This is a genomic window from Flavobacterium gelidicaeli, assembly GCF_013294005.1.
Taxonomy (GTDB): domain Bacteria; phylum Bacteroidota; class Bacteroidia; order Flavobacteriales; family Flavobacteriaceae; genus Flavobacterium.
On record NZ_JABSNK010000003.1, the window covers coordinates 173,015 to 403,700 of the forward strand.

The following is a 230,686-nucleotide window of genomic DNA, read 5'->3' on the forward strand; positions in this document are numbered from 1 at the left end:
ACTTTACTTTTTACCTCAAAATAATGGGTATAGGAATCTTTTAACGATCCATCAGTTTGCACTTCGTAATCTCCTGATCTACCAGCTAATATTGTTGCTAAATACAATGAAGTTTTTTTAGTTACTTGATATCCAAAGTTTAAATCTACAAAATTATATCCTTGTTTTTTATCGTAACTCCAGTAATGCAATTTATCACCTCTTTCCTCAACACCAGTATAATTGTTGTGAGAGACTGCTTCAACAAAGAATTTGTCTGTAATATGATAGGATGTATAGATTGATAATTCTTTATAACTCGCATTTACTTGTTCACCATTATAATTTGTTGTTGTAGTTGCCGAAAAACCAGCGCCACCCCAAAGTCCAAAAGTGAATTTCTTATTTCTAGAATTGTATTCTAAATTAGTGGCTAGCATAGGTGCGGGCGTAACTACAAATCCATGCCATGTATGCATGTTCTTTAAATGCAAACCTATATTGAATGCTTTGTAATCATCCTCAACAATAGTTGCTTGTTGTGTGTCCTCTTTTTTTTCTTGTGCTTGTATTGCACTATGCGACAGTAGAAAACCAACAGTTAATAGTTTGAAAATTAATTTGCCATTAGGTTTAAAATGGCTCGCTACATATGTAGCGCTTTTTGATTTCAGGATTAATAATTTCATGATCAATATTTTTTGGTTCGGTTTATTTTATAAAACGTATTATTTACGTTTTATAAAAACAAATGTATATTATTTTTTAATATAATAAATACCAAAAGGGAATAAAAAAAATGATTATTTTATTTTAAAGCCTTATTTGTTAAATTATTAATACTAAATCATGTATATTTTTACATATTTATATTACGTTTATTTAACGCTTTATTGAATTATATTAAAAATAATTACTAGAATGTTGCTTTAAATTACAAATAGTTCAAAACGACACTATTTACTCAGATAAGACAAAAAACAACAACTACATCGTTTTTTTAGTAAGTTAAAATTGATAAAATTTACTTTTGAATTGCAATTTTCGTTTAGAAACCTTTTAAAAATTGCAAATTTTCGCTTGAGGTTCTTTGTTAGGTTAATTAGTAACAGTTTTAGTTTTTTTAATATTAGCGCATTGTTCATCATAAAATAATGATTTTCAATATCTAATGAATTTTCACTGCCTATTATGGCTAATCAAGTAACAATAATAAGAAGATTATGGTTTGATTTAAAGCGGTAAATGCTTTTGTAATTTAGCAACGTTGGATTTTAATCAGAATATTCAGTTATAAATTATATATTTGAAATGTGCTTGAGTATACAGGGATTATTGTTTAAGCAATAGATCACTTTATAACTCTTAGTCTTATACGTTTGATACTTATATAATGATTAGAAAATATTCCAAAAAAGACAAATTAGAAGTAATTAAATTGTTACAGCAAAATACTCCTGATTACTTTGATCCAGCAGAGGTAAGTGACTTAGAAAATTATTTAGAAAAGGAAGTAGAAGATTATTTTGTTTATGAAGAAAACGAAAAAATAATAGGAGCGGGCGGAATCAACTATTTTCCACAAGATAGAATTGCCCGAATTTCGTGGGACTTAATAGCTCCAGAAGCACAAGGAATGGGAATAGGAAAAAAACTAACGCATTTCCGATTCAGCCATTTGAATAATAACCCAAATGTGGAATTGATTGTAGTAAGAACCACACAGCTTGTTTATGGATTTTATGAAAAAATGGGATTTAATTTAATAAAAGTCGAAAAAGATTTTTGGGCAAAAGGTTTTGATCTTTACCTAATGCAAATGAAGAATAGAATGCACTCATAAACAAACTACAAACAAATAAAATCAACCAAAAACCGAATATAACAAATGCAAAACAAACATACTGGATGGCAAAGAATGTTACTAATAATTATTCCCTACTTTATGATAGTAGGAATTTTTCAATATATTGGGGCCATAATTGCTGGATTTAATATTGATGAATTCAATTATGATAAAACATCTTTTCAAAAAGTAATTGTGTCGCTCTTTAGTTGTATGGGAACTCTATTAGTTATTGCGCTTTTTATGCAATATCTTGATAAAGATAAGTTCATAAAGTTAGGTTTTCAAATAAAAAACAAGCTTAAGGACATCAAATTAGGGCTTTTAGTTGGCTTTGCCATAATGTCTTTTGGGTTTTTAATATTAAAGTTTAGCGGCCAAATTACTTTTATTAGAGTCAATTTCGATCTAAAAGAAATCCTATTTTCTATTTTACTATTCACATTTGTAGCAATAACCGAAGAAACATTATTAAGAGGTTACATCTTAAAGAACCTAATGACCTCCTTCAATAAATACCTCGCATTATTAGTTTCGTCAGTTGTATTCTCTTTAATGCATGCCTTTAATCCTAACATTGATTTATTTGCATTAGTAAATATTTTCTTGGCAGGAATACTCCTTGGATTGTCTTATATTCATACTAAAAATTTATGGTTTCCTATTTCGTTACACCTGAGTTGGAATCTATTTCAAAGCTGGTATGGTTTTAAAGTAAGCGGTTTAACCATGTATTCATTAGTCGAATTTTCCCTAAATGATAAAAACAGAATCAACGGCGGCGATTTTGGGTTTGAAGGTTCTATTTTAGCAGTTGTTTTCCAATTTATAGCAATAATAGGAATTGAAATATATTTTAGAAAAAGAAATGTACCAAAAACAGTAGCTATAGTTTAAAGAACAATTCATGAAAATAGTAATCTTCAGTTTTATTTTACTTTTTAGCGCATCCCATTCTTATTTTTCCCAAGAAAAAGTGGCAGCTGGAACAGAACAGCATAGTATTTCAAAAGTAAAATACAAAAAACATATCCTAGAGATCGATACACTGTGGGTTTCACAAAATGATACTACAGTTTTTAAACAAGAAGTAATCTTCATTCACCGTCCTTGTTCTAAACCTCAACTAGTAAAACAATATCAGTTGCTTAATCCCATTGAAGGCGCATATTATTTTATTTACAATGATGAAAAACAGCTAATAAAAGCTGGAAAATATACTATAGAACAGCGTTACGAAGGGCAACAAAATAAACAAGGTAATTTTTACGATTCAAAAAATTACAACTATAAAAACAACGGAAAGTTAGCATTCATACATTATCAAGAAGAGGGGAGGAATTTAAAAACAGAATACTTTGACAGTAAAAAACGATTAAAAAGTATAAGATACCTTAATAAAAAATCTGGAGAAATTTCAAAAATCGAAAACTACAAAAAAGGATTACTCCAAGAAACACGAACCTACACTGGCTTTAATCAATACACTACAGTCAAAGAAAAGGATTGATTGATGTGTGGTATAATCAGTGTTATAATTTAGATACCTTAAAATCGCCTTTATAAAATATACTATGACAATTTTTTTGAGAAATTATTCTATTTTTTTAATCTTCCTAAGCTTCTTTGGATGTTCAACTTCAAAGCAACTGACTAATTATTATACTGAAGATAAAGCCGTTAATTTATTTGCCTTTGTCGGAAAAAAAATCGCTGTCAAAGCATTTGATCCAAATGCAGCACAAATAGTAGAAAAAAATTACGATTCAATAACTGGAGAAACATTAATCAAAAAGTCTTACATTATGGATCATGCATACCGATGTAAATATGTAATAATTAAAAATGTCTTCAATAACCCTAAATTAGATACTATTGATTTTGTAGCGTATGATCATTATGGAAGCCCTAGTTTTGCAGAATTTGAAACGGTCTTACTTTATGTTTCCAAAAGTGCAAAAGGAAACGATTATTTTCAGCAAAAGTATCAGTTTGATTACTTAGAAAAAAATAGTGACGGTATATTTTATGGATATTCCAATACTAGAAAAGTTAGTAAAAAGCGAATCTTATTTAAAAAAAATAGGATGGCAAGTATCGAAGAGCTTTTTAAGAATAAAAAAGAAGAAGTTTTTCAATCACTGTTTGTGAACTAATTCAATCGTTGAGAATATTTAAACTTGGAATCGTAAATTAACAGAATCCCTAAAATGAAATAATGAGTAAACTGTATTTAGATAAAAAAAAGGATTAGTAGGATTAATTAAAGCTATACCATAAAAAAAGCCTGACAAAAATAGTATCTGTCAGGCTTTTTTTTAATAATGCTGTAAATTACGCAGTAATTTCAACAACTTCAAGATCAAAAATAAGATCCTTACCAGCTAATGGGTGATTTCCATCAAGAACCACAGATTCAGGCTTAACCTCAACCACTAATAAGTTCATTTCTTGTCCTTCTGGAGTTTTAGAAACTAATCCCATTCCAACTTCTGGAGTCATTTCTTGAGGCAATTCGCTTCTTGGTACTTCGATAATCAAATCTTCACGAGGATCTCCGTAAGCATCATCTTTTGCAATGTTTATCGTTTTTTTCTCATTTAATTTCATATCAATTAGGCCCTTTTCAAAACCAGGAATCAAACGTCCTTCTCCTAATGTAAAAGCTAATGGCTCTTTACCTTCAGATGTATCAAATACTTGTCCGTCTGCCAATTTTCCTGTGTAATGTACTTTAACCGTGTTGTTCTCTTTAACTTGAGTCATAACTTTTTTTAATTTTAAAATCTTTAATTTTTGTAAAAAGATTATTATTTAAACTTAATTATCTTGTTTAGCACTAAAACTAAGCCAAAAACCCCTTTTTTAAAAGAAATATTCAAAAAACAGTCAAAACTTAATGATTCTTTTACATTTTGGGGTTTTTTAGCTTTCTAAGCTAAAATTATTACAAATAGAAGAGTTGACTTTACATAATCGGAAATTATGTCAGTAAGAGTAATTTTAGATACTGTTTTAATTAAAAATATATTTTGGAAGAAATCAAATAAACTACTTAAGTACTTGTGAAACCTATCTTTTCTAAAATCAATCAAAACTTATTTTCATAGCAATAGTAAATTTCGAATAATAGTAAACCTTTTAAAAATACATATATTTACTTTCATCTTACACGTTTAGGGGTTTATTGTCATGATATTTTTGTGTCTAAATAAGTAAAACAACTTTTAAAAGTAAAAATAAACACACCAAACATAGTAAAAACGGCTATAATGACTTATTTAATTTTAGACATACAAAGAAAGATTTTTATTAACTAAAATTCTTTCAAATGATGAAATGATATTCATCTTAGAAATTGCAAATTGATCAACGTTTAACTAGTTCTTTTGGTTTTATATAGAGATTCACAACCTTTTAATTTAAGTTAAATAAATCCTAATTGATCTAGGTCAATGATATTGCTTATAGACTACAGTAAATTTGTAATAATTAACAATGAATCAAACTAGACATGAATAAGCAACAGCTATTAACATCATATAATAAGAACCTTACCTTAAGCAATAGAGTAGTCATGGCGCCTATGACACGTAGTAGAGCAAACAATGAAGGTCATGTACCTACAGATGAATTGCAAGGACTATATTATGAGCAACGTGCATCTGCAGGTTTAATAATTAGCGAAGGTTCTCAAGTATCGACTGCGGCTGTAGGGTATATCAATACGCCTGGTATTTATACTGATGAGCAAGTGGAAGGTTGGAAAAAAGTGACCAAAAGAGTGCATGATAAAGACGGAAAAATTTATATTCAGTTATGGCATGTAGGACGTATGTCTCATCCTGATTTTCATAATGGAGCTTTGCCATTATCATCTTCGGCAATAAACCCACATTCTAAGGCATTTACTCCAGAGGGTTTCAAAGATACCGTTACACCCAAAGCAATGACGATTGAAGATATTAAAACTACCGTAAATGATTTTAGAAATGCTGCTGCAAATGCAGTAAAAGCTGGTTTTGATGGAGTAGAAATTCATTCTTCTAATGGGTATTTATTTCACCAATTTTTTAATGGTACCTCAAACATAAGAACAGATGAATATGGAGGAAGTATTGAAAACAGATGTCGTTTCTTTTTTGAAGTTCTAGATGCTATTAAAGAAGTGATGCCACAAGAAAATATTGGAGCGCGTTTTAATCCATCATTAGACGGTATGTTTGGGATGACTATGGATGAAGAAACAATTCCAACATTTGAGTACATCATCAAAAAATTAAATGATTACAACTTAGCTTACGTACATTTATCAGAGCCTTTTACTGATGTTTCTAAAATACCATTTGCAGTAAAAGAAATTGCTAAACATTTCCGTCCTTTATACAACGGAACACTAATGATTAATTCAAATTTTGATCAAGAAAAAGGAAATAAAGTAATCGAAGAAGGAAATGCTGATTTAGTAGCTTACGGTAAATTATACATTTCAAACCCTGATTTAGTAGAACGTTTTGAAAACAACTTAGAATTAGCTGCTTGGGATCAAGATACATTTTATACCGCTGGAGCTAAAGGCTTCACGGATTATCCAACCGCTTCAAATTAAAAGACTTTAAATAAGTTCTTACAACAAAGTATTAAATATAAATTTAAATAAATAAAATGGCTACAACTACAGTAAAAGCTTATGGTGCAACGACACCAACAGAGGAATTAAAACCTTTAAATATAGAAAGAAGAGCAGTGGGTAAAGATGATGTCAAAATAGATATTACTTACTGTGGAGTTTGCCATAGTGATATCCATACTGTTAGAAACGAATGGCACGGATCAACATATCCAGTAGTTCCAGGACACGAAATTGTAGGTCGTGTTGTAGAAGTTGGTGATGGAGTTAGTAGCTATAAAGTAGGAGATTTAGTTGGAGTAGGTTGTTTAGTTGACTCTTGTCAAACATGTTCTTCTTGTCAGAAAGACTTAGAGCAATTTTGTGAGGAAGGAGCAACATTTACTTATAACAGTCCTGACAAACATATTGAAGGTAAAGAAACTTACGGAGGATACTCGACTTCAGTAGTTGTTGATGAAAAATTTGTTTTGCGCATACCTGAAAATCTAGACGAAGCTGCAGCTGCACCACTTTTATGTGCTGGAGTAACAACTTGGTCTCCATTAAGTCACTGGAAAGTAAAAGCAGGAGATAAAGTAGGTATTGTAGGTCTAGGAGGTTTAGGTCATATGGGAGTTAAATTTGCTCATGCTTTAGGTGCGCATGTAGTAATGATTACTACATCTCCAGAAAAAGGAAAAGATGCGAAACGTTTAGGAGCTCACGAAGTTTTAGTATCTAAAGATGCTGAAGAAATGAAAAAACACCAAAACAGCTTCGACTTCATCTTGAATACCATTCCTGTAGGTCATGAGATGGATCCTTATATAGGTTTACTTAAAATTGACGCAACAATGGTTTTAGTTGGAGCAGTAGAGCCATTAAAACCATTCAATGGAGGAAATCTTATTATGGGACGTAAGCGTATCGCTGGTTCATTAATTGGTGGTATAAAAGAAACACAAGAAATGTTAGATTTCTGTGGAAAACATAATATTACGAGTGATATTGAATTAATCAACATTCAAGACATTAATAAAGCTTATGATCGTGTTACAAGTAATGATGTAAAATACCGATTTGTAATTGATATGAAATCACTTAAATAATATATAATTTTATTTAACGATAGTAAAACAGCATCTAAAGTAAATTTAGATGCTGTTTTTTTTATTTAGACCAATTTGCTAAGCTATTATATTTTTTATGTGTTACTACTAAAAATTAGGAATTAATTATCATTGCCGATGCTTTTATTCGCTGGTGATTTTTTAAATTTATCAGATATAAAAATAAACCAAAATGGAACACTCAATCATAATAAATCCGGCAACGGGAGAAGAAATAGCAAAATACAAAAGACTAACAACAGCAGAAGCAAAAGATAAAATAGCAGTTTCTAACACCGCTTACACAAATTGGAAACTGAAAACCTATGAGGAGCGTGCAGTTTTAATGCACAAGTTAGCAGCTATTCTTGACGAGAATAAAGAAGAATACGCGCAACTCGCCACGCGAGAAATGGGAAAAGTAATTGGTCAGTCGCGTAAAGAAATTGAAAAATGTGCTTTGATATGCAGGTATTATGCTGATAAAACTAAAGAATTATTAGCTGATAAAATGGTAAAAACAGAAGCGACTAAAAGTTACGTTACTTTTCAACCTATTGGAGTAATCTTAGCAGTAATGCCGTGGAATTTTCCTTTTTATCAAGTCATTCGGTTTGCTGTTCCTGCATTGATGGCAGGAAATACAGGCGTTTTAAAACATGCTTCTAATGTGCAAGGTTGTGCCTTAGCGCTAGAGGAAGCCTTTATTAAAGCAGGTTTTCCAGTTGGGGCTTTTAGCAATTTAAATGTAGACTCAAAACACGTTAAGGATATTATTGAAGATAAAAATATTATTGCTGTAACTTTAACAGGAAGTGATCCTGCAGGTCGTTCTGTGGCTTCAATTGCGGGGCAGAATTTAAAGAAAACTGTAATGGAATTGGGTGGAAGCGATGCGTATATTGTTCTTGATGACGCTAACTTAGATCGAGCTACTGATCTAGCCACTTTAGGGCGTTTGCAAAACAACGGACAAACTTGTATTGCAGCCAAGCGTTTTGTGGTTCTAGATGCAATTTATGACGAATTCTTAGCTTTGTATTCTCAAAAAATGAAAGCGGCAATAATGGGCGAGCCCACTGATGAAGCATCTTATTATGGTCCAATGGCACGTGCAGATTTGCGTGATGAATTGCACGAGCAAGTTTTAAAAACGGTAGCGCAAGGCGGTAAATTAGTACTAGGAGGTGAGATTCCAAATAGAAAAGGTGCTTATTATCCAGCCACTATCTTAGCCGATTTAAAACCAGGAATGGAAGGTTTTGATAATGAATTGTTTGGTCCTGTGGCTTCTGTGATTCGTGCTAAAGATGATGCTGATGCTGTTGCATTGGCCAATAATTCCCAATATGGTTTGGGCTCTGGAGTTTTAACAACAAATAATGAACGTGGTGAAAAAATTGCTTTGCAACTCGAAGCTGGAAGTAGTTTTGTAAATAAACTAGTAGTTTCTGATCCTCGTTTGCCGTTTGGTGGAGTAAAAAATAGCGGTTACGGTAGAGAGTTAGCTGCCTACGGAATCCAGGAATTTGTGAATACTAAAACCATTTGGATAGATTAATTTGTTTTTAAAAGTGTTGCTCAAAGCTGTATTCATAAATTTAAAAAAAGCAAGTGGGAATACTGAAAATAAAATAATTTATTGGGCGTGACATAAACCGCCACTATCGTTCTGGTTAATGTCGGGCTATACGTTGCAATCTTTTTATTTTTAAAGAAAAAATAAAAAGGATTTACACTACTATCCCTCACGCAACTACTTGGATTTAAAAGAGCTGTATTGCTTTAGTTAAAGTTGATTTTTAATATTTTAAAGTATGTAGTTTTAGTAAATAAAACAAGAAAGCCTTAGTGTTTAACTAAGGCTTTCTTGTTTTTGTAACTATTATTATTTATTCGTCTTCGTCGTCGTTTTCAAACAATTCAGGGTCTAATTCTTCATTTTTAGAAGGCAATTCAAAGAAACTGAATATGGAACCGCCATAACTTTTCTTGAACGAAAAATGAATCATGTGGTCTAGCTTGGTGTATTTAGAATGCTCGATTACCATCATTCCGTCTTCATTTAAAGTGTTTTTTTCGAAAATCAACAAAACAATTCTCTCAAAAGTAGCTTGATCTAAAGCGTAAGGAGGATCGGCAAAAACAATATCAAACGAAGCTTTATTTTTTTCTAAAAACTTAAAAACGTCACTCTTAGTGGCTGCAATATTAAAGTCATATTCACTCGCTGTTTGCTTGATGAATTTCACACAACCAAAATCACCATCTACAGCAGTTATAGGTGAACTTCCTCTAGAAGCAAACTCATAACTAATGTTTCCTGTTCCAGCAAATAAGTCGAGAATTTTTAATCCTTCAAAATTAAAGTGATTATTTATAACATTAAATAATGCCTCTTTAGACATGTCTGTCGTAGGACGTACCGGCAATCCCTTTGGTGGAGAAATGCGCCTTCCTTTGTATTTTCCTGAAATGATTCTCATGAGTTGAAAAGTATATAATTTTTCCTGTTTTCGGCCTCCGAAAAATAATTATTCCATCGCAATGCTTCTACATCAACTAGATTGACATTACGAATGTATTTGTATGCTATTTTATAAAATTCACTCTCTTCATTAATGTCTCCCATTAATTCAAGCGGAAAATTTTCGGGATTTAGATTCAGTTGTTCTGCGGTGAATAAAATATAGTAAATAAAGTCTTCAACGGTTTGGTATTCAAAAGAGTTGAAGAGTAGTAATTTTTGATTTTGGATGACAGTAATTTCAAAATGGTTTTTATTGAAATGCACATACATGGTCTTACTGTCATTGTTTTTAGAACGGTCTAAAAGTTTAGATACTAAAATGCTATTAGCATGTTTATAATCGAAAGCACCAAATTTATCAATGAAAAAATTATTCATATTCACGTACGGAATGTAAACGGCATTGATTTGATAATTGCTGATTTCGTCAAAAGAGAAAAAATCACTTTCAAAAACTTTAGTATTGTACTGCATGTAACTCGCAATGTATTGCTCATCAAACAAGGCAGCCGGAACAAATGTTGACAGGTTGTTGCTGTGAATAATTAATACATCATCATACTGGTCATTTAATTGAGGATACTCGCGAAAAGCACTTGCAAACAAGTCCTCAATTTTTATGCCTTTATCGATGGTGTCAAATTGTACTTCGTGAAAAGAACTAACGGTACCATTGAGTGTATCAAAACAACAAAAAGAAAGTCCAGACAGAGAAACCTGAATGGATAGTTTTTTATATTTCTTTTCGGTGATATTAATAGAAGTTGTTGACATAAATTAGTTTGTAATCCGTTTTTATGGGTAATGCTACTGGGATTAAATGAGATGACAAACTTACAATTTTTTTTTATTTTTACAGCGTTATCATTCGTTCAATTGGACAGAAAAGGAAGTGTTTTTTATAGCATACTTCGTTTTATTTAAAGCTTGTTTTTAATTGATAAATGTATCTTTGTACTGTAAATTAATCACTATGCAAATCAATTTGAATCCAGAATGGCAGTCTTTTTTATCAGATGAAATTAGCAAACCTTATTTTAGCAACTTACTACAAGAAGTTGATAAAGAATATGCTAGCGGGACTTGTTTTCCTCCAAAGGAGTTGATTTTTGCTGCATTTAATCAATGCAAACCTGATAATGTAAAAGTGGTAATTATAGGGCAGGACCCGTATCATGGAGAGGGAGAGGCAAACGGACTCAGCTTTTCTGTGAATGATGGTGTACGCATTCCGCCATCGTTACGCAATATTAATAGAGAGTTGTGTGAGGATTTAGAAAGTATTTTTATGCCCACATCAGGAAATTTAGAAGCTTGGGCGCAGCAAGGCGTTTTGTTACTTAATGCAGGTTTAACAGTAAGGAAAGACAGTGCAAACAGTCACAAACACTTGAAATGGAGCTTGTTTACAGATGCTGTTATCCAGAAACTATCAGATGAAAAAGAGGGAATTGTATTTTTACTCTGGGGTGCTTTTGCACATAAAAAAGGAAGTAAAATTGACCGTAGCAAGCATATAGTTTTAGAATCAGGTCATCCATCACCCATGAGTGCAAATCAAGGTAAGTGGTTTGGGAACAAACATTTTAGCCAAACCAATACCTATTTAAAAAGTACAGGAAAGCAAGCAATAAAGTGGATGTAAAAAACTCATAATAAGTGCAGTGTTTTGCGTGAGGGTTAGGAGTAAGCTACCGAAGTAGCGCGTATGACCCGACAGCGCAAAAAAAAGGAGCTAATTAACGCAATAGTAATTAGCTCCTTTTATTTGTGGTGGCACGCCCAAAAGAGAGACGTACTAGTTTTTTATGATTTCTTCTAGAGTAGCTTTGTTTTCTCCGTTGCTGATTTTTAAGGTGATAGGAATATTTTTCATTGTTTTTCCCTCAATAACATACACTTTAGCTTTTCTGAACTCAGTGTTGCTTTTGTCAAAATCTACATCGCCGTATTGTAATGTATTTTTAATGTCAATGGTATCTATCCAAGGTTCTGCAAGCACCTGAGATGCTTTTTCAGAATAATTAAAAGGTTTGTTTCTAATGTCATTTAAGACGCGCGCGTTAGGAAAATAGTTGCAACGGGTATCCTTACCAGTGAATACAAGAGCAACAAAAAAAAGACCTATAACTAATCCCACTAAATAGTAGGCAAAACGATGTGCAAACTTCATGAATTATTTTTTTGGCAAAGGTAAACGAAAGATTCTTTAAAATACAATTAAATTGATGTCGTTATTGGGTAAATCAAACCAATCGCCAATCGCCTTATTGGTCAGGATTCCGTGGTATAAATAGACGCCGTGTTTCAAGCCTTTGTCACAACGTATGGCGCTCTCTATACCGCCATCTTCGGCAATTTTCATAATAAACGGACTGATGATATTGCTGATCGAAAGGGAGGCCGTTTTAGAATATCGTGACGGGATATTAGGTACGCAGTAATGCACTACGTTACTTTTTATAAATGTAGGTTTCTCGTGTGTTGTCACTTCTGAAGTTTCAAAACAACCTCCTGTATCAATACTTACATCAACAATTACTGCTCCGCGTTTCATGTGTTCTACCATGGTCTCAGTAACAATAACAGGACAACGATCTACACCGCGCATACCGCCAATAGCTACATCACAACGACGCAAGGCTTTTAATAAGGCCTTAGATTGTATGGTTGACGTAAAAATCCTTTGGTTTAAACTGTTTTGTAAACGGCGTAGTTTGGTAATTGAATTATCAAATACTTTTACTGTTGCTCCCAGCCCAAGGGCTGTTTTTGCAGCAAACTCACCTACTGTTCCAGCGCCTAGAATAACTACATCAGTAGGAGGGACGCCGGTAATATTACCAAATAGCAATCCTTTTCCAAATTCGTTTGTAATCATTAATTCGGCTGCAATAAGTACCGATGCCGTTCCTGCAATTTCACTTGAGGAGCGCACTACTGGGTAAGAACCATCTTGATCCTTAATATATTCAAAGGCTAGCGCAGTGATTTTTTTCTTGCTTAGTGCTTCAAAATAGCTTTTGTTTTTTGTTTTTAGTTGGATTGAAGAGATTAAAATCGTTTGATTGTTCATCATTTCAATCTCGGCTAGTGTAGGAGTTCCTACTTTTAAAATCATAGGACAGCCAAATACTTTTTTAGTATCATTAGTTACTTCTGCGCCAGCGTCACTATATTCTTTATCAGTATAACTAGAATTGAGTCCAGCGCCTGCTTCAATCATTACCCTATGACCATGATAAGTCAAGGAATTTACAGCATCAGGAGTTAGGCAAATGCGGCGCTCTTGGTAACTAGTTTCATTAGGAATTCCAATAAAAAGTTCGCTTTTGTGACGTGCTACTTCAAGCTTTTCTTCCTGAGGTAATAACTGTTCTTTTGTAAAGGGGGATAATGATATTGACATTTTGGCTACTAATTTTAGAGTAAAAATACGTAAAAAGTTTAAAAAACCGACTTTAGCTAGTACAAATCAATAAAGAAACTACTTTAAGAGTAATTCCATTTTGATATCTGCGCGTTCATAATCAGTGGTTTCTAGTGTTACCTCTATAAAACCGTGCTTTTTATACAAATGCAGGGCGGGAGTGAGTTTCCTATTCGAGTATAAAATTAGCTTTTTTAAATGCTGTTCCTGAGCAACTTGAATGCTGTGTTGTACTAATTTATTACCTATACCTAAACCTTGAACGCCATCAGTAACGGCCATTTTGCTCAATTCATATTCGGTTTCATTGATTTTTAATAAAGAGACCGTACCTACAATTTGGTTGTTGTACTGCGCGTAAAATATGTGTCCGCCTTGATCAATAATCTCTTCTTGTGGGTTAGAAAGCATTAACACATCCTTAGGCTCTACTTCAAAATAACGTTCAAGCCACTCTAAATTTAAGGTTTTGATGTGCTCTCTTAAGTTGGTAGTAAACGGAATTATAACTACAGTATGATCTGGATTCATAGTGATGAATTAGCTTAAATGTAACAATCGTTTTCCGTCAGGCAAAACCTCAATTTTAATGACGCTGTGTTCCTCTGGTATTAAACTAGCCACATTCTCAGCCCATTCTATAAAACACCAATTACCCGAATAAAAATAATCATCGGCACCCATGTCTAATGCTTCATGCTCATTTTTTAATCTATAAAAATCAAAATGGTAAACCGTTTGATTAGTAGTGGTTTGGTATTCGTTAACTAAAGAAAAGGTTGGGCTGCTAGTAGCCTCCGTTACTCCAAGTGTTTTAGACAATTGTTTGATAAAAGTAGTTTTTCCAGCACCCATTTCTCCATGAAATAAAATCACTTTATGTGGGTTCTCTGCAACTACAATTTCGGCCACTGAGGCAATGTCTTCTAATGAAAATATAAATTCCATTTGCTAAATATTAATTTTAAATTGTCAACCGTACCGCATTTAACTATCTTAAATTTGCAAATCGATAGCAATGTTTTTACAACGCAAATTTATGGATAACTTTTGCTAATTAAACACAAAGATTAAGATAGAAACTGTTTTTAATGTATGCCTAAAACCAGTACACTATAATTCAATCTATTTCATTTAAATCGAGCGCAGTAGAAATTCAATATTTTTCACGACTGCACTCGAACTATAAATAGACTGTTTTATGAAACGTATTGGTATTACTTTGGGTTAAACACCAAGCAAGGTATAATCATCTCCTCTAGGGAAATTCCGCCATGTTGGTACGTGTTTTTATAATAACTCACATAATGATTGTAGTTGTTGACATACGCCAAGAACAAATCATTTTTAGCAAAAATATAAGAACTACTCATATTAATAGAAGGCAAACCTATTTTTTTAGGATCTTTTACCGCATATACATCTTTGTACTCGTAGGTCAAGCTACGTCCTGTTTTATAACGCAGGTTCAAACTTGTGTTTTTGTCCCCTACAACCTTGGATGGATTTTTAACATTGATGGTTCCGTGGTCTGTGGTTAGGACCATTTTAAAACCTAGTTTTTGCGCTTGCTGAATAATCTCTAACAAAGGCGAATTTTTAAACCAACTCAAAGTAAGAGAGCGGTACGCTTTATCATCAGAGGCCAATTCTTTCACTACATCCATTTCGGTTTTAGCATGGGACAACATATCAACAAAATTGTATACAATAGTCACAAGATCATTGTCTTTAAGGCCTTTAAAATTCTCTACTAGTTTTTTCCCTGAGGAAAGATTAGTGATTTTAAAATAATCCTCTTTAATGTTCAAGCCCAAGCGTTTTAATTGCGCTGTAAGAAACTCAGCTTCATACAAGTTTTTCCCACCTTCCTCAGGATCATTTTTCCAGTACTGCGGAAACTGTTTTTCCATTTCTACCGGTAACAATCCAGAGAAAATAGCATTACGCGCATATTGTGTTGCTGTAGGTAAAATAGCGTAATAAGGCACCTCTTTTTCTAATTTGTAATAATCAGCTACAACACTCTCAAAAGTTTTCCATTGATCATAGCGTAAATTATCAATTACTATAAAAAGTACCGGTTTGTCTTTCTTTACAATTTCAGGAACCACTAATTCTCTAAACAATTCATGAGATTGGATGGGTTTATCAGCCTTTGGTAAAAACCAATCCTCATAATTGCGCTCAATAAATTTTCCAAACATTGAGTTGGCTTCCGCCTTTTGAGATTCTAGAATCTCAATCATGCCTTGATCGTTAATGTCCTCCAGTTGCAGCTCCCAGAAAATTAGTTTTTTATACAATTCTACCCAATCTTCATAGGTATTGACCATCGCCATTTCCATGGTGATTTTTCTGAATTCTTTTTGGTAATCTAAGGTCGTTTTTTGCGAAATTAAGCGTGAGTGATCCAAGTTTTTCTTCAAACTCAATAAAATCTGGTTGGGATTCACCGGTTTAATCAAGTAATCAGCAATTTTAGAACCTATTGCTTCTTCCATGATGTACTCTTCCTCACTTTTAGTGATCATAATCATGGGAATAGCACTCTTTTTTTCCTTCATTTCTGATAGGGTTTCTAGTCCACTCATTCCCGGCATGTTCTCGTCTAGAAAAACAACATCAAAATTCTCTTTTTCAAAAATATCAATAGCGTCGCGACCGTTATTACAAGTAGTTACAGCGTAGTTTTTTTTCTCCAGAAACAGTATGTGGGGCTTTAGATAATCAATCTCATCATCAACCCATAATATTTTTATTTTGTCCATATATCTAGTCTAAAATTTAGTATCAATGTGCCAAATTACATTTTTTTAAGGCGCTTGGATATTAATATTATTATAAAATTTAATAGTATAACACAGTCTAGGGCATATTATTTCCCTTGGCAGCACATAAGTTGTAATTATTTTTTGGCGTGCCCTTAGAAACCCCGATAATTATTGGATCATGTCGGGCAGTTCACTACAAGTCCGCGCCCCGAAAAAAAGCGGTGCTATGGGCTTTTTGTTGTCGTCCCTCACGCGCGACTCGATTTATAAAGATGAGAATGAAATATTCAAACTTTTTCACAATTAAATTCTCTAATTACGGGAAACCGTAAAACAACCACAATTCTTTATTTTACATTTGGCTATCAAAAAATAAAAACAAATCATTAACATAATAAATCCTAAAATTGAAAACCACGAAAAAGACAATTTTAATCCATAGTAAAAAGAAAGACTACTTTCCTTTTTATTATGGGTTTTTGTTTTTTATTGGAAACAGGGAGGAATTGTTCCTTTTTTAATGGATAGTAATATGAAGATTTATGTTAGTTAGCAAATATTTTATAATTAAATATGATACAAATTGAAATTATGAACAATGACAATTTCCGAGAAAAATCCTGGGAATTAGAAAAGGAAATAGACAATCAAATAATTCTATCTCTAAATGAAGATGTAGAACACTTTCACGCAATGAGATTTCCTAAAAAGAAGCTTATTTGGGTTACTAACCTTAAAGAAAAAGAAATAAATTATTTGATTGAGCTCTGTCCATTAAAACATAATGAACCTGGACGAAATTTGTGTAATAAAACTTCTTTCTTTTTTGGAGGAGATGATAATTCATTATATCAATTTTCCAATATCAATATTAAAGGAATAATCAAGGAAGCATTTCAGTTTGTAAGCGGTACGGAGAAACAAGTTTTTAGAAACGAAAAATCTCATAGAGATCAAGAAATAATTGAAATTTGTGAAATAGAAAAACTTCCTTGTTCCGAATTATTGTTTATGCAAGTTAGTCATCATTCAAAATTGATATTTTTCAATTGTGTTTTCTATAATAGCAGTGAATTAGATTTTATAATTGAAACTTGGAATGATGCTGTTATAGAATTTGTCAATTGTGAATTTAAAGGAAATTTTTCTTTTAATTCAAATCAAGATTCAGTTATTATTAGACATTAAAAATGTTTCCTAACAGCGGCTAGATAAAGTTGGCGGTTATAAGTATTTAAATGAAACTTTGTACTTCTAAATTGCCATCTTCTTTTAGCCGCTAAACTTCAGGCTGTGAAAAAACTAAGTTAAAACAAGAAATTATTTGGGAGCTGTTGGAGAAAAATTTCATACGACGATTCTCAGTTACAACATTTGAGTTTATTCACAGACTGATGTTATGCGTCTTGCTAAAAGCATAAGAAAGAAATATAAAAAAAAACACAAGCCAATACTTTGCAGCACATTTGATTTTAACCAAAAACACCGACACACTTTAACAAACACGATGACGGGAAATTGAAATAACAATTAAAAAAACGAAAACAACTTGCGAAATCGTAAAATTTATTAGATGAAATCAATACTTAATAATCCCTACAGAATTGCAGGAATTCTCTCCAACAGCTCTGAAAAAGATATTTTAAAACAAAAAAGTAAAATCAAGAGATTTAGTGAAGTAGGTAAAGAAATTACTTCAGAATATGATTTTACTTTTCTTAATTCAATACAAAGAACTAATTCAGTCATTGACAAAGCCTTTTCTGATATTGAACAAAATCAGAATAAAGTAGTACATTCTTTATTTTGGTTTACAAATTTGAATACTGTTGACAATACTGCAATTCAACATTTAATAAGTGGAAATAAGAAAAAAGCTATTGAGATTTGGGATAAACTAACGGACGAAAAAGATGTTACATCTAAAAATTTTTCTGCTTTCAACAATATTGGAACGCTTTATTTATTGGAGAATTCCAAAGAAGAAATTAAACAAGGAATTACAGCCAAAATAAAACTTATAGTATCGGAGAACTTTAAAGACTTTGTTCATACGGTTGCTGATGAAACTTTTTCAATTGATAAAAATAAACAAATTGAAATATTGATTGATGAATTGCTAACGCAATTCAAAAGCAAATATTCAACTGCTGAAACAATGGAATTGTTCAGTAATTGCGATGGGATTACACAAAAGTACATTTCTAAAAAGTTTACGGAAGAGCCTATTCATAAAATTGAAACTCAAATTGAACAATGCTCTAAAAAACGTTCAAAGGACAAAAGCAATGCTTATAAATTTGGAACAGATTTATACAGTAAAACCAAAAGCGAATTAACACTTTTAAAATCTATTGTAGGAAACACCAACCTACAATACAAAATGTTAGCAGACAATATTGCTAAAGAATTACAACAATGTTCCATTGATTATTTTAATGAAAGTCAGGAACTTGAAAAAAGTAATGATTACCTAGAAGAAGCAATGAAACTTGCCAAATTAGCTGAAAGTGTAGCGGTAAATGAAGCAACTAAAAGCAAAGCTAAAGAAAACATCAGTACGCTTGAAGGAATGAAAGACAGAGAACTTAATCAAGCAATTGATATTTTAAAGTCTGTAAAAACCGCGTACGAAACGAATAAAGCAAAAATAACTAAAGAGGTTTTGGAAATGCCTATGGGTTATAACCAATCTATAAATTGGACTAAAGTAAATCAAATGATAGAACAATCATTAGATTGGAATAAGGTTGTTGAACTTATTAAAGAAACTATACCATATAGAAGTATCGAAAAAATTAAAAATACGGATAAACTTACCAAAATAACAGAATTTAAAACCTTGGTTGATTTCATACTTGGAAAATTGAATTATTCTCAAAAAAATCAAATCAAATATATCTGCTATTGGAAAACAGTTTCAACAACACAAACAACCACAAGTAGACCAACAACATCAACAACAAGTAATTCAAATAATAATGAAGGTATTCCAACTTGGCTTTATTGGGTCGGTGGTATAATACTATTAATAATTCTTTCAAAAGCGTGTAATTAAATAATCGAATAAATGAAAAAAACTATACTCATTCCCATTCTGCTTTGTGCAATAACAATTTTTGCACAAGAAAAAAATCAAGACTTGCAAAAGCAACAGCAGGAACTTGTTTCGTTAAACCAAAAACTAAACAATCAACAAGTTATAATCAGCCAGCAAAAAAATGAGCTGGCAAAACTTTCTGCGAAAACAGAAAATCAAAATAAACTAATCGACAGTCTGAAAATTGAAACAAATAAAAATGTTCAAAATATTCGAGCAATTGCAAATGATTTAGGTACAAAAATTCAACAAACAGAAACTACTGCAAAAGATAGCATTTCAAAGTTAGACAAAGACGTAAATACAAATCGTTTGTATTGGATTATCGCAACTTTAGTAACGTTACTTTTAGGTGGTGTTATATATTGGCTATTGGGCAAACGTATTGCAACGAGTAAAACTGATGTAGAAACCCAAATCAAAAACACAAAAAAATCTTTAGAAGAAGAAAGTATCAAATTAGATAGTAAACTTATTGAAGTTTTGGACACACAGCTAAAATTGAAACAAGAAGAAAAACAAATTACTTCTGCTAATTCCAATATTGAAATCGACCATTCTTTGGCTTTAAAAGTAGCTGATGAAATTGTGAGAATTCATAAAAATTTGCAACAAATGGATTCAAGCACAAAAGGATTAAAACAACTTTCTGCATCTGTACAAAGAATACAAGATAATTTCGCTTCTAACGGTTATGAATTAGTGGAAATGTTAGGGAAAGAATACAACGAAGGTATGAAAGTAATAGCGAATTTCATTCCAAGTGAAGATATTGAAACAGGAAAACAAATAATAACAAGAATTATCAAACCACAAGTAAATTATAAAGAACAAATGATTCAATCTGCTCAAATAGAAGTAAGTATTGGAGAAAAATAATATTAAAATTATGGCAAGAACAAAAATAGACTACGGTATTGACTTAGGAACAACCAATTCCGCAATTTCAAGAATTGAAAATGGAGAAGCAATCATTAAAAAAACAGACATTTTAAAAGACACTTTGCCTTCTTGTGTTTATTTTAACAAAAGAAAAGCTATACAAGTTGGAGATACTTCATACAATACTTTACGAAGAGATAAACTTGGTGCAATGAAAAATTGGGTTGATGATTCAAATGTATTCATTGAGTTCAAAAGAACAATGGGAACGGATAAAAAATATTCTAGTTCCAATTTAGGAAAAGAATTAAGTTCAGAAGAATTGTCAGCAGAGGTTTTAAAAACATTAAAATCATTTGTTGATGAAAATGTAAATGCAGTTGTGATAACCGTTCCTGCGGCTTTTGGGAATAATCAAAAAGAAGCCACTCGTGAAGCTGCAAAATTAGCTGGTTTCAATCATATAGAATTGTTACAAGAACCCGTTGCCGCTGCAATGGCTTACGGTTTAGACAGTAAAAAGAAAAATGGTTTTTGGTTGGTTTTCGATTTTGGAGGAGGAACATTTGATGCTGCTTTGCTTAAGGTCGAAGATGGTATTATGCTGGTAAAAGATACAGAAGGCGATAATTATTTAGGGGGTAAAAATTTAGATTTGGCTATCGTTGATGAAATTATTATGCCTTATATCGAACAAAATTATGCCATAGATTCTATTTTAGAAGACGATAACAAAAAACAAATTTTGCGTAATGCAATGAAATTTTACGCAGAGGAAACGAAGATTAAATTATCGTTTAACGATACGCATAATATTCTTTCTGATTTAGGTGATATTCCCGGAGAAGACGACAACGGAGATGAATTTGAATTAGACATTACAGTTACACAAACTGATATGGAAAGAGCATTAGCACCTATTTTTCAAAAAGCTATAGATATTTCTAAAAAGTTAATTGAAAGAAATAATTTAAAAGGTTCGTCTTTGGATTCTTTGATTTTAGTAGGTGGACCAACTTTTTCGCCAATAGTTAGAAAAATGTTAGAGAAACAGATTTGCAAGCCTGATACAACTGTTGACCCAATGACTGTTGTTTCTAAAGGTGCAGCCTTGTATGCCTCTACAATTGACATTTCGGAAGAAATAAAAGAGCAGACAAGAGATAAGTCGAAAATTCAAATTGAAATCGGACACGAAGCATCAACCGTAGAATTAGAAGAATTTGTAACGATTAAAATTTTGGCAGATAAAACAGAGGGAACAATTCCAAACAAAGTATTTGCTGAAATTACAAGAATCGACAAAGCTTGGTCAAGTGGAAAAGTTGAAATCAACGAAATTGGTGAAGTCATTGAAACACAATTAATAGAGGGCAAAACAAATAGTTTTGAAGTTATCCTATTTGATGATAAAGGAAATGTTTTAGAAAGCGAACCCAAACAATTTAATGTTATACAAGGTTCTAAAATTGGAAGTGCTACATTGGCATACAATATTGGTATTGAAATTAAAAAAAGAGAAACAGGCAAAATAGTTTTTGAAACGCTTAAAAATTTAGAGAAAAACAAATCTATTCCTGCAGTAGGAACAAGAAATGGGCTAAAAACCCAAAAGCAAATCCGCCCAGGAATGGATACCGACTTTATTAAAATTCCAATTTATGAAGGAGAACACGAGGCAGAAGGAACTAGAGCAATTCACAACAATCACATTAAGGATATTATCATAAGCGGAGCAGATTTACCCGCTTTATTGCCCGAAAATAGCGATGTAGATTTAACTGTAAATATTGACAGATCAGAGCAAATTACTGTAATGGCATATTTTCCTTATTTAGATTTTTCATATGAAGCGAACGTTGAAAGAACGATTCAATCTATAGAAACAAATTGGCTTTCAAATGAAATCCGAAAAGCAAAAGGAAGTGTTGAAGAATTGAAAGACGATGGAATAAACGCTGATAAAGTTCAAAAAATTGAAAATGATATTACTGAATTAGAAAAAAAATTTGACAATAGCAAAAACGATGTGGACGGTAAACAAGAAGTTTTAACAAATCTTCGTAAAACGCTTAAAACTATTGACGAATTAAGCGAAACTACAGAATGGCCAAAATTGGAAGAAGAGCTAAAAGAAGAATTTTACAGATTAGAGAAAGCTAATAAGGACTTAGGAAATGATAAAACAACTCAAATCGTAAATCAATTAAGAAACCAATTAGAGGAAGTGATTCAATCCCAGGATATTAAATTAGGTAAAGCGTTGGCAGAGGAAATACATTCTGTATTTTTTCAAATGACTTTAGTATATCAATTGATTAATTTCATTAGACAACACAATCAAAATTTTGGTTCATACCATTGGAAAGATAGCAATCGAGCAAGACAACTTTTAAATGACGGTTTACAACAAATCGGAGAAAATCCAACTACTGACGATTTACATCCTATTGTTATTGATTTAGTCAATTTATTACCAGATACAGAAAAACCAAGCGGTGATGATACTGTTTTAGTCGGATAAAAATCAAAAACTATGAAAATAAAAATAATTTCACTTTCGCTTTTAACTATAATGCTTTTAACCTCTTGTGAATCAGAACAAGCGAGAAAAGATCGATTGGCTACCGAAGAGCGCCAACAAATCGAATTAGAACATCAATTAGCTGAGAGAAATAAAGCGGAATCGATCCGATTGGAACAAGTTCGTGTAGAGCAAGAAAAAAAATCAGAAGTGGAGCGGCTCGAAAGAGAAATTATATTGGAAAAAGAACGCAAAGAAAAAGAAATCTATAACAAGTATATATCTAATTCTTTGCATACAGGTTCAACACCTTATTCAATATATTATGGCAAAAACTCATCTTGTAGTGATAATGGCTGTTCGCAAATAAAAGTAAGAACAAGTAATGCAGACGTTTTAGTAACTATAAAAAATAATGATAAAGTTGTAAGTCACTCATTTATTCAGGCAGGTGATAGTTATACATTTTCTTTCCCTAATGGCACTTACCAAGCATTTTTCTACTATGGAAAAGGATGGAATCCCGAAAAAGAAATGAAAAATGGAGCAATGAATGGAGGATTTATTTCCAGTGAGGAATTTGGAAAGGACGAACCTCAATACTTATTTAACAATGTTTTACGATATGAACTAATACTGCAACAAAACGGAAACTTTAGTACAAGTCCAAGTAATGCTGAAGAAGCTTTATAGAATGGATAAAATCAGCAAAATTGCTTTAGAATCGCTACTTTTCCTCTGCATTTTAGATATGCCTTATGGTTATTTCTAATTGGTTAGGTTTGCGGCTTTTGTTGGCTTTGGAATTTTAACTTACCATGAAAATCAACAAAGAAAACAAATCGAGTTAATAATTTTCGGAGCTATGGCATTGTTGTATCAACCGTTTTTAAAAATTATTTTAAGGCGGGAGTTGTGGAATAATATAGATGAGATTATTGAAGTAGGATTAATGGTTAGGCTTTTAAAGAAACAAAATGATGAATAAATCTATATTAACAAAAGGTCAAATTATTGACGGCAAATATTCGGTTAGCTTCTTTATGAAAAAAGGAAGCTATGCCGAAACTTATCGTGTACAAAATGAAACAAAAGAAATCAAATTTCTAAAACTTTTTGACTTCGCCAAACTGCATAGAACACAATTTACAGAAAGCGGAGAAATTTTAGAAATTGAAATGCTTAAACAAATCAAACATTCGAATTTAGTTAAGTACAACGATAGTGGAGATGTCGTAATTGACAACCAAAAATTGGCCTATGTGGTTTTAGATTTTGTAAGTGGCGAAACTCTAGCTGAAAAAATGAAACGTGAAAACACCTTGAATTTATATGAAGCAAAAAGTATCATTTTGAGTGTTTTAAATGGTTTGAATTATTTACACAACAAGCAAATCATTCATAATGACATTACGAATCAAAATATAATGTTAGATTTATCTGGGAAAGTTAATATTGCGAAAATCATAGATTTTGGATATGCTCGTTTTTTAAAACAATCCAATAAAGATTTTTTGAAAGAGGGTATAAATTTGTTTTATACAGCGAATGAAACTTTCAATAAAGTCTTTTCATGCCAAAGCGATGTTTATTCTGTGGGAGCATTGTATTATCATTTACTTACAGGCCTACCACCTTATTTTATAGAAATATCAAAATATAAATCTGGCAGAATACAATTAGAAGAAGTTATCTTAGACGAAAGAAAAAAGTCTTTAAAATTTTCTGATAAAATAGATGAGCAAACACAAAGTATAATCCGAAAAGCATTACAACCAAAAGCAGAAAACCGTTTTAAATCTGTAAAAGAATTTATTCAAACATTAAACGGAGAATTAGAGGTTGAACTTTCAATTCCTGAAGAAAAGGTTAATAAAGTTCAATCCAAAGATAATAAGAAAGGGAAAGGATTTACTTCCATTGCAGGAATGCAAGAATTAAAAAATACCATTCAATTAGATGTTATTGATGCTCTAAACCAAAAAGAACGCTATGCAGAATATGGTTTAACAATTCCAAACGGAATGTTGCTTTATGGTCCGCCAGGATGTGGGAAAACATTCTTTGCAGAGAAAATGGCAGAAGAAATTGGATTTAATTTTTATCAGATAAAACCATCTGACATTCAAAGTAAATTTGTAAATGCTTCGCAGGAAAATATCAAAAATTTGTTTGGTGAAGCAAAACAAAACGCACCAAGTATAATTTTCATAGACGAATTAGACGCACTTGTTCCAAATAGAGATACAGCTAACATTAGCCATATGAACACAAGTGTTGTCAATGAATTTTTAGCACAAATGAATAATTGTGGAGATGACGGTATTTTTATAATCGGTGCTACAAATAGACCAAATGCTATTGACCCAGCAATTTTACGTTCAGGAAGAGTAGATAAACATATTTATTTGCCACCGCCTGACTTTGAAGCCCGAAAATTGATTTTTCAATTGTACTTAAAAAAGCGACCAACAGAAATTGGTCTGAATTATGAAGAATTAGCCATGGCAACAGAAAACTATGTTTCAAGCGACATTAAATTTTTATGTGATGAAGCTTCAAGAAAAGCATTAAAAGACAGTTTAAGAATTACAAAATCAATTGTATTGGAAACAATCAGAAGCAACAAACCATCAATTTCTTTGCAGGAGTTAAACAGCTACCTAGTAATCAAAGCTAAAATGGAAGGGGAGAACAACAACACTAACGACAAATCAAGTATTGGATTTAGGACATAAAAACTAACCACAAAATGTAAAATTGCAATAAGAGCTTACTCTTCTAAAGTATCAAAGACCCAAATGAAAAGCTTAATAACTTAACAAGGATAAGAATGAATGTATAACAAGGTTTTGCCATATTTGGAATTTTAGTAGCTTTAATGTTTCAAAGTGTATTTTTGTTTAGCAAAAAACAATCGGTCTCAAAACTCACAAGTATAAAGCGTGAGACGATACAGTAATAATTTAAAAACCAACTAAATATGTATATTTCGGGAATTCCTGACGAAATTTTTAAATATAATAATTCTGAATCAGATAAATTATCTGGCTTAACTCCAAATCAAACTCATGAATTAATTTATAATCCGCTGGGTGAAAATTCTTGTATTAAGTTTAGTAGTACAATTAATTCTGAGATACTTGATGAAATTCCTTTTTTTAGAATTTCAGAAGAGTTACTGAAAATTATAAAACGAGATGGATTTATAAAACTCACGCCACTAGGGGCACTTCCAAAAAAAATACTTATTGAATTATATGATTTTAGATTTATTGTTGACGAACACATCGAATCTGGAATTAACAAACTTTATAGAGAAGACGTATGTGTTCCAATAAAGACCGCTAGAATTGTATGTGAATCGACAAATCTTGTCAAAAAGACTAAGGGGAAATTATTGCTTACAAAAAATGGCGAAAGATGTTTAAAAAACGAAAATCGTGTTGAACTTTTTAAAATAATTTTTTTGATTTTTTCAGAAAAATTTAATTGGGCTTACAACGACGGTTACACAAAAGAACCAGTTGGACAATATGGCTATTTATTTTCAATTTACTTATTGAAAAAATTTGGCGACAAAGAAAACTCAACTAACTATTTTGCTGAAAAGTACCTACAAGTTTTTGAAAAGTTCATCACCTATTTTAATGAAGACTATTCGACTCCCGAGAAACTATTCAATAGCTGTTACACTTTAAGAACTTTTGAAAGATTTACCGAATGGTTTGGATTAACAAAGTTAAGCGGAAAGAATAGCTATTTTGATCTTGAAAATGCTAAAATTACTAAAACAATATTATTTGAAAAGATATTTATTCTTGAATAAAAATTACTAATGCCAACACTTTTTTCTCTAAGTTAATGTGATCACCTAATTGAGATGGTTACTATAAGAAGAATTAAATAGTTAAAAGAATATAAAAATGCAGAAATTACTAACGGTAATGGCAATTGTAAATACGGTTATTATTGCACTTTTTTCATATTTAACGGTTTTCATGTCTAATAATCAAATAGGTGCAACTGAAAAATTTGCAGGAGCAGTTATTTTAAGTTGTCTTTTAGGAAGTGTAGTTACTAAAATCATAAAACAAAAATTTTGGATTATTATACTGTCCTTACTATTCGATTTTATACTAATTACATTTTTATACAACATAACAGACTATAGTTCAATTTATGAATTTATTCAAAGCTTGTTTAATATAGCAACACATGTAGTACTTTTTATATATTTATATTTAATTTTTTACTACGTTTATAAGTTTAAACAAATACTTAAAAAACGAACCAATTACCTAGTTTAAAAAAACGAACTAATTATGAAGATGTCCAAAAATGTTTATTTAGGCTTAGCCATATTATTTTTAATCTCTTTTATCTATTCCTTATTTGATACAAGAACTACCCACGAACTATTGTTTTGGGAAGTAAATATTTGGGTATATCGTTTTTTTCGCTTGGCTGTTGCTGTATTATTTATGAAAACGTATTTGGACAAGAGAAAAGACGAGAATGTAAACTAGTAATTGATTTAAAAACTATCTACCTCATTAAAAAAAATAGAAATTAAAACACAAATATGAAAAAATGGATCTTATTTACTTTCATGCTACTATATAGCATATTCTCTTTTTCTCAATCTTTAGAAAAAAGAGCGGCAATAGAAACCTGCAATTGTTTGGCGGATTATAATAGGCCTTCTGAAAAAAACTTTAGTGAATGTATTGGGAATTCATTTGCAAAAACTTTTATGGAAGAAAAGGATGAGAAAATTAGAGAAAAAGCTAATACAGTGGAAGGGATTACTACAATAATGCGAGAGATTAAGGCTCTTTTACCTGAAACTTGCAACGTTGTAAAAGAAGAAAAAATTAAGGCTAAGAGAGAGGTGCATTACGCTGATTCGGATAATCAAAGTGCGGCGAATTATTATACAATGGCCAAAGACATGATGATTACGGGCAAATACGAGTTGGCCATTGAAGGTTTTCAATTGGCAATTAAAGAAGACAAAAATTATGTTCTTGCCTATGATGATATGGCTGCTTGTTACCGTAAGCTTGACGATTATGACAATGCTATAAAATATTATAAAAAATCACTAGTAATTTATCCTGAGGGAAACTTTTCATTAATGAATATTGCTGTTGTGTATTCTTTAAAATCCGATTTTAAAAACTCGGTTCGTTATTATGAAAAACTCATCGATTATGAACCGAATAATGCAGAGGGGTATTATGGAGCAGGAAAAGCCTATTTTGGTTTAAAAGAATATGAAAAAGCATTGGATAATATTTTTAAGGCACACCGCATTTACACTAATGAAAATTCAGATTACAAAGCGGACTCTGAAAAAATTATGGCAATGATGTATCAAAAGTTAAAAGCGGAAGATAAAGAAGCTTTATTTATAAAAATAGCAGAAAGTAATAATATAAAATTAAACTAAAATAACTACCGTAAATAAATGAAAACAAGCAAGCACATCTCTTGTCATATTACAGTATTACTACTCTTTATCCACTGCAATTTGTTTGCACAAAAAAAGATCTATTATGCTGCCTTTATAGATAGTTTGATCAAAACTACTGATGTTAGAACGTTTAATGGAGTGATTGCGATAGCCGAAAACGGTATCTTGAAATATACTAAAGCGTATGGTTTTTCGAATTTAGAAAAGAAAACGCCCTTAAAAATGCAAGATAATTTCGAAATCATGTCTAATTCGAAACAAATAACAGCAGCATTACTTTTAAGAGAAGTTGATAAAGGTAAGGTTGATTTGCAAGCACCTATAAAAACTTATTTGCCTTATTTAACGCAATCTTGGGCTGATACAGTTACAGTTCATCAATTGCTGAACCACACGCACGGAATTGAGGCTATAGACAAGCCGTTATTATTCAAACCTGGAACTAGTTTTAAATATGGAAATTTCTCTAATGTACTTTTAGGGAAAATTATCGCTTTTTCGAGTAAAAAAACCTATAATCAAATGGCTGATTCATTGTTTAAAGCACTAAAAATGAAACATACTTTTGCTTATGTAAAAGATAAAAACAAACCTATTGTAACGGGTTACAAAAACAAAGACGGTGTTTTCACGAAAGTAGAAACGTCACAAATAAATCCCGATTCTACTCCCGCTGACGGTATCATTACCACCGCAGAAGATTTGGTGATTTGGAATTCCAACTTGCATGAGGGTAAAATTTTAAAACCAGAAACTTATAAATTGATGGTGAGTGAAACCGTTTTAGCACAACACAATTCCTTTGGGAAAGAAAAATGTGGTTACGGCTATGGGATTCGAGTAAATAATAATGGAAAAACAAAATACATAGGACACACTGGCTTGGGTGATGGTTTTGCGTCTTTAAACATTTATTTTCCTAAAAATAAAATTAGTGTTGTAGTTTTGGAAAATCAAATGAACGACAAACTAGAGTTAGCGTATTATTTTGGTAATCAAGTAAAAGAGATTATTTTAAAACTAGAGGATAAAAAATAAGATGATAAGGAAAACTTTTTATACTAATTGCTTGCTGTTTTTATTTCTAAGCATTGTTGCTACTGGACAAACAGTAAAAAACGAATTAAAAATTACGCCAATTACAACTGATTTTTATGTTTACAGCAGCTACAAAATGTTTGGTACTAAAAAACAAGATGCTAATGCCATGTATGTTGTTACTACTGCTGGTGTAGTACTTATTGACTCGCCATGGGATGATTTTCCTTATCAAAATTTATTAGACAGCATTGAATCGCGCCACCATAAAAAAGTAATTATGGCAATAGCCACCCATTCTCACGAAGACAGAACATCAGGATTGGATTTTTATAAACAACACGGAATCAAAACCTACACGACCAATTTGACTGATAAGATTTCGATTAAAAAGAACCAGCCTAAAGCGCAATTTTTGATACAAAAAGATACTGTTTTTACGGTTGGCGATAAAACTTTTGAAACATATTATGCCGGTCCAGGACATACAAAAGATAATATTGTTATTTGGTTCAACGACCAAAAAGTACTTTATGGAGGTTGCCTTGTAAAAAGTATCGATGCAAGAGATTTAGAGTATGTTGGGGAAGCAAATGTCCCGCAATGGCCAAAAACGATAAAAAAAGTGCAAGCTAAATTTCAAGATCCCAAATACATCATAACGGGGCACCACGATTGGACTAGCACAAAAGCTTTAGACCATACTTTATATTTATTAGAGGAAAATAATAAGAAAAGGAAGTAGGAGCAATACCTTTTATTTAAATCTCGATTGTTTCAATTTACATTTAAAGAATAAAGCGGGAATTTAAATTGTGATTTCTATTGTAAAGACAATATCTTTGGATCCAAATAAAAAAAAAGCATACAATGACAACTCATCTCGCCTTATTACGTGGTATCAATGTTTCAGGACACAACATGATTAAAATGGATGCCTTGCAAAAAATGCTAGAAAACATGGGATTTACTAATGTGGCTACCTACATACAATCAGGAAATGTTTTTGTGACTAGTGAAGAACCAGATGCTGCTACGGTGGGTTTTAAAATCAAACAAGAGATTTTTAAGGAATTTGGTTATGATGTACCTGCTATAGTCTTGGGAATGGAGGATTTGCAAAACTGCTTTTCAAATAATCCTTTTTTGAAAGAAAAAGAAGCCGACTTAAAAAAATTATACGTGGCTTTTGTATCAAAAGAGTTACGAAGTGACAACATCAACGACTTAAAAATTAGTCAGTTCAAGCCAGACGAAGCACAAATTGATAAAAACAAAATTTTTATTAAATATGCGGTAGGTGCTGGAAAAACAAGGCTAGATCAAAAATACATAGAGAAAAAATTAAACCTTACAGCTACTATTAGAAACTGGAATACCGTTACTAACTTGTTGAAAATGTATGAAGACAGTAAAGTGAGCTAATAGTAATTATTAATTTATCTGAAAGCGCTTAAGAAATTAACTTAAGTGCTTTTTTATTATTTTTCAAGTAAATCACAATACCAAAACCCATAATCAAACGCATCAGTAGCACTAGTATCACAGGCTGTGTCTGAGCTATCTACTTTTTCGGGTTTTTCATATTTACGGTAAACAATTTCACCTATTTCAAAATTTATTGGATATGAAAATAAAGGACCATCAAAAGTAAATGTATGGAACTCTCCATTTTCACCACAAACATCAACATTTTCAGGCAAATCATTGAGGAATTCTTGATCAATAATTCTGCCAACAAAATTTTTGTCGAGATAACGTTCGTTGACACAAACCACAATGGTTTTAAAACCCAAACTGATAAATTCCTGAATTATATCATGTGTAGGGATTTTCCATAGCGGAAAAATACCTTCAAAATCGAGCGTTGCTAACTTGTCTTCTCGATATTTGCGTAGGTCTTCAAGGAAAATATCTCCAAAAATGGAGTGAGTAATACCTTGTTGTTTAAGTTTACTCAGTGTATTTGACATTACGGTTTCATAAACTTCCATTGTGGGCATTTCAGGAATTTGCATGATTTCGAGAGGCAATCCAATACTTTTTGCCTGTTGCTGTAACAATTCTACGCGAACACCGTGCATAGAAATGCGCTGAAACTGCTCATTAACACTCGTTAGCAGTGTGCAAATTTCAATTTCAGGATTCTGTAGGGTTTTGTATAATGCTAAAGCGGAATCTTTACCGCTACTCCAATTAAATAAGGCTTTCTTTTTCAATTTATTGTTGTTGAATTTGGTTGTAAACGTACAAAAAAAGTACTGTTTTTATAACAAGCCGTGACTTCTAATACTAAATATTTGTAACTTTGACGACAATATATTGACAATAGCGTTATTACAAAACAACTATAAAATAACCTCTAAGCAATTGAAAAATTGGGATTCTTAAAGTGAACAAATTTATTTTAGCACTTTAAAAACTAAGGAATTATAATTAATTTGATAGCAATCATTGTTATTGTACTAATAATCCTAAAAAAAAATGGCGTTACGATACTATAAAACCTCCTATAAATGAAATACCTTTTATTATTATTATCTACTGTGGCATTTGCACAACAAAGTCAGTCAGTCGATTTTAAGTCGGTTACGGGACAAATTAGAGTAAACGCCAAGGAGAAATCAGTTTCTGGGTCGGTCAATTACATTGTAGAAGTCTTACAACCTATAGACACGATTAAAATTGATGCACAAAACATGACCTTTACTAATGTGGAGTTGAATCAAGCGCAGCTACTTTTTGAAAATAATGAAAAACAATTGCTACTGATTTTTCCGTTCCAAAAAGGAAAATACGAGATTAGTTTTAATTATTTGGCTCAGCCAAAACAAGCTTTGTACTTTGTAGGATCAGAAGAAAAAGACAATTTACAAATCTGGACACAAGGACAAGGACGTTATACAAGTAATTGGTTTCCAAGTTTTGATGATGTCAATGAAAAATTAGTTTTTGGTCTTGAAGTAGTTGTCGATGAAAAGTATCAGGTAGTTTCTAACGGAGTTTTAGATTCTAAAATTACCAGCGAAGGATTGAATCATTGGAAATATCAAATGAAAAAACCAATGAGTTCTTACTTATTGATGCTTTCCATAGGTAAATTTGATAAACACATTGAAAAATCAAAGTCGGGAATTCCTTTAGAATACTATATTGAACCAAAAGACACAGCTAATTACGAAACGACTTACCGCTACAGTACAGCAATGTTTAATTTTTTAGAAAAAGCAATAGGAGTGAAGTATCCTTGGGAAGTATACCGACAAATTCCGGTTCGAGATTTTTTGTATGCTGGAATGGAGAATACCACAGCAACACTATTTTCAAGCAGGTATGTGGTAGATGCTATAGGATTTGAAGACCGTAGTTATACCAATGTCAATGCACATGAATTAGCACATCAATGGTTTGGTGATTTGATTACTGCACAAAGTGGTAAGCACCACTGGTTACAAGAAGGATTTGCAACCTACTATGCTTTATTAGCTGAGCGTGAACTATATGGAGACGATTATTTTTATTACAAATTATACGAGTCAGCCCAACAAATAAAATACGCTTCTCGAACAGATAGTATTCCGGTTTTGAATGCCAAAGCAAGTTCGTTAAGCTTTTATCAAAAAGGGGCTTGGGCACTTTTTGTTTTGAATGAATCATTAGGGGATAAAAAATTTAAAAAAGCAATTTGTAATTATTTAAAAAAGTACCGCTATCAAACAGTAGAAACAGATGATTTTTTTAACGAAATTAAAAAAACAGCTGATTTTGATACTACAGATTTTAGTAAAGTATGGCTTGAATCAACTACCTTTAATACATCACAAGCCAATGACTTACTATTGTCTAACAAAATGATAAAAACCCTTTTTGAAGTTGAAAAGCTTAAAAAAAATCCATTGATAGATAAAGAAAAGTTTTTTGTTGAAGTGTTGCAATCTAATGTTTATTTTGAAGTAAAAATAGCCGTCGTTAACCAATTAAGAAACGAGAAATTTGAAGCTAAAAAAGCATTATTACAATTGGCTCTAGCCACAAATAACGTTCAAGTTAGGCAAGCCGTAGCGAGTTCATTGTCTAAAATTCCGGAAGAATTTAGAAAGGCATACGAGACTTTACTAAATGATGAATCGTATCAAACACAAGAATTAGCATTGTATTATTTGTGGAATAACTTTCCTGAAAAACGGGTTGCTTATTTAGAAGAGTCCAAAGACTGGATTGGTTTCAATGATTACAATCTCAAAACATTATGGCTCTCATTAGCCTTATCAACACAAGAATATGATATAGATAAATCTGTTTTAATAACTGAATTAATCAATTATTCTTCAATTAATTATGAGGCAACTACACGGCAAAACGCGCTAGAAAAACTCCTTGCTTTTAAGTTGCTCAATGATCAAGTTTTAGAAAATTTAGTCAATGCAACAACGCACCATATGTGGCAGTTTTCAAAATTTGGTAGAGACAACATCCGTTTGTTGCTTAAAAATCCCGAAATGGTGGTTTCTTTTCAAAGAATATTACCCAATCTAAACGAAAAGGAACAATTTCAGCTAAACCGTTTGCTTCTTGAGTTGAAACCGTAAAAAATAAAATAATAAAAAGGGCCTTCAATTAATTTTAAATTTAGTTAAAGGCACTTTTTATTTACTGATTACCAGAGTTGGTTTACTTCATTTTTTATAAAAGATAAAGCAGCACCACTAGGAGATGTTTTATCAAATAAAGAAGTCAATATCTCTTCACGTAAGGCATCAGCATTAGTAACCGAATCTTTTTTTGTTGCCAAACGAATCATTTGTATGGTTGCATTTTTGGCAGCCAAAATAATCGACCAGCATTCTTCGCTAATGTATATTTGTTGGGATAAATTGTGTTCAAATTCTTGTTCAATTTGTGCTACAACATAATTTTGATATTCGTTTTTATCATCAGATATAGGCGTTACGCGCACCATGAGTTGCGAAGGATTTATACGCTCCATGAACAATGTCATGCGCTCGTAAGCTTGTAAACGCAAAGGTAAAGTCGCAGCTTGATTGTCTTTTTGCAACATCCATCGACGTGTATTTTGTTGGTCTTTAAAATGCGAATCGAATAAAAAATAAGCAACTGCTCCTGTAATTATTGAAGGAATTGTATAAGCAAGTATGTTTGTAATAATAGTAGAATCCATAATTTTTTTTTAGAGAAACAAAAATATACTTTTTGGTTGAAATTCATAACGTTTATAGTGTTATTTAGATTGTTGAGTTGTATTTTTGTCAATTGTCCTCATTTTCTAATTGCATTTTCAATTTTTTACATTTTCATGGAAAACTATATCCTATTATTTCTTTGCATCGCAGCATTTGTAGCTGGTTTTATAGATGCAATTGTTGGTGGGGGCGGACTTATTCAAACACCAGCGGGTTTGATTTTCTTGCCTAATTTGCCTGTTTCAACAGTTATTGGTACCCTGAAAATCCCTGCTTTTAGCGGAACTTCTTTTGCTGCTTATCAGTATTTAAAGAAGGTAAATATGAACTGGAAATTACTTCTTATCATGATGGCATTAGCCATGCCGTCAGCCTTTTTAGGGTCTACTTTATTGACCTATATGAGCAATGATTTCATGAAGCCGCTGCTGCTTTTTATACTCTCCTTACTAGCGATTTATACGTATGCAAAGAAAAACTTTGGTCAACATGTAGCTAAAAATATTTCAGATAGAACGTTAGTGTTAAATGCCGTACTAATTAGTTTTATAGTGGGTTTTTATGATGGCTTTATTGGTCCTGGTACGGGAAGTTTTTTTGTAGTTGCTTTTATTGCGTTAATGGGGTTTGATTTTCTTCATGCTTCTGCAAATGCTAAAATGGTCAACTTGGCAACTAATTTTGGTTCCATTTGTCTGTTTGCTTTAAAAGGTAAAATTATTTGGGCTATTGCTTTACCCATGGCTGCTTGCAATGCATTAGGCGGTTGGTTAGGAGCTAAACTGGCGATTAATAAAGGAAACGGTTTTATCCGAATTTTCTTTTTAGTTGTGGTTGTTGGAACATTAATTCGTTTTGCGTACGATGTTTTTTGGAACAAATAAAAAAATAGTACGAGCTAATAATCTTGAAGTATTTAGCACGGATTACTTTCGATACATAAAATAATAATTATTGTATTAAACGAACACTATTATGCCGTTAAAACTTCACTGCTTCCGATTGTATTAATTCTTAAATTCTTATTTTTGCATAAATAGAAAAAACTTCATGCAACAATATATATCCCAACTTAACGAAGCCCAGCGCGAACCCGTTTTACAAAAAGAAGGTCCAATGATCATTATTGCTGGTGCTGGCTCCGGAAAAACAAGGGTGCTTACCATACGAATTGCGTACTTAATGCAACAAGGAATTGATGCATTTAATATTTTATCGTTGACTTTTACTAATAAAGCAGCGCGTGAAATGAAAAAACGTATCTCAGACATTGTAGGTTCTGGCGAAGCTAAAAACCTTTGGATGGGAACTTTTCACTCGGTTTTTGCTCGAATTCTACGTTCAGAAGCAGATAAGCTTGGGTATCCTTCCAATTTTACTATTTATGATTCTCAGGATTCGCTTCGTGCCATTTCAGGAATTATCAAAGAAATGCAGTTGGATCGAGATGTGTACAAGCCAAAACAGGTTTTAGGACGCATCTCTAATTTTAAAAATAGCTTAATCACCGTAAAAGCTTATTTCAATGACAAAGAGCTGCAGGAGGCTGATGCAATGTCTAAAAAGCCACGTATGGGTGAGCTTTATGAGAAATACGTAGAGAAATGCTTCAAATCTGGTGCGATGGATTTTGATGATTTGTTATTAAAGACCAACGAACTGCTGACACGTTTTCCAGAGGTTTTAGCCAAGTATCAAAACCGTTTTCGTTACATCATGGTAGATGAGTACCAAGATACCAACCACTCCCAATATTTAATTGTACGTGCTTTATCAGATAAATTTCAAAATATTTGTGTTGTAGGTGATGATGCGCAAAGTATTTATGCTTTTAGAGGGGCAAATATTAATAATATTCTGAATTTCCAGAAGGATTATGAAGGCGTAAAAACATTTAAATTAGAGCAAAATTACCGTTCAACGCGTAATATTGTAGAAGCAGCAAATACCATTATTGATAAAAATAAAGTAAAGCTGGATAAGATTGTTTGGACAGCAAATGAATTTGGACCAAAAATAAAAGTGCACCGCAGCATGACTGATGCTGAAGAAGGACGTTTTGTTGCCAGCACCATTTTTGAACAAAAAATGCAACAGCAAATGACGAATGGTCAATTTGCAATTTTGTACCGTACCAATGCACAATCAAGAGCGATGGAGGATGCTTTGCGTAAGCGTGATATTCCGTACCGTATTTATGGAGGTTTGTCTTTTTATCAAAGAAAAGAAATCAAAGATGTCCTGTGTTATTTAAGGCTGGTTATCAATCCAAAAGATGAGGAAGCATTGATGCGTGTTATTAACTATCCCGCAAGAGGAATAGGGGATACCACCGTTGAAAAATTAGTCGTTGCTGCAAATCATTACAAGCGTTCTATATTTGAAGTCATGCAGAATATTGATAAGATTGATTTAAAACTAAACAATGGTACGAAACAGAAATTAAAAGATTTTGTCTTGATGATTTTGAGTTTTCAAGCCATTGATCAAAACCATGATGCCTTTTATGTAACAGATCATGTTTCTAAAAAAACAGGATTAGTTCAAGAGCTTAAAAAAGATGCTACTCCAGAGGGAATGGCTAAAATTCAAAATATAGAGGAGTTATTAAACGGTTTAAAAGATTTCACTGAGGGTCAAAAAGAAATTGATGGCGCTCGTGGTGCTTTGGCTGAATTTATGGAAGATGTGGCTTTGGCTACTGATTTAGATAAAGATACTAGTGATGAAGATCGTGTAGCGTTAATGACTATTCATCTTGCAAAAGGGCTAGAATTCCCTCATGTTTTTGTGGTAGGAATGGAAGAAGATTTGTTTCCGAGTGCGATGAGTATGAGTACCCGAAGTGAGTTAGAGGAAGAGCGTCGTTTGTTTTATGTAGCGCTAACACGTGCAGAACATCAGGCGTATTTAACGTACTCGCAGTCAAGATACCGCTGGGGAAAATTGACGGATAGTGAACCATCGCGTTTTATTGAGGAGATTGACGGACAGTTTTTAGAATACCTAACACCAGCCGAATCCAATTACCGATATAATTCGCCTATTGATAAGGATATCTTTGGGGATGTAGATAAATCTAAAATGCGTTTATCGAAACCGTCTAATGGTACTCCGCCTCAAAAAGCAGTAGGGAATGATCAAAAATTAGAAGCTTCAGTTAGAAAACTAAAACCGATGACCGGTAGCGGACCTGCATCAGGACCTAATTTATTTGATAATAACCTTGCCATGGGAAATATCGTGATGCACGAACGTTTTGGTAGAGGTCAAATTGTAAATATAGAAGGGGTAGGCGCTGATAAAAAAGCGGAAATTAAATTTGAAGTTGGCGGACTTAAAAAGTTGCTATTGCGTTTTGCAAAACTTGATGTTATTGGTTAATTGTAGGCAATAATCACCAAAAAATGAGAAACCATATTTATATATTTACATTATTAAGTTTTTTTGCATGTAAAACAGAAACTGAAAAAATTGAAAGTAGAGCCAAATCTAAAGTTAATGTTTCGGAAAATTTTTCATATGAAGAAGAGTTAAATAAAAGAAAAGAAAATACAACAAAAGACTCTGTTTTATTAAACGACATTCAATTTATTAATGATTCTATTCTGAAAGGAAAATTTAAATTAGATATTTCTAAATACAGTGATGAAAGCTCAAAAAATAAATGTTATCTAATAAGACTTAATAAGAATATTTTTAATGAGTTTTATAATGAAGGATTTGAATATATTGGTGATTTGAATGGTGATGGAAAAGAGGATTATGTTTTTGTTTTACCAGCTTTAAATTATTGTGAAGAAGGTGATTCATATTACTTTACAAATAATAACATCCCAAGAATATTAACAGATTCAAATTGTTGCCATCCGAATAATATAATAAATATTGGAGATATAGATGAAGATGGAAATATGGAAATTGCAGAATACTACTCATCTTGTGCAAGTAGATATAAAGCAATAACGATATATAGTTTAAAGAATTCTAAATGGAATGAGATTAAATCTTTTTCATTTGTTTTAAACGATAAATATTCAATCGAAAAAGATTTTAAAAAACTATTTAGAAAAACTTCTAAAAACCAACTTAAATATTATGAAATAAATGATGTGGATATCAAAAATGAATTAGTCGCTTCTTGGAAAAAAATAAAAATATAATAATTACTGCCTACAACAGCGGTTTGCATAAATGGCGAAATATGTGGTAAATTCACGTTTATCTTTCGCATGAAATTTTATCTTAGCCGGAAAATCTCGGTCACGAAGTTCACTACTTCATGAAGCCGCAAAACGTTAGCAGTAATTCCCCATTTCTATAAGTGGTTATAAAGGTTATAGTTTCCCTTTTTTTAAGAATAATATTGTATCAATTTCAGAAAATTCAACACAATCTACTATTTATAATTATATTTATGACAACGAAAATTATCCTACAGAAGTAAATGGTATTTCTATGGGAGAAACATTTAATTTTAATATAGAATATTACGAATAAAAGCCACTTCTAACAGCCATTTTTGATATAGCTGAAGTTTAGAGGAATTAAAGTAACAGATCAAGTTTTCTTATAACCGAAAATTGAAATGTTGCTAATTTCCAGTCATATCAAAGCAGTAAAATATTATTTCCTATTTAACTGCACAAGATAATTAAAATTTAAAAATATAAATTATGATAAAAGGATTTTTAGGATTTCTAATAGGAGTATTTGTTACGGTACTGACTCTACGATTTAAAGAACTCGTTAACAAAGAGATGTTTACTATCGATAATTTAAAAATTTTACTACCACTTTTGTTAGTAGTAATTACTGGAATAATCGCATTATACCAAATGAAGTCAAATATTTTCGTTTCTTACAGAATTAGATGGATTGAGAATTTTAAACTAAATCTAAGCGGATATATAAGTGAAACACATCTCGCTCTTTTTAGCTTACAAATTTATTCAAAGGATAAAGAAAACCGAAAGGCTTATTATGACAAATATTTTGAAGCAATAAATAAATCTGCAATGTACAGAAACAGAATTTTCCTTGATTTAGACACCAAAGATGATTTACAAGAAAAAATTTTATTGAATATTGTGGATGTAAATTCATTGTTAGATAAATTTGTAAACGAAGATTTAAGTAAAGATTTGGAACTTCAGATTTCTTTAAAACAAACTGAATTGGAAGCTCTAATTTTAAAATTATTAAATTCAGAGTTTGTTAAAAATAAAAATATTTTACATTTTTAAAAAAAAATTAACGGCACATAAAAGCGTTTTGCGAGATTATTAGAATTAACATTTTTTAACATATCTCCATCAAGTAAAAATAATATGTTTTAAAGAAAGTTCCATCCATCCTGTATCGCTAAGATGTAGTATCCATTTTGAAAAAAAAAACGAACAAATGAAGCCAAAATCTAAATCAGAATTAATAATAATAATTTCAATTTTTATATTTATTATCTTCTCATTTTTAATTGATATTAATAAATATCTTCCAGGTTTAAGTAGTCTCTTTCCATTTATTTTGATTTTCATTTTCATTTTTGACATTTACAAATCAAATAAATATCTAAAAAACATACCTATAAACGAAATCCGAATAAGAAGTAATAATGATAGTTATTATATTTTGCCATTTATTGGTGGCGTAATTTTTTGTTCAATATCTATAATTTTAATATTCATAGATGAAACTAAGATCATAGCAATTCTAACTTTCGTATCGGGAATAATTCTAATTTTTAAAGGATTAATATTTATACCAAGCGCCTTAATAAAAATGGAAAATGGCAATATATATTTTGAAAATGGTATAGTTACTAATAGACTTCAAATAGAAAAAATAGATAAAATTGTTTTTAACAAAAATAATATTGAATTTAAACTCAATGAAAATAAAAATTATTTTTTTTTACATCTTGAACTAAATCTAAAGGAAATTGAACTTACGAAAAAATTTTTAAGCGAAAATATAACGGCTAACATCATTTAAAAGAAAACCGATCTACCAACAGGCTTTACACAATAGTTATGAATTTAGTTGAATTAGCATTTTTTAATATATCTTCGTTTGGGTAGAAAGTAATTAACTCCTAATATTACCAGATCAACTGCTAATACTTAACTATAACTTTTAGATGAAATTTAATATATTTACTTTATTAAAATTAATACCAGTACTATTTATAAGTATAGGTTTTATTATTGTTATTATGATGATTAAAAATGATGTAAAAGTTATCTAAGCCTATGTAACATTAGGACTTTTTATTTCAGTACCAAGTTTTATTTTATATGGATTATGTTTTGGTTTTAAAGTGTCTGAAAAAACAATTAAAAAATAAAAAGAAAATCAAGAAAGCATTTATTTTGACAATAACGGAATTTTATATAATCTTCCGTTATTTAATACTACTCATTTCATTGATTGGAAAACAATTGAGACAGTAATTTATATAAACTATCAATCTGATGATAACGCAAAATTTATTTTTTACTTAATAAAACCAACTATTCAAACAATGAATCAAAATCCTATGTGGTTCAATAAAATATATCCTTTTTTTATTAAAAATAAAATTGAAGTTATAATTAAAGACGATTGTGAGAATTTTTACGAAATACCTAAAATGTTAGAAATTTATTTGGATAAAGTTAATCCAATTGATTTAGCAAAAGACTACAGAAAAGGAACTTTATTAACTTCAAAAAGTACGATAAAAAATAACACTGTGAAAATTGAGGAACTTTGGAAAGGAATTAATAATAATTCACGAGAAAAAGTTATTTTTGATAAACTTAATCGCAATTTTGAGCAAATAAATTTTAAAAAAAAAACAAATACACAACAATAATTTAGCATGATTGTCTATTTAGCGTAATTATCTTTTTTATCACTACCTTTTTTAATATTTGTAAATAGTTTACTACTAAGTTCTAGAACTTGCAAAACGACATAACGTAATTTTAGATAACATCGCGAAATGTAATGGAGAAAAATTTTATTAATAAACCTAGAATTGAAATTGATGATTTTGGTAAGTCAACCAAAATTACTTGGTCAGTAGTTGGAGGACATTTATATCCATATTGCCAAAATATGCCTTCACCAATTGGGGGTATCGTTTCTAATTCTGATACAGGTAAAGATTTAGTATTTTCTTTTGAGAATCATGATTGTAAAGATTTTTTAATTTTTTACGTTTCTCCTTCTAAAACATATAATTTATGTGTTTCAGATAAAGTTTTTTTTATGTTTGATAATGAAATAATAATTTCGTTTGAGATTACTAATGAAAAAGAGAGATCAAGATATGAAAGTTTTAATAAGATTAGAATACAAATAACTCAAAATGAACTTGAAATATTTGCTTACAATAAACTATTAAAATGGAAAATAGAATCTTTTAAAAAAAATAACTCAATTATCAGTGTTGCTAAAAATTTCTATTGGTATAAAAATGAAAATTATGCAACTGTTGTTCAGAATCTTGCTAAAGATTATAAAGAATTAGTAAAACAAAATATCAATAACTATCTACCATTGTTAATGCGAAATAACGATAATAATAGAAATGTTATTTATAAAGAAGAATGTTATGTTTATTTGATGATTGACACGACAAATAATTTTCACAAAATAGGCATTTCTAATAATCCAAAATATCGTGAGAAAACTTTACAGAGTGATAAACCAACAATTGAGCTTGTATGTAGTAAGTCATTTCCAAATAGAAAAACTGCTCAATTTTTAGAAAAGACTTTACACAAAGTTTATGACCATAACAGAGTTAGAGGAGAATGGTTTAGATTAGATTACTCTGAAGTACAAGAAGTGATAATTACTCTAAAATAGTGTTCTTAGTAACTAATAAAAAAAAATATTAAAACCAGATTTGTTTAAGAAATATATACCTAAATAAAGGGATGTTATTACTCAGTTTGCACTTATTGAAAAGCAAATTGTTTTTAAAATATATAACGTTATACAAATATTATTAAATCATTAATAACTTAAAAAATGCCTTATAACGAACTTTTATCGCTGCGTATAGAAAAAATTTTGATTGAAATGAATGTTGATTTTAAGCAAAAGAAAATGTTTGGAGGGAACACTTTTATGGTTAATGATAAAATGTGTTTCGGTATTATGCAGGAGGAGATAATGCTGCGGGTTATGGATGAATTTTACGAAACATTACTTGAGGAGAATCATGTTAAACCAATGGATTTTACTAAAAAAATTATAAAAGGGTTTTTATTTATCGAAAAAGAGGCTTTTAAAACGGATAATCAATTGCTGCGATGGATTAATTACGGACTCGATTTTAGCGAACGCGGCATCTTAAAACACAAAAAGAAAAAATAAAGGTTAACTTTGTAGTTAAATTAAAAGAAAATGGCACAATTTTTAAAAATATACGAAGACAAACCTAATGAAGCAGCTATTGCGAAAGTTGTTAAGGTTTTAAAAGATGGGGGATTAGTTATATATCCTACTGATACGGTTTATGGTCTAGGTTGTGATATCACTAATACCAAAGCATTAGAGCGTATTGCAAAAATAAAAGGGATCAAACTAGAGAAAGCTAATTTTTCCTTTGTATGCCACGATTTAAGCAATATATCTGACTATGTGAGGCAAATTGACACCGCTACTTTTAAAATTTTAAAGAGAGCCTTGCCTGGTCCTTATACCTTTATTTTACCTGGTAATAATAATTTACCAAAGGAATTCAAGAAGAAAACAACGGTAGGTATTCGTGTTCCAAATAATGCAATTGCTTTAGAAATAGTACGTCAATTAGGAAATCCTATTGTTTCAACTTCTATTCGCGATGATGATGATGTAATTGAGTATACTACAGATCCAGAGTTAATTTTTGAAAAGTGGCAAAATCAAGTAGACTTGGTTATTGATGGTGGTTATGGAGATAATGTTGGGTCAACTATCATTGATTTGTCTGGAGATGAGCCAGTTGTAGTTAGAGCAGGAAAAGGAGATATTGATATTATATAATTTATTGGCAAAATATTTGATTTTACTCTAATATTTTTTATATTAGCATAAGGATATACAATTTAAAAGTATGTTATTCTTAATTATATTTAATTGGTTATTAGAAAAAGATTAAGGATACATTAAAGCAGGTCGCAAGACCTGCTTTTTCTTTTTGGTGTAAGTCTTATGAAATAGCACTCAATTTTTTTTATCAGTAGTAATGATAAAAACAGTCTAAATTTATTTCAAATGGAATAGGTAACAATTGTTGCTTTTCGAGGTTCGCCCACTGTCAAAAAACGAATTACGACTATATTATATGGTTATTGGTATATTCTATTATTATAATTGATGTTCCTTTAATTGCATAAAAAAAGCGCCTCGAATATCGAGGCGCTTTTAATTATTCTAAAAGAATTAAAAACTATTTAGTTTGTTTTTTCATTTCTTTTTCAATCATTTCGTAGAATTGGTCAATTTTAGGTAAAACAACAATACGTGTTCTTCTATTACGTGCTCTGTTTTCAGCAGTATCATTATCAACTAATGGTACGTAAGAACTTCTACCCGCAGCGATAAGTTGTTCTGGTTTAACACCTAATTGGTTTGTTAAAACACGAATAATAGATGTAGAACGTTTCACACTTAAATCCCAGTTGTCAAGTAAAACACCACTTCCGTTATAAGGAACATTATCAGTATGACCTTCAACCATACATTCAAAATCTGGTTTGTCATTTACTACTTTAGCCACTTTAGCTAAAACACCTTTTGCTTTATCAGTTACTTCGTAGCTTCCTGATTTGAATAATAATTTATCAGCGATTGAGATAAAAACAACTCCTTTTTCAACGTTAATTTCGATGTCTGGGTCAGATATTCCAACAGCACTTTTTAAACTAGTAACAACAGCAAGTGTAACGCTGTCTTTTTTAGTTAATGCATCTTGCATTCTGCTTATTTTTAAATCTTTCTCTTTGATAGATTCTAAAGCTTTTTCGATATTTTCAGCACCTTTAGTAGTTAAAACAGTCATGTCTTTAGACGTACTAATAAGTGTTTGATTGTGCTCTCTTAATCCTGATACAGTAGCTGTAAGCCCTGCTTTCTCTTCTAAACAAGAATTTAACTTGACAGTAGCAGAATTTAATAAATCTTGAGTTTCTTTATTTTTTGCTTCTAGGTCAGCGTATTTCTTTTTAGAAACGCATGAACTTAAAAGTGCCATAACAGATAAGGCGATTACGATTTTTTTCATAAAATTTAATGTTTAGTTGAATTACAAATTTAGTTTTTAATGATTACATATTGGACATAAAGTTCTGTTAAAATTACTTAACAAATACCTTGCCAGCCTTTATGTAATAACTATAAACGATACTTTTAGTGCTATAGTACTTTTGGTGCTGGAAATCCCCTCTTTTTTTATAAGCTTTTGAGAATAAGGCGTGAAAATCAAAATGTGCTTTTAAAATGGCTGTGAAATGTTTCCATTTTCCTTTAAAAATAAATTGTATTCCTGCAACACCGTCAAGAACCATACGGGTAAAAAGTACCAAGTATAACTTTTCTTTGGGTAAATTTTTAGTCAACATTAATAGCGAATTTCTGAAATTGAGGTAGGTTTTCCTTGGATTGCCTTGTTGCAGCGTTGCGCCACCTACATGATATACCACAGATTGGTAATTGTATTTAATAGTATGTCCTTTATTTATAGCTCGCCAACATAAATCTATTTCTTCTTGGTGTGCAAAGAAATCAGCATCAAAACCCGCTAATTCTTTATAAACTTGGCTTCTAATAAAAAAGCAAGCTCCTGATGCCCAAAAAATTGTTCTATTATCGTTGTATTGACTTAAATCTTCTTCAAGTGTGTCAAAAATTCGTCCCCGACAATAGGGGTAGCCATATTTATCAATGAAACCGCCAGCAGCTCCAGCGTATTCAAAGTAATTCTTCTTTTTAAAATCTAAGATTTTTGGCTGAATTATTGCAGTTTTAGGTTCCTTTTCAAAAGTTTCCAGTATGGGCTGTAACCAATTCTTAGTTACCTCAATATCTGAATTTACTAAGGCATAAATTTGAGCATCAATATGTTGTAACGCTTCATTATAGCCTTGTGCAAAACCGTAATTAGCTTTGTTAATTACAATTTGTACTTCAGGATAAGTATTTTTTATAAACTCAATAGAAGTGTCTGTTGAAGCATTATCAGCGATATAAATAGTTGCTTCTGGTGAATAAGCAATTATAGATGGCAAAAACTGTTCTAAGAGTGAAACACCATTCCAATTAAGTATAACGACTGCGATTTTTTTCAAAATAAATATTTTATGTTTTTATAATCGTAAATGAATTTAAAGTACGGCTTTGGATTGACCAAAATCAGGTAAGTCTCGTAAGAATTCGTATTTTTCATTTTCATAATCCATTTGGCAAAAGTAATGATTCAATCCGTTGGTCACCATTAAATAATCGGCTTTCATAGTCATATTATAACGGGCGATTTGGTCAAAGGTAGCTTGAGCAATTTTAATTTCGGGGGCTTTACATTCAATAAGTACAAAAATAGAACCATCAGGATTAAAAACGACAACGTCATACCTTTTTCGCAAGCCGTTGACTTTTAAAACTTTTTCTACGTTTATCATTGATTTTGGATACTTTTTTTCTTCTAATAAAAAGAGTACTACATGTTGACGTACCCATTCTTCGGGTGTTAGAATGATAAATTTTTTCCTAATTTCATCAAAGATAGCCACTTTATTTTCGCTATTTTTGAATCGAAATGTATAAGAAGGAAAATTTAGTTTTTGCATAGCACAAAAATAATGTTTTTTTTGGGATAGGAACTGCATAATTAGCATACTCGCAGCATTTTTTAAATTTTGCAGTTTTGTATTTAAGTGGTTTTTAATCTAAAACGAATTGGTTTACCTAAATTCCCGCGTGAGGGATAGGAATAAGCTACCGAAGTAGCATGGATAGCCCGACAGCAGTGAAGAAAAGGGCTTTATAAGTACAAAGTGAGTGAAGCCCTTTTTTTTACTGGTGGCACGCCCAAATGGAACTTATAAAAAGATATGATTTTTTTTTAAATTGAAAGAATATAAATGGACGAAGTAATAAAAATTGTTAATGATATAAAGGCGGGTAATATAAAACCAATCTATTTTTTGATGGGTGAGGAGTCCTATTATATTGACAAATTATCAGATTATATTGAGAAAAACGTTTTGACTGAAGAGGAAAAAGGTTTTAATCAAACGGTTTTGTACGGTAGAGATGTATCAATTGAAGATATTGTCTCGACTGCAAAACGATATCCTATGATGGCAGATCGTCAAGTGGTTATTGTTAAGGAAGCGCAGGATTTAAGCCGTACTATTGATAAGTTAGAATCCTATGCTGAGAATCCTATGCCTAGCACCGTTCTTGTGTTTTGCTACAAGTACAAAACCTTAGATAAGCGTAAAAAAACAACCAAGCTACTTGCTAAAGCTGGGATTGTTTACGAAAGTAAAAAACTGTATGATAACCAAGTAGGGGACTGGATTAAACGTGTTCTGGCAGGTAAGAAATACAATATTGAACCCAAAGCTTCAGCAATGTTAGTGGAGTTTTTAGGTACTGACTTAAGTAAGATTAACAACGAACTTGAAAAATTACAAATTATTTTACCAAAGGGAAGCACGATTACTCCAAAGGATATTGAGGAGAACATTGGTTTTAGTAAAGATTTTAATGTTTTTGAGTTACGAAAAGCAATTGGTGAACGCAACCAATTAAAAGCATATACTATTGCGGATAATTTTGCTAACAACCCAAAGGATAATCCTATGGTGGTTACTACGAGTTTGGTTTTTAGTTTTTTTATCCAACTACTTAAATACCATGGGTTAAAAGATCGAAATCCTAAGAATGTAGCTGCAGTGTTAGGTGTTAGTCCGTTTTTCTTAAAAGATTACGATGTTGCTCTAAAGAATTACCCCATGAGAAAAGTAAGCCAAATTGTGGCTACATTACGGGATATAGACGTTAAGAGTAAAGGAGTTGGGGCACAATCGATGTCTAATTATGACCTTTTAAGAGAAATGCTCTACAAAATATTTAATTAACGATTAAAAATTAGCGATATTTGCATATTAAAAATAAAGCAAAATATGGGAATGAATAAGAATACCATTTTAGGATGGGCCACTTTAATTATGATATTGATGGGTTTGTTATTAATAGGTCTCGGTTTTTTTAGATATAGAGATGTATCTGGATGGGGTTTTGCCGCTACTGGAGTAGGGTTCTTAGCAAATGCATGGGTTTTTAGTTCGCTAAAAGGGAGATTGTAAATTATTTTAAATTTTAAATTATAAAAAATGTCAGACGATAAGAAAGTGATTTTCTCAATGTCAAAATTGAGTAAAACCTACACAGGAGCAGACAAACCAGTACTTAAGAATATTTATTTAAGCTTTTTCTATGGAGCTAAAATTGGTATTTTAGGTCTTAACGGATCAGGAAAGTCCTCTTTATTAAAAATTATAGCTGGAGTTGATAAAAATTACCAAGGTGATGTTGTTTTCGCACCAGGTTACACTGTAGGTTATTTAGAACAAGAACCTATTCTTGACGATAGCAAAACTGTAATCGAAATTGTACGTGAAGGTGTTGCCGAAACAATGCAAGTTCTAGAAGAATACAACAAAATCAACGACTTATTTGGTCTTGAAGAAAACTATTCTGACGCAGATAAGATGGACAAATTAATGGACCGTCAAGCCGCTTTACAAGATAAAATTGATGCATTAGGTGCTTGGGAAATTGACACCAAACTAGAGATTGCTATGGATGCATTGCGCACGCCAGATGGAGATACGCCTATCAAAAATCTTTCGGGTGGTGAGCGTCGTCGTGTGGCTCTATGTCGTTTGTTGTTGCAACAACCAGATGTATTGTTACTGGATGAGCCTACGAATCACTTGGATGCGGAGTCGGTTTTATGGTTAGAACAACATTTAGCTCAATATTCAGGAACAGTAATCGCGGTAACACACGATAGATATTTCCTTGATAACGTTGCAGGATGGATTTTAGAGTTAGATAGAGGAGAAGGTATTCCATGGAAAGGGAACTATTCTTCTTGGTTGGACCAAAAATCAAGCAGAATGGCTCTTGAAGAAAAAGTAGCTTCAAAACGTAGAAAAAACTTAGAACGTGAGCTGGACTGGGTTCGTCAAGGTGCCAAAGGACGTCAAACAAAACAAAAAGCGCGTTTACAAAACTATGATAAAATGCTTAATGAAGATCAAAAAGCATTAGATGAGAAATTAGAAATTTATATTCCTAATGGACCACGTTTAGGTACCAATGTAATTGAGGCAAAAGGAGTTTCTAAAGCGTATGGAGATAAATTATTATACGATAATTTAAACTTCACTTTACCACAAGCTGGAATCGTTGGAATCATCGGGCCCAACGGTGCGGGTAAATCGACTATTTTCAGAATGATAATGGGTGAAGAGAAACCAGATGCAGGTGAATTTGAAATTGGTGATACTGTAAAGATTGCCTATGTAGATCAAGCGCATTCTAATATTGATCCTAATAAATCAATCTGGGAAAACTTTTGTGATGGTCAAGAATTAATTATGATGGGTGGCCGTCAAGTGAATTCTCGTGCTTACTTAAGCCGTTTCAACTTTGGAGGAAGTGATCAAAACAAAAAAGTATCCACACTTTCTGGTGGAGAGCGTAACCGTTTGCACCTTGCAATGACTTTAAAAGAGGAAGGTAACGTATTATTACTGGATGAGCCTACCAATGACCTGGATATTAATACACTACGTGCATTAGAAGAAGGTTTGGATAACTTTGCTGGTTGTGCGGTAGTAATATCTCACGACAGATGGTTCTTAGATAGAATTTGTACGCACATTCTAGCCTTTGAAGGAAACTCTGATGTGTATTATTTTGAAGGTGGTTTCTCTGAATATGAAGAAAATAAGAAAAAACGTTTAGGTGGTGATTTAACTCCAAAACGTTTGAAATACAGAAAATTAATCAGAGGATAATTCCTTTAATTATGAAGCTAAAAAAAGGATATCCGTACTGGATATCCTTTTTTTATTTCTTCTTTTTATCGTTATTCATCATTAAAACTACTGCAGCTACTAAAGCTATAATTACTAACCCAAAGACAAAAACGATAATTATTGAACCATTATCCCAATTTATAAGTACTCCTTTTTTCATAATGTATAGATTTAAGTGTACAAAAGTAAAAATCAAGAGCTATAAAAAATATGATAAAAGTCAGTTTTTAGTGTGTATACAGATAAAAAGCTAATCTAATTACTGAATATCCAAAAATAAACCAGCGCTATAGGTAGGTGCTGCATAGGTAATTTTTCCAGATAGTATTTCAGTGTAATTCAAACTTACACCAAATTTAGTTGAAATATAGTAAGCTGCTTCTAAGCCTAGATTGGTATATTCGACATTATTTGCAAAAATCCCTTGGCCAGTTCCAACTAAGTTACCATTGTTAAACGAACGAACATTGCTAGATTTTAGCGCAATAAATACTTTATCATAAAATTTACTTCCAATTTCGCCTCCAAAATGATATTCATCAGAGAATCCATTATTTCTATTATTAAAACCAGAATATATTTTTCCATACCAATTATGGCCACTAACTTTAAAAGGAAATCCTAAATCTAATTGAAGTAACTGATTAAATTCTCCATCACCAGTTTGCAGACTACCATCAGTTCCTCCAGATTTTTTTCCTGTTGGTAATCCTAATTTTAAGGTTCCTGACAAGGCTATTATATCATTTTTTAAAATGCCGTAACGAACGCCCAAATCAATATCACCAATTGAATTTACTGCCTCACCGTCTGAAATTGTATTTCCCGTTTTACCAGAAACTTGCTTATTTTGATACACTCTAGCTAAAAGCGGTACATAGGCAATAAGGTCTATTTTATCACTAATTCCGTATTCACCATAAGCACTCACAACAAAATTTCCACGGGTAATATTAGGATCCTTTTCTTTCGCGCTTGTAAAATGCTCATCAGCTACTAGTGAACTTGCAGCTAGTTTATAATAGCCATTTCCTTTTCCTTTGTTCCATTGACCGTATGACATTTGCGTTATCATCACTAGTACAATTGCTATTTTTGTAAATTTATTGGTCATCATTATTTGTTTTTGATTATTGCTTCTCCCACTTTTATTTTAAAAGGCTCACACCAATGTGTCAAATAGCCATAATCATTAATTCCTACACCCATCACATCAAGCGTAAAAGCTCCATTGTAAGTAACTCCATCGGCATCACCTTGCGAATCAATTTTGAGTGCTCCGTTAATCACATTAGGATTGTTAGTTAAATACATTGCAAAACCGGGTAAGGACTGGTCTGCACGATAATTACTTGCAAACTTAATTCGGATACCTCCTGGAATTTCAGTGATTTCAAAGTCACCTGCAGAAGCGTAAGAGCTCGTTTTAGTAATACTTCCAATTTTTACATTGGCTACTGGAGTAGGAGTAACGCTGTTTTCAATAACTGTAACTGCAATAGTCGTTTCAATTGATTTACCCTCATAAAATGTCGAAATTACAATTTCAGCATCACCTTTGCTTATTGCATTAATCTTTTTGGTTGTATTATCTACGGTGATAACAGCCGTATTATTTGATTTTAAGCTAAAATCTACAGTTTGCTTTATACCTTGACTGTCAAAAAATAAGGCATCTAATACTAAAGATTGCCCAACAGCAAAATTTGAAAAATTAGTATTAATCCGGATGCTTTCGTCTATTTCATCATTAACAATATCTTCGCTAATACAGGAGCTCAGGCCTAAAAACAGACTAAGTATCCAAATCATTTTCATAACTTTCATAGTATATAATTTTAATGGTTTACTAATATAGTCGTCGCTTAATTCTAATCCTGACAAATAAAATTGATTTATTTTAGTAATAACAGTAAAATTTATACTTAATTAACAAATTATCTGTAATATGTTCGAACTAGAGCCTAATCCTGCTTTCTGCTATAGCCCTCTTTCATAAAGTTTTTTTACTAAGTCATAGCAGGAGCTTCCGCTGGTCGCTCTGCTATTCCTGTAAAAAATAACTTTTTTCAATCGGGGCTGCCGCTACAATCAGGGGCAGAGGAAGTGCAATTCAAGTAGAGGAGATTAAATTAATTACTTTTCTACTATTTTCAGCATCACAAAGTTTCGGGAGTAGAATTATAATTTTAAAAGAGGGTTAAACCAAAATCGCTTAATCTAAAAATTTTGATTTTAAATCGGCTGGCGGAATCATGCAGCTTTCTTTCTTGCCATACCATTTGTAACGGTTGCGTGCAATAAAATCATAAACTACATTACTAAAACCAGAAGGCAACACTTTAAAGACCGACAAAAGACTAATCGCACCACCCAGATCACTAGTAATATTCAAAGCTGCTTCTGATTTGTAATAATAAGCAATTCCAGGCTCATACAATATAATACTATCCATTTTTGAAACATCAATACCGATATGTTTGCAGATTTCCTGTCCAATTTCTGATTGCAATGAAGCAAATCTAAATATGTCTTTTTTGTCGTTTTTAATAATAAACTGCACCGCCGAATCACACAAATTGCAAACGCCGTCAAAGAGTACTATTTTTTTGTTTTCAGGTAGTTTTTGCATTTTTATTTTTTTTGTCATTGCGAGGAACGAAGCGATCCCGCTCGCTGCATCCGTTATAATATGTTTGACGTTTTTTGTGATTGCTTACTTCGTCACAATGACATTGTTTGCTGATTTTATTTGTCATTTCGAGGCATGAAGCAATCCCGTTCGCTCCACCCATTGTAATGTGTTTTACGTTCTTTATATGACAGCTTCTTTCATCTCAATGGTAAATTATCTATTTCTTTTTCATTGCTTCGACTAGCTCCAGTTCATCCATGCTTACTTTTGACGTAAACATGCCGTAATTAACCGTGGCTTTATTTTTTTCAATCGCATCAATTGTGCCTACAGCTTTACCATCAAGCATGCGCACACGATCGCCTAAACGAATGATTGCTTTTGGCTTTTCGATGACTGGTTTGAGTTTTTTTTCTTTTTTCTCTTTTCGAATTTCCTCTACAATGACTTCAGCTTCTTTGATGATTTCTTTTTTCTTCTCAACGATCGCTTTTACCTCTTTAGGAGTTGCTTTTTTACGTTTAGAATTTTCAATTTCGATAATTTTTAAAAATTCTCCTATTAGGTCTTTTTTGTTTTTGTTGTTGAAGTACTTCTCAGAGATATCTTCAATTTTTTGACCTATATATATTGTTTTTTGATTGCTATCGTACAATTCTTGATAGCTTTCTAATTTTTGTTTTATCTTGGTATTGATGTTTTCCATCTTTTTACCTTCTTCACGCGCTTTGGTTTCTTCTTCTTTTAATGTCTGTGAAGTTTTTTCCATTTTAGAACGTTCTTTTTGAAGCGTAGCAATTGTTTTGTCAAAACGAACTTTTCCCACTTCAATTTTCTTCTTGGCGCGATTGATTAAACTAAAAGGGATTCCGTTTTTTAAAGCGACCTCAAAAGTAAACGAACTTCCGGCTTGGCCTAGTACTAATTTGTACATGGGCTCTAAGGTTTTCTCATCAAAAAGCATGTTGGCATTTGTGGCAAAAGGCAACTCATTTGCTAAAATTTTCAAATTAGAATAATGAGTAGTAATAATTCCAAACGCTTCACGATGATAAAACTCTTCCAAGAAAATCTCGGCAAGAGCACCACCCAATTCGGGATCAGAACCCGTACCAAATTCGTCAATTAAGAACATTGTTTTATCATTACACTTCTTTAAAAAGTAGTTCATGTTCTTCAATCGGTAACTGTAGGTACTTAGATGATTTTCAATAGATTGATTATCTCCAATATCTGTAAGTATTCTATCGAATAAAAAAGTTTCGGAACGTTCGTGTACTGGAATCAACATTCCTGATTGTAACATTAATTGCAGTAAACCAACTGTTTTTAATGAGATGGTTTTACCACCAGCATTGGGTCCTGATATTACAATAATTCGGTTTTCTTGTTGTAATTCAATTGTTTGTGGATGCGTGATTTCCTTTTTTTGCTTGTTGTTCAAGTACAAAATAGGGTGGTAGGCATCTCTAAAATAAAGTCGTCTGTTGTTGGTAATTGCAGGTAAAATTCCGTTAATTTTATTAGCATATTTTGCTTTTGCAGCAAGAACATCAATATCACTTAAAAAGTCTTGGTACTGAATTAATAACGGCAAATAAGGGCGAATTACATTCGATAAATTTTTTAAAATACGGGTAATTTCCTCAGCTTCCTCGTATTCTAAATTACTTAGTTCACGAGAATATCTCAAAGTCGCTTCGGGTTCAATATAGGCAATACTACCTGTTTTAGAACTTCCTAAAATAGACCCCTTTACTTTACGGCGGTACATGGCTAAAACAGCTAAAACACGACGATTTTGAACAAAACTTTCTTTAATATCATCCAAATAGCCTAAGCTGTTGTACTGCGTCAAAGCAGAACCGAAGCTTTGATTCACTTTCCCTCGTACGGTATTCATATTTCTACGAATATCCAGTAATAGAGGCGAAGCGCTGTCTTTAATTTCTCCATATTTATCAACTATAACATCTATTTGAGTGATGATGTCCTTAGTAAATTCGACTTGTTTGGCTCTGTTGTTTAAATGAGGGTAGTAATCTTCGAATTTTTTGAAGTAATTCAATAAAAAATTCACTGTAGCAGATAGCGTAGCAATTTTTCTAAAACTACCTACTTCAAGAAAACTGTCCTCAATGGCTAGAAATTTTATTTCGTGCGTTATGGCATCAAATCCATGATTGGGAATCGCGTTATTATTTTGAAAAGAAGAAACATATTCAGATGTTTGCATCAAAGATTCCATCAAACTTTCTTTGTCTCTAAATGGAATAATTTCTAATGCTTTTTGTTTCCCTAAATCAGTATTACATATTGCCGAAATAGTTTCGAGAACCGTAGGAAATTGTAAATCTTGTAATGTTTTTTCTGTAATGGATATCATTCTTTATTGTAAAAGGTAAAGAAGCAAAGTTACAAAGAATGCGTGTTAAATTCATTATTAGTTTGAGGGTAATTTAGAGGATGATTTATGGTCAATTTATATGGTTGCTCCAAAATTCATCCTTATATTTGAGGTTCACTTTGCCTTAACAACATCACAATGAATTCCTCCCTGTTTTATAGTCTTTTACGTAAAAAATTTCCTTTTAGCCCAACCTATAATCAGGATATCTTCTTTCAAAAGATTGCTATTTTTTTGACTGATACTCATAACGACACTATTTTTGTACTTAAAGGATACGCAGGAACCGGAAAAACTACAGTGATTTCAACTATTGTAAATAATTTGCTGGAACTTAATAAAAAGTATGTTTTGCTAGCGCCCACTGGTCGTGCTGCAAAAGTAATTGCCAATTATTCTGAAAAACCAGCGTTTACAATTCATAAAAAAATATATTTCCCCAAGAAATCTTCTGGCGGTGGGGTATCCTTCACCTTGCAACAAAACAAGCATAAAAACACGATTTTTATTGTGGATGAAGCTTCGATGATTTCTGATTCCAATTCAGACTCTAAATTATATGAGAATGGCTCCCTTTTAGATGACTTGATTTCGTATGTGTATTCTGGAACTAACTGTAAAATGATTCTGCTAGGAGATACCGCACAGTTGCCTCCTGTGAATTTAGACATTAGTCCGGCGCTGGATATTCATACTTTGGGTTTACATTATAATAAAGAAATTGAACATATTGAGTTAGACGAAGTGATGCGTCAAGAAGGGGATTCTGGAATCTTATTCAATGCTACAGAGTTGCGGGAATTATTGAAAGACTCCTTCATAACCGATTTCAAATTTGATGTAAAAAAATTCAAAGATATTGTGCGATTAACTGATGGTTATGATATTCAGGATGCTATAAATTCGGCTTATAGCAATTATAGTATTGAAGATACTGCATTTATTGTGCGATCTAATAAAAGAGCCAATCAATATAATGAGCAAATTAGAACTAAAATTTTGGATAAAGAAAGTGAGCTTTCTACAGGCGATTTTTTAATGGTGGTAAAGAACAATTATTTCTGGTTGAAAGATGCTGATGAAGCTGGTTTTATTGCCAATGGTGATATTATAGAAATACTCGAGATTTTTAAAATTCAAGAATTGTACGGTTTTAAATTTGCCAATGTAAAAATACGCATGGTAGATTATCCCAATCAAAAACCTTTAGAAACAGTTTTATTATTAGATACCATAAAAAGTGAATCACCATCACTTACGTATGAAGAATCAAACAGATTGTATGAAGAAGTGATGAAAGATTATGAGAGCGAAACGACCAAATACAAGAAATTCCAAAAAGTAAAAGCCAACGAGTATTTTAATGGATTGCAAGTAAAATTCTCCTATGCAATCACTTGTCACAAATCTCAAGGAGGACAGTGGAACACCGTTTTTGTTGAGCAACCTTATTTGCCTAACGGTATTGACCGTGACTATATAAGATGGTTGTATACCGCTATGACGAGAGCAAAAAACAAATTATACTTGATTGGTTTTAAAGATGATAGTTTTGTGGAGTGATCTTATAGTTTACTTAATACCAAATTAATAATATTTATTAATAGTCAAAATTAAAATAAACGGTTTATTAATTATTCTCATGAATAGCTATTTATTTTATCAAAATTTCCAATTACTTTAGCGCTATAGCAAACAAAAATAATATGAAAATAATAGCAGTCATTCCAGCACGTTACGCTTCTACACGATTTCCAGCAAAACTGATGCAGGATTTGGGAGGAAAAACAGTCATTTTAAGAACCTATGAAGCGGCTGTAGGAACACATTTATTTGATGATGTTTTTGTGGTTACTGATTCGGATTTAATTTATGACGAAATTGTTTCTCAAGGTGGAAAAGCGATTATGAGTATTAAAGAACATGAATCTGGTAGTGACCGAATTGCAGAAGCAGTGGAACATCTGGATGTGGATATTGTTATTAATGTACAAGGTGACGAACCCTTTATAAATGCAGAGCCTTTAAAAGAAATTATTGAGGTTTTTAAAAACGATGAGGATAAAAAAGTTGACCTAGCCTCTTTAATGCGTAAAATCACTGATGAAGACGAAATCAATAATCCCAATAATGTAAAAGTAGTTACAGATCAAAATGCTTTTGCTTTGTATTTCTCACGTTCTGTTATTCCGTTTCCTAGAGAGAGAAATGTGGGTGTGCGTTACATGCAACACATTGGCATTTATGCTTTCAGAAAACAAGCATTACTTGATTTTTATAGTTTACCAATGAAATCTTTGGAAGCATCCGAAAAATTAGAGCAACTACGCTATTTAGAATTTGGCAAACGCATCAAAATGGTAGAAACTACACATGTAGGAATTGGGATTGACACGATTGAAGATTTAGAAAAGGCCAGAAAAATGCTTTAATTAATCAGTGCCATCTTGTTCAAAATAACCTTTAGACTTAACCTTGGTAGAGAAAAAATTCAAGAACAATACAACATACATTAAAACCAAAAGTGCTTGCATACTTACTAGAAACTTACCAAAAGCTTTGACGGGATAATATTCCCCAAAACCAATGGTGGAGGAGGTTACAGTGCTAAAATAAATAGGATCGTACCAATGATCAAATGGTTTATTTAGATAATTATCACATGAATATAAAACGCCAAAAGCAAATACCATTTCTAGATAATTTAAAAACAACAGTAGCATTGATCTTTTATAAGAACGTGGTTTTGAGAATAAGTCTGATGCAAAAATTAAAGTAGGAATGTATAATACGGTTTCCAGCATTAAGTAAACCATAATTGCTAAGATAAATTTATTATCCTGCCACTGATTTACTATAATCATTAAAGGAAGCGCTACTTTAAATAAAACATAAAAATCTACTGTTAAATCCTCATATTCAGATCCTTTTTTAGAAACTAAATATTTAATGTAAATCCCAGGAAAAAATAATTGAGAAGAAGCGAGAAACAAGCGTACAATTTTTTCGATCCCGTTGTCATCTTGATGATCGTTATTCCAAATCGCTTTTATATTTTGAATCCTTCTTTCAATAGGATTAAATTTAGGTTTCCCCATTTTAGTAACGTTTCCTAAAAGAAGTTTTCGGATTATTTTTTTCATGTTTGACGCTTAATGATTTTGGAAAACGATACAACTCTTTAATCTTGCTTTTCGATCAAAATTAATTCATTGTGAACTTCCACTCTCGGAATAGTTCTAATCTTATAATTTGCTACATTATAATCAGTTACATATTTCTTATTTCTTATGTTGTCTTGCTCAGTCAATAACATTGTGTTGAATAACACTACGCCTGATTTATTCAATAAAAAACAAACTCGGTTTACAAAGTATTCTTCGAACAGAAAATTAGGCATTTTAGTATCTTGAAATACATCGATGATTATTAAATCATATTTATCTTTGGTTTTTAAAACAAACTCAAAAGCATCATCAATAACAATCTCTAATTGGTCAATTTGGTTTAAATTGAAGTAATTATTTGCAACTTCAATAATATCAGGATCAATCTCAACACCTGTAATTTTACCTTTAAATTTAACTTCATCAACTAGTGTTTTAATTACGCTACCACCTGCAACACCTAAGATCAGAATATGATTCATGTTTAATATCTTAGAAAAACCAATTTTTTTTAAACCAAGACGTAAAATTAGTTGTAAACTTCCGTAAGAATAATTTGTATTTTCAGAATCTAATACTAGTTTTCCGTTGTACCAAGTTACTTCAATTGATTTACTTAAGGCTGATTTTAAGGTATATATTTTTATTGGAATGAGATAACTCATTATTTTTTTTAACATCAATATAACTTTTTCGCAAAAATAAGCTTTAAATTATATATTTTGCATAAAAAATCATAAGAATGAAGGAAGTAATTTACAAATGGATATTTTTTCGCTTAATGGGTTGGAAAATAGTGGGAACTATTGCACCCGAAGTAAAAAAATGCGTGATGATGGTGATGCCACATACTAGTGCGCACGATTTTTATTTAGGAATTTTTACAAGAGGAATTACAGGATTAGAAATGAATTGGGTTGGAAAAAAAGAATTGTTTAAATTCCCACTGAATTATTATTTCAAATATATGGGCGGAGAACCTCTGGATAGGTCGGGAGGATTAAATAAAGTTGATTCGATTGCGGCTATTTTTGATCGAAAAGAAGTTTTTAGACTTGCCGTATTACCTGAGGGAACGCGTAAAAAAGTAGATACTATAAAAACAGGTTTTTATTTTATAGCCTTAAAGGCCAATGTGCCTATTATTCCAGTAACATTTGATTTTGGAAGAAAACAAGTTAGTTTAGGTAAACCATTAATGCCAACAGGAAATCTCGAAGAAGATTTGGCCATCCTAAGCAAACATTTTATAGGAGTGAAAGGCAAAATTCCTAAAAACGGCTTTGAGTTTAAATAATTGTTTTTTGAAAATAAATTGTAAAACTATAATTATAGATGATTAAGCTTAACCTCAATTCATAAACTGAATGGAGGTTTTTTTATGGAACATAACTTTTGAAAGTACCGTCTTTATAGAAAATTACAATTTTATCAATTTCGGCTTCATTAGTTTTTTTTATCGTTTTCATTTCCGTTTCTCTTTTATCTTGAATTTGCACCACACTTTCATTTTTTTCTTCATCAAATAAGCCATTCGGGATGGTATGATTAATAGGAGCGTGGGGTATTTTTTTTTCGGTATCTGAAATAGCATTTTTTGGAAAACTACCTTTGCCGTTTAAAATCCAATATAAATCTACATCAGGATAAACATCTAGAATTTTCAATACAAAATCAAGACTTGGTTTATTTCTACCAGATAATAGATGGGATAAACTAGAGCGCTGTACACCAATTTTATCAGCAAAAGCAGAGGCATTTATGCCATAATAATCCAAAATAATTTCTAGACGTTTTATAAAATCTTCGATGTTTACCATTGTAAATTGTATTTTAAAGAATGCTATTTACAAATGTAATAAAAAGAAGTTGATTAAACAATATTACATAAGTAAACAGTGTTTTAAATCCATATAAATCTACATTGATACTTTAGCTTAGATAAATTAATCTACTGAAGAACAGTATTTTGATGTATTTATTTAACATTAGTAACAATTGTTATTTTAATAAGCGCTAATACTACTATAATAGTAAACTAGGCTGTTTACAATTATAAAAAAAAACTTAAATTAATTGTTTACAATTGTAAAAATAAAGATGTTTACTTTTGTAAACCAAATAAGAAGCTATGAATTTAGAACAACTATACACTGAGAATAAAGAACAATCAATTTCAGGAAGATACATTACATTAGAAAATATTGAACCAATATTAAACCGATTAAACACTAATAACCAACTTTCAATTATTGGAAAATCAGTACTAGAAAGGCCTATTTATAAATATCAAATTGGAAAAGGGAAAACTAAAATATTTCTCTGGTCGCAAATGCACGGTAATGAAAGTACTACTACAAAAGCATTGTTTGATTTTATAAATCTATTGCACAGTGGTACTGATTTAGCTAAACAATTCTTAAATACATTTACATTTTGTGCCATTCCCATGTTGAATCCAGATGGCGCTACCTTATATACACGTGCAAATGCAAATAAAGTAGATCTAAATAGGGATTCACAAGACTTAACACAACCAGAAAGTAAGTTACTTAGAGCTGTTTTTGAAGAATTCCAGCCTGATTACTGCTTTAATCTTCATGATCAGCGAACAATATTTGGTGTAGCTGATTCTGGTAAACCAGCTACATTATCGTTCTTAGCACCGGCTTATAATGAGGCGCGTGAGGTTAATGAATCAAGATTAAAGGCAATAAATTTAATTGCGGGTATCAATACCGTTTTGCAACAATATATCCCCAATCAAGTAGGTAGATTTGATGATTCCTTTAATATTGACTGTATTGGGGATACTTTTCAATTCCTTGGTGCTGCCACGATTTTGTTTGAAGCGGGGCATTTTCAAGAAGATTATCAAAGAGAGGAAACACGTAAATATGTATATATGGCATTAATTACAAGTTTTACTACACTTTGCGAAAACGATATAGTTAGCAATGGATATGACAAATATTTGAGTATTCCTCAGAATAAAGTCGTTTTTTATGATTTTATATATAAAAATGTCAAAATAAATTATGATGGTATAGAAAAAATAACGAATTTTGCTGCGCAATACAAAGAAGAGTTAATTGATAATAATGTATCATTTAATGCTTATATATCAGAAATCGGCAATTTAGACGGTTATTTTGCTCACACTGAATATGATGCCCAAGGGGCAAAGTATAGTGACGAGCAAGGGAGTTTTCCGAAATTAAATCAAAAAGCCAATTTTTCATTAGATAATAACATCAAAAGTGTTAATGGATTGATAAAAAAATAATATTTTACATCCTTTTCATGTTTTTATATATATTTTTACACTTTGTTTGAGCAAATAATAATATTAATTAAAAGAATATGAGTAAGTTCCGTTTAGATGAAGTAGATCATCAAATTTTAGATATGTTGATTGACAACACAAGGGTTCCTTTTACAGATATAGCAAAGAAATTATTAATTTCTGCGGGTACTGTGCACGTTAGGGTTAAAAAAATGGAAGATGCTGGAATCATTATGGGATCTTCACTAGTACTTGACTATGATAAATTAGGGTACTCTTTTATCGCTTATGTTGGTGTTTTTCTTAACAATACTTCACAAACTAAATTTGTTTTAGAGAGAATCAACGAAATTCCTTTTGTAACAGTAGCTTCTGTGACAACTGGTAAATTTAATATTTTTTGTAAAATTAGAGCAAAAGATACAAAGCATGCAAAAGATGTTATTTTTATGATTGATGATATTGATGGTGTTTATAGAACAGAAACTATGATCTCACTTGAAGAAAGTATCAATGATAAGAAGCGTTTAATGCATACTATTTTTAAAAATATGTAATACAAACTTGAATGCTATATTTAAAATATAACCTCAAGTTAGTTCTTGGGGTTATTTTTTTATAACTATTTTCCACTACAACCAACCAACTATAACAAAATTATGTATACACTACCTAAAATTGAACGTTTTAATCAAAACGTGCTTTCAAAATACAACATTTACAACAGTGTATTTATCACGCTACCGTTTGACTCCATTGATAATACAGGTGTTTTATTACCTTTATTTACAGAGGTTTGCGAGTCAGGATTTAAAAAGCAAGAAACTCCAAAAGAGATTATTGATTTTTTCTCTGAAAAATACCTACACAGCACTGTTGAAGCAGATCAAATTGACTTGATGTTTCGTTTTATACAATATATAGAACGTCAAATTGTACTTTTTGACGCCGTAGAAGATGCTGCTTTTCCTATTGTAAATAACATGGAAGGTAGAGGTTCGTTAAGAGATATTAAAGAAAAGGCTGATGCCAAAGGTAAAAAAGAGGAGTTAATTAGCTTTTTAGAAACATTCAACGTTAGAACGGTTTTAACTGCTCATCCTACACAGTTTTATCCTGGATCTGTACTTGGAATTATCAATGATTTAACAGATGCAATTCGAGATAATAAGCTATTGAAAATCAAACATTTATTGGCACAATTAGGAAAAACACCATTTATAAAAAATGAAAAACCTAATCCGTTTGATGAAGCAGTAAGTTTGATCTGGTATCTTGAAAATGTATTTTATAATACATCTGGTGATATGGTGCATTATTTACAAAAAAATGTTTTTAAAGACGTAGAAATTCAAAATTCATTAATTAAATTAGGTTTCTGGCCAGGTGGTGATCGTGATGGAAATCCTTTTGTAACTACCGAGATTACCCTGAATGTAGCTGACCGATTAAGAACATCAATTTTAAAGTGTTATTATATTGAAATAAGAAACTTAAAAAGAAAGCTAACCTTCTTTAATGTAGATGTTTTGGTAGCGGAACTTGAATATAAACTTTATCGTTCTGTTTTTTATTCCAAAGGAGAAATATACATCACTCTAGAAGAGTTTAAGTCGCAATTACATAAAATTAAAACGATTGTAATTGAGCAACATCAATCACTATATTTAGACGAGTTAGATGCGTTACTTATTAAAGTAAACTTATTTGGTTTCCATTTTGCTACACTTGATATTCGTCAGAATAGCAGAATTCATGATGGTGTTTTTAGAGATATTTTTGATTTTTATCAAAAGAGCGGTAGCAATATATTTCCTAAAAACTATTATGAATTAGATGAAACAGCAAAATTTGAAATCCTTTCTAAAGTTCAAGGTGATTTAAATCCAGCTGATTTTGAAAATGAAATAACACGCTCTACAATTGAATCAATTCAAGCTATAAAAATTATTCAAGAGCAAAACGGGGAGGAAGGTGCTAATAGATATATTATTAGTAACAATGAAAGTGCATTGAATGTATTGGAAACTTTTGCAATGATTCGCCTGTCAAATTGGGAAAAACCTACTGTAGATGTCATTCCATTGTTTGAGTCTGTAGAGGATTTATTGAAAGCACACACCATAATGGAGCAATTGTATACTAATCCTATGTATGCAAAGCACCTTGAAGATAGAGAAATGAAGCAAACAATCATGCTTGGTTTTTCTGATGGAACAAAAGACGGTGGTTATTTAATGGCAAACTGGAGTATTTTTAAAGCAAAAGAAGCTTTGACCGAGATGTCTAGAAAATATGGAATTAAAGTAATTTTCTTTGATGGTCGTGGTGGTCCTCCTGCTAGAGGTGGTGGAAAAACACATAAGTTTTATGCTTCTTTAGGACCAACAATAGAAAATAACGAAATTCAAATTACTGTTCAAGGACAAACTATTAGTTCTAATTTTGGAACTTTAGATTCATGCCGTTACAATTTGGAGAATCTATTAAGCGCAGGAGTAACCAACCAAGTTTTCAGCAAAAATAAAAACGAGTTGTCCACGGATGAAAAGGTGGTAATGGATCAGTTAGCTGATTTAGGGTATAAAAAATATTTAAGCTTTAAAAACCACCCAAAATTTATTCCGTATTTAGAGCAAATGAGTACGTTGAAATATTATGCAAAAACTAATATAGGTAGTCGACCATCTAAAAGAAGCAAGTCGGATCAATTAGATTTTGCTGATTTAAGAGCAATACCTTTTGTGGGTTCTTGGAGCCAGCTGAAGCAAAATGTACCTGGATTTTTTGGAGTAGGTGCTGCTTTAAAACATTTTGAAGAAACAAATCAATGGGAGAAAGTTCAGGATTTATATGATAACTCCTTATTTTTCAAAACACTTTTGGAGAACAGTATGATGTCATTAGCAAAGTCTTTCTTTCCTTTAACTGCATATATGAAAAAGGATCCTGAATTTGGAGAATTTTGGCAAATTATTTACGATGAGTTTTTGGATACAAAACGATTATTATTAAAAATAGCGGGGCATACTGAGTTAATGGAAAACTATCCTGACGGTAAAGCTTCTATTCAGATAAGAGAGCGTATTGTACTGCCATTGTTAACAATACAACAATATTCTCTGTTACGAATTAACGAATTAAATAAAGCTGCTGTTCCTGATGAAAACCTAATTAAGGTATATGAAAAATTGGTAATGCGTTCGTTATTTGGAAATACAAATGCAAGTAGAAATTCTGCTTAAAAAAATATTATGACATCAAGTGAATTAAAAAAAACAGAATATGCCCCTTATTTTGAGGGGTATGTTCAAGCAGCTAAAGAGGCAGATTTGATTGAAGAATTAGAAATTTGTCTTCATGATTTTATTCGATTTGTTCAAAATATTCCCATGGATAAATTTGACTACTGTTATGCTGAAGGGAAATGGACTATAAAAGAAATCATTCAACATTTAATAGATACTGAACGTATTTTTGCTTATCGAGCATTACGAATTTCTAGAAATGATCAAACACCATTACCAGGTTTTGAAGAAAATGATTATGTAACAAACTCAAATGCTAATGAAAGAAATCTTCAAGGATTATTGACAGAAATGGCTGTGGTTAGACAAGCAACTTTGTCTCTTTTTAAAAGTTTTTCTAAAGAGCAGTTATTGAGAACAGGAATTGCATCTAACAATGCCGTTTCGGTAAGAGCGATTGGTTTTATTACCATAGGTCATCAAAAACACCATCAACAAATTTATCAAGAAAGGTATTTATAGGTCTTTTATTTTAAAAAATCAGACCAATATTCTAATTTTTTATCAAAAGACATGGTATTAGCGGGACTTGTAGAAGGCATCACATAATAAGTGATGCCTTTTATTTGTCCAAATTTTTTAAAAAAGTATTTATGACTTTCTTTACCATTGAATACTATTTTTTTAATGCCTGGATACTTCTCGAGTAATGATTCAAAATCATTTTCTTTTTGATTTTTTATATTTACATCGAGACTGCCTTTTCTTTCGCAATTTTCAAGGACATCCCACAATCCAATATGATGATTTTGCAATAGTTTTATTTTATTTTCAAATTTTTCATCTACGGGAATCTCGCTTAATAAAGTATACATGATTTTCCAGAAATGGTTTCTGGGATGTGCATAATATTCTTGCTTTTCTATAGAAGCAATTCCAGGCATAGTTCCTAAAACTAAGATTTTTGTCTCTGAATTTATGTAAGGAGTAAAAGAGTTAATCATACTAAAGCTAATTATAGATTTTCTTTTTCGATAATTGATAATGCTATTCGTATTTTATCGTAAGCCACTTTTTCTTCAAAGTAATCAAAATAGGGTTTTAAAGTCGTTGGAGTCTCTAATTTTGTTTTTGCTTTAGCGACTAATTTTATTTCCTCTTCTGTTATAAATTCGCGTAAATCAATTTCGGATCCATCCAAATATAATTTAGCAAAATGCGACATTATAGTACCTAGTCCTAATTTTCTTTTTTCAGCAATTTCTTCAGCAGTCAAGCCACTTTGAAATAAGCTTAAAGTTTCTTTATAAGTAGAAGCTTCTTTTTTAGTTTTTACACTTTTATTTTTCTGAAAATTGATAATTGCTTTTATAAACGCATCACCATATTTTTCTAACTTCACTTTTCCAACACCGTCAATAGCGAGTAATTCTTCGTCACTCATTGGTCTTATGGTTTCCATTTGGCGTAAAGCCGCATCACTAAAAATAACATAAGCTGGTACTTCATCCTCTTTTGAAATTTCATAACGTAATTTTCTCAAAACTTCAAATAACGAGTTGGCATCTGCTTTAGTTTTTGGCTCTTTTACTGTTGTTTTTTGAATAACGACTTTTTGTGGTTCAATTAACTGTACTTTTTCTCCAGCAAATAAAACCTCATGTGCTAATGCTGTGAGCTTAATTTTGTTTTGTTGGTCAAAAGCCACTTCACAAAATCCTTGATTCATTAACTGAATAATATATTGATTCCAATCTTGCCATGAAATATCACTCCCAACGGCATAAGTTTTTAAGTCTTGGTAGTTTTTTTCATAGATATACGCATTTTTGGATCCTCTTAAAAAATCAATAATTACTGGTAATGGTTCAAATTCTTTCAAACGAATTATTGCTGATAATGCTTTTTGAGCAATAATAGTTCCGTCAAAAAAAGCGGGTGGTTTTTTGCAAATATCGCAATTGCCACAATTTTCGGTTACAAGCTCTCCAAAATAAGAAAGTAAAATTTTCCTACGACAACTCAATGCATCAGCATATTGTTTCATGCGCTCTAGTTTAGCTAATTGCACTTCTGCATTTAGTCCTTGAGATGCGAATTTTTGTAACTGAATCACATCACCATAACTTTCAAATAAAATAGTTTCAGATGGTAATCCGTCACGACCAGCACGACCAATTTCTTGGTAATAACCTTCAATGTTTTTAGGTAAATTATAATGAATTACCCAACGCACATTTGATTTATCAATCCCCATTCCAAAAGCAATCGTTGCACAAACCACTTGACAATCATCATTAATAAAAGCATCTTGAGTTTTAGAACGAACATTAGCATCAAGACCCGCATGATAAGCTTTAGCATTTATTCCGTCTTTTAATAATTTTTGAGCTAATTCCTCAGTTGTTTTTCTACTTAAACAATAAATTATTCCTGATTCATTAGGCTTTTTATGTATAAAATCGATGATTTGTTTAACTCGATCTAATGCTGGTCGTACTTCTAAACTTAAATTTTTTCTATCGAATGAAGAAATAAAAACCTTAGGATTTGTTAAGTTTAATTGATCGCTAATATCCTTACGTGTAGCCTTATCAGCAGTTGCGGTTAAAGCTAAGATTGGAGTAGAAGGGAAGCGTTTTTTTAAATAACCTAGATTGGTATATGCAGGTCTAAAGTCATGTCCCCAAGAAGAAATACAATGTGCTTCATCAATTGCAATAAGACTTACTGTTAGTATATTAAACAAATTCTCTAAGTAGGATAAACTCTCTGGAGCTAAGTAAACAATTTTAATTTTGTTGCTTTTTAAATCTTCAATATGCTCTTGTTGTTCGGCAGCAGTTTGACTACTGTTGATGTAACAAGCTTGAATTCCGTTTGTTTTTAAACTATCTACTTGATCTTTCATCAAGGCAATTAATGGCGAAATCACGATCGTAATTCCCGGCAAAACCAGGGCTGGTAATTGAAAGCAAATTGATTTTCCGCCTCCAGTAGGCATAATCGCTAAGCTATCTTGCTTAGACAATACTGTATTTATAATCGCTTCTTGATTAACGCGGAATTTTTCAAAACCAAAATTTTCCTTAAGTGTTTGATGTAATAATTGAGATGTAATCATTTATAGTTTTATACTGGAGTAGCTTAAAAATAGTTCTAAAAGACAAAGATAATTTATTAGTATAAAAAAAGGAACTCCATTTTAGAGTTCCTTTTTTTATTTATATGCTTTTTTAATCTTCGTCATCGTCATCATCATCTTCGTCAGAATCTTCACTATCATTATCCGGTCTGTCCAAATTATCGTCATCTTCATCGTCATCTTCGTCATCATCTAAATCAAGCCCTTTAATTGGCATGATTGGTTCGATAACATCATCGATTTCATCATCTTCATCGTGGTTTTCGATACGGTCTGCTAGTTTCATACTTACTTTAACTAAGTAAATAGTGTCTTCAGTTCGTACTTCAACAGCTTCAATTAATTCGTTTTTAGCATTTCTAAAACGAATGATATCTGAGTCATCATAACCATCAGGAAATCTTTCAACCAATAAGTTTAAGATTTCGTTTGTAAGTTTTGCGTAATCAACAATTACTCTTTTCATAATGATATTCTATAGGTCTAATATATAAGCAAAAATAAGCGGTGCTACAATTGTAGCATCAGATTCGATAATAAACTTAGGAGTCTTAATATCTAGTTTACCCCAAGTAATTTTTTCATTTGGTACTGCTCCAGAATACGAACCATAACTCGTTGTAGAGTCTGAAATCTGACAGAAATAACTCCAAAAAGGAGTTTCAGGCATTTCCATATCTTGGTACAACATAGGAACAACGCAAATTGGGAAATCTCCAGCGATACCACCACCAATTTGGAAAAAACCAACTCCATTAGCAGAATTTTTAGGATACCAATCTGCTAAAAATGTCATGTATTCTATTCCAGATTTCATCGTAGAGACTTTTAAATCTCCTTTAATGACATACGAAGCAAAAATATTTCCCATAGTACTATCTTCCCATCCTGGGCAGATAATTGGTAAGTTTTTTTCTGCTGCAGCATACATCCAGCTGTCTTTTAGGTCAATTTCATAATATTCTTCTAAAACACCTGATAAAAGCATTTTATACATAAATTCATGCGGTAAAAAACGTTCTCCTTTGTCGTCAGCATCTTTCCAAATCTTGTAAATGTGTTTTTGTAAACGACGGAATGCTTCATGCTCAGGAATACAAGTATCTGTTACTCGATTTAATCCTCTTTCAAGTAAATCCCATTCTTGTTCTGGAGTCAAATCACGGTAGTTAGGTACTCTTTCGTAATGTGAATGCGCTACCAAGTTCATGATATCTTCTTCTAAATTTGCACCTGTACAAGATATGATTTGTACTTTGTCTTGACGGATCATCTCTGCAAAAATCTTTCCAATTTCGGCAGTACTCATTGCTCCAGCAAGAGTTACCATCATTTTAGCTCCATTTGCTAGCTGTTGTTCATAAGCTTTTGCTGCATCTACTAAAGCCGCAGAATTGAAATGCAAGTAATGCTTTTCGATAAACTGACTGATTGGTCCTTTACTCATTTTATTGGATTTTAATTTTTTAAAAATCGGCTATTGAATATTGTATGCTTTCAAATATAGCGAAATTTTATTTTGACTGATTATGTAATTATTTATTTTTTATTGTAACCTAGAATTTTTAGCACATCATCAGAAGTTTGTTGTTCTGAGAAAACTTCTGTTGCAATAATTCCGTTTTCATCCCTATCTATTAAGATATGTTTAGGTTGCGGAATCAAGCAATGATGTAAACCTCCATAACCTCCTATGGTTTCTTGGTAAGCTCCAGTGTTGAAAAAACCAATGTACAATGGTTTTTCTTTATTGTACTTGGGTAAATAAATGGCATTCATGTTTTGCTCAGAGTTGTAGTAATCATCGCTATCACATGTTAGTCCACCTAGTAAAACGCGTTCATAGGTTTCATTCCATCTATTAATTGCAAGCATAATAAAACGCTTGTTTATTGCCCATGTATCCGGTAATGTGGTAATGAAAGAGGAATCAATCATGTTCCATTTTTCTCTATCATTTTGTTGTTTTTGATACAAAATCTGATAAATAGCTCCACCACTTTCTCCTACAGTAAATGAACCAAATTCTGTAAAAATATTAGGGACATCAACTTCTGCCTCGTCACAAGCAATTTTAATTTGATTGATAATTTCATCAATCATGTATTGATAATCATATTCAAATGCTAATGAATTTTTGATAGGGAAACCACCACCAATATTCAATCCATCAAGCGTAGGACATTCTTTCTTTAAGGCAATGTATACTTTAATACATTTAACTAATTCATTCCAGTAATACGCTGTATCATTGATACCGGTATTAATAAAAAAGTGCAACATTTTAAGTTCTAAATTGTCGTTCTCTTGAATTTGTTTTTTGTAAAAGTTTACAATGTTTTTGTACCCAATACCCAATCTTGAAGTATAAAATTCAAATTTAGGTTCTTCTTCTGCAGCAATACGAATTCCTATTTTGAATTTCCCTTTGATCTCTGCTTGTAGTAAGTCTAACTCTTCGTAGTTATCAATGATTGGAATGGTATTTTTATGTCCGTTATTAATTAAACGAGCAATATTTTCTATGTATTGGTCTCTTTTAAAACCATTGCAAATTACGTAAGTACTTTTATTAATCTTCCCATTTGCCATTAAATTCTCAACAATATTAATGTCAAAAGCCGAAGAGGTTTCTACATGAATATTATTTTTAAAAGCTTCGTTCATTATAAATTCAAAATGAGAACTTTTAGTACAATAACAGTAAAAATATTTACCATCGTACTTATTTTTCTCCATTGATTTCCTGAACCAACTTTTAGCTTTATTTATATTGTTTGAAATTTGTGGTAAATAAGTAAACTTTAATGGCGTACCATATTTTTCTACTAATTTCATCAAATCAATATTATGAAACTGAAGGTTGTCTTTGTTTAATGTAAATTCTTCTTGTGGGAAATAGTATGTTTGATTTATTAAGTCGGAATATTTAGTATTCATTGTATTTTGAGTATAAAAGATTATTGAAATAAAACGGAATTAATCGAGTATTCAAACCCTAATATTCGCATATATAATTTGTAGTTTTTTATTCTCAAGTTTTAAATACTGAAAAATATCAAAAGTAAAACTTCCTTTAATAGAATAGAGGTGTTTCAATACTCTTGAAAAAGAACTATTGTTTTCCATTCGATTCGACCGATAATTACCTTTGTTTTTAGTGTTTTTCATTGCTACAAATGTAAAAAATAAAATATACCCAATGCAATCCTTTTGCCTAAAAATAAATTAAGATTTATAATCCCTAAAAGCATTAAGAATTAATTCATTTTCAACCAATTGATTTATTTTTATTTTACCGATGCTTTCAATTAGTGCAAACTGAATGCTACCGTACTCATTTTTTTTATCGTGAATTAGCAATTCAAGTATCGGATCGATGTCTTTTTCGTCAAAAGAAATATCATCAAATATTGCTTTTATCGCAGTTTTTATCTCATTATATTCTGCATCGGTGATTAAATTCTTCTCTAATGAAATATAACTTTCTAAAATCATCCCCACCGCAATTGCTTCTCCATGCAGTAAGGTTGTTTTATCATCACTTTCTAAAAAGTAACTTTCAATGGCATGACCTAAGGTATGTCCAAAATTCAATGACTTACGAATATTTTTCTCAGTGGGATCTATTGTGACAATTTCGTTTTTAATAGCTACTGAACGATGAATTAAGGGATCAAAATCAGCAAAATCAATTGCATCTAAATCTAAGAATTGTTCCCAGTAGTTTTTATCGAAAATTAAACCGTGTTTCAACATTTCGGCAAGACCAGAACGCATTTCGTTTTTTGGGACTGTTTCTAAATAATCGGTATCAACTAATACCATTACGGGTAAATTAAAAACACCTATTTGGTTTTTTAAATTTCCTAAGTCTACACCGTTTTTACCTCCTACAGAAGCGTCAACCATAGAAAGTAGGGTAGTAGGTATGTTTATAAAATCGATTCCTCTCTTAAAAGTAGAAGCCACAAAACCACCTAAATCAGTAACAACACCACCACCTAGATTGATCACTAAACTTTTTCTATCTGCTCCTAGTTCTGTTAGAACATTCCATATTTGAACGCAAGTTTCAATATTTTTATTGATTTCGCCATTTTCAAATTCAATGATTTCAATCGTTAAATCGGTTTCTAAAACTGGTAATAATTTAGGTAAACAAAACTCATTTGTATTACTATCAACAATGATAAATAAGTTAGAGTATTTATTTTCTTTTAGATGTATGTTTAATGCTTCGTACCCTTTTTCATTAAAATAAATAGGATGATTACTCGCTTGTATTGTTGTTAGATGTGTTGACATAATGAATTAATTACAGTATTGGGCTACTATTTTTGCAGCTCCAGGATAGTTTTTATTTTCGGCCGCAATCATATTTTTACAACCTTTTTCTTTATTATTTGTATTCAAATAGCTGGCTCCAAGTATAAACTCAGTCTTACCATCTATAAGTAGTGGCGAATTTAAGGTTTTTTCTAAATAAACGATAGCTGATTTAAACTGATTCGTCTTAAAATAACAAATTCCTATATTCTGTGTTATTATGATGTTATTTGGATCTTCTTTTGAAGCTTTTTTGTAATATTCTAATGCTTTATTAAAATTTTCCTTAGCTGCATATTGCGCTGCAATGATAATATTACTTGGTGCGGTTACATTAATTTGCTGAGTATTTTTGGCTTTAGCCAATGCTGCATCCTTCTGAAAGGATTTTTTTCTATTCAATAAAGTAGAATCCTTAGGAAAAATAACTAAACCAGAATCGATAAAATCAATAATTCGGTTGTTTGAATATTGTGATTGTGCCAAAGCGCTTGATGTATTTATCCATACGCTTGGACTCTGGATGTACTTGATGTACTGATTATGGGTTTTTAAAATAGCCGTTGTATCTTTTGCATTAGCATCAACAACTAATGCCGATAAATAATAATCTTCATTTCGAGGTCTGATTTCAAAAGCTTTTTGAGCATAGTAACGGGCACTATCGCTCATTTCCTTCTCTTTATAAATTCTATATTTATACCACTCGGCTCTTCCGGTGTAAGGATTTATCTTTTCTGATTGGTTAAAATATTTAATCGCTTGATCGTATTTTTTTTCTTTTACAGCATAAATTCCCGCTAGTTCTATATAAGGTTGTGAATTTGTTGCTACGTTAGGGAATTTTGGAATCTTTGTCAAAATCTCGTCATAACTATAGGTGTAATTAGCTTCACCTTGAGCCAAATCTATTACAATATCATTCTCTAACTGATAGGCTTTAAAAGTGCTGTACGAAAAATACAATGCAACCACACTTAATGTAGTTATAGTCAAAATCAAATTTTTATTAGCTAATCTAGTAGTAGTACTATCTTCAATATTAGTATTGATGACAGTCAAAACTAAAAACAAACAAAAATTAATTTGCATGGTAGTTCTATACAACGGAAAATTAAATAAAGCATCAATACCGTAGCTAATCATTAATAGCAAAGCTAAAAAAGCAATTATACGCGTTTGTTGCTCATTTTTAGTACTACATCTTTTAATATTTACTGCTAAAGCAAAAAAGAATAGAGACAAATAAACGATTAGGTTTAAAAATCCAGTTTCGGCAGCAATTTCTAAAAAGTCATTATGTGGATGATCAGAAACTGTTAGTCTGTTTGAAATTTTCTTTTCGAAAGGAATCGATTCTACCTTCCAGTTTCCTAATCCAATTCCGAGCACTGGATTACTTTTGGCTATTTCAATAGCATTTTCCCAATACTTTAATCGAATATTAACCGAAGCATCATTTTTTTCAGGACTTATAGTAGCAACCCTATCAGATATTGAACTAAACCTTTCTGTACTCTCTGATTTTTTGAATAATAAATTAGTTATTAAAAAAGCAATTATTAATGGCAACAATACTGTTGTAAGTAAATTGATATTTAGCTTTTTATTTGATTTCATAATTGTTAGTGTAGCAATAAAACCAATAACGATTAAAAACAAGGCAATATAGGAAGCTCTAGAGGCGATTAACAAAATTAAAAGTGTGGCTATAAATAAAGTCAGACTTAAAAACCATTTTTTCCACTTAGAGAAATGAACAATTCCTAAAAGTAAAAACGGAATTTTACCCGTTAAACTTGCTGCAAATATGTTGATGTTTCCTGTATTTCCTTTTATTGCACCAAAAGCCGCTACTAAACTGCTAGACTTAGCAAGATTTATAAAATTATTTAATTCAATAAAAGATTGAATAAAAACACTTACGGCTATTAACAGTGTAATATTATAAATAAGATGCAATCTATTATGAAGGAGTATAGCGAGATTGACAAACATACAAAACACAATAGTTAGCTGCATAAAACTCACTATTGCTAAAGAGAAATTGTGAGCGGTAACTGTAGAAACTGCACAGATAATTAAAAAAATTACATACGCTTTAATTACCCAGCTTTTTTTGAAAACCGTGAAAATACTATTAGATAGTAGCGCTGGGTTTTTATAAATAAATAAACTTGTAATACTATTTATAATCGAAAGGTATAAATATTGAGGAGCAATAATCTCGAGACTACCCAATTGTGCAAAGAAATCAATAAGTAAAATGCTAAAAATAAAAAGCATTGTCATTATCTCAAAATAGTTATTATTGTTGTTTAAAGTAACTGAATTGGGATTATTGGTATCGTTTTTACTTTTTTTAGCCATCTATACTGGGTTGTGAAGTTATATTTTGGATCAAATTTATTGATTATTTTCTCCTGGAGTCTTTTTTTTACTAAAAATTATCATAAAAAAGAATTTGGATATTTTTTTTGAGAAATTAGCAATCATAAAATCAAACTATAGCTATATTTGCGTAAAAAACCACCCTATGGACAAAATATTTAATAATACGCAAGTAGCCTTTTCATTAAAGAGCGATACGGAACTGGATCGTGCTTATTTTTTATTCAAAATGATTGCTAATCAGCCTTTGGTTCGCATTGGTACAGCAGTAACAAACTTTGCTTTAAAAGCACATTTACCTGTTGAAGGATTGATTCGTGCTACAGTATTTGATCACTTTTGTGGTGGTATCAATGAGCAAGACTGCCTCTCTGTAGTTGATAAAATGTATACCAAAGGAGTTTCTTCGGTTTTGGATTATTCTGTTGAAGGAAAAGAAGAAGAGGATCAGTTTGATGCAGCTTTAAAAATGACTCTTAAAACAATTGAATTTGCTAAAGAGCGTTTGGCGATTCCGTTTGCGGTTTTTAAACCTACGGGACTTGGACGTTTTGAATTGTATGAAAAAATAGGACGCAATGAATTATTAAATCCTACTGAACAAGCTGAATGGGATCGAGTAGTAACTCGTTTTGATTTAGTGTGTAGTGAAGGTCATAAAAAAGATGTTGCTTTATTGATTGATGGTGAAGAGAGCTGGATGCAAGATGCTGCCGATGATTTAGTCACTAATATGATGCGCAAGTACAATAAGGATAAAGCAATTGTATTTAATACACTGCAATTGTACCGTTGGGATCGATTGGATTATTTAAAAAAGCTGCACGAAACAGCAAAAAATGAAGGTTTTTATATCGGAATGAAATTAGTTCGTGGTGCTTACATGGAAAAAGAAAATGTACGTGCTACCGAAATAGGATATCCAACACCTATTTGTGCTTCAAAAAATGATACCGATATAAATTATGATACTACTGTAAAATACATGTTGGAACACTTAGACCAAATGTCAATTTTTGCAGGTACACATAATGAATCAAGTACTTATACTTTAATGAAATTAATGAAAAGTAAAGGAATTGAGTCGAATGATAACCGTATATGGTTTGGACAATTATATGGTATGAGTGATAATATCAGTTACAACTTAGCCGAAAATGGTTATAATGTAGCTAAATATTTGCCATTTGGACCAGTTAAGGATGTGATGCCTTACTTAATTCGTCGTGCGGAAGAAAATACTTCAGTAGCGGGGCAAACAAGCCGTGAATTAGAAATGATAAAAGCAGAAAGAAAAAGAAGAAAAGAAGATTAATGGCTCACTTCTAAATAAAAAAGGTTTCGCCATTATAGCGAAACCTTTTTTATTACAATTATTTAGAAATTTAGAAAGATACCTGAAATTGCAATACAAACATGTCTTTACGGTCACTTTGAGAATACTTTATATCAGCTGTTTTATCAAATATAGCTCTGCTTTGATATCCTAAACTTAACTTAGGACCTAATGATCCTGTTAAGTAATAATTAGCGCCTAATTCATACATACTCATTGGGCTGTTTAGTGCTTCTAAGTCGGCTATTTGACCTGCTGCATAAGCCTGAATACGGCCTTTTATATTGGCATCTTTTGCTTTAGCAAATAAATAACCTACTTGGCTATAATAAATATTTCCGGTTCCAACACCAATGAATCCGTTACCAGAACCATTAATAAGCGATCCATCAGCAATTGCAGGATTAGGAGTTGAGATACTACGAATGTAGTTTTTCCCGAAATTACAATTATTGTAAGCAGCATAAACGGTCAATGCATCTCCTTTTGCACTCAGAGGTTTATCATAAAAAATATCTAATCCTAGAATATTCATGTCCTCATATAATGTAGCCGTAGCATCATTAGGATCTACTCTCCACATTGATTTTGATTGCGTTAGATAGCCCGCAGCAATATTAAATATTTTTTTAGTTCCTAAATAAGTTCCTTTATTGTACGGTTCGTTATTAGATTCTTTATCTGCAAAAGCATAGGTCAACATACCTGAATATTGCGCTTTTGGAGTGTGTGTACTAATTGTAGAATTAAGATTCAAAGTACTTGTTGCATTGCGATACGGATTTGTGATCGCTACACGATAGCTTAATTTATCAAACATTCCTTTGGCATAAATACTTAAATTTCTGTTTCCAAAAGTAGATGAGATATTAATATTCTGTTGGTATATAGGTGCATCCAGTGTCATTTGTGAAGAAGAACTATTTGCAGAATAGCGTGTAGTTCCAGCTCCCCAAGCCGTTAGACCTCCACCTAAATTAAACTTTTCATTAAAACGGTATTCACCAATAGCGTCTAAAAGAGATAGTGGTGCATTAGATGGTCCAGAATTTTGTGTAAAATTGATATTGTTTTGCCCTAATTGAATATGGAAAAAAACATTATCAGTAAGCATACCGCTTGCTTGTAAACGCAACCTCCTAATTAAAACATCAGTAGATTGTGAAACTACATTATCACCAATTTTACTATTCGGATTGAGCTCAGTGTAACGTCCCCATATTTGTAGGTTGGCACCAAATTTAATGTATTTTTTTCCATCTTCAGAAAGGTTTACTACAAACGGACTTTTATTCTCTTGTGCTTGAATAGCAACAGATTTTAAAAAAAATAAAAATAATAGAACAGCTGCTTTATTTAGCTTTGTTTTCATTGGTTGTTAATTAGAATTCGGTAAATTGTAGGTTACTTAAGTTTTTATATTTTCCATTTTCTAAAGCCATTAGTTCTTGATGTGTTCCTTTTTCAGAAATAACACCGTGGTCTAAAACTAAAATTTGGTCAGCACTACGAATGGTTGAAAGACGGTGGGCAATGATAATACTGGTTCTTCCTTGCATCAAAATTTCTAATGCTTCTTGAACTAATTTTTCACTTTCACTATCTAAAGAAGAAGTCGCTTCATCTAAAATCAAAATACTTGGATTTTTAAGTAACGCTCTAGCAATGGCAATACGTTGTCGTTGCCCTCCAGAAAGTTTAATTCCTCTTTCTCCCACAACGGTTTCAAATTTTTCAGGAAAACTTTCGATAAAGTTCAACGCATTGGCTTGTTTAGCTGCAGTGTAAATCTCCTCATCACTAGCATCAGGTTTACCGTAAGCAATATTTTCTTTAATTGTACCTCCAAAAAGGATTACATCTTGGGGAACAATACTCATGTTTCCACGTAATGTTTCAAGATCGTAATCGTAGATGTTTTTATCATCAATAGTAATAGTACCACTTTCAATATCGTAAAAACGAAGTAATAATGACGCAATAGTAGATTTACCAGCACCACTAGGACCTACAATGGCAATTTTTTGGCCAAAAGCCACATCAAAATTCACATCATTTAAAACTTTAATTTCTTTACGCGAAGGATAGCTAAAAGCAACGTTTTTAAAACATACTGTTCCTTTTAATTTTTCAATATTTGCTGTGTTAGGAGTTGTAGAAATTACCTCTGGCACTTCATCAAGCAGTTCAAAAACACGCTCAGTAGCACCCACCGCTTTTTGAATTTGTGCATACATTTCAGCAATTCCACCAAAAGAGGCTCCAATAAAAGTAGTATACAATATAAAGGAGATCAAATCTCCAACACCTTCTACTTCACCTTTAATTGTCAATGTGATTCCGTACCAAACTACAGCCACAACGCATCCAAAAAGACACAATATGATAAAGGAGGCAAAATACCCTCTATATTGTCCCCCTTTGATAGCGATTTTTACTATTTCGTTAATCTTATTTTTATAGCGTTGCAATTCATACCACTCATTGGCAAAAGCCTTAACATTAGTGATTCCTTGCAGTGTTTCTTCAACAATAACTTGACTTTCGGCTACTTTGTCTTGAGTTTTCTTTCCGTATTTACGAATAAAACGACCAAAAAGGACTGCTCCTACCGCTACAATAGGAACAATACATAGCATCATTAAAGTCAATTTAGGAGAAATGCTTCCCAAAATAATGAATCCACCAACAATTAATATAAATTGACGTAGAAATTCAGCTATAGTAGTAGTAAATGTATCTTGTAATTGCGAAATATCAGCACTAATGCGACTATTTAATTCTCCAACACGTTTTTGAGAGAAAAAAGTCATTGGTAACTTGATTAAATTCTCATAAAGTGCAAAACGAATGTTTGATAACGAATTTTCAGTAAAGTTTACAAAGAGTGATATTCTAAAGAAAGAGAAGATTGCCTGCAAGACTAAAATTCCCATTAAGGCTAGGGCAATTTCGTTAGCTTTATCTAAGTCTTTATTAGTAACACAGTCAACTAACATTCCCATTAATTTAGGAAAGGCTAGGGCAGTAGCACTAGTTAATAATAAGAAAACCAATCCAACGAAGAATTTCCATTTGTGGTTTTTAGCATATTTAAAAATCCTTAATGCTTTGTGAAGTGAATTCGAATTTAATTTCGCTTTCGGTAAATCATTTTCCTTGTACCTTGCCATTATAATTTGTTTATGATGCAAATGTACCACTATAGGGATTCATTACAAAAAAATAATAATCACAATATTTTTTAGTAAGTTATTGTATTTGAGGATAAAAGAAAAAAGAGGTGAAATTTTATTAAAATATTTTTAAAAAACGCTTGTAAATACCAATTCTAGGTGTATCTTTGCACCAGCAATAACGAACAACACGCTTCGTGAAAAGCTAAGAATAGGGCGATTAGCTCAGCTGGTTCAGAGCACCTCGTTTACACCGAGGGGGTCGGGGGTTCGAACCCCTCATCGCCCACAAACTACAAACCTCATAAATCAAACGATTTATGAGGTTTTTTTTATTTATAAGCTATTTTTTATATAAAACTCGCTTCATGAATTTACAGGTACTTCCTTATTCATTACAGAAAACCAAAGTGGTGGTACAAGCGCCATAACCATTGAGCAAGGGTAGCCGTAAGGTAGTTTCGGACTTTGATCTTTATGCTCTAATATCTGGTATTTTTTTGTGGCTTTAAAATGATGATCACTGTGTCTTGTTAATTCATATAAAATGATTCTTCCTGCGCTGTGATTCGAATTCCAGCTGTGTAATTCCGATACTCTTTCATAACGTCCTGATGCGAGCTTTTTACGTTCTAAACCATAATGCTCAATGTAATTTATAGTTTCGAGCAATAAAAGCCCAACAAAACCAGCAAAAACAGCAAATAACAATCCTTGTATACTAAAAAGTATAAAAGTTAGCAGTAAATACAACACATGCATCAGTTGAAACCATAACATATCATTATTTATACTCCAAAAAGAGGTGTTATTTCTTTTATTTAAATTGTTTTGTATTTGCCAAGCTTGTGTATAGGTTCCTGATACTGTTTGGACCCAAAAAGCATATATATTCTGATTTTTTCTTGCCGTTGATGGATCTTCGGGTGTGGCAACATTTAAATGGTGACCATGATTGTGCTCTATAAAAAAATGTGTATAAAAAGACGGAAGAAGTAGTATTTTTGCTAATATTCTTTCGAATTTTTTATTGCGATGTCCTAATTCATGTGCTACATTAATTCCGTTGCTACCTAGAACGATCCCGACGGAGAATACTAATCCGATCCATTGCCAAAGTGGTATGTTTTTAGTTAACAATGTGAGCTGCGCAAAATACAGTAATGAAAAGATAAAAAGCACGTTTACGTACAACATGATGTCGTACAATACTTTTTTACCTCTACTTATTTTTTCTTCTTCATCATAATTTTGACTGTCTTTTGGCAAATATTGCTCTAAAATTGGCAGTAATCCAAAAGTAAATACAGGTGTGAGCCAAGTATAAAAACCAAGTGAATAGATTCCTAATGCTGCTAGTAATGGTAAAATATAGGCGCCAAGATATTTCATGCTTTTTTATTTAGGGATCATAAAATTAGGCTTTTAAATTTATTTTTATAAGTTTTCCGAAAATTAATTTTAATGAGTATTTTACAAACAAATTTAATAGCAGACAAAAGAATATGACATTCTAGCCCATCAAGAAAATTTGAAATAATTTAGTGGTTGATGAAAAGTTAGCGTTTGCAATAAATTGCTCTCGTTTTGTCAGTAAACGAATAGAAAAAATGAATTTATATCTCGCCTTTTACTATAAAATAAACCACTAATAAAGCTGTCGCTAAAGTTAAAATGTAACCTATCCATAAGTTTATATTTTTATATTTTTCAGAAATGATATCATGATATGAGCCTTTAAAAATCCAAAAGAAAAAACTGATCTTAATTTTGATATCGAGCAGGTATTTACCTGCGATCACTACAATTGTCATCTAAAAGAAATCTAATAAAACTACCTCTAATTCAGCACCTAAAGCCGTATAATTATGTATGGAACTAAAATAATTGTCTTCTGGTAAAGTAACAATTTTATCTTTTGCAGGATTTGCATGAATTTTATCTAACTTTTGACGTATAAATTTTTAACCGTTACTTAGTTTTATCAAACTATCGCAATACAAAAAAAAACCGACGCAATATTAATTTGAGTCGGTTTTTTTAATGATACAATTAATGAAACAACATTACTGTATTAATTTTATTTTTGGGGTAATTCACGCGTTAACCAACCACTTTTTCCTGCTGTTGCAATGGCATAAGGTGCAATCCAAAATAAACCAAAAGTGTACAAAACACTGTAAGCATAAGCCCATAATGATTCAGCAGCGCTGTATTTTTTAGCGTAGAAAAGTACTGGAAAACTTGAGAAAATTAATATTCCTAATAACGTTGAGCTTAAAAATAATAATGGATGCATTATTATAAAAAACAATGTAAATAATAAAAAAGGGTACGTCATTGCTATTGTTAGAAACTGGTTGATGAACAATAATCGTGTTCCAACCTTAGACTCTTCTTTAAAATTTGTAAAAACATATTTAGCCATAGCTAAATTTTCACGAACATTACTACGTCCCCAACGGATGAACATTTTGTACAATCCTTTATATTGTTCTGGTACATCAGTCAATACAATTGCATTACGTTGAAAAAGTACTTTTTTTCCTTGTTTCAATATCATATTCGTCATTGCGCGGTCTTCACCAATATCTGATGCAGTTCCCATAAATTTTTGGTTGATCCAATCAGGAAGACATTTAAACACAGCTGAACTTCTATAAGCTGCTAAAGCTCCAGGAGTACACAATACACTTCCTAATTGACTTTCAGCAGATCTAACAAATTCAAAACTCATTACGAAGCTTACGTTTAACATTTTTGGTAAAATAGCATTTTTGTTATTCAAAACACGCACATTTCCTGCTACAGCACCACAACTTTTGTCAACTATAAACGGACTAACCAAGTTTCTTAAAGTATCTGTTTTTATGATTGAATCACTATCAATTGTTACAAAAATCTCTCCTGTTCCCATATTGAAACCACGATAAAGGGCATGTCTTTTACCCATGTTTTTTGGTTGTTGAAAAATAACAATTTGGTCACCCAATTCTTGCTTAGCTTTCTTCATCCAATCCCATGTATTGTCTTTACTACCATCATCAATGGCTAGAATTTGAAGCTTATGTTTTGGAAAATCACTATTAGCAATACTTAATAAAGTTTGATACACTAGATTTCCTTCATTATAAGCAGGAACAATCACGGTACAAGTAGGCAATAATTCATCAGTAACTGACTCGATAGGTTTGTATTTAAAATATAAAAAAACATTATAAAGTAAAAACGAAATTTTGAATAAAAGCAAAGCAAGCGTTACTCCTAGAAAAGCTAATCCAAGTGGTGAATTGATTCTACTTTGATTAAAGTTATAAAATTCAGGCTGTAGGATATACACAACAGATGCACCACCAATTAGTAACAACATTGTTGCCGTTAAAATAATGCGATTGGTTAGCATACTTTTAGACGGTTTCGTTTTATTTATAGTAGCAGTATCTTCACTAGTAAAGAAAATGCTGTTTGCGTTTAGAGTTTGTGTTTTCATATTGTGTACTTATTTGATTGAGTATTTGTTTTAATCAATTAAGCAACTCTTGTTCCAAAACCTCTAAACACTACAATACAGTGGCTTAAGCTACGGTGCCAATTTTAATAGTGTATACATATTACCCAAAAAGTATCCATTACTCAACATTGTTCCCTGGAAATATTCTTATTCCAGATCGTTATACTACAATTACTATTTTTTTATTGCTATTGAATAATGAAATACTACCTTATAATAGAGCGAAACGATCGCATTTTGAAATCAACTATTATTTTTAATTTTTATCGAAATCTATAATGTTAATCAAGAATTAGTATTTTTACGATATGATTACAAAGAAAAAAACCAACTGGTTTAGTATGCTGTTTGAATGGAACGGATCAGTGCTACCACAATTATTACCTCGCTTAACAATACTCTTCATTTACACTACTGTAATTGTTTATTTTAGAGATTTTCTACATGAAAATAATTTCTATATCAATCCAGCAATATTTACACTCTTCGGAATCGCATTAGCTATATTTTTAGGTTTTAGAAATACGGTTAGTTACGATCGATTTTGGGAAGGCAGGAAGCTTTGGGGTTCGCTTTTAAATGATACTCGTTCTCTAGCGCGTCAATCACATACATTAATTGATGGTGATGATTATAAAGAACAGCAAACCCAATTCGTTTTACTCTTATCTGCTTTAGTACATGCTTTAAAACATCAATTAAGAGAGACAAATCCCGACAATGATATGCAGCGTTTACTAGGAAAAGGATACGATTGCAAGTTGCAAGCAGCAGTTTTTAAACCCATAATGATTTTGAAAGAACTTGGAATCTGGGTTAAAAATGCAAAAAGAGACGGTAAACTAGACAGTATTACTCAAATTGCTTTTGATGAAAACCTTAATAAACTATCAGATATAATAGGAGGCTGTGAAAGGATTTCTAGCACACCCATTCCGTATACTTATAGCATTTTACTACATCGTACAGTTTATATCTATTGCTTTTTATTGCCTTTTGGTTTTGGAGAAAATATGTTGTGGATGATGCCTTTTGTACTTGTTTTTATTGCTTATACATTTGTAGCGCTTGAAGCCATTGCTGATGAACTAGAAGATCCTTTTGGCGTAGAGCCTAATGATCTAGCACTTGAAACAATGGCAAATAATATTGAAAATACGTTAGCTGAAATAGATAATAAAAAAATTGAGGCCATAGTGCCTTCTACAGATTACTTCGTTATATAATTTTAATTACTAAAAGCAAATAATTGATATTTAGTTAGTTAATTGAAAAATTATAATAACCATTTTCATCAACATCATTTATTGAAGTTGCTACATATAGTGCCAAAACTGAATTATCTGCATAGGAGGGTGCTATTATATTGGCGATGTTTAATCGATACTCTCCTTTTTCGAGTAATGGAATACCGACTCTAAATTCATATAAATTACTGACTGGATCTAGAATGCACAAACAGTAATTACCATAATAACTATTCAGTTTTCCTTTTTCTAAAATTAAATTCTCTCCTATATCAATTGTACTCCATGTTCCGTAAGCAGATTTTTTTTCTAAATAATAACTAAAATAATATTCATCTGAATTTGTAGTTTTATAAATATCTAAAAGCGTATCAAAGCCTGTTTCTTGTAAATATCTAGAAAAACTAGCATTTACATATAATACATCATTTAATTGATAGCTTTTTTTAGTTTCAATTTTGATTGCATTATCAATCGTAATTGTTTTTGATCCCATTACTATATCTTCTGGCTCTCCACAGCTAGAAAATACTATCAAAGATAAAAAAGCGATAAGGTAATTTATTTTCTTTTTCATAAGAACTATTTATTAAAATCGATATCCTGTACTAAGACCTACTCTTGATAAAACAGCCGGGCTTGAATTGTTAAATAGGTTAAAACCCAATCCTAAATTAAAATTAATGGGAAAACGTTGCGCAATATAAACTTTATACCCCACTGAAGGACCTATGGCAACATCAATATAGTGGTCATTAATCTTGTCATAATACCCATAATTCTCGGTATTTAATCGCACAATTTTTTCATTGGAACCGCCATTAATTGAACTAAAAAATTCAGCATAAAATAAGCTTTTACTATTATTTGAAAAGGAATACCGAACAAATGGATCTATTTGATATTTTCGTTGTCCTTGAAAAATGCTATACGTATTTTCATGACCGTTTATAATCATAGCACTCACGCCAACCGAAAGTCTGTTTTTTATAAAATATTCATAGGTGAGTTGTATTCTAGAATTTAGAATTAATTTTCCAATATCAATTCTAAGCTCGTTTTTTCGGTTTAAAATAAGTTCTTTAGTTCCTTCGGGTTTTTGCGCCTGAAAAGAAAGGGACATCAATACTAAAAATAAGCAAAACCTTGTTTTCATTTCAACTAATTTGTAATAAAAGTAGGTAAAATATATTACTAAACTATAATTATTTTATACCAACAACTTAGCACCCTTACTTTACTATTGAATCCAAGTTGTGATGCAACACAAAACGCTTAGCCCAGATAGTAGCGTCATCCTTTTTATTTTTTCTTTAAAAAATAAAAAGATATAGCGGATAGCTGGAAATAGCTCCTAAATAAATGCTTTGTATAAATTTAGTTTAAGGTCAAGGCTCCCAGAATTTCTTCGGATAAAAAGGGTCCGCCTGGATATCTCGCGGTGTAGTCTAAGTTTAACCAAACTTGGTCACGTTCATCAATATGATAATGCAGTTGTTTGCCGTAACTTTCTTTAACAAATAATACATTTTTTATCAAATAGTTGACTGTTTCAAGATCATTCATGGTACCAATTAATATTTCCGGATAAATATGCCCTTTAGTATGAATCAGTCGCGGTGTACCGCCAATAGCACGTACTGCAGCCGCCATCAAGATGGAATGATCATCACAATCTCCTGAAAAATAATCTAATGATTCACTTGCCGTAGCAATATAATCTCCGTCTTTAGGATCGTTTACATAATTCCAACGGCCATTTATTTCTTTAAAAACAGCAAAGCATTGAATAATGGTCCTGTAATCAGAATACCCTTTGACATCTTTGAAATTTTTTGAAGTGGCCATTATAGCAAAATTTCTAACCTTTGGGTTTTTATACTCAATGGCATTCAATATCTTTGACTTATTAGGAAAAGGCAGTAATTTAGAAATAATAATATCCTGCGGAAACGGATTGTCAGACATCGTGTAAATCATCGAGTCGTAATCCTCATAAACGCTATTAAAACCGTAATTTCCAAATACGGTTCCATAAAATAATACTAAGACATATATTAAAATACAAATTATAATTATTGTTCTCAACATTCTTAAAATCAACTGTATTACTACAATTAATAATAAAAAAAGCAAAATTCGATCTAGATTGAAAGGCCAATTTAGTTCTATTAAATTTTGATGGGCAACTATAAAAACTGGAATGGCAATAAGAATATTCAAAACAAATATAATCACATCATCCCACGGTTTTTTAACCTGCAGTTTTTGCTTTATATCCTGAAAAGAAATATTTTTAAAGTTTATCATTGTTTACCAAAAAGTGTAAGAACTATAATGTTTTTACAATTTCCTCAAAAGTACCTATTTTATCAATGATTTTAAGCTGAAATAACTGATTTTGGACATTGTTTAACAAATTTTTAGATAATGGATTTTGAGACCAAGTCGTCAAAGCCATCCATTCCTGAATATCAACTGTTTTTTGGTGGTATTTTGTAGCCAAAGCTTCTTCAATATTTGGAATATTTTTAAAGCTTTTTGTTTTTTTATTAATGGTATCTAAAATTGTTTTGATGACCTTTGGATGTTGTTCTAAAATTTCCTCACCCACAGCAATTACAAAGCAAGGCCATGGAGTAGGACAGTCGCCAACACGTCTAAAAACGCCTTTATCAACTAGAGGTTTAGTCATGAAACGTTCCCACATAAAATAATCTGCAGTTCCCGCAGTCAAAGCTTCGACAGCGCCATCAATGGTATTGATAATTTCAAATTGTAAATGATCAGTATTCCAATTTTGATTTCCGGCATTAACGTAAGCCATTAATTGCGATCCAGAACCTACTCTTGAAATAGCACATTTAGTATTTTCTAAGTCGGCTATTGTTTTATAAGGCGACTTTGCAGCTACGTGAATTCCCCATATTAAAGGAGAATCAACATACACTTGTACAATTTTAGAAGGATTACCTGCAACAATATCCTTAACAACACCTTCGGTTAAGATTACAGCAATATCTGTTTCTCCTGAACGTAACATTTGACACATTTTACCCGTTCCTTCTGGAACATCGGTCCATTGTAGGTCGATGTTATTTGCCTGAAATTCGTTATTTTCTATGGCTAAATGCCAAGGTAAATTGAAGTGTTCTGGTACTCCAGCTATTTTAATTGTAGTCATGTTAAATCGTTTTATTTTCTAATTCGAACCAAATACACGGAATTTTATTCCACTCAAACTCATTTTTTGTTTGCATCCCTAATTTTTCCAGAATGTGGCGAGAACCTTTATTATCAATATGTGCCGAAGCATAGATAGTTTTAATATTCATGGTATTGAAACCGTAATCGAGCCAGGCTTTCGCCGATTCATAACCATATCCTTTTCCCCAATAGTCTTCGATAAAGCGATAGCCAATTTCATGAAAATTCACATGTCCATTCTCGGGCTCTGTGATGTACTTTATACCGCACCAGCCTATAAAGTGTTTGGTCTCTTTAAGAATAACCGCATAGCGACCAATACCGTGCTCAACATATTGTTTACGGATGTTGTTAATGTAATCCTGACTTTTATCAATCGTCAGTATGGGATTTTTGCCCAAATACGTGTGCACGTTTGGATTATTGTCTAACGCAAACATTCCTTCGAGATCGGTATTTAGTATTTCTCTTAAAAGAAGTCTTTCGGTTTCGATGATGATGTTCATGGTTATTCATTTTTAGCCCTGATAGGAGCGGCATCTCCCGATTTAGAAAAACAAGGCTTTTTTAAGCCGTAGTTTTTATTTATCGGGAATACAGCGGATAGCAGGATTAAGCTCCTAAAATTAATTAGTAGCCAATTTATCTAATGTATAAGCGATTAATTCATCAACCGCTTTGTATGGATCTGCACTAAAAGTTCCATTGGCACGGTTAGCAATGATGGCGTTTAGTGACAAAGCATGATGTCCTAAAAGCGCCGAAAGACCATATATTGCAGCAGTTTCCATTTCGAGGTTGGTGATTCTATTATTTTCAAAAGTAAAATTATCCATTTTAGAATTCAGTTTTTCGTCTTGAATATTTAAGCGCAATACGCGTCCTTGTGGTCCGTAAAAACCTCCAGCTGTAGCCGTGATTCCTTTGTGCATTTTATCGCTTTCGATTACTTTTTCTAATTTCTCTGAACACGCAATTACATACGGTTTCCCTTTGCGCAAATCCCAATTGGTATGGCTCACAAATGCATCTTCGATCGCTACATTTGAGACTTCGTCGATCAAGTAGGAGCGGAGCATGTTGTCGAGTCCTAAACCGAATTTTGACATTACAAAACTATCCACAGGAATATCTTCGTGCAAAGAACCCGACGTCCCAATACGGATGATATTAAGAGAAGTTAAGTTTTCTTTTGGTTTGCGAGTTTCTAAATCGATATTTACTAAGGCATCTAGTTCGTTAATTACAATATCAATGTTGTCAGGGCCTATACCGGTTGACATAACAGTAATTCTTTTGCCTTTAAAAATTCCAGTTTGGGTTTTAAACTCTCTTTTTTGAGTTGAAAATTCTACGCTGTCAAAAAATTGTGTGATTTTTTCCACACGGTTTTGATCGCCCACAAAGATGATGTCGTGTGCAATGTTTTCTGGTTTTAAGTTTAAGTGGTAAACACTTCCGTCTGGATTTAATATTAATTCTGATGATTGTATCATTTGTTTTTTTTTGTTTTTTCCTCACCCCAGCCCTCTCCAAAGGAGAGGGAGTCAGTGCCGGATTTAGATTTCAATTTTTATTTATATTGTTTTAGTTCCTTCCCTTCGGGAGGCAAGGAGGGGATTATCCACCCACACGTTTAACTTTGAAACCTTTTAGTTTCAATATTTCCATTATTTTATCGCGATAATCGCCTTGTATGATAATAGAATCATCTTTGAAGGTACCACCAACGCTTAGTTTGGTTTTGATTTCTTTGGCTAAGATTTTAAAATCTTCGTCAGATCCTTCGTAGCCTTCGATAATCGTGGTTGCTTTGCCTTTTCTTTTTTCGAACTTACAAATCATAGGTTCTTTTTGAACGTATAATTCATGAGGTGCTTCCTCTGCTTTCTCTTCGGGAAGTGGTTCGTGATCTGGAAAAAGGTTTTTTAATTGGTCTGCTAAGTCCATAATATGTTTATTTTTGCTTGCTGATGCTTTTATGTCAATGCCAATTACCCGTTAAATGGAACGCGGATGACGCGGATTAAACGGATTGTCACGGATTTTTTTGTTTCTTCTCTGTTTTTTATCTTCTTAATCATACAATTAGATACTGCAATTTAACTATTTTGTCTTCAATAAATTAAATGGAACGCGGATGACGCGGATTAAACGGATTGTCACGGATTTTTTTGTTTCTTCTCTGTTTTTTATCTTCTTAATCATACAATTAGATACTGCAATTTAACTATTTTGTCTTCAATAAATTAAATGGAACGCGGATGACGCGGATTAAACGGATGGTCATGGCTTTTTTTGTTTTTTATCTGTTTTTTATCTTCTTAATCATATAATTAGATAGGGCAATTCAATTATTTTGTCTTGCTATAACTCAAATGGAACGCGGATGACGCGGATTAAACGGATGGTCACGGATTTTTTTGTTTATTTTCTGTTTTTTATCTTCTTCTTAATCTTATAACTAGATAGTATATTTTAACTATTTTGTCTATCAATGACTTAAATGGAATGCGAATGATACGGACTTTTCTCTATGATATTATGTCCAGTTTTATTTATAATTGTTTTGATATACTTTTCTAATAAATTCAGGTTTTTTGCCAAAATTTAAAAGTAAGCCAACCTCGCAATCTGTGGATTTTAAATAATTTAATAATTGAAATTCATTTTCTTCAACTAAATAATCTTGTGCTTTCAACTCTAAAATCACCAAATCATCTACGATGATATCTGCGTAATATTCTCCTACTTCAACTTTTTTATAATACACCTTTATCTTTTTTTGAGCTTCTACTTTAAACCCGTTATTTTTAAGTTCATAATACAATGCATTTTGATATACTCTTTCCAGAAATCCATATCCTAATTCGTTGTAAACATCATAAAAATGTTTCAAAACTGACTGAGTTAACTCGCGATGTAAAATACTACTCATAAAATATACTAATGAATTAATAAAAAACTTCACTAAATAATTAATCAGCGAAAATCGGTTTAAATCCGTGTCATCCGCGTTCAATTTTTTTATTTCAGTGCTTATTCGCAATAGTAATCAAAAAGAAAAAAGACATCAAGTAAACTCAATGTCTTTTATTACTAGAAGTAAAATTAGGAATTATTTTTTGATTAAACCTAAATCTACTAAACGTTCATATAAATAATCACCAGCAGTAATATCTTCAAATTGCTTCGGATTTTCTGCATCGATGCAGTTTTCTAAACAGTTTAGTGGCATATCACTAACAGGATGCATAAAAAATGGAACTGAATATCTTGAAGTACCCCATAATTCTCTTGGTGGATTAACCACTTGGTGAATTGTAGATTTCAATCTATTATTAGTGTGACGCGATAACATGTCTCCCACATTAATAACTAGTTCGTCCGGTTCAGCAATGGCATCGATCCATTCGCCTTCGTGGTTTTGAACTTGTAATCCTTTTCCTTGCGCTCCCATTAATAGGGTGATCAAGTTGATGTCACCATGAGCAGCTGCACGAATTGCATTTGCAGGTTCAGATGTAATAGGAGGGTAATGAATAGGTCTTAGAATAGAATTTCCATCTTTAGCATAATTGTCAAAGTAAAATTCGTCAAGTCCCAAACGCAAAGCCAACGCTCTTAATACATAAACTCCCGTTTTTTCAAGCATTTGATACGCTTCCTTACCAACTGCATTGAATTTAGGTAGTTCCTTTACTTGTACATTTTCAGGATATTCTGAAGCGTATTTTGAATCTTCGCTCACATACTGACCGAAGTGCCAAAATTCTTTCAAATCACCCTCTTTTCTTCCTTTCGCATGTTCTGTCCCAAAAGATACATAACCGCGTTGTCCTCCAATTCCTGGAATCTCATAACTGCGTTTTGTTTCTAATGGTAAAGAGAAAAAATTTCTAATTTCGCCATACAGTTCCTCCACTAATTGATCATTTAAAAAATGACCTTTAAGTGCTACGAAGCCAATTTCTTCAAAAGCACTTCCGATTTCATTTACAAATTTTTGTTTACGTGCCGGATCATCCGACAGGAAATCACGTAAGTCAACACTAGGAATTTGTTGCATACTTATAAATTTATTTATTAATATAATAGCTATATTAATTTCATTGCCGTAAATGTAATAATTTAATTTGTATTACTTTTTTTATCCAATAACAATTTTTAGTATTCATTAACAGCTATACACTGTATTTATCTGTACCAATAGTTTACTTTTGGCATCTATAATCTTAAAAAAACATCCTTGTTAGATAATTTAAAAATTGCCACAAAAATAAATCACAGTAGTGTTGAGAAGGTATTAGTTCAAAAACTGAAAAACCTCTCTTCACAAGAGGAATATGCTAATTTACTTTTTCAGTTTTACGGATTCTATTTTGAGTTAGAGAAAAAAGTGCACAGCATTATAGATAAAACGCTACTGTCTGATATGAGTAAGCGGGTTCATGTTGCCAATTTACATACTGATTTGGTAAACTTAAATCACAGCGTAGCCATTACAAGTGTAAATAATTATCCTGAAACCATTAGATCTGTTTCTGAGGCTTTAGGTGTTCTATATGTAATAGAAGGTTCTACCTTAGGTGGTCAGTTTATTGCAGGGATGTTAAAAAAGCAATTACCTACATTAGATGATTCTCAAATAAATTATTTTCTTTCCTACGGTGAAAATACCATGGAAATGTGGAAGCAGTTTAAAAATTCGATACAAGAAACCAAAGTCGAGTTTGATGAGAAAAGCACTTTAAATGCGGCGCAAAACACCTTTAAAGCTTTAGAAAATTGGCTGCTACTTAATTAACAGGAAAGTAGAGGTGAATTTTCACTCCTTTCCCTAAAGCCCCATCAGCTGTGATAAAACCATCGTGTTTACTCATTATTTTTTTACATAAAGCGAGACCAATGCCTGATCCATCATAATCTTCCTTGCTATTTAATCTTGAAAATATTTTAAAAATCTTTTCTTTATATTCATTTTCAAAACCTATTCCATTATCTTCAATTTCTATAATATGATAGTGTCTTGGGTGTGAATTTAGAGTAGTAGATTTGTCGCTTATTTTTATAAATAAACTCTCATCTAAACTTTTAAATTTAATTGAGTTATTGATAATATTTGAAAAAAGCTGCTTTAATAAAAAAGGAACTCCGTTAATATTAGGCAATTTTTCTATAACTAAAGTAGCTTTATTAGTTGTAAAACTATCTACTAACTCTTCTTCATTTAACTCTACAAACAAAGCATTTAAGTCTATTATTTCAAAATTAGAATTTTGAGCACCCGTTTTAGTATATTTAAGAATATCAGTGATTAAGTTTTGCATGCGCTCAGCCGAATTCTGCATTTTTAAAATTTTATTTTGGACATCTTCGGGAAGAACTTGTAATTCATTCCCACCTATTAATACGGATGCCATCATTCGTATTTTACGAAGAGGCTCTTGTAGATCGTGTGTACTAATCCAATTGATGTTCTCTAGCTCTGCATTAGTATCTTTAAGAATTTCAGTTAATTTTCGCTGATTTTCTTTATCTTCCTGCATTACAATTGAGCGCAATTGCATTTGTAAAAAATTATAAAAGTTCTCGCAAGCACTCAGTTCTGAGTTCAGCCAAATGCGGCTATGATCTTTAACATTCTCTATGAATTTTGCAAATGATTTTCTAGGAGTCAATTTATCAACAATATTTTCAGTTCCTTTTGTAGGGTTTCCTGCCCAATTAATTTCTTTTATAGTTTGATTTCGGTACCAAATAATACAATCAAAATCGTTATTCAACGAATAATAATTGATACCCGGAAAATGAGAAGAAATAAACGATAAATCGTTACTAATCGAAAACAAAGAATCGGTATAAAAATTATCTTCTTTAACAAATTCAGATAAAAAAAGTGCCAATCTTTTACTGTTTTCATCAGCAGGTGTTTCACCAAATTGATATACTTCATTACCAATAACTGCAGTAAAACCATCACTGTTACAAAGTTCTAAAATAGCTTTATTCTCAATTAACTCTTTAATACCATCTCTACTAATGTCTGATTTTCTTGATGTTAAATTGCGTAATGCTGCATTTGCTTTTTTTGCAACTTCATATTCTTCATTCAATAATCTCACATCAATTTGCGAAGTAATAAAATGACCGTGCAATTTAACTGCTGACTTAATTTCATCACTTAAAAATTTAGGAGAAGAATGATGGCAAGTGATCAAACCCCAAAGCTTATTTTTATGAATCAATGAAATTGTTAGCGTGCTACCCACATGCATGTTTTTCAAGTATTCAATATGAATAGGAGAGACGCTCCTAAGAATTGACATACTTAGATCAAGAGTCTCAAATTTGGCTTCATTTAATTTATATAAAGGAACCGGAATGTAGTTTACATCACCTATAATTCTCAGATGATTTTTAATATACAATTCTCTTGCTTGCGCTGGGATATCAGTATGAGGATAATGCAACCCTAAATATGGTTCTAAAAACGATTCTTTACTTTCAGCAATGACTTCTCCATTGTACTCTTTATCAAAACGATAAACCATTACTCGATCATATTGGGTTATGTTTTTTACTGCAGTTGTAACTACTTGTGCTAAATCAATTAATGTATGTGTATTTTCTATATAACTTAACAATTGTTTAGAGGAATTAAACAAATCATTTCGTTCATCAAACTGTTCATTCAGAGGTTCAAATTCTAAAATTATTTGATCTTTGGCAGCATGCATACTAACCAAAAAAATAGTGTTATTAAGTTTGTAGTTAAAGGTTTTTACTTGATTACTGCAATCTATTTTAAAGTCTTGCAGTGAAGCAATCATTTCATTATTAAATAATAAGGAAACTTTTTGTCCTAAAACTTTTTCGTAATTTAAACCTATAAAATTAGAACTATTTTCACTACAAACAGTGATAATAGTTGTTTGTGAATCGATAGAAAGTAAAAATCCATGTGGCTGAATTGCTCCGGGAATATGTATGGGCTCGTCCTCACAATTATTTAAATCAACAAGGCTATTATTAAGAATATTTTTAAAACTCATTACTCTATTTTAATTTATGTAGGCATTTATTTAAAATTATACGTAAAAAAAATTATTAAAATCTACTTGATGATTTTCCCAATCAGTATTTACAAATGAGGTGATTAACGCAACCAAATCAGTAAAATCAGCTGGTTTTATTACGTAATGATTTGCTCCAAGATTTTGACATTTATTTATAATATATTCTTCTGAACTTGTAGAATACATAACTATTGGGAAATGATTCAATTCAGGATCTTGTCTTATTTCTTCTAATAAATCAAAACCAGATTTAAATGGCATGTTAATATCTAATAAGAGCATTGAATTTTTTACATCATTCTTTTTAATATTTTCAATTAAATTTATTCCGTTTTTAAAAGTATCTAAGTTAATAGGGGTATTTATAGCTTGAGATATTTGTTCAACGGCATCATTGAAAAACATTAAATCATCCTCATCGTCATCTGCATAAAATATTTTAATTTTGTCCATGTACTTTGAAGATTTTTAAAGTGATTAACATAATTTTAAGAATCGTTGACAAAAATAAAAAAATCAAATAAACTATTAGCATAATTTTTTGGTAAAATTAGGAATGTACTAGCTGAAGTAATTATGATTAAATTATTTATAAAAATATAACAATTTTAACGTAAAGTGTTATATTTTTTTATCTTTGAGATGCGAATTAAAGCCATACTAATGAAATTTGAAAGAAAAAATCTCAGTGATGAAATCCTATTGGATTTATATAAAAAAATACTAAAACCAAGGTTAATAGAAGAAAAAATGCTGATCTTGATTCGTCAAGGAAAGGTTTCTAAATGGTTTTCAGGAATTGGGCAAGAAGCCATATCTGTAGGAGTGACCGCTGTCTTGGACAATGATGAATATATTTTGCCTATGCACCGTAACTTAGGGGTATTCACTGGTAGGGATATTCCTTTGTACCGCTTATTCTCGCAATGGCAAGGAAAAGCCAATGGTTTTACCAAAGGTCGTGATCGAAGTTTTCACTTTGGAACACAACAATACAAAATTATAGGAATGATTTCGCATTTAGGACCGCAATTAGGGGTTGCTGACGGAATCGCTTTGGCAAATAAATTAAAGAAAAACGGAAAAATCACTGCTGTATTCACTGGGGAAGGCGCTACATCCGAAGGAGATTTTCATGAAGCGTTGAATATTGCTTCGGTTTGGGAACTGCCTGTATTATTTGTTATAGAAAACAATGGTTACGGACTCTCAACTCCTACAAACGAGCAATACCGTTGCGAAAACCTTGCAGACAAAGGAAAAGGATATGGAATGGAAAGCCATATTGTAGATGGAAATAATCTTCTAGAAGTTTATAATCTTTTGTCTGAATTGAAAGCTTCTATGAAAATTAATCCACGTCCTGTTTTATTAGAATTTAAAACTTTTAGAATGCGTGGTCATGAGGAGGCGAGTGGCACTAAATATGTTCCGCAAGAATTAATGGATCAATGGGCAGTAAAAGATCCTGTTGAAAATTATAGAAAATTTCTAAAGGAAAATAAAATATTAACTGAAGAATTTGACGAAAGTCTGCGCGCCGAAATCAAGAAAGAAATTGATGATAGTTTGGCTATAGCCAATGCAGAACCTGAAATTGAAGCTACATTAACTGAAGAGTTAAATGATATTTACAAACCGTTTGTATTTGAAGAAGTTAAGCCTAAAATAGAAAAAGTAAATATTCGTTTTATAGATGCTATTTCTACTAGTTTAAGACAATCCATGGAACGCCACGACAACTTAGTGATTATGGGCCAAGACATAGCCGAATATGGTGGAGCTTTTAAAATCACGGACGGATTTGTTGCACAATTTGGTAAAGAACGGGTAATCAATACGCCTATTTGCGAGAGTGCTGTAGTATCAGCTGGAATGGGATTATCAATCAATGGATATAAAGCAATTGTAGAAATGCAGTTTGCCGATTTTGTTTCGACTGGATTCAATCCAATAGTGAATTTATTGGCTAAGTCGCATTACCGTTGGCTAGAAAAAGCAGATGTAGTTGTGCGAATGCCTTGTGGTGGTGGAACTCAAGCTGGACCGTTTCATTCCCAAACAAATGAGGCTTGGTTTACTAAAACGCCAGGTTTAAAGGTGGTTTACCCAGCTTTTCCTTATGATGCCAAAGGTTTATTGAACGAGGCTATCAATGACCCTAATCCAGTTTTATTTTTTGAACACAAGCAATTGTACCGTTCTGTTTATCAAGAAGTGCCAAAAGACTATTATACTTTGCCTTTAGGAAAAGCAGCTTTATTAAAAGAAGGTAATGAGGTAACTATCATTGCTTTTGGTGCCGCTGTGCATTGGGCATTAGATACTTTAGATAAAAATCAGGAAATCTCAGCTGATTTATTAGACCTAAGAACATTACAACCTCTTGATACTACTGCTATTTTTGCTTCTGTTAAGAAAACTGGAAGAGTGATTATCTATCAAGAAGATTCCTTATTTGGTGGTATTGCCAGCGATATTTCGGCAATGATCATGGAAGAATGTTTCCAGTATCTAGACGCTCCCGTAAAACGAGTTGCCAGTTTAGATTCGCCTATTCCGTTTACAAAAGCATTAGAAGATCAGTATTTACCTAAAGGCCGATTTGAAAAAGAATTACTAACGCTATTAGCATATTAAAACAATTAAAATAAAAACTAATTTCCCTTATTGATTCCGTATCAAATAAGGGATTTTTTTTTCATTTAAAAAAGGATACTAGAATAGTGCTTGCTACAAAGCATTTTTTTCTATCTTTATTTTTTTTAAAATATACCACTATGAAAAAAATAATATTCTCTTTTATATTCCTTAGTGTACTTGTTTCTTGCAAAAAGAAAGAAGAAGTCATTAAGGCTGAAAATCTAGATTTAAAATTCGAAAAATATAAGGAAAGTTTCATCACAAACCTTTGGGATGTCTATCCTGATTGGGCTGCTAACCAAGGATATCACAAGGGAGATAGTATTTTAGTTGTACCTGATTCTGCTTACGCAAAAAGGCAACTGGATTTTGCTCACATACAATTAGATTCATTGCGTGCTTATCCTTTAGAGAAACTTTCGGATAATAATAAAACCGACTTACATCTAATTCAAAATCAGTTACAGAATACTATTTTTAGAATTGATAAATTAAAATCAGACGAGTGGAATCCTTCTGAATATAATGTCTGTGGCTCTTTTGCCGAAATATTAAATGGAAAATACGACTCTTTAGAAGCACGTTTACATAGTTTTAATATAAAAATGAACAATATTCCTGCTTATTATGAAGCAGCCAAAAAGAAAATTAAAAATCCTACTCTAGAGCACACTTCATTGGCTATAGCCCAAAATTTAGGTGGTGTTTCCGTTTTTGAAAAAGAATTGATTGCTGCTTTAAGCAAAAGTAAATTAAGCGTTACTGAAAAAGACGAAATTAAATCAAAAGCGAAACTTGCAGTAGCAGCAGTAAAAGAATATGCTGACTGGTTGAAAGAATTAGAAAATACCACACCGCGTTCTTTTAGATTAGGAGCGGATTTGTATGCAAAGAAATTTGATTTAGACATTCAGTCGAGTTATGAAGTAGATTCTATATATAAAAAAGCGGTACATCACAAAAAAGAATTGCACCAAAAAATGTTTGTAATTGCTGACCGTTTATGGGAAAAATACAATAAAAAAGAAGTTAAACCTCTAGATAGTTTAACGTTAATAAAACTAGTAATTGATAAAATATCAGTTCAACATACAACACCAGCTAAATTTCAATCGGAAATTGAAAAACAAATTCCAGAGTTAGTTGCTTATGTCAAAGAGAAAGATTTGCTGTATATCGACCCTTCAAAACCTTTAGTTGTTAGAAAAGAACCTAGCTATATGGCTGGTGTTGCTGGTGCGTCAATCTCAGCGCCCGGACCGTATGATAAAAATGCAAATACCTATTATAATGTAGGAAGCATGTCAGGATGGTCACCAGAAAAGTCAGAAAGTTACTTAAGAGAATACAACGATTACATTTTACAAATTCTAAATATTCACGAAGCAATTCCAGGTCATTATACACAATTAGTTTACAGCAATCAATCACCAAGTATCATTAAGGCTATTCTAGGAAATGGCGCTATGATAGAAGGTTGGGCAGTTTATACTGAGTTGATGATGCTTGAAAGCGGATACAAAAACTCTGATGAAATGTGGTTGATGTATTACAAGTGGAATTTAAGAACAACGTGTAATATGATTTTGGATTACAGCGTACATACTAAAAACATGAGTCAGGAAGATGCTATGCATTTGTTAATTAATGAAGCATTCCAACAACTAGCTGAAGCAGAAGGAAAATGGAACCGTGTTACTTTATCACAAGTACAACTTAGTTCTTACTTTACAGGATATACAGAGATTTATGATTTTAGAGAAAAACTAAAAAAAGAGCAAGGTGCACAATTTAATTTGAAACAATTTCACGAGAAATTTTTGAGCTATGGTAGTGCTCCAGTCAAATATATAAAAGGATTGATGCTTCAGGAAGTAAAAAATAAAAATAAGTAAAAAATTAAAGACCCAATTAGTAACGCTAATTGAGTCTTTATCTTTAGTCTAAAAATAGCCTAATATCCAGTAAATAATTATAAACAGGAGGATAGTACCAAAGCATCCACCACCTAATTTTTTGGCTCCCCAGCCTGCGAGTATTGTTTTAAAGAATCCGTTCATGGTTTAAATTATTGGTTAGTATTTCTAATTTTTGTTAAAACTACCCCAATTAAATGTAGAAATCTTCATTACAGTATAATGTTGAAATAAAATCTATTAATTTTGAAAAAAAATTAAACAATTCAATAAAGTGATACCAATTTTAATTTGATTATGAAAATACATTTTACAGCAAGATAATGACCAAAAACATTAAAAATATTTTACAGCTATTGCAAAAGATTTACTTGCTGAGCCTTTTAAAGTATATAAAACAACTCAAATTGCTTAAATTATACTATTTCAGAATTAAGATTTTATAATATAAATTTACCAAAAATTAATTTACCATAATGAAGCCTTTAAATGAAAAGAATATTCTCAAAGATGCCACTATAAATAAAGTGCAATTTGATAAAGAATGGTTTTATAAATTTGACGATATTGCTTTTTATCTAAAAGAAGATTTAACTGAAGTCGATTGCATTTATTTACCAATGATGATTGATGGCGAGCAAGAATTTGTCAAATGCTGCACTTATGAAGATATTATAAGAGGACGCAAAGAGTTTAAATAATACCAATTCAATTTTAAAATTTCATGAAACCAATAATGAGATTCAATTCTTGTTATTGGTTTTTACTATTTAGTGATGTACTGAGAATCGCTTAAATTATTATTTTACACACATTGGTTCAAATATGCGATTTTTGAGTACTATCACAAATGAACTATAATTTATATTATGTAAAATAGAAAATAATAAAACCTCCCTATTGTTAACATTTAAATCAATAATCAAGTTTTTAAACAAAATCCTAAAACACTTTAAAAACATTGAAAAAAAATCACTGAATAACTGCTACAATAAATTATAGCGTAGAATTTATATTAAAAAACGTTTTATCGATAAATTATAATCATACAACAGATTCTACAGTAAAAACCATAAAATATTTACTAATTTTGTTTTATTAAACAACTAACGTCTATGAATACAATTGCGAATAACATTGCTGATTTTTTAAAAGAATATGCGCCATTCAATCATTTAACTTTTGAAGAGTTAGCAACTATTGCTACAAACATTCGTGTTGTTAATTTAGAAGTAAATAAAACACTTTTTCAAATAAACGATCCCTTACACGACAGTTTTTATGTAGTAGCGTCAGGTTTGGTTAATTTATCTGTAATTGCTGATGCTGAAGAAAACATTTTAAATAAATGTCATGAGGGCGCTATTTTTGGACTAAGACCTTTTTTTGCTAAAAATAATTATACAATGACAGCAAAAGCACGCGAAGAAAGTGTTGTTTATGCCATTCCAATAGCCGTATTTAGACCTTTTATAGCTGAAAATACAGATGTTTTGAATTTTCTACTTGAAAATTTTGCTATAAATACCCGCAATTCAAAAGATAAAGAAAGCATGCACAACAATCAGATCTCGGATTCTGTATTTTATACGGGTCAAACTTCTGAAATGCAGTATTTTCAAACACTATCTTATAATAACAGCCCACTTATTGTTGCGCCATTGACATTGGTTCAGGAAGTTGCACAATTAATGGCCGAATCAAAAATTACTAGTGCTATTATTTGTAAAAATGATTTACCTATAGGGATTGTAACTGATAATGACTTGTCGGCTAAAATAGCTACGGGACGTTTCCCTATTTCAGCTTTAATTGACAAAATAATGGTTTCTCCGGTAATTACCGTTTTAGAAAATGTTTCTTTAGCAGAAGCTCAACTTCTAATGCTTAAAAATAACGTTTCTCATTTGTGTGTTACCCAAGATGGATCAGATAAATCTATAGTTAAAGGCGTAATTTCTGAACATGATTTAGTAGTTGCTCAAGCAAATAATCCTGGCGTTTTAGTCAAAGAAATTAAACGTTCACAAACGGCTAAAGAATTAAAACAAATTCGATTAAGATTAGCCGATTTAATTCAACACTCGATTCAAAAAAATATACCGCTCACACATGTTAATAATATTGCTAGCGAAATTACCTTTGCGTTACTAAAACGTGCGATTGAATTGTCTATTTTAGAATTAGGCTCCCCTCCTGCTCGATTCGCGTGGTTAAGTATTGGTAGTCAAGGGCGTAAGGAACAATTATTACCCACAGATCAAGATAGTATATTAATTTTTGAGGATGTAATACCTGAAAAATATAGAGAAGTAAAAGATTATTTCCTGAATTTAGCTATAAAAGCAACTGAAATTCTTGAAAAAGTAGGTTATGAATATTGTCCAAACGGGCACATGGCCAGTAATACTTTATGGTGTAAATCATTAACTGATTGGATTAAACAATACCATAACTGGATCAATACTCCCGGAGAAAACAGTAATGATTTAGCGAGTATTTTCTTTGATTACGAAATTGTTTATGGAGAACAAAAAATTGAAGATGCTATTAATAATGAGGTTTTTAAAAATGTAGAAAATAATACCTTATTTTATGACTTTTTAGGTAATGATGCTTTAAGAAAAAATGCACCACTTAGTTTCTTTAAAAATTTCAACGTAGAAGAAGAAGGTCCTAATAAAGATAAATTTGATATTAAAACACTCGCTCTTATGCCACTAATTGATGGTGCACGTTTGTTTACTTTGAGTTTTAATATTAAAGGAATCAACAACACCTACATACGCTTTAAACAATTAGCGATGACTGATCCTAAGCATGCTGAAACATATTTAGAATGTGCTGAAGCCTTCTTAGTTTTATCAAAAATTAGAGCTCTTGAAGGTCTTAAAAATGATACATCTGGACAGTATATTAATCTTGAAGAATTATCAAAAATTGATAAAGACAAATTAAAAAATGCTTTGGCTCCAATGCGTGATTTAGAGGATTTGATAAAAGATAAATTTCAACTAACACAATTTTCATAATTATGCTAGACTGGCTTAAAAATATTAATAAAGAGTATCCTGAATTTTACAAGAATTACTTGGCTAAATTTGGTAAAAAGTCCAATAGGTATGTAATCCTTTCTATAGAAACTTCTGGATTGAATCCAAAAGAAGATGTTATTCTTACAATTTCTGCTTTTGCTGTGGTAGATGATAGTATACTGATTGGCGATAGTTTTGAAAACATATTGTTGCAGTATAAATATTTTCATGATAATAAACTTTCAAATGAATTTATTATTGAAAGTAAAATGGAAAAATTAAGCGAACCAGTAGCTATTCAAAATTTGATTGAATACTTAGGAAACGCTGTAATCGTAGGGCATCATGTTGATTTTGATGTTGAAATGATTAATGCTGCGTTAGAAAAATTAGAATGTGGAAGATTAAAAAATGAAGCTCTTGACATTGATATTATGTATCGCAAACTTCAGGATATAACTGACAAAGAGTTTTCATTGGATGAATTATCAGAAGCATTCAAAATGCCTATTAGAGATCGTAATTCCTCTGCTGAAGATGCCTACCGAATTTCATTATTGTTTTTAAAGCTAAAATCTAGATTGGGATTAAAATAGTCATAATGCTAATGAAATAATCGCTTTAAATCTGCCATGATGACTTATTGAAACAAGATTTTTTTCTTTAGTTATTGGGTTTATTAAATAAGGTATTCCCTTATTTTTTAAAACTAAGTTTCTATTTGACAAATCAATTATTTGATTAAAATATTCCTTATTTGTTACAGCAATTGTATGAATTTTATCATTTTTAATTGTCGTTTTTGTCCAATAAACAGTACCATTACAGTGAACTTCTCCACTTTTTATATCTTGATAATTACAAATCAATTGTAACGGAATATAAGCTCGTATTCCAGTTTCTCGATTATATATTTTATAAGCTGCTTCCTTCCTACTCCAAAGATTCCAAACCATAATCTCTGGATTTTCAGATTTTAAAATTAAAGACTGTTCATAATCTGTGAATATTTTTTGTAAAAATCGAGGACGATTCCAATTACTTTCTTTTTTGGCCAAAGCCAAATCTATAATATCATTTCCTATCATAAATAATTATTAAAAATCAATATAATAATAACTTAACATACTTTACTTCAATAATTAGTTAATCTTTATTTAGTCGCTAATTTTTCTTCAATAATCGATAATGTTGCTTTAACATCGATCATTTTCTCCATTGATTCATTATCAATTGTAATATTATAAAGATCTTCTATATCTAAAATAACATCAACAAGATTAGCCGAATTGATACTTAAATCATTGATAAAATCTGTACCTTCATTCATTGTGTCAAACGCTTCCATATTATTTACATACGGTTTGACAATGTCTTTCAACTCTTCGATTATAATAGCTCTATTCATGTTTAATAATTTAAGTTGTATATTTTTTAAAAATCACGCAGCCATTAACATCTCCAAAACCAAAACTAGCTTTAGCAATAATCGTCAAGGGTGTTTCAATCATTTGTTGCGGAATTCGGCTTTTGTCTATCATAGCATTAATTTCAGGATGTAAATCAGCACAATTTATATTTGGAAAAATAAACCCCTCATGTAATTGCAAAACTGTAGCTACACTTTCTATACTTCCTGCACCTGATAAACAATGTCCAACCAATGATTTCAAGGAGTTAATATAGGGGAAATCATTTCCTTTTCGATTTAATGCTTCGGTCCAATTCTTAATTTCTAAACTGTCTTTTGATGTAGCTGTCAAATGTCCGTTTATAGCATCAATTTCATTCGCTTTAATACCAGCATTGTGCATTGCATCTACAATACATTTTTTTACAGCAATAGGATTTGGCGCAGTCATAGAACCTAAACCACGCTGCCCTCCTGAATTAATATTTCCTCCTAGAACTTCTGCATAAATCCTTGCTCCTCTTGCAATTGCAACTTCTAGATCCTCTAAAACTAATGCGCCAGCACCACTGCCAGGCACAAAACCAGATGCCGACTCACTCATGGGGCGAGAACCTTGTTCAGGACTATCGTTATGTTTAAATGTGCAGACGCGCATGGCATCAAATCCACCCCAAATATAAGGCCCTGAATCACTTGTGCTTCCGGCTAAAATTCGTTTTGCTTGCCCAGATTTTATTCGATCAAAAGCCATCATGATGCTTTCTGTTCCTGTGGTACACGCAGATGAATTTGTTGTGACTTGGTTTCCTAATCCTAATTTTCCAGCAAGATAGGCACTAATACCACTATTCATTGTTTGTGCGACCGCAGTACTTCCCAAGCGTCTTGTTTGAAAATCATCAATTTTATAAATGCTTTCGCGAAATTTATCAATTCCTGAAGTACCAGTGCCAAAAATAGTTCCGCTCTCCCAATCTGGATCTTCATTGTTTTCAATAGTGAGCCCAGCGTCTTTCCAAGCATCTATTCCTGCAATTACTCCGTATAAAATTCCCGTCGCATTAAAATTGCGCATTTCTAATTCAGTAAAATATTCAAGTGCTTTTTCATCAGAGACTTCAGGCTTTCCAGAAATCTGACAAGAAAACTGCAATCTTTTTAACTCAGCGTCCTTCTTAATTCCCGAAATACCATTCTTTATTGCATGAGTAAAATTTTTCAATCCTACACCATTAGGAGCAACAACTCCAAGTCCTGTTATAACTACTCTTCTATTCATTTTTTTTAGAATTTTGAATGAGCATCCCCGCAATTTCTCCAGTACAAACTGCAACTCCTTCTTGATTTACCATACTAACTTTACATTTTAGTTTACCAAATCTAAAGTAGATTTTCTCAGAAGTTACGATCACTTTTTCATTAGGATAAACTGCTTTTAAAAACTCAATATTTGTTGATGTTAATGCAATTGAACTAGATGAATTAAAACCATCATTTAATAGATAAATCCCCAAACATACTAACCCTATTTGTGCCATAACTTCCGTAAGAATAACTCCTGGCGTTACAGGATGGTCTTTAAAATGTCCTTTATAAAAAAAGGAATCTTCATGCAGTGTATATGAACCAATCACTCCATTCTCATCTATTTTACTAATTTCATCAACAAATAAAAAAGGTTTTGAATAAGGTAATTTATTTAATATTTCTTGTGAATTCATCTTCAATAACTTTTAAAATTGCAATAAAACACGCTGCGCCGAAAATCCTGGACCAAAACTTAACATAAGCCCTATATCTCCTTTATTGGGTTGGTTATCCATAATTCTTTCTAAAACATATAAAATAGTAGCGCTAGACATGTTGCCATACAAACGCAAAACTTCTTTAGTATCATCAATATTCTTACCTAAATCAGAAAATAGTGCTTCTACAGTTTGTACAATTTTTTTGCCGCCAGGGTGGAAAATTAAATGATCTATATCCTCAATTATTTTATTGTTTTTAGCGAGAAAAGGATGCACTATCGCTGGAAAATGCGATGCAATAGTATCAGGAACTTCAATATCTAAAACCATTTGTAATCCTGAATTAGTGAGTTTAAAACCCATCATGTGTTCGTTGTTATAAAAATGATACATGGCTTCATCTAAAATTTCTGGTCCCTCATCATTTTGGTGAGAAGACAATAAAACACACGCAGCACCATCGCCAAAAATGGCTGCACTTACAATATTTGCCATAGAAAAATCATCAAGCTGAAACGTTGCAGTGGGACTTTCTACAGCAATCACTGCGGCGCGTTTATTTGGATTTGCTTTCAAAAAATTCTTGGCATATATAATTCCTGAAACTCCGGCAGCACATCCCATTTCAGTAACGGGAAGTCGGATGATATCTTGTCTTAATTTTAATTTATTTATTAAATAGGCATCAAGTGACGGAATCATGATTCCAGTACAACTTACTGTAATAATATAATCTAAGTCCTCAGGTTTCCAGTTTGATTTTTTTAACGCTTTAGTAAGTACTTTTTCGCCTAGATCGATAACTTCACGAGTATAAATATCGTTGCGCTCTTCAAAAGAGGTTTTTGTAAAAACTTCAATAGGATCCATAATGGAATATCTTTTATCAACAGCGGCTCCTTCAAATATTTTTTTTACTTTCCGTATGAAACGCTCTTCCTGACCCATTAACCAATTGTCCAGAAATGGCATTATTTCATCGGTGGTCCTTGAATATTTAGGCAATTGTTTGCAAACGGAATTTATTTTTACACTCATATTTTTGATATTATCCATTGGTATCTAAAAGCCCATTTCCAGCTAATTTGATACTTTTTAAATTTTAATTTTCTTGAAAAAGCTACTAATTCAACTTTCTTAAACCCTCTCAAAATAGATACTAAACCATCTTCTCTTGACATGTCATTCAACCGAAAAACATAACATACAGCTTGAAATAAGCGGTATGCAACAAGGCTACGTTGCAAATCATTAATAACAATTCCAACCGTTGCATTTTGATTAAATATACTCATTAATTCTATAATTGCCTCCTCTTTAAAATGATGTAAAGTTAAAGTACATAAAACAATATCATATTTTAAATTCTTAAAATCAGTTTCAAAAACATCTTCACATCGATAGGAAATATTGGAGTAACTTTCTGAAAGTTGTTTTGCGTGATTAGCAGTGAAATTATTCGCATCAATACCTATTAAATTAAAGTTTAAGCTGTTTTTCTTACCATAGTCGGCCAATAAGCGCAACATATCTCCATTACCGCAACCTACATCAACAATTGTGATTATATTATTTTCAGCTATTTTTTTTAATAATTTTTTCACTCCTGAAAGCGTTAATTTATTACCGCCTAAAAATTGATTTATTTGGGCGATTTTATCCAAAGTAGCTCTTAAAACTTCACCCTCTAAAGCAAAGTCATCCATAATCTCTTCTTGATCAGTTCTAAATTTTGTATTTATGCCCATTTATTTTTGAATAAGAATAGGTTTTCCATGTGTACTTTTTATAATTTTAGGTAATAAAAAAGGAAAAACAATTAGTATGCGTAATAACACATTAGCTAGTTTTTGCTTTTGCAAAATAGTTGCTAGAAACCGACCCATTTTTAATCTCTTTTTGAAATTTGTATTCCAACTTTTTTCATATTCTTTTTCTAAAATAGACCTACTAGTTGTATTACTCTTATAAAAATAAATAATAAGTTCTGATGCTATTTTAGCACTATGTATGGCCATTGCCATTCCGTTTCCACACAAAGGGTGAATTAAACCTGCTGTATCTCCGATCATTAAAATATGATTATCAACTATTTTTTTTTTCTCAAATGATATTTGGCTAATTGTTAGAGGTTTTTCAAATAATAAGGTACTGTTTAAAAATATCTTTTTTAAGTGTGGATTCAACATGATGTTTTTATCTTGGTAATCCTGTATGTTCTTATATTTTTTGAATGTCTTATAATCTGCTAAATAGCAAATATTAATACTGTTATTTTCAACTTTAGAAACCCCACAGTAACCACCATTAAAATTATGCAAACCCACAAGATCATCATGGAAATCACCAGAATAGTGTGCCTTTACAGCTAGCCAATTCGATTTTTTTTGAATAAAATCCCGATTCAAATTAACATCAATATTAGCGCGTTTTCCAAAAGCTCCCAATACAATTTCGGACTTAAAAACAGTGTTTTTTGATGTTGTAATAGTAAACTCATTTTCTAAAAAAGTACAACTTTCGACAGTGTCTTGAATTATTTTACAACCATTTGCAATTGCTTTTTTATATAAAATAGCATCCAATAAATACCTACTGATTCCGAAACCACCCAAAGGCAATTCACAGTTAATCAAACTTCCATTTGCTGTTGAAAATTGCAATTTATCAATTATCGTTGGCTTGTATTTTAGAATATCAATACCCAACCAATTGAAATATGGTATCACTTCATTCGATATGTACTCGCCACAAACCTTATGCTTAGGATATTCGTTTTTTTCGATCAAAAGAACATCTAATCCAGCTTTAGTTAAATGAATGGCAGCAGTGAGACCTGCTAATCCACCACCTACAATTACGATAGCATTAGTTTGTTTCATAAGGCCTAATTTAAGTTATTTCATTCATACTTATTGACGCAAAACAAAAAAACTGCTTCGGTTAGGAAGCAGTTTAACATTTGGCAGAATTAAAAGCCAAAAATTATTTTCTTTCGTTCTTTATTTCCTCAATAATTTCAGGGTTTAATAAAGTAGATGTGTCTCCAAAATTAGAAAAATCTCCTTCGGCTATTTTACGAAGAATTCTACGCATAATTTTTCCCGAGCGCGTTTTAGGCAAACCTGAAACAAATTGAATTTTATCTAATTTAGCGATAGGTCCTACGTGGTCAGAAATATGCTGGTTAATCTCTTTAAAAAGATTTTCTTTATTTCTTATTTCTCCTGTTTCTTTCAATATTACGTAACCGTATAATGCTTTTCCTTTTACATCATGTGGGAAACCTACAATAGCACTCTCAGCAACTGCTGGGTGTTCATTAATAGCGTCTTCAATAGGAGCGGTTCCTAAATTATGTCCAGAAACTATTACTACGTCATCTACACGACCAGTAATTCTATAATAGCCCACTTCATCGCGTAAAGCACCGTCACCAGTAAAAAATTTCCCAGGGAACTCTGTAAAATAAGTGTCTTTATAGCGTTGATGGTCTCCCCAAATTGTTCTTGCAATTCCTGGCCAAGGAAACTTAATACACAAACTTCCTACTACTTGATTTCCTTCAATTTCAATACGTCTGTCATCCATTAAAACAGGTTGGATCCCTGGTAAAGGTAGCGTTGCATACGTAGGCTTCGTAGGTGTAACAAAAGCAATTGGAGAAATCATGATTCCGCCGGTTTCTGTTTGCCACCATGTATCAACTACAGGACATTTTTTGGCTCCCACATGATCGTTAAACCAGTGCCAAGCTTCTTCATTAATAGGCTCGCCTACTGACCCAATCACTTTTAATGATTTAAGAGCATACTTATTTACGTACTCTAAGTTTTCTTTGGCCAAAGCTCTAATAGCAGTAGGTGCCGTATAAAATTGCGTTATTTTATGTTTTTCGATAATTTGCCAAAAACGACTAAAATCAGGATAAGATGGAACTCCTTCAAATAAAACGGTGGTAGCTCCATTCAATAATGGTCCGTATACAATGTAGGAGTGTCCCGTGATCCAACCAATATCAGCAGTACACCAGAAAATATCATTTTCTTCGTAATTAAATACGTTTTTAAAAGTATAAGCTGTTTGCACCATATAACCAGCCGTAGTGTGCACCATTCCTTTAGGTTTACCGGTAGAACCAGAAGTATAAAGTATAAATAATGGGTCTTCGGCGTCCATAATTTCAGCTACAGAGTTATCAGAAGCTTCCTCTAATAACGGTTGCAACCATTGGTCTCTACCATCAATCATTTTAATAGTAGTATTGGTTCTTTTAACTACCAAAACTTTTTCGACAGAAGGACATTTTTCTAATGCTTCGTCAATTATTTCTTTTAATTCGATTGTTTTATTTCCGCGGAAACCACCATCTGCGGTGATTACCATTTTACATTCGCTATCTACTATTCTATTGGCTACAGCCGAAGCAGAAAAACCTGCAAAGACTACAGAATGTATTGCTCCAATTCTTGCACATGCTAAAATTGCAACGGCTAATTCAGGAATCATAGGCAAGTAAATACAAACTCTATCTCCTTTATTAATGCCTTGCTCACGCAACACATTAGCCATTTTACAAACCCTTTGATGCAATTCATTGTATGTTATATGCAATGCCGCTTCCTCTGGATTATTTGGTTCAAAAATGATTGCCGTTTTTTCGCCTCTCTTATTTAGGTGGCGATCAATAGCATTTTTTGTAATATTCAATTTTGCTTCAGTAAACCATTTTATATCTGCTTCAGCCATATTAAAATCGACAACTTTATCCCACTGTTGGTACCAAGTAAAATTTTCTTCGGCGATCTTACCCCAAAATTTTCTAGGTTCTCTAACAGATTTGTTATAATGTTTGAAATATTGTTCTAAATTATCGACTTTATAGTAACTCATGCTTTTTAATTTTTTATAAATATATTAAAACTCTCCCGATTCTTAAAATTATTTAAATTATAAATTCCTATGAAAAAATACATTTTTAATAGCGAAATCCACCTTAGAATGAAAAATTAATAAAATGAATTATTTTCTTAACGAATGCGTGTAAAAAAGGCGAAATAGAATATCTATTTCGCCTTTTAAATTTAACAATTATTCTAACAATTAATTTAGCCTTTAAAGAAAAACACCCCTTTTATCCGCAATATTGGGGATTATCAATTTCCTTTATAACTATTATTTTAACGACATAGGGAACTCTGCCTTTTTTATAATTTTTAACGGAAACAAATTATAGACAACCTTTAATAAAGGAATTACTTCACTTAGCTTACTAATAAACTAAGTGAATGTAATGAGCAACCCTATGCATTTTTTAAATTTATGTTGTTTTACTAATTCAAAATATTGAAATCAATGCATGGTGTCATTTCAACACACCTCATGTGTGGCAATTCCTATTTCTTCTTAATTTATCCTATTTTTTTCATAGCAGTCATTGACGCTCTTAACCACTCACCTACTTCTTCAATTGGATGTACTCTAATGCTTCTATTTACTGCAATTAAAACGGCATTATCAACGCTGTTTGAGTTTGAAAAAGGTTTACCAATAATATTTGTTTCTACTGTTTTCATAAAATCAGTTAACAAAGGCTTACAAGCATGATCAAATAAGTAACAACCGTATTCAGCCGTATCCGATATGATTCTGTTCATTTCGTATAGTTTCTTTCTCGCTACTGTATTTGCAATCAAAGGTAATTCGTGTAATGATTCGTAGTAAGCAGATTCTGCAATGATTCCAGATTCGGTCATTGTTTCAAAAGCTAATTCAACACCTGCTTTTACCATAGCAATCATCAATACACCATTATCAAAATACTCTTGTTCAGAGATTGGCGCTTCTTGAGCTGGAGTTTTTTCGAAATTAGTTTCGGCTGTTGCGGCTCTCCAAGTCAATAAATTAACATCATCATTATCCCAGTCAATCATCATGTTTTTTGAAAATTCGCCAGAGATAATATCATCCATGTGTTTATGAAACAACGGACGCATAATGTCTTTTAATTCTTCAGAAAGTCTGTACGCTTCAATTTTAGCAGGATTAGATAAACGATCCATCATGTTTGTAATTCCACCATGTTTCAAGGCTTCTGTTACTGTTTCCCATCCGTACTGAATTAATTTTGAAGCATATCCAGGTTCGATTCCTTTTTCTACCATTTTATCAAAACATAAAATAGAACCTGTTTGCAACATTCCGCAAAGAATAGTCTGCTCACCCATCAAATCTGATTTTACCTCGGCAACAAATGAAGAATTCAAAACTCCAGCTTTATGACCACCTGTAGCTACTGCATAGGCTTTTGCTTGTGCAAAACCGTCTCCATTAGGATCATTTTCTGGGTGAACGGCAATTAATGTTGGCACACCAAAACCTCTTTTATATTCTTCACGAACTTCAGATCCTGGGCATTTAGGCGCACACATAATAACGGTGATGTCTTTACGAATTTGCATTCCTTCTTCTACGATATTAAAACCATGAGAATACGCTAATGTAGCTCCTTGTTTCATTAGTGGCATGATTGCGGTTACAACTGCCGTATGTTGTTTGTCTGGCGTAAGGTTACAAACTAGATCAGCTGTAGGAATTAATTCCTGATAAGTTCCTACTTTGAAACCGTTATCTGCAGCATTCATATAAGAAGCTCTTTTTTGATCAATTGCTTCTTTTCGTAATGCATAAGAAATGTCCAACCCAGAGTCTCTCATGTTTAATCCTTGGTTCAAACCTTGAGCTCCACAACCAACAATTACTACTTTTTTACCTTTTAATGCTGCTATTCCATCAACAAATTCTGATTGATCCATGAATTCGCAAACGCCTAATTGTTCTAATTGTAATCTTAGTGGTAATGAATTGAAATAATTTGCCATTTTTTTTATTTTTATCTTTGTTTTAATTCTTCTAATAATGCTGAAATTTCCATTTTTTCTTTGGAAATAGATATTCTTCCGGAACGTACAAACTGCATAATTCCATAGGGTTTTAACCTGCTGTACAACTCCTCAATCTCAGAACGTTTTCCTGATTTTGAAATCACAAAAAAGTCTCTTGCAACAGTGACAATCTCTGAGTTACTGTCCTTAATGATATTCTGGATTTGTCTTTCATCAAATAATAAACTCGACTCTATTTTAAATAAAGCATTTTCTAAGAAAATAGTTTCATCATCTATATGATAAAATGCTTTAATTACTTCAATTTGCTTTTCTATTTGACCTACAATGTTTTGCACCCATTTTTCAGTTGTATTGACAACAATAATAAAACGAGAAACAGTCTCAATCTCTGATTCTGAAACATTTAGACTTAATATATTAATGTGACGCTTTAAGAATATTCCTGATATTCTATTAAGCAATCCAACGTTGTTTTCTGAATAAACAGAAATTGTGAATGTTTGATTTTCCATATTATTAACTTAATCTGATATCCGAAACTGACGCTCCTGTAGGTATCATTGGGAATACATTATTTTCTTTTTCAACCATAACCTCTAGAAAGTAAGACTCTTTTGACGCCATCATTTCGGCGACTGCAGCATCAAGATCTTCTCTCTTTGTTACTTTTTTAGCTTTAATATAATACCCTTCAGCAATAGCTACAAAATTAGGATTGGTCATTTCGGTAGATGCATATCTTCTATCAAAAAATAACTGTTGCCACTGGCGTACCATTCCTAAAAACTCATTGTTAAGTACCACAATTTTCACAGGAACTTTAGTTTGAAAAATAGTTCCTAATTCTTGTATTGTCATCTGGAAACCACCGTCACCTATTATAGCGACTACTTCACGATCAGGTCTTCCCATTTTTGCACCAATAGCTGCTGGTAAAGCAAATCCCATCGTTCCTAATCCTCCAGATGTTACATTGCTCTTAGATTGATTGAACTTCGAGTAGCGACAAGTAAACATTTGGTGTTGCCCAACATCAGATACCATAATAGCATCTCCTTTTGAATGTTTGTTGATCATTTCTATCGTTTCACCCATAGAAATTCCTTTACCATTTGTAGGTGCAAGTTCTTCGTTAATTACCTTCTCACATTCAATTTTATATAATCTCTTGAATTCGTCATGCCAAACTGCATGTGATTTACTCTCGATTAAAGGTAGCAAGGCAGCTAATGATTCTTTTACATCTCCTAAAACTGCAACCTCAGTTTTTACATTTTTATCAATTTCTGATGGATCAATATCAAAGTGAATTACTTTTGCTTGCTTAGCATACGTTTCTAAATTTCCAGTTACGCGGTCATCAAAACGCATTCCTAGCGCAATAAGCACATCGCATTCATTAGTTAACATATTAGGAGCATAATTTCCGTGCATTCCTAACATTCCAACATTTAAAGGATGATCAGTAGGCAAAGCAGAAAGGCCTAAAATTGTCCACGCTGCAGGAATACCTGATTTTTCAACAAATTCCTTGAATAATGCTTCAGCTTGACCCAAAATAATTCCTTGTCCAAAAACGATCAGTGGTTTTTTAGCATTATTAATTAAAGTAGCAGCTTCTTTTACTTTACCCAATTTTAATTTGGGTACCGCAACATAACTCCTAATTCCTGTACATTTTTTATAGCTAAAATCAAGTAAATCAAACTGAGCGTTTTTAGTAATATCAACTAATACTGGGCCTGGACGACCTGATCTAGCAATATAAAAAGCTTTTGCCATAATCTCTGGAATTTCAGAAGCTTCTGTAATTTGGTAATTCCATTTCGTCACTGGAGTCGAAATGCCAATAATATCTGTTTCTTGAAAAGCATCTGATCCTAGCAAATGTTTACCAACTTGACCCGTAATACATACCATTGGTGTAGAATCTATTTGCGCATCAGCAATCCCTGTGACCAAGTTTGTAGCTCCTGGTCCCGAAGTAGCGATAGCAACACCCACTTTTCCTGTTGCTCTAGCGAATCCTTGAGCAGCATGCGTTGCACCTTGCTCATGGCGCACAAGCACATGATGCAATTCATCTTTAAACTTATACAATTCGTCGTAAACAGGCATAATCGCACCACCTGGGTAACCATAAACCAAATCTACTCCTTCTGCTAATAGACATCTAATAACGGCTTCTGCGCCTGATATTTTATTTGTTTCCATCGGATATAATTTATTCGCGCTGAGACTAACGCTCTTTGCTTTATTTGTCAGTGACACATCCAGTAGATGCGCTTGATACTGAGCGAATGTATTTTAGTAAAACTCCTTTTTTGATACTCGATTCGGGTTGTACCCATTTTGCTTTTCTTGCAGCAAACTCATCGTCAGAAATTTTTAGATTGATTGTGTTTTTTACAGCATCAATAGTGATAATATCACCATTTTCAACCAGTGCAATTCCACCTCCATCAAAAGCTTCGGGCGTTACGTGACCTACAACAAAGCCATGTGAACCACCAGAGAATCTACCATCAGTAATCAAAGCGACACTTTTTCCTAAACCGGCACCCATAATTGCTGATGTTGGTTTTAGCATTTCAGGCATTCCTGGCCCACCTTTAGGTCCACAGTACCTAATGACGACCACATTACCTGGTTTTACCTCTCCAGCGCGAACACCTTTGATAACATCATGTTCGTTCTCAAAAACAATAGCATCTCCTTCAAAATATTCTCCTTCGTTACCACTAATTTTTGCTACGCATCCTTCTTCGGCAAGATTACCGTAAAGGATTTGGATATTTCCTGTTGCTTTTAGTGCCTTTTGGATTTCGTGAATTACTTCTTGTCCGTCATTTAAATCTGGAACAGCTGCTAAGTTTTCAGCTAATGTTTTTCCGGTTACAGTCAAGCAATTTCCGTGAAGCAATCCTTCTTTTAATAAGTATTTCATTACAGCTGGAACCCCACCTACTTCGTGTAAATCTTCCATTAGGTATTTTCCGCTGGGTTTTAAATCAGCAAGCAAAGGTGTTTTATCACTAATATCTTGAAAATCTTTTAATGTGATTTCGATATCAACAGAGTGTGCCATTGCGATTAAATGCATTACCGCATTTGTAGAACCACCTAGAACTGCCACCATCGTAATCGCATTTTCAAATGCTTCACGAGTCATAATGTCTCTAGGTTTGATATCTTTTTCTAATAATATTCTGATTGCTTTACCAGCATCAATACATTCTTGCTTTTTTTCTTGGCTTAAAGCCGGATTAGAAGAGCTATAAGGCAAACTCATTCCTAAGGCTTCAATTGCTGATGACATGGTGTTGGCTGTGTACATACCGCCACAAGCTCCAGCACCAGGACAAGCATTTTTAATCACTCCTTTAAAATCTTCGGGTTCAATTGTATTGCTAAATTTTTTACCCAAAGCTTCAAAAGCAGAAACAATATTTAAAGATTCTCCTTTCCATTTACCTGAATGGATTGTTCCTCCATAAACCATAATCGACGGACGATTTACACGACCCATTGCAATTACCGATCCAGGCATGTTTTTATCACAACCGGGAACAGCTATTAAACCGTCGTACCATTGTGCTCCCATTACTGTCTCGATAGAATCAGCAATTACATCTCTTGATACTAGTGAAAAACGCATTCCGTCAGTACCATTTGAGATTCCGTCACTCACACCAATAGTATTAAAAATTAGACCAACAAGGTCTTCTTTCCATACTCCTTTTTTAATATCTTTAGCAAGGTCATTTAAGTGCATGTTACACGTATTTCCCTCGTACCCCATACTTACAATTCCAACCTGTGCTTTCTTTAAATCATCTTCGGTTAAACCAATTCCGTACAACATAGCTTGAGCAGCTGGTTGCGTTTCGTCTTGTGTGATGGTTTTACTGTATTTATTTAATTCCATTATCTATATGTTGTGTATCTGTATTTTTAATTTAATTTTCGTTTTTAAACGATTGTCGATTGCCCGATGTGTACATTGTCATTATTAAAGTACATCAAGTCATCTTTATTCAAAATAAAATTTGAAACAAACTCTCCTACTTCATTAGTTCCAAAACTAGTTCCTGGATTCAAATCAATAGTTACTACATTGTATTCAATTGCTTTTTCTATAGCTTCGTGAACAAGTTTTGCTTCTTCGGTCAAGCCAAAATGTTCTAACAACATTGCCGCTGAAACGATTGATGCAATAGGATTTGCAATATTTTTATCTTTAGCTTGTGGAAACGATTTATGTATAGGTTCAAACAATGCTTTTGTAGTTCCAAAAGAAGCTGAAGCTAACAATCCAATCGATCCTGTAATAGCACTTGCTTCGTCTGAAAGTATATCTCCAAAAAGATTTTCGGTTAGAATAACATCAAATTGTTTAGGATTAAGAACCAATTGCATTGCGGCAGTATCTACAAACAAAAAGTTCAATTCTACATCTGGATAATCATACGCCACTTTTTGTACTACATTTCGCCATAAGCGAGAAGTTTCTAGCACATTCGCTTTATCCACCATAGTGACTTTATTTCTTCTTTTTTGTGCCGATTTGAACGCTAAGTGTGTGATCCTAGTAATTTCTTCTTCGGAATATTCACATACATCTGACGCTTTAGTTTTTGCTTCATTTAAGGTTTTATCACTAAAATAAATTCCACCAGTCAATTCTCTGAAAACGATAAAATCAGTTCCTTCAATAATTTCTCTCTTTAAAGGAGAAGAATGCATCAAAGTCGAATACGTTCTAATTGGTCTTTTATTGGCAAAAAGCCCCAATTCTTTTCTTAATTTTAAAACAGCCTGCGAAGGACGTTTTTGGGCATCTGGATTATTATCATGTTTAGGGTTACCATCTCCTACGGTTCCTAATAATACTGCATCTGTATTTAAACATAAGTTTAAGGTTTGCTCTGGCAATGCTACCCCTGCTTTATCAATAGCGACAGCGCCTATAAGGGCATCCTCAAAAATAAACTCGTGATCAAACATTACACTAATGGCATACAATGCTTTTTTTGCTTGTAAAACTACTTCAGGACCTATTCCGTCTCCTGATAATACTGCTATTTTTAAATTCATATCTCTCGCTATTAATGGTAATTAGAAAAAATAATTAGTTGTGTTATTTGGTCTAATAAAACACTTATACAGTAACGCTTTTACAAGCTTCTATTATTTGATGAATATCTTCATCTATGACTTCTTTTTTAATATCTGCAAATTTTAAGAACTCTACATATACAATGTCTAATTGTACTTTTGTCAATTCGTAACCCACTTTTTTAGCTCTATACGCTAGTGCCGCTCTACCACTTCTAGCTGTAAGTACTATTGAAGATTCATTGACACCTACATCTAAAGGATCCATGATTTCATAAGTAGCTCTGTTTTTAATAACACCATCTTGGTGAATTCCTGAGCTGTGAGCAAAGGCATTAGCACCTACAATTGCTTTGTTAGGCTGTACCACCATTCCCATACTTTCGGATACTAAACGACTCATTTCGTTCAATTGTTTGGTATCAATGTCAGTATATAAATTAAGGTAAGGATGTTGCTTGAAAATCATTACAACCTCTTCAAGTGCTGTATTTCCTGCTCGCTCTCCTATTCCGTTGATTGTGCATTCTATTTGTCTTGCGCCGTTTACTGCTCCAGAAATTGAATTTGCTGTTGCCATTCCAAGATCATTATGACAGTGGCAAGACAAAATTACGTTTTCAATTCCTTTTACATTCTCTCTTAGGTATTTTATTTTTGCTCCGTATTCTTCGGGTAAGCAATATCCTGTAGTATCTGGAATATTTAAAACTGTTGCTCCTGATTTAATCACTTCTTCACAGACTCGAGCAAGGAATTCATTATCAGTTCTTCCAGCATCTTCGGCATAAAACTCTACATCTTCAACGTATGATTTTGCATGAGCTACAGCAGCTTTTGCTCTAGCAAGAACATCTTCGCGAGTGGTATTTAATTTATGAACTATATGAGATTCTGATGTTCCTATTCCGGTATGAATTCTTGGTCGTTTAGCGTATTTTAAAGCCGCTGCTGCAACGTCAATATCATTTTTTACTGCTCTAGTTAACCCACAAACAGTTGCGTTTTTTACAATTTTACTAATTTCAGAAACAGATAAAAAATCACCAGGACTCGATACAGGGAAACCAGCTTCTATAATATCAACACCCATCTCATCCAGTCGGTTTGCAATAACTAGTTTTTGTTTGGTATCTAATTTACATCCTGGAACTTGTTCTCCGTCTCTTAAAGTGGTGTCAAAAATTTGAACTTTCTCTCTATTCATATTCATTTATTTAATGTAATTTCACATTTCAATAACAAAGTTAGATTTGATTCCCTCATAATAAAACCAAATACTAGCAAATATACTGCTCATAAAGCAAACTATAAACATACAAGTTATTGATTTACAACAATTTAAGCTTTATTATTTTACAATGGCTAACCATCAAAAAGATTTTTTATTTGTATTAATTAAATCACTTTCTAAGTCGGAGAAAAGGCAATTTAAGATTTTTGCCAGCCGATTAGAAACAAGTTCACATACTAAGTTCATTGAATTATTTAATATTTTAGATAAATCTGAAGCGTATGACGAGAAAATAATTTTAAAAAGTGGTGCAATTAAAAAAGTGCAACTATCTAATTTGAAATCATATTTGTACAAACAGATATTAGTAAGTATCCGTTTGAATATTCCAAGTCAGAATATTAGATACCAATTAAGAGAGCAAATTGACTTTGCAAGCATACTTTATAATAAAGGTCTGTATAAGCAAAGTCTAAAAATATTGGACAAAACTAAAATTCAAGCGCTAGAGAATGACGAAAAGTATATGGCCTTTGAAATTGTAGAGTTCGAAAAATTAATCGAATCACAATACATCACCCGAAGTATACAAGGTCGCGCAGACGAGTTAGTTATTCAAGCCAAAGAATTAAATTACCAAAATACTATTTCTAGTAAATTATCTAATTTATCACTGCAACTGTATGGCATCATGCTTAAAACAGGCTACGTAAAGACAGACGAAGAGTTTCAATATATAGATGACTATTTTACTAAGCACATCTCAAAATTTGATGAGAGTAAGTTTGGCTTTCGCGAAAAATACTGGTTTTACAATGCTAATTTATGGCACAGTTTTTTAGTACAAGATTTTTTAGGTAGTTATAAATATGCTTATAAATGGGTTACCTTATTTTATGACAACCCCAATATGATTTATCTAAATCCGGTATTTTTCTTAAAAGGAAACCATTATTTATTAGAATCATTGTTCATGTTAAAGTACAAGTCTAATTTTAAAAAATACTTATTAAAATTAGAAGAGACGATTAACAACCCCAAATTTCCAGTTAATGATAATGTAGCGTCATTGTCTTTCTTGTACTTGTATAATAATAAATTAAATTATCATATTCTTGAGGGTACTTTTAGCGAAAGCGAATATTTAATTCCAGAGATATTACATAAAATAAACTTGCATAGCGAACATCTAGATGAGCATCACGAGATGTTATTTTATTATAAAATTGCATGTATCTATTTTGGAACAGAAAAATATGCCGAATCTATTTTTTACTTAGAGAAAATTATAAACAACAAAAATCTAAGCATGCGTGAGGATTTAATGTGTTTTGCTCGATTGCTTTATTTGATTGAACATTATGAAATGGGTAAAGATTTTAATCTAGAGGCACAACTTAAAAGTACCTATAAGTTTTTATTAAAAATGAATGACTTGCATGAAGTTCAAAAAGAGATTATTCGGTTTTTGAAAAACTTAAATTCATTATACCCTGCAGATATTAAAAAGGAGTTCATAAAAATGCGTTTCCGTTTTATTGAGTTAGAGAAAAATACCTATGAAAAAAGAGCTTTTTTATACCTAGATATTATCTCTTGGTTGGAGAGCAAAATTGAAAATAGAAAAATAGCTGATATCATGCGTGAAAAAGCACAACTGATCAATCGTTAAAACAAAAAAGCCCGTCATAGCAGTATTCTAGACGGGCTTTATTATGAATCTAACTTTATAATAGATTACTATAATCTATTAATATTCTGGAATAGGACATTATTCAGAAGGCATTTTCAAAGCCAATGCATCCAGTACTTTTTGATAGGTAGGCATGTCTACTTCATATTTCAACCCCTCATTTACCACAAAAGCGGTTAGCGATTCTAATTCAAATTTATGTCCTGAAATCACATCACGGTGCATTGAGGAAGTAGCCTCATGAGGCATTTTCTCTAATTTTTGAATAGTTTTCATTGTAATGTCATTAGGTAATTCCAACCCTTTGACAGCTGCGAGCATCGTGATTTCTTGTAATAAGTTCACAAAAACAGCTCTACTAGTATTAGAACCTATAATTTCTCCAATATTTTGATTCAAATAAGATGTTGCTGAAGCCAAACTAGAGATAAAAATAAATTTCTCCCAGACCGTTTCTTCAATTTGATCAACTAAAGTGCTTTGAATCCCAGCATTTACAAAAATAGTTTGTAACGTTTTCATTTTAGTCACGGAAGCAGAATGGGAACCAAAGAATAATTTTTCAAAAGGACCAACTTTTTTAATCACGCCAGGACTTTCGATCAAAGCAACAATATACACACAACCCTGTAATACTTCATTATCAGGAAAAATGGCACTGATACGCTCAGGAGCATCAACACCATTATATAAAGGTAGAAAAATGGTGTTTTTAGTAATGCATTTTTTATATGATAACAAACTCTCCTCGATGTCATATGTTTTGGTAGCGCATATTAGGTAATCTAATTTTCCAATTATTTCAGGATCATTAGAAACTAAAGTAGGAAAAACAATAGTTTCATCAGTATCTGTAATTAGTTTAAGTCCTGATTTTGCAACTATTTCTTGCGTTTTTCCGCGTGCAATAAAAACAATTTCAATAGCATCTGATTGGCTATAGGCTTTTGCCAAAAGTCCACCAAAATACCCTCCTACTCCACCTAATCCTAAAATTCCAATTCTTGTTTTCATGCTTACCGTTTTTATATAAAAATAAAACCATTAAAAAATTAAGTCATCAAGACAATAGACTTGAAGGAACATAATTTTTTAATGGTTTACTTTAGAATTAACATTCCTTACTTCATTAAATTTTAATAAAAAGAAAAAAAACAGACCTATAAGCCGGATTCTGTCTCCAATAAATTGGAGCCTTATCATTTATCTAGATCTCAAATTACTCTGAGACTCAAGCTACCTACCCTTCAACAACGAGCGAGAAGCCCTTAAATGCTGATATACTTGATATTTCACCGTATAGAGTTTACCTGGTTTCACTACAGCATTACCTGTACATACTTTCTGTTGCACTTGTCCTAGCCCTAATAAATTAGAACTGACGGGTGTTACCCGCTATACTTCTCTATGGTGTCCGGACTTTCCTCTCTTTTGTCCCAATAGCTATCAGAAGCAAAACAGCGATAAGGCGGTCTGTGTCGCAAATCTACACTATTTATTGCTGTTTTACTACTTTCTATTATTTACTTTAACAACACTTTTACAATCTATTAATTATAAAATAGTTATCTTTAGTACATAACTAACACCAGCCGTATTTATGAAAATTAAAATGTACCATTACGCCACTGTTTCTAAAGCATTAGACGATTTACATGAAAAAGGATTCACTTATGATTTTAATCTAAATGAACAAGATATTGTCAAATGTCCAGAAAAATATGAAATAGAACACATCTATCGCTATGAAGGCAATTCAGATCCCGGTGACGAAGCTATTGTTTATGGTATAAAGTGCAGCACGGGACGAAGAGGTGTTTTTGTTACAGGATTTGCAGCAAACTCGGTTAGTGAAGCTGGACAAATACTGATCAATATCACTACCAAAGACGGCCGTAACCGATAAAAAAACTTCTATTTGCTTTTCAATTAAAATTCAACAACTTATTACAATACAATTTAATTTACATTATGAAAAATATTTATCATTACGCTTCAGTTTCAAAAGCATTAGAAGAGTTAAAACAAAAAGGATTTAGTTATGATTTCAATATACACGAAGATCATATCGTAGCAAATCCTACTGATTATGAAATTATGCATGTCTACCGCTACGAAGGAGACTCTAATCCTGATGATGAAGCTGTGGTGTACGGAATTCAATCAAAAAGTGGCGAAAAAGGTGTTTTTGTAGCAGGATTTGCAGCAAATTCTATCACCGAAGCCACTCAAGCATTAATTAATATAGAATTAGAAGGACGTAAAAACAAGTCATAACTAGTTGCAGTTAGTATAGCAAAGAGTTTAAGAATAGTTTTTTCTTTTTAATTTTATTAAAATAATAAACTATGAAAAATACCTACCGTTATGCTTCTGTTTCTATAGCACTTGAAGAGTTAGCACAAATGGGATTTGTTTACGATTACAATCTTCACGAAGATACCATTGTAAATGAACCAACTGATCTAGAAATAATTCACATTTACCGCTATGAAGGAAATTCTAATCCTGCTGATGAATCAGTAGTATATGGTATCCAATCTAAAGATGGTACTAAAGGCGTCTTTGTAGCTGGTTTTGCAGCAAATTCAATTAGTGCGGCTACAATAGCATTAATTGCTATTGAAATAAAAGGCCGTAATTAAATGCCATTAATATAATTACGTCCTTTTATAAAAAGAGGTTCCTTAGTATATTATAGGTTTAAAAAATGCTATTATTTTGAATTTCAAAGCTTTGATTAACTTGATTAAAAAACATTTTAGATTTACCTATTTTATTCTATTGTTAATTTTAGAATTAACCAAATTATCATTTTCATAATATAAAGGCAATGACTATATTTGCTTTCGAATAAAAATCTATGGAACAATTTATTGTATCGGCTCGTAAATATCGTCCTCAAACATTTAATGATGTTGTAGGACAAAAAGCTATTACCAATACTTTATTGAATGCTATAGAAAGCAATCACTTGGCTTCAGCATTGCTGTTTACTGGACCTCGTGGTGTAGGAAAGACAACTTGCGCGCGTATTTTAGCACGTAAAATTAACCAACCAGGTTATGATGATCCAACTGAAGATTTTGCTTTTAATGTATTCGAATTAGATGCGGCTTCAAACAATTCTGTTGATGATATTAGAAGCCTAATTGACCAAGTTCGTATTCCGCCACAAACCGGAAAATACAAAGTGTACATTATAGATGAAGTGCACATGCTCTCTTCTGCGGCATTTAATGCTTTTTTGAAAACGCTAGAAGAACCGCCTAAGCACGCTATTTTTATTTTGGCTACGACCGAAAAACATAAAATTATTCCAACGATATTATCCCGTTGTCAAATATTTGATTTTAAAAGAATCACTGTAAAAGACGCCAAAGAACATCTTGCCGAAGTAGCAACTAGTCAAGGAATTTCTTTTGAAGACGATGCTTTGCATATTATTGCTCAAAAAGCAGATGGCGCTATGCGTGATGCTTTATCAATTTTTGATAGAGTGGTTTCTTACTGTGGTACTAATTTAACGCGTCTTGCCGTAACCGAAAACTTAAATGTGCTGGATTACGAGACTTACATTAATATAACCGACTTATTACTAGAAAATAAGATACCTGATTTATTAATGGCCTTCAATGATATTCTTTCTAAAGGATTTGATGCGCATCATTTTGTTTCAGGATTAGCATCTCATTTTAGAGATTTATTAGTGAGTAAAACGCCTGCTACCTTGACTTTATTAGAAGTTGGTGAACAAGCGCAGAAAATGTACGGCGTTCAAGCACAAAAATGCAGCACCGAATTTTTACTTAAAGGAATCGAAATAGCGAATGATTGTGATTTAAAATACAAATTAAGTCAAAACCAGCGATTACTAGTAGAGCTTTGTTTAATGCAACTAGCCTCTATCAACTATGATGGAGAAAAAAAAAAGCTGAGTCCTTTATAATTCCACCTACTTATTTTAGAAAACAAGATTACTCCATTGCTGAAGTTGCAAAACCAACTGCAGTAGCAACTAATGAAACTAAAACTCCTACTCCAACAGTTACGGTTACTCCTGTAAATAATACACCGCCTGCAGTAGTTAAAAAGGAAACTCCGTTACATGATGGCCCTAAAGTTTCGGCATTTTCATTAGCGAGTATCCGAGCTAAAAAAGCATTAGAAGAAAGCAATAAAAACTTTGTAAAACCTACCGAGAACTTACCTACCGAGGATTTTACTGAAACAGACATGATGATCCAATGGACGAACTATGCTAAGAAATTAGGTTCGAAAGGGTTTAAAATCATGGAGTCATTATTACTGATTAACGATCCTGTATTAAATGGAACCGTAGTAAGTATTGAATTGCCTAATGAAGGTTCTAAGTTGGACTTTGAAAGTCAAAAAAATGGATTAGTTGGCCATTTACGCGGCCACTTACACAATCATGATATTACGATTGAAGTTATTGTAAATGAAAGTATTGAGAGTAAACGTAGTTTTAATGATCAAGACAGGTACAATCGTTTGCACGAAATAAATCCAAACATTGATCTTTTAAGAACAACATTTGGATTAGATATTACCTAGTAACTACGTAGATTTATAATTGGCAATCCTTTTTTAAATTACCCCCATTTTTTTCATCAAGAAAGTAGCACTTTTATTTTTACAAATTCCATCGCGAAGTTTGTAATCAAAATGCAATTCATTATCAACGATTTCTACTTCAAAACATTTGTTTATAAGCGTCTCTGGGTAGTCATTTGTAGTTAAACACACTTCAATATCATGGGTTGCAATTGCTCCAACGGCATTTTTAGCAATTACTTTTTTAACGACTTCGATAGTTCCGTTTCGTTTATCGTCAGAATTTGTTCCTCTCAATATTTCATCTAGTAAAACAAAAGCAGGTTGATCTTCTAGAGCATCCATGATTTGTTTCAAACGCTTAATTTCAGCAAAGAAATATGATTCACTGTCAGACAAAGAGTCTGATAATCGCATCGAAACTAAAATAGGCAACGGATGCACATTCGCCTCATTAGCACAGACCACAGATCCCATTCCAGACAAAACCATATTAACACCAAGGCTTCGTAAAAAAGTACTTTTACCAGACATATTAGAACCTGTCAAAATCATAAAGCTTTGTGGGTGAAAAGAGACGTCGTTTCCTATTCTCTTTTCTGAATTTAATAACGGATGACTTAAGTTTTTAAAATCAATTTTAGCCTCTGAGTTTAATTTTGGATATACAAAATCAGGGTTGTTATAAGCTAAATTAGCCAAACTATTCAGCATTTCGAATTCTCCAATTACTTCCAGCCAATTTTCTAAAACTGCAGCATGTTCCTCTTTCCAAGCCAATAATTTTTTCAAAACATGAAGATTAAAAAGGAAGGTACCATTAAATAACGATGCCGCCACAAGATTTCCAATCGTGTCCATATTGGCAAACAATTCCGATAGTTTCTTGAGGTGCAAACTAGCCGTTGTGGTTTTAAAAATTAGCTTTTGCTGTAAAGCGATTAATTTAGTCGATTCAAATTTTTCGTCTTCAATCTTTTTTAGCAACAAACTATATTGACTAATGACCTTATCAATATCTTCGGCATTAGCAATTTCTATCTGGATGCGTTTAAAAAATTTCCCTAAAATCCCTAAATTGATTAAAAAGATATAGATCAAGTAGTTTAAAAACGTAGCATTATCTGTAACAAAATAGGTTATCAAAACACCAAAAAACAAAATAGGCATGATGTATGAAACAACATCAGTCCATTTTGGCAAGGACGAACTTGGGAATTTACTCCATGTCAATAAAGCTTCATAACTCGTTTTATTGTCCTTACTTACTTTGGCGAAAGCCAAAAATTCCTGACGCCAATCTATTTTTTTAGTCAACTCGCTAACTGCCTCTTGGTTTTGCACAATCGCATCATTTGGCAAAAGCGTTAATAACTGATTGGCAAGTGTTTTTTTACCCACATAAGTTGCCGTTCTATTTAGATTTTGGAATAAAGAATGGTCACCAAAAACATCTAAATCATAAGCATAAGGATGCTGAAAATCATTAAAAACCGCACCATTTGCAAATGGCAAACTGTTCTTACTACAATAATCATCTTCATTTTTATTGATTGCTACAAGCGCTTCGGTAATTTTTCTTTTCAGTAATAATTTTGAATGGTAACGCATTAAAAATATAAAAACTGCGAATGAAACCACTGCTAAACCTACATAAAGCAGATCACTTTCTTTAAGGTATAAGTAGGAGAATCCTATGAAAAACAAGATACTTAAAAGCCTTAAAACGCTTATACTTGTGTATTTTTTATTAATTAACGCTAACTCTTGAGCGTATTTTTCTTGGTTGGTTTGGTATATATTCATTATTTGATTTATGAAAAACAAATATAGGATTCCATTGTAAAAAGTTCACTAATAAAATCTTAAATTGTTGCTGGAATTAATAAAAAAAGCAGTCAAAACTCAAAAGAGTATCGCTGCTTTCTTTCACAATAAATATTCCTCCTTAATTATAGTAAAATAAGGGACTACAAGAATACTATTAAATTTATTTTTAGAATAAACCGTTAAAAAAATTACGGCTTAATAGTAATCGACAAAATAGGAATTTCGAAATTCTTAGTTAATTTTTTAGTCAAACTAGGATTCATAATACCTTCAAAGAAACCTCTTTTATAGGTTAGCATGGTCAAGATATCGATCTCTTTATACATAATAAAGTCAACAATAGTTTCCTTAACTTCATCACTGTTTACTATATAAAATTCTACGGGTTCATTTTCAAATTTTGTTTCCCATTTTTTTATTGTTTTTTCATCAACGTCAGCATCGCTTGTTTTTACATACAAACATTTCACTCTTGCTCCAGCCAGTTTAGCAATTTTTATTACTTGCTTCAATGCCTTTTTATCTTTAGATCTAAAACGCGTAGTAAAGCCTATATTATGAATTTTTTGGTATTTTGCTTCAGCGGGAACACTCAATAATGGTACGTCAATATCCGTAAGCACATTAGCGGTGTTAGTACCCGTAAAAAATGACGTCCAACTCGTGGCGCCTGCTGTACCCATAACCACGTAATCAATTTTGTCTTCTTTAATCGATTTTTCAATATTAAAAAGCAAACTACCATCCATTAAACGGTGCGTCATTTTGATTTTATCCAAATGATGTTGCTCAGCAATAGCACGTAATTTGGGAATTTCATCCTTAAACATATCAAATTGTGATAACTGCATAGAATCGTAAATCACCATATAATTCTCAGGAAAATACTGATTATCAAACACAGGCATTTCAAAAGTATGTAGTAAAATAAGCTCACCTTGAACTAATTTTGCAAATTCTAGCGCATGAATAAAGGCATTATTTGCCGTTTCAGAAAAATCGGTTGGAAAAAGGATACGTTTCATTTTCTAATGTTTTAATAGATTGATAAATCAAAATTACGTTTAAAATTACGCTAATAATATGATAAACATCAGTTCTTTATAACTATTTTAAGATAAATTAAGGCTTGCCACCAGCTAGAAAAAAGGGTAATATAGTTTGCAGCCATACCCCTTTTTGCTAGCTGCTGTCGGGTCATACGCGTTACTTCGGTAACTTGCTTCTACCCCTCACGCGATCCCTATAAACAATCAACTTAAATCCTTTCCATCACTTCTTTTGTTTTAGTACCTTTGCAACCAATACAATAAAAAATGCTAAACAACGACGCCATAGTAGCACTAGCAACCCCATCAGGAGCTGGAGCTATCGCCATCATAAGAATCTCAGGACAAGAAGCCATTACCATTGGTAATTCGGTTTTTAAATCCATTAAAAATAAAAATTTATTAAATCAAAAAACACATACCCTACACTTAGGGCATATTGTTGATGATGCTAAAACCTTAGACGAAGTTTTAGTTTCAATCTTCAAAGGACCTAATTCCTATACAGGAGAAAATACAATCGAAATTTCCTGTCACGGCTCTACTTACATTCAGCAACAAATCATTCAATTGTTACTTCGCAAAGGTTGTCGAATGGCAGATCCTGGTGAATTTACGTTACGTGCCTTCCTGAACGGAAAACTCGATTTATCACAAGCAGAAGCCGTTGCCGATTTGATTTCGTCAGACAATGAAGCGAGTCACCAAATCGCTATGCAGCAAATGCGTGGTGGATTCTCTAACGAAATTGCCAAACTGCGTGAAGAATTATTGAATTTTGCTTCCCTAATCGAGTTAGAATTAGACTTTGCCGAAGAGGACGTAGAATTTGCCGATAGAACGCAGTTTCACGAATTATTAAACCGAATCGAGTTTGTTTTAAAACGTTTGATCGACTCTTTTGCCGTAGGAAACGTAATTAAAAACGGAATCCCAGTTGCTATTGTAGGCGAACCCAACGTAGGAAAATCGACTTTATTAAACGCTTTATTAAATGAGGAACGTGCTATAGTTTCAGAGATTGCTGGTACTACCCGTGACACAATTGAAGATGAATTAACGATTGGCGGTATCGGTTTTAGATTTATTGACACCGCCGGAATCAGAGAAACCGCAGACGTAGTAGAAAGCATCGGAATCAAGAAAACATTCGAAAAAATAGAGCAAGCACAGGTAGTCATCTTTTTGTTTGATGGTTTAAAGTTTCAAGTTTCAAGTTTGGACTATATTGTCGAAATTGAAAAAGTAAAAAACAAATACCCTCAAAAACCAATTCTGGTTGTGATCAATAAAATGGATTTGTTAGATGAATCCGAATTGAAACGCATCAGCCAAAAACTTGAAACTTTAAACCTGAAACTTTTAAAAATTTCTGCCAAACAAAAGATCGGTATCGACGAACTTAAAAATCAGCTACTCTCTTTTGTAAACACAGGCGCTTTACGAAACAATGAAACAATAATCACTAATACAAGACATTACGACTCGTTACTAAAAGCATTAGACGAAGTAACCAAAGTAAAATACGGATTAGAAACCAACCTTTCTAGCGATCTAATGGCTCTAGATATTCGTGAAGCTTTGTACCATTTTGGGATGATTACCGGTCAAGTTACTAATGATGAGTTGCTAGGGAATATTTTTGCTAACTTTTGTATTGGGAAATAAAAGTACTTTCTTTAAAAAAGAATTTTAGTATCACAATTGCGTTTCATATATATGAAATTATCATACTTAAAATCGGTAAAAATTCATGCAAAACCTTTTTACTACAATCTAGAACTTCTATTTAAATGCAGCATAATCCCTCTCAAGAAAAGTATTTAAACAAAAAAATAAACGATAAGCAAATAAAAAGGCAGTTTATAAAATTTTCCGTTAAAATGCAGAATTAAAATATTTGCAACATCTTTCATTTTTAAAATAAAATGTACTGCTCCCTCTATTTAAACCAGGAATGTAAGTTACTGGTTTATTAGTTTTTAAAACATTACATGATTATACATAATCAAAATCAAACCATCAAAAGAAACTAAAAGAAAGAAAAAACATAGTACTTTGTGGTTTCCCGTATCCGTAACCTTTATTTTTTCAATATCTTAGCGACATGTATTTTTACATATTCGACAAACATGGATAAAAAAAGTTTATCAGAAAGAGACATCTGCACTAAGTTTATTACTCCTGCACTAGTAAGTGCGGGCTGGGATTTACAAAAGCAAATACTTGAAGAAGTGTTTTTTACAGATGGAAAAATCTACGTGAGAGGTAAATTAACCTCTCGTGGAGAACGCAAGCGTGCAGATTATATATTGTATTATCAAGATAATCCTGTCGCGGTAATTGAAGCCAAAGATAACAAACATTCTATACGTTCAGGAATACAACAAGCTTTGAGCTACGCAACTATTCTTGATATTCCTTGTGTTTTTAGCAGTAATGGTGATGGTTTTTTATTCCATGATCGCACAATTACTGACTCTAAAATTGAAACTGAGTTAGCGATAGACGAGTTTCCTTCGCCTGAAGTGCTATGGCAGAAATACAAACAATACAAAGGCATTGTGACGCCAATAGGCGAAACAATAGCTTTACAAAAATACTTTTCAGACGGTTCTGGTAGAAAACCAAGATATTACCAACAAATAGCGATCAATAGAACGGTTGAAGCTATTGCCAATGGTCAAAATAGAATCATTTTGGTTATGGCTACGGGTACGGGAAAAACCTATACCGCATTTCAGATTATTTATCGTTTATGGAAGTCAAGAGCAAAAAAAAGAATTTTATTCCTTGCTGATAGAACTGCTTTAATTGATCAAACTCGAAAAGGTGATTTTAAGCATTTTAAGGATAAAATGACGGTGATCAAGAAGAAATTTATAAGTCACAATAATGGCAAAGAAGAGTTAGTAAGCAATCAAAAACGAGGAATTGATACTTCTGACAAAGCGTATGAAGTATTCTTGGGCTTGTACCAAGGTTTAACCAATAACGAACCAGGGATTGAAGACGCTTACAAAGACTTTTCGCCCGATTTCTTTGATTTAATTGTAATTGATGAGTGCCACAGAGGTAGTTCAAAAGAAGATAGTGCTTGGAGAGAAATTCTAACCTATTTCAACCAAGCCACTCACATTGGTTTGACCGCCACTCCAAAAGAAACAAAAGAAAGCAGTAACACCGAATATTTTGGTGAAGCTGTTTATACCTACACCCTAAAACAAGGGATTGATGATGGCTTTTTAGCGCCGTATAAAGTCATTCGTGTGGCTCTAAACATAGATACCGAAGGCTATCGCCCGGAACAGGGTAAAACAGATAAGGAAGGCAATAATGTTGAAGACCGTATATACAATCGAAAAGATTTTGATCGAACTCTAGTAATTGATGAGCGCACTGATGTAATTGCTCAAAAAGTAACCGAATATCTAAAAGGATTAGACCGTTTTGCCAAAACGATCATTTTTTGTTCCGATATTGACCATGCTGAAAGGATGAGAAATGCTATAGCGAGACACAATGCCGATTTGGTTGCCGAAAATTATAAATACGTGATGCAAATTACGGGCGATAATGAGGAAGGTAAACGGGAATTAGACAACTTTATTAATCCCGAAGAAAAATATCCAGTTATTGCCACTACTTCTGAGTTAATGACTACAGGAGTTGATGCACAAACCTGTAAAGTGATCGTTTTGGATGCTAATATTAATTCGATGACCAAGTTCAAGCAAATTGTGGGGCGTGGAACTCGTATCAATGAAGAGTTCAACAAACTCTATTTTACAATTTTAGATTTTCGAAATGCAACTGATAATTTTGCTGACCCTGCTTTTGATGGTGATCCAATTGTGGTTAAGCCAACAACTGAAGGGACTGATTTAGAAACTATAATTGATGAAGAAGAAATCAATCCTTATCCTATTATTGATGAACTTACAGGTGAAGAAATTATAATCGAAAAACCCGAAATAAGAGAACCTAGTTCAGATGGAGAATATAAAAAACGTGTAAAGCAGTACGTCAATGGTGTAGATGTTTCAGTACTAGTAAGCAGAGAGTTATATTTTGATTCGAATGGTAAACCAATCACTATAAGTTTGAAGGACTATACCAAAAAAATTATTACAGACAAATATGCTTCGCTTGATGATTTTCTATTGACATGGAATGAAGCTGATAAAAAACAGGCTATTATTCAAGAGCTGCAAGAGCAAGGTGTAATGGTGGAAGCTCTATATGCTGCGGTTGATAGAGAAGTAGATTTATTCGATCTAATTTGTCATGTTGCTTATGACCAAAAACCCTTAACCCGTAAGGACAGAGCTAATAACGTCAAAAAACGAAACTACTTCACCAAATACGAAGAACAAGCTCGAAAAGTATTAGAAACCTTATTGGATAAATATGCCGATGAAGGGGTAGAAAATATTGAAAATATTGATGTTTTGCGAGTGAAACCTTTTGATGTTTTTGGGTCTCCAATAGAGATCATTAGTCATTTTGGAAACAAAAAGCACTATCTTGAAGCTATTAGAGATTTAGAAATTGAACTCTATAAAGAAGCCTAAGTATGTGTATTGTGTCAGATAAAATCAAATTTTGTACTTGTGTGACCACTGATGTTGAAAAATTGAAACATTATTGGAAATTATACCGTTTTAATAAGAACAACGGACTTATGTGTATGGGAACACCTATGATTCCCACTGCAATGATCGATTCTAATTTTAAACTTAATAAAACCACTTTACTGAATAGAGTTAATGAAATAGATGCTTTTGATATTCCTTTAGAATTTCAAAATAAAGACCTTCTGGAAATTGTAATTAATAACAATGTAACAGGAATTGATCGATTTACATATAGTTTTACATTCACAAAAGACAAGTGGAAAGCCATTGGCGAAGATCCATTTGAAATAATGAACAATTATGAGGAAGAGCAATCAGGAAAAATAAAATCAGCATTAAAAAGAAATATATAATAAACACCACAATAAACTATAATGAGCAACATTTCAGGAATTTTAAAATCCATCCAAACAATCATGTGGCAAGACACTGGACTAAACGGTGATGCCCAACGCATAGAACAACTAGGCTGGATGCTCTTTCTAAAAATATTTAGTGACAAAGACAAAGAACTCGAGTTGATGGATGATGATTATACCTCACCCATTCCTGATCTTTTTCATTGGGTAAACGAAAAAAACAATTGGGCAGGTGATGACGAAGGCATGACAGGTGACGAATTGCTAGAATTTGTAGACCGCCAACTCTTTCCTGCTTTGCGTAATATAGATGTGAGTACGGGCAACCGTCGTGCGTTGATTGTACGTGAGGTATTTGAGGGGAATAACAATTACATGAAAAGCGGAATCAACATTCGTAAGGTGTTGAATAAACTTAACGAAATCGATTTTAATATTGCCAAAGACCGTCACGCTTTTGGTGAATTGTACGAAGCCATTCTAAAAGGATTGCAAAGTGCGGGTAAAAGTGGGGAATTCTACACTCCAAGAGCCATTACCAGTTTTATTACCGAAATGATTGATCCACAATTGGGCGAAAAAATTCTGGATCCCGCTTGTGGAACGGGTGGGTATTTGACCTGTGCGATTGAACATTTAAAAAAGCAAGCCAACAGCGTTGAAGAACGCAAAAGCATAGCCGATAATGTAATGGGTTGGGAGTACAAACCTTTACCGTATTTATTGGCAACCACCAATTTGATTTTACATGATATGGAAGTGCCCAACATTCGTTTTGGGGATGCACTAGACCAACCGCTGTCTAATTTTACCGAAAAACACCGTGTCAACGCTATATTGGCCAACCCACCTTTTGGAGGAATTGTAGCCAACAATAATGAAACCAACTTTCCACAGAATTTTAGAACTAAAGAAAGTGCCGATTTGTTCCTAATTATGATGATTCATTTATTGAAACAAAATGGTCGTGCAGGAATCGTATTGCCCGATGGTTCGCTTACGGGCGATGGGGTAAAGCAGCGTGTGCGCCAAAAACTATTAGAAGATTGTAACCTACACACCATTATACGTTTGCCAAACTCGGTTTTTCAACCATATGCCACGGTAGCGACCAATTTATTGTTTTTTACCAAAGGAGCGCCTACCAAAGAAGTTTGGTATTACGAACACCGTTTGCCCGAAGGACAAAAAGCCTACAACAAAACCAAACCGATTCAAGCCAAGGAATTCAACCCGATTAAAAAATGGTGGAACAATCGTGAAGAAAGTGATATTGCTTGGAAAGTTGACATACAAACCATTATAGACCGCAACTATGATTTGGACATAAAAAACCCAACCAAAGCTGAGGAAGCACACGAATACAACAGTGCTGAACTAATGGAAATGTTGCATACTTCTTTCGAAAAAAGCAATGCCTTGTTGAATCAATTAAAACAAGCGGTGAAATGATAGAACCACAGTTTTCGGATATTATAACCTTAATAAAAACGGCTCGATACAATGCTTTTAAAGCGGTAAATACCGAGCTTATTAATTTGTACTGGGAAATTGGAAAATACATCACCACCCGAACACAAAACGAAGGTTGGGGAAAAGCCACTGTACAACAACTAGCGCAATTTATCCAAACACAAGAACCCAATTTAAAAGGATTCTCGGATAAAAACTTGTGGCGAATGAAGCAGTTTTACGAAACTTATAATGATTCTCCAAAACTCGCACCACTGGTGAGAGAATTAAGCTGGACTAATAATGTTCTTATTTTCGGCAAAGCCAAATCATCAGAGGAAAGAGAATTTTATTTAAATTTAAGTAAAAGCGAAAATTATACATCAAGAGAACTCGAAAGACAAATTAATAGCTCCTATTTTGAGCGCACCGTATTAAGTAATCAAAAACTCTCAGCACTGCCGAGAGTTTTGCCCAATGAAATAGAAAACATATTCAAGGAAAACTATGTTTTAGAGTTTTTGAACTTACCCGAATTGCATTCTGAGAAAGATTTACAAAAGCAACTTATCTTGCAAATGAAACAGTTTTTGCTCGAATTGGGCAAAGACTTTTTATTTGTAGGCGAAGAGTTTCGTTTGCAAGTAGGCAATAAAGATTATAGAACTGATTTGTTGTTTTACCACCGAAACCTACAATGTTTGGTCGCTTTTGAGTTAAAAACCACCGATTTTGAACCCGAACATTTAGGCAAACTCAATTTTTACCTCGAAGCATTAGACCGTGATGTCAAGAAAGAACACGAAAACCCAAGCATTGGTATTTTACTATGCAAAGGCAAAGACAACGAAGTGGTAGAATATGCCCTAAGCCGAAACCTTTCGCCAACAATGATTAGCGAATACACCATAAAACTACCCAACAAAAAACTATTACAAGACAAACTACACGAATTTTATGAACGCATTGAACAAAGTAAGGATGAAGAATAATTGGAAAAAAAACTTTGTTAAAAAGACAAACCTATTAATTAATTAGTTGTGACAAAAATATATATAGAAGACGTCAAGTTAACTGCAGTTAGAAATAAAATATTTTCTGATTTTGATAATAAAAATAGACTTAATATTTTTGATGTCATAACTCTGTCAAGTGGAGACTTTTTATCAGCTCAAAAAATGATTGCTGGTGATTTTATTGTATATGGAGGTGGCGGATTTACGACGAAAACACATAATAAATTTAATGTTAGTTATGAAACTTTAGGTATTGGTAGAGTTGGTGCAAGATGTGGTTGTGTATTTAAAATAGATTTAAATTCATGGGTTACTGATAATGCTTTGTATGCAACAAAAATAAATGAAGAATTTGATTTAAACTTCCTGATTCATTATTTGAATTACAAGAATATATTACAATATGCAAATACATCTGCTCAGCCAGTTATTAGTTTAAAAAGAATATCTCATATAACAATACCATCGATAAACATCGATTTACAGAGGGAAATTGTTAGAACTCTTAATGAAGTTGAGAATGGAATTATTGAAATTAAAGATGATAAATTTAAAATTAAAGAAACCTTTGAATTAATTAATTCTAAAGAGATGTTAGGCATCGAACTCAGCCACCAACTCGACCTCGTAAAACAACTACGTCAATCTTTTTTGCGTGAAGTCATGCAAGGAAAGTTGGTAAAAAGCACCAATACCAAAGAAACAGGACAACAACTACTTGAAAAAATAAAAGCAGAGAAAGCCCAGCTCATTGCCGAGAAAAAAATCAAGAAAGAAAAACCATTAGCACCAATTACCGAGGATGAAATTCCTTTTGAAATTCCTGAACATTGGGCTTGGTGTAGATTGGGGGAAATAGCATATATAACAAGTGGAAGTACTCCTTCTAAAGATTCTTTTGTTGAAAGGGGGATTCCATATTTGAAAATGTATAATTTAAGAAATCAAAAAATTGATTTCTACTATAAACCACAGTATATAAAAGAGGAAGTTCACAATGGTCAATTAAAAAGATGTCGTGCTTATTCAGGTGATGTTATAATGAATATTGTTGGCCCACCCTTGGGGAAAATTGCAATAATTCCAGATAGCATTCCTGAATGTAATTTTAATCAAGCAGCAGTTTTGATTAGGCCTTTATTCAAAAGTATGAATTTTTTTGTTTTTTGGTATTTGAACGAGATGTCTGAAATAAAAGCAATTGATACTAAAGGTGTAGCGGGTCAGGCAAATATATCAGTAACACAATCTCATAATATGAAAATTCCATTACCACCTCTTCACGAGCAAGAACAAATCGTTGCCAAATTGGAGGAATTAATGGGGTTTTGTGATGGATTGGCGCAAAGTATAAAAGCAAGTCAAGGGTGTAATGAAATGTTATTGCAGCAGGTATTGAGAGAGGCGTTGCAAGGGGACACTAAATAAATAAAAATACAATGGTACGATTTACAACTATTCAAAAAAAGGTGAATTTACCTTATAGATTAAAATATTATTTTGCTTCAAGCAGTGATGAGTTTGGTAAAATTGATTTCGAAAAGAAGCTAGAGACTTTCCGTTCTGTAGTTTCAAATGGATATAGTATCTACGATCTTTCAGAACATTTTCGCAAAAATCATGCTGACCAATACAGTCATGAAGATATGAAAAATGTACTTTGTAGTTACATCTCGTGGATAATCTATAATGATCCAATTCAACCTGTAGTAACTCGATACTACAGAGATGACAATTATGAAACAGTAGCTCAAGAACTAGATAAATTGGTAATTAATCCTATTGATGGAGATGAGTTTATGATTAGGGTAAAAGAAAGATTTGGTATAGCGTGATAATTTAATTTGTAACAATTGTGCAGGTCAAATATTAAATAAATACTTTGGAATGTTTTGAGAGAAGCGTTGTAGGGAAAGGAAACTAATTCAATAGAAATATGATAGCTAAACATTACGACAAACATATATTTTGTCTTGAAGGGGACTGGAATGAAAATTTAAAAGTAAAAAGCTCAATTTTACCTGCTTTAGAACTTTTACAATTAAATTTAGGGGTAGATAGTATTTACAAAACGTGTGCTACAAAAGATGAGTTTTTCTCTAGAATAGAACAGCTACTAAATAATAAAACCAAATATGGAAAATACCAAATTATTTATTTGGCTTTTCATGGATTTAAAGGAGGTATATCCTTGGGTGATAACATTGAAATTACTTTAGATGAATTAGCTGAGCAATTCGAAGGAAGGTTAGATAATAAGATGATTCATTTTGGGAGTTGCAGTACATTAAGTGCCCATGAAGATGATATTTATAATTTTTTAGAAAAAACAGCTGCTTTGTCAATTTCAGGGTATCAAAAAGATATTGCGTTTATCTCAAGTACAGTTGTTGATTTATTATTCTTCGAATTATGTCAAAAGTACAAACCAATGAGAGTTATTGATAATAATATGACTAAAAATTATGAAAGCTTGTGTCAACAACTAGAATTTAAAATGTATTACTAAAATTAGAGAAGTTTTAAATGAATGTACTGATAACGAACTAAAAAGAGAAAATATGAAATACGAAGATCAATTAAAACAAGTCCTAATCAAATTGGGAGATGATTATGGAAATAGCAATTTTGGTGTTAATTATGCTCACCCTGCTGAACTTAAAAGGAGCTCATTGATTTTTAATTATGTTGTATCTAGTTTTCAAAAACAAAGTTGGGATGTAATTAGTAAGAATAAAAACTATTTACTCAGAACTAAAAAGACTCATCAGAATACTCAAACAAATAATTCAACTGTATCAGAAATGCAGTCAACCAATAGTTCAGATGCTCTTGCAATGAATATATTCTGTTATCCCGAATTTACCAAGTGGAAAGGGACAAAGAAACTTTTTAGAGTTGATGAATTCTCAGATATAGAATTTGGATTTTTAGCAAAAGTACAAAAAACAATTAATGGCAAACCTTGCGATGATGCAACGGAAGTAGATGTCTTTTTCAATAAATGTATTGTTGAGTGCAAACTGACAGAATCAGACTTTACCTCAAAAAATAAAGAAATAGTTAATCAATATTCAGATTTCGAAAAAACTTTTCATACTGACAAACTAGTTCAAAGCGATACAGAGTTTTTTAATTATCAATTAATTAGAAATATTCTAGCAGCGAAACAATATGACGGTAGGTTCATATTAATTTGCGATATGCGTAGACCTGATTTAGCTAAAAGTTTCTTTCAAACGGTAAACTGTATTAAAGATATTGATCTAAGAACTAAATGTGAAATTATCTATTGGCAAGATATTGCCAAAGTTGTTGGTAGTGAATTACAAAGCTTTTTAAATGAGAAGTATGGGATTAGCTAATTGTCATTAAAAGTGACTCATTTCTTTGTAATGATTTAAATTATCCTATTTAAAAAAGTCAGGGATATAATAAAATGTTATTGCAGCAGGTTTTGAGAGGCGTTGCAGAAAAGGAAATTAACTAAACATACATTACCATATATTGGTTCTGTTCCGCATCCATCCGCAAGTTCATGGTTGAATAAGCCATCTAAAAAGTATGGAACAAAAGAAATTCCAACAGCAACAAGGAGGGAGAAGTTTGAAAGGATTGTTAAAATTAAAGAATCGGTTAACGAATAAAAATATTAGTTTGATGTTGCTTGAAAAATTGAACAACTTAAACTAATTTGTAAAATAAAATATAAATTATAATTGAAATAAAATGAAAAATGCTTACCTACTAAGTTCCATGTTATTAATTTTAATTTCCTGCGGAAAAGAAGAAAAAGAAGAAAAACCAGCTGTAAAAGGAAATGTTGAAGTTAAGTCTGTGAAAAATAAAAAAGAAAAGAAGTCTTATATATCGCAAAAATGGAAAAAAACTAAAGAAGTTTTTAGTGAAAGTGATTCTGTAATACAAGTTAGGAAGGAGAAGTATTTTACTGACTTAAACACAAAGTATTCAGACTATAAATTAGCCGAAAAGTGGTTTTCATCAAATCCACATGAGTTAATGAAAAAAAAAGGAGATTTTTATAAAATGATCAAGAGTGAAATAGACAATAATAATACAATTGAACATGTAGATTTATCACATAAAAGTTCTTTAAATTCCTATAAATATCTTTTTGTGACAGAAGATGAATATTTAATTTATGATTTAAAAATTGAAAATAATAGATGCAATTACGTAGGTGTTCGACGAATTAAAAAAGGATTTAGAAAAGAACCCGTGCATGATTTAATTTTTGATAAAAATGGAAATTTAGGTAAAGAAATTTATCAAGGAGAAGTGAAGCAGGATATGTTTACTAAAGATGGTCATCTGTTTTTTGAATTTGAAAAAGACAGTAAAGGACAAAATGTAAAAAACACGATAGATTTAGGAATAGAAAGAAATTTTTAATATGAAATATATAGCCTTAATTTTAACTACTATTTTAATGGTGGGATGTAATAGTAAAAAAGAAGATACTTTGGATACGATAGGTAGCTCTTTTGTTGTCAATGTTGTAGATAAAGACGCTCCTCTTTCTAATAACACTTATTCTAATGAAGCTATTGAGATTTTAGAAAAACACAAGACTAAATTGAAATCTATTTTGCCTCAAATACTTGCAAGTGAAGTGGATATTTATAAAAACACCTTAATTGAAATCGAAAAGATTCCAGCATTGACATATACATTGGCAGAAGCTAATTTATTAAATGATAAAGTTCGTAGAGAAGCTGGTGTTACTTTGGTTGAGAAGGAAATAGAGCTTAATCAAACTTATTTTGAATTATTTAATGAACTTTCAATTTTGAATTTGAAATATAATTCTTTAGCAAAGGATGAGTTTGATGATTTCTATGATGCAGGTCCAATAGTATTATCAGATGAAATAATGATTAAAATTGATGAATTAGTAAAAGATGAGGATACAAGGATTGAATTAGAAAAGGCAAATAATAGAAATGAAATGGCTTTTTCAGCGCTTCTGATTATACCAGGTACAAGTACTTGCAAAGGAATTTTGGGAGGTCTAACTCAAGCAGCTCAACATTACAAATCAGGAAAAATACTTGCTGAAAAAACTTCGTATATAGCTAAAGGCAGTTATATGTTAATGAATAAACAAGTCGCAAGCTTTATAGCTAAGACGTTTAAAAATGATAAAATAAGGACAAAGGTTGCACAGGTAGGATATGTAGGAGGTGTGGCGAGTGTAGGTAAAAAAGGTTTGACTTACATATCTCCAGAAGAGTCTAACATATTATTTAAAGTCATAGAAAATAAAATAGGAGGTAGAATAGGTGATTTTTCGGATGGAATTCTTGCTGTTCATATGCAACGTGTTAGGGATTTAATTAAAAAAAATGCAGTTAAAGTTAAAGGGTAATTAAGTTTTTAAAATTAGCTAGAGTATCTTAAATAAAAACAAAGCCACTACCAAAAATCTGAAAGCCAACGAACTACAGGTAAATAACTTTTTACAAGCTCCTAACGTACAATTTGTGATTCCTGTATACCAGCGTAATTACGACTGTAAAAATTCAGAATGTAATAAATTATTACACGATATTATAGGGGTCAAAACAAATAAATGTTTGGTCAAGAAGTAGAATGGGAAGAGCTACCTGAAAATAAAATGAGTAGAGTAAAAATTGAAAAGCAAGGCGTAAATTTATTTAGGCAGACTGATTGGCTAGAAATGAATGAATTTATAATTAGTATGCTACCTAAATTTGAAAACGCGTTAAGTCCATTTCTAAAGAATATAAAATAACATTCCAAAATATATTATTAATTGTTATTTTTAATTAGCTCTAGCAATTTTAAAATAATATTTTAATCAAAAACAGCTATTCTACTTTCCAACAACTCCAAATAATTCTCTTTCATTTCCATTAGAGAGAAAAGAAATTTCAAGCAGCTCCTTCCATTTAGGTGTTGCTTTTTTCATTTGATCTAAATTGTAGCTACTATTTTTTCGTTGGGTTGTAATCTTTCTTTGGCATAATATTCTATGAAATCAGTTGCTTTGAAATTGCTCTTTTTCCTTTTAATGTTAATACAATTTCTTAATCAGGATTTTTAATCGTTATAGTAGAATTTATATAATCATAAATAGGTGCTAGGGTTGTTTTTCCATTATTGGTGATTAACAAGAAGTTTTTCAAATGCATGTCTATATATAAGATGACTAGAGATAATTACCACCGCATTATTTTAATGTAAACAAAATTGTTTATATTTGTACTATGAATACATTAATAGAAAAATACAAAGGCATACACCCTGGAATAATATTGGAACGCTTACTGAACAAAAAAGCGATTTCACAACGTCCTTTTGCCCTTTCTATTGGAGAACATCCACAAACCTTAAATACTATAACAAAAGGCAAAAGAAGGCTTAATACTGCTTTAGCATTGAAAATTGAGGAGAAATTAAACTTAGAAGAAGGCTCGCTTGCTTTACTACAAACGTATTATGACATTAAAGAAGAGAAGAGGAAATCAAAACAAAGCACGCCTGATTTATCTCTTTTAAGAAAATCATTATTTTGGGATACTGATATTTCTAAAATAGATTGGCAAAAACAAAGAGAAGCGGTAATTAGACGAATATTTGAACGTGGTAATGATATCGAAAAAGAAGAAATTAAACACTTCTATAAAAGTGCCATCGTTAAAAGTACACTTGCAAATAGTAGTCGTAAACCTTACACCATTTACAGCAATAAAGAAAACGCATAATGTTATACTACGCTACTGTAAATGATTTACTGAAAAATAGTTTATTACAATTAATGCAATCTGAAATTTTTAATGATTTTAGACTTGTAGGAGGTACTGCATTGAGTTTACAAATAGGTCACAGAGAATCTATCGATATTGATTTGTTTAGTGATGCCGACTATGGAACATTAGATTTTGGAAGCATCGAGAACTATCTAAAATAAAATTTTAAATTTGTTGATTATATAGATACAATTCCAGCAATGGGAAAGTCTTATTTTATTGGAGAAGACAAAGAAAACACGATAAAATTAGACCTATATTACACAGATAGTTATATACAACCTTATATCGAAGTAGACGGAGTCAGAATGGCAACTATTGAAGAAATTATTGCAATGAAAATAGATGTTGTGCAACGAGGGGGGAGAAAAAAAGACTTTTGGGATCTACATGATTTGCTTCAATTATACAATATCAGCCAAATGTTAGATTTACATAAGCAAAGATATTCTTATACTCATGACAGAGATTTAATAATTCAAAACTTCACTTCCTTCGATCAAGCTGATGAAGATTTTAATCCAATTTGTTCTAAAGGAAAATATTGGGAATTTATAAAGGAAGATTTTGAAGAGGTAATTCTAAAATTTAAAAAATTATAGCATTAAAAAAAAATGAACTGGAAAGTAATTAAAACCGAAGCTGAACATAAAATAGCTGTAAAGCGTGCAATGGAAATATTTCACGCAGAACCCGACACTCCCGAAGATGACGAGCTGGGTGTTTTACTTATTTTGATAAAAGATTTTGAAGATAAAAATTATCCTATGCCTGAACTGGATGCTTTAGAAGTCAGCAAAATAAAAATGGAAGAAATGGGTATAAAAAACAAAGATTTAGAACCTATCATTGGGAGTAAAGGACACGTCTCAGCAATATTGTCTGGCAAGCGTGAAATCACTTTAAAAATGGCTCAAAAGCTTAAAAATTTTTTTGGTATTCCAGCGAACGTCTTCTTGCATGGTGCATAAATTCGTTTTATGCTTGCACTAATCGCATTTATAAACTAAACAACTATAGACTATAAGTCCATAGATTTGGTTTGGCACCCTGATAGTCTGCATGATTGGATTTCAGAAAAAATTAAAATTAGCCATAGATTAAATTGATTTTTAAGGTTAAATACTTTTAATCGTATTGATCTGTAGCTAAAATTTTGAGAAGAAAAAACAAGATGCATTTTATACTAATAGTTTTAAACTCTATTTGAGACCTCTAATTCTCATACACTCCATATATAATATTATAACTATTGTAAAAAGTAGCATAACCCATTCCCTTATTAAGAACCTTAATTTTACTGTACTAAAATAATTTTAATACAAGCAAAATGAAGAAGCAAACAATATTTATCACAGGAGCAGGATCAGGATTAGGGAAAGGAACAGCAATAGGACTAGCACAACAAGGGCACAAAGTAATTGCTGCCGTGCATACATGGGAACAAATGTCTCGATTTAAAGAAGAATTAGCAGACACCGATTATAAAGAACAAATTGAATTGATAAAAATAGACATCTTAGATCCTATTGACCGTAAAAGAGCGTGGCAATACGATATTGATATTCTAGTAAACAATGCTGGTAGAGCCGAAACCGGACCTATGGCAGAGATTCCAGTAAATTATCTTAGAGAAGTAATGGAGGTCAACACCTTTGGAACACTTGAATTCTCACAGCCTTTTATTAAAAAAATGGTTGAAAAGAAAAAAGGGAAAGTTATTTTTCTTTCATCGATTGCTGGATTAGTGACTAATCCGTTTTTAGGAGCTTATAACGCATCAAAGCACGCGCTTGAGGCCGTTGTTCAATGTTTACGTGATGAGTTACAACCTTTTGGAGTGACGGTAGCGACTATCAATCCAGGGCCATTCGAAACTGGTTTTAACGATCGCGCTTATGATTCTTACAAACAATGGTTTGATGAAGACGTACACTTTACTCCTAAAAAAGATATTGAGAAAGCAGCGGAACAAATGGGTAAAAAGCAACTTGATCCCCAAATAATGATTGATAAAATGGTTGAAATCATTCCGCAAGAAAATCACAATTTTAGAACCATACACACTGAAGAATTTGTAGCAATGTGTAAGGAATATCAAGACCGTCAATACGATATTCAAACAAACCAAATTGACCCATCTAAGCAATAAAATCACTTAAAAAATTAAGTAATACGCGTCGCTTTTCTACTTTTGTTGGTGGAATAATTCCTTTTTTATCAAAAGAAATACAATAAAAACGGCTTTTTTTTTCAAACCGAAATTCAATTAAACAGTCCAAACCTCGTTTTTGCCCAGTAAATGAGGAAAAAAAGTCCGTTTTGAAATATTTTTAACATAATATTGCTAGGCTATCCACCGCAAAATTCTATTTTTGCGACCTTAACTATAATATAACAATCATGAAAGAATTAGTAGCAAAGATTAACGCTGAATTTGAAACATTTACTGCAGAAACAGAATCTCTAATTGATAAAGGAGTTAAAGCTGCTGGTGCAAGAGCACGTAAGTCAACTTTAGAAATGGAAAAAATGTTAAAAGAATTTAGAAAGCTTTCTATCGAAGAGTCTAAAAAATAATAGCTTATTATTACAAAAGTCCTTAGTTCACCCTAAGGACTTTTTTTATGCCTATAAATTACCGCTTCCCTCCTATTTATCATGAAAACGATAATCCCATAATCTCAAATACTTTAAGGATTATGCCTCGTTTTATTTAAATATGTTTATTTTTGGTAAACCAATTTGGAAAACCAAAAATATACTATATGATTTCTAAAGATACCTTTCAAGCCATAAACCCAGTAGACAACACAATTTTAGCGGACACATTTGCTAATGCTACACCAAAAGAAATTGATGAAGTTGTTGAAAAAGCTACCAATGCTTTTACTGCTTATCGCAAAAAAACTAATGCTGAAAAAGCCCATTTTTTAGAACAAATAGGAATTGAAATTGCTAATTTAGGTGACGCGCTTATCAACCGTTGTCATTTAGAAACAGCTTTGCCCATAGCGCGTCTACTGGGAGAACGAGGCCGAACGATCAATCAACTGAATTTGTTTGCAAGTTACTTACGCGAGGGTTCCTGGGTTGATGCCCGCATAGATACCGCTATTCCTGACCGAGCGCCACTACCTAGACCTGATATTAGACATATTTTAATTCCGCTAGGGCCTGTGGCAGTTTTTGGAGCTAGTAATTTTCCGTTAGCTTTTTCTACTGCTGGTGGTGACACTGCATCAGCCCTTGCGGCAGGCTGTCCTGTTATTGTAAAAGCGCATGAAGCGCATCCTGGAACATCACAAATGGTGGCTAATGCAATTTACAAAGCCATAAAAACTTGTAATATGCCCGAAGGGACTTTTGCATTAATTCAAGGAAATTCAAAGAAAATAGGTGCTGCTTTAGTACAGCATTCCGGAATAAAAGCGGTAGGTTTTACGGGATCATTTGCTGGTGGTAAAGCCTTGTTTGATTATGCAAATGCCCGCCCAGAGCCCATTCCTGTCTTTGCCGAAATGGGAAGCACCAATCCCGTTTTTATATTGCCAGAAATGCTTAAAAACGACGCCGCTGTAATTGCCGCTGGTTTAGCACAATCGATCACCATGGGTGTAGGCCAATTTTGTACTAATCCTGGTCTTGTTTTCCTTCATGAGAATATAGATAATATCCCTTTTTATGAGGAATTACAAGCTAAATTCAGTGTGATAGCAGCTGGAACAATGTTAACTCCAAGTATCAAGAAAATGTATGATAAGGGCGCATTAGAGACGCAAGAAACGAACCAAATTGAAATGCTTGCTAAAGGAGAAACGAGTACGCTTATAAATAATGCCACTGCCCAATTATTCAAAACAACAAGTCAGCATTTTAATGCAAATCCATCTCTAGCTGAGGAAAACTTTGGTCCGTCGAGTATTATTGTTGAAGCCAGTTCTAAAGAAGCAATTTTAAAACATGCCAGCGACTTACAAGGTCATTTAACGGCGACCGTTTTTGGAACATCAAATGATCTTTTGGCTTACAAAGAACTTTTTGATATATTAGAGTTAAAAGTAGGCCGAATCCTTATCAACAACTACCCTACTGGTGTTGAGGTTTGCCACGCAATGGTACACGGAGGCCCATTTCCTGCTACAACAGCACCTAATTCTACCTCAGTAGGAACAGGCGCTATAGAGCGATTTGTACGTCCGGTTTGCTATCAAAACTATCCGGAAGCTTTATTGCCTGATGCTTTAAAAAATGCCAATCCATTACATATTTTCAGGTTGGTAAATGGCGAAATCACAACTGCAAAATGCTAAAATAATAAGGCTGTCCGGGCTGGCTATTCACTACAAGTCCGCAGGAACCAGTCTATAAAACTAAAACCCCAAAATGAGCTTCCTACGGTCGCTATTTTGGGGTTTGTTTTATAAAAAGACTGTTACCTTTGCGGGCTTTCCGTTGCTATCCTTGACAGTAATACGTTTTTTTAAGAACTTTATTTCTTGTAAGGACGGTACCATTTATTTCACCATTTAAAAAAAAGTAGCAAGAATTAGGTTAAAGTAGTACTTTAATTAAAATTTGTTTTAATCATTAAATCATTGGTAGTTGCATCAGTAAAATCTATAATTACAATCCCAAAATGACCTTTAATATTAGTCGTAAAATAATTCTTAACTTTTGGGTTTATAGTGTTTGAAACTGTTGGAATACTCGGAATTCCAAAAAGACCTGATTTGTAACCGCTGCTATAGTTTAAATACAATTTAGCATCATTACCTAGTTTTGCTTCATTTGCTAAATCAGTAATAGCAGTCCATTTTGCATTATTATCAGCTACTTTGTACACATCTTGTACTTTAATAGCCTGTGTAGCATTAATTTCAAAAACGGTATTATCTGTCCAGTTTGTAGCATCAATACCTTTAGTATTAACAGCAGCAAAACGTCTTAACAATACAATTTTTCCTTTTACTGATTTTAGAGTTGGAATTGTATTTCCTAATGAAAACAGTTCTGGAAACTGTTGCACATAAGAATCAAAAGTAGCCTCATACGTACGGTTATTTCCTGATGCTGTATGCTCCTCTTTTAAAGACATGATAATAGTCTCTGATGGATTTTGCGCTAAGAAACTTTTACAACTGTTCAATACATTAGTGAAATTTATTTTTTGGTATACTACTCCGTGATGAATTTCAAAAGTATTATTGTAATGACGCCCACGAATATCCAGGTAACGAACACCCGCCTTTAATTGATCGTCAATAGATAAGTTTTGACATTTTGCTGTGCCAGAAAAAGTTTCATAACGAGCCCCTGAATCGTGTGTTCCTGGAATGGTGAAAGCAGTTAATTTTTGGTTTTCTTCTAAGGCTCCCATCCAGTTTGATAAAGTGTAGGAAGCTGCTTTAGCCGTTAGCAATTTACTTTGTGGGACACTAACCTTAGTTTCCTGAATACTTGCATTTACAGTGCCTTCAATAGAAGGTGCAGAACAAGAAACTAAAAATGTAGCTGCAATAAACATTTTTAGACCGAATTTTAAAACATGATTTTTCATAAAATATGATTTGAGTTTATACTACTACTATGTCTCAAAAATCAGTTTTAAGTTGGGTAATAAGCATTTAACAAATAGTTAAGTAATTGTAAATCAATATAAAAAAAAGCTGTTCTACTTTTTAAAAGTAAAACAGCTGTTACTAATAAACAAAAAAAAACTTTTATTTTTGGAGCAAAATAGATTGTATTTTATCAAAAATAGCGGTGTTTTGATAGGCGCCTTTAAAAATTTCAGCACCTGGGCCATAAGCAAAAACAGGAACTGCGACAGCAGTATGATCATTGGTACTAAAATCACCATGAACATATCCTTTTTCAATACTACCGTCAATTAATGATAAACCGCCTGTTTCGTGATCAGCAGTAACGATTAGCAAAGTTTCTTTATTATTGTCAACATATTCCATGGCTAAACCTACTAATTGATCAAAATCTAAAAGCTCGCGCACCACATAATCCAATTCATTTTTATGTCCTCCATAATCAATTTGAGCTCCTTCTTCCACTATAAAAAATGGTTTTTTAGATCTGGAAAAAGTCTTAATTGTTTTTGTAAAAGCTTTAGATAAAAAATCCCCTCTTCCTTCTTTTTTAGAAACAACAGCTTCATTATCGACTAGTACAAACTTGCTGTTCTCAATGGTATCTAGCATGCTAAATTTATCCGAGAAGGTATATCCTTTTTCTTGTAGTTGTATGCCTAAGTTTTTGCCATCTTTTCTATGTATAAATTCGCCAGTGCCTCCTCCTATTAAAATATCTGCAGGATAACTTAAAAAATCCAAAGCAATGGCTTCATTAAAACTTCGATCGCTTTGTTTTGCAAAAAATGCTGCTGGAGTGGCGTCGGTGACATTTCCTGAAGAAATTAGGGCCGTTTGAAAATTGTTTTTAGTTAATTTTTGTATGATGGATACTAGAGGTTTTCCAGTTTCATCAACACCTATAAAGCGGTTGTTAGTTTTATGTCCAGTTGCCATAGCTGTAGCTGCCGCAGCCGAATCTGTGATATAACTATCGGAGGCATTGGTAATCGAAAATCCTTGCACTGGCATGTTGAACATATTCAATTGTCCTTTATTTGCAGTGTAACCAGCATAAATTTGGGTTAATCCCATTCCGTCACCTATCAACAATATAATATTTTTAGGCTTTTTAACTTTGGCGAAAGCCAAAGAATTTTCAGGAATATAAGCGGTATGAAATTCAGTGTTTTGAAAGTAATTTCTTTTTAAATCATCTATGAATTGTGCTAACTTAGTCGTATTGTCTGTGGCGATATAATCTACGTCTAAATTCATTAAAGCAATCCAAGTATTCACATTATCTTGCGTTGACCAAAATCTAATTTTTTTATGTTGCTCGTGCACTTTGGCAATAATGGTTCTTATTTTATTAGCATCCACTTCAGTTAAAACACCTTTGCCGTTCCATTGCGTGTGGTTTTTTAAGTCTTCACTAATCATTTCAATTCGTGCCAATTGCTCTGTAGTATAAGCTTCATTTATTCGTCCGTCAAACGAAATATAAGAAGGATAATTTTTCCATAAAGATGGATCTGGTCTGTTCCCTGAAATTATGATTTTTAGTGCTTTGTTTTCAACAATTTCAGGGTAATTAATTAATTGTTGAACGATCAGTTGTAAAGTAGCAACTGCATCCGACTTTACATCAATCATCAAAATTAAGTCTTTATTGTTTGGGTACACTTTACCCTGCAAAGCTTTTATTTTATTGGTAAGCGGTTCTAAATATTGTTTCTTTAAGGTGTTATTTGGATTACTATCTGCTACTGTATGTGCTACAAATAAATCGTTATTTACTAGAAATACATCGGCTTCTATGACTCCTACTTCATTACTATAGGCAGCTGTAAAAGGAAGTGCGTTAGCGTAATCATTGTGTGAATGGATGTTTGAAGAGGTGTACTCTTGAACTTGCGCAAACAAGAAAACAGGGAAACATATTAGGATAATTATTTTTTTCATTAGAATATTGTTTGTGTATTAATTATGTTGCTATAAGTGTAAATAGTACTACTGTTTAATAACAAAACCAGCCTTTTAGAGCTAAAAGACTGGTTTTTTAAGTTAGAAAGTATGTTAATTTTTTGCTTTACACCTGCGAGATCACAACAAACCCACAGGGTAAAGACTAAAAAAAACAAAACTGAAATTATTGATTACCAACCTTGATTTTGCGTAAGCGTTCCTTTACTTACTGCGATTTCATCTGGTGGTATTGGCCATACGTTATGTATTGCTGGATTAAAATTACGAGCTGGGTAAATTACTACTCCATTATAGTCATGTAGCGGTTGTGCGTAGGTTGCTTGTGCATCACCCCAACGCACTAGATCAAAATGACGGTCTGTCCACTCCCCTGCTAGCTCACAACGTCTTTCTCTTTTTAAGTCGGTCATTGTTGCTCCTGAAAGACTAGGCAAACCAGCACGATTGCGAATCATATTAATTTCGGTATCGGCATTTTGACCTTTCATTAATTTGGCTTCAGCCATCATCAAAATCACATCTGCATAACGCAATAACGGCACATTTAAAGCCGTTGAAGGTTTGTCTCCGTTTGCATTTACGTAACGCGTATCAACACTACCCGAAGTTGTTTTAGGAAAACTAAAAGGATCCATATATTTCTTAAATTGCATACCTGTACGGTTACTAGAACTTACTTGGTAAGCTCCTTCGTTAAAAGTCACTTCATTACCAAAATAGGTGAACTTATCACCTTTTTTCAATATCGTAGCCGCAAGTCTTTTATCATTTGCAACATAAGTATCTAATAATTCTTTTGTAGGATAAAAATTTCCCCATCCATTGTATGCACCCCAACCTTTATCTTCAAGACAAACACCTGGAAAAATAGATCCTAATGTAGTTGTTCCCGCACTTGAAGTTGCAGACCAGATATATTCTGAAGACCAATTGTTACTCACTTTGAACACATCTTCAAAATTTGGCAACAAAGCTTGTTTACCGCTTTTCATGATTAAATCGGCATATTTTATTGCATTATCATAATCCTTTGCATACAAATAAGTACGTACTAAATACCCCCAGGCAGCAGTTTTATGCGCTCGCCCGTAATTATCAGTACTTAACTCACTAAAATAAGGAAGTAAATCTGCTGCTTTTACTAAGTCAGCTGCGATGTAAGCGTAATTCTCTGCTACATTTTTTGTACGCGGAATATAAATATTTGTAGGATCTTCTCTATCTTGAATTGGAATTCCGGCGCGGTCATCGCCATAACGATAAGCCAATTCTAAGTGCATTACTGCATGATTAAAATACGCTTCGCCTAACATTCTGTTTTTTGTAGGTTCGTCAATAGTAATGTTTGGAATATTTCGAATCACATCATTACAACGTTTCATAATTTCATAATGTACTTTCCAGATGTCTTTAGTATCAGACTCAGAGCCATCAACAATAAAGTTCTTTATGCGTTCCGCATTTTGTCTTGGTTTAGTTCCAATATCATCACTAGCATTATTAAGCCAAAAGAACCCTCTACCATACATATTATCATCATTATAAAGTGCATATATGGAGTTTACTCCTGCTTTTGCATCAGCAGCAGTTTTCCAGAAATTACCAGTTGAAGGCGCTCCTTGCGGTATTTGATCCAACTCATTCTCACAACTTAATGTTGCAAAAAGAAGTGTTAAACCGATGAATAAAAAACTTATTTTTTTCATTTTGCTTTAATTTTATTGTTTCTTTAAAAAGATAAATTGATTCCTGACATGTAAATTCTAGATAATGGATAACGCCCTAAGTCCATTCCGAAATTGTTTAATCCCACCTCTGGATCCATTCCAGAATATTTAGTAATGGTAAACAAATTTTGAGCAGATACATACACTCTTAATTTTACTTTATCTTTAAATAATTGGTTGTTAAAAGTATATCCTAGTGATACATTTCTTAATCGTAAGAATGAACCATCTTCAATATAAAAATCTGAAATTCGACCAAAATTATTATTGTTATCCTTAGCCGATAGAATAGGAATTGAAGTATCAGTATTAGTAGGCGACCAAGCGTTTTTAGAATCAGATAACAAGTTATAACCTGGGAAAGAAGCATTAAGTCCGGTATGTTTTACGGCATTAAAAACACTATTTCCAGCAACACCTTGCAAGAAGATATTCATATCAAACCCTTTGTAATTAAAATTTGCATTGAAGCTATACGTTGTTTTAGGAAAAGGATTTCCTAAAACAATACGGTCACTATTATTAATTACGCCATCACCATTGACATCCTGAAACTTGATGTCTCCCGCTACGGCATTGGGTTGGTATTTAACCCCCGAAGTATTTACATAAGTGTTCACTTCGTCTACAGATTGAAACAATCCATCTGTTGAAAAACCATAAAAAGAATTTAGAGCGCTCCCTACCTCATATACATTGGCAATAGGTAAACTACGCACACGCGCTCTACCTTGAGGTTCAAAATAAGTCAGATCATCTTTGATTGAAACCACCTTGTTTTTTAACATTGAGGCATTTACTGTAAAGTCCATTTTAAAATCACCAATAGACTCTTTGTAATTCAAACTTAACTCGATCCCTTTGTTTTCAACCTTTCCAGCGTTTACCGTTTGCCCTTCATTTGCACCAGCAAGACCCGGTAATTGATTGTTAACCAACATATCCTTATTTGTTTTCACAAAAACGTCAACAGTACCACTTAATTTATTGTTTAACAAACCAAAATCCAAACCTAAGTTCGTTTGCTCAGAACTTTCCCAAATCAAGTTAGCGTTAGATAGTTTTCTTTCGGCATACCCATAATTGATAATTGGAGTATCTCCCAATAAAGACAATGTTTGTGTTAACGGAACACTAAACTCATAAGGTTGCAGACTTCCTAGGTTACCTATTTGTCCCCAACTAGCACGTAATTTTAGATTAGAAATAATGGATTTAGTGTTTGCCATGAATCCCTCTTTAGAAATTAACCATCCCGCTGATAGCGATGGATAAACTTCCCAACGGTTAGCAGAAGTAAGTTTAGAAGTTCCGTCACGGCGTACAATTCCAGAGAATAAGTACTTATCAGCATACGAGTAATTTAACCTCCCTACATAAGAGATTAGTAACTGACGGTTTCCGTTTGCACCTAACTGTCTAAAATCTTTTCCGTTTACAAAATAGCGTTGTGAAGGATCTTCATTATCAAAGCCCGTAGCCGAAATTTGAAAATATTCTTGTTTCGTATCTTGGTAGGTATATCCTCCTAAAACCGTAAAGCTATGGTCTCCTATTTTTTTATCTAATGTTAAAGTTTGTTCCCCTAATATATCCGTTAACGTAGTCGAAGATTGAATTAGTTGGTTAAAATCAAATATTTTTCCAGGCTCCGTAACTTTAGATACAAATTGTTTGCTATTATTTTCAATACGAGTAATACCCCAGTTAGATTTAAAAGTTAATCCCTTAACTATTTCCCATTGCGCATAAGGATTAATCAAAATAGTGGAGATAGGATTGCTATTATCTAATCTTTTTAAATAGGCGACAGGATTAATAACGTCACCGTAAGAACCAATGTATTTACTAGGGACACCACCAAATTGTCCTGAGCCATCTTGTTTATAAATAGTGGCATTAGGAGGATAAAAAATAGCCGACAGAATAGCTCCGACATACCCATCATTAGTATTGGCTGTTTGTCCGTTTTTTAACGAATAAGTAATGTTTTCACCAATAGTAAATTTAGGTGTGATTTTAAAAGAAGAGTTGGCTCTAGCCGTATATCTTTCAGAAAAGGTATTCAACAAAATCCCTTCATTTTTTCGGTAACCTCCAGAAATAAAGAAGTTTGATTTTTCGCTACCGCCATCAATAGAAAGGGCTAGGTCTTGAATATTTCCTTTTCGAAATATTTCATCCATCCATACGGTATTAGTGGTTCTTGCACTTGGTTCTTGATTTACATCAAAAGCCGCAACTCTAGGCAAACCAGCATTATCTGTTGCTGTGTTCATAGCATCAGCATATTCAGCTGCATTTAAAGCTTCTAATTTTTTGGCTACATTTTGATACCCGCCTTGATAATTTACGTTTACACGAACACGATCAGCAGATCCTTTTTTAGAAGTTACTAAAATCACCCCACCCGAAGCACGAGCACCATAAATGGCTGCAGAAGCCGCATCTTTTAGCACACTGATCGAAGCAATATCATTAGGATTTATATCATTAAAAGAACCGCTGTAAACAATCCCGTCCAAAACGATTAATGGTGATTCTGCATTAATAGAACCCACTCCCCTAATATTTATTGTAGGTGGCGCCATTGGGTCTCCCCCATTATTGATGACCGTAACTCCAGCAACCGTTCCTTGTAATAATTCAGCTGTTGAATTATAAGTCCTGCTTGATGACTCTTTCATTGACACACTAGAGACTGCGCCTACAACTTGAGATTTTTTTACACTTCCGTATCCCATAACCACAACTTCGTTGAGTTGCTTCATATCGGCCAATAGCCTAACATTTAAAACTTTATTAGCATCATTTACGGCTACTTCTTGCGTAACATATCCAATGTAAGAAAACAGTAGTGTAGCTTCTGCTGTATTAACAACGAGGCTGAATGTTCCGTCAAAATCAGTAACGGTGGCAATAGTGGAACCTTTTACTTTTATCCCTACTCCAGGTAATGGCATTCCGTCATCATCTCCATAAACAATTCCAGAAATAGTAATTTTATCTAGATCTATGGTACTTACTTTTATACTTTTTTTGATTACGATGTTATTGTTATTGACAATTTCGTAACGAAGAAAAAGGTTTGTACAAATTTTATTAAGCGCTTGTTCTAAAGGAACATCGTTAAATTTTAAAGTAATTTTTTGATTGGCATTGATTTGATTGGTTTCGTACATAAAATGTACATCAACTTGATTTTCTATCTTCTGAAAAATATTTTTTATAGTTTCATTTTCTACTTTTAATGTCACTCTTTTATTGCCATCAATCCCAGCTGCTTTTGCTGTTATTCCGATGAAAAATAAACTAACAAAGAGGAGTAGTTTTGCCAACGCAGATTTTTTAATGCCCTGATAATTTTTGACATACCGCATTTGTTTTTCATTCATAATCGTCATTTTTAAATTTAAGTTAGGTTGTTCTTGATTTTATATAATTATTCTACGTAGCATTCTTTAGTATTCTATTTACCCATTTGTAAATTATCCAGTATGGATTTCAATTTTTCAAGTAAAAAATTACTTTATAATGTAAACTCCTCCTTCTAATTTATAAGTAGCATTGACAATATTGCACGCCAAATCAATAACTTGATCAACGGGAAGCGCTTTGAAATAGGCACTTATTTTTAGATTATTCAAATTTTTATTTTCAACTTTTATAACCACATTATAATTGCGATTTAGTGTAGCGATCACTTCTGGAAAAGGAGTTTCTTCGAAAACCAGAATGTTTTTTCGCCATGGCGATACTGTATTTTTTGCCACACCGTTATATGCATGAAGTTTGTTGTTTTGAGTTTTAAAAACTACTTTTTGACCTGGAGTTACATACACATTCTTATCAGTAACAGTCGATTTTACATTTACTTTTCCGGTTAATACCGAAACTTCTTGTTGTAGCTGATCAGGATAAGCTTGCACATTAAAACTAGTTCCTACCACTTTTGTATCCATTTTAGCCGTATGAATTATAAATGGATGCACTTTATCTTTGGCAACATCAAAAAAAGCCTCGCCTATTAAAGTAACCTCTCGAGTACCACCTTTAAACTCGGCTGGGTATTTTAACGTACTCGCTGCATTGAGCCATATTTGGGTACCATCACTCAAAACAATCTTAGAGCGCTCCCCCTTATTTGTGGCATATTCTCTATTATTGAAAAGTGAGGTAGAAAAATAAAAAAAAGAAGAAAGTCCTATTAGTACTAAAAAAGAAGCGGCTATAGCCCAATTTTTTCTCGATATAAAAAACATATTATTTGTCTTTTTGATTGCTGCGATTTCCCTTTTCATTTTAGCATCACTAGAAGTAATCATCTTTAAGTTCTCTACTGTAACTTCAGGGTTAGTATACCAATTGTTCCACAGTTCTTGTCCTTTTAAAGATGTCTTTCCTTCTAAGAAAAGTTTTATATGTTGCTGTAATTGTTCTGGCATTATAATTTGATTATTGCTTTAATATTATGTCTTTGAAATTGTTTTTTTAGGTAGGTTTGTAAGGTTACGCTTGTGTTAAGAAAAAAAATACCATTAAATAATAGCGGTATTTTAATTGAACTCACCTAAATAGGAACGCATAAATTTAAGCGCATACGAAATGTGGTATTTGACTGTTTCCAGCGAAATATTAAGTTCTTCAGCAATTTCTTTATTGGTGTATTGTTTGAATCTGCTTAATACAAAAACTTCTTTGGCTTTTTTAGGAAGTAACGAAGTGGCTTTGTCTACTGCTTCTTGCAATTCGTCATGATAGATAGACTCTATCGTATTGTTACTATTTGTAATAATAGTGGCATTACTATCAATAATATATTTAATATATTTATCTGTTGTGGTATGCGCTTTCATATAATCTAAAGTTACGTAGCGCACAGAGGTGTAGATATAAGCCGAAAATTTCTTTTGAATGACTAAGACTTTGCGTCGTTCCCAAATTGTGGTAAAAACTTCTTGAACAATCTCCTCAGCAATAGGAATAGATTTCATCCTTACGTAGACAAATCGAACCAATAAATCTCGATACCGAAAATACAATTCGTCAAACGCTTTGTCTTTGCCTTGCTGTAACAAATCGACAAGTTCTTCATCCGTATGTTTTTTATACATGACTGCTCACTTTTTTATTATTTATTAAAAAGTAAACTTGTCCAGTAAGACTTAATGGGATTAATTTGTTGTAATGTATTCGTGATTTTAAAAATGACATATAATACAGTATTTGGTTTTATTATATGTCTTCAAAAATAACCTCAAGGGTAGGTTTTCAAGGTTACGCTTACATTAATAAAAAGAGTTATTAATGAAACATTGTGTTAACATTCATTGTAATAGTATTAATATATCAGGTCTTTAAATACTAAGGGATAGACATTAATCTAAAATTAATTTGATTGTTTAGAAACAAAAAAGAGAGACAGTCTACATTATAGACTATCTCTCTTTATTATGAAAAAATTGTAAAACTCTGTTACGAAATAAATTCTATTTGATTAGTAACAAGTATAGAAAACAATTATTAATTGTGTGAAACACTAAGGTTTTTAATCGCTACTAAACCGTATGAACCATCATAGCTTGTACCTTTAACTGATTGTAAATAATTACCCGTTTTAAAATAATTAGCTTCAGTACTTGTATTCATTTTTTGAGAGAATACTAGTGATGAACCATTATATAGGTAAACTGTACTTCCAGTATATTTAATTGTAAAAGTATAAGTCGTTCCTAAAGAATATCCTGTAAATGATTTACTGCCCCCAAGTACTTTTTCAGTAATATAACCACTTACTTTTAACTTTACGGCTCCTGTAGATTGATTAGCAGCGCCATCAAATTGAACACGAATAATATCATCAACTGCTACACCACTTTTATTTTTCTCAGGACCATGAATTTGTCCAAAACATAAAGTCCCAGAAGTTCCATTCTCTCCTTTAGGTAATTTGTCTACTTTAACTGTCCAAGTCATAGTATGTGTTCCAGTAGAGCCATCCCAACTTGCTTCGTTTCCACTAATTAATTCTCTTAATTCAACTCTAGGATTAGAAGAATTTGAAGATGTTCCTAAACCTCTGTAACATTTAAAATAAGTCCAAGAACCGTCAGTATAAAAATAGTTAGGGTCATTGTAGGTATTATATGACACTCCGCTTGCGGTAGTAATATCATCATAATAAACTGCTGATGATCCAGGAGTACCTTTGAAGCTATTAATTTTCCAAGTGTTTGCTGTAATACCTAAAATAGATGTAGGATAAGTAGTTCCAATAGGAGGAGTTACTGTTCCACTATCGCTATCACTTTGACTATAAATTTCAGTATCAATAATACTATTCCAGTTATTAACTGAATTTCCAAAACAAGAAATTCTTACATATCTTGCGCTCGTAGGTGCAGTCAATGAATACGTCTCTAAAGAGGAAGTACTACCACTACTTCCTGATGTTTTAGCATCATAAACAGTTGTTAAGTCACTCAATGAGTTTCCTACTCTAATTTGGAAATACGTTTTTCTTTCATTTCCATTATACCAAGCAATTTTTAAACTTGAAATGGTTTTACTACTTCCTAAATCATAAGTAATGTACTTTCCTGAAGCTCCATTAGAAGACCATCTAGTAGAAGATTTACCATCAATTGTGTTTGCAGCTACATTTCCGTCATCTCCGTTAGCAGAAACAGTTAAAGAAGTGATTTTACTTATAGTCGTTTTTGCAGTCAAACCACTAGTAACATTTTCAGTGATCACACTATTAGCATCTAATTGAGTGGCATCATCAGATGAGCAACTACAAAATAAAGCGAAACTCAAAGGAGTTAACAACAAAGCATTTTTGAACTTTAAAAAGTTCGCAGGTTTCTTTAAAATCAAATTTTTTTTCATAAAATAATATTTAATATTAATAATTAATTGGGGTACCTAATTTGGTTTACCAAATTGGATTACCAAATTAACGTGTTTATTTCTAAAATATTATAATTATAATTGAAAATATAATCTGATTAAATAAAATAGCCCGTGGTTATTGATTAGATAGTAGAAAAAAAAATTTAAATAAAAAAAAACACCAATTATATAATTGATGCCTTTATAATTTAAACATTTAATTTACCTTGATCCATTAGATCAGGTTCGTCGCCAGTTAATGCTCCCATTCCCATTTTTAATAAAGTAACAAGAGTATTATTTTTTGGATCCCAATAAAATACTTCTGCAGGAATTACAGCAATTGCAGTAATATTTGGATCATTTACACCTTCAAACCATGCATCGTCTGAACTTTTATATAATTCCTTAATAATATCAATATCTGTTGAAACTTTGGCTTGACCAAAAACATTTAAAAATTTCATTTTACTAGGATCAGAATATATTAAATGCATCGCACTATTTTGAATAATGTTTTTATTATGTTGACTATTTTTATTACTTAGAAACCATATTTGTCCTGAATCGTCAACTTTTTTTGTACTCATTGGTACCATATGTAAGGGATTATCCTTTAATCCAGTAGCAAACATAGCAAAATCAATATCAGTTGCTAGGTCTTTAATTTTCTGTTTAGCCTCTTCGCTAAATAAGTTTTTAATACTCATAATGCTTTATTTATAGGTTTTTAAATTTATTTGATATTAAAGATATAACTAAACTTTTATAAGAATAAGATCTCATTATAATCTTGAAAATGTTTCATAAAATAGTACAAATAGTTAGTTGGATTAATTTTAGTTTAACGTTGAGTTGTAAACGCAAAGCACGTAAATTAAAGTGGCCTTTTAGTATCTATCAAAATAATAAACTGAATGCGTAATTCTTAAAGTATTGTTAATACAAATCAACCGAAAATACCTACCTTTGAACGTTAAAAGTTGAAAAAACGACATATTTGTTGTATTTTAACGAAAAATTATGATTTATAATTTATAATCAATATAAGTAATACCCTCTATATGATAAACAAATACTCCTTACTAACCCTATTATTATTTCTCTTTGCGCACACTTCTTACTCACAGTTAAGTGATTTGCATTATTTGCCCCCCTTAAAACAAAGCTCTGATAGGCAAGCTGTTGTACAACAAGCATTTTATTTATCAACACCAGAGACAGCTCCTTTTACGGTGCAAGTTTTTCAAGGTACAGGAACAACTGCTGTGGCCACTTTAACAGTTTCTAATGGAAGCCCTGTAAAATATGATGTTGCAGACGGTGATAATGATATTACACTGGTTTCAAATATGAATACTGGAGTAAAATTAAGTAATAGTGGATTACGATTTGTAGCAGCTGGTGGTCAAAAATTCTATGTGAATTATCGTGGTAGATCAGGTGCTCAAGCCACTTCCTTAACTTCAAAAGGAAGGCAAGCACTTGGTAAAAAATTTAAGTGGGGTGGTATTCCAAACAGGGCTAATAATGCTTCCTTGACCAATACCTTAGGGATAATGGCTACCACTGATGGTACAATAGTAACTATTAGTGGATACGATCCTAATTGTCAATTTAGACAAGGAAATTTTTTAGGTGGTATCTCAGGTACTACTACTTTAACAATTGAGCTTAGTGCTGGACAATCGTACGTTTTAGAAGCATCTCCAAATCAAACAGAAGCCAATAGAGATGGTTGGTTAGGCGCTACGATTAGCGCTACAGAAAATATTGCAATTAGTAACGGAGGATTAAATGTAGGAATCAGAGCAGGCTCAGGCTCGCGAGATGCCGCTATTGACCAACCTGTACCTCAAAATATTGTAGGTCGTGATTATGTGTTCGTACGTGGAAACGGAACTAACGAAACAGAATTCCCTATAATCATAGGAACTCAAAACGGAACCGATATTTTTGTTAACGGATCAGCTACTCCTATTGCAACGATCAATGATGGTGAGTATTTTGAAATTCCAGGTAGTAATTATTCCTCAGGAAGTATTGGTGCTAATATGACCGTAATTACTTCAAAGGAAGCATATGCCTATCAATGTTTAGCTGGTTCAAGTGGTATACAAACCATTGGACTTAATTTTATTGCTCCTGTTAACTGCTTACTTCCTGATAATTTAAGTAACATTCCAGATATTAGAGATGTAGCAAATTTAAATTTTACGGGTGGAATTACTATTCTTGCCTCTACTTCTACTCCAAATGCTAATATAACTGTTACTGATGGCTCAGGAGTTGTTCCTTTACCAACACCTACAAATGCAGCGGGACTGCCTTGGAAGTCCTTTTTTGTCTCCAACTTAACAGGGAATGTGTCCGTTCAATCAACAGGTCCTATTGCCGTTGGATTTATTGGAGTTAATAATAATGCAGGTATCGCAGGTTATTTTTCAGGTTTTGATACTGTACCTGTTGTTGATTTAGAAATCACAGGGGGAGGCTGTTTACCCGGATCAGATCTAAAAGAGCTATCGGGAAGTTTTGATGCCTACCAATGGTTTAAAGACAATACTATAATTCCAGGTGCAACCTCTAGTTCCTATACTCCCTCATCTCCTGGTGATTTTTTTGTAAGAGTAACCAAAGGAGGATGTACTTATGATTCCTCTATATTATCCGCTTATAATTGTGACCCTGAAATTATTTTGACTAAAACAGTCGATAAAAGTAATGTACTTGAAGGTGACACTGTAATTTTTAAAGTGAGTGTAAAAAGTTTAGGTGTAAATCCTGTAACAAATCTTGTCATAAACGATTTGCTACCAGCAGAACTTTCATTTGTTTCTGCGACAGCTGTGCACGGAACTTGGACTGCTCCAAATTGGAATATAGGAACAATGACTAGTGGTCAAGTTTTTAACATTTTTATTACTGCAAAAGTTAATGAGGTCAGTGCTAGTTCGACGGTTATAAATTCTGTTTCTAATTCCGAAGATATACCTGAGGCAGATGTGCAGTTAGATGATGATACTGAACCAATAAAGATCACCAATAGTCAAATAGAAGTTACAAAGACTTCATTAGCAGCCTCAGATGGAAGTTATGATACTGTTGGTGAACTCATCAATTATACTATTACTGTAAAAAACACTGGTGACACTAACTTGACCAATATCATATTAACGGACCCAAAGGCTGATACAGGAAGTATTTCGCCTTCATCAGTAGCTACTTTGGCAATAGGTGCTTCAACAACATTTACTGCAACTCATAAAATTACACAAGCAGATATTGAAGCTGGGCAAGTAATTAATTCTGCTACAGCCAAAGCTACGCTATCAAATGGTTATGTGATTTCAGATGTATCGGATGATCCTACCAATGCAACTAGTACAACTAATGATCCTACGGTAACTCCAATTATTCAGAAAGGAAAATTAGTTTTAGAAAAAATAGCACAACCTGCAGATGATGGGCTTTATGATAACTTAGGTGAAAAAATCAATTACGAAATAAGAGTCATCAATACGGGTAATGTTAGTCTAAACAATATTACCATAACAGATCCAAAAGCAGACACAGGAACTATTCTCCCTGCTGTTTTAGCTAACTTACCGGCTGGAGAATCTGCAGTTTTCTCAGCAAAACACACCATTATACAAGCAGATTTTAATGTTGGTAAAGTTTCGAACATAGCCACTGTTACTGGTACCGAACCAATAGGCGGAGCTACAATTACAGACCAATCTGACGATCCAACAACAGCTGCTCCAAATGATGCTACTGTAGTTTCTGTACCTGAAATTGGTAGACTTGAAGTTACTAAAAGAGATGCTGCTCCTGCAGATGGTAGTTTTGATACTGTGGGCGAAATTATTACCTACACTATCTTTGTAAAAAACACAGGAACGGTCACGTTAAAGAATCTAAATATTATTGATTCGAATGCAACAGGGATTATAGTGAGTTCTACTACAGGAGTTAACGGCGATCCTACTGATAAATTTGTCGATAAGATCGAACCAGGACAAACTGCAACCTTTATTGCAACTCACGTCATCAAGCAAGTTGATTTAGACAAAGGAAAAGTGCAAAATACTGCTACGGCTGGAGCCCAAGATCCTGCTTTAGGTAGTGTTACTGATTTATCTGATGATCCTGATAATCCAAACAATGCGATTGACGACCCAACTATTACTTTGATGACTGCTAAACCTGCTTTATCAATAACTAAATCGGTAAGTGACGAATTTAATGTTGCTTCAGAACAAACTCTTACTTATACTTATGTAGTAACAAATAATGGTAATATTACCATTGATAATGTCTCTATAAGTGATGTACATGTTGGTAATGGGACTTTATCACTACCTGCTATTCAAAGTACAACAGGAACCGATATTGATACTTCAGACAACAAAATCGAAACCTTGGCACCTGGTCAAACAGCTACATGGACAGCTACTTATTTGGTAAATCAAACTGACATCACCAACCAACAAAATATTACGAATACTGTAACTGCTACTGGAACTCCTAGAATTGGAACGTTAACAAATCCAACAGCTAACAAAATAGTGACGGTACATCCTATAGAAACCATCTGTAGTAATGCTGTGCTAAACCATAATTTAGCTACTGACGGTCCATTTTCAGGAGCTACATTTACTTGGGTTGCTGTTGCAAATGACGAAATTACGGGAATATCAACTACTGCAAAAAATACTTCAGTAATTAATGACGCACCTAGTAACCAATCTACATTTGATCAAATCGTTCAATATAATATTACTGTTAAAAATGCATCTGGAACAACGATAGATACTTATAAATATTTAGTAACAATTCATTCTGAATTAGAAGTTCCAGATGATGAAAGTGTCACTGTTCAATGTCTAGCGCAAGCAACTCAACCTACCGCTCCTGTGGTGAAAGATTATAAAGGAGATACTATAACTCCTGTAATAACTCAAAATGCAAACCCAACTTGCGAAGGAAGTAAAATATACACTTATAAGTACACAGATTGTGGTAATAATGTTTCAACCTATACCTATACCTATATAATTGACCGCACAACAGCTCCTGCAACTATTCCAGCAGATGGAAAAAGAACAGTTCAATGTATTGCAAACGCTACTACTCCAACGCCTCCAACTGGTATTAAAGATATTTGTGGAACTACCATAACTGCTTTTTTAGCTTCTACGGTAGATTTGCCTACAACTTTAACTTGTGAAGGTTCTAGAACTTACAATTATACCTATACCGATTGTTCTGGTTTAGTTTCAAAATGGAAATACACTTATACTATAGATCGCACAACAGCTCCTGCTACTATTCCAGCAGATGGTGCAAGTACTGTAGAATGTATTGCAAACGCTACTACTCCAACGCCTCCAACTGGTATTAAAGATATTTGTGGAACTACCATAACTGCTTTTTTAGCATCTACGGTAGATTCGCCTACAACTTTAACTTGTGAAGGTTCTAGAACTTTTAATTATACCTATACTGATTGTTCTGGTTTGGTTTCAAAATGGAAATACACCTATACAATTGACTTAACAACTAAACCAGATGTTCCTACAGATGCAGGTTCGACAGTAGAATGTCTTGCAAACGCAACGCAACCACCTGCGCCAAAAGTTACTGATAAATGTGGAAAAACACTTACTCCGGTAATTACTGCTTCAACTAACCCTACTTGTGAGGGAACGAAAGTTTACACTTATACTTATACAGATTGTGCTTCGAATGTGTCAGTTTATAAATACACTTACACAATTGACTTAACTACTAAACCAGCTGTTCCTATTAATGCAGGTTCAACAGTAGAGTGCCTTGCAAAAGCAACGCAACCACCTACGCCAGCAGTAACCGATAAATGTGGAAATACTTTGACGCCAGTGATCACCGCTTCAGCAGATCCTACTTGTGAAGGAACGAAAGTTTACACGTATACGTATACTGATTGTGCTTCGAATGTGTCGGTTTACAAGTACACTTACACAATTGACTTAACAACTAAACCCGTTGTTCCTGCTAATGCAGGTTCAACAGTAGAGTGTCTTGCAAAAGCAACGCAACCACTTGCGCCAGAAGTAACAGATAAATGTGGAAATACTTTGACACCCGTGATCACCGCTTCAGCAGATCCTACGTGTGAAGGAACGAAAGTTTACACGTATACGTATACAGATTGTGCTTTGAATGTGTCGGTTTACAAATATACATACACAATTGACTTAACAACTAAACCAGTTGTTCCTGCTAATGCAAGTTCGACAGTAGAGTGTCTTGCAAAAGCAACGCAACCACTTGCACCTGAAGTAACCGATAAATGTGGAAATACTTTGACACCCGTGATCACCGCTTCAGCAGATCCTACTTGTGAAGGAACGAAAGTTTACACGTATACGTATACAGATTGTGCTTTGAATGTGTCGGTTTACAAATATACATACACAATTGACTTAACAACTAAACCAGCTGTCCCTACAGATACTGGTTCGACAGTAGAGTGTCTTGCAAACGCAACGCAACCACCTGCGCCAAAAGTTACTGATAAATGTGGAAAAACACTTACTCCGGTAATTACTGCTTCTACTAATCCTACTTGTGAGGGAACGAAAGTTTACACTTATACTTATACAGATTGTGCTTCGAATGTGTCGGTTTACAAGTACACTTACACAATTGACTTAACTACTAAACCAGTTGTTCCAGCAGATGCAGGTTCGACAGTAGAGTGTCTAGCAAATACAACGCAACCACTTGCGCCGGCAGTTACGGATAAATGTGGAAAAACACTTACTCCGGTAATTACTGTTTCTAATAATCCTACTTGTGAAGGAACTAAAGTTTATACTTACACGTATACAGATTGTGCTTCTAATGTGTCGGTTTACAAATACACCTATACCATTGACATGACGATTAAACCAATCGTTCCTGCAAACGGAAGCGCTAATGTAAATGACATTTCGAAAGCAGTACAACCTACTGCTCCAACTGTTATGGATAACTGCGGAAAAAATATCATTCCTGTTATTACAGAAAATACAAGTCCTGTATGTAATGGCGATAAAATCTATTACTTCACCTACACTGACTGTAGCGGAAATAGTACCGTTTATACCTATACCTATACAATTGATGTAACCTCTACATTAATTATTTCGAATAAAACAAAAATAAGCTGTAGTGATGTTGCTTTAAATTATGATTTAACAAAAACAACAACTTTGGTTAACCCAACATTTAGCTGGGTAACAACAGACAATCCAAATGTAACTGGTGAAAAAAATGGTACTGGAACTACTATTTCCGATGCTATTTTAAATATCAGTGGTACATCACAAACTGTTAAATACACAGTTACCCCTTTTAATAATAAGGGATGTCAAGGACCAACATTTGAACTGGTAGTTACAGTAAGACCAGAACCATCTGTAAGCACAAACCCAACTGCAACTAGTTGTAGCGGAATTGCATTAAACCATAACTTAAGTACCGATACTAATTTAGCCGGAACTACTTTTACTTGGGCTGCTGCAAACAACCCTAATGTTTCGGGTGAAACGACTACCAATTCGATTAGTACAAGTATTAAAGACAAATTAATTAATACCTCAGGGTCTGTTCAAACAGTAGTGTACACGATAACTCCTGAATCGGCAGCAGGATGTATAGGGAAACCATACACCTACTCCGTAACAGTAAACCCAGAAGCAACATTAGTAGTAACGAAAATTACGGTTCCTGCCACTGATGGCCAATACGATACCGTAGGAGAAGTGATTAAATATCAAATTACTGTTGAGAACGCAAATCAAGTTTCGGTAAGTAACTTAACATTAGCAGATCTAAATGCGGATGCCAACAGCATTAGCCCAACTTCATTTGCCAATGTTGCAGCATTTCAAAAAGTAATTTTTACTGCTTCGCATACTATTACACAAAATGATTTGAATACTGGTCTAGTTACCAATAGTGCAACTGGAACTGCTTTTGACCCTTGCGGAACAATAGTAACAGATCTTTCCGACGATCCAAATACTGCAACTCCAAATGACAATACCGTAACCAATTTGGTTCAAAAACCGGTTTTAGCACTAGAGAAAACATTTAAATTTAATGATGAAAATGGAGATGGTTTGGTTCAAAATAAAGAAACAATCACCTATAACTTTAAAGTGACCAATACTGGAAATGTTACAATAAGTAACATCAGTATTACAGATCCATTAATGACTGTTAACGGAGGCCCAATCAATCTGACTCCTAATGCAGTTGATGCCACTAGTTTTTCTGGTACCTACGTTATTACGCAAGGGACAATCGATTCTGAAAGTTTAACAAATTCGGCTACCGTAAAAGGTACAGATCCAAAAGGAAAATCTGTAACAGACATTTCTGATGACCCATCAAATTTAACAAATACAGATACCAATGGAAATGGAAATCCAGATGACAATACGGTTTTTGCCATCACGGCGAAACCTGAATTAACCGTAGAGAAAACAGGTGTTTTCATAGATAGTAACGGCGATGGTCTTGCGCAGGTGGGCGAAACGATTCAATATAGTTTTGAGGTATCGAATACTGGAAACGTAACAATAACAGGAATCACAATTAATGATCCCTTGTCTCCTGTTCTTGGAGGTCCTATTACTTTAATTCCAGGAAAAACGGATAGCACTACTTTTGCTACTATTTATACGTTAACACAAAGTGATATTAACAAAGGCAATGTGACCAATGCAGCTACAGCGTCTGGTAAATCCCCAAGTGGAAAAACAATTACCGATGACTCTGATGATCCTACAACAGCAACGAACAATGATGCAACTGTAACCAAATTAACGCAAAATGCCTTAATAACATTATTGAAAAGAGCTGTATTTAACGATGAAAACGGGAACGGTTTCCCAGACACTGGAGAGACAATCTCCTATAATTTCACTGTTAAAAACAACGGAAATGTAACGGTATCTGGAATTACAATTACAGATCCTTTGACAACAGTTTCGGGTGGACCAATAACATTGGCTCCAAACAAATCTGACACCACGACTTTTAAAGCGACGTATACAATTAAATTAACAGATATTAATGCAGGAAACGTAACTAATACTGCAACAGCTACTGGAAAAGATCCTGATGGTAAAGTAGTCGCTACATTGTCTGACGACCCGACCAATCCTACCAACGTAGATAGCGATAATGACGGACATCCTGATGACGCTACCTTAACTAAACTAGGAGCTAATGCTAAATTAAGCGTGACCAAAACAGGGGTTTTCAAAGATGAAAACAACGATGGAATAGCACAAGTGGGTGAAACTATTACTTATACTTTTGAAGTAAGTAACATTGGGAACGTAAGTGTAACTGGAATCAAAATTACAGATCCAATAGTCGCTGTAACCGGCGGCCCAATAGCTTTAGACCCAAATCAAAAAAATACTACTACGTTCAATGCTACTTATGCATTAACACAAGCAGATATTGATGCTGCCAAAGTAACAAATACAGCTATCGCTTCTGGATTAACTCCAAAAGGGATTACGGTTTCGGATACTTCTGATGACCCTAACAATCCAACTAATGTAGATAGTAACGGAAATGGAGAACCAGACGATGCAACCGTTACAACTATTCCCGGAAAAGGAAAAATTAGTTTAATCAAAACAACCCTAGCTCCTACTGATGGCAGTTATGATACCGTTGGTGAGAAAATCAATTATCTTTTAACTATTACCAATACGGGTAACCTAACACTTACCAATATTGTAGTAGCAGATGCTAATGCAGACACAGGAAGTATTTTACCAGCTGTAATTACAACTCTTGCTCCTGGAAATAGTGCAACGGTAAACGCTTCACATTCGATTACCCAAAGCGAAATCGACTTGGGTTCTGTAACTAACAGCGCAACCGTATCAGCTACTGATTCTGCTGGTCAAAACAATAGCGATACTTCTGATGATCCAAACAACCCAACCAACGCAGATGCAAATGGAGACGGTGAACCAGATGATGCTACAATTACTGCGATTTCACAAAAACCAGCTATTTCATTAGAAAAAACATTTACTTTCAATGATGAAAATAAAGATGGTTTCCCACAAGTAAACGAAACAATTACGTATAATTTTACTGTTAAAAATAGCGGAAAAGTAACCTTGAGTAACATTTTAGTAACAGATGCTTTGGTAGCTGTAAATGGTGGACCAATAACATTAGCTCCTGCAGAGGTAGATGCGCATACTTTTTATGCAACCTACAAAATTACACAAGCAAATATTGATTCGGGCGCTATTACCAATTCAGCTTCCGTAAAAAGTACAGACACCAATGGTAATCCTGTAACAGATGTATCGGATGACCCGAACAACCCAACCAATACCGACACGAATGGTGATGGAAATCCTGATGATGCAACGGTAACCACATTGGCTCGCAAGCCAGAATTATCCGTGACTAAAACGGGTACATTTATTGATGCTAACAAAGATGGCTTAGCACAAGTTGGCGAAACAATTAGATACCATTTTGAAATCACTAATACAGGTAACGTAACAGTATCTAATATTACAATTTCAGATGCTTTAGTTGCAGTAACGGGTAACCCTATTACATTAGCGCCAAAAGCGAAAAACACTACCAATTTTGTGGCAATCTATACCTTAACACAAGATGATGTTAATACTGGATTTGTAATTAATACCGCTACCGCATCAGGTCAAGATCCTTTTGGAGGAACTGTTAGTGATACTTCTGATGATCCAACAACTGCTGCAAAAAATGATGATACCAACACATCACTTACAAGAGAGCCACAATTATCATTGTTCAAAACGGCTACTTTTAATGATGAAAATGGTGATGGTCTACCACAATCCAATGAAACAATTAGCTACAATTTTGATATAAGAAATAACGGAAATGTTACCATCTTTGGTATTAAAATTACAGATCCATTAGTAACCATTACTGGTGGGCCCATTGACTTAGACCCTGCTGACATTGACGTAACTAGTTTTACGGCTTTATATACTATTAAACAGTCAGATATTGATTCGGGTTCCATTACCAATACTGCATTGGCAGTGGGTCAAGATAAAGATGGAGCTAATGTTACAGATGTAAGCGATTTCTCTGATGATCCTGATAATCCAACAGATGAAGATTTGAATGGTGATGGAGACCCAGATGATCCAACAGTAAGTTCATTGACCGGTAAGGCAGCGTTGAGTATTACCAAAACTGCTACATTCAACGATACAAACAGTAATGGCTTTGCAAACGTAGGCGAAACAATATCCTATGTTTTTGAAGTTAACAATATTGGAAACTTAACTTTGACAAACGTTATTGTTACCGATCCAATTGTAACTGTAAATGGAGCAGCCATAAGCTTGGCTCCTGGTCAAAAAAACAAAACTACTTTTACCGCTGTTTATAGCCTTACCCAAGAAGATTTAGACACTGGAAAAGTAACTAACACTGCTGTTGCTTCGGGTGAAGACCCTAATGGAATTGTAGTCAAAGATTTCTCTGATGACCCTAATAACCTTACGAACGCAGACATTAATAATGATGGAAATCCTGATGATGTTACGATAACTAATTTCCCTGTTGAAGGAAAAATTAGTATTATCAAGACAGCATTGGCTGCTGCAGACGGTGCATATGATACGATTGGCGAAAAAATAACCTATACTATCATAGTTACAAATACCGGAAGTACAACCCTTTCGAATATAAAAATAACAGATCTCAATGCTGATCTTGGATCAGTTGTACCAAGTGCAATAACAGTGTTAAATCCCGGAAAATCGGTAACAATTACTGCTTTGCACACCGTTACACAAGCAGACCTAAATTCTGGTTCGGTAAGTAACTCGGCTACGGTAACGAGTAAAGACGCACTAGGAAACACGGTTTCTGACATCTCTGATGATCCAAACAACCCTGCAAATGTGGATGCAAATGCCGATGGTGACCCAGACGACGCAACAGTTTCTGCCATGGTGCAAAAACCTCAAATGCAACTGACCAAAGCATCTACACTAGCTCCTGACGGACTTTGGGATACGGTTGGCGAAGTGATTTTGTATAATTTAGAATTGACAAATACAGGAAACGTAACCTTAACTAATATTACAGTAACCGACACCAATGCAGACGCAGGAAGTATTATTCCAGCCAATTTTGTAACACTCCTCCCAGGTCAAAAAGTGACGTTAAAAGCGCAACACACCATTACTCAAATTGATTTAGACAAAGGTGCGGTTACCAATACGGCAGTCGCTACGGCTAAGGATCCAAAAGGCGGAAATGTAACCGATGATTCTGATGATCCAAACAATGATACCAATACAGATACCAATGGCGATGGAGAACCAGATGACGCTACTGTAACCGTAACTCCTCAATTGGCTATTTTAAACGTAACCAAGGTTACTAGTAACGACACTTTCACTCATGTTGGAGATCCTATAAACTACACGATTGTGGTGACTAATATTGGAAATATTAATTTACTGAATGTTAATGTGAGAGACAACAACGGAACTTTTACTAGTCAATCATCAATTAATGTATTGGCTCCTGGGAAATCGTTTACTATTACAGCGCAACATCTTGTAACCGCAGATGATATTCTCTTTGGTTATATTGACAACACCGCAGTAGTTCATGCTTTGATTCCAAACTCAACTGTTACTATTGAAGAAGATTCTGATGATCCAACCAATGCAACCAATGTTGATATTGATAATGATGGTGATTTTGAAGACCCAACCACTAGTTTCTTAGATACTGACAGCGACGGAATTGCAGATATTACTGATATTGACGATGATAATGATGGTATCCTTGACACCGTTGAAGGAACAGTTGATAGTGATAGCGACGGAATACCAAATTACCTAGACATTGATGCTGATAATGACGGAATCCCTGATAATCTTGAAGCGCAAACTACCGCTGGTTACAAAGCACCAAGCAAAATCGACGCCAACAAAAATGGATTGGATGATATTTATGAAACAGCAGCCTCTATTGGTCTTGTTCCTGTAAATACTGATGGAACCGACACTCCTGATTATTTGGATACCGACTCTGATAACGATGGCGTTGCAGACATCATCGAAGCTTTCGATAAAAATAAAGATGGAATTCCAGATATTTTTATCTCGGGTAATGATGCCGATAAAGATGGACTTGACGATAGTTTTGAAGGCGCCAATACCATGGATGGATTTGTAGTTAACAATGAATTCAAAAACGGAAGCAGCGATACAAATAATACCGATGGAGCAGATGAGCCTGATTATCGAGATACAGATGATGATAATGACGGCGTGTTTACCAAATACGAAATAGATCCAAACGGTGATAAAAATGGTCCAGACGACACTGATAAAGATGGAATTCCAGATTACCTAGATACAGATGATGATGGCGACGGATTATCAACGAGAAAAGAAGGTGCTGACCCTAATGGCGATGGAAATCCAGATGACGCTATTGATGCCAACGCTAATGGATTTCCAGATTATCTTGAAGTTGGGAATTTTAACCCTAATATTCCAGATGATGAAATCGAGGTTTACAACTTTATATCTGCAAATACAGATGGTAAAAACGATGCTCTTGTATTGGGTAGGATTTTTGAATATCCAGAGAACACGGTGCAAATTTACAACCGTTGGGGAGTTTTAGTTTATGAAACCACTGGTTATGGAACACGTAACAACTATTTTAGAGGATACTCTGAAGGTCGTGTAACTATCAGTAAAGACAATAAATTACCTACAGGTACCTACTTCTATGTGATTAAATATAGATCTGGCCAAAATAATAAGCAAAAAGCAGGTTTCTTATATCTGCAACAATAACACAATACTAAAGAGACTATCTAATAAAACGGATAGTCTTTTTTTTTGACTTTTATTTAGTAGCTATTTCCTAGCTTCCATTGCATTCTTATAAAATAGCTTGTTTTTTTCAAAGGCATAAAAGGAGCTTCCTCTGGTCGCTCTTTTATACTAAGAAAAACATACAAGCTATTTTTATAAGGAATTACACTGCAGTTAGGGCTAAAAAATAGTACAACGTTAAAAAGTTTATACATTAATTAGCAATTTTAAAACCTAATAAAATACTTTTTTTTGTAATATTACGGTACACTATTGCACTTAAAACATTAGCATACAATGAGAACTTACTATATCAATAACGGAAAAGAAAATGGAGGCCCCTTTACCCTATCCGAATTAAAAAATCAACTCATAGATAAATCCACATTGATCTGGTTTGAAGGAATGGATGAATGGAAATATGCTACAGAAATACCTGAATTACAACCATTAATTATCCCAATTTCACCCACTATAAAAACCGAAACTACTCCTAAAATAACAACTCAAGAAGAAGCTTCAAAAAAAAGATTCAGAATTAAGAAAAGCTATTACTATCTTGGTTTATTATTTTTAGCGATTTTTGGAGCTGTTTTAATTTTGAATACTATTCAAACAAATAAACAAAAAGAATTAGAACTTCTAAATAAAGAAACCCAATTCAGTAACGTAAAAATAGAGATTCAACAAAAAGAATCTAATGAAGACAAAATTCAAAGAGAAATTCAAAAAAGAATTCAATCTCAAAATGATGCTAAAAGAAAAAGAGACTCGATTACCTTAAGAATAGAAGAAGTCAAAACTTTGATAACTCAAAACAAGGCAACTTTAGCAACAATAAATAAGGATCTAGAAAACGCTAAAGAATATAAAATACTCCGTAGTGAAGACAGTAAGGAAGAGCAAATTAATATCCTACAAGAAAAAATAAACAACAGTAATAAAACAATTGATAAACTAGACAATGAGTTAAACAGACTCTTTTTGCTACTAGAAACTATTCATTAATACTAATATAAAAGTAGAATTAGTCGCTTTTTAACCAGCCCGTAATACTCATGCGCGTAGCATTTGTAAGCAATACTTCATGTAACAATTCGTCACTTTTAAAGAAAACTGTTTTACCTGCTGTAGGTGCTATTTTTTGATTCTTATCTAATTGATGAATCAATAATTCCCCTCCATCACTTTCTTGCCAATCTGGGTTTAAATAGCTAATTATCGAATATTTTCGGCTTGGGTTGCTTTTAAATTGATCTAAGTGTTGTAAATAAAAATCACCCTTTTCATATAATGCATAATGAAACTCATACCCTGTGATTCCAGCGTAACAGCTTTCATTCAAATAAAGTATAAATGCTTCCATTTGAGCAAAAAACTCATTTTCAAAAGGATCATTGTGTTTTTTATCTAGCCAGTAAATAGAATCACTCCTAATCTCAGCATCGTAAGATATTAAATTAGAATTCCCTATTCCTGCAGCAGTAAGCAAACTTTTTTGCTGTAGATTAAATAAATTTTGTCTTAAATTATTTGATAAATCGGTATTCAAAAAATTTTCAGAGATACCTACTTTATTTTCAATATAGGTGGTAATCAAAGCTTCAAAGCTATTTTCCATTTGGTTTTCATTGATCGCAAGTACGGCCAACGTTGTAAGGTAGTATATATTACCTCACATTGTACATCTATAAAAAAAATAGCGCTTAAATAAATTAAGCGCTATTTCTATAATAATAGTTTATGATATCTAGTTATCGTAATTACAATTTACTAATATAGCTTCCGTAAATGTCTTTAAATTGATATCCTGTAGCAATACGGTCTTTACTTAATTTATTGTATTCAACCATCGCCCAAAGAATAAATTCTTTCATAAAGAACTTGTCTTCATTAGCTAATTCAGGTTGGTATTTTTTAACTAAAATTTCAAGAGGTACAATCGCACCAAGAATTCTTTGGTATTCTTCATCTGTAGCATCGTCTAATAATTCAAATCCACTTTCAGCAAAAAACCATTCGATAAGATCAGTGTAAGCCGTTTTCTCATCCGGTTTTTCTAATTTTTCAATCTTCGGGAAATAGCCTGGTAAAAAAGTATGAATTGCAGCTCCTAATAAATTTTGTGCAACTGCAGCGGCTCCCTCCTGCTCTCCTTCATAAACCAACTCTACTTTACCCGTGATTGCAGGAATTATTCCCATAAAATCAGATAAACGTACCGTTGTTTTATCAGCTCCAGATAGTAAAGCGCGGCGTTCAGCTGTACTTAGTAAGTTTTCATAAGCAGTAATACTCATACGAGCACTAACTCCACTTTTATTGTCTATATATTCGCTTTCACGAGCTTCAAAACTTATTTGTTCTAATAAATCTTTGGCTAATGAAGGTACATAGACCATATCACTTTGCGCTTTATTTAGTTTTGCTTCTTGCTCCGTAATTGTTCTTGCAATTTTTACTGTCTCAGGATAATGTGTTAAAATTTGAGAACCTATTCTGTCTTTTAATGGGGTTACAATACTTCCACGGTTGGTGTAATCCTCTGGGTTTGCAGTAAACACAAATTGCATGTCCAAGGGCATCCTTAGTTTAAACCCACGAATTTGAATGTCTCCTTCTTGTAAAATATTAAATAAAGCTACTTGAATTCTAGCTTGTAAATCAGGGAGTTCATTGATTACAAAAATACAACGATTTGCTCTCGGAATCATTCCAAAATGAATCACACGATCATCTGCGTATGACAATTTTAAATTAGCCGCTTTTATAGGGTCAATATCACCAATTAAATCAGCTACAGTTACATCAGGAGTTGCTAATTTTTCATAAAAACGATCACTTCTATGCAACCAAGTAATAGGAGTTTCATCCCCTTTTTCAGCTAAGGTGTCTTTTGCAAAACGTGAAATAGGATGAAACGGATCATCGTTAATTTCTGACCCAGTCACAAACGGAATGTACTCGTCTAACAATTCGGTCATTTTACGTGCTAATCTAGTTTTGGCTTGACCACGAAGACCTAATAAATTGATATTATGACGGGATAAAATAGCACGCTCTAACTCTGGAATAACAGTGTTTTCAAAACCATGTACACCTTCAAAAGCAGCTTGCCCAGACTTAATTTTTAGTACTAAATTAGCTCTTAATTCTTCTTTTATACTTTTACTCTCGTATCCTGCAGCTTTTAATTCTCCAAGATTTTTTATATTTTCTATTTTCATATTTTTATTTAATTAACAGCTCTGCGTGTTAAGTTTATTATTCAACATTTTAAATTAAAAGAACATTAAATTATTTCTCTCTTTTTTCTAAATACTATTCTTGACTCTTTATTCTAAATAGTAAATCACAACCTACTTAATTCTTTTTTTACGATTAGTTTCATAATCTTCAAAGATCATTTCCCCGAGTCCTTTTAGTCCCGTATAAAAGGCTTTACCTTGATTTGCTTCGGTAAATTTATTTACAAATTTTTGCAAGTAAGGGTCATTAGCAATCATAAAGGTAGTTATAGGAATGTGGAGTTTTCTTGCTTGCTGCGCTTGACTATAACACTTGTCTACAATGTATTCATCAAGACCGTTACTGTTCATATAATAACTACCGTCTTTCTCTCGAACGCAGCTTGGTTTACCGTCAGTAATCATAAAAATTTGCTTGTTAGTGTTGCGCTTTCTACGCAACATATCCATCGCAAGTTGCAATCCTGCAACCGTATTTGTATGAAAAGGCCCCACTTTTAAATACGGCAAATCTTTGATTGCAATAGGCCAGGCATCATTCCCAAAAACTAGAATTTCCAAGGTATCTTTAGGATATCTTGTGGTGATTAATTCGGCTAGAGCCATCGCGACTTTCTTGGCCGGAGTAATTCTATCCTCACCATAAAGAATCATACTGTGACTAATATCAATCATCAATACAGTACTCATTTGGGATTTATGCTGAGTGTCTTCAACAACTAGATCATTCTCGGTTAACATAAAATCGGCAACTCCATTATTGATTTGAGCATTTCTTAAACTTTCGGTCAGAGAAATACGTTCTAGACCATCTCCAAAATGAAATTCTCTAAATTCTCCCGTATGCTCATCACCATTTCCAGAATGTTTGGTTTTATGATTCCCACCAGTAGAGCGTTTTAAATTACCAAAAATTTGGTCCAAAGCTTGCTGCCTAATTGCGCGCTCAGTTTTTGCAGTAATACCTATACCACCGCTTCCATCTTCTTTAATCTCGTCTCTTATGTAACCTTTTTTCTTTAAATCTTCTATAAAATCATCAATAGTATAGTGTTCATCAGTGAGTTTATATTCCTTATCTAATTCTCGCAACCAGTCAATTGCTTCGTCAAAATCCCCTGCAGTATGGGTGATTAATTCTTTGAAGATTCCAAAGAGTTTATCAAACGGAGATTGACTTGCCGCTGTGTATTGCTTGAAATAAAATCCTTTTTTATTTACATTTTCCATAGACATTAAAATTACATCTTTTGAATCAGTCTTAGGACAAACGGATATTAATTTTTAGTTAAAAATAACTTTATTGTGACATTCTCTACTAATCACTTTATCTTAAAATAAATAAGTTTAATTTTAGCATTTTTAAAATAAAAAGTATGGACATACGAGCACATTGGGGAATATTCTTGTCAAATCAAGTTGATAAAAATGGTTTTGTAGCAACCATTCTTTCGGGAGAAAACAGTAATGAACTGAGTATTTTTAATGGTAAAAAAGGAATCCTTTTTTCAGATATTGCGATTGCTAATTTCATCAAGAAAGAGTACCAATACGATACCGTAGCGACTGGTATTAACGATACTAGAAAACTGCGCACTTTTTCATCTGGAGAAAGAAAAAAAGTATTTTTAAACTACTGTATCAATCAAAAACCTGATTATATTATAATCGATAATCCGTTAGACCATTTGGATCAAAACTCCAGAAAGGAAATAACAGTTACATTAACACAATTAGCTCAGACAACACCATTAATTTTATTGGTAAACAGGCAAACTGACATGCTTTCTTTTATTACAAATAAAGCTCATATTAAAGACAACTCATTTTACTTACACCCAATAAACACTGAAAATAAAGAGACCACTTTCTTCAAATCAAATAATATTCCTGCTCCTATTGAAGCAAGAATTTATACTGAAGAAGTGCTCGTAAAAATGCGGAATCTTTGCGTAAGTTATCACGAAAAACCTATCCTAGACACTATAAATTGGACAATTAAAAAAGGGGATTTCTGGCATTTATTAGGACCTAATGGTTCTGGAAAAAGTACTTTATTATCATTAATTACTGGAGAAAATACTAAAGGTTACGGACAAGATTTAACTCTTTTTGGAATAAAAAAAGGCAGTGGCGAGAACATTTGGGATATTAAAAAAAATATTGGGTATTTCTCAACAGCCATGACCGATTTGTTTCAAAAAAATGACAGTCTAGAACACATGGTTTTATCGGGTTTCTTTGACTCTATAGGTCTGTATGTGCAACCCACTAATTTACAAGTAAAAATAGTTTTAGAATGGCTTGATTTAATTGGTTTAAGTGAACTAAAAAACACTCCTTTTAAAAACCTTTCAATAGGTCAGCAAAGGCTTGCGCTTATTGTGCGCGCTGTTCTTAAACACCCTCCTTTGCTTATTCTAGACGAAGCTGTAGAAGGTTTAGACGATGAAAATGTGGCTATTGTTGCAGCATTAATCACCCTTTTATCGCAACAAAAAACTATGGCAATAATCTATGTTTCTCATAGAATTGAAGCTAATATAAACCCAAATCTTATTCTTGAATTAACACCCAATAAAACAGGTTCAACGGCCAAGATAAAAATTTAAAAAACTATTTTTGGCGTGACCACAAGGGTCGTGCTTTATGCTCCCAATCTCCCTAAAAAACGGGAGGATTTCCGCTGCAATCACTCACGCGATTTAGTGGTAAAATTAATATTGTATTTTTAATGAAAATCACCATCAACATAAAACCAACTCCCCTCTTCGAGTTTAAAGATAGAATGTTCATGATGTATTTGTGAGTTTCCTTCGCTATCAAGATAAAAAGCCTTAAAACTCACGGTATTTATTGTAGCACTCAAAATCAATAATTTAATCCATTGATTGCTTATGGCCCAATCTAGAATATCTTCTTTATTGTGGTGTTTTCTAGTAGAGAAATGCGTGGTTGCCATTAAATAATCAGCATGATGAGTTGCAAAAGCGGAGTAACGAGAACGCATTAAAGTTTCGGCTGTTGGTGGTTTTAAATCCCCTTTAATATAAGGTAAGCAACATTTTTCAAAAGCTATACCAGAGCCACAATAACAATTTATCATAGTATTAAATTATGATTGGCCGTTTAAAGCAACAATTTTTTGCTGCAATTGATTCAATAGTACTTGGTATTTACTAATCTCAATTAAATCGTCATCATCTTCAGAAAAATCTAACAAATCATCTAATTGTTCACTTACGTCAACTAATTTATTAGTTGCTTCTTTAGCATTTTTTGCTGTAATTAGGTCAATAATTACTTGAACATTCTGTTTCAAAAGAGCATATTTACTTTCTTCCATAATTGATAAATTAATTTCCTTCAGTTGTTTTAGTTTCGTTAAACTTTTTAGTTATTTGTTTTAATTTCTCTGCTCTAAGGATTTTGGCTGCCTTGGCTTTATCCTGAGATTTGTGAAGTTTATCATTGTGTTTCTTAATATTTCTATCATTATTTCTACCCATAATAGCTTATTTATTGTTTAACAGCGTTGTTTATTAATGTCATTTATCTTTTTTTAGATAAAATTTAGTGTGCAAAGTTCGGTATTTTTAATTTAGCATTGTAACAAATTGAAATTTCAATAGACAAATTAATTTATTTAGCAAAAGTGTTCTTATAAGATATCAAAAAATATAGGAAACACTCAATATTTCATAGCTTTGTCAATTAAATCAGGATTTAACATAAATTATAATTTTATACCTATCATAATGCAAAATATATTTTCTATTTTTAGTTAATCAAATTACTGCAACAGCTTTATATACAATATGACAAAAATAAAAACAAATTGGCCAAGGTTTATAAATTGGTATTTAACTCATCCTAAGACTTCTGGTCTTATTGTTTTTATATTACTAGCCGCTATTTTTTCTTATGTATCAACAAAGCAATATTACGCAGATATAGCGATTAAAAAAACAGAACGAATTAAAACCCTTGAAGAAGTTCAAGAAAGCATTGAGCAATCTTTAAAAAACTGTTACATATCAGCATTGACCTTAGCACTAACTATAAATGACAATGGTGATCCTGAACATTTTGAAGAAATTGGACAAAAACTACTTCAGTCTAATTCTGAAATAAGCGCAGTTCAATTAGTCCCTAATGGTATTATAAAGTTTACCTACCCTTCAAAAGGAAATGAAGAGGCAATGAATTTGAATATTTTTAAAGCTGAGCACACAAAAAAAGAAGCTTTAAAATCCATACATGCTCAGAAAATGTATTTTGCTGGTCCACTCGAATTAAAACAAGGAGGTCAAGCAATCGTAGGCCGGTTGCCCATTTATATTAAAAAGAAATTCTGGGGATTTTCTGCAGTTATTGTTAAGTTGGATAAATTTATTGCTTCCTCCGGTATCAATCAAATAGACCATTCCAAATATCAATTTCAGCTATCGAAGAAAAATGTAAATACCGGTAAAGAAGAGTATTTTTTGCCACAAAAAATCAAATTAACAGACAGTAATTTTCTCAAAAGTACTATTCCTGATGGTAATTGGGAAATTTATATTATAGATGCTAAAGAAAGTCATTTACTAATCAGTTATATAGTCAATATTATTTTAGGTGTTTTGCTTGCATTAACATTTGCTATTTTAACCTTTATCCTTTTAAAAAAACCCGCACAATTACATGAAATAGTAAAAGAACAAGCAGCAAGCTTAATTGAAGGTGAGATAAAATTCAAAACAATTTTTGATCAAGCTGCAGTTGGTATCGCTAATGTAAATGGTAAAACTGGTGGGTTTATTGAAATCAATAATTATTTTTGTAAGATGCTTGGTTATAGTGCGATTGAATTGAAATTAAAAAACTTTCAATCCATCACTCATCCTGATGATTTAAAAGAAGATTTACAAAATGTAAAAAAAATGAAAAATGGAGTAATCAATGAATACTCTATGGAAAAAAGATATTTTACAAAACAGGGAAAAATAATTTGGGTAAATCTAAATGTAACTCCACTATTAAACCACCACAACGAACAAATTAGCTCCATTGCCATTGTTGAAGACATTACTTTAAGAAAAGAAACTGAAGCATTAATCAAAAAAAGCGAAAATCATTTTAAGAGTCTTTTTGAAGACTCGCCTTTACCATTAAGAGAAGAAGATTTCTCTAACGTTAAATTGTATCTTAGTAAACTCAATTTAATGAATAAAAACAGTGATTATGTTGAAGATTACTTGCTGAACAATCCAAAAGTAACTTACAAACTACACTCCTTAGTAGAAGTTGTAAACGTAAATAAAGCTTATTTAAACCTTTATAAAGTAAGCACTAAGGAAGAATTATTAAATACCCAAAACTCTTTATTAAGTCCTGCGTCATATTTTGATTTTACACAGCAAGTCATAGCGATAACTAAAAACCAAGAAGAAATCGTTTTAGATACAATCATCAAAAACTCTGAAGAACAATCTCGTTTTATTAATTTAAAGTGGAATGTTTTAAGAGGATATGAAAAAACTTTAGGTCGCATTATAATTTCAAGTGAAGATATAACGGAACGTAAAAGAGCTGAAAAAATAATCTCAACATCACAACTAAAAATTGAATCCTTAATTAATACAATAGATGGGATTGTATGGGAGTGTACTCCTAACGACTTTAATTTTACTTTTATTAGTAAAAAAGTAGAAGAAATACTAGGTTATACAGCTGAAGAATGGTTATCGAATCCTAATTTCTGGAAGGAGCATATTTACATTGATGACAAAAGCAGTACTGTTGCGTTTTGTGTAGAAAAAACGGCAAATAAAGAAGACCACGATTTTGAATACCGCATGATAGCTAAAGATGGTCGCATTGTTTGGCTTAGAGACATTATCAGTATTATTATCGAAAACGGCAAGGTAGTCAGTTTAAGAGGAATCATGATCGATATTAGTAAAACTAAAGAAGTAGAAAAAGATCTAAAAAAATCTTTTGATTTAGTAAATGAACAAAATAAACGTTTATTGAATTTTTCGTATATTGTATCTCATAATTTAAGGTCACATACAAGTAACATAAGCTCCTTAACTAGTCTTATTGAAACTTCTGATGATGAAGATGAAAAGAAAGAAATGGTGCAGTTATTAAAATCTGTTTCTAATAACTTAAACGATACTTTATACAATCTAAATGAAGTAGTTAATATTCAAACTAACATAGGCATTGTTACTGAAAAATTAAATTTAAAAAACTATTTAGACACCACTTTAGTATTATTAGCAGATCAAATTAAATTAAAAAAAGTCCTTGTAAATACCAATATTACTAACGATATTGAACTAATATATAATCCTGCATATTTAGAAAGTATCTTGCATAATGTAATATCTAACGCCATTCGTTATAGCGACACTAATAAAAGTGCTACTGTGACTATAAATTATAAGCTCGAAAATAACAAACACCTTATTGAAATAACAGATAATGGAATTGGAATTGATTTAGATCGAAATGGAAATAAAATTTTTGGAATGTATAAAACCTTTAGTAACAACACTGACTCTAAAGGAATAGGTTTATTCATAACTAAAAATCAAATTGAAGCAATGGGCGGAACAATAACTATTGAAAGTAAGCCTGATTTAGGAACAAAATTTAAAATATACCTATAATGAAAGAAAGAATAATTTGGGTAGTTGATGATGATATTATTTACAAAACCATCATGAAAAAAATTATTAATAAATCTGAAATTTTCGCATCAACTGTTACTTTTTGTAACGGTCTAGATGCAATTAATTGTTTAAAAGAAACCATTAATAATAACAATGATTTACCGGACATCATTCTATTAGATATTGAAATGCCTATAATGGACGGTTGGGCGTTTATGGAAGAATTGGTTGCAATAAAGCCAACACTAGCTAATGCTATAAATATTTACATATCAAGTTCATCAATAGCTGTTGAAGACAAATTAAGAGCTAAAAACAATCTAGATATTTTAGGGTATATGTCTAAACCTATTAGCCTTGATGACCTTAAATTAATCGCTTCATTTGATTAAAAACACCTTAGATTGCCGCTTTTATTGCTTCTAAAGTTAGTTCTGTAAATACTAATTGATCAATAATTATTTTTCTTAAAACAGCTAAGTCTTCATAGTCATAATATTTAGCCCAAGAAGTCAATTCAAATAAGTTTCTAATTTGTTTGATTTTTTTAGTGGTATCAAAGCTAGTTCTCAAAATCGCTTTATTATCATAAAGAGGATTATTTTTATGTTGATAATTGACTGTATTATTTGTGTAATCAACTTCTAAATAATACAATTTTTCGATAGCATTATCAGGGTAAAAGTTATCCCATGAAGCAAATCCTACCTTAAACTTAGAGGGACTAGGTTCATCAAGAGCTATTAGTCGCCATTTACTATTTGCTAGCCGCCCCCAATGATTAGATAATCGATACATTCCTAGCGTGGTATAATAATAACTGCTTCCTGCTTTGCTTTCATATTGCAATTTCAAGTTTTCTACTTTTGATAGCGGAACTTCTTGAAATACACAAAAAGTATTTTTGAACGCTTTGGGACCCGGTTTAAAATTTTTTTCCATGTGCAAATATAATCAGAAAGTACAGAATAGAAAACAACGAATAAATGATTAACTTTGCCACTTTAAAATCTAAAAATAAATATCATGACAAAGACTTCAGACGAAAAAATGTTGCAGAAAGGGGTTTACACAGGAGTAATTGAAAAAGATGAAAACAATAATTTCTTTTGCGGAATGTACTTGTTAGATTATAAAATGGTGCAAGCTAAACATGCTTTAGGTGACTTGATTACAATAAAATCAATCATTGAAAACCCTAGCGATATTAGTCATAACAAGTATCCAAAAAAATCAAAAAACTTTGACAAAGCAAATCACAAACCACAGCAATAACAACAAATTATTCTGTTCTATTTTTATACGCTAGAACAGAATACTTTATTTTTTTTTTCTGATAAACTAAAAACATAAAAAAAAGTGTACCTTTGCAAAAAATTGTTGTTTTTTAAAATTAAATTGAATTAATTTCTAATTAGAAGACAAGTAGTTACCTTATTTATGAAAAAAATAGTTGAATACCGCAAGTTACTTAATGTAGACAAAACTGCAGAATTAAAAGATTTAAAAACCATTTATCGTAATGCGATGAAAGAATCACATCCTGATAAATTTCAAGGTGATGAAGCTGGTTTGAAAGCTGCAGAAGAAAATAGTAAAAAAATTATTGAAGCTTACCACTTTTTAGTAAGTATCAATCCTGAAACTATCAAAGTAAACTTACCTGAATATACTGAAACAATCAGTACTGCTACCATTTCAGATTACAAATTTGTTGAAGGTAGATTGATTATCAATTTCTCTAACGGAAGTGTATATGAATACATTAGTGTTCCTAAAGCTACTTACGTGAAAATGGTAAATGCTGATTCACCAGGTAGATTCGCAAAAAGACATATCTTAAACGCATTCACATGGAGAAAAACAATCAATCAAGATTAATTTGATGTTGTTTTTTTAACCCTGCGTTAAAATTTAAAAAGTCCAATTATTAAATATAATTGGGCTTTTTTTTATAAAAAATTAATAGCTTACAATTGACAGATTTTTAATACTTTAGCGATCACAAAAACCAAAACATTAACCAACCGTGAAAAACTATTATCAATTGTACAAAGCCCAACACAAACGGGCGAAGGAAATACTCCATGTACTAGAGTTCCAAAAAAATTTAATTACCAAGCAATTAAAGAAAAATCCCATTTGTCCTAACTTAAATAAAGACTTAAAAACTGTTGAGTTAGAAATAAAAATTACTCTTAATGAAATAGAACAAGCTGAAGCTGATATTGAATTAGCACAATCCTCTATTTTAAAAATAGTAAGTTAATGCAACTTAAGAATTGCATTATTTTATACATAATTTAAAACACCTTTAGTTTACTATCCATTTTAACAATTTACTCTTAACTTTTTTATTATAAAACGTACTTAAGTATACTTACATTACGTTAGTCTTTTTTTAAATAGAAAGTTCTCATTATAAACCGAAAACGTAACATTTTCACTTTATGAGTGATTTTATCTTAAAATTATAAGACAAAAAAATTAAAATATAACAAAAATTTAGCGCAGAAAATTATTTAAACTTTGATTATTTTAAATACTTTTGCACACTTAACTCAATTAACTAATTTATAATGAAAAAAATAATTTTATTCCTTTCTGCTGCAGTTGTATTCGCTTCATGTAGCAAAGACAAGTACACTATTTCAGGAACTGCTAAAGGAATTGAAAATGGTAAAACTATTATCGTTGAAACTCAAGACGCAAATGGTATGGGATTAATTGCTGTGGATACAGTAAAGGTTGAAAACGAAAAATTTGAAATTAAAGGAAAAGCATTAGAGCCTATCTTCCATACACTTCAAGTAGAAGGTATTCAAGGTAAAGTTCCATTCATCCTTGAAAATGGAGATATTACAGTTGTTATTGATAAAGACAGTATCCAAAAATCTAAAGTTTCTGGGACTTACAACAATGACGAATATGTTAAATTCAATGAAGAAATCAAAGTAGTTCAAAAGAAACTAATGGATTTTCAAACGAAAAACATGGTAGCTATGAATACTGCACAACAAGCAAAAGATACTGCAGTAATCAATAACTTAATGCAAGAATTCTCTAAATTACAAGAAGAGGTTTCTGTTACTTCTAAAGCAAAATACATTAGCTATGCTGAAACACACCCAAAATCATTAATTAGTGCCTTAATTATTCAAGGTATGTCTAGTGACCCAAGTGCTGATATTAAAAAAACAGAAGCTATTTACAACAGTTTTGATGAGTCTTTAAAAAACACAAAACCTGGTAAAGCGATTAAAAAGAAATTAGATGAAACAAAATCGCCTACAACTGGAGCTCCTGCACCTGCTGTTGGTGACGCTAAATGAAGTGCAGATTTTTCTGCACCTAATCCGGATGGAAAAGTAATTTCGCTTAAAGAAAGCTTAGGTAAAGTAACTATAGTAGATTTCTGGGCTTCTTGGTGTGCTCCATGTAGACAAGAAAACCCAAATGTAGTTGCTCTTTATAAAGAATTACATAGCAAAGGTCTTAACATTATAGGTGTGTCTTTAGATAAAGATGCTACAAAATGGAAAGAAGCTATTGCAAAGGATAAATTAACTTGGAATCAAGTTTCTAATCTTAAATTTTGGGATGAACCTATCGCTGCACAATACAAGGTAGAAGCAATACCAGCAACTTTCATTCTTGATGCATCAGGAAAGATAGTTGCAAGAGATCTAAGAGGAGCAGAATTAAAAGCAAAGGTATTAGAGCTTTTAGCAAAATAATAGCTTTAAAAGACTAAAAAAAAAATCTCCCTCGTGGAGATTTTTTTTTGCTTAAAATTAAATTATATATTAATTCAAAAAACACCACCTAGTCCTGAAATTTATTTGACTTAATTTATGCCACAAAAGCGTTAAAATATAGTTATACGTAATTTTATCAAATTGAATGAAATCGAGATAGAATAATAGTCTTTCACTCTACTCCATCGGACAATTAGACTGTTTTATAAATAGTATTGGTATTATTTTTATTAACTTTAATTAAATGCACAGAAAAAAACAACTTTTGAATAGCCAAAACAAGAAGAATTGTACGAGGAATTATTTAAAAACTGAGTTAGATTTGATTGATTTCATTGGTAAATAAAAAAAAACTAGTATTTATTTTGTTTTTATTTTATTCAATACCAACACATTAAAAAATAATCAAAAATTAAGTGCTTTTTTTGTTTGTAGAAACGAAAAGTGTTCCTATATTTGCCACCGCTAACAACAACAACAAACGTTGTTATCAAAGGCCTCGGGGAGATACTCAAGCGGCCAACGAGGGCAGACTGTAAATCTGCTGACTACGTCTTCGTAGGTTCGAATCCTACTCTCCCCACTATAAGGGATGAAGATAAGAAAGTGAAAGCTTTTCAATCTTTTCAAAAGTCCTTAAAAAAAGTGTTAAGCCTGCAAATCCGACGATTTGCAGGCTTTTTTCATTTTCTGCACTTTGTCAAAATTTATAAAAGCACTCAAAGTTTCTATGGCAGAATCGTGGCACATTTGTATTTTTTAAAATGTGCCACAGAATACCATTTAAACCCGTATAAATACAGGGGTAAACGTGCTTAACAACTTGATTTTTTGAAGTTATAATTCTACATTTATTAACCTTAAAAGTTGAATTATGTTAGAAAGCAGTTTTGGGATGGTTTTCTTTTTGAAAATCCCCCGCAATGAAAGTAAAATTAGAGTCGTTTATCTTAGAATTACCGTTGATGGAATACCTAAAGAAACATCTACAAAACGTAAGTGGGATAGTTCACGTTGGGATCAAAAACTAGAAAGAGCTATCGGTTCCAAGGAAGATGCAAAATCTCTTAACTTTTTCTTAGATTCTCTTATTCTTAAAATCAATCAATATAAGACTGAGAATATGTATATCGGCAAACTTATAACTGCTCAGAAAGTTATGGATTACATTTTGGGAAAAAGTGCTGCAAGAGCGAAAGTTGTTGAAGAATTCCAGAAACATAACGATGAAATGACGGCTCTACTAGGTAAAGGATATGCAAAAGGAACTCTTGATCGTTTCACTATCACTATTAATCATTTAAAAACTTTTATACGACTTAAATTTAATGCAGAAGATCTTGAATTTTCTGATTTGAATCTCGCATTTATAAAAGACTTTGAATTTTACTTACGGTCTGTTCGCAATTGCAGTAATAATACAACTCTTAAATATATTGCTAACTTTAAAAAGATAGTTATACGTGCGATTGACAATGAAGTCATCTTAAAAGATCCATTTAAGAACTTTAAAGGTAAAAAATCAAAAATTATAAAAAAACCCCTTTCTACTCAGGAATTATATGAGTTAGAACGGCATTATTTCAGCACTGAGCGACTTAATGTAGTGAGAGACGTGTTCGTATTCCAATGCTACACAGGGTTAGCTTATATCGATGTATATCAATTAAAGAAAACTGATATTAAAGTCGGTATAGACAAACAGGCATGGATCATGTCTGAAAGACAAAAAACAGGCTCTTCAACTAATGTACCTCTCTTACCTCAAGCGCTTAAAATAATCGAAAAATATAAAGATCATCCGCTTTGTTTGCAACGTGGCACGGTCTTGCCTGTAGCCTCTAATCAAAAAATGAATGAATATTTGAAAGAGATCGCTTTACTGTGTGCTTTCCCGTTTACTCTCAATACACACATGGCACGTAGAACCTTTGGAAGTACCGTTACGTTGCAAAATAACGTCCCAATCAATGTTGTGAAGGAAATGCTTGGACACTCCTCTGTAAAACAAACAGAAGCGTATGCTATTACAGAACAAGTTACCGTTGGAAGAGAAATGGCATTACTTAATAAACGTATAAATAAAACTGATCCAGTCATGTGTGATTCAGATCTAGCCATCCTCACCAGATTAGAGAAGGAAATAAAAAAGATCAAGCAGAAATATCACCTTTCTTGACCATAATTTTGTGACGTCATTAGAGAGCTAATAATTGTGTAGGGTGATAAATAAAACGTAGTAAATAATTACATCTCCAAATAAAAAAGTCACCCAATTAAAAAATTTTAACGTCATTTTAAACACAAAATAAATCAATTTGGATACAAAATGATTTTATAAACTGATAAACTTTGCACTTACCAATTAAACATTCATAAAGAAGTACAAAATTTTAGGAAATACATGTAGAAAAGTTTCAACACTATGTTTAAGGACAATGAATTATGGGGGACAAGGTTTTTTTGGATACATGGGAAATCTTTACCAAGATGCAGTAGATGAACAAATTAAAACCGTAATAGAAGTAGGCGTCAATTTTATAGAAGCAGCTAATATTTATTCAGAGGGATTATCGAAATTAATGATTGGTCGAACCATGAAAAATTTAGATATCAATAGAGAAGATTTAGTTTTAGCGACAAAAGTTAGAGGTACATTGGGCAAAAGTCAGAATGATGTTAGACTTTTGAAAAAGCACATTATTCAACAAGTTGATCCCAGTTTAAAAGACTTGTTAGTGATTATATCGATCTTTATTAAATCCACACCATCGACCCATTAACTCCTTTCGAAGAAACTATTAGAACGTTGGATGATTAGGCTAAAATTGGTGAAAGAAGATATTTTGGAGCTTGTAATAATCCCACTTGGCAACTAATGAAAGGTTTTAGTTATTCTAAATAAATTAATTTAGATCATTTTGCTTCTTTACAAGCCAACTGTAAATTAGATGTTCGAGATGTAGAACGTAAAATTGTTCTGTTGCTTCTAGACTAAAGTGCTGGAATGCTTATTTGGAGTCGTTTAAATGGTGGTTTATTGACAGGCAAGAACTAAAGAAATGGACAAAAGAAAGCAGGACGCTCAAATACTTTTCCGTACACACCTTTTCACGACGAGAGAGCTTATGATGTTTTAGACGTGTTGAGATTAATGGCTGAACAAAAAAAGGTATCAATTGCTCAATTTACATTGCCATGATTATTACACCGACCTATTGTAACAAGTGCCATTATTGGTGCTACATAATTTTATTAGTTGGAAGATAATTTCAAAGTAGTAGATGTTACTTTTGTAAAAGATGAATTGGAACATTTGAATACTGTTAGCAAATTACCTCTTGAATATCCAGGAAATGTTCTTGAAATAATGACAGTGGACAGAAGTGCAGGAATTGATTTCCACAATGCTTAAATTTACAAATTATCAAAGCAAGCAGTAACTTAGTAGTGCCTGCTCATCTTAAATTATGAAAAATTTAAATCCAAACATCATAAAAATAATTTCAGTAGTGGCTCTACGCCATTTTTTGGGATTACCAAGTCCCTTAAATCTATTAAGTACAATTATTGACCATTCTAATACGTTTTCTAATAATCAATCCAAATATCAAAAATTACTATTAGATTTTTACAACATTTCTATAAAAAGAAGCTTTAAAGTACAACTTAAATATGGCAATAATAATTATGATTTTAATGAAGGAACAATGTCATTTATGGCGCCAAATCAAATTATAGCTGCCGATAAAGACGAAGAAAGAAAAATTGAAATTATTGTGAAAAATATTCAAAATGAAATCAATTCACGTTTAAAAAATTTAAATCAAAATGTTATTGTGTCAAACCTTGTATTGATTTCGAGTTACTGAAACCGGTTCCAAAATTGTCAATTTCTAATAAAAAAGATGGCTACCAATGATATATTGACCAATTCTGAATTTGTTCTAAAAAATTATTTCTCTAAAAATTCAGAAATACTATTACCTACAGTTGATAAAGTAGCAAAGGATTTCAATGCTTCTCCTGCCTACTTGAGTGATATGTTACGAAGTATGGTGGGTCAAAACACGCAACAACATATTCACAATAAACTTATCGAAAAAGGCAAAGACATTTTAGCAGGGACTCAAATGAGCGTTAGTGAAATTGCTTTCCTCTTAGAATTTGATCATCCACAATCATTTAGTAAACTGTTCAAAAACAAATTTAACACCCATAAAATATAGAAAAGCATCTAACTAACAAATTATTTAGCAAAAAGTAATTTAAGTGAATTTTGATTATTGTGTTCTATTCAGCACCATTAGTTTCAAACAAAATCCATTTTATAAGGAGCTTCTAATAATGAGTTCGCTTTTATTTTCTATCTGTTGGTGTTTGTTTTTTAATATCATTTGTGCCAAAATTTTCCCCATGGCTTCAAAATTTGTAGAAATGGTTGTAATGCCGTTTTCGACTACTTTTTTAAGCGGAGTATCATTGTAAGATATGATACCATAATCTAGACCTAATTTTAGTTTTTGTTTTTTGGAAGTTTCAATCACACGCACTAAGTCCCTATCATCAGGAATGACATAGACCTCTCCTTTATTAATTGTTCTATTCGCAAAATCAGAAATAACTTCGTAATCAAAATCCCCCTGCTGGCAAAAATGTAAAAAACCTTCTTTCATTCCGATTGGTTCTCTAAAACCGGGGAAAATTAAGATTAGCTTTTGGTATTTTTTTAATTGTCCTTTTCCTTTTTGCAATCCCTTATAAATGTCTTCGCGATGATTTTGATAAACTGCAGGAAAACTAAGCAGTTCTGGATTAGTTTGATCTAATATATACACCTCCTCAACTGGTAGGGTTTTTATAATCGCCGCTGCCTCAATCAAATTGGTTGGCATTACAACGTATTTAGTGTAGTTTCCATTAGCATCGTTAACCAACTTTTGAAACACCTGACTGTTAAAATGATGGAAGAAAATATCAACCTGAACGCCTTTGCCCAGACTCTTTAAAAAAGCATTGTAGATATCTTCCTTAAAGATATTTAGTTCATCAAATAATAGAAAAACCTTCTGTTTTATCTTGGTTTCCACACTTTTAACATAACAACCTTTGCCCGCGATTGCGTAAATTATCCCCCTCTTTTTCAGTTCGTTATAAGCTAATAAAACCGTATCCCTAGACAAGGTAAATTCTAAACACACTTTATTTACAGAGGGTAGCTTATCATCTTTTTTAAGCCTTCCTTCCTCTATTGATTTTTCAATGGTAGCAATAATCTGTTTGTATTTAGGAATACCTATGTTTTCTTGAACTGAAATTATTTTCATAAGTGCGATTTTTACGCAAGATACAAAAACTGGTAGGTACTGGTGTGTAAAAGCATTCTTTTATTTTACTTTTGATTTTCAGTATTTAATAAAAAAAGTATGGAAACAAAATACATATCACATTTTATCAGTAATAATATAACGAAATTGTTTGGTAAACTACCTAACGGGGAAAGTGTACACTCTTGTAAATTGATTAACGATAATGGTATGGAGGTCCATATAATAAATTATGGCGCTACCATTACAGCAATTAAAATTCCTTTACAAAATGGTACCATAATAGATACTGTTTTAGGTTTTGATAACTTGTCTGGATATGTAGATTCGTTTGCTGGATTAGATGCGCCTTATTATGGCGCAACTGTAGGCAGATACGCAGGCCGAATCAAGGATGGAAAATTCAGCTTGAATGAAACTAATTTTCAATTAAATACTAATAACAACAACAATACACTACACGGCGGAATTAATAATTTCAGCCAGAAAGTATGGGATATAATCGATATAAAAGAAGGAGATCTCCCGAGTGTGAAAATGAGACTGATTAGTCCAGATAACGATGAGCACTTTCCAGCTGAACTTACAATCGAAGTAGCATACACATTGAACAATCAAAATGAACTGCTTGTTTCTTATCATGCTACGGCAAATGCTGATACTATTATCAATTTAACTAATCATAGTTATTTTAATTTAGACGGTCATGATACTACTGTGGCAAATCAGGATTTAACAATTTGCTCAGATAAAATGCTAGAAACTACAATGACTAATATTCCTACGGGTAAAATCGTAGCAACTACTCATGGACCCTTTGATTTTACATCGGCTAGAAAATGTCCTACTACTATAGACAACACTTTTATTGCTCCAAAATATAATGAAGTGGCTGCCATACTTTATAGTCCTAACAACAAGCTACAAATGACGGTTCATACTACGCAACCTAGTGTTCATGTTTATGTAGGTGGCGCCTGTAAAGCAGGTCTAAATGCTAAGAACGGAGCTGCCTATCACAGTAGGAGTGGTATTTGCTTTGAAGCTCAAAATTATCCTGATGCACCCAACCATCCTAATTTCCCTTCGGCGATTTTAAAAAAAGGAGAAGTGTACCATCACAAAACAAGCTATAATTTTCAATCTTTATAAGTCAATAACGCTATGAATACTACTTTAATCAATAAAACCAGCAGCTATTTCCAACAAGTATTTCAGTCTGAACCTACTACTGTAGTTCTTTCTCCTGGGAGAATCAATATCATTGGAGAACACATTGACTATAACGATGGTTATGTTCTACCTGCTGCCATCGACAAGATAATTTGTTTTGCTTTCGAAAAAAATAATTCAAATACTTCTAGCGTAATTGCCATGGATCTTGATGATGAATTTGAAATTGATGTTACAAAAGAAATCACGCAAACTGAAAGTGTTTGGACAAATTATATCAGAGGAGTTTTGCAACAATTAAAGCAAAACGGTTTTAAATTTGAAGGTGTTAACTGTGTTTTCAGTAGCAACATTCCAGTGGGTTCTGGGCTATCGTCTTCGGCAGCTTTAGAATGCGGATTTTTATTTGGTATGAATGAACTATTTCAATTAAATATAAAGCCTATCGATATTGCTTTGTTAGGTCAAAAAGCAGAACATTGGGTAGGAATTCATTGCGGAATAATGGATCAGTTTTCCAGCGTTATGGGTAAGGAGAACAAAGTCGTTAAAATTGACTGCCGCACGCTAGAATACACGTATCATGAAGCCAACTTTAATGAGTATTCCTTAATTTTATTTGATTCGAATGTAAAGCATTCCCTAATGACATCGGCGTATAACGAGCGTAGAGATCAATGTGAGGAAGGGATAGCAATTGTGAAACAAAATTTCCCCGAAATCAATAGTTTTAGAGATTGTACTGAGCAAACTATTATTGATCTAAAGGGAAAAATGAGTGCCGATGTGTACAAGCGTTCGCTATTTGTCGTAAAAGAGATTAATAGAGTTATTGAAGCTTGCAAAGCCTTAGACAATGGTAACATCGCCCTTTTAGGCGAATTAATGTTTGCAACGCATGAAGGTTTGTCTAAAAATTATGAAGTAAGTTGTGAGGAACTGGACGTTCTTGTGGATTTAGCTAAAGCAGAAGAAGCAGTTATAGGATCTCGATTAATGGGTGGCGGTTTTGGCGGTTGCACTATTAATTTAGTCAAAAAAGGATTTGAGGATGAAGTAAAAGCAAAATTTTCAAAAGCTTATTTTGATACCTTTAACATAGAACTAAAAATTTATGATGTTACCATTGGAAACGGAACATCACTTTATAAAAAATAATTATCATGAAAAAATTTGACATAAACGAAGATCCACATAGAAGGTATAATCCGTTAATAAACGAGTGGGTTCTAGTATCTCCGCACCGTTCTAAACGCCCGTGGCAAGGACAAAATGAAAGTATTTCTAAGGAGGAATTACCTGCTTATGATCCTACTTGCTACTTGTGTGCAGGAAATGTGCGTGCTAATGGTGAAGTAAATCCAGATTATAAAAAGAGTTTTGTTTTCGAAAATGACTTTGCTGCCCTAAAACAAGAACCTATTGATTTTCAAGAAGATAAAAACAACTTGTTTTTTAAAGCACAACCAGAAAGAGGTATTTCTAAGGTTGTTTGTTTCTCACCAGAGCACAATTTGACATTACCAGAAATGACTGTCGATGCGATCAGTGATATTATTGCTACTTGGCAAAAAGAATATACTGATTTAGGAAGCATCGATTACATCAATCACGTACAAATATTTGAAAATAAAGGTAGTGTTATGGGTTGTAGTAACCCGCATCCTCATGGTCAAATTTGGGCGCAATCTTCACTGCCAACAGAGGTAGAAAAAACGCAAGCCAACTTACAAGCATACTATAAAAAGCAGGGTACAAACTTGCTTCAAGATTACTTGCACGAAGAATTAAAACTTAAAGAGCGTGTGGTTGTCGAAAACGATCATTTTGCTGCACTAGTACCTTTCTGGGCTGTGTGGCCATTTGAAACCATGATTATCAGTAAAAGACACATTACTAAAATTACGGACTTCACTACTGACGAAGCAACGGCTTTTGCTAGTATTTTAAAGCAATTGACAACACGTTACGACAACCTTTTTGAAACTTCATTTCCCTATTCTTCAGGAGTTCATCAAGCGCCTACAGATGGTGAGCAGCATCCTGAATGGCAATTCCACATGCATTTTTATCCGCCATTATTGCGTTCTGCAACCGTTAAGAAATTTATGGTAGGTTATGAGATGATGGGAGAATCACAAAGAGACATCACTGCCGAAAAAAGTGCTCAAATGCTTAGAGACCTTTCTGACGTTCACTATAAAAACAAATAATTATGAAAATTGTAGTTACTGGAGGTTTGGGATTTATAGGTTCGCATACCGTGGTCGAATTGCAAAACAAAGGCTATGAAGTTATTGTTATTGATAATTTATCAAATGCTACCGAAGATGTTTTACAAGGAATCACGGCAATAACGGGAACGACTCCCCTATTTGAAAAATTAGATTTACGTGAAAAGGCGGTGGTTCAAGACTTCTTTAAAAGACATCAGGATATTAAAGGAGTTATTCATTTTGCAGCTTCAAAAGCAGTAGGAGAAAGCGTGGGTAATCCCTTGCTTTATTATGAAAACAACATCAATTCATTGGTATATTTACTTCAAGAATTAGAGAAAAAAGAAGATGCTCATTTTATCTTTAGCTCTTCTTGTACCGTTTATGGTCAAGCCAAAGTGATGCCAATTGATGAGAACACGGCCGTTCAAACCGCGCTGTCTCCTTATGGTAATACCAAGCAAATAGGTGAGGAAATCATATCAGATGTAGCAAAAACAAGTGGTATCAACGCTATACTGTTGCGTTACTTTAATCCTGTTGGAGCGCATCCCACAGCAGAAATTGGGGAATTACCGCTAGGTGTACCACAAAATCTAGTGCCGTTTATTACGCAAACTGCAGTTGGTTTAAGAAGCGAACTACTAGTGTACGGTGATGATTACCCTACTACTGACGGAACATGCATACGTGATTACATTCATGTAGTAGATCTAGCTAAAGCTCATGTGGTTGCGCTAGAGCGTTTACTCGACAAGAAAAACAATGAGAAAGTAGAAACGTTTAATTTAGGAACCGGTGTAGGAAGTTCTGTTCTAGAAGTTATTCATGCATTCGAAAAAGTGAGCGGTAAAAAACTCAATTATAGCATTGTTGATCGCAGAGCTGGTGACATTACCTCAGCGTTTGCTAATACTGATAAAGCCAATGAAGTGCTAGGATGGAAAACCCAACTTACACTTGAACAAGCCATGGAGAGCGCTTGGAAATGGGAGCAAAAAGTGCGTGGCATTACGATTTAGATTAGCAGAGACTTAAAAGGTTTTAATTAAAAATAGTGTTTAAAATAATAACAAAAAATATATGGTAACTGACTTTGGATTTCTAGATTATGCGGTATTTACTGCTTATGCAGTTCTTATTTTAGGTGTGGGACTGTGGGTATCGCGAGATAAAGATGGCCAACAAAAAAATGCTGAAGATTATTTTCTTGCCAGTAAATCATTGCCTTGGTGGGCAATTGGTTCTTCATTAATTGCTGCAAATATATCTGCAGAGCAATTTATAGGAATGTCAGGTTCTGGTTTTGCACTAGGTTTAGCTATTGCTTCATATGAATGGATGGCTGCATTCACACTTATAATCGTTGGGAAATATTTCCTTCCTATTTTTATCGAAAAAGGAATTTATACGATTCCTGAGTTTGTCGAAAAAAGATTCTCTACAAACCTTAAAACGATCCTCGCTATTTTCTGGATTGCACTCTATGTTTTTGTGAACCTAACCACTGTTTTATATTTAGGAGGTTTAGCAATCGAAACCATATTAGGTGTTGACATGATCTATGCTATTATTGGCCTTGCCTTATTTTCGGCTGCATATTCTTTATACGGTGGCTTATCAGCTGTAGCATGGACAGACGTTATACAAGTTGTCTTTTTAGTTTTAGGAGGGTTAGTTACCACTTACTTAGCCTTAAATACGGTTTCTGACGGCGCTGGAGTATGGCAAGGTTTGACTACAATATATAATGCAGCTCCAGATCGCTTTGTTATGATCTTAGATAAATCAAACCCAGAGTACATGAATTTACCAGGTATAGGGGTTTTAATTGGGGGATTATGGGTGGCTAATATTTATTACTGGGGTTTCAACCAGTATATTATTCAAAGAACATTGGCTGCAAAATCATTAAGAGAAGCGCAAAAAGGTATTTTATTAGCTGGATTTTTAAAGATTATCATTCCTTTAATTGTAGTAATTCCTGGTATTGCAGCCTATGTGATTGTAAATGATCCCGCTATTATGGCGAGATTAGGAGCTTCGGCAATGGTAAATCTTCCGGGTGTAGGTACAGCAGATAGAGCCTACCCATGGTTATTGCATTTTCTTCCAGCAGGATTAAAAGGTTTGGCTTTTGCGGCATTAGCGGCAGCAATAGTATCGTCATTAGCATCAATGCTTAATTCGACTTCGACCATTTTTACAATGGATATTTACAAGCAGTACATTAATAAAAATGCAGATGATAAGACTACCGTAAATGTAGGGCGTATCTCTGGTGCAGTTGCTTTATTAATCGCTGTATTAATGGCTCCATTATTAGGAGGAATAGACCAAGCATTCCAGTTTATTCAGGAGTATACAGGACTTGTAAGTCCAGGAATATTAGGGGTGTTCTTATTGGGATTATTTTGGAAAAAAACAACAAACAAAGCTGCAATCTGGGGTGCCTTACTATCAGTACCGATCGCTTTATTCTTTAAAGTAGGACCTAAATCATGGGCAGCAGGAACTGGAATAGAATCATTTTTCCCATCTTTACCATGGATGGACCAGATGGGCTACACTACCCTTTTAACAATTATTCTAATAGTGATACTAAGTCTAGCGCAAAATAAAGGTCAAGATGATGCAAAAGGCATCCCTTTAAACAAAGAAATATTCAAAACTTCACCTTTGTTTAATATTTGCTCATTTGCCATTATTTTAATCGTAGCGGTAATCTATGCGCTATTCTGGAAATAATTAAAACCTGTTTTTTGAACATTACAAGAGGAAATGCACTTGCAAAAATTATTTTGCAGGTGCATTTATTTTATAAACAATTTTAAATTAACAGCGCAACAAATTTAGTTTTGACACAGTTGTGTTTCTAAAGCTATTATTTCAGCATTACTACTTAAAATAGCTAGCAATTATCAAATTTGTACTGATTTAATAAACTTTATTAAAATTAGTAGTTTACATTAATGTCCTAATTTTTGATGACAATCTCTTTCAATTAAATCTTTTCTGATGAGTCTACGCTTGAATATCTAATAAAGTTAAATTATTAAAAAACGTAACAATACATGGTTTCATCATTTCGATTGCAGAAGAAACACAAATCAATCAGGATTTCACCTATTCAATAGATGCTATAAATCAAGGGCTTACAATCGCGCTTTTTGATAGTGAGGCCGATGAGATTATCTGAGATAAAGTAATTGTCAACGACTTTAAAGGCGAGAGTCATGATACGAATCATTTAATCGATACTGGGTATAAAAAAAATTGCAGTGGTCTCGGTAATTGATAATTTGAATGTAATGAAACTACGGCTTTAAGGTTGTAAGAAGGCAATTGTAGAGCACGATATCGAGATAAAAGAAAAAATAATTGTTCGCCTATCAAAAAACGAATACTTGAAAACAGCCATGAAAATTGTCCTTGCTGATAAAACAATCGATGGTTTGCTATATGTTGAAGAAAGTTCAGCGATGTTATCCTTAGACTTAATAAAGAAGATGCAGTATAAAATACCAGACGAAATGGCAATGATATGTTTTACTAATGGAAAACTACCTCAGCATGTTACTCCTACCATAATTACCATCGGCCAGCACGGAAATTTTATAGGAGAAATGGCTATCAAAATGCTTGTGGACAGACTCGAAAGCAAAACAGAATTGGAATTTTCGACTAAAATTATAAAAACGAGTTTAATTCAAAGGCAGTCAACCGCTCAGGTACAATAGTCACTACTAATTAGACCTATTACTTTGATAAAGTGAAGCTTAGATAATGACTAATTTTAAATTGAGATTAATAATATTAAATTGAGATCAACGTTATGATTTAAAATGATGTTATTTATACATTTAACTTATTGACTATAATTGCAATTCATTAAAAAGAATTATTACGTTCATTAAAACAAAGCAAATCAATTGATTAAAGGATAATTTAGTCATTAAGTTTTGTGGAAAAATCGAGGCACATACAGTTATAAATTTTGATACATGCAGCACAGATAAGTATGTAGCTGATTAGATTCGAACCCTAACTCCCCACTTAAAAAAGCTGCAATTTTATTGCAGCTTTTTCGTTTTCAATATATCCCTTTTTGACGCGCAATACTTATCTTCTATCATTAAAATTACACGAGCATTCCCCTTACTAATTATAGATTTACTTCCTCTACGATTGTATAAAGCATGTCTTTTGCTTATTCGAAAACAAATCTTCCCCTAGACCTTTTCTACTAAATACCTTCTATACATATACGCAGTAACGATAAATGGAAAAGCCATTGTTAAACATTGTAAATCTCATTTTCTCGCCTTTTTTCTTGAAGCCATCATTGAATTTAACATCCTCAAATTAACGCCAACTTTTTATTGCTTCCAGAAAATAACTTAAAACCAATAAGTAACTCATTTACAACCTCATCCTTAGTTACGAAATCTAAATAATGGGTAATTTAAAACAGATGAAGGGTAATTTAAAGGAGGTTTGAAACTTAATATAGTGGTTAATTTGTTAGAAATAATTGCAGTATCTATAAATTATTTAGATAAAAATTATTGATACTATAAATTAATAAACATAATAAAACTAAAACCACAACTAAATAGTAAAAAACAATTAGACAAATTATTACTCAATAAAATAACTATCAAACATTATTAACAATACGCTTTCCACCCACTCTTTAATGATAAAACATCTATTTCTAACTAAAAATCAATAACCAACAAATGAAACATCTCAATTTTAAAAAAGGCAACTATCATATATTATGGAAATTTGATTTACTAAAACGATATGCGATTTTTTTGCCACTTCTTTCTGTTTGTCAAATACAAGCAAAGTCCCATGTAAATCTGGAACTGACTAACAAAACTAGTGTTTACATATCCCATCTCAATCAAGTAGACAGGCAAATTACAGGTCAAGTGACAGATGGAAAAGGCCCACTACCTGGGGTTAATGTAAATATTAAGGGGTCTACTGTAGGAACGGTGACTGATATGGATGGGAACTTCACCCTATCTGTAAAAGATAATAATGCTATTCTTGTTTTTAGCTATATGGGTTTTGACTCTAAGGAAGTAGCTTTAAAAAGTCAAAATTCTTTAAAGATAGTTTTAACTGAAACGTCGTCTAACTTAGATGAAGTAGTTGTTGTAGGATACACCACCAAGAAAAAAGGAGAAGTCACTGGTTCGATTAGTACCATAAGCTCTAAAGAAATACAAAATACAAGTAATAATGATGTGGCTAAATCGCTAGCTGGTAAAGTTCCTGGTTTAATTGTGGTTGATAGAGGTGGATATCCCGGTGCAACTGGAAACACTACCTTATTGATTAGAGGAAAGGCTACTCTGGGTAATAATTCTCCATTGATAATAATTGACGGTATATACTCAACAGATTTCTCCTATTTGTCTCCTCAAGACATTGAGTCAATGTCTATTTTAAAGGATGGGGCCGCTGCTATCTATGGTGCACGTGCAGCAAATGGTGTTATATTAATCACCACTAAAAGAGGTAAATCTGGAAAAACTAAAATTAATCTCTCTTCAACTTATAGTCTTTCGTCTTTTTCAGTAAAGAACAAATTTATGTCTTCTGAACAATATGCTATTTATAATAATGAAATAGCAGAACGTAATGGAACTGCGTTGCCGTACACCCAAGATGACATTACTAAATTTGCTTCAGGAACAGATCCTATAAATTATCCTAACACCAATTTTGCGGATCTAACTTTCGCTAAAAATTCTCCTTTAAGAAGAACTTCTTTGAATATTTCTGGCGGTACTGAGAAAATAAATTACTTTGTTAGTGCTGACAATATGGATCAAGTGGGACTGTTTAAATCCGGTAGCTTGAACTTCAAACAAAATCAAATACGCTCTAACGTAGACATTAAAATTGGAGAAGACTTTAAATTAGGAGTTGATTTAAATGCTCGCTTTGGAGTGAACAATCAACCAGGTGTTGACTTAGCATACATTTACAAGCACATTTACACTAACGAACCAACACAAGTAGGAATATATCCAAATGGCCTTGTAGGTTGGGGTGGAGAGAATGGTTCTAACCCTGCAATCATGTCTACAAATGCTTCTGGTTTTCAAAAACAAAGCGATACTAATTTAAGAGGTAGATTTTCTTACGACTGGGATTTACACAAATTAACTAAAGGTTTGTCTGTTAAAGGTTTCTTAGGAATTAGAAAAATGAATAACGACAATAAAAGTTGGTACACACCTTGGACTGTTAATCAGTACGTTTCGTCTACTGGAGAATATGTGCCTACTATAGGTTTTTCTCAACAAGGTCAAGAAAGTATTTTACGTGAAAGTTTCTGGAAGAACGATCAAACAATGGTGAATTCTACACTTCATTACAACACTAAAATTGGTGAGAAGCACGCTATAACAGCTTTTATAGGAGCAGAAAAAACTAAAGAAAGCTCTAGAGAGTTTTATGCTCAACGTACCGGTTTTCCTAGTAAAGATCACCCCGAATTATTCGCAGGAAGTGACAACGGACAAATCTCAGGAGGTTCATCTAGTGAATGGGGACGTGTAAACTATTTTGGTTCCTTGTCTTACGACTATTCTAAAAAATACTATGTAGATTTTACATTACGTCGTGATGGATCAAGCAATTTTGGACCAGGAAAACAATTTGGTACCTTCCCTGGTATTGCTTTATCATGGGCCATAAATAAAGAAAAGTTCCTTGAAAATATATCTTGGATTAATTCTATCCGTTTGAGAGCATCATCAGCAGTAATGGGTAATGACCAAATCGCAGGTTTTCAATATCAAACAAGTTATAACTATGGTGGACCTACTAATACTGCTCAGCCTAACTACTATATCTTTGGTACAAATGGTGTAAGAGAAAATGGTTATGTAAGTGCTAATGTTCCTAATCCTAACATTACTTGGGAAACAGCATACATTAAAAACTTAGGAGTTAATTTCAGCTTATTTGATAACAGATTAACAGCTGATGCCAACTATTTTTATCAAAAAAGAACAGACATCTTAATTACAAAGGCTGCAGCGATACCAGATGCAGTAGGCTTAAATTTACCCCAACAAAATCTTGGAAAAGTAGATAATTATGGTGTAGAATTTCAGGTAGGTTGGAGCGACAAAATTGGCGACCTCTCATATAATATAGGTGGTAATTTTACACAAGCAAAAAACAAAGTTGTTTATATGGCAGAAGCTGCTGATGTTCCAGATGCTTTAAAGCGCGAAGGTCACTCACTGGATTCCTATATTGTATATCCTACTAATGGCATTTTTAAAGACCAAGCACAGGTAGATAGCGCTCCAGCAAAACTAGCAGGTACAGTACCCGGTGAGCCTAATTATATCGATAGCAATAACGATGGAAAAATTGATGCTAATGATAGAATACGCTTGTATTCATCTAATGTGCCTCAAATTCAATTTGGTTTCAGCGGAGGATTGAATTATAAAGGATTTGATTTCAACTTCTTGTTTCAAGGTCAAGCCAAAGCAAAGACCTTAGTGTTTTTCGACCAATCAGGTGCTAAACCAGAATTTACTTATACAGATAGATGGACACCACAAAATACTAATGCCTCTTACCCTCGAGCATTTGCGCAAGGTGATAAATATAGTGGTCAGCAAAACCCTATAGATTTCTCATTGAATGGTGGATTTGAAGGCGCCGATTTGTATTATAAAGATGCCACATTTGTTCGATTGAAAGAAGTAGAACTAGGGTACACATTTAGTAAAGAGAAAATAAAATTTGCAGATCTTAAGTTTTTTGTAAGAGGTTTTAACTTATTAACCATGTTTTCAGAAATCCATAAATTAGGTTTAGATCCTGAAGCAGCTGGTTACAACAACTTTAGAGAAAGTACTTACCCTTCTTTAAAATCAGTTTCAATGGGTTTCAATGTTAACTTCTAATTAAAAGTAAATCACATTATCATAAAATTTAAATCAAATATTTTGACAAAATGAAAAAAATAAAATTAATATATATAGGTGCTTTTTTTAGTCTATTTATGGCCACCGGATGCAGTGATGCTTTAGAGACAGAAGCTTCAAATGCCTTTGGCGAAGACTTGATTTACTCTGACCCTGTTCAAGTAGAAAAATTATTATATAACGTTTACAATAGTACCGAAAGTTGGTCAGTGAACAGAAGTGATTGGTGGGGAATTCGCTTTAATATCGAAAACGCTTCTTTTGAATCTAAGTTTAATTTTAAGAATCTAGATTTATTCAAAGAACAAGCCGGATGGACTTCCAGTAATGTTGGTTTGCTAGGCAACAAATGGAGTAATTATTACCATTACATCCGCCTCTCTAACGAATTCTTAGATCGCATTGATGCTAGTGAAGCGATGCAAAAAGATCCTGCAAAAGTGGATGTACTAAAAGCCGAAATGCGTTTTTTAAGAGCGAACTGCTATAGTAAATTAATAAAATATTTTGGTGGCGTACCCATAATGGAACATGCATTAGGTTTAGACGCAGATTTTGACATCAAGCGCAATAGTTATGATGAATGCGTTGCTTTCATTGTAAAGGAATTAGATGAAGCAGCTGCAGTATTACCTGCTAGTCGCTCTGAAGCTGAGTTTGGTCGCGTGACTAAAATTGCGGCGCTAGCTGTTAAGTCTCGTACACTTTTATACGCTGCAAGTAAACTTCATGATCCATCATCGGCGCCTATTAACGATCCTTTATTTGTTTATACTAAAACTACTAAATGGCAGGATGCAGCAAATGCAGCAAAAGCAGTTGTTGACTTAATGGGAGGTCGTGATCTAATTGCAGTAAATAATGCTACAGAATATCAAAAACTATATCTTTCTCCTAATGCTGACATCATTTTTGCAAGACCATACAGCTCGCAATACTATGAATTTGGCACAGATGCTAACTCGCTAAGTGATTTAACGCAATCTCCTAGTGGTTATGGAGGCTGGGGATTATCTTCTCCTACGCATAATTTTACGTTACAATTCAACATGGCTGATGGTACGACTACTGATGGGGCTACTTTTGATCCAAATAAACCAAATAGCAACCGCGAAATGCGCTACTATGCTGATTTACTTTTTAACGGAGCGCAGTTTAGAGGACGTGATGTTCAGTACTATTTATCAGATAATCCTAGTGCTTACCCTGACGGACTAGATTCTCCTAGAGGTCTTGGAAACACGCAACACTCTTCAAAAACAGGCTACAATGTTCGTAAATTTCAAGACGAAGCTGTTAATGTTGCTGGTGGAATTTCTCCTAAAAGACCTTACGTATTGTATGGTTTAGCAGAAGTATATCTTAATTACGCAGAAGCTTTGTATCATTTAGGCGAAGAAGGTACTGCACGCATTTACTTAAACAAAGTCTCTTCAAGAGCATTGCAACCTGCAATCACTTCCTCTGGAAGCAGTCTCCTTGAGGCCATCAAAAGAGAAAGACGTGTCGAACTTTGTTTTGAAGGACACAGCTTCTTTGATGAAAGAAGATGGATGGATGAATCTCATCTTGCATTTCCTATAAAGGGACTAAATTGGAAAAAAGATGCTAGTGGCAATCTTTCATTTACACAAGTGACTGTATTGACAAAAGCATTTGACCCAAAAATGTATTATCTACCTATTCCATTTACTGAAATCCAAAAAGCTCCGGCATTAATTCAAAATACAGGATACTAATTTTTAATTTATACGTCATAAATTAGCTTATACAACAAAGCCAAGAACACATTGTTCTTGGCTTTGTTGCTTTTACTACCCGCTTAAAACAGCTAGTATTATTTATAAATCTGTAAAAATATAGTAGCCAAAACTCCTTTAATCAACGCAAAGGGTCTTGATGTAAAAATAAGCAAAGCAATAAAATAGTACAGTTAATCTGTATCATCCTTAAGATTTCATGCTGCTACCCTACTTTGACATAGAGTGAATTACTATTTCACACATCTAAAACCAATATGATTTGCTGCAGATTTTACTTCGCCATTTCCTCGAGTACCTAACATATAACGTGTACAATATTGTTCTGTACATAAAAAAGAACCACCTCGATGCACTCTTTTTGGTAAACCCGGTTCAGCAGGGTCATTAAAAGTGGCTGGTCCTTGCGGATTTTTACTAACTTTATTTTCACTTGCTAACTGCGCATAATAATTAGCGTCATACCAATCATTTACCCACTCCCAGACATTCCCAGACATATCATATAGACCGTATGCATTTGCCTTGTACTGAGCTGTTGGAGCTATTCCGGCAAAGCCATCTTCAGCAGCATCTGCACCATCAACTGGAAATTTCCCTTGATAGATATTAGCCTGAAATTTATCATCTACTGTTAGTGTATTTCCCCAGGCATATAATTCCCCTGATTTTCCACCACGCGCTGCAAATTCCCATTCGGCTTCAGTGGCTAATCTTTTACCAGCCCACTTGGCGTAAGCGATTGCATCTTCATAACATACTTGTACCACAGGGTAATTATCTTTTCCTTCTATGGAACTATCTGGTCCTAGTGGATGTCTCCAGTTTGCTCCACCTACATAGCCCCACCAACGTAAGTAATCATTAAGCGGAACTTCTTGTTTAGTGGGCATGAAAACAGCCGTACCTGCAATAAGTTTGTCAGCAGGAACACCTGGAAATTCTTCTGCAGAGGGTTTGATTTCGGCTACAGTAACATATCCTGTGGCTTTTACAAAAGCGGCAAATTGTTTGTTAGTTACTTCCGTTTTATCCATCCAAAAGCCATCAACATAAACTCTATGAACTGGGTTAGCATCATTTGTAATCCCTTTTACACCGCACAAACTTTCGTTGCTAACACTGCATCCCATAGAAAATTCTCCACCCGGAATCCACACCATGCCTTCTGGAGCATCTTTAGGTTTATTGTTTTTATTTTCGATGGTAGAACCAAAGTCAATGTCTCCAACTTTTGATTCATTGTCAGCACTATTTTCAGAAACTACATTTTCAGAAATCATTTTTGACTTGGTAGCATTAACAAAATAGATTACCCCAGCTACAATTAGCACAAGAGCTATAGCGGATATCGTTTTATTTTTAGTACTCATATATATTTTTTTTTAAACGCAAATGTTGTTATCGAATAATTATAGAACCTGTAAATTTAATTATAAAATAGCTGGCATTACAGTGTTTGTTACCAATTACCTTCTTTATTTTATCCACAAAATATGCTGTAACTGTCAAGCTAATTCACATCTACTTAAGAATAATATTGCTAGACATTTTATCTTTGCGCAATATTTCTGTAGCTTTCCCAGAAAACTGATTGTTCTTAAATAATAAGTTACGAGAATGGTTTACCATAATAGCCGGATTATCTGGATACAAACTTTCATGGTTCTTAGAGTCATTAATAGTATTACCTACAAATTCAAGCATATTTACGTTGTTTGCCTCTACTATCAAATTATCAAATTGATTAAATACATTATTAGAAATCAAGATATTTTCAAATGCTATATGATCACTTTCGTTATCTGTTTCAAATCGAATGACTCCCTTATTTTGACCAGCTGTAGCACAATCTTGAAAAATATTATTACGAATAGTCAAATCGAGAACGCTCCCTGATTCATACCAATATCCACTTTCTACAGGTGCTAAAATTGCTTCCATCTCAGTGCTGAAAAACGAATTCTCAACCACAATTTTACGTGGAGTAGACAGTAATAATCCTCTTGCTCTGTTGTTTATGATTCTACAATTTTGCACAAGTAATTCAGGATAAGCATCTAGGTTTTCTATATAATCTCCTACTTTTAAAGAACGCGGTAAAACTTCATTAAAAGAGATTATTTGATAGCGGCCATTGATTTTTTCTACAGCTTTCAAAGTCATTTCTTCCAAGGCGAAAAAGGACTTTTGTAAATTAACAATTCCTATTTTATCATTTTGCTTACCAATGGTAAAGCCCTGTTGCTGAAAATGTCCCACTTTTATAGCTACCTTATGGTCACCCAATATCTCAGAAATTTGTTGGTAGATACCATGAACGTTAACAGCGTCATCTAATTGACTACTAAACAAACAATTTTTAATTTCAATTTTACCGCTACAGCCCACAAAATGTGTCGCATCTGCAGTTGTTGAGATTATCCTACCCTGAGAAGGCGTTACATTAAAATTATCTAGAGATATGTTTTTAGTATTCTCTGCAATAAGCCCCATACCACAAGCATGATGAACGTCTATATTGTTAAAAGAAACATCGCTAGAAAAAGTTATATGAAAAGCCGGTGCAAACCGATTATACCCTTGCTCACCCTTCATAACTACTACCTTCCCTACTTCTGGAATCTTTTTAGTATGGCCATAAATCCTTATGAGACCCGGCTCTAATTGCTCAGCGGTCAGCTTGTCTTCGATTCCAATTTTTGCATATTCAGGTGATCGTAAATCAACAGGATATTTATATTTTATCGCGTCTACGTTTGATTGCGTGGCCGTCTTACTCTTTGTAGTTAGCGACGTGTAAGCCTCTGTATTAAATGCTGTAGCTCGCGTTTCTGGATCAAACAATATTGATTGTCCTATGCTATGTTCATAATATTCTTTAATAAATACTAGCTGACCTTTCCTAATCTCATACGGATAATCTTTTGAAATCTTCATGTCAAAAGTTTTCTGTTCTAAATTATTTGCTACAATTATTCCTTCACTGTGAAAGGACATACCCCAATCAATTGAAACATTTTTGATTCTAATATTAGAAGAGTTCTCAATAGAAAACGGTATAATTAAACCATGAAAAATAAAAGTGGAACCTTGCCCATCTATGGTCAGATCATGCCTATCAAATATAGGAAAAGCAGTTTTTACCACACTACTGTTGTGATTAGCAACTTGTGTATATCGCTCTAAAGCTTTATCAGGATAAAAATGATATATGCCTTTTTTAAATTTGAGCACCTTAATATTCTCGTTATCTAAATTCTTTAAAGTTTCTAAAAGTAATGGTGTAGCATCTCCAGCGATACTCTCGTCAAATAGTAGTGAGGCACCGTTCTGAGTTTGCCCCTTAACGGCGAACGAACATCCAAGTATCAATACGAGAATAAAAAGATAATATTGCTGTAATTTAAAAGTCATGATATAATGCTATTTTTTAAAGTAATATTTTATAGTTTTTTGATTCTCTTTCAGCCACCCGCTGTCTCAAATTGAAGTATTAGCTATCGCTGTTAGTAAAGCATACACATTTAAAAGAGTGTAATTATTGTTTTTTTATCGAATAATTATCTAACAGTTTTTACGACAGTATTTCCTTTCAAATTAGCAATTGCCGCTTCAAAAGCTATTTTTCCACTTTTCGAACCAATTCTTACCAAAGCTGTTGCAATTCCTGCTTCGGCTGTTATAGGACCAACGTTCATAACTTCAGCATCTCCATTTATTACAAAATCTATTTTTTTATCGAAAGTAGGAACTACTGTTCCGTTTTTATCTACGGCCGCTATGTAAACAAAAATAACATCGTTTACATTTGACTGTGGTTTTTTACCACTTTCATCAAACCAAATCTTTAATTTATGAGGCGCTTCTGGTGTTTTGACAGACACTTGTTTCACTTCCTTTCCATCAATATAACCTACAGCCTTCAACTCACCTACTTGAAAAGAAGGGATTTTAAATGTAAAAGGCGCGTGGCTAATTTTTGTTGTGTTTTTATCAACATCCGGTTTTTGAGAAGCAATACTTTTTCCGTTCAAGAATAATTCGACTTGATCGCAATTGCTCAAAACCTTTACGTCCAAATTCGAATCGGCATTCCAATAACTAGCAATTTTCAATACTATTGCTTCTTTTGGACTTTTTTGACTTGCATAAAAATCATAACCAAATTTTGGCAATCTGAAGATATCCATAATTCCTGAAGCCTCAATTTCGTCATGATAGCCACGGTTGTAATCATACATTACCCAGTATCCATCGCCCATCACGCCCGTTGCAAGATTGTCATTATGAGATTCCTGCAAATTATAAGCTTGCTGTACCAATGCTTTTTCACCTTCGGCTCTTAAATGGCGACTGCTTTTTTCAAGGCGCAATCCTTTAGGCATCTTATCTTGATTCAATCCACCATTAGAGGAATAATATTCCCAATCTCCATATTCAGATACAAAGTAAGGCTTGTCAGCATGATTTTCATTTCCATGTAATATTCTATGCTGTCTCGATTGAAAATAGATATCGTATACTTCTGGCATCCATCCTGATGAAAATGCTTGACTTCCTGGATATTCTTCATGGACTCTTTTATTCAATTCTTCCATAAAAAAGATTGGCATTTTAGTTTCGTTCAATGACACTTCCCAAGAAACTACCGATGGATGGTTGCGGTCTCTACGAATTAAATCTGTAGCGGCATTGTAGCAAAAATTTCTAAAAGCATCAGTATCTGCATAATATTGCCATCCTAGAATAGCATCAACAACAAAAATTCCTAACTCATCACAAGCGGCTAAAAAAGCGGGTGATTGTGGGTAGTGAGACAAACGAATACAGTTAAAACCAGCCTCTTTAATCTTTTTTGCATCACGGTATTGTGCATTGTCCGAAAGTGCATAACCAATAAATGGATACTCCTGATGACGGTTTACCCCTCTCAAAAAAGTCTTTTCTCCATTTACATACAATTGATTGTCTTTAAATTCTAAAGAACGAATTCCGAAAGTAGTCATTTCTAGATCTTTCAACTTTCCGTCTACTACAACCTTCGTTTCTAACTGGTATAAATTAGGATCCGCTGGAGACCATAATTTCGCATTTTGAATACGAATCAAAGCATTCAGCTCAACCGATTTTGTAGCTGCTAATCCGTTTGAAATAGTTTTATTTTCTGCTACTTTTTTTCCTTTAAAATAAATGGTTTGCACACACTCGATATCTTGCGATGTACTAGTTTCATTTACTATATCTGTTTTAATAGCAACCTCACTTTCGTCAGTTGCAACTTTTGGAAAGCTTACAAAAATACCACCTCCAGCTTTTTTATTTGCCAACATTGGATTCGAAATATAAATTCTATCCTTGTAGCTAATCCATGAATCACGGTACAAACCACCGTACATATTAAAGTCTAATATCTTCAAAGGTTTCGGACCTGAAACTGGATTGTCTGTATTGTCCAATTTTACTGCAATAGTATTACTTTGTCCTACTTTGACAAAATTTGTTGCATCAATAACCACAGGCATATAGCCGCCCAGATGATCTGCAGCCAATTGACCATTGATCCAAACTTGGGCACGATTCATAGCACCTTCTAGCTCAATAATTACCTTTTTATTTTTATTAGCAGAAGCTATTTCGAATTCTTTTCGGTACCAACATATGCCTTGCCATTGATCATTTACGACTAAGGGCTCAATATTTGCCGTGTGTGGCAAACTTACAGCCAACCATTTTGAATCATCAAAATCAGTTTTGCTTAAAGCTTCGTCTGAATTTGTAGTGTTACTAATTTTTGAGAATTTCCAACTGTGATTGAAACTTAACTTGACGGTAGGTAATTTTTGAGCAATTGCACTACTACTCATAAGTAGAACAGCAATCAAAACCAACTGTTTTATAGTATTTATATTAAACTTACTCATCTGACTTTTTGGTATTTTTTGTTTGTTTATTAGCAGTTCTATAATCCTTAGTTATCGTTTTTAAACCTATTTCAACTCCTTCAAGCATCTGCTGGTACAGTTCAGGTTTATCTTTTTTAACCCATTCTAAAACTTGAACGGCATCTGCATCTTCGGGTTCGTAAACATCACTTACTGGCTTCATTTTTTTGTCATACCAAACTGTTTTTTTACGTAACTTTTTTAAAGTAGCACTATACTTTGCGTCAAATGCAAGATTGTGTAATTCCTCAGGATCTTTTTCTAAATCATATAATTCTTCTACCGGTTTTGTAGGTGCAAAGAACAATCGCTGAGCATCATTCAACTTTCCTTCTTCATTCAATCGTCGCATTACGTGTATAGCAGGCCTGTAAAATTCAAGGTATGCTTGGTGTGCATCATAAGGAATCTCTGGTTTATCATTACGTATGTACTTCCATTTATCCGAGGTTACTGCTCTTGACTTCTCTAAGATTTCGTCCCATAAATCACGTGCAGCGTATACATAATCATTTTTAAATCCTTTTTTCAAAATAGATTTTCCCGTCATAAACGATGGTACTTTTACAGCAGCTAAATCTAAAATAGTAGCCGTAATATCTACAGCCGAAACAATCTCTTTACTCACATGTGGACCTGTATAATTTTTAGGATAATGCATAATAAAGGGTATATGCAATCCTGGATCTTCAAGATATCCTTTTCCTTTAATATTACACCTACCATTGTCACCAATAAATATTACGATAGTGTTATCAGCCAGTCCTTTGTCTTCCAACTCTTTGAAGATCATACCAACTTCATTGTCCAAAAATTCAATTTGATCTAAATATTTAGCCCAATCCAATCGTATAGCTGGATCATCTGCTAGGTAAGAAGGTAAAACTACTTTGGCTGGATCAACTGGATGTTTTGATTTTGCACGTACTTCGTTCCACCAGTCACCTCTATGACTAGCAAGCAACTGGATTTGAGCAAAAAACGGTTTACCATCATTTACAATTGTATCATATCTATCAAATAAACCAAACTGCGTTTTACCATCCCAAGAACCTATTTGCTCTGACTTAAAATTGACATCGGTTTTACGACCATGTCCCATTACAGCTTGATTTCCTAAAATAGTGGTGTATCCCGCTTCACGTAGCAAAGCAGTAAATGGTTTGAATCTTGAATCTAGAGGCACTTCTCTATTACTACGGTGGTGTTGCGCATTAATTTTTAACTGATGCGTACCAACCATCATTGAAGATCGACTTGGTGAACATATAGGATTAGTGACAAAACAATTATCATAACGTATTCCTTCTGCTGCCATTTTATTTAAGTTTGGCGTTTTTACAGCAGCCATACCATAGCATTCTAAATCCAGACTCATATCCTCGGCCATTAGCCATACAATATTGGGTCTTTTGCTTTCTTGTTGCGCCACTGCCGAAACCGTCATCAAAGACACAAAGGCAATAGTTATTGATTGTTTAAAATTCATCATTTTTTGATTTATTTTTTATTGTAAGCAGGAACCGCTTTCTTCTCCCATTTTGCTATATCTTTTTTCAATTTAGCGGCTTGTTTTAATTCGATAGCAATCAAATCATGTTGTTCTGCTTGATCATTTTTGATATTGAACAAATGAAATAGCCCAGTATGGTATTTAATTAATTTCCAATCTCCTGCAATAACGGCAGCATATTGATCCTCATAACTACGGAAGAAATACAAACTTCTATCTTCTTTAAATTTTTCTCCTTTGACAATTGGCAGTAAACTTTTACCGTTTACTTGCTTGTCCTTGTGCACCTTCCCTCCAGCGATGTTAACTAAAGTTGGGAAAACATCTATCGTCTGAATTGGAATAGCAGTATTCGTATTTGCTTGTGTAACGCCAGGATAGTACATTATAAATGGGACTCTTGCTCCACCTTCACCAAGAGTATTCCCACCTGTTTTACCTCCGCTTAGAGGAGCATTGCTAAAAAACCCACCTTGATCTGATGTGAAAATAATTACCGTATTCTCTGCAATACCTTTTTCGATTAATGCCTTTCTAACCCTTCCCACCGATTCATCAACAGCTGAAATCATCGCGGCATATTCGGCATCTTTTCCTTTTAAACCTTCTTTTTTGTATTGTTCTACCCAGTCTTTTCTACCAATTTGTGGTCCATGTACATCATAATGAAAATAGGACAACATAAAAGGGGCTTCTTTTTTATAGTTCGAAATAAAATCTACTGCTTTGTCTGCCAAAACCGTTTCGAGGTATACCTCTGTGTTATCGAAACTAGCCAAAGGGTTCACATCTTTAAAGAATGGTGGGTAGTATCCTTTTGGATGTCCAAAATTGCAAACGCCATATTCTTCATCAAATCCTTGCTTAGATGGATAATAACGAGCATCACCTAAATGCCATTTACCTAAGAAAAAGTTGTAGTATCCTAATTCTTTCAATCGCTCAGCATAAGTGACTTCATTCAAAGGCAACATATTAATCGATGGCATTTGCACAGGATCATTAGGCCATAAGCTATAGGCGTTAATTGAATTACTCTTTTCGTCAAAGTCACGTCCGTTACCGTCATCAATATGTCTCACCATTTGAAAACGAACAGGTTCTCTACCTGTTAAAATTGAAGCTCTACTAGGACTACAAGTAGGCGTAGCAATATAAGCACGACTAAACTCCATTCCGTCTTTTTTTAATTGATCGATGTTGGGTGTGTGGAATTTTGCGTTGCGATACCCCACATCTGCCCATCCTAAATCATCTACAAAAAAAAGTACAACATTGGGTTTCTCTTGTCCGTAAATGGTTTGTAATGCCATTAAAAATACTAAGGCAACGATTGATTTTTTCATAATATTTCTCTTAATTACTTTATTTCTCTTACTGTAATTGCAAAAATGCTTCTGCAAATGCAGTTCCTAATCTATATTGCCCTTCGGCATTGTAATGCACGTTATCCGAGTGTTTAGGATAATCCTTATAAGGTGCATCGGCAGTAGTTTTGATTGTCTTTACTTTCGATACTATTTCCGAAACTTTCCACTCTGCTGCTCGTACCGTTGCAGGTCCTGCAGAAAAATCTCCGTAATGTGAATTAATTTGCCCCAGCACAAAAGGCATGTCTTTTACATTCAAATCAGCACGAACACGGTTGATCAGATTGACCAAATTAGTCTCATAACTCAAAGCCGAAACTTCTTTGGCAGCATCATTTTCTCCTTGCATCCACCCCATTCCAATAATTTTATACACTTTGCCTTCTCTTTCGATTCTTTTTATATTTTCCTTGACATCATCAATAAAATTAGCGTACAATTTTAAATCTCTTTTAAAACCTTCTGCTTCTACTTGAGCCGCTTTTTCGGCAGTCCAATCAGGATTCCAAGCGCCATACAAAGCAGTTCCACCTTGAGCCGTTTTGACTAACAAAAACTTGTCTTTTGGAAATTTTTCTGCTAAGACAATTCCAATCAATAATTCTGGTCCAAAAGCTTCTTCAAAACCATATTTATTTTTATGCCCTTTGGACAAATAAAAAGATAATGGTGTTGGTCCTTTTCCATCATTGCTTATTTGAACCCTATCTACAGCATTGGCCAAACGCTTTTTAACCGATTCATCCAAAGAAGTATAATCTCCGGCACCAGCCATATTTGACTGACCTGCTAGCAAAACTATATTTACTGTGTCTTTATTTGTTTGCGCAAATGCATTTCCATAACTCAAAATAAAAAGAAGAAACGCCACCAGTTTGTATGTACTCTTCATCTTCTTACTTTTTATCCATCATGTCTAAATCGATATCTTGTGGATTGATTCTTGCTTTTTTATACGGCTTACCGCTCATATAATTGTTATATAAATTCTGTACACCAGCACCAAAATAAGGGTAATGATCAAAAACATCTCCGTTACCAAGAATTCTAGAATCATTTTCTTTGATTAACTTTTTGGTTAATTCTTTATTCATATTCGCCATTAACTTTAAGTAATCTGCATTTGAAGCTAGATTTGTAACGCAATAAGGATCTTTTTTTATGTCGTATAATTCATTTTCACCACGCTTACCAAAGTTCAATTCCCAGTATTTCATTATTCCATCCTTTCGTCTAGAATCTAAAACCGCTGTCTTCGTTGGACTCGAATCACAGTTCAAATATCCTAATTCAGGATTTCCAACTGGCCATCTGTCAATTTTAAAATTGTGTAAGTATAAAAATCCGTCCTTGATAATTCCGCGTACAGGATACCCTTCATCATTTGGCCTTCCCACATCATGACGTTCTTTCCCTACCAACTGGTAGTCACGCTTTTTATTTACTACTCCTGCTTTATCTGAAAATAAAATATCCGTTAGACTATTCCCTGATAATTTAGCCATTCCTGATTTCTTTTCAGAGATCCCACCTAACTCTAAGTAAGTTGGAGCAAAATCAATAAAACTCACTAGATCATCTACAACACGGCCTGGATTTTTAATTCCGTTTGGCCACATAATCGCTAGTGGCATGTGGTTTGAATATTCATAAACTTGCCCTTTAACACGAGGAAAAGGCATTCCGTTATCTGAAGTTACGATTACAATTGTATTTTCAAGTTCGCCAATTTCTGCCAACTTATTCAACATGTTTTGTAGGTGCTTATCAAAATATTCTACCTCAAAAGCATAATCCAACATATCATTTCGCACATCTTCATTATCGGGCCAGAAAGTTGGAACCTCATTGATTTCGTCAATTGTTTTCCCTCCTACCTTGGCACCAGAACGAAATTCATATCCACGGTGTGGCTCCTTACCGCCATACCAAAAACAGAAAGGTTCTCCTTTTGGTCTCGCTTTTAAGAAAGCATCAAAATTTTTGGTGTAGTCAATATTTGAAATTCCCGTAGTAGGTGGTTTCAATTTAAATTCATTGTATTCTGGTCCAGCTAATTCACGCTCTTTCCCGTTAATTTCTCCAGGGTTTCCTGGGCCCCAACCTTTTCCTGTAAATCCAACAAAAAATCCGTTTTCACCCAAAACTTCAGCATAGGTTTTAAACTTCGTTGGGAAATCTGGAGAATGGTTTGCGGCTGCTTCCAACTGCCAACTATTGCGACCTGTGATAATACAAGCACGTGAAGGTGCACATTTTCCGTTGGGCGTGTAGGCATTATTGAACAAGATTCCTTTTTTGGCCACTTGATCAAATCCTGGCGTTTTCACCCATTTGCATCCATAGGCACTGAAATGTTTCCAGCCCGCATCATCTGCGATTGCAAATAAGATATTAGGTCTTTTAGCTTTCTTTTCCTGTGCCATTGTAATTTGGCCAAAAGCAAGTAGCGAACCAAAGGCAATTAATAGTATTTTTTTCATTATTTATGTAGATAAGATTGTCGATTCATTACAACAAAAATTCAATAATTATTCTATTTCTATGTCTTTGCAGGTCTAATATTAGTCTTCTATAGTAAATTTTATACCTTAAGAGCTATATAAACGCCTGATTACAAATGCAGCTCATATTATTTGCAGTTTCAAAGCAGAAATTACTGTAAAGTAGCGATGAAGTATTTTAATTAATAAATCAACAGCAAAATAAACGTGCTGCAAAATGTGAAATACTAACCATTTCTTGAAAATCTGTAGCTGCGAGACTATAAAAAGAGGTCTATTTATCCTGATATTATTCGGCATATTTACTTGCAATCTCAGCAGCATATTTTCCAGGGGTGTAATTGTACTTTTCCTTAAATAGTTTACTAAAATGCGTTCGGCTTTTAAAACCGGTCATGATGTATACCTCATTGACTGAGAAGGTGCCGGCCATTAAAAATTCTGAAGCCTTTTTCAGACGATAAGCTTTCAATAGTTCAAAGGGGGTACAGTTTGTCAGGGATTTAACTTTTTGATAAAAATGAGTTCTATTTAAATATAAATCTTTAGCAAAATGATCTAAATCTAAGTCTTGATTATCTAGATTTTCAGCCATTAAACTATATAATTTTTCTAAAAAAATGTGATCATTAGCGTTATCATTTACCTCTAGAGTAAGAGGCAACTCGATCATAAAACGTTCCCGCAATTGTTTCCTATTTCGCAAAATTGATTCAATTGTTGCTAATAAATGCTGCATATTGAATGGCTTTTCAATGTAAGCATCTGCTCCATCAATTAATCCTTTTACTTGATCATCAATTGTTGTACAAGCGGTAAGTAAAACAACCGGAATATGACTCGTTTTAATATTAGACTTTACACTTTTACAAAGTTCGAAACCATTGACTTCGGGCATTAAGACATCACTCAATATAAGATCAGGCCAGCTAATTTCTAACGCATCAAGACATTCTCTACCGTTCACATAAACTTCGATTTTTAAATACTTCTCTAGCATTCCGGAAATATAGTTTCGTAAATCTAAATTATCTTCTACGATAAAAATTTTAGCCTCTGAAAAAGAAGAATCAAAATGTAATTTCTCTGCTGCAACAGGCTCTAAAACGATAGGCTCTATATTATTATTTTCTAACTCTAAGACTTCGTTTTCGATTTGCATTTGACTTAATGAATATTCTGTATGTACAATAGGTAATTGCAAGAAAATTGTTGTTCCTTTCCCTAATTCACTTTGAACATCGATAGAACCAAAATGCATTTCTACTAATTGTTTCGAAAAAGCCAAGCCAATTCCCGAGCCACCGTAATAGGCTTTTTCACTAACTTTTGAGTGATAAAATCTTTCAAAAATGTGTGGTAAATCAGCGCTATGAATACCACTGCCTTCATCAGATATCGCCACATTCAAATTTTTATCAACTATGTTATAATTGACAAGTATTGCGTCTTTTGCCTTTGTATGCTTAAAGGCATTAGTAAGTATATTATTAAATATTTTCTCTAATTTATCTTTATCAGCGTACACATAGATAGTGGCTGGAGCAGCAACAATCTCAAGACTTTTATTTTCACTCAATGATATAAACTGATATTCTGAAACCAAATCTTCAATAAAATGATTAAAATTAAAATAAGAATAATTCATCTTTAAAAGATTAGCATCCGCTTTCTGAAAATCGTGAACCTGATTGACCAATGCTCCTATCTTTGAAGCTTGCTTCTGGATTATTTGAAGCGTATCACTCACTTCTGAATTATTTTCGAATCTATTTCTTAAAGAATCTACGGGACCTAAGATTAGTGTAAGTGGTGTTTTGATTTCGTGCGAAATATTACTAAAAAACAGCAATTTAGCTGCATTAATCTCTTTACCAATATTACTTTCAAGTTGCTCAACATCGAGATCATGCTTTAATTTTTGCATTTTTAAAACATAGTAAAGTATTACGTACCCCACAGCTAATAACAATAAAAAATAAATCAAATACGCCCAGTAGGTCTTCCACCAAGGGGAGCTGATTGTAATTTTCAACTCTTTGGTTTTTGTCCACTCATTTAGAGTATTAGATGCTTTTATTTTTAAAGTATAGGATCCCGGTGGTAAACCATTGAAATAAATATTGCGCTGGCTTGACGGAATTTCAATCCAATCTTTATTAATTGGTAGTAATTGATATTTTATAAAATGATTTTTTTGAGAAGAATAATGCAGCGAGGTTACACCAATAGAAAAGACATTCTCGTGGTATTTTAAAAGTAATTCCTGCAGTTCACTCAGGCGTGACTTCATGATCACCCTTCCATTAATTGTATCATTAGGTTTTACAATACTATTGAAAATTTTCAAATCTCCAAGCTCTAACTTTGGCAGTGCCTCAGAATGTGGAAGCGCATTAGGATTGAAATAGCAGAAACCATTAAACCCGGCAAACAGCAGTAAGCCATTCTCCATTCTAGTAAAACCATAATTGAAATCTTCAAATGGCAAACCATCAACCACATTAAATTTTTGAAAGCTTTGTTTATCGATATCAAACTTATTTAAACCATTATTTGTACCAATCCAGAGTGATTTTCTACCGTCAAAAACCATACTTTTAACGACATTGTTAGACAATCCTTCTTTTTCAGAAAAGGAGATAAACTTGGGAGTTTTATTACTATTTTCTACTTTACAAATCCCTCCACGCTCTGTACCCACCCACAAACTATTATCTGGCAAGCGCAATACTGATGTAACAAAACTACTCGATATAGCACTTGGATTTCTACCATCATATCTAAATTGGTCAACCCTTGCATTTTGTAATTTTTTGCTTTTATCGAATGCCACGCGTAGTAAACCATCAACATTAGTACCTACCCATAAAATATTTTTATATAATGGATCAGCATAAACACATTTTATAAGAGGAAGTTTATTTTTAAAAAACAAGGCATGTTTGCTTAGTTTTTCGACATCTTGTACATCTTCATTCTTGTCAAGAATAATTCGATAACACTCCTTTGAGGTTGTTAGGAGAATATTACCATAGGAATCCTCAGTTATGATCCCCTTGGCATCCACAATTTTAACCTCAGAATCAACAGCAGCAATTTTCTCTAATTTTGATGATTTATTTTTTACCCGATACAAACCGTCGCCAAAAATTTTAAACCACAAGTTTTTTTTCGAATCCACATAAGTAGCACCAATCTTACTGATTAACTTTTTTGGAATAGCAAAAGGTAGTGGTTCAAATCGCTCCAAGCGTGTGTTGAACAAATTCAAACCTCCTTGTAACGTAGAAATATATACTCTGTCTTTATCAAGATCAGTGATACTATATACTTCATTAGACGTTAATCCATAGGGTTGCTCTAAACTGGTATCGTAGTGTTTAAATGGATTAGAATTGAGATTGTACTTAAAAATTCCTTTGTTATAGCTCCCCACCCAACAACTGTTTTTTAAAGGTACGATGCAGCTTACCCGCAGCATGTTTTCGGCAAGGTTGAAGTTGGTTATTTTATACTTCTCATTCTTTAAAAAAGACTTGCTGTCATTTATTTTCAGAAAGCCATTCTTAGCAGTTCCTAGCCATAAGTTGTTCAAGTGATCAATAGCTGCACATACAAACTGATATTGCTCTAAATCAGTTTGTACAATTTTAAACGAGAGCAAATTTGCTTTCTCCTCATAATTAACAATGGCAATACCATTATCAAGAGTTACTAATAATTTACCCTTAGCAAATTTTATGATTGACCTACTTTCAGTAATAGCTGTACTTAAAATATTCTCAAATTTATTTGTTGAAATATTGAAACTAATCAAACCTATAGACGTAGAAAAAATATAGGTATTACTGCCTACTAAACAGCCATCGTAAAAGGTAACATTACTTCTAGAAGTTGGAATATATCGCGTTTTGAAACTGTAATCACTATTAAAAATTAATAAACCGCTACCCTCTGTCGCACATAAAATAAGATCCTGAGCAGGAGCAATAATTATTTTTCTAACTATAGGACCATTTTTCCCTTCTGATAATAATTTACTCGTGAAAATAGTTTTAAATTTCTCTGTCGAATAATTGTAAATTGACAAGCCGTCATCTGTTCCTATCCAGATGTTACCTTTTTTATCTTCAGCGAGAGACCTGACACGGTTATTTACCATTAGCTCTTCCGTAACTGTGTTTTTATAAGTATCAAACTCATAGCCGTCATAGCGATTTAAACCATCGTAGGTCCCAATCCATATATAGCCTTTACTATCTTCAAGAATAGATGTTACTCCATTGTGTACGAGACCATCTGAAATAGATATATTCTTAGAGTAGGATATTTTTTGGCTCTGCGCTAGAAGATTAAAAGTGCACAGTAGTAAAAATATATATTTTATGAGTTTATAAAACATAGAGGAAATGATGATTTAAAATCGTTTATTATGTAAATATAACCACCAAAATTGAATTTTTCATTTATTTGTTGGCAATATACTATGAAAAATTAAATACTATAAACTAGAAATAGCAATTCTCTAGAAAACCATTTCTAGAGAATTGCCTATTATACCTCTGATTTGTGGTTACTGTAGTTTTAGTTCGCTTACATTTCCATAATCTACCCCTCTTATTTTTTCGAAGCTATCTCTTAACTCTTTCAGTTTTTTAGGGAACTTTTTAGCTAAGTTATTTTTTTGGCTAATGTCTTCCTTAGTATTATACAATTGGTAGTCGTCATCTGCTCCCATTTCTATATTTACTTCTGTATTAATCTTTGAAGCTCCTTTGTAAGGAGGTATCATGATCCAATCTCCTTGTCTTATTAAAGTTTTAGAATTAGCCTCTAGAACAAGTGATTTTCTACCTACTTTGCTATTCCCCACCAATTCATTAAGTAGATTTTCACTGTCTCCATAATTCGTTTCGTTACTTCCTACTAGCTTGGCAAGTGATGCTAACAAATCGACTTGACAAACAACAGCATCAGACACCCCAGCTTGAATAGTACCATCCCAATACGTTATAAACGGAACTCTAGTACCGCCATCAAACAAGCTGTACTTACCACCTCTTAACAATCCTGCTGGTTTATGGTTGCCTAATTTTTCAACGGCAACATCGTAATAGCCATCATTTAAAACGGGACCATTGTCACTTGATAATACGATCAAGGTGTTCTCTAATAGTCCTTGAGCCTCCAGCTCTTCCATAAGCTGTCCTACACACCAGTCTGCCTCTACAATAACATCACCTCTAGGTCCCAATCCTGATGCCCCTACAAATCTAGGGCTAGGTGTACGAGGCACGTGTGGTTGTTGCAACGCGTAATACAAAAAGAAAGGTGCCTTTTTATGACTGCTGATATAATTCTTTGCTTCTTCTAGAAAAGTATCTGCCATATCTTCATCAACCCATTTTGCACTAGCACCACCTTTCATGAATCCTATTCTTGGAATACCGTTGACAATACTTTGATTGTGACCATGATGCCACTTCATCTTCAACATCTCTGGATTAGAAAGTGCTGTAGGCTCACCATCAAAATTAGTTTTATAACTTACTTCAATAGGATCTTTGGGATCAAGACCAACAACATTTCCGTTCCGAATGTATACTGTGGGCACTCGATCTTGCGTTGCTGCCATAATAAAGCTGTAGTCAAAACCTACCTCATTAGGTCCTGGGCTAATGTGCTTGTTCCAGTCTACGTTACCTGTACCCAAACCTAAGTGCCACTTACCTACAATTCCAGTATCATAACCGTTAGCACGTAGCATTTTAGGGATAGTCATTTGCAGTGTATCAATCAACAAGGGTGCTGTCCCTGGCAAAATTTTAGCTTTAGCATTGCGCCAGGGGTAACTTCCCGTTAGCAAACCATATCTACTAGGTGTACATGTGGCTGATGTAGCATAAGCATCTGTAAATTTTATACCTCCAATTGCCAACTTATCAATATTAGGTGTTTTAATTCCTTGAGCATCATAGATTCCCAAATCCCCATATCCTAAATCGTCTGCGTATATAAAGATTATATTGGGCTTTTTATTGACTAAATCAACCAGCTCTTTCTTTTGACCATATCCATCAAAAAACAAAATGATAGTGGCTAAGAAGGTGAAGGAATTTCGAATCATATTATTTTTTTTACTTATCATAGCTGCATATTTATATTATTAATTAAGTGGACTATTAAAAGCCCGCATTTCCATTTTGAGTGACTGTTTTCTTTGAGATCACATCCATTTTGACACCGTTTTTATTGGCACCTTCATACTTGTTATTTGTTATTTCGACGTCTTTACAATTTACAAATTCGAATATAGGCGCTAAGGGATACAGATTATGCGCAGCTGTTTTTTGAATAATAGTATTATTAGCAATTGTTAATCCTGCCACTCGATCTGCCCATACCACTCTATTAGAAGATGACTCTATTGTATTATTTTCAAAGCGAATGTTTTTATCGTAGATCGCTTTACTATCAAAAACCTTCCCTAACCTAGGAGTGATGTATAATATAGCCGCTTCGGCACCACCATAGCAGCAGTTTGTAAAATGGTTATTGCGAATTAATACGTCATTGACCGCACCTGACTCATACCAGAAGAAACTTTCACCCCTCAGTTGAATAGCAGACATCATTGACGAAAAATTGTTGTTCTCGATAATAATTTTTAAAGGTGTTTTTATAATCACGTTACGTGCTCGGTGATCTTTTATAGTGCAACCTCTCATTGTAAATGTAGGGTTCCAAGTTTTATTTTCTAAAATAGCACCATTTTTCAATCCTACTGGAAGCGCCTCTTTAAATCTAATTTTGATAAAACGATCATTGATAATGCTTGTCTCTGCAACTACATTTACAGCTGCTCTATCTGGACTAGGTGGCATAATAATCCAAACCTCATCTCCTGCAGAAGCAAATTCGAAACCCATTTGTTCTTTGTGCTTTAATTCTACAACAAGTGTTTTTTTATCGATTATTTTGTTGACTTCTACATAAGTTCCGTGTACATTAGTTCCATCATCTAGCATTTGTTTGAATGTGCAATCTTCAATTAAAATAGCTCCTTTGCAGTTACTAAAATGTGTGGCGTCGGCTATTGTAGAAACTACTCTATCAGCACCCTCACGCACATAAACACCACATTTTTTAATTACAATATCTTGTGATCTTTCGAATAAAAATCCCATACCAAGAGCATGATGGACAATAATTCCTTCCAGCAAAATATTTTGTGAATTAGTATATTGAAAAGCAGGAGCATATCTATTTTGCTCGCCTTCACCCTTTGAGTTTAGAATATTACCTATTTCAGGATATTTTCTAAAACGATCATGTATTCTTATAATACTGTCTCCCATAACTTCAACCCAGCGAGGTCCTAGCGAGTAATCTAATGCACCATCTGCAGCTCGTTTTTCGTTTGAATCAAACTCCAGTGTACTACCCATTTCAAAAAAAGAAAACCCATCAACATTAGGAAATGAGATTCTATCTTTTTCTACACTCCATGAAAATCCTTTACTAAAAGGTTTTACATCTACATAGCTCTCTTTTTGATTTACAGCAACAACCCTAGATTGAAATACAAAGGGAATGTCCCAGTCAATACTAAGATTTTTTACTGTTACCTTTTTACAGTTTTTTATTTGAAATGGCGCCACTTGTCCATGAAAAATAAATTCTGATCCATTACCTTCTATTGCTACAGAATCATATCCTTCTAATAAAAAGATTATCTTTTTTAACCCATTACTGTGATTAGTGATGTAACTGTAGTTATTTACTGCAAAATCAGCTAAGAATAGGTACTTGCCCTTTTCAAAAACTATCGTAAGCTCTTTATCTGTATTTCCTTCAATTGCATTACGTACTACCTCTGTCATATCACCATCTTGGTGCTTGATTTCAATAGTAGTTTTAGCAAGCGAGCTTATAGAAATAAACAGCGCAATTAGTATGTTAATCCTTATCAATATATGCTTCATTTTTTAACTTATTTAAAGATGTGTTCCTGAACCTTGCAGGCTACTGTCGTGATCTCCCCACATTATTAGCCAGGGATCATTTGTCTTAGTTTGAAATTCCCTTATTTTAACTTTTAATTCATTTAAAATCGTTGCATACTTTGCATTGGTAGCTAAGTTATTTACTTCGTTAGGGTCATTTTTTAGGTCGAATAATTCAAATTGAGGATGGTGTAAAAAGTCTTGCGTTTTACGCTTACCATAGAATTCACTTTTATTCCTGTACACTGCCTGCCAGGTTGATGAATCCCAGAGATCAGAAGCAAAAGGGTATTCTAATGGATAGGCAATATTCCAAATCAATTTATAATTTCCTTTGCGTACTACGCGCATTGGGTAGTACATGGTTATTTCGTGAAAGGTGTGAGATGCATTTATTTCGTCCCAACCTATCGGATTTTCCTCTCCAATTATTTTTTCGAAAGAACGACCTTGAAATTCGTTTTTAGTAATTGGAACTCCCGCCATATTTAAGATTGTAGGCGTCATATCGACCCATGATATCAAGGCATTATTTACAGTACCTTTTTTTGATTCGAAAGGGTCTTTGATGATACAAGGCAATTTAATTCCCGGCTCATACACCGTAGTTTTGGCTCCTGGAAAGGCCATACCATTATCTGATATATAAATAACAATCGTGTTTTTATCCTTTCCTGATTTTTTTAACATCTCCATCAACTTACCAAAGCCTTGATCAATTCTAGAAATACTTTGATAATATTGAGCGATTTCCTCTCTACTTTGCTGGGTATCTGGCATGAAATCTGGCACTAGAACATCTTTAGGATCGTAGACAATCGTTTTTACGCCAGGATAACCTTCTGGTTTGTTACCAAAATTGTTAGGTGTTTTCCAATCAGCAGGTTTAAATGGGCCTCCACGATGTGGATCATCAGTACAGAAATATAGAAAGAAGGGCTTATCTGAATTTAAAACACTTTCACATTTTTCGGCCATTTCAAAAGTGCTTCTAGGATTAGCTTCGAGCACTGTTTGAAAATGGTAAACTGTTTCTGGAGCCACATGGTACTTGCCTATTCTTGCTGTTAAATAACCCGCTTTTTCTAATAAAATAGGTAGTGACTTAATACTGTCGTAAGTGCTAAAATGATGGTAATCGTGAACATGACCGTATGAGCCAGTAGCATGACCATATTTCCCTGTAAGTAGCACAGAGCGACTGGCAGCACAACTAGCACTTGTACAATACGCATTTGTAAATCGAGTTCCCTCAGCCGCTAACTTATCTAAATTGGGTGTTTTAATAACGGGATTACCATAAGAACCAAGTGCATCAACACCGTGATCATCAGCAACAAATAGAATAATGTTAGGCCTTTGTTCTTTTTCTCTCACATTGTTTCCGCTTCTTTCTACATAGCTAGAGAGAAAGACAATCATTATTAAGGCAGGAATGCAAATGGATAATATTTTTATAGATTTTTTCATAGCACACTATTAAATTGGATGGTTTCATTTACAGGAAATAGTACATCAATTACATTACCTACTTAGGTGTAAAGTTTGTTATTGTAGTTTACTTTTTCTTAGAGCCCACCTTAGATTTCTCTTTACCGTGTTTTGCTTTCATGCCCGGTATCGCCACATTACAATCAGTATTTCCCATATTCTTGAAGGTATAATCTTCTGTCATTACAAAGTTGGTATTAGTTCTTTCTATGTTTCCAATATGCACCTCATAGCAGCCACCATCTTTACCGTTTTTACAGCCGCTTGATGCTGTTGCATTAGTCCTTATAACACTTATTGAGCGACCTGGAGTACTCTCATTGTCTGGATTTTGTTTTTTAGCAATCATTTCTTTTTGCTCATCACAATTGAAATACATAAAATCCTTTGCTTTTACCTGAGCTCCTATACCACCAGTTGCTTTGATATTTCCTATGTATGAATTATGATCAAACGTACCCATGTTGTCTACACCACCTAATTTTTTATCCTTAAAGCCAGCTGCTATTTGAACTGCAAAGCTAGAATTAACGGCAAAAATTCCTTCGGCATCCACTCGACCTTGATTTACTCTATGAGGAGAAAGGTTTAAAGCAGCATCTCCATTTTTTACTTTAATGTTACGTCCCACAATGTCATCTACAGTCATAATGTTTGCTGTTCCTGTTTCTCCACTTCCTGTTTCTACACGCATAGTAACACCACCTATACCTTCTAAATTTTTACACAGAACAGTTTTTGCAGCCTGAATTTGAATTACTCCATAACCTACATGACTATCAACTAACAAGATGTCTTTAACTATTCCGCCTGTCGCAACCTCATTACGATCTTTTGAATCTGGTAAGTTTAAAGCAATACTCGAGAAAGGTGTATAAGAATCTTTTATCTTAAAACCTGAAAATTTGAAATTTCGAACATTACATGCTGTTATTATTTTCATACGATAGTCTCCTTTAGGAAATACTGCAGAGAACCAAGTGCTCTTATCCTCATTATCCTCATCAGCATTTGTAATGGCTACATTTTCGACCTTAAATTGCTTACCAACTTCAAAAATTGTACTACTTACCTTCTTACTATTAGGAGAAAAATAAGGTTGCAGTACTACCTCTTTATCAATTTTAAGATGAATATTTGACTTTAATAAAATGTCAATTAAATAGTATAATCCTTTTCTAATGTGGATTGTACCACCACCCGCATTTGATAAGGATGTAATTTTGGCATTCAATAAATCACTGTCATTTTCACTATTTTGACCTGTGAGTTGTACCTCAACTTCTTTTTTATTGAATGTATCAGTATAAAATCTATTTTCATTATCTGTCAAACGTGTTTGAGCCATTCCTAGCGCGCTGCTTACTAACATTAGTAGCAAAACTGATTTCTTCATAATTTTGTTATTTGTTGTGAGATCATTCGATCAGTATTTCAACACATATATGGGTTTAATACCTATTTTCAATCAGTAGTATAAATCAATATAGAGACAAAGCAATTGCTACTTACATTAATAATTATTTTGCACTAAGATTCCTTTAGATAGGGTAACTTGTGAGTAAGGAATAGGCATTACTTCATGTTTACCAATGATAAAACCACGAGGTACAAGAATCGATTCTATTCTTCCTGTACGTATCAAATCATGGTAACGGTAACCTTCTCCCGCTAGTTCTACCCTCCTCTCATGATAAATCGCGTCACGCATTGCGGTTCCTGTTAATGTAGTAGGTAGATCTGGAACAATAGTAGCAGCCATTGTACCTCTGGCGCGCTGACGAACCTTATTTACATAACCTACTGCTGTAGAAGGATCAGTTTTATAAATTGCTTCAGCATACATTAAGTAAGCATCTGACAAACGCATTACACGTATATTATTTGCACTATTGTTAGTTCCTCCGATAGTAGGTTTTGGGTAATTACTGTAAGGATCCCATGAGTATTTACGTATATACCAACCGGTGCCGTATGCAGACGGTTCATTAAGTTTATAAAATGTTGTTGCCTTTCTAGGGTCATTTGCCTCAAACTCGTTTAGTAAATCATCCGTAGCTTGCATAAAGCCTCCACCTCGCTTAGACCTAGGAGAAATGCGTTGCGTAATACCTGTACCCAATATACTTGCATTAGTAGCAAAATTGATTTCGTAAATAGACTCACTACTCCACTCCCCTTCTTGCTGAAAAACAGTAGCTAAATTTACTAACTTGTACGGCATGGTAAATAGTTGCTCGCCATATAATTTAACCTGTTCCATCTTGTTTTGATATAGGGATACGCGCATCATCAAGCCCAGTGCAGCACCTTTATCAGCATGTCCTAGGTATGAGCTAGGTTTACTAAACCTAGATGGTAGATCAGCTAGCGCCATTTTTAAATCATTTTCTATAAAAAGATAGGTCTCCTCTGTAGTTGATCTTGGAATATCGTAATCACCAGCTTCTTGTAATTTATCAATCAAGGGTACACCGCCAAAAGAATTTACTAAATCAAAGTAATAGTATGCTCTTAAAAAATGAGCTTCAGCTATTAATTCTTTCTTACGGTCTGCATCTTCAAAATCTATGGCAGCCACTTTATTGATAATTAAATTAGCATATAAAATTCCTTTGTAATTAGTTTGCCAAGTTTGCTCTATGGCAATATTTGTTGTCGAAATAGTATAACTTTCTTTTTCAAATAAAGGTACATTGTCATTTAGTCGATTCCCTCCTTTAATAAAGTCATCGGTTCCTATATCGCCTTGAATTATATCTGTTCCCATCACAGCCCAAAAGTTTTCTTTCCCATAAATTTCGCGCATAGGTGAGTAAGCAGCATTTAGTGCTTGCTCTGCATCTGCAGGAGTTTTATAAAAATTCTCTACTTCTGGCGTTCCAAAAGATTCAACGTCTAGATAATCTTTGCTGCATGATAAGAACAATGTTGCTAGTAGCAAGCCAGAATAGGTTACGCTCTTTTTTATTATATTGTGTGTATACATCGTTTTTATGTATTAAAAATTAATATCTAAACCTAGGGATAATGATCGCACTGATGGGTATCTACCTCTATCAATACCAAGATCTAAAGGACTATCTTGTGAACTATCCACTCCTAATTCAGGATCTACTCCATCATATTTTGTAAAAGTCAATAGATTTTGTGCCGCAACATAAACCCTTAAGTTTTGCAAGTTGATAGCATCTAAAACAGACTTGTTTAGGGTGTAACCTAACTGCACATTTTTCAATCTTAAATAAGATCCGTCTTTTACAAAACGACTCGATTGTAGATTATTAATTCCCGCATTTGTAAATGTGGATCTAGGTACTGAATTAGAAGTTCCTTCAGCGGTCCATCTACCTAGTACAGTAGTACTTGAATTTGAAGCCAAATCCCCTTCTAACCAATAATCTGTTGTGTTATAAATTTTATTTCCTTGGCTACCTTGAAAGAAAGCAGTGAAATCAAATTGCTTGTATGCCAAATCTAAATTTAGTCCATAGGTAAACTTAGGAAATGGCGACCCTATATATTTACGGTCATTATCTGTAATTTCTCCATCACCATCAACGTCTTGATATTTTACATCACCGGGTTGTGTATTTAATAGTGAAGCACTAGAATCTATTTCGTCTTGGTTTTGAAAAATACCCAGCATTTGGTATCCGTAAAACGAAGCTAAAGAATGCCCCACCTCAGTACGAGAAATATTATAAAAATTATTCCCGTCTCCTGTTAAAATAATACTTCCTTCTGAGGCTAAAGCTGTTACTTTGTTACGAATAAAAGAGATATTACCCCCCACATTAAAAGAAAAGTCTTTGATTGTCTTTTTGTAATTTAAACTTAATTCCAAACCTTTGTTTTCGATATTCCCAGCATTTGTATACGGACTATTAGCATAACCAGAGGTAAATAATATTGGACTAGCCAATAACATATCCGAAGTATTTTTAATAAAATAATCTGCAGTAACGGTAATGGCATTTTTAAAGAATCCCATATCGATACCAATGTTAGTAGTAATCGTAGTTTCCCATTTTAAATTAGCGTTTCCTGGCGTTAATGGCGCAATCCCTAAAGCGGTTAACTCATCTTTACCAAAAATTGAATTTGTACCCACATTTAATGTATTGTACACTGCTGAGTTAGGAATATTTTGATTTCCCGTTTCTCCCCAACCAGCACGAACTTTAAACTGACTAATTGCATCTACCTTAAAAAAGTTTTCCTTATGTAGGTTCCATGCCGCTGCCAAGGATGGAAATTTTGCCCATCTATTGTTAGATCCAAAACGGGAAGAACCATCAACACGATAAGTACCTGTTAAGATATACCTATCATCAAAGTTGTAGTTTAATCGCCCAAAGAAAGAAAGCAACTTAGACTCAGCTCTTGTACCACCATTTGTTGAAGAAGACACGTCTCCTGCATTAATGGTAGGTTGTCCCACACTTGTAGGTATTGAATTTCTACTTGCATTTATATTATTATTACTCGAGTTTTGAATCTCTTGTCCTAATAAAGCGGTGAAATAGTGCTTATTGTTTATTTTCTTATTGTAATTTAAAGTATTGGATAAGACAATAGAACGTCGCTCTGCCCTACTTAAATTGTATGTACTCACAGGCGAACTAAACATAGGCGATACATAATAAGCTGGTTGAAAGTTATCTGATGAAGTATTATTTACTTGTAATCCAAAATTAGATTTAAAAGACAAATCTTTTATAATATCAACATCTATATAGACGCTTCCTAAAAAGCTCTCCTTTTTCTCAGGAGTGACGCCATATTTTGTTAAACCAAAAGGGTTAATAGGCTGTGCGGCATATTTAGGTAGTGCATAGCTACCATCTTCATTAAAAAATGGTGTTACTGGATCGATAAAAAATCCGCTAAATGCAGCCTTAGCATTAGAGTTGACTCCGTATGAGGGAACCGAATTTGTATTTGAAACTGAATACTGTATGTTGTTTCCTAATTTTATTTTTGGTGTTATTTGATAGGTATTGTTTACTCTAAAATTAGTCCTTTTATAACTAGACTCTTCAACAACTCCAGTTTGATTGATGTACCCAAAACCAACATAGAACGTAGATTTATCTGACCCACCTGAAGCGGCAAGTTGGTGACTTTGTAATGTTCCTGTTCTATAAACAGCATCCTTCCAGTTATAATTTGGTAAAGAAGATGGATCGGCTAAGAAAGGATCGGCAGCACGACCATCATTTACATTTGCTTCATTATAAAGTGTAGCCCATTGCTCAGAATTTAATACATCTAAATTATCAATACGTTTTTCTGAACTAGTAAATGTCTTGTAACTAATAATTGTTTTTCCTTTTTTACCGCTGTTTGTAGTGATTAAAACAACACCATTAGCTCCACGAGAACCGTAAATAGCAGTAGCAGATGCGTCCTTTAATACCTCAACTGATTTTGCGTCAGCCATGTTTACACTTGAAATATCAGTAATTGGCACACCATCTACAACATACAATGGATCAGCATTGTTAACTGTGCCTACTCCTCTAATACGTACTGTGGGAGTGGCACCAGGTCCACCAGAACCTTTAGAAACAGTAACACCTGCCGCTCGACCTTGAATTGCTTGTGCTATAGATGTGTTTTGAGTTTTGTTAATATCCTCAGTGCTTACAGAAGTTAAAGATCCAGTAACGTCAGATTTTCTTACTGTGCCATATCCCACTACAACTACCTCATCTAGTGCGGCAGCGTCACTTTTTAAAGTAGCATTTACAACACCACTTTGAGTTATAGCTATTTCAACTGTTTTCAGACCTAAGTAGGAGAAAATTAGAATTTTTGCATCGCTTGAAACTGTAAGCGTATAATTTCCGTCAATATCAGTCGTGGTTCCATTTGTACTACCTTTAACTAAGACATTGACTCCAGGAATAGGAAAACCAGCCTCGTCTTTAACAACTCCTGTAACTTGAGTTTGCTGTTTTACATTACTTGGAAATAATGACGTAGTATTCCAAGACATTGTACTATCATGTGTAGATGTCAAATTGTCTATCGTTTTATGTGTAAAACTACGATTAGATAAATTTAGCGCGTTCGCATTAATCGAAAGCATCGTTCCCATGCAAGCCACCACCATAAATTTTGTTGAGACCTTTAGAGGCGAAGGTAGTTTTAGTGAAGTACTTGATTTGGTTAATTTAGTATTGGTTTTCTTCATTAGGCCTTAGTTTAAAATTGTTAGTGTTTAAGCATTTAGAAATCACAAATAGCTCGTCATAATTTGCTTCCTTTTTAAAATATTTAGAAAAAAATCAATTTAAGATGCAAATTCGATCATTTTCGAACTGATTAACGATCTGAGAAACGGTAAACTTACGAATACCGTAATCAACCCTTATTATAATTTGCATCTGAATAAAATTTCCTAATATATTTTACA

186 protein-coding genes, 2 tRNA genes, 1 other RNA gene and 2 pseudogenes (1 of these 191 only partly in view) are annotated in these 230,686 nt (G+C 32.9%); 98 read left to right on the plus strand and 93 right to left on the minus strand.

What is annotated here, in order from left to right:
* Nucleotides 1-668, minus strand: the 5' portion of a protein-coding gene (locus tag HNP99_RS05535) for a hypothetical protein (protein WP_173852137.1). It extends 226 nt beyond the left edge of the window; 668 of the gene's 894 nt are visible here — the first part of the coding sequence; the start codon lies at nt 666-668; its stop codon lies off the left edge, out of view.
* 704 nt (nt 669-1,372) lie between these two features.
* Between HNP99_RS05535 and HNP99_RS05540 the strand changes: the two genes are divergently transcribed.
* The 4 genes from HNP99_RS05540 (at nt 1,373) to HNP99_RS05555 (ending at nt 3,981) form a co-directional block, all read left to right on the plus strand.
* Complete coding sequence (locus HNP99_RS05540; RefSeq protein ID WP_173852139.1) at nt 1,373-1,822, plus strand: GNAT family N-acetyltransferase; 450 nt, start codon at nt 1,373-1,375, stop codon at nt 1,820-1,822.
* Nucleotides 1,823-1,867: 45 nt separating this feature from the next.
* Entirely contained in the window at nt 1,868-2,722 is an 855-nt protein-coding gene (locus tag HNP99_RS05545) for a CPBP family intramembrane glutamic endopeptidase (protein ID WP_173852141.1), read from the plus strand.
* Between the two features lie 10 nt (nt 2,723-2,732).
* On the plus strand, nt 2,733-3,335 hold the full coding sequence (locus HNP99_RS05550) for a hypothetical protein (protein ID WP_173852142.1): 603 nt from the start codon (nt 2,733-2,735) through the stop codon (nt 3,333-3,335).
* A gap of 64 nt (nt 3,336-3,399) precedes the next feature.
* Nucleotides 3,400-3,981 carry a hypothetical protein gene (locus tag HNP99_RS05555; protein ID WP_173852144.1) on the plus strand — a complete coding sequence of 194 codons (582 nt, stop codon included), beginning with the start codon at nt 3,400-3,402 and terminating at the stop codon, nt 3,979-3,981.
* Nucleotides 3,982-4,159: 178 nt separating this feature from the next.
* Here HNP99_RS05555 and HNP99_RS05560 read toward each other — a convergent pair whose 3' ends face one another.
* Nucleotides 4,160-4,591 carry an FKBP-type peptidyl-prolyl cis-trans isomerase gene (locus HNP99_RS05560; protein WP_173852146.1) on the minus strand — a complete coding sequence of 144 codons (432 nt, stop codon included), beginning with the start codon at nt 4,589-4,591 and terminating at the stop codon, nt 4,160-4,162.
* A gap of 748 nt (nt 4,592-5,339) precedes the next feature.
* On the opposite strand from HNP99_RS05560, the gene HNP99_RS05565 reads away from it, so the two are divergent.
* The 3 genes from HNP99_RS05565 to HNP99_RS05575 all read left to right on the plus strand — a co-directional run bounded on the left by HNP99_RS05565 (nt 5,340) and on the right by HNP99_RS05575 (nt 9,107).
* Nucleotides 5,340-6,434 (plus strand): alkene reductase, encoded by a 1,095-nt coding sequence (locus HNP99_RS05565; RefSeq protein WP_173852148.1) that lies wholly within the window; start codon nt 5,340-5,342, stop codon nt 6,432-6,434.
* 56 nt (nt 6,435-6,490) lie between these two features.
* Nucleotides 6,491-7,546, plus strand: coding sequence for an NAD(P)-dependent alcohol dehydrogenase (locus HNP99_RS05570; RefSeq protein WP_173852150.1), 1,056 nt, complete (start codon nt 6,491-6,493; stop codon nt 7,544-7,546).
* Nucleotides 7,547-7,739: 193 nt separating this feature from the next.
* On the plus strand, nt 7,740-9,107 hold the full coding sequence (locus HNP99_RS05575) for an NAD-dependent succinate-semialdehyde dehydrogenase (protein ID WP_173852152.1): 1,368 nt from the start codon (nt 7,740-7,742) through the stop codon (nt 9,105-9,107).
* Nucleotides 9,108-9,438: 331 nt separating this feature from the next.
* Here the strand turns inward: HNP99_RS05575 and HNP99_RS05580 are convergent, their stop codons facing one another.
* Both HNP99_RS05580 and HNP99_RS05585 read right to left on the minus strand, forming a co-directional pair.
* Nucleotides 9,439-10,032, minus strand: coding sequence for an RsmD family RNA methyltransferase (locus HNP99_RS05580; RefSeq protein WP_173852154.1), 594 nt, complete (start codon nt 10,030-10,032; stop codon nt 9,439-9,441).
* Nucleotides 10,029-10,850: a DUF3822 family protein gene (locus HNP99_RS05585; RefSeq protein ID WP_173852157.1), complete on the minus strand. Its 822-nt coding sequence runs from the start codon at nt 10,848-10,850 to the stop codon at nt 10,029-10,031. The genes HNP99_RS05580 and HNP99_RS05585 overlap by 4 nt, the downstream gene beginning before the upstream one ends.
* 199 nt (nt 10,851-11,049) lie before the next feature.
* Here HNP99_RS05585 and ung point away from each other — a divergent pair, with 199 nt between their 5' ends.
* Complete coding sequence (gene ung, locus HNP99_RS05590) at nt 11,050-11,721, plus strand: uracil-DNA glycosylase (RefSeq protein ID WP_173852159.1); 672 nt, start codon at nt 11,050-11,052, stop codon at nt 11,719-11,721.
* Nucleotides 11,722-11,874: 153 nt separating this feature from the next.
* Here ung and HNP99_RS05595 read toward each other — a convergent pair whose 3' ends face one another.
* The 5 genes from HNP99_RS05595 to porX form a co-directional block, all read right to left on the minus strand.
* Entirely contained in the window at nt 11,875-12,249 is a 375-nt protein-coding gene (locus tag HNP99_RS05595) for a DUF4258 domain-containing protein (protein WP_173852161.1), read from the minus strand.
* 36 nt (nt 12,250-12,285) lie between these two features.
* Nucleotides 12,286-13,485, minus strand: a complete 1,200-nt coding sequence (locus HNP99_RS05600; RefSeq protein ID WP_173852163.1) for an alanine dehydrogenase — start codon at nt 13,483-13,485, stop codon at nt 12,286-12,288.
* A 78-nt stretch (nt 13,486-13,563) separates the two neighbouring features.
* Complete coding sequence (locus tag HNP99_RS05605) at nt 13,564-14,037, minus strand: GNAT family N-acetyltransferase (protein ID WP_173852165.1); 474 nt, start codon at nt 14,035-14,037, stop codon at nt 13,564-13,566.
* Between the two features lie 9 nt (nt 14,038-14,046).
* Nucleotides 14,047-14,454: a tRNA (adenosine(37)-N6)-threonylcarbamoyltransferase complex ATPase subunit type 1 TsaE gene (gene tsaE, locus HNP99_RS05610; RefSeq protein ID WP_173852167.1), complete on the minus strand. Its 408-nt coding sequence runs from the start codon at nt 14,452-14,454 to the stop codon at nt 14,047-14,049.
* 269 nt (nt 14,455-14,723) lie between these two features.
* Nucleotides 14,724-16,277, minus strand: coding sequence for a T9SS response regulator signal transducer PorX (gene porX / locus HNP99_RS05615; protein ID WP_173852169.1), 1,554 nt, complete (start codon nt 16,275-16,277; stop codon nt 14,724-14,726).
* A gap of 576 nt (nt 16,278-16,853) precedes the next feature.
* Between porX and HNP99_RS05620 the strand changes: the two genes are divergently transcribed.
* From HNP99_RS05620 to HNP99_RS05675, 13 genes are all read left to right on the plus strand, one after another.
* Nucleotides 16,854-17,468 (plus strand): hypothetical protein, encoded by a 615-nt coding sequence (locus HNP99_RS05620; RefSeq protein WP_173852171.1) that lies wholly within the window; start codon nt 16,854-16,856, stop codon nt 17,466-17,468.
* A gap of 385 nt (nt 17,469-17,853) precedes the next feature.
* On the plus strand, nt 17,854-19,338 hold the full coding sequence (locus HNP99_RS05625) for a hypothetical protein (protein ID WP_173852173.1): 1,485 nt from the start codon (nt 17,854-17,856) through the stop codon (nt 19,336-19,338).
* A 12-nt stretch (nt 19,339-19,350) separates the two neighbouring features.
* Nucleotides 19,351-20,259, plus strand: coding sequence for a type VII secretion EssA family protein (locus HNP99_RS05630; RefSeq protein WP_173852175.1), 909 nt, complete (start codon nt 19,351-19,353; stop codon nt 20,257-20,259).
* Nucleotides 20,260-20,269: 10 nt separating this feature from the next.
* Nucleotides 20,270-22,786, plus strand: coding sequence for an Hsp70 family protein (locus tag HNP99_RS05635; RefSeq protein WP_173852177.1), 2,517 nt, complete (start codon nt 20,270-20,272; stop codon nt 22,784-22,786).
* 12 nt (nt 22,787-22,798) lie between these two features.
* Nucleotides 22,799-23,479, plus strand: coding sequence for a hypothetical protein (locus tag HNP99_RS05640; RefSeq protein ID WP_173852178.1), 681 nt, complete (start codon nt 22,799-22,801; stop codon nt 23,477-23,479).
* Nucleotides 23,480-23,558: 79 nt separating this feature from the next.
* Complete coding sequence (locus tag HNP99_RS17840; protein ID WP_371810444.1) at nt 23,559-23,774, plus strand: DUF6804 family protein; 216 nt, start codon at nt 23,559-23,561, stop codon at nt 23,772-23,774.
* Complete coding sequence (locus HNP99_RS05645) at nt 23,764-25,524, plus strand: AAA family ATPase (protein WP_254596827.1); 1,761 nt, start codon at nt 23,764-23,766, stop codon at nt 25,522-25,524. Before HNP99_RS17840 ends, HNP99_RS05645 begins: the two co-directional genes overlap by 11 nt.
* A 245-nt stretch (nt 25,525-25,769) precedes the next feature.
* Complete coding sequence (locus HNP99_RS05650; RefSeq protein ID WP_173852181.1) at nt 25,770-26,615, plus strand: hypothetical protein; 846 nt, start codon at nt 25,770-25,772, stop codon at nt 26,613-26,615.
* Nucleotides 26,616-26,712: 97 nt separating this feature from the next.
* Entirely contained in the window at nt 26,713-27,096 is a 384-nt protein-coding gene (locus HNP99_RS05655) for a hypothetical protein (protein ID WP_173852182.1), read from the plus strand.
* A gap of 275 nt (nt 27,097-27,371) precedes the next feature.
* Nucleotides 27,372-28,241: a tetratricopeptide repeat protein gene (locus HNP99_RS05660; protein WP_173852184.1), complete on the plus strand. Its 870-nt coding sequence runs from the start codon at nt 27,372-27,374 to the stop codon at nt 28,239-28,241.
* 18 nt (nt 28,242-28,259) lie between these two features.
* Nucleotides 28,260-29,303, plus strand: a complete 1,044-nt coding sequence (locus tag HNP99_RS05665; protein ID WP_173852186.1) for a serine hydrolase domain-containing protein — start codon at nt 28,260-28,262, stop codon at nt 29,301-29,303.
* Nucleotide 29,304: 1 nt separating this feature from the next.
* Nucleotides 29,305-30,048 (plus strand): BlaB/IND/MUS family subclass B1 metallo-beta-lactamase, encoded by a 744-nt coding sequence (gene bla, locus HNP99_RS05670; protein WP_173852188.1) that lies wholly within the window; start codon nt 29,305-29,307, stop codon nt 30,046-30,048.
* 125 nt (nt 30,049-30,173) lie between these two features.
* Nucleotides 30,174-30,728: a DUF1697 domain-containing protein gene (locus HNP99_RS05675; RefSeq protein ID WP_173852190.1), complete on the plus strand. Its 555-nt coding sequence runs from the start codon at nt 30,174-30,176 to the stop codon at nt 30,726-30,728.
* 56 nt (nt 30,729-30,784) lie between these two features.
* Here the strand turns inward: HNP99_RS05675 and HNP99_RS05680 are convergent, their stop codons facing one another.
* Nucleotides 30,785-31,522 (minus strand): Dph6-related ATP pyrophosphatase, encoded by a 738-nt coding sequence (locus HNP99_RS05680; protein WP_173852192.1) that lies wholly within the window; start codon nt 31,520-31,522, stop codon nt 30,785-30,787.
* Nucleotides 31,523-31,819: 297 nt separating this feature from the next.
* Between HNP99_RS05680 and HNP99_RS05685 the strand changes: the two genes are divergently transcribed.
* Entirely contained in the window at nt 31,820-33,892 is a 2,073-nt protein-coding gene (locus HNP99_RS05685) for a M1 family metallopeptidase (RefSeq protein ID WP_173852194.1), read from the plus strand.
* A gap of 68 nt (nt 33,893-33,960) precedes the next feature.
* Here HNP99_RS05685 and HNP99_RS05690 read toward each other — a convergent pair whose 3' ends face one another.
* Nucleotides 33,961-34,482 carry a DUF7935 family protein gene (locus tag HNP99_RS05690; protein WP_173852196.1) on the minus strand — a complete coding sequence of 174 codons (522 nt, stop codon included), beginning with the start codon at nt 34,480-34,482 and terminating at the stop codon, nt 33,961-33,963.
* Nucleotides 34,483-34,617: 135 nt separating this feature from the next.
* On the opposite strand from HNP99_RS05690, the gene HNP99_RS05695 reads away from it, so the two are divergent.
* From HNP99_RS05695 to HNP99_RS05735, 9 genes are all read left to right on the plus strand, one after another.
* Nucleotides 34,618-35,388: a sulfite exporter TauE/SafE family protein gene (locus HNP99_RS05695; RefSeq protein WP_173852198.1), complete on the plus strand. Its 771-nt coding sequence runs from the start codon at nt 34,618-34,620 to the stop codon at nt 35,386-35,388.
* Between the two features lie 166 nt (nt 35,389-35,554).
* Nucleotides 35,555-37,888: an ATP-dependent helicase gene (locus tag HNP99_RS05700; RefSeq protein ID WP_173852200.1), complete on the plus strand. Its 2,334-nt coding sequence runs from the start codon at nt 35,555-35,557 to the stop codon at nt 37,886-37,888.
* Nucleotides 37,889-37,911: 23 nt separating this feature from the next.
* Entirely contained in the window at nt 37,912-38,667 is a 756-nt protein-coding gene (locus tag HNP99_RS05705) for an FG-GAP repeat domain-containing protein (protein ID WP_173852202.1), read from the plus strand.
* A 513-nt stretch (nt 38,668-39,180) separates the two neighbouring features.
* Nucleotides 39,181-39,750 (plus strand): hypothetical protein, encoded by a 570-nt coding sequence (locus tag HNP99_RS05710; RefSeq protein ID WP_173852204.1) that lies wholly within the window; start codon nt 39,181-39,183, stop codon nt 39,748-39,750.
* Nucleotides 39,751-39,907: 157 nt separating this feature from the next.
* On the plus strand, nt 39,908-40,498 hold the full coding sequence (locus tag HNP99_RS05715) for a hypothetical protein (RefSeq protein WP_173852206.1): 591 nt from the start codon (nt 39,908-39,910) through the stop codon (nt 40,496-40,498).
* 637 nt (nt 40,499-41,135) lie between these two features.
* A complete protein-coding gene (locus tag HNP99_RS05720; protein WP_173852208.1) occupies nt 41,136-41,360 on the plus strand; it encodes a hypothetical protein in 225 nt (74 codons plus the stop codon).
* A 134-nt stretch (nt 41,361-41,494) separates the two neighbouring features.
* Nucleotides 41,495-42,361 (plus strand): GIY-YIG nuclease family protein, encoded by an 867-nt coding sequence (locus tag HNP99_RS05725; RefSeq protein ID WP_173852210.1) that lies wholly within the window; start codon nt 41,495-41,497, stop codon nt 42,359-42,361.
* A 165-nt stretch (nt 42,362-42,526) separates the two neighbouring features.
* A complete protein-coding gene (locus tag HNP99_RS05730; protein WP_173852212.1) occupies nt 42,527-42,874 on the plus strand; it encodes a TfoX/Sxy family protein in 348 nt (115 codons plus the stop codon).
* A 30-nt stretch (nt 42,875-42,904) separates the two neighbouring features.
* On the plus strand, nt 42,905-43,525 hold the full coding sequence (locus tag HNP99_RS05735) for an L-threonylcarbamoyladenylate synthase (protein ID WP_173852214.1): 621 nt from the start codon (nt 42,905-42,907) through the stop codon (nt 43,523-43,525).
* Between the two features lie 406 nt (nt 43,526-43,931).
* Here the strand turns inward: HNP99_RS05735 and HNP99_RS05740 are convergent, their stop codons facing one another.
* From HNP99_RS05740 to HNP99_RS05750, 3 genes are all read right to left on the minus strand, one after another.
* Nucleotides 43,932-44,765 (minus strand): OmpA/MotB family protein, encoded by an 834-nt coding sequence (locus HNP99_RS05740; RefSeq protein WP_173852216.1) that lies wholly within the window; start codon nt 44,763-44,765, stop codon nt 43,932-43,934.
* Between the two features lie 73 nt (nt 44,766-44,838).
* Nucleotides 44,839-45,828: a glycosyltransferase family 2 protein gene (locus tag HNP99_RS05745; protein ID WP_173852218.1), complete on the minus strand. Its 990-nt coding sequence runs from the start codon at nt 45,826-45,828 to the stop codon at nt 44,839-44,841.
* Between the two features lie 36 nt (nt 45,829-45,864).
* Nucleotides 45,865-46,326 carry a type I restriction enzyme HsdR N-terminal domain-containing protein gene (locus HNP99_RS05750; protein ID WP_173852220.1) on the minus strand — a complete coding sequence of 154 codons (462 nt, stop codon included), beginning with the start codon at nt 46,324-46,326 and terminating at the stop codon, nt 45,865-45,867.
* Nucleotides 46,327-46,620: 294 nt separating this feature from the next.
* On the opposite strand from HNP99_RS05750, the gene holA reads away from it, so the two are divergent.
* The 3 genes from holA to ettA are packed head-to-tail and all read left to right on the plus strand — an operon-like array spanning nt 46,621 to nt 49,575.
* A complete protein-coding gene (holA, locus tag HNP99_RS05755) occupies nt 46,621-47,625 on the plus strand; it encodes a DNA polymerase III subunit delta (RefSeq protein ID WP_173852222.1) in 1,005 nt (334 codons plus the stop codon).
* A gap of 45 nt (nt 47,626-47,670) precedes the next feature.
* A complete protein-coding gene (locus HNP99_RS05760; protein ID WP_173852224.1) occupies nt 47,671-47,853 on the plus strand; it encodes a CAL67264 family membrane protein in 183 nt (60 codons plus the stop codon).
* A gap of 27 nt (nt 47,854-47,880) precedes the next feature.
* Nucleotides 47,881-49,575 carry an energy-dependent translational throttle protein EttA gene (gene ettA / locus HNP99_RS05765; protein WP_173852226.1) on the plus strand — a complete coding sequence of 565 codons (1,695 nt, stop codon included), beginning with the start codon at nt 47,881-47,883 and terminating at the stop codon, nt 49,573-49,575.
* Nucleotides 49,576-49,627: 52 nt separating this feature from the next.
* Here ettA and HNP99_RS17770 read toward each other — a convergent pair whose 3' ends face one another.
* From HNP99_RS17770 to HNP99_RS05785, 5 genes are all read right to left on the minus strand, one after another.
* Nucleotides 49,628-49,756: a hypothetical protein gene (locus HNP99_RS17770; RefSeq protein ID WP_255505328.1), complete on the minus strand. Its 129-nt coding sequence runs from the start codon at nt 49,754-49,756 to the stop codon at nt 49,628-49,630.
* Between the two features lie 99 nt (nt 49,757-49,855).
* Complete coding sequence (locus HNP99_RS05770) at nt 49,856-50,713, minus strand: hypothetical protein (protein WP_173852228.1); 858 nt, start codon at nt 50,711-50,713, stop codon at nt 49,856-49,858.
* Nucleotides 50,713-51,423: a hypothetical protein gene (locus HNP99_RS05775; RefSeq protein ID WP_173852230.1), complete on the minus strand. Its 711-nt coding sequence runs from the start codon at nt 51,421-51,423 to the stop codon at nt 50,713-50,715. The genes HNP99_RS05770 and HNP99_RS05775 overlap by 1 nt, the downstream gene beginning before the upstream one ends.
* Before the next feature lie 388 nt (nt 51,424-51,811).
* Nucleotides 51,812-52,228, minus strand: coding sequence for a thiol-disulfide oxidoreductase DCC family protein (locus tag HNP99_RS05780; RefSeq protein WP_173852232.1), 417 nt, complete (start codon nt 52,226-52,228; stop codon nt 51,812-51,814).
* 220 nt (nt 52,229-52,448) lie between these two features.
* Entirely contained in the window at nt 52,449-54,617 is a 2,169-nt protein-coding gene (locus HNP99_RS05785) for an endonuclease MutS2 (protein WP_173852234.1), read from the minus strand.
* Between the two features lie 159 nt (nt 54,618-54,776).
* Between HNP99_RS05785 and HNP99_RS05790 the strand changes: the two genes are divergently transcribed.
* Nucleotides 54,777-56,201: an ATP-dependent DNA helicase gene (locus HNP99_RS05790; RefSeq protein ID WP_173852236.1), complete on the plus strand. Its 1,425-nt coding sequence runs from the start codon at nt 54,777-54,779 to the stop codon at nt 56,199-56,201.
* A 143-nt stretch (nt 56,202-56,344) separates the two neighbouring features.
* Nucleotides 56,345-57,070: a 3-deoxy-manno-octulosonate cytidylyltransferase gene (gene kdsB / locus HNP99_RS05795; RefSeq protein ID WP_173852238.1), complete on the plus strand. Its 726-nt coding sequence runs from the start codon at nt 56,345-56,347 to the stop codon at nt 57,068-57,070.
* On the opposite strand, the gene HNP99_RS05800 is transcribed toward kdsB, so the two are convergent.
* A complete protein-coding gene (locus tag HNP99_RS05800) occupies nt 57,071-57,781 on the minus strand; it encodes a potassium channel family protein (RefSeq protein ID WP_173852240.1) in 711 nt (236 codons plus the stop codon). It abuts the gene before it with no gap.
* A 38-nt stretch (nt 57,782-57,819) separates the two neighbouring features.
* The gene (locus tag HNP99_RS05805; protein ID WP_173852242.1) at nt 57,820-58,485 is read right to left on the minus strand and encodes a spermidine synthase; all 666 of its coding nucleotides are present in this window, start codon (nt 58,483-58,485) and stop codon (nt 57,820-57,822) included.
* 62 nt (nt 58,486-58,547) lie between these two features.
* On the opposite strand from HNP99_RS05805, the gene HNP99_RS05810 reads away from it, so the two are divergent.
* Complete coding sequence (locus HNP99_RS05810; protein ID WP_173852244.1) at nt 58,548-59,102, plus strand: 1-acyl-sn-glycerol-3-phosphate acyltransferase; 555 nt, start codon at nt 58,548-58,550, stop codon at nt 59,100-59,102.
* An 82-nt stretch (nt 59,103-59,184) separates the two neighbouring features.
* On the opposite strand, the gene HNP99_RS05815 is transcribed toward HNP99_RS05810, so the two are convergent.
* A complete protein-coding gene (locus HNP99_RS05815) occupies nt 59,185-59,625 on the minus strand; it encodes a helix-turn-helix domain-containing protein (protein ID WP_173852246.1) in 441 nt (146 codons plus the stop codon).
* A gap of 311 nt (nt 59,626-59,936) precedes the next feature.
* Here HNP99_RS05815 and HNP99_RS05820 point away from each other — a divergent pair, with 311 nt between their 5' ends.
* From HNP99_RS05820 to HNP99_RS05835, 4 genes are all read left to right on the plus strand, one after another.
* Entirely contained in the window at nt 59,937-61,091 is a 1,155-nt protein-coding gene (locus tag HNP99_RS05820) for a M14 family metallopeptidase (RefSeq protein WP_173852248.1), read from the plus strand.
* 77 nt (nt 61,092-61,168) lie between these two features.
* Nucleotides 61,169-61,648, plus strand: coding sequence for an Lrp/AsnC family transcriptional regulator (locus HNP99_RS05825; RefSeq protein ID WP_072943262.1), 480 nt, complete (start codon nt 61,169-61,171; stop codon nt 61,646-61,648).
* 102 nt (nt 61,649-61,750) lie between these two features.
* Entirely contained in the window at nt 61,751-64,336 is a 2,586-nt protein-coding gene (locus HNP99_RS05830) for a phosphoenolpyruvate carboxylase (protein ID WP_173852250.1), read from the plus strand.
* 9 nt (nt 64,337-64,345) lie between these two features.
* Nucleotides 64,346-64,861 carry a DinB family protein gene (locus HNP99_RS05835; protein WP_173852252.1) on the plus strand — a complete coding sequence of 172 codons (516 nt, stop codon included), beginning with the start codon at nt 64,346-64,348 and terminating at the stop codon, nt 64,859-64,861.
* Nucleotides 64,862-64,866: 5 nt separating this feature from the next.
* Here the strand turns inward: HNP99_RS05835 and HNP99_RS05840 are convergent, their stop codons facing one another.
* The 7 genes from HNP99_RS05840 to HNP99_RS05870 form a co-directional block, all read right to left on the minus strand.
* Nucleotides 64,867-65,343 carry a DNA-deoxyinosine glycosylase gene (locus HNP99_RS05840; RefSeq protein ID WP_173852254.1) on the minus strand — a complete coding sequence of 159 codons (477 nt, stop codon included), beginning with the start codon at nt 65,341-65,343 and terminating at the stop codon, nt 64,867-64,869.
* An 11-nt stretch (nt 65,344-65,354) separates the two neighbouring features.
* The gene (recQ, locus tag HNP99_RS05845) at nt 65,355-67,463 is read right to left on the minus strand and encodes a DNA helicase RecQ (protein WP_173852256.1); all 2,109 of its coding nucleotides are present in this window, start codon (nt 67,461-67,463) and stop codon (nt 65,355-65,357) included.
* 112 nt (nt 67,464-67,575) lie between these two features.
* Nucleotides 67,576-67,950 carry a DNA primase gene (locus tag HNP99_RS05850; RefSeq protein ID WP_173852258.1) on the minus strand — a complete coding sequence of 125 codons (375 nt, stop codon included), beginning with the start codon at nt 67,948-67,950 and terminating at the stop codon, nt 67,576-67,578.
* A gap of 9 nt (nt 67,951-67,959) precedes the next feature.
* Entirely contained in the window at nt 67,960-68,931 is a 972-nt protein-coding gene (locus HNP99_RS05855) for a deoxyhypusine synthase family protein (RefSeq protein ID WP_173836213.1), read from the minus strand.
* Nucleotides 68,932-69,023: 92 nt separating this feature from the next.
* A complete protein-coding gene (locus HNP99_RS05860) occupies nt 69,024-70,424 on the minus strand; it encodes a type III PLP-dependent enzyme domain-containing protein (protein WP_173852260.1) in 1,401 nt (466 codons plus the stop codon).
* A gap of 288 nt (nt 70,425-70,712) precedes the next feature.
* Nucleotides 70,713-71,792 (minus strand): 3-dehydroquinate synthase, encoded by a 1,080-nt coding sequence (aroB, locus tag HNP99_RS05865; protein WP_173852262.1) that lies wholly within the window; start codon nt 71,790-71,792, stop codon nt 70,713-70,715.
* A 6-nt stretch (nt 71,793-71,798) separates the two neighbouring features.
* Complete coding sequence (locus HNP99_RS05870; RefSeq protein WP_173852264.1) at nt 71,799-74,183, minus strand: O-antigen ligase family protein; 2,385 nt, start codon at nt 74,181-74,183, stop codon at nt 71,799-71,801.
* 166 nt (nt 74,184-74,349) lie between these two features.
* Here HNP99_RS05870 and HNP99_RS05875 point away from each other — a divergent pair, with 166 nt between their 5' ends.
* Nucleotides 74,350-75,519: a proline dehydrogenase family protein gene (locus HNP99_RS05875; RefSeq protein WP_173852266.1), complete on the plus strand. Its 1,170-nt coding sequence runs from the start codon at nt 74,350-74,352 to the stop codon at nt 75,517-75,519.
* A gap of 70 nt (nt 75,520-75,589) precedes the next feature.
* Here HNP99_RS05875 and HNP99_RS05880 read toward each other — a convergent pair whose 3' ends face one another.
* Both HNP99_RS05880 and HNP99_RS05885 read right to left on the minus strand, forming a co-directional pair.
* Entirely contained in the window at nt 75,590-76,912 is a 1,323-nt protein-coding gene (locus HNP99_RS05880; RefSeq protein ID WP_173852268.1) for a porin, read from the minus strand.
* Nucleotides 76,913-76,922: 10 nt separating this feature from the next.
* Nucleotides 76,923-78,713, minus strand: coding sequence for an ABC transporter ATP-binding protein (locus tag HNP99_RS05885; protein ID WP_173852270.1), 1,791 nt, complete (start codon nt 78,711-78,713; stop codon nt 76,923-76,925).
* Nucleotides 78,714-78,930: 217 nt separating this feature from the next.
* Here HNP99_RS05885 and HNP99_RS05890 point away from each other — a divergent pair.
* Nucleotides 78,931-79,005, plus strand: a tRNA-Val gene (locus HNP99_RS05890).
* A gap of 77 nt (nt 79,006-79,082) precedes the next feature.
* Here the strand turns inward: HNP99_RS05890 and HNP99_RS05895 are convergent.
* The gene (locus tag HNP99_RS05895; RefSeq protein WP_173852272.1) at nt 79,083-80,108 is read right to left on the minus strand and encodes an alkane 1-monooxygenase; all 1,026 of its coding nucleotides are present in this window, start codon (nt 80,106-80,108) and stop codon (nt 79,083-79,085) included.
* A gap of 688 nt (nt 80,109-80,796) precedes the next feature.
* On the minus strand, nt 80,797-82,206 hold the full coding sequence (locus HNP99_RS05900; protein WP_173852274.1) for a glycosyltransferase family 2 protein: 1,410 nt from the start codon (nt 82,204-82,206) through the stop codon (nt 80,797-80,799).
* Between the two features lie 329 nt (nt 82,207-82,535).
* Here HNP99_RS05900 and HNP99_RS05905 point away from each other — a divergent pair, with 329 nt between their 5' ends.
* Complete coding sequence (locus tag HNP99_RS05905) at nt 82,536-83,453, plus strand: bestrophin family protein (protein WP_173852276.1); 918 nt, start codon at nt 82,536-82,538, stop codon at nt 83,451-83,453.
* A gap of 34 nt (nt 83,454-83,487) precedes the next feature.
* Here HNP99_RS05905 and HNP99_RS05910 read toward each other — a convergent pair whose 3' ends face one another.
* The 9 genes from HNP99_RS05910 to HNP99_RS05950 all read right to left on the minus strand — a co-directional run bounded on the left by HNP99_RS05910 (nt 83,488) and on the right by HNP99_RS05950 (nt 90,750).
* Nucleotides 83,488-84,051, minus strand: a complete 564-nt coding sequence (locus HNP99_RS05910; RefSeq protein WP_173852278.1) for a hypothetical protein — start codon at nt 84,049-84,051, stop codon at nt 83,488-83,490.
* Between the two features lie 12 nt (nt 84,052-84,063).
* Complete coding sequence (locus HNP99_RS05915) at nt 84,064-84,630, minus strand: DUF3575 domain-containing protein (RefSeq protein WP_173852280.1); 567 nt, start codon at nt 84,628-84,630, stop codon at nt 84,064-84,066.
* Nucleotides 84,631-84,851: 221 nt separating this feature from the next.
* Nucleotides 84,852-85,784: a transglutaminase-like domain-containing protein gene (locus HNP99_RS05920; RefSeq protein ID WP_173852282.1), complete on the minus strand. Its 933-nt coding sequence runs from the start codon at nt 85,782-85,784 to the stop codon at nt 84,852-84,854.
* A 22-nt stretch (nt 85,785-85,806) separates the two neighbouring features.
* Nucleotides 85,807-86,658, minus strand: coding sequence for a substrate-binding domain-containing protein (locus HNP99_RS05925; protein ID WP_173852284.1), 852 nt, complete (start codon nt 86,656-86,658; stop codon nt 85,807-85,809).
* Nucleotide 86,659: 1 nt separating this feature from the next.
* A complete protein-coding gene (locus tag HNP99_RS05930; RefSeq protein WP_173852286.1) occupies nt 86,660-87,187 on the minus strand; it encodes a GNAT family N-acetyltransferase in 528 nt (175 codons plus the stop codon).
* 120 nt (nt 87,188-87,307) lie between these two features.
* Complete coding sequence (locus HNP99_RS05935) at nt 87,308-88,177, minus strand: nucleoside phosphorylase (protein ID WP_173852288.1); 870 nt, start codon at nt 88,175-88,177, stop codon at nt 87,308-87,310.
* Between the two features lie 124 nt (nt 88,178-88,301).
* Nucleotides 88,302-88,631 (minus strand): translation initiation factor, encoded by a 330-nt coding sequence (locus HNP99_RS05940; protein WP_173852290.1) that lies wholly within the window; start codon nt 88,629-88,631, stop codon nt 88,302-88,304.
* A gap of 604 nt (nt 88,632-89,235) precedes the next feature.
* The gene (locus HNP99_RS05945; protein ID WP_173852292.1) at nt 89,236-89,619 is read right to left on the minus strand and encodes a GxxExxY protein; all 384 of its coding nucleotides are present in this window, start codon (nt 89,617-89,619) and stop codon (nt 89,236-89,238) included.
* Between the two features lie 180 nt (nt 89,620-89,799).
* On the minus strand, nt 89,800-90,750 hold the full coding sequence (locus HNP99_RS05950) for an isopenicillin N synthase family dioxygenase (protein ID WP_173852294.1): 951 nt from the start codon (nt 90,748-90,750) through the stop codon (nt 89,800-89,802).
* A gap of 180 nt (nt 90,751-90,930) precedes the next feature.
* Here HNP99_RS05950 and HNP99_RS05955 point away from each other — a divergent pair, with 180 nt between their 5' ends.
* The gene (locus HNP99_RS05955) at nt 90,931-91,488 is read left to right on the plus strand and encodes a biliverdin-producing heme oxygenase (RefSeq protein ID WP_173852296.1); all 558 of its coding nucleotides are present in this window, start codon (nt 90,931-90,933) and stop codon (nt 91,486-91,488) included.
* Here HNP99_RS05955 and HNP99_RS05960 read toward each other — a convergent pair.
* Nucleotides 91,481-93,736 (minus strand): ATP-binding protein, encoded by a 2,256-nt coding sequence (locus tag HNP99_RS05960; RefSeq protein WP_173852298.1) that lies wholly within the window; start codon nt 93,734-93,736, stop codon nt 91,481-91,483. The genes HNP99_RS05955 and HNP99_RS05960 overlap by 8 nt on opposite strands.
* Nucleotides 93,737-93,772: 36 nt before the next feature.
* Nucleotides 93,773-94,213, minus strand: coding sequence for a response regulator (locus HNP99_RS05965; RefSeq protein ID WP_173852300.1), 441 nt, complete (start codon nt 94,211-94,213; stop codon nt 93,773-93,775).
* A gap of 210 nt (nt 94,214-94,423) precedes the next feature.
* On the opposite strand from HNP99_RS05965, the gene HNP99_RS05970 reads away from it, so the two are divergent.
* From HNP99_RS05970 to HNP99_RS05990, 5 genes are all read left to right on the plus strand, one after another.
* Nucleotides 94,424-96,400: an alpha-ketoacid dehydrogenase subunit alpha/beta gene (locus HNP99_RS05970; RefSeq protein WP_173852302.1), complete on the plus strand. Its 1,977-nt coding sequence runs from the start codon at nt 94,424-94,426 to the stop codon at nt 96,398-96,400.
* A 140-nt stretch (nt 96,401-96,540) separates the two neighbouring features.
* Nucleotides 96,541-98,298: a DUF885 domain-containing protein gene (locus tag HNP99_RS05975; RefSeq protein WP_173852304.1), complete on the plus strand. Its 1,758-nt coding sequence runs from the start codon at nt 96,541-96,543 to the stop codon at nt 98,296-98,298.
* Between the two features lie 497 nt (nt 98,299-98,795).
* Nucleotides 98,796-99,020 (plus strand): hypothetical protein, encoded by a 225-nt coding sequence (locus tag HNP99_RS05980; protein ID WP_173852306.1) that lies wholly within the window; start codon nt 98,796-98,798, stop codon nt 99,018-99,020.
* Between the two features lie 414 nt (nt 99,021-99,434).
* Nucleotides 99,435-101,351: a DUF294 nucleotidyltransferase-like domain-containing protein gene (locus HNP99_RS05985; protein ID WP_173852308.1), complete on the plus strand. Its 1,917-nt coding sequence runs from the start codon at nt 99,435-99,437 to the stop codon at nt 101,349-101,351.
* Nucleotides 101,352-101,353: 2 nt separating this feature from the next.
* Entirely contained in the window at nt 101,354-101,950 is a 597-nt protein-coding gene (locus tag HNP99_RS05990) for a 3'-5' exonuclease (RefSeq protein ID WP_173852310.1), read from the plus strand.
* On the opposite strand, the gene HNP99_RS05995 is transcribed toward HNP99_RS05990, so the two are convergent.
* From HNP99_RS05995 to HNP99_RS06060, 14 genes are all read right to left on the minus strand, one after another.
* A complete protein-coding gene (locus HNP99_RS05995; RefSeq protein WP_173852311.1) occupies nt 101,951-102,442 on the minus strand; it encodes a 4'-phosphopantetheinyl transferase family protein in 492 nt (163 codons plus the stop codon).
* Between the two features lie 65 nt (nt 102,443-102,507).
* Nucleotides 102,508-102,762, minus strand: a complete 255-nt coding sequence (locus HNP99_RS06000; RefSeq protein ID WP_173852313.1) for an acyl carrier protein — start codon at nt 102,760-102,762, stop codon at nt 102,508-102,510.
* Between the two features lie 10 nt (nt 102,763-102,772).
* Nucleotides 102,773-104,047: a beta-ketoacyl-[acyl-carrier-protein] synthase family protein gene (locus HNP99_RS06005; protein WP_173852315.1), complete on the minus strand. Its 1,275-nt coding sequence runs from the start codon at nt 104,045-104,047 to the stop codon at nt 102,773-102,775.
* Complete coding sequence (locus HNP99_RS06010; protein WP_173852317.1) at nt 104,040-104,489, minus strand: 3-hydroxyacyl-ACP dehydratase FabZ family protein; 450 nt, start codon at nt 104,487-104,489, stop codon at nt 104,040-104,042. Before HNP99_RS06010 ends, HNP99_RS06005 begins: the two co-directional genes overlap by 8 nt.
* A 12-nt stretch (nt 104,490-104,501) precedes the next feature.
* Complete coding sequence (locus tag HNP99_RS06015) at nt 104,502-105,554, minus strand: type III polyketide synthase (protein WP_173852319.1); 1,053 nt, start codon at nt 105,552-105,554, stop codon at nt 104,502-104,504.
* On the minus strand, nt 105,551-106,264 hold the full coding sequence (locus tag HNP99_RS06020; RefSeq protein ID WP_173852321.1) for a methyltransferase domain-containing protein: 714 nt from the start codon (nt 106,262-106,264) through the stop codon (nt 105,551-105,553). The genes HNP99_RS06015 and HNP99_RS06020 overlap by 4 nt, the downstream gene beginning before the upstream one ends.
* Complete coding sequence (locus tag HNP99_RS06025) at nt 106,265-107,398, minus strand: NAD(P)/FAD-dependent oxidoreductase (protein WP_173852323.1); 1,134 nt, start codon at nt 107,396-107,398, stop codon at nt 106,265-106,267.
* A gap of 103 nt (nt 107,399-107,501) precedes the next feature.
* Entirely contained in the window at nt 107,502-109,409 is a 1,908-nt protein-coding gene (gene acs, locus HNP99_RS06030) for an acetate--CoA ligase (protein WP_173852325.1), read from the minus strand.
* Nucleotides 109,410-109,927: 518 nt separating this feature from the next.
* The gene (gene ilvC / locus HNP99_RS06035; protein ID WP_173852326.1) at nt 109,928-111,397 is read right to left on the minus strand and encodes a ketol-acid reductoisomerase; all 1,470 of its coding nucleotides are present in this window, start codon (nt 111,395-111,397) and stop codon (nt 109,928-109,930) included.
* Between the two features lie 11 nt (nt 111,398-111,408).
* Complete coding sequence (gene ilvN / locus HNP99_RS06040) at nt 111,409-111,936, minus strand: acetolactate synthase small subunit (RefSeq protein WP_173852328.1); 528 nt, start codon at nt 111,934-111,936, stop codon at nt 111,409-111,411.
* A 4-nt stretch (nt 111,937-111,940) separates the two neighbouring features.
* On the minus strand, nt 111,941-113,638 hold the full coding sequence (gene ilvB, locus HNP99_RS06045; RefSeq protein ID WP_173852330.1) for a biosynthetic-type acetolactate synthase large subunit: 1,698 nt from the start codon (nt 113,636-113,638) through the stop codon (nt 111,941-111,943).
* Nucleotides 113,639-113,678: 40 nt separating this feature from the next.
* The gene (ilvD, locus tag HNP99_RS06050) at nt 113,679-115,352 is read right to left on the minus strand and encodes a dihydroxy-acid dehydratase (protein WP_173852332.1); all 1,674 of its coding nucleotides are present in this window, start codon (nt 115,350-115,352) and stop codon (nt 113,679-113,681) included.
* A 44-nt stretch (nt 115,353-115,396) separates the two neighbouring features.
* Complete coding sequence (leuB, locus tag HNP99_RS06055; RefSeq protein WP_173852334.1) at nt 115,397-116,521, minus strand: 3-isopropylmalate dehydrogenase; 1,125 nt, start codon at nt 116,519-116,521, stop codon at nt 115,397-115,399.
* Between the two features lie 64 nt (nt 116,522-116,585).
* Complete coding sequence (locus HNP99_RS06060; RefSeq protein ID WP_173852336.1) at nt 116,586-117,749, minus strand: 2-isopropylmalate synthase; 1,164 nt, start codon at nt 117,747-117,749, stop codon at nt 116,586-116,588.
* A gap of 154 nt (nt 117,750-117,903) precedes the next feature.
* Here HNP99_RS06060 and HNP99_RS06065 point away from each other — a divergent pair, with 154 nt between their 5' ends.
* The gene (locus HNP99_RS06065) at nt 117,904-119,448 is read left to right on the plus strand and encodes a hypothetical protein (protein WP_173852338.1); all 1,545 of its coding nucleotides are present in this window, start codon (nt 117,904-117,906) and stop codon (nt 119,446-119,448) included.
* 99 nt (nt 119,449-119,547) lie between these two features.
* Here the strand turns inward: HNP99_RS06065 and HNP99_RS06070 are convergent, their stop codons facing one another.
* Together HNP99_RS06070 and rnpB are read right to left on the minus strand one after the other, a co-directional pair.
* Nucleotides 119,548-120,483, minus strand: coding sequence for a ketopantoate reductase family protein (locus HNP99_RS06070; protein WP_173852340.1), 936 nt, complete (start codon nt 120,481-120,483; stop codon nt 119,548-119,550).
* 133 nt (nt 120,484-120,616) lie between these two features.
* An RNA gene (gene rnpB, locus HNP99_RS06075) (RNase P RNA component class A) lies at nt 120,617-120,949 on the minus strand.
* A gap of 120 nt (nt 120,950-121,069) precedes the next feature.
* On the opposite strand from rnpB, the gene HNP99_RS06080 reads away from it, so the two are divergent.
* The 4 genes from HNP99_RS06080 to dnaX all read left to right on the plus strand — a co-directional run bounded on the left by HNP99_RS06080 (nt 121,070) and on the right by dnaX (nt 123,418).
* A complete protein-coding gene (locus HNP99_RS06080; RefSeq protein WP_173852342.1) occupies nt 121,070-121,375 on the plus strand; it encodes a hypothetical protein in 306 nt (101 codons plus the stop codon).
* 65 nt (nt 121,376-121,440) lie between these two features.
* Nucleotides 121,441-121,746 (plus strand): hypothetical protein, encoded by a 306-nt coding sequence (locus HNP99_RS06085; protein WP_173852344.1) that lies wholly within the window; start codon nt 121,441-121,443, stop codon nt 121,744-121,746.
* A 71-nt stretch (nt 121,747-121,817) separates the two neighbouring features.
* The gene (locus HNP99_RS06090; RefSeq protein WP_173852346.1) at nt 121,818-122,114 is read left to right on the plus strand and encodes a hypothetical protein; all 297 of its coding nucleotides are present in this window, start codon (nt 121,818-121,820) and stop codon (nt 122,112-122,114) included.
* Between the two features lie 218 nt (nt 122,115-122,332).
* Nucleotides 122,333-123,418 (plus strand): DNA polymerase III subunit gamma/tau, encoded by a 1,086-nt coding sequence (gene dnaX, locus HNP99_RS06095; RefSeq protein WP_173852348.1) that lies wholly within the window; start codon nt 122,333-122,335, stop codon nt 123,416-123,418.
* A gap of 28 nt (nt 123,419-123,446) precedes the next feature.
* On the opposite strand, the gene HNP99_RS06100 is transcribed toward dnaX, so the two are convergent.
* Nucleotides 123,447-123,707, minus strand: a complete 261-nt coding sequence (locus tag HNP99_RS06100) for a hypothetical protein (protein WP_173852350.1) — start codon at nt 123,705-123,707, stop codon at nt 123,447-123,449.
* A 1-nt stretch (nt 123,708) separates the two neighbouring features.
* Between HNP99_RS06100 and HNP99_RS06105 the strand changes: the two genes are divergently transcribed.
* Complete coding sequence (locus HNP99_RS06105) at nt 123,709-124,047, plus strand: DNA polymerase III (RefSeq protein ID WP_225738164.1); 339 nt, start codon at nt 123,709-123,711, stop codon at nt 124,045-124,047.
* Nucleotides 124,048-124,080: 33 nt separating this feature from the next.
* Here the strand turns inward: HNP99_RS06105 and HNP99_RS06110 are convergent, their stop codons facing one another.
* The gene (locus HNP99_RS06110) at nt 124,081-125,853 is read right to left on the minus strand and encodes a MutS-related protein (RefSeq protein ID WP_173852355.1); all 1,773 of its coding nucleotides are present in this window, start codon (nt 125,851-125,853) and stop codon (nt 124,081-124,083) included.
* Nucleotides 125,854-126,065: 212 nt separating this feature from the next.
* The gene (locus HNP99_RS06115; protein WP_173852357.1) at nt 126,066-126,902 is read right to left on the minus strand and encodes a universal stress protein; all 837 of its coding nucleotides are present in this window, start codon (nt 126,900-126,902) and stop codon (nt 126,066-126,068) included.
* Nucleotides 126,903-127,193: 291 nt separating this feature from the next.
* On the opposite strand from HNP99_RS06115, the gene mnmE reads away from it, so the two are divergent.
* The 18 genes and pseudogenes from mnmE to HNP99_RS06210 all read left to right on the plus strand — a co-directional run bounded on the left by mnmE (nt 127,194) and on the right by HNP99_RS06210 (nt 145,497).
* Nucleotides 127,194-128,594 carry a tRNA uridine-5-carboxymethylaminomethyl(34) synthesis GTPase MnmE gene (mnmE, locus tag HNP99_RS06120; protein ID WP_173852359.1) on the plus strand — a complete coding sequence of 467 codons (1,401 nt, stop codon included), beginning with the start codon at nt 127,194-127,196 and terminating at the stop codon, nt 128,592-128,594.
* 464 nt (nt 128,595-129,058) lie between these two features.
* Nucleotides 129,059-131,500 carry an EcoAI/FtnUII family type I restriction enzme subunit R gene (gene hsdR / locus HNP99_RS06125; RefSeq protein ID WP_173852361.1) on the plus strand — a complete coding sequence of 814 codons (2,442 nt, stop codon included), beginning with the start codon at nt 129,059-129,061 and terminating at the stop codon, nt 131,498-131,500.
* 11 nt (nt 131,501-131,511) lie between these two features.
* A complete protein-coding gene (locus HNP99_RS06130) occupies nt 131,512-131,916 on the plus strand; it encodes a hypothetical protein (protein WP_173852363.1) in 405 nt (134 codons plus the stop codon).
* A gap of 21 nt (nt 131,917-131,937) precedes the next feature.
* Nucleotides 131,938-133,374: a class I SAM-dependent DNA methyltransferase gene (locus HNP99_RS06135; protein WP_173852365.1), complete on the plus strand. Its 1,437-nt coding sequence runs from the start codon at nt 131,938-131,940 to the stop codon at nt 133,372-133,374.
* Nucleotides 133,371-134,366: a PDDEXK nuclease domain-containing protein gene (locus HNP99_RS06140; RefSeq protein WP_173852367.1), complete on the plus strand. Its 996-nt coding sequence runs from the start codon at nt 133,371-133,373 to the stop codon at nt 134,364-134,366. Before HNP99_RS06135 ends, HNP99_RS06140 begins: the two co-directional genes overlap by 4 nt.
* A 48-nt stretch (nt 134,367-134,414) precedes the next feature.
* Nucleotides 134,415-135,818, plus strand: a complete 1,404-nt coding sequence (locus HNP99_RS06145) for a restriction endonuclease subunit S (protein WP_173852369.1) — start codon at nt 134,415-134,417, stop codon at nt 135,816-135,818.
* An 11-nt stretch (nt 135,819-135,829) separates the two neighbouring features.
* Complete coding sequence (locus HNP99_RS06150) at nt 135,830-136,225, plus strand: hypothetical protein (RefSeq protein WP_173852372.1); 396 nt, start codon at nt 135,830-135,832, stop codon at nt 136,223-136,225.
* A gap of 101 nt (nt 136,226-136,326) precedes the next feature.
* On the plus strand, nt 136,327-136,899 hold the full coding sequence (locus tag HNP99_RS06155; protein ID WP_173852373.1) for a DUF6642 family protein: 573 nt from the start codon (nt 136,327-136,329) through the stop codon (nt 136,897-136,899).
* Nucleotides 136,900-136,951: 52 nt separating this feature from the next.
* Entirely contained in the window at nt 136,952-137,755 is an 804-nt protein-coding gene (locus HNP99_RS06160) for a PGN_0703 family putative restriction endonuclease (protein WP_173852375.1), read from the plus strand.
* Nucleotides 137,756-138,119: 364 nt separating this feature from the next.
* On the plus strand, nt 138,120-138,803 hold the full coding sequence (locus tag HNP99_RS06165) for a hypothetical protein (protein WP_173852377.1): 684 nt from the start codon (nt 138,120-138,122) through the stop codon (nt 138,801-138,803).
* Nucleotide 138,804: 1 nt separating this feature from the next.
* Entirely contained in the window at nt 138,805-139,779 is a 975-nt protein-coding gene (locus HNP99_RS06170; RefSeq protein ID WP_173852379.1) for a hypothetical protein, read from the plus strand.
* 204 nt (nt 139,780-139,983) lie between these two features.
* Nucleotides 139,984-140,166 carry a DUF4268 domain-containing protein gene (locus HNP99_RS06175; RefSeq protein WP_173852381.1) on the plus strand — a complete coding sequence of 61 codons (183 nt, stop codon included), beginning with the start codon at nt 139,984-139,986 and terminating at the stop codon, nt 140,164-140,166.
* 475 nt (nt 140,167-140,641) lie between these two features.
* Nucleotides 140,642-141,139, plus strand: coding sequence for a helix-turn-helix transcriptional regulator (locus HNP99_RS06185; RefSeq protein WP_173852383.1), 498 nt, complete (start codon nt 140,642-140,644; stop codon nt 141,137-141,139).
* 53 nt (nt 141,140-141,192) lie between these two features.
* Nucleotides 141,193-141,786 (plus strand): annotated as a pseudogene (locus HNP99_RS06190) (nucleotidyl transferase AbiEii/AbiGii toxin family protein).
* A 12-nt stretch (nt 141,787-141,798) separates the two neighbouring features.
* Nucleotides 141,799-142,155 carry a helix-turn-helix domain-containing protein gene (locus HNP99_RS06195; RefSeq protein WP_173852385.1) on the plus strand — a complete coding sequence of 119 codons (357 nt, stop codon included), beginning with the start codon at nt 141,799-141,801 and terminating at the stop codon, nt 142,153-142,155.
* Nucleotides 142,156-142,514: 359 nt separating this feature from the next.
* Complete coding sequence (locus HNP99_RS06200; RefSeq protein ID WP_173852388.1) at nt 142,515-143,336, plus strand: SDR family oxidoreductase; 822 nt, start codon at nt 142,515-142,517, stop codon at nt 143,334-143,336.
* Nucleotides 143,337-143,587: 251 nt separating this feature from the next.
* Nucleotides 143,588-143,764, plus strand: a complete 177-nt coding sequence (locus HNP99_RS06205; protein WP_173852390.1) for a histone H1 — start codon at nt 143,588-143,590, stop codon at nt 143,762-143,764.
* Between the two features lie 188 nt (nt 143,765-143,952).
* Nucleotides 143,953-145,497, plus strand: coding sequence for an aldehyde dehydrogenase (NADP(+)) (locus HNP99_RS06210; RefSeq protein ID WP_173852392.1), 1,545 nt, complete (start codon nt 143,953-143,955; stop codon nt 145,495-145,497).
* 254 nt (nt 145,498-145,751) lie between these two features.
* Here HNP99_RS06210 and HNP99_RS06215 read toward each other — a convergent pair whose 3' ends face one another.
* The 8 genes from HNP99_RS06215 to HNP99_RS06250 all read right to left on the minus strand — a co-directional run bounded on the left by HNP99_RS06215 (nt 145,752) and on the right by HNP99_RS06250 (nt 158,089).
* Nucleotides 145,752-146,744, minus strand: coding sequence for a phosphatidylinositol-specific phospholipase C (locus HNP99_RS06215; RefSeq protein ID WP_217424392.1), 993 nt, complete (start codon nt 146,742-146,744; stop codon nt 145,752-145,754).
* 163 nt (nt 146,745-146,907) lie between these two features.
* Complete coding sequence (locus HNP99_RS06220; RefSeq protein ID WP_173852394.1) at nt 146,908-148,734, minus strand: alkaline phosphatase; 1,827 nt, start codon at nt 148,732-148,734, stop codon at nt 146,908-146,910.
* 194 nt (nt 148,735-148,928) lie between these two features.
* Nucleotides 148,929-150,464: a RagB/SusD family nutrient uptake outer membrane protein gene (locus tag HNP99_RS06225; protein ID WP_173852396.1), complete on the minus strand. Its 1,536-nt coding sequence runs from the start codon at nt 150,462-150,464 to the stop codon at nt 148,929-148,931.
* 23 nt (nt 150,465-150,487) lie between these two features.
* Nucleotides 150,488-153,880 carry a TonB-dependent receptor gene (locus HNP99_RS06230; protein ID WP_173852398.1) on the minus strand — a complete coding sequence of 1,131 codons (3,393 nt, stop codon included), beginning with the start codon at nt 153,878-153,880 and terminating at the stop codon, nt 150,488-150,490.
* A gap of 129 nt (nt 153,881-154,009) precedes the next feature.
* Complete coding sequence (locus HNP99_RS06235; protein ID WP_173852400.1) at nt 154,010-154,930, minus strand: FecR family protein; 921 nt, start codon at nt 154,928-154,930, stop codon at nt 154,010-154,012.
* Nucleotides 154,931-155,041: 111 nt separating this feature from the next.
* Nucleotides 155,042-155,599 (minus strand): RNA polymerase sigma-70 factor, encoded by a 558-nt coding sequence (locus HNP99_RS06240; RefSeq protein ID WP_173852402.1) that lies wholly within the window; start codon nt 155,597-155,599, stop codon nt 155,042-155,044.
* Nucleotides 155,600-156,008: 409 nt separating this feature from the next.
* Entirely contained in the window at nt 156,009-157,376 is a 1,368-nt protein-coding gene (locus HNP99_RS06245) for a polysaccharide lyase family 7 protein (protein ID WP_173852404.1), read from the minus strand.
* 212 nt (nt 157,377-157,588) lie between these two features.
* A complete protein-coding gene (locus HNP99_RS06250) occupies nt 157,589-158,089 on the minus strand; it encodes a pyridoxamine 5'-phosphate oxidase family protein (protein WP_173852406.1) in 501 nt (166 codons plus the stop codon).
* A 354-nt stretch (nt 158,090-158,443) separates the two neighbouring features.
* On the opposite strand from HNP99_RS06250, the gene HNP99_RS06255 reads away from it, so the two are divergent.
* Nucleotides 158,444-171,286, plus strand: coding sequence for a DUF7507 domain-containing protein (locus tag HNP99_RS06255; RefSeq protein ID WP_173852408.1), 12,843 nt, complete (start codon nt 158,444-158,446; stop codon nt 171,284-171,286).
* Nucleotides 171,287-171,604: 318 nt separating this feature from the next.
* Nucleotides 171,605-172,315: a DUF4339 domain-containing protein gene (locus tag HNP99_RS06260; protein ID WP_173852410.1), complete on the plus strand. Its 711-nt coding sequence runs from the start codon at nt 171,605-171,607 to the stop codon at nt 172,313-172,315.
* A gap of 19 nt (nt 172,316-172,334) precedes the next feature.
* Here the strand turns inward: HNP99_RS06260 and HNP99_RS06265 are convergent, their stop codons facing one another.
* From HNP99_RS06265 to HNP99_RS06275, 3 genes are all read right to left on the minus strand, one after another.
* Entirely contained in the window at nt 172,335-172,928 is a 594-nt protein-coding gene (locus HNP99_RS06265) for a 2OG-Fe(II) oxygenase (RefSeq protein WP_173852412.1), read from the minus strand.
* A 142-nt stretch (nt 172,929-173,070) separates the two neighbouring features.
* Entirely contained in the window at nt 173,071-174,534 is a 1,464-nt protein-coding gene (locus tag HNP99_RS06270; protein ID WP_173852414.1) for a magnesium chelatase, read from the minus strand.
* A 132-nt stretch (nt 174,535-174,666) separates the two neighbouring features.
* Nucleotides 174,667-175,785 (minus strand): vWA domain-containing protein, encoded by a 1,119-nt coding sequence (locus tag HNP99_RS06275; RefSeq protein WP_173852416.1) that lies wholly within the window; start codon nt 175,783-175,785, stop codon nt 174,667-174,669.
* Between the two features lie 146 nt (nt 175,786-175,931).
* Here HNP99_RS06275 and HNP99_RS06280 point away from each other — a divergent pair, with 146 nt between their 5' ends.
* On the plus strand, nt 175,932-177,167 hold the full coding sequence (locus tag HNP99_RS06280; protein ID WP_173852417.1) for an ATP-binding cassette domain-containing protein: 1,236 nt from the start codon (nt 175,932-175,934) through the stop codon (nt 177,165-177,167).
* A 119-nt stretch (nt 177,168-177,286) separates the two neighbouring features.
* On the opposite strand, the gene HNP99_RS06285 is transcribed toward HNP99_RS06280, so the two are convergent.
* Genes HNP99_RS06285 through HNP99_RS06295 form a run of 3 tightly spaced genes read right to left on the minus strand, consistent with a single transcriptional unit; the run spans nt 177,287 to nt 178,064 of the window.
* Nucleotides 177,287-177,661, minus strand: coding sequence for a YchJ family protein (locus HNP99_RS06285; RefSeq protein WP_173852420.1), 375 nt, complete (start codon nt 177,659-177,661; stop codon nt 177,287-177,289).
* A gap of 9 nt (nt 177,662-177,670) precedes the next feature.
* Nucleotides 177,671-177,901, minus strand: coding sequence for a hypothetical protein (locus HNP99_RS06290; protein ID WP_173852422.1), 231 nt, complete (start codon nt 177,899-177,901; stop codon nt 177,671-177,673).
* Nucleotides 177,902-177,911: 10 nt separating this feature from the next.
* Nucleotides 177,912-178,064, minus strand: a complete 153-nt coding sequence (locus HNP99_RS06295) for a hypothetical protein (protein ID WP_173852424.1) — start codon at nt 178,062-178,064, stop codon at nt 177,912-177,914.
* 309 nt (nt 178,065-178,373) lie between these two features.
* Between HNP99_RS06295 and HNP99_RS06300 the strand changes: the two genes are divergently transcribed.
* Both HNP99_RS06300 and HNP99_RS06305 read left to right on the plus strand, forming a co-directional pair.
* On the plus strand, nt 178,374-181,217 hold the full coding sequence (locus HNP99_RS06300) for a PAS domain S-box protein (RefSeq protein ID WP_173852426.1): 2,844 nt from the start codon (nt 178,374-178,376) through the stop codon (nt 181,215-181,217).
* Nucleotides 181,217-181,612, plus strand: a complete 396-nt coding sequence (locus HNP99_RS06305; RefSeq protein ID WP_173852428.1) for a response regulator — start codon at nt 181,217-181,219, stop codon at nt 181,610-181,612. The genes HNP99_RS06300 and HNP99_RS06305 overlap by 1 nt, the downstream gene beginning before the upstream one ends.
* A 7-nt stretch (nt 181,613-181,619) precedes the next feature.
* On the opposite strand, the gene HNP99_RS06310 is transcribed toward HNP99_RS06305, so the two are convergent.
* Nucleotides 181,620-182,162 (minus strand): hypothetical protein, encoded by a 543-nt coding sequence (locus HNP99_RS06310; protein ID WP_173852430.1) that lies wholly within the window; start codon nt 182,160-182,162, stop codon nt 181,620-181,622.
* Nucleotides 182,163-182,246: 84 nt separating this feature from the next.
* Between HNP99_RS06310 and HNP99_RS06315 the strand changes: the two genes are divergently transcribed.
* From HNP99_RS06315 to HNP99_RS17620, 11 genes and pseudogenes are all read left to right on the plus strand, one after another.
* Nucleotides 182,247-182,495: a hypothetical protein gene (locus HNP99_RS06315; RefSeq protein ID WP_173852432.1), complete on the plus strand. Its 249-nt coding sequence runs from the start codon at nt 182,247-182,249 to the stop codon at nt 182,493-182,495.
* A 165-nt stretch (nt 182,496-182,660) separates the two neighbouring features.
* Entirely contained in the window at nt 182,661-183,101 is a 441-nt protein-coding gene (locus HNP99_RS06320) for a KTSC domain-containing protein (protein ID WP_173852434.1), read from the plus strand.
* 148 nt (nt 183,102-183,249) lie between these two features.
* Nucleotides 183,250-183,489 (plus strand): hypothetical protein, encoded by a 240-nt coding sequence (locus HNP99_RS06325; protein ID WP_173852436.1) that lies wholly within the window; start codon nt 183,250-183,252, stop codon nt 183,487-183,489.
* Between the two features lie 310 nt (nt 183,490-183,799).
* Nucleotides 183,800-184,552 (plus strand): DUF4369 domain-containing protein, encoded by a 753-nt coding sequence (locus HNP99_RS06330; RefSeq protein ID WP_173852437.1) that lies wholly within the window; start codon nt 183,800-183,802, stop codon nt 184,550-184,552.
* A gap of 18 nt (nt 184,553-184,570) precedes the next feature.
* A pseudogene (locus HNP99_RS06335) lies at nt 184,571-184,957 on the plus strand (TlpA family protein disulfide reductase); the annotation flags it as partial.
* A 522-nt stretch (nt 184,958-185,479) separates the two neighbouring features.
* Nucleotides 185,480-185,561: transfer RNA gene (locus HNP99_RS06340), tRNA-Tyr, on the plus strand.
* Nucleotides 185,562-185,852: 291 nt separating this feature from the next.
* Nucleotides 185,853-187,157 carry a site-specific integrase gene (locus tag HNP99_RS06345; RefSeq protein WP_173852439.1) on the plus strand — a complete coding sequence of 435 codons (1,305 nt, stop codon included), beginning with the start codon at nt 185,853-185,855 and terminating at the stop codon, nt 187,155-187,157.
* Nucleotides 187,158-187,416: 259 nt separating this feature from the next.
* Entirely contained in the window at nt 187,417-187,761 is a 345-nt protein-coding gene (locus tag HNP99_RS06350) for an aldo/keto reductase (RefSeq protein ID WP_173852441.1), read from the plus strand.
* A gap of 476 nt (nt 187,762-188,237) precedes the next feature.
* Nucleotides 188,238-188,393, plus strand: a complete 156-nt coding sequence (locus tag HNP99_RS06355; RefSeq protein WP_173852443.1) for a hypothetical protein — start codon at nt 188,238-188,240, stop codon at nt 188,391-188,393.
* 55 nt (nt 188,394-188,448) lie between these two features.
* On the plus strand, nt 188,449-188,850 hold the full coding sequence (locus HNP99_RS17615) for a hypothetical protein (protein WP_217424393.1): 402 nt from the start codon (nt 188,449-188,451) through the stop codon (nt 188,848-188,850).
* Between the two features lie 36 nt (nt 188,851-188,886).
* Nucleotides 188,887-189,207, plus strand: a complete 321-nt coding sequence (locus HNP99_RS17620) for a helix-turn-helix domain-containing protein (RefSeq protein ID WP_217424394.1) — start codon at nt 188,887-188,889, stop codon at nt 189,205-189,207.
* A gap of 99 nt (nt 189,208-189,306) precedes the next feature.
* Here the strand turns inward: HNP99_RS17620 and HNP99_RS06365 are convergent, their stop codons facing one another.
* Complete coding sequence (locus tag HNP99_RS06365; protein ID WP_173852445.1) at nt 189,307-190,305, minus strand: GntR family transcriptional regulator; 999 nt, start codon at nt 190,303-190,305, stop codon at nt 189,307-189,309.
* A gap of 99 nt (nt 190,306-190,404) precedes the next feature.
* Here HNP99_RS06365 and HNP99_RS06370 point away from each other — a divergent pair, with 99 nt between their 5' ends.
* The 8 genes from HNP99_RS06370 to HNP99_RS06405 all read left to right on the plus strand — a co-directional run bounded on the left by HNP99_RS06370 (nt 190,405) and on the right by HNP99_RS06405 (nt 203,409).
* Complete coding sequence (locus HNP99_RS06370) at nt 190,405-191,457, plus strand: aldose epimerase family protein (protein WP_173852447.1); 1,053 nt, start codon at nt 190,405-190,407, stop codon at nt 191,455-191,457.
* Between the two features lie 12 nt (nt 191,458-191,469).
* Complete coding sequence (gene galK, locus HNP99_RS06375; protein ID WP_173852449.1) at nt 191,470-192,636, plus strand: galactokinase; 1,167 nt, start codon at nt 191,470-191,472, stop codon at nt 192,634-192,636.
* Between the two features lie 5 nt (nt 192,637-192,641).
* The gene (locus tag HNP99_RS06380; protein WP_173852451.1) at nt 192,642-193,691 is read left to right on the plus strand and encodes a UDP-glucose--hexose-1-phosphate uridylyltransferase; all 1,050 of its coding nucleotides are present in this window, start codon (nt 192,642-192,644) and stop codon (nt 193,689-193,691) included.
* Nucleotides 193,692-193,693: 2 nt separating this feature from the next.
* On the plus strand, nt 193,694-194,716 hold the full coding sequence (galE, locus tag HNP99_RS06385) for a UDP-glucose 4-epimerase GalE (RefSeq protein ID WP_173852453.1): 1,023 nt from the start codon (nt 193,694-193,696) through the stop codon (nt 194,714-194,716).
* A gap of 61 nt (nt 194,717-194,777) precedes the next feature.
* The gene (locus tag HNP99_RS06390) at nt 194,778-196,442 is read left to right on the plus strand and encodes a sodium/sugar symporter (protein ID WP_173852455.1); all 1,665 of its coding nucleotides are present in this window, start codon (nt 194,778-194,780) and stop codon (nt 196,440-196,442) included.
* Between the two features lie 671 nt (nt 196,443-197,113).
* On the plus strand, nt 197,114-197,434 hold the full coding sequence (locus HNP99_RS06395; RefSeq protein WP_173852457.1) for a substrate-binding domain-containing protein: 321 nt from the start codon (nt 197,114-197,116) through the stop codon (nt 197,432-197,434).
* A gap of 1,002 nt (nt 197,435-198,436) precedes the next feature.
* Entirely contained in the window at nt 198,437-201,649 is a 3,213-nt protein-coding gene (locus tag HNP99_RS06400) for a SusC/RagA family TonB-linked outer membrane protein (protein ID WP_173852459.1), read from the plus strand.
* A 50-nt stretch (nt 201,650-201,699) separates the two neighbouring features.
* Nucleotides 201,700-203,409 (plus strand): RagB/SusD family nutrient uptake outer membrane protein, encoded by a 1,710-nt coding sequence (locus tag HNP99_RS06405; protein ID WP_173852460.1) that lies wholly within the window; start codon nt 201,700-201,702, stop codon nt 203,407-203,409.
* Between the two features lie 254 nt (nt 203,410-203,663).
* On the opposite strand, the gene HNP99_RS06410 is transcribed toward HNP99_RS06405, so the two are convergent.
* The 14 genes from HNP99_RS06410 to HNP99_RS06475 all read right to left on the minus strand — a co-directional run bounded on the left by HNP99_RS06410 (nt 203,664) and on the right by HNP99_RS06475 (nt 230,464).
* Entirely contained in the window at nt 203,664-204,803 is a 1,140-nt protein-coding gene (locus tag HNP99_RS06410; RefSeq protein WP_173852462.1) for a formylglycine-generating enzyme family protein, read from the minus strand.
* Nucleotides 204,804-204,954: 151 nt separating this feature from the next.
* Nucleotides 204,955-206,847, minus strand: coding sequence for a right-handed parallel beta-helix repeat-containing protein (locus HNP99_RS06415; RefSeq protein WP_254596828.1), 1,893 nt, complete (start codon nt 206,845-206,847; stop codon nt 204,955-204,957).
* A gap of 146 nt (nt 206,848-206,993) precedes the next feature.
* Nucleotides 206,994-209,354, minus strand: coding sequence for a glycoside hydrolase family 2 TIM barrel-domain containing protein (locus tag HNP99_RS06420; RefSeq protein ID WP_173852464.1), 2,361 nt, complete (start codon nt 209,352-209,354; stop codon nt 206,994-206,996).
* Nucleotides 209,347-210,867 (minus strand): sulfatase family protein, encoded by a 1,521-nt coding sequence (locus HNP99_RS06425; protein WP_254596829.1) that lies wholly within the window; start codon nt 210,865-210,867, stop codon nt 209,347-209,349. Before HNP99_RS06425 ends, HNP99_RS06420 begins: the two co-directional genes overlap by 8 nt.
* A gap of 8 nt (nt 210,868-210,875) precedes the next feature.
* A complete protein-coding gene (locus HNP99_RS06430; RefSeq protein WP_173852466.1) occupies nt 210,876-212,234 on the minus strand; it encodes a sulfatase in 1,359 nt (452 codons plus the stop codon).
* Between the two features lie 28 nt (nt 212,235-212,262).
* A complete protein-coding gene (locus HNP99_RS06435; protein WP_173852468.1) occupies nt 212,263-213,150 on the minus strand; it encodes a sialate O-acetylesterase in 888 nt (295 codons plus the stop codon).
* A gap of 4 nt (nt 213,151-213,154) precedes the next feature.
* Nucleotides 213,155-214,741, minus strand: a complete 1,587-nt coding sequence (locus HNP99_RS06440; protein ID WP_173852470.1) for a sulfatase family protein — start codon at nt 214,739-214,741, stop codon at nt 213,155-213,157.
* Nucleotides 214,742-215,051: 310 nt separating this feature from the next.
* Complete coding sequence (locus HNP99_RS06445; protein WP_173852472.1) at nt 215,052-219,167, minus strand: hybrid sensor histidine kinase/response regulator transcription factor; 4,116 nt, start codon at nt 219,165-219,167, stop codon at nt 215,052-215,054.
* 171 nt (nt 219,168-219,338) lie between these two features.
* Complete coding sequence (locus HNP99_RS06450; protein WP_254596830.1) at nt 219,339-220,913, minus strand: sulfatase family protein; 1,575 nt, start codon at nt 220,911-220,913, stop codon at nt 219,339-219,341.
* A gap of 34 nt (nt 220,914-220,947) precedes the next feature.
* Entirely contained in the window at nt 220,948-222,750 is a 1,803-nt protein-coding gene (locus HNP99_RS06455) for a right-handed parallel beta-helix repeat-containing protein (RefSeq protein ID WP_173837969.1), read from the minus strand.
* A 12-nt stretch (nt 222,751-222,762) separates the two neighbouring features.
* A complete protein-coding gene (locus HNP99_RS06460; protein ID WP_254596831.1) occupies nt 222,763-224,241 on the minus strand; it encodes a sulfatase family protein in 1,479 nt (492 codons plus the stop codon).
* An 88-nt stretch (nt 224,242-224,329) separates the two neighbouring features.
* Complete coding sequence (locus HNP99_RS06465) at nt 224,330-225,658, minus strand: hypothetical protein (RefSeq protein WP_173837968.1); 1,329 nt, start codon at nt 225,656-225,658, stop codon at nt 224,330-224,332.
* 117 nt (nt 225,659-225,775) lie between these two features.
* Nucleotides 225,776-227,251 carry a RagB/SusD family nutrient uptake outer membrane protein gene (locus tag HNP99_RS06470; RefSeq protein WP_173852474.1) on the minus strand — a complete coding sequence of 492 codons (1,476 nt, stop codon included), beginning with the start codon at nt 227,249-227,251 and terminating at the stop codon, nt 225,776-225,778.
* Nucleotides 227,252-227,263: 12 nt separating this feature from the next.
* On the minus strand, nt 227,264-230,464 hold the full coding sequence (locus HNP99_RS06475; RefSeq protein ID WP_173852476.1) for a SusC/RagA family TonB-linked outer membrane protein: 3,201 nt from the start codon (nt 230,462-230,464) through the stop codon (nt 227,264-227,266).
* Nucleotides 230,465-230,686 lie beyond the last annotated feature (222 nt).

Coding starts and splice junctions, on each gene's coding strand:
- HNP99_RS05540 (WP_173852139.1), top strand. CDS start 1,373: ATGATTAGAAAATATTCCAAAAAAGACAAATTAGAAGTAATTAAATTG.
- HNP99_RS05545 (WP_173852141.1), top strand. CDS start 1,868: ATGCAAAACAAACATACTGGATGGCAAAGAATGTTACTAATAATTATT.
- HNP99_RS05550 (WP_173852142.1), top strand. CDS start 2,733: ATGAAAATAGTAATCTTCAGTTTTATTTTACTTTTTAGCGCATCCCAT.
- HNP99_RS05555 (WP_173852144.1), top strand. CDS start 3,400: ATGACAATTTTTTTGAGAAATTATTCTATTTTTTTAATCTTCCTAAGC.
- HNP99_RS05560 (WP_173852146.1), bottom strand. CDS start 4,591: ATGACTCAAGTTAAAGAGAACAACACGGTTAAAGTACATTACACAGGA.
- HNP99_RS05565 (WP_173852148.1), top strand. CDS start 5,340: ATGAATAAGCAACAGCTATTAACATCATATAATAAGAACCTTACCTTA.
- HNP99_RS05570 (WP_173852150.1), top strand. CDS start 6,491: ATGGCTACAACTACAGTAAAAGCTTATGGTGCAACGACACCAACAGAG.
- HNP99_RS05575 (WP_173852152.1), top strand. CDS start 7,740: ATGGAACACTCAATCATAATAAATCCGGCAACGGGAGAAGAAATAGCA.
- HNP99_RS05580 (WP_173852154.1), bottom strand. CDS start 10,032: ATGAGAATCATTTCAGGAAAATACAAAGGAAGGCGCATTTCTCCACCA.
- HNP99_RS05585 (WP_173852157.1), bottom strand. CDS start 10,850: ATGTCAACAACTTCTATTAATATCACCGAAAAGAAATATAAAAAACTA.
- ung (WP_173852159.1), top strand. CDS start 11,050: ATGCAAATCAATTTGAATCCAGAATGGCAGTCTTTTTTATCAGATGAA.
- HNP99_RS05595 (WP_173852161.1), bottom strand. CDS start 12,249: ATGAAGTTTGCACATCGTTTTGCCTACTATTTAGTGGGATTAGTTATA.
- HNP99_RS05600 (WP_173852163.1), bottom strand. CDS start 13,485: ATGTCAATATCATTATCCCCCTTTACAAAAGAACAGTTATTACCTCAG.
- HNP99_RS05605 (WP_173852165.1), bottom strand. CDS start 14,037: ATGAATCCAGATCATACTGTAGTTATAATTCCGTTTACTACCAACTTA.
- tsaE (WP_173852167.1), bottom strand. CDS start 14,454: ATGGAATTTATATTTTCATTAGAAGACATTGCCTCAGTGGCCGAAATT.
- porX (WP_173852169.1), bottom strand. CDS start 16,277: ATGGACAAAATAAAAATATTATGGGTTGATGATGAGATTGATTATCTA.
- HNP99_RS05620 (WP_173852171.1), top strand. CDS start 16,854: ATGATACAAATTGAAATTATGAACAATGACAATTTCCGAGAAAAATCC.
- HNP99_RS05625 (WP_173852173.1), top strand. CDS start 17,854: ATGAAATCAATACTTAATAATCCCTACAGAATTGCAGGAATTCTCTCC.
- HNP99_RS05630 (WP_173852175.1), top strand. CDS start 19,351: ATGAAAAAAACTATACTCATTCCCATTCTGCTTTGTGCAATAACAATT.
- HNP99_RS05635 (WP_173852177.1), top strand. CDS start 20,270: ATGGCAAGAACAAAAATAGACTACGGTATTGACTTAGGAACAACCAAT.
- HNP99_RS05640 (WP_173852178.1), top strand. CDS start 22,799: ATGAAAATAAAAATAATTTCACTTTCGCTTTTAACTATAATGCTTTTA.
- HNP99_RS05645 (WP_254596827.1), top strand. CDS start 23,764: ATGATGAATAAATCTATATTAACAAAAGGTCAAATTATTGACGGCAAA.
- HNP99_RS05650 (WP_173852181.1), top strand. CDS start 25,770: ATGTATATTTCGGGAATTCCTGACGAAATTTTTAAATATAATAATTCT.
- HNP99_RS05655 (WP_173852182.1), top strand. CDS start 26,713: ATGCAGAAATTACTAACGGTAATGGCAATTGTAAATACGGTTATTATT.
- HNP99_RS05660 (WP_173852184.1), top strand. CDS start 27,372: ATGAAAAAATGGATCTTATTTACTTTCATGCTACTATATAGCATATTC.
- HNP99_RS05665 (WP_173852186.1), top strand. CDS start 28,260: ATGAAAACAAGCAAGCACATCTCTTGTCATATTACAGTATTACTACTC.
- bla (WP_173852188.1), top strand. CDS start 29,305: ATGATAAGGAAAACTTTTTATACTAATTGCTTGCTGTTTTTATTTCTA.
- HNP99_RS05675 (WP_173852190.1), top strand. CDS start 30,174: ATGACAACTCATCTCGCCTTATTACGTGGTATCAATGTTTCAGGACAC.
- HNP99_RS05685 (WP_173852194.1), top strand. CDS start 31,820: ATGAAATACCTTTTATTATTATTATCTACTGTGGCATTTGCACAACAA.
- HNP99_RS05690 (WP_173852196.1), bottom strand. CDS start 34,482: ATGGATTCTACTATTATTACAAACATACTTGCTTATACAATTCCTTCA.
- HNP99_RS05695 (WP_173852198.1), top strand. CDS start 34,618: ATGGAAAACTATATCCTATTATTTCTTTGCATCGCAGCATTTGTAGCT.
- HNP99_RS05700 (WP_173852200.1), top strand. CDS start 35,555: ATGCAACAATATATATCCCAACTTAACGAAGCCCAGCGCGAACCCGTT.
- HNP99_RS05705 (WP_173852202.1), top strand. CDS start 37,912: ATGAGAAACCATATTTATATATTTACATTATTAAGTTTTTTTGCATGT.
- HNP99_RS05710 (WP_173852204.1), top strand. CDS start 39,181: ATGATAAAAGGATTTTTAGGATTTCTAATAGGAGTATTTGTTACGGTA.
- HNP99_RS05715 (WP_173852206.1), top strand. CDS start 39,908: ATGAAGCCAAAATCTAAATCAGAATTAATAATAATAATTTCAATTTTT.
- HNP99_RS05720 (WP_173852208.1), top strand. CDS start 41,136: ATGTTAGAAATTTATTTGGATAAAGTTAATCCAATTGATTTAGCAAAA.
- HNP99_RS05725 (WP_173852210.1), top strand. CDS start 41,495: ATGGAGAAAAATTTTATTAATAAACCTAGAATTGAAATTGATGATTTT.
- HNP99_RS05730 (WP_173852212.1), top strand. CDS start 42,527: ATGCCTTATAACGAACTTTTATCGCTGCGTATAGAAAAAATTTTGATT.
- HNP99_RS05735 (WP_173852214.1), top strand. CDS start 42,905: ATGGCACAATTTTTAAAAATATACGAAGACAAACCTAATGAAGCAGCT.
- HNP99_RS05740 (WP_173852216.1), bottom strand. CDS start 44,765: ATGAAAAAAATCGTAATCGCCTTATCTGTTATGGCACTTTTAAGTTCA.
- HNP99_RS05750 (WP_173852220.1), bottom strand. CDS start 46,326: ATGCAAAAACTAAATTTTCCTTCTTATACATTTCGATTCAAAAATAGC.
- holA (WP_173852222.1), top strand. CDS start 46,621: ATGGACGAAGTAATAAAAATTGTTAATGATATAAAGGCGGGTAATATA.
- HNP99_RS05760 (WP_173852224.1), top strand. CDS start 47,671: ATGGGAATGAATAAGAATACCATTTTAGGATGGGCCACTTTAATTATG.
- ettA (WP_173852226.1), top strand. CDS start 47,881: ATGTCAGACGATAAGAAAGTGATTTTCTCAATGTCAAAATTGAGTAAA.
- HNP99_RS17770 (WP_255505328.1), bottom strand. CDS start 49,756: ATGAAAAAAGGAGTACTTATAAATTGGGATAATGGTTCAATAATTATC.
- HNP99_RS05770 (WP_173852228.1), bottom strand. CDS start 50,713: ATGATGACCAATAAATTTACAAAAATAGCAATTGTACTAGTGATGATA.
- HNP99_RS05775 (WP_173852230.1), bottom strand. CDS start 51,423: ATGAAAGTTATGAAAATGATTTGGATACTTAGTCTGTTTTTAGGCCTG.
- HNP99_RS05780 (WP_173852232.1), bottom strand. CDS start 52,228: ATGCAAAAACTACCTGAAAACAAAAAAATAGTACTCTTTGACGGCGTT.
- HNP99_RS05785 (WP_173852234.1), bottom strand. CDS start 54,617: ATGATATCCATTACAGAAAAAACATTACAAGATTTACAATTTCCTACG.
- HNP99_RS05790 (WP_173852236.1), top strand. CDS start 54,777: ATGAATTCCTCCCTGTTTTATAGTCTTTTACGTAAAAAATTTCCTTTT.
- kdsB (WP_173852238.1), top strand. CDS start 56,345: ATGAAAATAATAGCAGTCATTCCAGCACGTTACGCTTCTACACGATTT.
- HNP99_RS05800 (WP_173852240.1), bottom strand. CDS start 57,781: ATGAAAAAAATAATCCGAAAACTTCTTTTAGGAAACGTTACTAAAATG.
- HNP99_RS05805 (WP_173852242.1), bottom strand. CDS start 58,485: ATGTTAAAAAAAATAATGAGTTATCTCATTCCAATAAAAATATATACC.
- HNP99_RS05810 (WP_173852244.1), top strand. CDS start 58,548: ATGAAGGAAGTAATTTACAAATGGATATTTTTTCGCTTAATGGGTTGG.
- HNP99_RS05815 (WP_173852246.1), bottom strand. CDS start 59,625: ATGGTAAACATCGAAGATTTTATAAAACGTCTAGAAATTATTTTGGAT.
- HNP99_RS05820 (WP_173852248.1), top strand. CDS start 59,937: ATGAATTTAGAACAACTATACACTGAGAATAAAGAACAATCAATTTCA.
- HNP99_RS05825 (WP_072943262.1), top strand. CDS start 61,169: ATGAGTAAGTTCCGTTTAGATGAAGTAGATCATCAAATTTTAGATATG.
- HNP99_RS05830 (WP_173852250.1), top strand. CDS start 61,751: ATGTATACACTACCTAAAATTGAACGTTTTAATCAAAACGTGCTTTCA.
- HNP99_RS05835 (WP_173852252.1), top strand. CDS start 64,346: ATGACATCAAGTGAATTAAAAAAAACAGAATATGCCCCTTATTTTGAG.
- HNP99_RS05840 (WP_173852254.1), bottom strand. CDS start 65,343: ATGATTAACTCTTTTACTCCTTACATAAATTCAGAGACAAAAATCTTA.
- recQ (WP_173852256.1), bottom strand. CDS start 67,463: ATGATTACATCTCAATTATTACATCAAACACTTAAGGAAAATTTTGGT.
- HNP99_RS05850 (WP_173852258.1), bottom strand. CDS start 67,950: ATGAAAAGAGTAATTGTTGATTACGCAAAACTTACAAACGAAATCTTA.
- HNP99_RS05855 (WP_173836213.1), bottom strand. CDS start 68,931: ATGAGTAAAGGACCAATCAGTCAGTTTATCGAAAAGCATTACTTGCAT.
- HNP99_RS05860 (WP_173852260.1), bottom strand. CDS start 70,424: ATGAATACTAAATATTCCGACTTAATAAATCAAACATACTATTTCCCA.
- aroB (WP_173852262.1), bottom strand. CDS start 71,792: ATGTCAACACATCTAACAACAATACAAGCGAGTAATCATCCTATTTAT.
- HNP99_RS05870 (WP_173852264.1), bottom strand. CDS start 74,183: ATGGCTAAAAAAAGTAAAAACGATACCAATAATCCCAATTCAGTTACT.
- HNP99_RS05875 (WP_173852266.1), top strand. CDS start 74,350: ATGGACAAAATATTTAATAATACGCAAGTAGCCTTTTCATTAAAGAGC.
- HNP99_RS05880 (WP_173852268.1), bottom strand. CDS start 76,912: ATGAAAACAAAGCTAAATAAAGCAGCTGTTCTATTATTTTTATTTTTT.
- HNP99_RS05885 (WP_173852270.1), bottom strand. CDS start 78,713: ATGGCAAGGTACAAGGAAAATGATTTACCGAAAGCGAAATTAAATTCG.
- HNP99_RS05895 (WP_173852272.1), bottom strand. CDS start 80,108: ATGAAATATCTTGGCGCCTATATTTTACCATTACTAGCAGCATTAGGA.
- HNP99_RS05900 (WP_173852274.1), bottom strand. CDS start 82,206: ATGAAAACACAAACTCTAAACGCAAACAGCATTTTCTTTACTAGTGAA.
- HNP99_RS05905 (WP_173852276.1), top strand. CDS start 82,536: ATGATTACAAAGAAAAAAACCAACTGGTTTAGTATGCTGTTTGAATGG.
- HNP99_RS05910 (WP_173852278.1), bottom strand. CDS start 84,051: ATGAAAAAGAAAATAAATTACCTTATCGCTTTTTTATCTTTGATAGTA.
- HNP99_RS05915 (WP_173852280.1), bottom strand. CDS start 84,630: ATGAAAACAAGGTTTTGCTTATTTTTAGTATTGATGTCCCTTTCTTTT.
- HNP99_RS05920 (WP_173852282.1), bottom strand. CDS start 85,784: ATGATAAACTTTAAAAATATTTCTTTTCAGGATATAAAGCAAAAACTG.
- HNP99_RS05925 (WP_173852284.1), bottom strand. CDS start 86,658: ATGACTACAATTAAAATAGCTGGAGTACCAGAACACTTCAATTTACCT.
- HNP99_RS05930 (WP_173852286.1), bottom strand. CDS start 87,187: ATGAACATCATCATCGAAACCGAAAGACTTCTTTTAAGAGAAATACTA.
- HNP99_RS05935 (WP_173852288.1), bottom strand. CDS start 88,177: ATGATACAATCATCAGAATTAATATTAAATCCAGACGGAAGTGTTTAC.
- HNP99_RS05940 (WP_173852290.1), bottom strand. CDS start 88,631: ATGGACTTAGCAGACCAATTAAAAAACCTTTTTCCAGATCACGAACCA.
- HNP99_RS05945 (WP_173852292.1), bottom strand. CDS start 89,619: ATGAGTAGTATTTTACATCGCGAGTTAACTCAGTCAGTTTTGAAACAT.
- HNP99_RS05950 (WP_173852294.1), bottom strand. CDS start 90,750: ATGCAACAAATTCCTAGTGTTGACTTACGTGATTTCCTGTCGGATGAT.
- HNP99_RS05960 (WP_173852298.1), bottom strand. CDS start 93,736: ATGAGTTTTAAAAATATTCTTAATAATAGCCTTGTTGATTTAAATAAT.
- HNP99_RS05965 (WP_173852300.1), bottom strand. CDS start 94,213: ATGGACAAAATTAAAATATTTTATGCAGATGACGATGAGGATGATTTA.
- HNP99_RS05970 (WP_173852302.1), top strand. CDS start 94,424: ATGAAATTTGAAAGAAAAAATCTCAGTGATGAAATCCTATTGGATTTA.
- HNP99_RS05975 (WP_173852304.1), top strand. CDS start 96,541: ATGAAAAAAATAATATTCTCTTTTATATTCCTTAGTGTACTTGTTTCT.
- HNP99_RS05980 (WP_173852306.1), top strand. CDS start 98,796: ATGAAGCCTTTAAATGAAAAGAATATTCTCAAAGATGCCACTATAAAT.
- HNP99_RS05985 (WP_173852308.1), top strand. CDS start 99,435: ATGAATACAATTGCGAATAACATTGCTGATTTTTTAAAAGAATATGCG.
- HNP99_RS05990 (WP_173852310.1), top strand. CDS start 101,354: ATGCTAGACTGGCTTAAAAATATTAATAAAGAGTATCCTGAATTTTAC.
- HNP99_RS05995 (WP_173852311.1), bottom strand. CDS start 102,442: ATGATAGGAAATGATATTATAGATTTGGCTTTGGCCAAAAAAGAAAGT.
- HNP99_RS06000 (WP_173852313.1), bottom strand. CDS start 102,762: ATGAATAGAGCTATTATAATCGAAGAGTTGAAAGACATTGTCAAACCG.
- HNP99_RS06005 (WP_173852315.1), bottom strand. CDS start 104,047: ATGAATAGAAGAGTAGTTATAACAGGACTTGGAGTTGTTGCTCCTAAT.
- HNP99_RS06010 (WP_173852317.1), bottom strand. CDS start 104,489: ATGAATTCACAAGAAATATTAAATAAATTACCTTATTCAAAACCTTTT.
- HNP99_RS06015 (WP_173852319.1), bottom strand. CDS start 105,554: ATGAGTGTAAAAATAAATTCCGTTTGCAAACAATTGCCTAAATATTCA.
- HNP99_RS06020 (WP_173852321.1), bottom strand. CDS start 106,264: ATGGGCATAAATACAAAATTTAGAACTGATCAAGAAGAGATTATGGAT.
- HNP99_RS06025 (WP_173852323.1), bottom strand. CDS start 107,398: ATGAAACAAACTAATGCTATCGTAATTGTAGGTGGTGGATTAGCAGGT.
- acs (WP_173852325.1), bottom strand. CDS start 109,409: ATGAGTTACTATAAAGTCGATAATTTAGAACAATATTTCAAACATTAT.
- ilvC (WP_173852326.1), bottom strand. CDS start 111,397: ATGGCAAATTATTTCAATTCATTACCACTAAGATTACAATTAGAACAA.
- ilvN (WP_173852328.1), bottom strand. CDS start 111,936: ATGGAAAATCAAACATTCACAATTTCTGTTTATTCAGAAAACAACGTT.
- ilvB (WP_173852330.1), bottom strand. CDS start 113,638: ATGGAAACAAATAAAATATCAGGCGCAGAAGCCGTTATTAGATGTCTA.
- ilvD (WP_173852332.1), bottom strand. CDS start 115,352: ATGGAATTAAATAAATACAGTAAAACCATCACACAAGACGAAACGCAA.
- leuB (WP_173852334.1), bottom strand. CDS start 116,521: ATGAATTTAAAAATAGCAGTATTATCAGGAGACGGAATAGGTCCTGAA.
- HNP99_RS06060 (WP_173852336.1), bottom strand. CDS start 117,749: ATGAATAGAGAGAAAGTTCAAATTTTTGACACCACTTTAAGAGACGGA.
- HNP99_RS06065 (WP_173852338.1), top strand. CDS start 117,904: ATGGCTAACCATCAAAAAGATTTTTTATTTGTATTAATTAAATCACTT.
- HNP99_RS06070 (WP_173852340.1), bottom strand. CDS start 120,483: ATGAAAACAAGAATTGGAATTTTAGGATTAGGTGGAGTAGGAGGGTAT.
- HNP99_RS06080 (WP_173852342.1), top strand. CDS start 121,070: ATGAAAATTAAAATGTACCATTACGCCACTGTTTCTAAAGCATTAGAC.
- HNP99_RS06085 (WP_173852344.1), top strand. CDS start 121,441: ATGAAAAATATTTATCATTACGCTTCAGTTTCAAAAGCATTAGAAGAG.
- HNP99_RS06090 (WP_173852346.1), top strand. CDS start 121,818: ATGAAAAATACCTACCGTTATGCTTCTGTTTCTATAGCACTTGAAGAG.
- dnaX (WP_173852348.1), top strand. CDS start 122,333: ATGGAACAATTTATTGTATCGGCTCGTAAATATCGTCCTCAAACATTT.
- HNP99_RS06100 (WP_173852350.1), bottom strand. CDS start 123,707: ATGTCTGTTTCAGTAAAATCCTCGGTAGGTAAGTTCTCGGTAGGTTTT.
- HNP99_RS06105 (WP_225738164.1), top strand. CDS start 123,709: ATGATCCAATGGACGAACTATGCTAAGAAATTAGGTTCGAAAGGGTTT.
- HNP99_RS06110 (WP_173852355.1), bottom strand. CDS start 125,853: ATGAATATATACCAAACCAACCAAGAAAAATACGCTCAAGAGTTAGCG.
- HNP99_RS06115 (WP_173852357.1), bottom strand. CDS start 126,902: ATGAAACGTATCCTTTTTCCAACCGATTTTTCTGAAACGGCAAATAAT.
- mnmE (WP_173852359.1), top strand. CDS start 127,194: ATGCTAAACAACGACGCCATAGTAGCACTAGCAACCCCATCAGGAGCT.
- hsdR (WP_173852361.1), top strand. CDS start 129,059: ATGGATAAAAAAAGTTTATCAGAAAGAGACATCTGCACTAAGTTTATT.
- HNP99_RS06135 (WP_173852365.1), top strand. CDS start 131,938: ATGAGCAACATTTCAGGAATTTTAAAATCCATCCAAACAATCATGTGG.
- HNP99_RS06140 (WP_173852367.1), top strand. CDS start 133,371: ATGATAGAACCACAGTTTTCGGATATTATAACCTTAATAAAAACGGCT.
- HNP99_RS06150 (WP_173852372.1), top strand. CDS start 135,830: ATGGTACGATTTACAACTATTCAAAAAAAGGTGAATTTACCTTATAGA.
- HNP99_RS06155 (WP_173852373.1), top strand. CDS start 136,327: ATGATAGCTAAACATTACGACAAACATATATTTTGTCTTGAAGGGGAC.
- HNP99_RS06160 (WP_173852375.1), top strand. CDS start 136,952: ATGAAATACGAAGATCAATTAAAACAAGTCCTAATCAAATTGGGAGAT.
- HNP99_RS06165 (WP_173852377.1), top strand. CDS start 138,120: ATGAAAAATGCTTACCTACTAAGTTCCATGTTATTAATTTTAATTTCC.
- HNP99_RS06170 (WP_173852379.1), top strand. CDS start 138,805: ATGAAATATATAGCCTTAATTTTAACTACTATTTTAATGGTGGGATGT.
- HNP99_RS06175 (WP_173852381.1), top strand. CDS start 139,984: ATGTTTGGTCAAGAAGTAGAATGGGAAGAGCTACCTGAAAATAAAATG.
- HNP99_RS06185 (WP_173852383.1), top strand. CDS start 140,642: ATGAATACATTAATAGAAAAATACAAAGGCATACACCCTGGAATAATA.
- HNP99_RS06195 (WP_173852385.1), top strand. CDS start 141,799: ATGAACTGGAAAGTAATTAAAACCGAAGCTGAACATAAAATAGCTGTA.
- HNP99_RS06200 (WP_173852388.1), top strand. CDS start 142,515: ATGAAGAAGCAAACAATATTTATCACAGGAGCAGGATCAGGATTAGGG.
- HNP99_RS06205 (WP_173852390.1), top strand. CDS start 143,588: ATGAAAGAATTAGTAGCAAAGATTAACGCTGAATTTGAAACATTTACT.
- HNP99_RS06210 (WP_173852392.1), top strand. CDS start 143,953: ATGATTTCTAAAGATACCTTTCAAGCCATAAACCCAGTAGACAACACA.
- HNP99_RS06215 (WP_217424392.1), bottom strand. CDS start 146,744: ATGAAAAATCATGTTTTAAAATTCGGTCTAAAAATGTTTATTGCAGCT.
- HNP99_RS06220 (WP_173852394.1), bottom strand. CDS start 148,734: ATGAAAAAAATAATTATCCTAATATGTTTCCCTGTTTTCTTGTTTGCG.
- HNP99_RS06225 (WP_173852396.1), bottom strand. CDS start 150,464: ATGAAAAAAATAAGTTTTTTATTCATCGGTTTAACACTTCTTTTTGCA.
- HNP99_RS06230 (WP_173852398.1), bottom strand. CDS start 153,880: ATGAATGAAAAACAAATGCGGTATGTCAAAAATTATCAGGGCATTAAA.
- HNP99_RS06235 (WP_173852400.1), bottom strand. CDS start 154,930: ATGCCAGAACAATTACAGCAACATATAAAACTTTTCTTAGAAGGAAAG.
- HNP99_RS06240 (WP_173852402.1), bottom strand. CDS start 155,599: ATGTATAAAAAACATACGGATGAAGAACTTGTCGATTTGTTACAGCAA.
- HNP99_RS06245 (WP_173852404.1), bottom strand. CDS start 157,376: ATGAAAAAAAATTTGATTTTAAAGAAACCTGCGAACTTTTTAAAGTTC.
- HNP99_RS06250 (WP_173852406.1), bottom strand. CDS start 158,089: ATGAGTATTAAAAACTTATTTAGCGAAGAGGCTAAACAGAAAATTAAA.
- HNP99_RS06255 (WP_173852408.1), top strand. CDS start 158,444: ATGATAAACAAATACTCCTTACTAACCCTATTATTATTTCTCTTTGCG.
- HNP99_RS06260 (WP_173852410.1), top strand. CDS start 171,605: ATGAGAACTTACTATATCAATAACGGAAAAGAAAATGGAGGCCCCTTT.
- HNP99_RS06265 (WP_173852412.1), bottom strand. CDS start 172,928: ATGGAAAATAGCTTTGAAGCTTTGATTACCACCTATATTGAAAATAAA.
- HNP99_RS06270 (WP_173852414.1), bottom strand. CDS start 174,534: ATGAAAATAGAAAATATAAAAAATCTTGGAGAATTAAAAGCTGCAGGA.
- HNP99_RS06275 (WP_173852416.1), bottom strand. CDS start 175,785: ATGGAAAATGTAAATAAAAAAGGATTTTATTTCAAGCAATACACAGCG.
- HNP99_RS06280 (WP_173852417.1), top strand. CDS start 175,932: ATGGACATACGAGCACATTGGGGAATATTCTTGTCAAATCAAGTTGAT.
- HNP99_RS06285 (WP_173852420.1), bottom strand. CDS start 177,661: ATGATAAATTGTTATTGTGGCTCTGGTATAGCTTTTGAAAAATGTTGC.
- HNP99_RS06290 (WP_173852422.1), bottom strand. CDS start 177,901: ATGGAAGAAAGTAAATATGCTCTTTTGAAACAGAATGTTCAAGTAATT.
- HNP99_RS06295 (WP_173852424.1), bottom strand. CDS start 178,064: ATGGGTAGAAATAATGATAGAAATATTAAGAAACACAATGATAAACTT.
- HNP99_RS06300 (WP_173852426.1), top strand. CDS start 178,374: ATGACAAAAATAAAAACAAATTGGCCAAGGTTTATAAATTGGTATTTA.
- HNP99_RS06305 (WP_173852428.1), top strand. CDS start 181,217: ATGAAAGAAAGAATAATTTGGGTAGTTGATGATGATATTATTTACAAA.
- HNP99_RS06310 (WP_173852430.1), bottom strand. CDS start 182,162: ATGGAAAAAAATTTTAAACCGGGTCCCAAAGCGTTCAAAAATACTTTT.
- HNP99_RS06315 (WP_173852432.1), top strand. CDS start 182,247: ATGACAAAGACTTCAGACGAAAAAATGTTGCAGAAAGGGGTTTACACA.
- HNP99_RS06320 (WP_173852434.1), top strand. CDS start 182,661: ATGAAAAAAATAGTTGAATACCGCAAGTTACTTAATGTAGACAAAACT.
- HNP99_RS06330 (WP_173852437.1), top strand. CDS start 183,800: ATGAAAAAAATAATTTTATTCCTTTCTGCTGCAGTTGTATTCGCTTCA.
- HNP99_RS06345 (WP_173852439.1), top strand. CDS start 185,853: ATGTTAGAAAGCAGTTTTGGGATGGTTTTCTTTTTGAAAATCCCCCGC.
- HNP99_RS06350 (WP_173852441.1), top strand. CDS start 187,417: ATGAATTATGGGGGACAAGGTTTTTTTGGATACATGGGAAATCTTTAC.
- HNP99_RS17615 (WP_217424393.1), top strand. CDS start 188,449: ATGAAAAATTTAAATCCAAACATCATAAAAATAATTTCAGTAGTGGCT.
- HNP99_RS17620 (WP_217424394.1), top strand. CDS start 188,887: ATGGCTACCAATGATATATTGACCAATTCTGAATTTGTTCTAAAAAAT.
- HNP99_RS06365 (WP_173852445.1), bottom strand. CDS start 190,305: ATGAAAATAATTTCAGTTCAAGAAAACATAGGTATTCCTAAATACAAA.
- HNP99_RS06370 (WP_173852447.1), top strand. CDS start 190,405: ATGGAAACAAAATACATATCACATTTTATCAGTAATAATATAACGAAA.
- galK (WP_173852449.1), top strand. CDS start 191,470: ATGAATACTACTTTAATCAATAAAACCAGCAGCTATTTCCAACAAGTA.
- HNP99_RS06380 (WP_173852451.1), top strand. CDS start 192,642: ATGAAAAAATTTGACATAAACGAAGATCCACATAGAAGGTATAATCCG.
- galE (WP_173852453.1), top strand. CDS start 193,694: ATGAAAATTGTAGTTACTGGAGGTTTGGGATTTATAGGTTCGCATACC.
- HNP99_RS06390 (WP_173852455.1), top strand. CDS start 194,778: ATGGTAACTGACTTTGGATTTCTAGATTATGCGGTATTTACTGCTTAT.
- HNP99_RS06395 (WP_173852457.1), top strand. CDS start 197,114: ATGAAAATTGTCCTTGCTGATAAAACAATCGATGGTTTGCTATATGTT.
- HNP99_RS06400 (WP_173852459.1), top strand. CDS start 198,437: ATGAAACATCTCAATTTTAAAAAAGGCAACTATCATATATTATGGAAA.
- HNP99_RS06405 (WP_173852460.1), top strand. CDS start 201,700: ATGAAAAAAATAAAATTAATATATATAGGTGCTTTTTTTAGTCTATTT.
- HNP99_RS06410 (WP_173852462.1), bottom strand. CDS start 204,803: ATGAGTACTAAAAATAAAACGATATCCGCTATAGCTCTTGTGCTAATT.
- HNP99_RS06415 (WP_254596828.1), bottom strand. CDS start 206,847: ATGACTTTTAAATTACAGCAATATTATCTTTTTATTCTCGTATTGATA.
- HNP99_RS06420 (WP_173852464.1), bottom strand. CDS start 209,354: ATGAGTAAGTTTAATATAAATACTATAAAACAGTTGGTTTTGATTGCT.
- HNP99_RS06425 (WP_254596829.1), bottom strand. CDS start 210,867: ATGATGAATTTTAAACAATCAATAACTATTGCCTTTGTGTCTTTGATG.
- HNP99_RS06430 (WP_173852466.1), bottom strand. CDS start 212,234: ATGAAAAAATCAATCGTTGCCTTAGTATTTTTAATGGCATTACAAACC.
- HNP99_RS06435 (WP_173852468.1), bottom strand. CDS start 213,150: ATGAAGAGTACATACAAACTGGTGGCGTTTCTTCTTTTTATTTTGAGT.
- HNP99_RS06440 (WP_173852470.1), bottom strand. CDS start 214,741: ATGAAAAAAATACTATTAATTGCCTTTGGTTCGCTACTTGCTTTTGGC.
- HNP99_RS06445 (WP_173852472.1), bottom strand. CDS start 219,167: ATGTTTTATAAACTCATAAAATATATATTTTTACTACTGTGCACTTTT.
- HNP99_RS06450 (WP_254596830.1), bottom strand. CDS start 220,913: ATGATAAGTAAAAAAAATAATATGATTCGAAATTCCTTCACCTTCTTA.
- HNP99_RS06455 (WP_173837969.1), bottom strand. CDS start 222,750: ATGAAGCATATATTGATAAGGATTAACATACTAATTGCGCTGTTTATT.
- HNP99_RS06460 (WP_254596831.1), bottom strand. CDS start 224,241: ATGAAAAAATCTATAAAAATATTATCCATTTGCATTCCTGCCTTAATA.
- HNP99_RS06465 (WP_173837968.1), bottom strand. CDS start 225,658: ATGAAGAAATCAGTTTTGCTACTAATGTTAGTAAGCAGCGCGCTAGGA.
- HNP99_RS06470 (WP_173852474.1), bottom strand. CDS start 227,251: ATGTATACACACAATATAATAAAAAAGAGCGTAACCTATTCTGGCTTG.
- HNP99_RS06475 (WP_173852476.1), bottom strand. CDS start 230,464: ATGAAGAAAACCAATACTAAATTAACCAAATCAAGTACTTCACTAAAA.